Origin of the sequence: Spirillospora sp. NPDC047279 (assembly GCF_040643285.1) — a bacterium.
GTDB lineage: Bacteria > Actinomycetota > Actinomycetes > Streptosporangiales > Streptosporangiaceae > Spirillospora.
Map to the genome: position 1 here is coordinate 225,723 of NZ_JBEYUA010000009.1, position 203,545 is coordinate 429,267.

191 protein-coding genes, 2 pseudogenes and 1 riboswitch (1 of these 194 running past the window's edge) are annotated in these 203,545 nt (G+C 72.0%); of the genes and pseudogenes, 111 read left to right on the plus strand and 82 right to left on the minus strand.

The window, feature by feature from the left end; genetic code table 11:
• The 5 genes from ABZ810_RS24210 to ABZ810_RS24230 form a co-directional block, all read left to right on the plus strand.
• On the plus strand, positions 1–147 hold the 3' portion of the coding sequence (locus ABZ810_RS24210; protein ID WP_358406670.1) for a sarcosine oxidase subunit delta. Its footprint begins 108 nt before the window's first position; the window shows 147 of its 255 coding nt (coding positions 109–255); the start codon falls outside the window, past its left edge; the stop codon is at positions 145–147.
• 118 nt (positions 148–265) lie between these two features.
• A complete protein-coding gene (locus tag ABZ810_RS24215) occupies positions 266–2,752 on the plus strand; it encodes a 2Fe-2S iron-sulfur cluster-binding protein (RefSeq protein WP_358406673.1) in 2,487 nt (828 codons plus the stop codon).
• Positions 2,742–3,332 (plus strand): sarcosine oxidase subunit gamma family protein, encoded by a 591-nt coding sequence (locus ABZ810_RS24220; protein ID WP_358406676.1) that lies wholly within the window; start codon positions 2,742–2,744, stop codon positions 3,330–3,332. Before ABZ810_RS24215 ends, ABZ810_RS24220 begins: the two co-directional genes overlap by 11 nt.
• A 76-nt stretch (positions 3,333–3,408) precedes the next feature.
• A complete protein-coding gene (locus tag ABZ810_RS24225; protein ID WP_358406678.1) occupies positions 3,409–3,768 on the plus strand; it encodes a hypothetical protein in 360 nt (119 codons plus the stop codon).
• A 212-nt stretch (positions 3,769–3,980) separates the two neighbouring features.
• On the plus strand, positions 3,981–4,511 hold the full coding sequence (locus tag ABZ810_RS24230; protein WP_358406680.1) for a Rieske (2Fe-2S) protein: 531 nt from the start codon (positions 3,981–3,983) through the stop codon (positions 4,509–4,511).
• 24 nt (positions 4,512–4,535) lie between these two features.
• Here ABZ810_RS24230 and ABZ810_RS24235 read toward each other — a convergent pair whose 3' ends face one another.
• Positions 4,536–5,591, minus strand: coding sequence for a mechanosensitive ion channel domain-containing protein (locus ABZ810_RS24235; RefSeq protein WP_358406682.1), 1,056 nt, complete (start codon positions 5,589–5,591; stop codon positions 4,536–4,538).
• A gap of 149 nt (positions 5,592–5,740) precedes the next feature.
• Between ABZ810_RS24235 and uvrC the strand changes: the two genes are divergently transcribed.
• The 9 genes from uvrC (at position 5,741) to ABZ810_RS24280 (ending at position 15,003) form a co-directional block, all read left to right on the plus strand.
• On the plus strand, positions 5,741–7,726 hold the full coding sequence (gene uvrC / locus ABZ810_RS24240) for an excinuclease ABC subunit UvrC (RefSeq protein ID WP_358406684.1): 1,986 nt from the start codon (positions 5,741–5,743) through the stop codon (positions 7,724–7,726).
• Positions 7,723–8,601 carry an RNase adapter RapZ gene (gene rapZ / locus ABZ810_RS24245; RefSeq protein ID WP_358406686.1) on the plus strand — a complete coding sequence of 293 codons (879 nt, stop codon included), beginning with the start codon at positions 7,723–7,725 and terminating at the stop codon, positions 8,599–8,601. Before uvrC ends, rapZ begins: the two co-directional genes overlap by 4 nt.
• Positions 8,602–8,641: 40 nt before the next feature.
• Complete coding sequence (yvcK, locus tag ABZ810_RS24250; RefSeq protein WP_358406689.1) at positions 8,642–9,595, plus strand: uridine diphosphate-N-acetylglucosamine-binding protein YvcK; 954 nt, start codon at positions 8,642–8,644, stop codon at positions 9,593–9,595.
• A gap of 60 nt (positions 9,596–9,655) precedes the next feature.
• Positions 9,656–10,636 carry a DNA-binding protein WhiA gene (gene whiA / locus ABZ810_RS24255; protein ID WP_358406692.1) on the plus strand — a complete coding sequence of 327 codons (981 nt, stop codon included), beginning with the start codon at positions 9,656–9,658 and terminating at the stop codon, positions 10,634–10,636.
• A gap of 393 nt (positions 10,637–11,029) precedes the next feature.
• On the plus strand, positions 11,030–12,034 hold the full coding sequence (gene gap / locus ABZ810_RS24260) for a type I glyceraldehyde-3-phosphate dehydrogenase (RefSeq protein ID WP_358406694.1): 1,005 nt from the start codon (positions 11,030–11,032) through the stop codon (positions 12,032–12,034).
• 88 nt (positions 12,035–12,122) lie between these two features.
• Positions 12,123–13,310 (plus strand): phosphoglycerate kinase, encoded by a 1,188-nt coding sequence (locus ABZ810_RS24265; protein ID WP_358406697.1) that lies wholly within the window; start codon positions 12,123–12,125, stop codon positions 13,308–13,310.
• Positions 13,311–13,313: 3 nt separating this feature from the next.
• Positions 13,314–14,114, plus strand: a complete 801-nt coding sequence (tpiA, locus tag ABZ810_RS24270) for a triose-phosphate isomerase (protein ID WP_358406700.1) — start codon at positions 13,314–13,316, stop codon at positions 14,112–14,114.
• A gap of 170 nt (positions 14,115–14,284) precedes the next feature.
• The gene (secG, locus tag ABZ810_RS24275; protein ID WP_358406701.1) at positions 14,285–14,524 is read left to right on the plus strand and encodes a preprotein translocase subunit SecG; all 240 of its coding nucleotides are present in this window, start codon (positions 14,285–14,287) and stop codon (positions 14,522–14,524) included.
• Between the two features lie 104 nt (positions 14,525–14,628).
• Entirely contained in the window at positions 14,629–15,003 is a 375-nt protein-coding gene (locus ABZ810_RS24280; protein WP_358406704.1) for an RNA polymerase-binding protein RbpA, read from the plus strand.
• Between the two features lie 117 nt (positions 15,004–15,120).
• Here the strand turns inward: ABZ810_RS24280 and ABZ810_RS24285 are convergent, their stop codons facing one another.
• Together ABZ810_RS24285 and ABZ810_RS24290 are read right to left on the minus strand one after the other, a co-directional pair.
• Complete coding sequence (locus tag ABZ810_RS24285; protein ID WP_358406706.1) at positions 15,121–16,485, minus strand: acyltransferase; 1,365 nt, start codon at positions 16,483–16,485, stop codon at positions 15,121–15,123.
• A 78-nt stretch (positions 16,486–16,563) separates the two neighbouring features.
• Positions 16,564–17,502 (minus strand): M23 family metallopeptidase, encoded by a 939-nt coding sequence (locus ABZ810_RS24290; protein ID WP_358406708.1) that lies wholly within the window; start codon positions 17,500–17,502, stop codon positions 16,564–16,566.
• A gap of 51 nt (positions 17,503–17,553) precedes the next feature.
• A riboswitch (ZMP/ZTP riboswitch) is annotated at positions 17,554–17,639 on the plus strand.
• 58 nt (positions 17,640–17,697) lie between these two features.
• On the opposite strand from ABZ810_RS24290, the gene glyA reads away from it, so the two are divergent.
• Positions 17,698–18,972 carry a serine hydroxymethyltransferase gene (gene glyA, locus ABZ810_RS24295; RefSeq protein WP_358406711.1) on the plus strand — a complete coding sequence of 425 codons (1,275 nt, stop codon included), beginning with the start codon at positions 17,698–17,700 and terminating at the stop codon, positions 18,970–18,972.
• Between the two features lie 27 nt (positions 18,973–18,999).
• On the opposite strand, the gene ABZ810_RS24300 is transcribed toward glyA, so the two are convergent.
• From ABZ810_RS24300 to ABZ810_RS24310, 3 genes are read right to left on the minus strand one after another with little or no spacing between them, the layout of a single operon-like run.
• The gene (locus ABZ810_RS24300) at positions 19,000–19,884 is read right to left on the minus strand and encodes a DUF4429 domain-containing protein (RefSeq protein ID WP_358406714.1); all 885 of its coding nucleotides are present in this window, start codon (positions 19,882–19,884) and stop codon (positions 19,000–19,002) included.
• An 11-nt stretch (positions 19,885–19,895) separates the two neighbouring features.
• Complete coding sequence (locus tag ABZ810_RS24305) at positions 19,896–20,681, minus strand: class I SAM-dependent methyltransferase (RefSeq protein WP_358406717.1); 786 nt, start codon at positions 20,679–20,681, stop codon at positions 19,896–19,898.
• A gap of 39 nt (positions 20,682–20,720) precedes the next feature.
• Complete coding sequence (locus ABZ810_RS24310) at positions 20,721–21,779, minus strand: GNAT family N-acetyltransferase (RefSeq protein ID WP_358406719.1); 1,059 nt, start codon at positions 21,777–21,779, stop codon at positions 20,721–20,723.
• 154 nt (positions 21,780–21,933) lie between these two features.
• Here ABZ810_RS24310 and ABZ810_RS24315 point away from each other — a divergent pair, with 154 nt between their 5' ends.
• From ABZ810_RS24315 to ABZ810_RS24325, 3 genes are read left to right on the plus strand one after another with little or no spacing between them, the layout of a single operon-like run.
• Positions 21,934–22,596, plus strand: a complete 663-nt coding sequence (locus tag ABZ810_RS24315; RefSeq protein ID WP_358406720.1) for a carboxymuconolactone decarboxylase family protein — start codon at positions 21,934–21,936, stop codon at positions 22,594–22,596.
• Positions 22,589–23,164 carry a GNAT family protein gene (locus tag ABZ810_RS24320; RefSeq protein WP_358406721.1) on the plus strand — a complete coding sequence of 192 codons (576 nt, stop codon included), beginning with the start codon at positions 22,589–22,591 and terminating at the stop codon, positions 23,162–23,164. Before ABZ810_RS24315 ends, ABZ810_RS24320 begins: the two co-directional genes overlap by 8 nt.
• A gap of 41 nt (positions 23,165–23,205) precedes the next feature.
• On the plus strand, positions 23,206–24,636 hold the full coding sequence (locus ABZ810_RS24325; RefSeq protein WP_358406723.1) for an FAD-dependent oxidoreductase: 1,431 nt from the start codon (positions 23,206–23,208) through the stop codon (positions 24,634–24,636).
• 22 nt (positions 24,637–24,658) lie between these two features.
• Here ABZ810_RS24325 and ABZ810_RS24330 read toward each other — a convergent pair whose 3' ends face one another.
• Entirely contained in the window at positions 24,659–25,429 is a 771-nt protein-coding gene (locus ABZ810_RS24330) for an isocitrate lyase/phosphoenolpyruvate mutase family protein (RefSeq protein WP_358406725.1), read from the minus strand.
• 62 nt (positions 25,430–25,491) lie between these two features.
• Complete coding sequence (locus ABZ810_RS24335; RefSeq protein WP_358406728.1) at positions 25,492–25,638, minus strand: hypothetical protein; 147 nt, start codon at positions 25,636–25,638, stop codon at positions 25,492–25,494.
• A 147-nt stretch (positions 25,639–25,785) separates the two neighbouring features.
• Here ABZ810_RS24335 and ABZ810_RS24340 point away from each other — a divergent pair, with 147 nt between their 5' ends.
• Both ABZ810_RS24340 and ABZ810_RS24345 read left to right on the plus strand, forming a co-directional pair.
• Complete coding sequence (locus ABZ810_RS24340; RefSeq protein WP_358406730.1) at positions 25,786–26,877, plus strand: amidohydrolase family protein; 1,092 nt, start codon at positions 25,786–25,788, stop codon at positions 26,875–26,877.
• 23 nt (positions 26,878–26,900) lie between these two features.
• Complete coding sequence (locus tag ABZ810_RS24345) at positions 26,901–27,149, plus strand: Fic family protein (RefSeq protein WP_358406733.1); 249 nt, start codon at positions 26,901–26,903, stop codon at positions 27,147–27,149.
• On the opposite strand, the gene ABZ810_RS24350 is transcribed toward ABZ810_RS24345, so the two are convergent.
• The 4 genes from ABZ810_RS24350 to ABZ810_RS24365 form a co-directional block, all read right to left on the minus strand.
• A complete protein-coding gene (locus ABZ810_RS24350) occupies positions 27,130–27,909 on the minus strand; it encodes an ABC transporter permease (RefSeq protein WP_358406736.1) in 780 nt (259 codons plus the stop codon). The genes ABZ810_RS24345 and ABZ810_RS24350 overlap by 20 nt on opposite strands.
• Positions 27,906–28,823, minus strand: a complete 918-nt coding sequence (locus ABZ810_RS24355) for an ATP-binding cassette domain-containing protein (protein ID WP_358406739.1) — start codon at positions 28,821–28,823, stop codon at positions 27,906–27,908. The genes ABZ810_RS24350 and ABZ810_RS24355 overlap by 4 nt, the downstream gene beginning before the upstream one ends.
• 76 nt (positions 28,824–28,899) lie before the next feature.
• Positions 28,900–29,607: a response regulator transcription factor gene (locus tag ABZ810_RS24360; RefSeq protein WP_358406741.1), complete on the minus strand. Its 708-nt coding sequence runs from the start codon at positions 29,605–29,607 to the stop codon at positions 28,900–28,902.
• A 5-nt stretch (positions 29,608–29,612) separates the two neighbouring features.
• The gene (locus tag ABZ810_RS24365; protein WP_358406744.1) at positions 29,613–30,797 is read right to left on the minus strand and encodes a histidine kinase; all 1,185 of its coding nucleotides are present in this window, start codon (positions 30,795–30,797) and stop codon (positions 29,613–29,615) included.
• A gap of 35 nt (positions 30,798–30,832) precedes the next feature.
• On the opposite strand from ABZ810_RS24365, the gene ABZ810_RS24370 reads away from it, so the two are divergent.
• Complete coding sequence (locus ABZ810_RS24370; protein WP_358406746.1) at positions 30,833–31,066, plus strand: alpha/beta hydrolase; 234 nt, start codon at positions 30,833–30,835, stop codon at positions 31,064–31,066.
• Between the two features lie 10 nt (positions 31,067–31,076).
• Here the strand turns inward: ABZ810_RS24370 and ABZ810_RS24375 are convergent, their stop codons facing one another.
• A complete protein-coding gene (locus ABZ810_RS24375) occupies positions 31,077–32,276 on the minus strand; it encodes an Ig-like domain-containing protein (RefSeq protein WP_358406748.1) in 1,200 nt (399 codons plus the stop codon).
• A gap of 156 nt (positions 32,277–32,432) precedes the next feature.
• Here ABZ810_RS24375 and ABZ810_RS24380 point away from each other — a divergent pair, with 156 nt between their 5' ends.
• Positions 32,433–33,014: a hypothetical protein gene (locus ABZ810_RS24380; protein WP_358406750.1), complete on the plus strand. Its 582-nt coding sequence runs from the start codon at positions 32,433–32,435 to the stop codon at positions 33,012–33,014.
• Between the two features lie 47 nt (positions 33,015–33,061).
• Here ABZ810_RS24380 and ABZ810_RS24385 read toward each other — a convergent pair whose 3' ends face one another.
• The 9 genes from ABZ810_RS24385 to tkt form a co-directional block, all read right to left on the minus strand.
• Complete coding sequence (locus ABZ810_RS24385) at positions 33,062–33,649, minus strand: hypothetical protein (protein ID WP_358406751.1); 588 nt, start codon at positions 33,647–33,649, stop codon at positions 33,062–33,064.
• Between the two features lie 9 nt (positions 33,650–33,658).
• On the minus strand, positions 33,659–34,441 hold the full coding sequence (gene pgl / locus ABZ810_RS24390; RefSeq protein WP_358406753.1) for a 6-phosphogluconolactonase: 783 nt from the start codon (positions 34,439–34,441) through the stop codon (positions 33,659–33,661).
• The gene (locus ABZ810_RS24395; protein ID WP_358406756.1) at positions 34,438–35,460 is read right to left on the minus strand and encodes a glucose-6-phosphate dehydrogenase assembly protein OpcA; all 1,023 of its coding nucleotides are present in this window, start codon (positions 35,458–35,460) and stop codon (positions 34,438–34,440) included. The genes pgl and ABZ810_RS24395 overlap by 4 nt, the downstream gene beginning before the upstream one ends.
• A gap of 1 nt (position 35,461) precedes the next feature.
• Positions 35,462–36,991, minus strand: coding sequence for a glucose-6-phosphate dehydrogenase (gene zwf, locus ABZ810_RS24400; protein ID WP_358406757.1), 1,530 nt, complete (start codon positions 36,989–36,991; stop codon positions 35,462–35,464).
• A 67-nt stretch (positions 36,992–37,058) separates the two neighbouring features.
• On the minus strand, positions 37,059–38,660 hold the full coding sequence (locus ABZ810_RS24405) for a glucose-6-phosphate isomerase (RefSeq protein ID WP_358406759.1): 1,602 nt from the start codon (positions 38,658–38,660) through the stop codon (positions 37,059–37,061).
• A gap of 19 nt (positions 38,661–38,679) precedes the next feature.
• The gene (locus ABZ810_RS24410; RefSeq protein ID WP_358406761.1) at positions 38,680–40,392 is read right to left on the minus strand and encodes a phosphoheptose isomerase; all 1,713 of its coding nucleotides are present in this window, start codon (positions 40,390–40,392) and stop codon (positions 38,680–38,682) included.
• Positions 40,393–40,493: 101 nt separating this feature from the next.
• On the minus strand, positions 40,494–42,161 hold the full coding sequence (locus ABZ810_RS24415) for a glucose-6-phosphate isomerase (RefSeq protein WP_358406762.1): 1,668 nt from the start codon (positions 42,159–42,161) through the stop codon (positions 40,494–40,496).
• Entirely contained in the window at positions 42,158–43,273 is a 1,116-nt protein-coding gene (tal, locus tag ABZ810_RS24420; RefSeq protein ID WP_358406765.1) for a transaldolase, read from the minus strand. The genes ABZ810_RS24415 and tal overlap by 4 nt, the downstream gene beginning before the upstream one ends.
• 33 nt (positions 43,274–43,306) lie before the next feature.
• Positions 43,307–45,433: a transketolase gene (gene tkt, locus ABZ810_RS24425; protein WP_358406767.1), complete on the minus strand. Its 2,127-nt coding sequence runs from the start codon at positions 45,431–45,433 to the stop codon at positions 43,307–43,309.
• 635 nt (positions 45,434–46,068) lie between these two features.
• Between tkt and ABZ810_RS24430 the strand changes: the two genes are divergently transcribed.
• The 5 genes from ABZ810_RS24430 to ABZ810_RS24450 all read left to right on the plus strand — a co-directional run bounded on the left by ABZ810_RS24430 (position 46,069) and on the right by ABZ810_RS24450 (position 52,023).
• Complete coding sequence (locus tag ABZ810_RS24430; RefSeq protein ID WP_358407060.1) at positions 46,069–47,013, plus strand: heme o synthase; 945 nt, start codon at positions 46,069–46,071, stop codon at positions 47,011–47,013.
• Between the two features lie 71 nt (positions 47,014–47,084).
• The gene (locus ABZ810_RS24435) at positions 47,085–48,386 is read left to right on the plus strand and encodes a PrsW family intramembrane metalloprotease (protein ID WP_358406769.1); all 1,302 of its coding nucleotides are present in this window, start codon (positions 47,085–47,087) and stop codon (positions 48,384–48,386) included.
• A 119-nt stretch (positions 48,387–48,505) separates the two neighbouring features.
• Positions 48,506–49,507: a COX15/CtaA family protein gene (locus tag ABZ810_RS24440; RefSeq protein WP_358406770.1), complete on the plus strand. Its 1,002-nt coding sequence runs from the start codon at positions 48,506–48,508 to the stop codon at positions 49,505–49,507.
• A gap of 44 nt (positions 49,508–49,551) precedes the next feature.
• Entirely contained in the window at positions 49,552–50,388 is an 837-nt protein-coding gene (locus ABZ810_RS24445; RefSeq protein ID WP_358406773.1) for a DUF1524 domain-containing protein, read from the plus strand.
• 18 nt (positions 50,389–50,406) lie between these two features.
• On the plus strand, positions 50,407–52,023 hold the full coding sequence (locus ABZ810_RS24450; RefSeq protein ID WP_358406774.1) for a helicase HerA-like domain-containing protein: 1,617 nt from the start codon (positions 50,407–50,409) through the stop codon (positions 52,021–52,023).
• A 100-nt stretch (positions 52,024–52,123) separates the two neighbouring features.
• Here the strand turns inward: ABZ810_RS24450 and ABZ810_RS24455 are convergent, their stop codons facing one another.
• Both ABZ810_RS24455 and ABZ810_RS24460 read right to left on the minus strand, forming a co-directional pair.
• Positions 52,124–52,318: a DUF397 domain-containing protein gene (locus tag ABZ810_RS24455; protein WP_358406776.1), complete on the minus strand. Its 195-nt coding sequence runs from the start codon at positions 52,316–52,318 to the stop codon at positions 52,124–52,126.
• A complete protein-coding gene (locus ABZ810_RS24460) occupies positions 52,315–53,127 on the minus strand; it encodes a helix-turn-helix transcriptional regulator (RefSeq protein WP_358406777.1) in 813 nt (270 codons plus the stop codon). The genes ABZ810_RS24455 and ABZ810_RS24460 overlap by 4 nt, the downstream gene beginning before the upstream one ends.
• A 92-nt stretch (positions 53,128–53,219) precedes the next feature.
• Here ABZ810_RS24460 and ABZ810_RS24465 point away from each other — a divergent pair, with 92 nt between their 5' ends.
• Positions 53,220–53,720: an ATP-binding protein gene (locus ABZ810_RS24465; RefSeq protein ID WP_358406778.1), complete on the plus strand. Its 501-nt coding sequence runs from the start codon at positions 53,220–53,222 to the stop codon at positions 53,718–53,720.
• Between the two features lie 40 nt (positions 53,721–53,760).
• Positions 53,761–54,195, plus strand: a complete 435-nt coding sequence (locus ABZ810_RS24470; protein WP_358406779.1) for a hypothetical protein — start codon at positions 53,761–53,763, stop codon at positions 54,193–54,195.
• A gap of 46 nt (positions 54,196–54,241) precedes the next feature.
• Here the strand turns inward: ABZ810_RS24470 and ABZ810_RS24475 are convergent, their stop codons facing one another.
• Both ABZ810_RS24475 and ABZ810_RS24480 read right to left on the minus strand, forming a co-directional pair.
• Positions 54,242–54,412 (minus strand): hypothetical protein, encoded by a 171-nt coding sequence (locus ABZ810_RS24475; protein ID WP_358406780.1) that lies wholly within the window; start codon positions 54,410–54,412, stop codon positions 54,242–54,244.
• Positions 54,413–54,532: 120 nt separating this feature from the next.
• The gene (locus ABZ810_RS24480) at positions 54,533–55,129 is read right to left on the minus strand and encodes a TIGR03086 family metal-binding protein (protein WP_358406781.1); all 597 of its coding nucleotides are present in this window, start codon (positions 55,127–55,129) and stop codon (positions 54,533–54,535) included.
• 86 nt (positions 55,130–55,215) lie between these two features.
• On the opposite strand from ABZ810_RS24480, the gene ABZ810_RS24485 reads away from it, so the two are divergent.
• Positions 55,216–55,704, plus strand: a complete 489-nt coding sequence (locus tag ABZ810_RS24485) for a cupin domain-containing protein (protein ID WP_358406784.1) — start codon at positions 55,216–55,218, stop codon at positions 55,702–55,704.
• Positions 55,705–55,800: 96 nt separating this feature from the next.
• On the plus strand, positions 55,801–56,376 hold the full coding sequence (locus tag ABZ810_RS24490; protein ID WP_358407063.1) for a DUF6461 domain-containing protein: 576 nt from the start codon (positions 55,801–55,803) through the stop codon (positions 56,374–56,376).
• 16 nt (positions 56,377–56,392) lie between these two features.
• Here the strand turns inward: ABZ810_RS24490 and polX are convergent, their stop codons facing one another.
• The 5 genes from polX to ABZ810_RS24515 all read right to left on the minus strand — a co-directional run bounded on the left by polX (position 56,393) and on the right by ABZ810_RS24515 (position 61,674).
• Positions 56,393–58,111: a DNA polymerase/3'-5' exonuclease PolX gene (gene polX / locus ABZ810_RS24495; protein WP_358406786.1), complete on the minus strand. Its 1,719-nt coding sequence runs from the start codon at positions 58,109–58,111 to the stop codon at positions 56,393–56,395.
• Between the two features lie 29 nt (positions 58,112–58,140).
• On the minus strand, positions 58,141–58,974 hold the full coding sequence (prcB, locus tag ABZ810_RS24500; RefSeq protein ID WP_358406787.1) for a proteasome subunit beta: 834 nt from the start codon (positions 58,972–58,974) through the stop codon (positions 58,141–58,143).
• A 43-nt stretch (positions 58,975–59,017) separates the two neighbouring features.
• The gene (locus tag ABZ810_RS24505; protein WP_358406790.1) at positions 59,018–59,950 is read right to left on the minus strand and encodes an EamA family transporter; all 933 of its coding nucleotides are present in this window, start codon (positions 59,948–59,950) and stop codon (positions 59,018–59,020) included.
• A 3-nt stretch (positions 59,951–59,953) separates the two neighbouring features.
• Positions 59,954–60,670: an ABC transporter permease gene (locus ABZ810_RS24510; RefSeq protein ID WP_358407065.1), complete on the minus strand. Its 717-nt coding sequence runs from the start codon at positions 60,668–60,670 to the stop codon at positions 59,954–59,956.
• A 74-nt stretch (positions 60,671–60,744) separates the two neighbouring features.
• Complete coding sequence (locus tag ABZ810_RS24515) at positions 60,745–61,674, minus strand: ABC transporter ATP-binding protein (protein ID WP_358406793.1); 930 nt, start codon at positions 61,672–61,674, stop codon at positions 60,745–60,747.
• A gap of 120 nt (positions 61,675–61,794) precedes the next feature.
• On the opposite strand from ABZ810_RS24515, the gene ABZ810_RS24520 reads away from it, so the two are divergent.
• From ABZ810_RS24520 to ABZ810_RS24595, 16 genes are all read left to right on the plus strand, one after another.
• A complete protein-coding gene (locus tag ABZ810_RS24520) occupies positions 61,795–62,703 on the plus strand; it encodes a F0F1 ATP synthase subunit gamma (protein ID WP_358406795.1) in 909 nt (302 codons plus the stop codon).
• Positions 62,704–62,840: 137 nt separating this feature from the next.
• Positions 62,841–63,110: a DUF3040 domain-containing protein gene (locus ABZ810_RS24525; RefSeq protein ID WP_358406797.1), complete on the plus strand. Its 270-nt coding sequence runs from the start codon at positions 62,841–62,843 to the stop codon at positions 63,108–63,110.
• A 255-nt stretch (positions 63,111–63,365) separates the two neighbouring features.
• On the plus strand, positions 63,366–64,904 hold the full coding sequence (locus ABZ810_RS24530) for an amino acid permease (RefSeq protein WP_358406798.1): 1,539 nt from the start codon (positions 63,366–63,368) through the stop codon (positions 64,902–64,904).
• An 81-nt stretch (positions 64,905–64,985) separates the two neighbouring features.
• Entirely contained in the window at positions 64,986–66,227 is a 1,242-nt protein-coding gene (locus tag ABZ810_RS24535; protein WP_358406801.1) for an arginine deiminase, read from the plus strand.
• A 53-nt stretch (positions 66,228–66,280) separates the two neighbouring features.
• Complete coding sequence (argF, locus tag ABZ810_RS24540) at positions 66,281–67,282, plus strand: ornithine carbamoyltransferase (RefSeq protein WP_358406803.1); 1,002 nt, start codon at positions 66,281–66,283, stop codon at positions 67,280–67,282.
• A gap of 26 nt (positions 67,283–67,308) precedes the next feature.
• A complete protein-coding gene (arcC, locus tag ABZ810_RS24545; RefSeq protein WP_358406806.1) occupies positions 67,309–68,244 on the plus strand; it encodes a carbamate kinase in 936 nt (311 codons plus the stop codon).
• 39 nt (positions 68,245–68,283) lie between these two features.
• Complete coding sequence (locus ABZ810_RS24550; protein WP_358406809.1) at positions 68,284–69,732, plus strand: amino acid permease; 1,449 nt, start codon at positions 68,284–68,286, stop codon at positions 69,730–69,732.
• Positions 69,729–70,622: a universal stress protein gene (locus tag ABZ810_RS24555; protein WP_358406811.1), complete on the plus strand. Its 894-nt coding sequence runs from the start codon at positions 69,729–69,731 to the stop codon at positions 70,620–70,622. Before ABZ810_RS24550 ends, ABZ810_RS24555 begins: the two co-directional genes overlap by 4 nt.
• Positions 70,623–70,846: 224 nt before the next feature.
• Positions 70,847–71,608, plus strand: a complete 762-nt coding sequence (locus ABZ810_RS24560; protein ID WP_358407067.1) for a metalloregulator ArsR/SmtB family transcription factor — start codon at positions 70,847–70,849, stop codon at positions 71,606–71,608.
• Complete coding sequence (gene sufB, locus ABZ810_RS24565) at positions 71,605–73,017, plus strand: Fe-S cluster assembly protein SufB (RefSeq protein WP_358406812.1); 1,413 nt, start codon at positions 71,605–71,607, stop codon at positions 73,015–73,017. Before ABZ810_RS24560 ends, sufB begins: the two co-directional genes overlap by 4 nt.
• Entirely contained in the window at positions 73,017–74,162 is a 1,146-nt protein-coding gene (gene sufD, locus ABZ810_RS24570; protein WP_358406815.1) for a Fe-S cluster assembly protein SufD, read from the plus strand. The genes sufB and sufD overlap by 1 nt, the downstream gene beginning before the upstream one ends.
• The gene (locus ABZ810_RS24575; RefSeq protein ID WP_358406817.1) at positions 74,162–74,479 is read left to right on the plus strand and encodes a non-heme iron oxygenase ferredoxin subunit; all 318 of its coding nucleotides are present in this window, start codon (positions 74,162–74,164) and stop codon (positions 74,477–74,479) included. Before sufD ends, ABZ810_RS24575 begins: the two co-directional genes overlap by 1 nt.
• 23 nt (positions 74,480–74,502) lie before the next feature.
• A complete protein-coding gene (sufC, locus tag ABZ810_RS24580) occupies positions 74,503–75,270 on the plus strand; it encodes a Fe-S cluster assembly ATPase SufC (RefSeq protein ID WP_358406819.1) in 768 nt (255 codons plus the stop codon).
• Positions 75,267–76,529 (plus strand): cysteine desulfurase, encoded by a 1,263-nt coding sequence (locus ABZ810_RS24585; protein WP_358406820.1) that lies wholly within the window; start codon positions 75,267–75,269, stop codon positions 76,527–76,529. The genes sufC and ABZ810_RS24585 overlap by 4 nt, the downstream gene beginning before the upstream one ends.
• A 58-nt stretch (positions 76,530–76,587) precedes the next feature.
• Complete coding sequence (gene sufU / locus ABZ810_RS24590) at positions 76,588–77,043, plus strand: Fe-S cluster assembly sulfur transfer protein SufU (RefSeq protein ID WP_358406822.1); 456 nt, start codon at positions 76,588–76,590, stop codon at positions 77,041–77,043.
• Positions 77,040–77,423 (plus strand): metal-sulfur cluster assembly factor, encoded by a 384-nt coding sequence (locus ABZ810_RS24595; protein ID WP_358406824.1) that lies wholly within the window; start codon positions 77,040–77,042, stop codon positions 77,421–77,423. The genes sufU and ABZ810_RS24595 overlap by 4 nt, the downstream gene beginning before the upstream one ends.
• 110 nt (positions 77,424–77,533) lie before the next feature.
• Here the strand turns inward: ABZ810_RS24595 and ABZ810_RS24600 are convergent, their stop codons facing one another.
• Positions 77,534–78,115, minus strand: coding sequence for a hypothetical protein (locus tag ABZ810_RS24600; protein ID WP_358406826.1), 582 nt, complete (start codon positions 78,113–78,115; stop codon positions 77,534–77,536).
• Between the two features lie 134 nt (positions 78,116–78,249).
• On the opposite strand from ABZ810_RS24600, the gene ABZ810_RS24605 reads away from it, so the two are divergent.
• Entirely contained in the window at positions 78,250–79,410 is a 1,161-nt protein-coding gene (locus ABZ810_RS24605; RefSeq protein ID WP_358406828.1) for a histidine kinase, read from the plus strand.
• A complete protein-coding gene (locus ABZ810_RS24610) occupies positions 79,407–80,087 on the plus strand; it encodes a response regulator transcription factor (protein ID WP_358406830.1) in 681 nt (226 codons plus the stop codon). Before ABZ810_RS24605 ends, ABZ810_RS24610 begins: the two co-directional genes overlap by 4 nt.
• Before the next feature lie 45 nt (positions 80,088–80,132).
• On the opposite strand, the gene ABZ810_RS24615 is transcribed toward ABZ810_RS24610, so the two are convergent.
• Positions 80,133–81,284: an EAL domain-containing protein gene (locus tag ABZ810_RS24615; RefSeq protein WP_358406832.1), complete on the minus strand. Its 1,152-nt coding sequence runs from the start codon at positions 81,282–81,284 to the stop codon at positions 80,133–80,135.
• Positions 81,285–81,415: 131 nt separating this feature from the next.
• Complete coding sequence (locus ABZ810_RS24620; RefSeq protein ID WP_358406834.1) at positions 81,416–81,811, minus strand: ABC transporter permease; 396 nt, start codon at positions 81,809–81,811, stop codon at positions 81,416–81,418.
• Between the two features lie 113 nt (positions 81,812–81,924).
• On the opposite strand from ABZ810_RS24620, the gene ABZ810_RS24625 reads away from it, so the two are divergent.
• The 6 genes from ABZ810_RS24625 to ABZ810_RS24650 all read left to right on the plus strand — a co-directional run bounded on the left by ABZ810_RS24625 (position 81,925) and on the right by ABZ810_RS24650 (position 87,185).
• On the plus strand, positions 81,925–82,566 hold the full coding sequence (locus ABZ810_RS24625; protein ID WP_358406837.1) for an AIM24 family protein: 642 nt from the start codon (positions 81,925–81,927) through the stop codon (positions 82,564–82,566).
• Positions 82,566–83,216, plus strand: a complete 651-nt coding sequence (locus ABZ810_RS24630; RefSeq protein ID WP_358406839.1) for an AIM24 family protein — start codon at positions 82,566–82,568, stop codon at positions 83,214–83,216. Before ABZ810_RS24625 ends, ABZ810_RS24630 begins: the two co-directional genes overlap by 1 nt.
• A gap of 2 nt (positions 83,217–83,218) precedes the next feature.
• Entirely contained in the window at positions 83,219–84,007 is a 789-nt protein-coding gene (locus tag ABZ810_RS24635; protein ID WP_358406841.1) for an AIM24 family protein, read from the plus strand.
• A 228-nt stretch (positions 84,008–84,235) separates the two neighbouring features.
• Positions 84,236–85,834, plus strand: a complete 1,599-nt coding sequence (locus ABZ810_RS24640; RefSeq protein WP_358406843.1) for an ABC-F family ATP-binding cassette domain-containing protein — start codon at positions 84,236–84,238, stop codon at positions 85,832–85,834.
• A gap of 116 nt (positions 85,835–85,950) precedes the next feature.
• A complete protein-coding gene (locus ABZ810_RS24645; protein ID WP_012852589.1) occupies positions 85,951–86,163 on the plus strand; it encodes a helix-turn-helix domain-containing protein in 213 nt (70 codons plus the stop codon).
• 194 nt (positions 86,164–86,357) lie between these two features.
• Positions 86,358–87,185 carry an enoyl-CoA hydratase/isomerase family protein gene (locus ABZ810_RS24650; RefSeq protein WP_358406847.1) on the plus strand — a complete coding sequence of 276 codons (828 nt, stop codon included), beginning with the start codon at positions 86,358–86,360 and terminating at the stop codon, positions 87,183–87,185.
• Positions 87,186–87,292: 107 nt separating this feature from the next.
• Here the strand turns inward: ABZ810_RS24650 and ABZ810_RS24655 are convergent, their stop codons facing one another.
• Complete coding sequence (locus ABZ810_RS24655) at positions 87,293–89,209, minus strand: Xaa-Pro dipeptidyl-peptidase (RefSeq protein ID WP_358406849.1); 1,917 nt, start codon at positions 89,207–89,209, stop codon at positions 87,293–87,295.
• 268 nt (positions 89,210–89,477) lie between these two features.
• Between ABZ810_RS24655 and ABZ810_RS24660 the strand changes: the two genes are divergently transcribed.
• Positions 89,478–91,454 carry an ABC transporter ATP-binding protein gene (locus ABZ810_RS24660; protein ID WP_358407070.1) on the plus strand — a complete coding sequence of 659 codons (1,977 nt, stop codon included), beginning with the start codon at positions 89,478–89,480 and terminating at the stop codon, positions 91,452–91,454.
• 217 nt (positions 91,455–91,671) lie between these two features.
• Positions 91,672–91,839 (plus strand): hypothetical protein, encoded by a 168-nt coding sequence (locus tag ABZ810_RS24665; RefSeq protein WP_358406851.1) that lies wholly within the window; start codon positions 91,672–91,674, stop codon positions 91,837–91,839.
• On the opposite strand, the gene ABZ810_RS24670 is transcribed toward ABZ810_RS24665, so the two are convergent.
• Complete coding sequence (locus ABZ810_RS24670; RefSeq protein WP_358406854.1) at positions 91,823–92,770, minus strand: sulfotransferase; 948 nt, start codon at positions 92,768–92,770, stop codon at positions 91,823–91,825. The genes ABZ810_RS24665 and ABZ810_RS24670 overlap by 17 nt on opposite strands.
• A 132-nt stretch (positions 92,771–92,902) precedes the next feature.
• Here ABZ810_RS24670 and ABZ810_RS24675 point away from each other — a divergent pair, with 132 nt between their 5' ends.
• The 3 genes from ABZ810_RS24675 to ABZ810_RS24685 all read left to right on the plus strand — a co-directional run bounded on the left by ABZ810_RS24675 (position 92,903) and on the right by ABZ810_RS24685 (position 95,799).
• Positions 92,903–93,670, plus strand: a complete 768-nt coding sequence (locus ABZ810_RS24675) for an NAD-dependent deacylase (RefSeq protein ID WP_358406857.1) — start codon at positions 92,903–92,905, stop codon at positions 93,668–93,670.
• Positions 93,671–93,886: 216 nt separating this feature from the next.
• The gene (locus ABZ810_RS24680; protein WP_358406860.1) at positions 93,887–94,909 is read left to right on the plus strand and encodes an LD-carboxypeptidase; all 1,023 of its coding nucleotides are present in this window, start codon (positions 93,887–93,889) and stop codon (positions 94,907–94,909) included.
• Positions 94,906–95,799 carry a hypothetical protein gene (locus ABZ810_RS24685; protein ID WP_358406863.1) on the plus strand — a complete coding sequence of 298 codons (894 nt, stop codon included), beginning with the start codon at positions 94,906–94,908 and terminating at the stop codon, positions 95,797–95,799. Before ABZ810_RS24680 ends, ABZ810_RS24685 begins: the two co-directional genes overlap by 4 nt.
• Here the strand turns inward: ABZ810_RS24685 and ABZ810_RS24690 are convergent.
• Positions 95,727–96,446 carry a hypothetical protein gene (locus ABZ810_RS24690; protein WP_358406864.1) on the minus strand — a complete coding sequence of 240 codons (720 nt, stop codon included), beginning with the start codon at positions 96,444–96,446 and terminating at the stop codon, positions 95,727–95,729. The genes ABZ810_RS24685 and ABZ810_RS24690 overlap by 73 nt on opposite strands.
• Positions 96,447–96,581: 135 nt before the next feature.
• Here ABZ810_RS24690 and ABZ810_RS24695 point away from each other — a divergent pair, with 135 nt between their 5' ends.
• Positions 96,582–98,063, plus strand: a complete 1,482-nt coding sequence (locus tag ABZ810_RS24695) for a PLP-dependent aminotransferase family protein (protein WP_358406867.1) — start codon at positions 96,582–96,584, stop codon at positions 98,061–98,063.
• Between the two features lie 52 nt (positions 98,064–98,115).
• On the opposite strand, the gene ABZ810_RS24700 is transcribed toward ABZ810_RS24695, so the two are convergent.
• On the minus strand, positions 98,116–98,550 hold the full coding sequence (locus ABZ810_RS24700; RefSeq protein ID WP_358406869.1) for a CBS domain-containing protein: 435 nt from the start codon (positions 98,548–98,550) through the stop codon (positions 98,116–98,118).
• A 215-nt stretch (positions 98,551–98,765) separates the two neighbouring features.
• Here ABZ810_RS24700 and ABZ810_RS24705 point away from each other — a divergent pair, with 215 nt between their 5' ends.
• Positions 98,766–100,544 carry a glycoside hydrolase family 15 protein gene (locus ABZ810_RS24705; RefSeq protein WP_358406871.1) on the plus strand — a complete coding sequence of 593 codons (1,779 nt, stop codon included), beginning with the start codon at positions 98,766–98,768 and terminating at the stop codon, positions 100,542–100,544.
• Positions 100,545–100,607: 63 nt separating this feature from the next.
• Here ABZ810_RS24705 and ABZ810_RS24710 read toward each other — a convergent pair whose 3' ends face one another.
• The 8 genes and pseudogenes from ABZ810_RS24710 to ABZ810_RS24745 form a co-directional block, all read right to left on the minus strand.
• On the minus strand, positions 100,608–102,386 hold the full coding sequence (locus ABZ810_RS24710; RefSeq protein ID WP_358406874.1) for an SDR family oxidoreductase: 1,779 nt from the start codon (positions 102,384–102,386) through the stop codon (positions 100,608–100,610).
• Positions 102,383–102,562 carry a hypothetical protein gene (locus tag ABZ810_RS24715; protein ID WP_358406876.1) on the minus strand — a complete coding sequence of 60 codons (180 nt, stop codon included), beginning with the start codon at positions 102,560–102,562 and terminating at the stop codon, positions 102,383–102,385. Before ABZ810_RS24715 ends, ABZ810_RS24710 begins: the two co-directional genes overlap by 4 nt.
• 152 nt (positions 102,563–102,714) lie before the next feature.
• Positions 102,715–103,647, minus strand: a complete 933-nt coding sequence (locus tag ABZ810_RS24720) for a metal-dependent hydrolase (protein WP_358406878.1) — start codon at positions 103,645–103,647, stop codon at positions 102,715–102,717.
• 157 nt (positions 103,648–103,804) lie between these two features.
• Positions 103,805–104,617 carry a formate dehydrogenase accessory sulfurtransferase FdhD gene (gene fdhD, locus ABZ810_RS24725; RefSeq protein ID WP_358406881.1) on the minus strand — a complete coding sequence of 271 codons (813 nt, stop codon included), beginning with the start codon at positions 104,615–104,617 and terminating at the stop codon, positions 103,805–103,807.
• A 55-nt stretch (positions 104,618–104,672) separates the two neighbouring features.
• Positions 104,673–105,485: an SAM-dependent methyltransferase gene (locus ABZ810_RS24730; RefSeq protein ID WP_358406883.1), complete on the minus strand. Its 813-nt coding sequence runs from the start codon at positions 105,483–105,485 to the stop codon at positions 104,673–104,675.
• Between the two features lie 44 nt (positions 105,486–105,529).
• A complete protein-coding gene (locus ABZ810_RS24735) occupies positions 105,530–106,156 on the minus strand; it encodes a trimeric intracellular cation channel family protein (RefSeq protein WP_358406885.1) in 627 nt (208 codons plus the stop codon).
• Positions 106,157–106,261: 105 nt separating this feature from the next.
• Positions 106,262–106,456: pseudogene (locus ABZ810_RS24740) on the minus strand (DUF3099 domain-containing protein); the annotation flags it as partial.
• Between the two features lie 22 nt (positions 106,457–106,478).
• The gene (locus tag ABZ810_RS24745) at positions 106,479–108,332 is read right to left on the minus strand and encodes an AMP-dependent synthetase/ligase (RefSeq protein ID WP_358406888.1); all 1,854 of its coding nucleotides are present in this window, start codon (positions 108,330–108,332) and stop codon (positions 106,479–106,481) included.
• Positions 108,333–108,516: 184 nt separating this feature from the next.
• On the opposite strand from ABZ810_RS24745, the gene selD reads away from it, so the two are divergent.
• The 3 genes from selD (at position 108,517) to ABZ810_RS24760 (ending at position 111,506) form a co-directional block, all read left to right on the plus strand.
• A complete protein-coding gene (selD, locus tag ABZ810_RS24750) occupies positions 108,517–109,524 on the plus strand; it encodes a selenide, water dikinase SelD (protein ID WP_358406889.1) in 1,008 nt (335 codons plus the stop codon).
• A 97-nt stretch (positions 109,525–109,621) separates the two neighbouring features.
• Positions 109,622–111,130, plus strand: coding sequence for a peptide MFS transporter (locus ABZ810_RS24755; RefSeq protein ID WP_358406890.1), 1,509 nt, complete (start codon positions 109,622–109,624; stop codon positions 111,128–111,130).
• Between the two features lie 103 nt (positions 111,131–111,233).
• Positions 111,234–111,506: a GlsB/YeaQ/YmgE family stress response membrane protein gene (locus ABZ810_RS24760; protein ID WP_358406893.1), complete on the plus strand. Its 273-nt coding sequence runs from the start codon at positions 111,234–111,236 to the stop codon at positions 111,504–111,506.
• A 25-nt stretch (positions 111,507–111,531) separates the two neighbouring features.
• Here ABZ810_RS24760 and ABZ810_RS24765 read toward each other — a convergent pair whose 3' ends face one another.
• Complete coding sequence (locus tag ABZ810_RS24765) at positions 111,532–113,421, minus strand: propionyl-CoA synthetase (protein ID WP_358406894.1); 1,890 nt, start codon at positions 113,419–113,421, stop codon at positions 111,532–111,534.
• Between the two features lie 89 nt (positions 113,422–113,510).
• Complete coding sequence (locus tag ABZ810_RS24770; protein WP_358406896.1) at positions 113,511–114,950, minus strand: MFS transporter; 1,440 nt, start codon at positions 114,948–114,950, stop codon at positions 113,511–113,513.
• 52 nt (positions 114,951–115,002) lie between these two features.
• Here ABZ810_RS24770 and ABZ810_RS24775 point away from each other — a divergent pair, with 52 nt between their 5' ends.
• The 5 genes from ABZ810_RS24775 (at position 115,003) to ABZ810_RS24795 (ending at position 121,639) form a co-directional block, all read left to right on the plus strand.
• Positions 115,003–115,518: a MarR family transcriptional regulator gene (locus ABZ810_RS24775; RefSeq protein ID WP_358406897.1), complete on the plus strand. Its 516-nt coding sequence runs from the start codon at positions 115,003–115,005 to the stop codon at positions 115,516–115,518.
• Positions 115,519–115,625: 107 nt separating this feature from the next.
• Positions 115,626–116,915, plus strand: a complete 1,290-nt coding sequence (gene selA, locus ABZ810_RS24780) for an L-seryl-tRNA(Sec) selenium transferase (protein WP_358406899.1) — start codon at positions 115,626–115,628, stop codon at positions 116,913–116,915.
• Positions 116,915–118,672 carry a selenocysteine-specific translation elongation factor gene (selB, locus tag ABZ810_RS24785; RefSeq protein ID WP_358406901.1) on the plus strand — a complete coding sequence of 586 codons (1,758 nt, stop codon included), beginning with the start codon at positions 116,915–116,917 and terminating at the stop codon, positions 118,670–118,672. Before selA ends, selB begins: the two co-directional genes overlap by 1 nt.
• Positions 118,673–118,753: 81 nt before the next feature.
• Positions 118,754–119,947: an RtcB family protein gene (locus tag ABZ810_RS24790; RefSeq protein WP_358406904.1), complete on the plus strand. Its 1,194-nt coding sequence runs from the start codon at positions 118,754–118,756 to the stop codon at positions 119,945–119,947.
• A 126-nt stretch (positions 119,948–120,073) separates the two neighbouring features.
• Positions 120,074–121,639, plus strand: a complete 1,566-nt coding sequence (locus tag ABZ810_RS24795) for a carboxylesterase family protein (RefSeq protein ID WP_358406906.1) — start codon at positions 120,074–120,076, stop codon at positions 121,637–121,639.
• A 185-nt stretch (positions 121,640–121,824) separates the two neighbouring features.
• Here ABZ810_RS24795 and ABZ810_RS24800 read toward each other — a convergent pair whose 3' ends face one another.
• The 3 genes from ABZ810_RS24800 to ABZ810_RS24810 all read right to left on the minus strand — a co-directional run bounded on the left by ABZ810_RS24800 (position 121,825) and on the right by ABZ810_RS24810 (position 123,696).
• A complete protein-coding gene (locus tag ABZ810_RS24800) occupies positions 121,825–122,556 on the minus strand; it encodes a peptidoglycan-binding protein (RefSeq protein ID WP_358406909.1) in 732 nt (243 codons plus the stop codon).
• On the minus strand, positions 122,556–122,771 hold the full coding sequence (locus ABZ810_RS24805) for a hypothetical protein (RefSeq protein ID WP_358406910.1): 216 nt from the start codon (positions 122,769–122,771) through the stop codon (positions 122,556–122,558). The genes ABZ810_RS24800 and ABZ810_RS24805 overlap by 1 nt, the downstream gene beginning before the upstream one ends.
• Before the next feature lie 157 nt (positions 122,772–122,928).
• Positions 122,929–123,696: a lysophospholipase gene (locus ABZ810_RS24810; protein WP_358407072.1), complete on the minus strand. Its 768-nt coding sequence runs from the start codon at positions 123,694–123,696 to the stop codon at positions 122,929–122,931.
• A gap of 232 nt (positions 123,697–123,928) precedes the next feature.
• On the opposite strand from ABZ810_RS24810, the gene moaA reads away from it, so the two are divergent.
• From moaA to ABZ810_RS24830, 4 genes are read left to right on the plus strand one after another with little or no spacing between them, the layout of a single operon-like run.
• Positions 123,929–124,918, plus strand: a complete 990-nt coding sequence (moaA, locus tag ABZ810_RS24815; protein ID WP_358406912.1) for a GTP 3',8-cyclase MoaA — start codon at positions 123,929–123,931, stop codon at positions 124,916–124,918.
• Between the two features lie 35 nt (positions 124,919–124,953).
• A complete protein-coding gene (locus ABZ810_RS24820) occupies positions 124,954–125,289 on the plus strand; it encodes a DUF3467 domain-containing protein (protein WP_358406913.1) in 336 nt (111 codons plus the stop codon).
• Positions 125,276–125,863 carry an NTP transferase domain-containing protein gene (locus ABZ810_RS24825; RefSeq protein WP_358406915.1) on the plus strand — a complete coding sequence of 196 codons (588 nt, stop codon included), beginning with the start codon at positions 125,276–125,278 and terminating at the stop codon, positions 125,861–125,863. The genes ABZ810_RS24820 and ABZ810_RS24825 overlap by 14 nt, the downstream gene beginning before the upstream one ends.
• A gap of 46 nt (positions 125,864–125,909) precedes the next feature.
• Entirely contained in the window at positions 125,910–126,143 is a 234-nt protein-coding gene (locus tag ABZ810_RS24830) for a DUF6457 domain-containing protein (protein WP_358406917.1), read from the plus strand.
• Between the two features lie 18 nt (positions 126,144–126,161).
• Here the strand turns inward: ABZ810_RS24830 and ABZ810_RS24835 are convergent, their stop codons facing one another.
• Positions 126,162–126,395: a hypothetical protein gene (locus ABZ810_RS24835; RefSeq protein WP_358406919.1), complete on the minus strand. Its 234-nt coding sequence runs from the start codon at positions 126,393–126,395 to the stop codon at positions 126,162–126,164.
• 98 nt (positions 126,396–126,493) lie between these two features.
• Positions 126,494–126,700 (minus strand): annotated as a pseudogene (locus ABZ810_RS24840) (hypothetical protein); the annotation flags it as partial.
• A 38-nt stretch (positions 126,701–126,738) separates the two neighbouring features.
• On the opposite strand from ABZ810_RS24840, the gene ABZ810_RS24845 reads away from it, so the two are divergent.
• Positions 126,739–128,163, plus strand: a complete 1,425-nt coding sequence (locus ABZ810_RS24845; protein WP_358406921.1) for an MFS transporter — start codon at positions 126,739–126,741, stop codon at positions 128,161–128,163.
• On the opposite strand, the gene ABZ810_RS24850 is transcribed toward ABZ810_RS24845, so the two are convergent.
• From ABZ810_RS24850 to ABZ810_RS24860, 3 genes are all read right to left on the minus strand, one after another.
• Positions 128,132–129,463 (minus strand): NAD(P)/FAD-dependent oxidoreductase, encoded by a 1,332-nt coding sequence (locus ABZ810_RS24850; RefSeq protein ID WP_358406922.1) that lies wholly within the window; start codon positions 129,461–129,463, stop codon positions 128,132–128,134. The genes ABZ810_RS24845 and ABZ810_RS24850 overlap by 32 nt on opposite strands.
• Positions 129,453–130,268, minus strand: a complete 816-nt coding sequence (locus ABZ810_RS24855; protein WP_358406923.1) for a tryptophan 2,3-dioxygenase family protein — start codon at positions 130,266–130,268, stop codon at positions 129,453–129,455. The genes ABZ810_RS24850 and ABZ810_RS24855 overlap by 11 nt, the downstream gene beginning before the upstream one ends.
• 100 nt (positions 130,269–130,368) lie before the next feature.
• Entirely contained in the window at positions 130,369–132,297 is a 1,929-nt protein-coding gene (locus ABZ810_RS24860; RefSeq protein WP_358406926.1) for a SpoIIE family protein phosphatase, read from the minus strand.
• Between the two features lie 122 nt (positions 132,298–132,419).
• Between ABZ810_RS24860 and ABZ810_RS24865 the strand changes: the two genes are divergently transcribed.
• The 4 genes from ABZ810_RS24865 to ABZ810_RS24880 all read left to right on the plus strand — a co-directional run bounded on the left by ABZ810_RS24865 (position 132,420) and on the right by ABZ810_RS24880 (position 136,552).
• Complete coding sequence (locus ABZ810_RS24865; RefSeq protein ID WP_358406929.1) at positions 132,420–132,806, plus strand: hypothetical protein; 387 nt, start codon at positions 132,420–132,422, stop codon at positions 132,804–132,806.
• Between the two features lie 30 nt (positions 132,807–132,836).
• Positions 132,837–133,469, plus strand: coding sequence for a chemotaxis protein CheB (locus ABZ810_RS24870; protein WP_358406930.1), 633 nt, complete (start codon positions 132,837–132,839; stop codon positions 133,467–133,469).
• A 44-nt stretch (positions 133,470–133,513) separates the two neighbouring features.
• Positions 133,514–135,367: a CheR family methyltransferase gene (locus tag ABZ810_RS24875; RefSeq protein ID WP_358406932.1), complete on the plus strand. Its 1,854-nt coding sequence runs from the start codon at positions 133,514–133,516 to the stop codon at positions 135,365–135,367.
• 111 nt (positions 135,368–135,478) lie between these two features.
• Complete coding sequence (locus ABZ810_RS24880; protein WP_358406934.1) at positions 135,479–136,552, plus strand: PAS domain-containing protein; 1,074 nt, start codon at positions 135,479–135,481, stop codon at positions 136,550–136,552.
• Positions 136,553–136,559: 7 nt separating this feature from the next.
• On the opposite strand, the gene ABZ810_RS24885 is transcribed toward ABZ810_RS24880, so the two are convergent.
• The 3 genes from ABZ810_RS24885 to ABZ810_RS24895 are packed head-to-tail and all read right to left on the minus strand — an operon-like array spanning position 136,560 to position 139,298.
• The gene (locus ABZ810_RS24885; RefSeq protein WP_358406936.1) at positions 136,560–137,222 is read right to left on the minus strand and encodes a TetR/AcrR family transcriptional regulator; all 663 of its coding nucleotides are present in this window, start codon (positions 137,220–137,222) and stop codon (positions 136,560–136,562) included.
• A 14-nt stretch (positions 137,223–137,236) separates the two neighbouring features.
• Positions 137,237–138,724, minus strand: a complete 1,488-nt coding sequence (locus ABZ810_RS24890; protein ID WP_358406937.1) for an AMP-binding protein — start codon at positions 138,722–138,724, stop codon at positions 137,237–137,239.
• 4 nt (positions 138,725–138,728) lie between these two features.
• Positions 138,729–139,298, minus strand: a complete 570-nt coding sequence (locus ABZ810_RS24895; RefSeq protein WP_358406938.1) for a VOC family protein — start codon at positions 139,296–139,298, stop codon at positions 138,729–138,731.
• Positions 139,299–139,390: 92 nt separating this feature from the next.
• On the opposite strand from ABZ810_RS24895, the gene ABZ810_RS24900 reads away from it, so the two are divergent.
• Complete coding sequence (locus ABZ810_RS24900) at positions 139,391–140,494, plus strand: alpha/beta hydrolase (RefSeq protein ID WP_358406940.1); 1,104 nt, start codon at positions 139,391–139,393, stop codon at positions 140,492–140,494.
• 69 nt (positions 140,495–140,563) lie between these two features.
• On the opposite strand, the gene ABZ810_RS24905 is transcribed toward ABZ810_RS24900, so the two are convergent.
• Together ABZ810_RS24905 and ABZ810_RS24910 are read right to left on the minus strand one after the other, a co-directional pair.
• Positions 140,564–141,007 (minus strand): hypothetical protein, encoded by a 444-nt coding sequence (locus tag ABZ810_RS24905; protein WP_358406943.1) that lies wholly within the window; start codon positions 141,005–141,007, stop codon positions 140,564–140,566.
• A 91-nt stretch (positions 141,008–141,098) separates the two neighbouring features.
• Positions 141,099–141,611: a MarR family transcriptional regulator gene (locus tag ABZ810_RS24910; protein ID WP_358406944.1), complete on the minus strand. Its 513-nt coding sequence runs from the start codon at positions 141,609–141,611 to the stop codon at positions 141,099–141,101.
• A 50-nt stretch (positions 141,612–141,661) separates the two neighbouring features.
• On the opposite strand from ABZ810_RS24910, the gene icmF reads away from it, so the two are divergent.
• From icmF to ABZ810_RS24925, 3 genes are read left to right on the plus strand one after another with little or no spacing between them, the layout of a single operon-like run.
• Entirely contained in the window at positions 141,662–144,853 is a 3,192-nt protein-coding gene (gene icmF, locus ABZ810_RS24915; RefSeq protein ID WP_358406945.1) for a fused isobutyryl-CoA mutase/GTPase IcmF, read from the plus strand.
• Positions 144,854–144,903: 50 nt separating this feature from the next.
• A complete protein-coding gene (locus tag ABZ810_RS24920; protein ID WP_358406948.1) occupies positions 144,904–145,656 on the plus strand; it encodes a helical backbone metal receptor in 753 nt (250 codons plus the stop codon).
• A gap of 13 nt (positions 145,657–145,669) precedes the next feature.
• Complete coding sequence (locus ABZ810_RS24925) at positions 145,670–146,773, plus strand: hypothetical protein (protein ID WP_358406950.1); 1,104 nt, start codon at positions 145,670–145,672, stop codon at positions 146,771–146,773.
• Here ABZ810_RS24925 and ABZ810_RS24930 read toward each other — a convergent pair.
• The 5 genes from ABZ810_RS24930 to ABZ810_RS24950 form a co-directional block, all read right to left on the minus strand.
• Positions 146,770–147,357 carry a TetR/AcrR family transcriptional regulator gene (locus tag ABZ810_RS24930; protein WP_358406951.1) on the minus strand — a complete coding sequence of 196 codons (588 nt, stop codon included), beginning with the start codon at positions 147,355–147,357 and terminating at the stop codon, positions 146,770–146,772. The genes ABZ810_RS24925 and ABZ810_RS24930 overlap by 4 nt on opposite strands.
• The gene (gene fabG / locus ABZ810_RS24935) at positions 147,354–148,109 is read right to left on the minus strand and encodes a 3-oxoacyl-ACP reductase FabG (RefSeq protein WP_358406953.1); all 756 of its coding nucleotides are present in this window, start codon (positions 148,107–148,109) and stop codon (positions 147,354–147,356) included. Before fabG ends, ABZ810_RS24930 begins: the two co-directional genes overlap by 4 nt.
• 64 nt (positions 148,110–148,173) lie before the next feature.
• Positions 148,174–149,325: an acyl-CoA dehydrogenase family protein gene (locus ABZ810_RS24940; protein ID WP_358406955.1), complete on the minus strand. Its 1,152-nt coding sequence runs from the start codon at positions 149,323–149,325 to the stop codon at positions 148,174–148,176.
• 124 nt (positions 149,326–149,449) lie between these two features.
• Positions 149,450–151,495 (minus strand): substrate-binding domain-containing protein, encoded by a 2,046-nt coding sequence (locus ABZ810_RS24945; protein WP_358406957.1) that lies wholly within the window; start codon positions 151,493–151,495, stop codon positions 149,450–149,452.
• 696 nt (positions 151,496–152,191) lie between these two features.
• Positions 152,192–152,530, minus strand: a complete 339-nt coding sequence (locus tag ABZ810_RS24950; protein WP_358406959.1) for a DUF3099 domain-containing protein — start codon at positions 152,528–152,530, stop codon at positions 152,192–152,194.
• Positions 152,531–152,580: 50 nt separating this feature from the next.
• Between ABZ810_RS24950 and ABZ810_RS24955 the strand changes: the two genes are divergently transcribed.
• Positions 152,581–152,793, plus strand: a complete 213-nt coding sequence (locus tag ABZ810_RS24955; RefSeq protein ID WP_358406962.1) for a dodecin — start codon at positions 152,581–152,583, stop codon at positions 152,791–152,793.
• A 79-nt stretch (positions 152,794–152,872) separates the two neighbouring features.
• Here ABZ810_RS24955 and ABZ810_RS24960 read toward each other — a convergent pair whose 3' ends face one another.
• Both ABZ810_RS24960 and ABZ810_RS24965 read right to left on the minus strand, forming a co-directional pair.
• Positions 152,873–154,252: a metallopeptidase TldD-related protein gene (locus ABZ810_RS24960; protein WP_358407074.1), complete on the minus strand. Its 1,380-nt coding sequence runs from the start codon at positions 154,250–154,252 to the stop codon at positions 152,873–152,875.
• Positions 154,253–154,257: 5 nt separating this feature from the next.
• Positions 154,258–155,757, minus strand: coding sequence for a TldD/PmbA family protein (locus ABZ810_RS24965; RefSeq protein ID WP_358406964.1), 1,500 nt, complete (start codon positions 155,755–155,757; stop codon positions 154,258–154,260).
• 145 nt (positions 155,758–155,902) lie between these two features.
• Between ABZ810_RS24965 and ABZ810_RS24970 the strand changes: the two genes are divergently transcribed.
• The gene (locus ABZ810_RS24970; RefSeq protein WP_358406965.1) at positions 155,903–156,607 is read left to right on the plus strand and encodes a beta-ketoacyl-ACP reductase; all 705 of its coding nucleotides are present in this window, start codon (positions 155,903–155,905) and stop codon (positions 156,605–156,607) included.
• A gap of 143 nt (positions 156,608–156,750) precedes the next feature.
• On the plus strand, positions 156,751–157,536 hold the full coding sequence (gene fabI / locus ABZ810_RS24975) for an enoyl-ACP reductase FabI (RefSeq protein ID WP_358406967.1): 786 nt from the start codon (positions 156,751–156,753) through the stop codon (positions 157,534–157,536).
• Positions 157,537–157,689: 153 nt separating this feature from the next.
• Here the strand turns inward: fabI and ABZ810_RS24980 are convergent, their stop codons facing one another.
• From ABZ810_RS24980 to ABZ810_RS24990, 3 genes are all read right to left on the minus strand, one after another.
• A complete protein-coding gene (locus ABZ810_RS24980; RefSeq protein ID WP_358406968.1) occupies positions 157,690–158,379 on the minus strand; it encodes a hypothetical protein in 690 nt (229 codons plus the stop codon).
• Positions 158,380–158,480: 101 nt separating this feature from the next.
• Positions 158,481–160,337 carry a helix-hairpin-helix domain-containing protein gene (locus ABZ810_RS24985; protein ID WP_358406969.1) on the minus strand — a complete coding sequence of 619 codons (1,857 nt, stop codon included), beginning with the start codon at positions 160,335–160,337 and terminating at the stop codon, positions 158,481–158,483.
• Positions 160,338–160,389: 52 nt separating this feature from the next.
• Positions 160,390–161,340: an aldo/keto reductase gene (locus ABZ810_RS24990; RefSeq protein WP_358406972.1), complete on the minus strand. Its 951-nt coding sequence runs from the start codon at positions 161,338–161,340 to the stop codon at positions 160,390–160,392.
• A 129-nt stretch (positions 161,341–161,469) separates the two neighbouring features.
• On the opposite strand from ABZ810_RS24990, the gene ABZ810_RS24995 reads away from it, so the two are divergent.
• Positions 161,470–162,288 (plus strand): undecaprenyl-diphosphate phosphatase, encoded by an 819-nt coding sequence (locus ABZ810_RS24995; protein ID WP_358406974.1) that lies wholly within the window; start codon positions 161,470–161,472, stop codon positions 162,286–162,288.
• 44 nt (positions 162,289–162,332) lie between these two features.
• Entirely contained in the window at positions 162,333–162,953 is a 621-nt protein-coding gene (locus ABZ810_RS25000) for a hypothetical protein (protein WP_358406975.1), read from the plus strand.
• A gap of 50 nt (positions 162,954–163,003) precedes the next feature.
• On the opposite strand, the gene corA is transcribed toward ABZ810_RS25000, so the two are convergent.
• The gene (gene corA / locus ABZ810_RS25005; RefSeq protein ID WP_358406977.1) at positions 163,004–163,975 is read right to left on the minus strand and encodes a magnesium/cobalt transporter CorA; all 972 of its coding nucleotides are present in this window, start codon (positions 163,973–163,975) and stop codon (positions 163,004–163,006) included.
• A gap of 76 nt (positions 163,976–164,051) precedes the next feature.
• On the opposite strand from corA, the gene ABZ810_RS25010 reads away from it, so the two are divergent.
• The 10 genes from ABZ810_RS25010 (at position 164,052) to mshC (ending at position 174,457) form a co-directional block, all read left to right on the plus strand.
• Positions 164,052–164,765, plus strand: a complete 714-nt coding sequence (locus ABZ810_RS25010) for a histidine phosphatase family protein (protein ID WP_358406980.1) — start codon at positions 164,052–164,054, stop codon at positions 164,763–164,765.
• 10 nt (positions 164,766–164,775) lie between these two features.
• The gene (locus ABZ810_RS25015) at positions 164,776–165,327 is read left to right on the plus strand and encodes a DUF3090 domain-containing protein (protein ID WP_358406981.1); all 552 of its coding nucleotides are present in this window, start codon (positions 164,776–164,778) and stop codon (positions 165,325–165,327) included.
• A gap of 49 nt (positions 165,328–165,376) precedes the next feature.
• Positions 165,377–166,144, plus strand: coding sequence for an SCO1664 family protein (locus ABZ810_RS25020; RefSeq protein WP_358406983.1), 768 nt, complete (start codon positions 165,377–165,379; stop codon positions 166,142–166,144).
• Between the two features lie 125 nt (positions 166,145–166,269).
• Entirely contained in the window at positions 166,270–167,034 is a 765-nt protein-coding gene (locus tag ABZ810_RS25025; protein WP_358406985.1) for an NRDE family protein, read from the plus strand.
• 157 nt (positions 167,035–167,191) lie between these two features.
• On the plus strand, positions 167,192–168,955 hold the full coding sequence (locus tag ABZ810_RS25030; RefSeq protein WP_358406987.1) for an ABC transporter substrate-binding protein: 1,764 nt from the start codon (positions 167,192–167,194) through the stop codon (positions 168,953–168,955).
• A 102-nt stretch (positions 168,956–169,057) separates the two neighbouring features.
• Positions 169,058–170,131 (plus strand): ABC transporter ATP-binding protein, encoded by a 1,074-nt coding sequence (locus ABZ810_RS25035; RefSeq protein ID WP_358406990.1) that lies wholly within the window; start codon positions 169,058–169,060, stop codon positions 170,129–170,131.
• The gene (locus ABZ810_RS25040) at positions 170,128–171,204 is read left to right on the plus strand and encodes a dipeptide ABC transporter ATP-binding protein (protein ID WP_358406992.1); all 1,077 of its coding nucleotides are present in this window, start codon (positions 170,128–170,130) and stop codon (positions 171,202–171,204) included. Before ABZ810_RS25035 ends, ABZ810_RS25040 begins: the two co-directional genes overlap by 4 nt.
• Entirely contained in the window at positions 171,201–172,166 is a 966-nt protein-coding gene (locus tag ABZ810_RS25045) for an ABC transporter permease (RefSeq protein ID WP_358406994.1), read from the plus strand. The genes ABZ810_RS25040 and ABZ810_RS25045 overlap by 4 nt, the downstream gene beginning before the upstream one ends.
• A 6-nt stretch (positions 172,167–172,172) precedes the next feature.
• The gene (locus ABZ810_RS25050) at positions 172,173–173,117 is read left to right on the plus strand and encodes an ABC transporter permease (RefSeq protein ID WP_358406996.1); all 945 of its coding nucleotides are present in this window, start codon (positions 172,173–172,175) and stop codon (positions 173,115–173,117) included.
• Between the two features lie 95 nt (positions 173,118–173,212).
• On the plus strand, positions 173,213–174,457 hold the full coding sequence (gene mshC / locus ABZ810_RS25055; RefSeq protein WP_358406998.1) for a cysteine--1-D-myo-inosityl 2-amino-2-deoxy-alpha-D-glucopyranoside ligase: 1,245 nt from the start codon (positions 173,213–173,215) through the stop codon (positions 174,455–174,457).
• Positions 174,458–174,569: 112 nt separating this feature from the next.
• Here mshC and ABZ810_RS25060 read toward each other — a convergent pair whose 3' ends face one another.
• The 5 genes from ABZ810_RS25060 to ABZ810_RS25080 form a co-directional block, all read right to left on the minus strand.
• Positions 174,570–175,382 (minus strand): oxygenase MpaB family protein, encoded by an 813-nt coding sequence (locus ABZ810_RS25060; protein ID WP_358407000.1) that lies wholly within the window; start codon positions 175,380–175,382, stop codon positions 174,570–174,572.
• 12 nt (positions 175,383–175,394) lie between these two features.
• Positions 175,395–176,894 carry a serine/threonine-protein kinase gene (locus tag ABZ810_RS25065; protein WP_358407001.1) on the minus strand — a complete coding sequence of 500 codons (1,500 nt, stop codon included), beginning with the start codon at positions 176,892–176,894 and terminating at the stop codon, positions 175,395–175,397.
• An 82-nt stretch (positions 176,895–176,976) separates the two neighbouring features.
• The gene (locus ABZ810_RS25070; RefSeq protein ID WP_358407004.1) at positions 176,977–177,513 is read right to left on the minus strand and encodes a TrmH family RNA methyltransferase; all 537 of its coding nucleotides are present in this window, start codon (positions 177,511–177,513) and stop codon (positions 176,977–176,979) included.
• A 139-nt stretch (positions 177,514–177,652) separates the two neighbouring features.
• Positions 177,653–178,495 (minus strand): PAC2 family protein, encoded by an 843-nt coding sequence (locus tag ABZ810_RS25075; protein ID WP_358407007.1) that lies wholly within the window; start codon positions 178,493–178,495, stop codon positions 177,653–177,655.
• Positions 178,496–178,717: 222 nt separating this feature from the next.
• A complete protein-coding gene (locus ABZ810_RS25080) occupies positions 178,718–179,176 on the minus strand; it encodes a universal stress protein (RefSeq protein WP_358407010.1) in 459 nt (152 codons plus the stop codon).
• Between the two features lie 159 nt (positions 179,177–179,335).
• Here ABZ810_RS25080 and metH point away from each other — a divergent pair, with 159 nt between their 5' ends.
• The 11 genes from metH (at position 179,336) to ABZ810_RS25135 (ending at position 194,558) form a co-directional block, all read left to right on the plus strand.
• The gene (gene metH, locus ABZ810_RS25085; protein WP_358407012.1) at positions 179,336–182,812 is read left to right on the plus strand and encodes a methionine synthase; all 3,477 of its coding nucleotides are present in this window, start codon (positions 179,336–179,338) and stop codon (positions 182,810–182,812) included.
• A 14-nt stretch (positions 182,813–182,826) separates the two neighbouring features.
• Positions 182,827–183,483, plus strand: a complete 657-nt coding sequence (locus tag ABZ810_RS25090) for an HAD family phosphatase (RefSeq protein ID WP_358407014.1) — start codon at positions 182,827–182,829, stop codon at positions 183,481–183,483.
• A 192-nt stretch (positions 183,484–183,675) separates the two neighbouring features.
• Positions 183,676–184,089 (plus strand): hypothetical protein, encoded by a 414-nt coding sequence (locus ABZ810_RS25095; protein WP_358407016.1) that lies wholly within the window; start codon positions 183,676–183,678, stop codon positions 184,087–184,089.
• A 480-nt stretch (positions 184,090–184,569) separates the two neighbouring features.
• Entirely contained in the window at positions 184,570–185,565 is a 996-nt protein-coding gene (locus tag ABZ810_RS25100; protein ID WP_358407018.1) for an ABC transporter permease, read from the plus strand.
• 50 nt (positions 185,566–185,615) lie between these two features.
• Complete coding sequence (locus ABZ810_RS25105; protein ID WP_358407020.1) at positions 185,616–187,379, plus strand: ABC transporter substrate-binding protein; 1,764 nt, start codon at positions 185,616–185,618, stop codon at positions 187,377–187,379.
• A gap of 82 nt (positions 187,380–187,461) precedes the next feature.
• Positions 187,462–188,472, plus strand: a complete 1,011-nt coding sequence (locus ABZ810_RS25110) for an ABC transporter permease (RefSeq protein ID WP_358407023.1) — start codon at positions 187,462–187,464, stop codon at positions 188,470–188,472.
• The gene (locus ABZ810_RS25115) at positions 188,472–189,563 is read left to right on the plus strand and encodes an ABC transporter ATP-binding protein (protein ID WP_358407026.1); all 1,092 of its coding nucleotides are present in this window, start codon (positions 188,472–188,474) and stop codon (positions 189,561–189,563) included. The genes ABZ810_RS25110 and ABZ810_RS25115 overlap by 1 nt, the downstream gene beginning before the upstream one ends.
• 11 nt (positions 189,564–189,574) lie before the next feature.
• Positions 189,575–190,690: an ABC transporter ATP-binding protein gene (locus ABZ810_RS25120; RefSeq protein ID WP_358407029.1), complete on the plus strand. Its 1,116-nt coding sequence runs from the start codon at positions 189,575–189,577 to the stop codon at positions 190,688–190,690.
• A 170-nt stretch (positions 190,691–190,860) separates the two neighbouring features.
• Positions 190,861–192,651 (plus strand): ABC transporter substrate-binding protein, encoded by a 1,791-nt coding sequence (locus ABZ810_RS25125; protein WP_358407031.1) that lies wholly within the window; start codon positions 190,861–190,863, stop codon positions 192,649–192,651.
• Between the two features lie 15 nt (positions 192,652–192,666).
• Complete coding sequence (locus ABZ810_RS25130; protein ID WP_358407032.1) at positions 192,667–193,617, plus strand: ABC transporter permease; 951 nt, start codon at positions 192,667–192,669, stop codon at positions 193,615–193,617.
• Entirely contained in the window at positions 193,614–194,558 is a 945-nt protein-coding gene (locus ABZ810_RS25135) for an ABC transporter permease (protein ID WP_358407034.1), read from the plus strand. The genes ABZ810_RS25130 and ABZ810_RS25135 overlap by 4 nt, the downstream gene beginning before the upstream one ends.
• Positions 194,559–194,638: 80 nt before the next feature.
• On the opposite strand, the gene ABZ810_RS25140 is transcribed toward ABZ810_RS25135, so the two are convergent.
• The 5 genes from ABZ810_RS25140 to ABZ810_RS25160 form a co-directional block, all read right to left on the minus strand.
• Complete coding sequence (locus tag ABZ810_RS25140) at positions 194,639–197,140, minus strand: ABC transporter permease (RefSeq protein ID WP_358407076.1); 2,502 nt, start codon at positions 197,138–197,140, stop codon at positions 194,639–194,641.
• The gene (locus ABZ810_RS25145) at positions 197,140–197,934 is read right to left on the minus strand and encodes an ABC transporter ATP-binding protein (RefSeq protein ID WP_358407035.1); all 795 of its coding nucleotides are present in this window, start codon (positions 197,932–197,934) and stop codon (positions 197,140–197,142) included. Before ABZ810_RS25145 ends, ABZ810_RS25140 begins: the two co-directional genes overlap by 1 nt.
• A 293-nt stretch (positions 197,935–198,227) precedes the next feature.
• Positions 198,228–198,908 (minus strand): response regulator transcription factor, encoded by a 681-nt coding sequence (locus tag ABZ810_RS25150; RefSeq protein ID WP_358407037.1) that lies wholly within the window; start codon positions 198,906–198,908, stop codon positions 198,228–198,230.
• A 36-nt stretch (positions 198,909–198,944) separates the two neighbouring features.
• Positions 198,945–200,165, minus strand: a complete 1,221-nt coding sequence (locus ABZ810_RS25155; RefSeq protein ID WP_358407039.1) for a sensor histidine kinase — start codon at positions 200,163–200,165, stop codon at positions 198,945–198,947.
• 97 nt (positions 200,166–200,262) lie between these two features.
• Complete coding sequence (locus tag ABZ810_RS25160; protein WP_358407041.1) at positions 200,263–201,294, minus strand: PD-(D/E)XK nuclease family protein; 1,032 nt, start codon at positions 201,292–201,294, stop codon at positions 200,263–200,265.
• A gap of 58 nt (positions 201,295–201,352) precedes the next feature.
• On the opposite strand from ABZ810_RS25160, the gene ABZ810_RS25165 reads away from it, so the two are divergent.
• Complete coding sequence (locus ABZ810_RS25165) at positions 201,353–202,543, plus strand: site-2 protease family protein (protein ID WP_358407044.1); 1,191 nt, start codon at positions 201,353–201,355, stop codon at positions 202,541–202,543.
• A gap of 50 nt (positions 202,544–202,593) precedes the next feature.
• Positions 202,594–203,493, plus strand: coding sequence for a tRNA (adenine-N1)-methyltransferase (locus ABZ810_RS25170; RefSeq protein WP_358407045.1), 900 nt, complete (start codon positions 202,594–202,596; stop codon positions 203,491–203,493).
• Positions 203,494–203,545 lie beyond the last annotated feature (52 nt).

Consider the following 203,545-nt stretch of genomic DNA (forward strand, 5'->3'; position numbering starts at 1 on the left):
GCCGCGTGGGCCGGTTACCTCTTCATGCGCGACAACCCCAAGGGCTGGTTCGCCGAGCGCTGGGTGCACGCCGCCGGGTGCAGGCGATGGTTCGGCGTCACCCGCCACACCGTCACCAACGAGATCCTCCCGGAGGCCCCCGAATGACCTGTCCATTGCCGCGCTGGCGCCCGGCGGGTCGTGGGGCCTCCTGGCCTTCCCTCGTCGCTGCGCTCCCTGCGCTCCCTGCGCTCCCTGCGTTCCTCAGTCCAGACCAGGAGGCCCCATGACCGGCTCCCTCCGTACGGCGCGGGGCGGCTCGCGCATCGACCGCTCGCGGCGCGTGACGTTCACCTTCGACGGCGTCCCCTACGAGGCGCACCCGGGGGACACGCTCGCCTCCGCCCTGCTCGCCCATGGCGTGCGCGTCGTGGCGCGCGGGCCCTACAGCGGGCGGCCGCGCGGCGTCTACAGCTGCGGGGCCGAGGAGCCGAACGCCTTCGTCCAGGTCGAGTCGGGGCCCGGCGAACCGATGGTGCGGGCCACCCGGCTCGAGGTCCACGAAGGCCTGCGGGCGGTGCCGCTGGCGGGGCGGGGCCGCCTGGCCGGCCGCCCGGACACCAGCCGCTACGACCGGACGTACGCGCACTGCGACGTGCTGGTGGTCGGGGGCGGCCGGTCCGGGGTCGCCGCCGCCCGCGCCGCCGCCGAGGCCGGCGCCCGGGTGATCCTGGCCGACGACCAGCCGCGGCCCGCCGCCGAGATCGGGCCGTTCAGGGAGCTGACCGTCCTGCGCCGCACGACGGTCACCGGCTACTACGACCACGATCTGCTGACCGCGGTCGAACGCCGTACCGACCACCTCGCCGGGGCGCCCGCCCACATGGCCCGGCAGCGCCTGTGGCACATCCGTGCCGGGCGGACGGTCCTGGCGACCGGGGCGCTCGAACGTCCCGTGCTCTTCCCCGGCAACGACCGTCCGGGGATCATGCTGGCGCACGCGGCCGCCGCGTACATCGAACGTTACGGAGTCCTGCCGGGCCGCCGCGCCGTGGTCTTCTCCACCCACGAGGAGCCCGAGCTGCCCGGTGTCGAGATCGTCCGGCGGATCCGCGCCGGGGAGACGGTCACCGGCACCGAGGCCGGCGACGACGGGGTGCTCACCGCCGTGCTCGTCGGCGGCGAACGGGTGCCCTGCGACCTGCTGGCGGTCTCCGGCGGCTGGAACCCCAACCTGCACCTGTACGGCCAGGCCGGCGGGCGCACCCGGTGGTCCGCCGAGCACGGCGGGTTCGTCCCCGACGGAGGGGCCCGCGGCGACCTGAGCGTGGTCGGCAGGGCCCGCGGCGTGCCCGGAGCCTTCACCGAGCCGCCGCCCCCGCAGGACTCGGCCCGCATCTACGTCGACTTCCAGCGGGACGCCACGCTCGCCGACGTGTGGCGCGCCACGGGGGCGGGCCTGACGTCCGGTGAGCACGTCAAGCGCTTCACCACCATCGGCACCGCCGCCGACCAGGGCCGCACCTCCGCCGTCATCACCGCCCGCCTGCTGGGCGAGGAGAGCGTCACCACGCAGCGGCCGCCGGTGGAGCCGATCACCTTCGCCCTGCTGGCGGGCCGCGACCGCGGCGCCCTCCTCGCCCCCGTCCGCCGCACCCCCATGCACACCTGGCACGAGGAGCACGGGGCGCTGTTCGAGAACGTCGGCGACTGGAAGCGGCCCTGGTACTACCCGCGCCCGGGCGAGTCCATGGAGGACGCGGTCCTGCGCGAGTGCCGGGCCGCCCGCGAGGACGCCGCCGCCCTCGACGCGTCCACCCTCGGCAAGATCGACGTGCAGGGCCCGGACGCCGGCGAGTTCCTGGACCGTTTCTACACCGGCCGTTTCTCCACGCTGCGCACGGGCCGCTGCCGGTACGGCGTCATGTGCGGCACGGACGGCATGATCTTCGACGACGGCGTGGTCGCGCGGCTCGGCTCCGACCACTTCCACCTCACCACCACCACGGGCAACGCGGGCGCCGTCCTGGACCGGATCGAGGAGTGGCTCCAGACCGAGTGGCCCGGCCTGCGCGTCCGCTGCACCTCGGTCACCGACCAGTGGGCCACCGTCGCCCTCGTCGGCCCGCGGTCGCGCGACCTGCTCGGCACCCTCGCCGACCTGCCCGCCCGCTTCCCGTTCATGGGCGTCCACACCGGCAGGGTCGCCGGGCTCCCCGCCCGCGTCTTCCGCATCAGCTACAGCGGCGAGCCGGCCTACGAGATCAACGTCCCGTCCTGGCACGGGCTCACCCTCTGGGAGGCGGTCGTCAACGCCGGCGCCACCCCCTACGGCACCGAGACCATGCACGTCCTGCGCGCGGAGAAGGGCTACATCGTCGTCGGCCAGGAGACCGACGGCACCGTCACCCCCGCCGACGCCGGGCTCTCCTGGACCCTCGCGGCCGACGGCGACTGGATCGGCCGCCGCAGCCTCCGCCGCCCCGACACCGCCCGGCCCGGCCGCAAGCGGCTGGTCGGCCTCCGCCCGCTTGACGACGTCGTCCTCACCGAGGGCGCCCAGCTCGTCGACGCCCCCGGCGCCACCGCCATGCGGGGGCACGTCACCTCCGCCTACCGGGGCACCGTCGGCTCGTTCGCCCTCGGCCTGCTCGCCGGCGGCGCCACCCGCACGGGCGAGCGCGTCTACGCCGTCACCGCGGACCGGACCGTCCCCGTCGAGGTCACCGACCCCGTCTTCTACGACAAGGAGGGGAGCCGCCGTGACGGCTAGAAGCGCGATCGAGCACCTCTCCGGCGCGCTGGCCCGCACCGGCGGACCGGCCCGGCTGCACGAGCTGCCCTTCCCGTCCCAGGTCGAGCTGCGCCTGGACGACGAGGACGCCGACTCGTTCGGCCCCCGGGTGGGCCAGTTCCTGTCGTGCGACATCCCCGCGGCGGCCCGCGCCACCGGCGGGGGCGACCCGTACGTCCTGTGGCTGGGCCCCGGCTGGTACCTGATCGTCGACCGCCCGGGCCGCGCGCCCGGCCTGCTCTCCGGCCTGCACGGCGCGCTCGGCGGCGACTGCGGCGGCACCTGCGGCTCCGCCGTGGACGTGTCCGCCGCCCGCACCGTCCTGGAACTGACCGGCCCCGCCGTCCGCGCCGTCCTCAACCACGGCTGCGCCCTGGACCTGCACCCGCGCGCGTTCAAGCCGGGCGACTGCGCCCAGACCCTTCTCGCCCAGGCCCAGGTGATCCTGCACCAGACGGCCCCGCACGACTACCGCCTCTTCGTCCGCACCTCGTACGCCGACTACCTGGCCCGCTGGCTCCTGGACGCCATGAGCGAATACCAGGCCGCCTTCTCCTAGTCCGTTTTCCTGGTCTCAGAGGTCCGATGTCGTGGGTCGTCCCCCGGCGCCGGGGGCGATCAAGAATGATCCAGGCATGGCGGAGGAACGTGGCAGGGCGGGTTGCGCGATCGGTGCGGGCTCGGCGGGGGCGGGGCTGCTGGCCGCCGCCGTCGCCTACCTCGGGATGGCGGTTTCGTGGGCCGGCTGCGGGTCCGAACTCGAGCCCGGCGGCCGGCTCTTTCTCAACTTACTGGGCTTGGCCGGGCTCGTCGTGATGCCCTCGGTGGGGGTGGTGGCGGGCGGCCTGGCGGCGCTGGCGCGCAGGAGCGGGCTGCCGGCGATCGTGTGGGGCGGGATCCTGGTCGCCGCGGGCTGCCTGCTCGTCATGCTGGTCATCGGCTGGATCGTGGTCGGCGGCCCCCCGCCCGGTTACTGCCCCGGCGAACGGCCCTGATCAGAGGAGTCCCGTCGGCGGGTTCAGCCGGAACTCGCTGCCCCCGCGCGTCGCCGCTGGCGCCCCGACGCGCCGCCGGAGTCTCCCGTTCAGGTCAAGGGAGACGGAATCTTTCTCGTTTGAATTTGAACCTTCGGTGTGACACGGCCGTTTTCCTCAGTGACAGGGGAGAAGGATAGAGAGACCGAACGTGACACTGGAGGACGAGATTCATGGTGATGGAGCCCGCACCGCACGCGGAGAACGTGGACGTCGACGGCAGGCCGGCCCCCGCGGACCCCGGCACGGATCCCGGCACGGGGAGCAGCCGGCGCGGGCTGCTGATCGGGGTCGGGCTCGCCGGCGTCGCGGGCCTCGCGGTGGCCTGCGGCGGCGATGACGACTCCGGCGGCGACGGCTCGGGCGGGGGCTCGGGCGGCGGGGCCGGGGAAGGCTCCGGCGGCGGCACGGGGGGCGGGACGGTGCTGGCCCAGACGTCCGCGGTCCCGGTCGGCGGCGGCACTTTCGTCAAGGCCCAGAAGATCGTCGTGACCCAGCCGACCCAGGGCACGTTCAAGGCCTTCAGCGCGGTCTGCACGCACCGCAAGTGCGACACCGACGAGATCTCCGGCGGCACGATCAACTGCCCCTGCCACGGCAGCAAGTTCAAGGTGGCCGACGGCTCGGTGGCCGCCGGTCCCGCGACCGAGCCGCTGGAGGAGAAGCAGATCACGGTCGAGGGCGGGCAGATCAAGCTGGCCTGACCGCGGCGGTGCCCCGAGCCCCTCTCACCGGTCGTCGGCGTGCGTCAGGAGGGGCTCGGGGAGTTCCGTGCGGAAGCGCGGCAGCGCCTCGGGGTGGTTGTCGCGGATGTACCGCACCAGGTGCTCGCGGACGTCGCAGCGCAGGTCCCACGCGCTGGCCGAGTCGGCGGCGCTCATCAGCGCGCGCACCTGCACCAGCCCGTTCGGCAGCACGTCGGTGACCTCTAGCACCCACTCGCGGCGGTCCCACAGCGGGTTCTCGCGCAGGAAGGCGTGCACCTCGGTCCGCAGCTCCTCGACCGGGACCGACCAGTCCATGTGGATCACGACGGTGCCGAGCACGCGGCTGCTGTGCCGCGTCCAGTTCTCGAACGGCTGCTCGGTGAAGTAGGACACCGGGAGGATCAGCCGCCGGTCGTCCCAGAGGTGGACGACCACGTACGACAGGGTCAGCTCCTCGACCCGGCCCCACTGGCCCTGCACCACCACGACGTCGTCCAGGCGCAGCGCGTCGCTGAACGCCAGCTGCAGCCCGGCGAACAGGTTGCCCAGCGTCGGCCGGGCCGCGATGCCGACGACCAGGCCCGCGACGCCGGCCGAGGCCAGCACCCCGGCGCCCAGCGCGCGCACGGCCGGGAAGGTGAACAGCGCCGCGCCGACCGCCAGGATCACGATCACCACGGCGGCGATCCGCCGCAGCAGCATCATCTGGGTCCTGGCCCGCCGCGCCCGCCGGTTGCGCTCACCCTCGATGCGGGTCAGCTTGTTGAGCGCCGGGTCGGTGAGCGCGTACGCGACCCGCAGTACCAGCCAGGTCGTCGCGCCGATGGCGCCGATGCGCAGCGCGTGCCGCACCACGTCGCTGCCGCCCTCGCCCAGCAGCTGGAACGGCATCGCGGCGTTGGCGCTGATCACGACCGCCATCGCGAACGACGGCGCGGCGCACCGCCGCGCCACCGCGCCGACCGCCGGCCATCGGGCGGAGAGCCGGCCGGCCAGCAGCCGGCGGCCTCCTTCCACCACGATCACCGAGGTGGTGACGGCGATGGCCAGAATGATCCAGGACCAGAGCGCGGACACGGGTGGCGGACCTCCTTCGGCAGCGATCTTGCAAAGCCACCGGGGGTCTCTTTCCACTCGGCCGGATCTGGAACGAGATCTGGATCACCCCGCCGGGCGCGGCGGCGAGCCCGCGCAGACTGTCGGGCGCGCCCACTAGGCTTTCTGGCGTGGCAGATCCGGCGACCTACCGACCCGCCCCGGGGTCCATTCCCGACTCGCCGGGGGTGTACCGCTTCCGCGACGAGCACGGCCGGGTCATCTACGTGGGCAAGGCCAAGAGCCTGCGCTCGCGGCTCAACTCCTACTTCGCCGACTTCGCCGGCCTCCACCCGCGGACGCAGACGATGTTGCAGACCGCCGCCAGGGTCGACTGGACCGTGGTGGGCACCGAGGTCGAGGCGCTGCAGCTCGAATACTCCTGGATCAAGGAGTTCGACCCCCGGTTCAACGTCCGTTACCGCGACGACAAGTCCTATCCGTATCTGGCGGTCACCCTCGACGAGGAGTTCCCGAGGGTGATGGTCATGCGCGGCGCCAAACGTAAGGGGGTCCGTTACTTCGGGCCCTACTCCCACGCCTGGGCGATCAGGGAGACGGTCGACCAGCTGCTGCGCGTCTTCCCGGTGCGCACCTGCCGGCCCGGGGTCTTCAAGCGCCAGCGCCAGCTCGACCGGCCCTGCCTGCTCGGCTACATCGACAAGTGCTCGGCCCCCTGCGTGGGCCGGGTGACGCCCGAGGAGCACCGGCTGCTCGCCGAGGACTTCTGCGACTTCATGGCGGGCAACACCTCGCGCTTCACCAAGCGGCTGGAGCGCCTGATGCGCGAAGCCGCGGCATCGCAGGAGTACGAGCGGGCCGCGCGGCTGCGCGACGACATCCGGGCGCTCGAACGCGCGCTCGAAAAGCAGACCGTGGTGCTCGCCGACGGCACCGACCTCGACATGATCGCCTTCTACGAGGACGAGCTCGAGGCGGCCGTGCAGGTGTTCTACGTCCGCGGCGGGCGCATCCGCGGGCAGCGCGGCTGGGTCGTCGACAAGGTCGAGGCCGTCACCACCGCCGACCTGGTCGAGCACTTCCTCATCCAGATCTACAGCGAGAGCGACTCGGTGCCGCGCGACGTCTACGTCCCGGCGCTGCCGCCGGACGAGCAGGCGATGACCGAGCTGCTGGCCGAGCAGCGCGGCGGGCCGGTGCGGCTCAGGGTGCCCCGGCGCGGCGACAAGAAGGCGCTGATGGAGACCGTCCAGCGCAACGCGATGGAGGCGCTCAAGCAGCACAAGACGCGCCGCGCCAGCGACCTGACCACCCGCAGCAAGGCGCTGCAGGAGCTCCAGGAGGCGCTGGAGCTGGACGAGGCGCCGCTGCGCATCGAGTGCTACGACGTGTCCAACCTTCAGGGCACCAACGTGGTCGCCTCGATGGTCGTCTTCGAGGACGGCCTCGCCCGCAAGAGCGAATACCGGCGCTTCACGATCAAGGCGGTGGAGGGGCAGGACGACGTCCGGTCCATCCACGAGGTGATCACGCGCCGGTTCAAGCGCTACCTCGCCGAGAGCGAGCGGGCGGGCGAGCTCGACACCCTCGCCGGCGACGACCTCGACGACCTCGAGGACGCCGGGGCGCACCAGCCCATCGACCCCGAGACCGGCAGGCCGCGCAAGTTCGCCTACCCGCCCAACCTGGTGATCGTCGACGGCGGACCGCCGCAGGTCGCCGCGGCGCAGCGGGCGCTCGACGAGCTCGGCATCGACGACGTCGAGGTCTGCGGCATCGCCAAGCGGCTGGAGGAGCTCTGGCTGCCCGGCGACGACGACCCGGTGATCCTGCCGCGCAACAGCGAGAGCATGTACCTCGTCCAGCGGGTCCGTGACGAGGCCCACCGGTTCGCCATCAATTTCCACCGCCAGCGGCGCTCCAAGTCCATGACGGCCAGCGAACTCGATAACGTTCCCGGTCTGGGCCCGGCCCGCCGCAAGGCCCTGCTGAAACATTTCGGGTCGCTCAAACGGTTGAAGGAAGCGACACCGGAGCAGATCGCCGAGGTGCCCGGCATCGGCCTGCAGAGCGCGCGGCAGATCTCCGCCGCTCTGGGCGGGGCGCCCATCGCGACGGGCACCGACGACGGGGAGCACAGGGGGGAGCCGAGATGACCGCCGAGACGAAGGTCCCGGACATCGTCATCGTCACCGGCATGTCCGGGGCGGGCCGCAGCACGGCCGCCAAGGCGCTGGAGGACCTCGACTGGTTCGTGGTCGACAACCTGCCGCCCGGGCTGCTGGCGACGATGGCCGACCTGGGCGGCCGGGTCAAGGACGCGGTGCCGCGCATCGCCGTGGTGGTCGACGTGCGCAGCCGCGCGTTCACCGACGACCTGCACTCCTCGATCGAGGAGCTTGAGGCCCGCGGCGTGCACCCGCGCGTGGTCTTCCTGGAGGCCTCCGACGCGGCGCTGGTCCGGCGGTTCGAGAGCGTGCGCCGCCCGCACCCGCTGCAGGGCGACGGCACCCTGACCGAGGGCATCGGCCGCGAGCGCCAGCTGGTCCGCGAGGTGCGGGCCGAGGCCGACCTGGTGCTCGACACCAGCGACCTCAACGTCCACCAGCTGCGCGCCAAGATCGTCGGCTTCTTCGGCAACGACACCGGCGAGTCGCGGCTGCGCGCCACCGTGCTCTCGTTCGGCTACAAGTACGGCCTGCCCGTCGACGCCGACCTGGTCGTCGACTGCCGCTTCCTGCCCAACCCGCACTGGGTGCCCGAGCTGCGGCCCAAGACCGGCCGCGACGCCCCGGTCCGCGACTACGTGCTCGCCCAGCGCGGCGCCAAGGAGTTCCTCGACGCCTACACCGAGGTGCTGCGCCTGCTGACCGACGGCTACGAGCGCGAGGGCAAGCACTACGTGACGCTCGCCGTGGGGTGCACGGGCGGCAAACACCGTAGTGTTGCCATGGCGGAGCAGCTCGCCTCGCGCCTGCGGGACGAGGGCATCGAGGTCCAGGTCGCCCATCGTGACCTCGGCCGTGAGTGAGCTCTCCGATCAGGTACGGAGCGAGGAGACGAGCGGCACGGTGAACCCCCCTGGGCCCAAGGTCGTCGCGCTCGGCGGGGGCCACGGCCTGTACGCGGCCCTGTCCGCGCTGCGCCGGGTCACCGACCGGCTGAGCGCGGTGGTCACGGTCGCCGACGACGGCGGCTCCAGCGGCCGGCTGCGCAAGGAGCTCGGCGTGCTCCCGCCCGGCGACCTGCGCATGGCGCTGGCCGCGCTGTGCGGTGACGACGAGTGGGGCCAGACCTGGCGCGACGTCGTCCAGCACCGTTTCCGCAGCCAGGGCGAGCTCCACGACCACGCGGTCGGCAACCTGCTGATCGTCGCGCTCTGGGAGCTGCTGGGCGCCAAGGGCGCCGTCGAGGGGCTCGACTGGGTCGGTCGCCTGCTGGGCGCGCACGGCCGCGTCCTGCCCATGGCCTCGGTCCCGATGGACATCGTCGCCGAGGTCCGCGGCGCCGATCCGGCGCGTCCCGAGGCGATCTCCCGGGTCAAGGGCCAGGTCGCCTGCGCCAAGACACCGGGTACCGTCCTCAGCGTGTCGCTCGTTCCCGAAGATCCGCCCGCGTGCCCCGAGGCCCTGGAGGCCGTCGAGGAGGCCGACTGGGTGGTGTTCGGCCCGGGCTCCTGGTTCACCAGCGTGATGCCGCATCTCAAGGTCCCCGAGCTCGCCCGGGCCTTGACGAACACCCCCGCGCGGCGGATCGTCGCCTTGAATCTGGTGCCGCAGCCGGGGGAGACCGACGATTTCTCGCCGCAGACCCATCTCGAGGTGCTGCAGGCGCACGCACCCGACCTGCGGATCGACGTGGTCCTGGCCGACCGCGGCGTGGTGGACGATCCCCCGGCCCTCGACAAGGCCGTGCAGGCGCTCGGCGGGCGGCTGGCCCTGGCCGACGTCGCGGCCGCGGACGGGTCGCCACGTCATGATCCCACCCTGCTGGCCCAAGCCTTCGTACAGATATTCGCTGACTGACAACCGCGCGGGCCGCGATCGGCCAGACTGCTGGAAGTTCCAATGGGGGAGGGTTCATCTATGGCGATGACCGGTGTGGTGAAGGACGAGCTGAGCAGGCTGTCCGTCATGAAGCCGTGTTGCCGCAAGGCCGAGGTGTCGACGCTGCTGCGTTTCGCCGGAGGCCTGCACCTGGTCAGCGGTCGGATCGTGATCGAGGCCGAGATCGACACGGGTTCGGCCGCCCGGCGGCTTCGCAAGGACATCGCCGAGGTGTTCGGGCACACCTCGGACGTGGTGGTGCTCGCGCCGAGCGGCCTGCGCAAGGGCAACCGCTACGTCGTGCGGGTCTTCCGTGACGGCGAGTCACTGGCCCGGCAGACCGGACTGATCGACAACAACGGCCGTCCCGTTCGCGGGCTGCCCCGGCACGTGGTCGCGGGGGCGGCCTGCGACGCCGAGTCGGCCTGGCGCGGCGCGTTCCTGGCGCACGGCTCGCTCACCGAGCCCGGCCGCTCGATGTCGCTCGAAGTGACCTGTCCCGGCCCCGAGGCCGCGCTGGCGCTGGTCGGCGCCGCCCGCCGGCTCAAGATCCACGCCAAGGCCCGCGAGGTCCGCGGGGTCGACCGCGTCGTCGTCCGCGACGGCGACGCGATCAGCGCTCTGCTGACCCGTCTGGGCGCCCACGACAGCGTCCTGGCCTGGGAAGAGCGCCGCATGCGCCGCGAGGTCCGGGCCACCGCCAACCGGCTGGCCAACTTCGACGACGCCAACCTGCGCCGCTCCGCCCGCGCCGCCGTCGCGGCCGGGGCCCGGGTCGCCCGCGCCCTGGAGATCCTCGGCGACGACGCTCCCGAGCACCTGGTCAACGCGGGCCGGCTGCGCCTGGAGCACAAGCAGGCCTCGCTGGAGGAGCTGGGCCAGCTCGCCGACCCGCCGCTCACCAAGGACGCCATCGCCGGCCGTATAAGGCGTCTGCTGGCCATGGCCGACAAGCGAGCCCAGGACCAGGGCGTCCCCGGCACCGAGGCCAACCTGACGGCCGACATGCTCTCGCCCTGATCATCATGCTCCGGCGGTGACGGCCGCCCGCGCCCCCGCACGGGGACGCGGGCGGCCGCTTCACGCGTGCCGGCGCGACTTCCGGCTGATTTCCGGACGACCCGCATTCGCCGGAACGTCTACGGCGTGTCACCTCGAACGGGTCACCGAGCACGGTTGTGGCGGGGGTCCGGTGGAATTCTCAGGGCGGGGAGAGATTGGTCTAGACGTAGTGGTCTAGACCTTTACCTTGGAGAATGTCATCCCTCACGTGGGGGAGTGCGACTCACCCGCCAGATCACACGGCACCGGTGGCGATGCGCGGGTCCTCCGTTCGGTAGGGTCGCTGGTGGAGGGGCCCCGGGCGGCTCCCCGGTCTGACGCAGGCATCGACGTTACGAGGAGTGTCGTTCCGTGACCATCCGAGTAGGCATCAACGGGTTCGGCCGCATCGGCCGCAACTTCTTCCGCGCGATCAAGGCGAGCGGGGCCGACATCGAGGTCGTGGCGGTCAACGACCTGACCGACAACCAGACGCTGGCGACGCTGCTCAAGTACGACAGCATCCTGGGCCGTTTCCCCGAGGACGTCAGCGCGACCGCCGACGAGATCATCGTGGGCGGCAAGGCGATCAAGGCGTTCGAGGAGCGCGACCCGGCCAACCTCAAGTGGGGCGACCTGGGCGTCGACATCGTCGTCGAGTCGACCGGCTTCTTCACCGACGCGACCAAGGCCAAGGTGCACGCCGACAACGGCGCCAAGAAGGTCATCATCTCGGCCCCGGCCAAGAACGAGGACATCACCCTCGTCCTGGGCGCCAACGAGGACAAGTACGACCCGGCGGCCCACACGGTCATCTCCAACGCGTCCTGCACCACCAACTGCCTCGCCCCGCTGGCCAAGGTGCTGCACGACAACTTCGTCATCGAGAAGGGCCTGATGACGACGATCCACGCCTACACCCAGGACCAGAACCTCCAGGACGCGCCGCACAAGGACCTGCGCCGCGCCCGCGCCGCCGCCCTCAACGTGGTCCCGACCTCCACCGGCGCCGCCAAGGCCATCGGCCTGGTGCTGCCCGAGCTCCAGGGCAAGCTGGACGGCTACGCGCTGCGCGTCCCGGTGCCGACCGGCTCCGCGACCGACCTGACCGCCACCCTGGGCCGCGAGGTCACCGTGGACGAGGTCAACGCCGCGTTCAAGGCCGCCGCCGAGGGCCCGCTCAAGGGCTACCTGACCTACACCGACGACCCGATCGTGTCCTCCGACATCGTCACCGACCCGGCGTCCTGCATCTACGACTCCGGGCTGACCAAGGTCATCGGCGACCAGGTCAAGGTCGTCGGCTGGTACGACAACGAGTGGGGCTACTCCAACCGCCTGGTCGACCTGGTCAAGATGGTCGGCTCCAGCCTCTGACAGCCACCCGTCCCGCCGTGATCACGAGACCCGCTCCGGGCCGTTCGTGATCACGGCGGCGTCGTATCCGGAAGGACACCGCATTTCGATGCGCACCATTGACGATCTCGACGTCGCCGGGAAGCGGGTGCTGGTCCGCTCGGACCTCAACGTCCCCCTCCAGGACGGGCAGATCACCGACGACGGCCGGATCAGGGCCAGCCTGCCGACCATCCGGGCGCTGCGTGACAAGGGCGCCAGGGTCGTCGTCTGCGCCCACCTCGGCCGCCCCAAGGGGGAGGTGAAGCCGGAGTTCTCGCTGGCCCCGGTGGCCGCGCGGCTCGGCGAGCTGCTCGGCACGGACGTCACGTTCGCCACGGATGTCGTGGGCGACTCCGCCCAGGCCGCCGCGGCGGGCCTCGCCGACGGCCAGGTGGCCCTCGTGGAGAACCTCCGCTTCGAGGCGGGCGAGACCAGCAAGGACGACGCCGAGCGCGGCGCCTTCGCCGACAGGCTGGCCGGCCTGGCCGAGGCGTACGTGAGCGACGGCTTCGGCGCCGTGCACCGCAAGCACGCCAGCGTCTACGACGTCGCGCGGCGGCTCCCGCACGCGGCCGGCGGCCTGATCACCACCGAGGTCGCGGTGTTGCGGAAGCTCACCGACGAGGTCGAGCGGCCGTACGCGGTCGTGCTCGGCGGCTCCAAGGTGTCCGACAAGCTCGGCGTGATCGACAACCTGCTCGGCAAGGCCGACCGCATCCTCATCGGCGGCGGCATGGTCTTCACCTTCCTCAAGGCCCAGGGCCACGAGGTCGGCGAGAGCCTGCTCGAAGAGGACCTGCTCGACACCGTCCGCGACTACCTGCGCCGCGCCGATGAGGCCGGCGTGGAGTTCGTGCTGCCGGTCGACATCGTCGCCGCCACGGCCTTCGCCGCCGACGCCGACCACGACGTGGTGGCCGCCGACGCGATCCCCGCCGACCGGCTCGGCCTCGACATCGGCCCCGAGTCGGGCAAGCTCTTCGCGTCCCGGCTGGCGGGCACCAGGACGGTCTTCTGGAACGGCCCGATGGGCGTCTTCGAGATGGAGCCCTACGCGCACGGCACCCGCGCGGTGGCCCAGGGTCTGATCGACTCCGGCGCCTTCACCGTGGTCGGCGGCGGCGACTCCGCCGCGGCCGTGCGCACGCTCGGTTTCGACGAGAACGCCTTCTCCCACATCTCGACCGGCGGCGGCGCCAGCCTCGAATACCTCGAAGGCGAGACGCTCCCCGGCCTGCAGGCTCTGGAGGACTGACGCATGGCCCCGAAGACCCCGTCCGGGCGCAAGCCGCTGATGGCCGGCAACTGGAAGATGAACAACAACCACCTCGAGGCGATCGCCCTGGTGCAGAAGCTGGCGTTCGGCCTCAAGGAGGCCGACCACGACGCCGTCGACGTCGCCGTGCTGCCGCCGTTCACCGACATCCGCTCGGTGCAGACGCTGGTGGACGCCGACCGGCTGCAGATCGCCTACGGCTCGCAGGACGTCTCCCAGCACGCCTCGGGCGCCTACACCGGCGAGATCTCCGGCGCGATGCTGGCCAAGCTGGGCTGCTCGTACGCGACCGTCGGGCACTCCGAGCGCCGCCAGTACCACCACGAGGACGACGCCGTGGTCAACGCCAAGGCGAAGGCGGCGCTGGCCAGCGAGCTGACGCCGATCGTGTGCGTCGGCGAGGGGCTCGAGGTCCGCAAGGCGGGCACCCACGTCGCCCACACGCTCGCGCAGGTCGACGGCGCTCTCGAGAAGATCACCGCCGAGCAGGCCAGGACGATCGTGATCGCCTACGAGCCGGTCTGGGCGATCGGCACCGGCGAGGTCGCCACCCCGCAGGACGCCCAGGAGGTCTGCTCGGCGATCCGCGGGCGGCTCGCCGAACTGTATGACGGCGAGATCGCCGATTCCGTCCGTATCCTGTACGGAGGGTCGGTGAAGGGCGCCAACATCGCCGGGATCATGGCCCAGGCGGATGTGGACGGCGCCCTGGTCGGAGGTGCCAGCCTCGACCCGGGTGAGTTCGTCAAGATCTGCCGTTATCGGGATCTGCCGGTCACCTGAAGGCTGATCAGTTCTGATCAATTCGGCAACGACATGGGGGTTCTTGACGAACCAGCGAAGAGTTCGTCGTACCCTTCGTAGCTGACGGGTAAACCGCCCGGCTCGACCCTCCGTCCTTGAATACGACAAGCCCCGCGCCAGCGGGGGTGGCCAGAAGAGGCGCAACTGCTGTGATCATCGCAACGTCCATCGTGCTCATCGTCACGAGCCTGCTGATGGTGGTCCTCGTCCTGATGCACAAGGGCAAGGGCGGCGGCCTGTCCGACATGTTCGGCGGCGGTGTCTCCTCCTCCCTGGGCGGTTCGTCCGTGGTGGAGCGCAACCTCGACCGGCTGACGATCGGAACGGGCGTGATCTGGTTCGCCTCGATCATCGTCCTCGGCCTGCTCTTCAAGGGCCAGGCGGGCTGAGCCGGACCGCCAACACAAGAACGATCGCCGCGAACGTCCGACCGTGCGCCCTTCGGTGACCACGGCGACGATGCGGCAGCGGAACTTTGAGCGAGGAGTAGTCCGTGGGTAGTGGCAACGCGATTCGGGGCAGTCGTGTCGGAGCAGGGCCGATGGGAGAGGCCGAGCGCGGGGACGCGGCCCCCCGCGTATGGGTGACATTCTACTGCGCCAACCGGCACGAGACCCGCCCCAGCTTCGCGACCGACGTCGCGGTGCCCGACACGTGGGATTGCCCGCGTTGCGGGTTCCCGGCGGGCCAGGACGCGCAGAACCCCCCCGCTCCGCCCAAGACGGAGCCCTACAAGACGCACCTGGCGTACGTGAAGGAGCGTCGCAGCGACGAGGACGGCGAGGCCATCCTCGAGGAGGCTCTGGCCAAGCTGCGCAAGAAGCGCGCCGCCGTGAAGGCCGCCATGGAGGCCGCGGCCCGCGCCTGACACCGGCGCGGCCGACGGCCCGAGACCGGCGGCACACCAGCGAGAAGGCCCGGTTCCCTCAGGGAGCCGGGCCTTTCGCTTGCCGTGCGGGAGGCGGGAGGGGGGAGGGGGAGAGGGTCAGGAACGTTCGGACGTGCCCGCCATCGCCAGCTCCGGGCCAGGGGCGGCCGCGGCGAGGCCCGGCCCCGCGGACGGGGAGTCCGCGCGGCGGGCGAGCCGCCGGCCCAGGCGCTGGGCGGGAGCCTCCACCCAGCGCTGGGTGAGGTGGCAGACCGGGAGCAGGAGGGCCGTGAACACGGTCATGAGGACCCACTGGTCGGTGCCGGTGGGGGCGATGATCGTCTTCAGGATGAGCAGCAACATCGGGTGCAGCAGGTAGACCGAGTAGCTGATCGTGCCCAGCCAGACGAACGAGGCGGGCATGGTCCGGCGGCGCAGGGCGTAGCCGATCGCGAAGGCGACCGCGGTGACGATCACGGCCGTCAGCCAGGCCCGCCGGACGGCCCAGTCGGTGGTCCACGAACCCCACGCCGACAGGTGCACGACGCCCAGGCCGCAGGCCGAGGTGAAGACCACGCCGATGGTGATCGCCACGAAGCGGCGTCCGGCCTGGCGCTGCTCGGCGCGGTAGATCGCGGTGCCCAGGAACATCACCGCGAGGATGATCAGGCCCTCCCAGGCCGGCACGCGGGCGTTGAAGAGCAGCAGGCCCAGGCCCACCGTCGCGCCGAGCATGGTGCCGGCCCGGCGCAGCCCGGGATGGGGCGCGCACGCGAGCCCGATCGCGAGCACGAAGGTCACGCCCGTCGCCAGGACGACCTTGTCGACCGGGAGGCCGAACGAGGCCAGCGCCGCCGCGGAGGGCAGCACGCCGCCCAGCACGACGGCGGTCAGGGCGAACGAGAGCGAGATGGCGGCCGAGCGCCGGTGCAGGCCCACGGCGAAGAACGCGGTGGCCAGGAAGTAGAAGACCATCTCGTACGACAACGTCCAGAGCGGGCCGATCGCGCTGGGCACGGCCAGGAGGTCCTGGAGCATCGTCAGGTGGGAGACGATCAGCGTGGCCGGGTCGAAGGCGTCCCAGCGGCCCGGCGCCAGCGTCGTGACCACCGGGTTGAGCAGCAGGGTGGCGCCGAGCGCGACCAGCAGGAGCGGGTAGATCCGGAAGGCCCGGCTGATCCAGAACCGGCGGAGCGATCCGGTACGCTCCAGCGAGGCCGGGATGATGTAGCCGCTGACCAGGAAGAAGACCAGGACACCGGCGAACCCGGGGTCGAACCACGCGAGCATGTCGTTGTGGAAGGCCGGCGTGAAGCGCGCCGTGCCGTGGTGGAAGGCGACCGTGAGGGCGGCGAGCCCGCGCAGGGCGTCCAGCCAGCCCAGCCGGACCGTGCCCGGAGCCCCGGTCCGCGTGCCGCCGTCGGGGGGACGGGATGACGCGGAGACCGGGACAGGCGGGCAGTGATGTCCGGTTTTGGTCATCCAGGGACCCTAGTGGGTCACGCGTACTGCCCGAGACCGGATCCCGCCTTTCCGTTGATTTTTCATCACGTTCTCATCTCAAAATCGTTCACGATCACCAGCGCCCGTCACCGCCGGCCGGGCTCCGCCCCCGTGACGGGTGGCGGTGAAGGGGCGGTTGTTGTGCGGGACCCCGCGCCGCTCCTCGCCGTCGATCTCGTAACGGTCGAGCACGAACGGCACCCCGCCCGCGATCAGGGCGCGCTGGTGGTCCATCAGGTGGAAGTGCAGGTGCGGCTCGGAGGAGTTGCCCGAGTTGCCGACGTCGGCGATGTGGTCGCCCGCCCGCACCCGGTCGCCGGGCTTCACCCGCAGGGAGCCGCGCCTGAGATGGGCGAACGCGGCGTAGGTGCCGTCGCCCAGGTCGATGATCAGATGGTTGCCGAAGAGGAAGCCGGGGCCGCCCAGCTCGCGCACGGAGCCCTCCACGAAGAGGAAGAGGAGGGCGGGCCAGGAGTTGCGGCTCCAGTGGTCGCGGTGCCGCCCTGAGGCGCGCACGACGACGCCGTCCGCCGGGGCGTGCACCGGCCGGCCGAAGGCCGGGAACGAGGCGGCGGGCCGGGCCAGAGGCCAGGCGTGCAGGGCCGACCAGTCGCGGTCCTCCTCCGGATGGTGGACGAGGTCGACGGCGTAGGTCTGGCCGTAGGCGTCGATGCCGTGGCTCGGCACCTTGTCGGCCGGGCCGTTCACCACGATCCAGCGCCCCTCGACCGGGGAGGCGATCGCCCGCGGCGCTCCGTCCTCCCGCGGCCCCTCGCCGTCCGACGCCTCCGTGCCGAGCGGCCGGCCGGCGAAGCGGTCCGGCGTCAGCCGTCCCGGGTGGACGACGAGCATCAGGGCGTAGCCGCCGGCCGTCAGCGTGGCCCCGGCGACCAGGACCCAGATGACGTCGTGCAGGAACAGTGACAGGCAGAGCACGACGCCGAGCAGGAGGATCACCGACTTGAATCGGGCGACGTGCGTCAGGAAGGTCCTCATATATCTAGATTACGGATTTACGGAATTCCGTCAATGCTGGCTGGGCTATGCTGGCGGCCACGCGACTGGCGCAGTCAAGGTGGAGCCACCACCGGGGAGCGAAGACCGTCCGCACACCGCGCGCCTGGGTGTACGGGTCCCTCAGCCGGGGGTTCCCGTCCAGAGCCCCCGGGCGACATCAGCGCGGAGGTTGTCATGCACGAGCCGGCCATTCCCCATCTGCAGGCCCAGGACCCCGACATCGCCGATCTGGTCGAGGCCGAGGCGCGCCGCCAGTACGAGAAGATCCGCCTCATCGCCTCCGAGAACTACGTCTCGCCGGCGGTGCTGGAGGCGACCGGGTCCGTCCTCACCAACAAGTACTCCGAGGGCTACGCGGGCCGCCGCTACTACGAGGGCCAGCAGAACGTCGACCCGATCGAGCTGCTGGCCATCGAACGGGCCAAGGCCCTCTTCGGCGCCGACCACGCCAACGTGCAGCCCTACTCCGGCTCGCCCGCCAACCTCGCGGTCTACATGGCCTTCCTCGACCCGGGCGACAAGGTCATGGGTCTGTCGCTGCCGATGGGCGGCCACCTCACTCACGGCTGGTCGGTGTCGGCGACCGGCAAGTGGTTCACGCCCGTGCGCTACGACGTGCGCGCCGACACGGGCCGGATCGACATGGACCAGGTCCGCGACCTGGCGCTCAAGGAGCGGCCCAAGCTGATCTGGTGCGGCGGCACCGCCATCCCGCGCACCATCGACTTTCCCGCGTTCGCCGAGATCGCCAGGGAGGCGGGCGCCGTGCTGGCCGCCGACATCGCGCACATCGCGGGGCTGATCGCCGGTGGCGCGCACCCGTCGCCGGTCGGCCACGCCGGGGTGGTGTCGACGACCACGCACAAGACGCTGCGTGGCCCGCGCGGCGCGATGATCATGTGTGACGCGGCGCACGCCAAGGCGATCGACAAGGCCGTCTTCCCCGGCCTGCAGGGCGGGCCGCACGACCACACCACCGCCGCGATCGCGGTGGCGCTCAAGGAGGCCGCTCAGCCGGAGTTCGCCGCCTACGCCCGCCAGATCGTCGCCAACGCGCGCGCCCTCGCCGGCGCGCTGCTCGACCGCGGCTACGACCTGGTGTCCGGCGGGACCGACAACCATCTGATCCTCATCGACCTGACCGGCAAGGGCGTCGCGGGCAAGCCCGCCGCGCAGGCCCTCGACCGCGCCGGCATCGAGCTCAACCACAACGCCGTGCCGTTCGACCCGCGCAAGCCGTTCGACCCGTCCGGCCTGCGGCTTGGCACCTCCTCGATCACCACCCGCGGCCTGACCGAGGAGCACATGCCCCGGCTGGCCGCGTGGATCGACGAGGTGGTGCAATCGGTCGCCAAGGCGGACGACGAGGACGTCCTCAACCGGGTGGCGGGCCAGGTGCGCGAGCTGCTGGCCGCCTACCCGATGCCCGGCTGGGCCGTCACGCCCTGAACGGCTCAGAAGCGGCTCAGAAGCGGCTCAGAAGCGGCGCAGCAGCGCCTGCTTGGCCGTGGCGAACTCCTCGTCGGTGAGGATGCCCTCCTTGTGGAGGTCGCCCAGCTCGCGGAGCCGCCGCAGCAGCGTGTCGTGATCGTCGCCCCGGTCCGGGGCCTCCACCGCGGGGGTCTCCGGGCCGGCGGCGGCCGCGGCGTCGCCCGCGGCCGCGGCCGGGTGCGGCAGGTGGGCGACGACCGCGGCGGCCACGAGCGCCGTCAGGCCGCCCTCCTTCTGGATGCCCCAGGCGAGGCAGTGCGGGTCCTCCTCGGCGGTGACCTGGAGGCTGGGGGCCTTGAGCCGGAACCGCAGGAAGCCGTAGCCCATCCCGGACTGCGGCGCCCAGTCGACGCCCGCGATCTCGGCCAGCTCGAACAGCTGCGGTCCCGCCGTCTCCTTGCGGGAGTTGGCCATCCAGTTCCACTCCAGGCGCACGCGCTCGCCGTCGAACGAGGCCGTGCCGTCCCCCGCGGAGGCGCTCACCGGCAGGGCGGGCCCCGGCATGAGGTAACGCTCGCACGGCCCGTCGGGCACCTGGTCGAGCAGCAGCGCGTTGCGGATCTCGTCGACCAGGTACTCGGCGGCGCCGGTCCGGCCCGAGCCGATCGACAGCCGGTACGGGTCGGCGGCGGAGTCGGTGAGCGTGCCCGCCACGGCCTGGCTGAACGGATCGGCGGCGGCGCGCAGCCGGAGCCGCAGCCGGCCGCCCTTGCGACCGGGCTCGAACGCCATCCCGGCGATCGCCTCCAGCGGGACGACCAGCTCGCCCAGCGCCTTGCGGAGCTTGTGCACGCCCCGGTCACGGCCCGGGACGATCCGGAGCACCTCGCCGTCGAACACCCACGAGCCGTCGCGCGCAAGGACCTCCATGAGGGGAGATTTTAGGCGGTACGGCGGGGGCGCAGCAGTGTGATCATTCTCCAGGCGGCCGGATCGGTGAGCGCCACGTCGCCGAAGTCGCCGTACCGGGCCACGATCTCGAACGCGCCGGACAGCCGGACGGCGGCCTCGACCTCGGTCGCGCTCCAGAAGCGGTACGGCACGACGTCGCGGATCACGCGCGGTTCGGCGCCGTTCCCGGTGATGGTCATCGTGACGCGGTCGTCGGCGATCTGGGTGACGGGGTCGAGCCGGTCGTCCGGCTCGCCCCAGCGCACGGCGGCGTGCACGCCGTCGCGGTCGACCGTCCAGGCCGTGCCCACGCTGGGCTCGTCGGTCAGCCGGTCCTTGGGGTGCGACATCTCCACGACGTAGAGCCCGCCGCCGGCCACATGCCCGGCCGCGCGGTCGAGATGGGCCACGAACGCGTCGAGCGTCATGAGGTGGGACGTCGAGTCGAGCATCGTGATGACCAGATCGAACCGCCGGCCCAGGGCGAAGTCGGTCATGTCCGCCTGGACGACGTCGAGGGCGACGCCCGCCTGTTCGGCCCGCTCGGCGGCGTAGGCGCACATCGTCGGGTTGAGGTCGAGCGCGGTCGCCCGGGAGCCGCGCCTGGCGAACTCGCGGGCGTGCTCGGCGGGACCGGCGGCCAGCTCCAGCACGGTGCCGGCGGGCGCGCCCGCGTGCCGGCCGTACCAGGCGGTGAGCTCGTCGACCTCGGCGGCCACGTCGCGGAACGAGCAGGCGAGCTCGTAGGCCCACGGGTCGTCATAGATGCCGGTCACCCGGCCATCCTGCCAGCCCGCCGATCGTGGAACGTGCCATTACCGCGCCGTGCGGCGGCCCCCCGTCCCGGTGATCACTGGGCGCCCGTCGAGGCGCAGCCTGACCTCCACGATGCCGGGCTCCTCGGTCCGCCGGGTCCGGCCGCCGAGCGAGGTCAGCAGCCGCCTGATCCGCGCGTTCTCGCTCAGCGCCGTCGCCCGCAGCTCCACCAGCCCGCGGTCGCGGCCCAGCACCACCAGCAGCTCGGACAGCGCCCGGCCGAGCCCGCGGCCCTGCCAGTCGTCGGTGACCAGGAACGCCAGCTCGGCCACGCCGGGGTCGAGCACGTGGATCAGGTGGGCGAGTGCCAGCAGCGACCCGTCCGGGCCCTCCGCGACGAGCGTCAGCCCGTGCGAGGGGTCGCAGAACAGCTCGACGGCGCGCGGCGGAGGGAACGGCTTGGCGCTGAAGTAGCGCATCCGCCGGCTCTCCAGCGAGCAGCGTTCGTGCATCTCGCGCACGGCGGCGGCGTCGCGCCGCTCGATCGGCCGAACCGTGATCTCGGTGCCGTCCCGCAGCGCCACCCGGCGGGAGGTCGGCCGCGGCCCGCCGCCGGGCAGCACCGCACGGATCAGGGCGTCGGCACGGGCCGCCTCGGTGGCGGTGAACGGCAGTCCCGGGCGCCGCAGCCGTACCGCCCGCCGCTGGCCCACCGGGACTGTCAGGACGTCCGGCGCGGGCTCGTCCGCACCGGCGGGCACCCAGGTGGCCGAGCCGGCGCGCAGGAGGTCGGCCAGCACCTCCGGGAGGGCGTGCGGCTCGGCGCGCAGGCGGGCGGCCAGCGACAGGACCCGCGTGGGCTCGTCGATCAGCTCGTGCGGGCTGGCCGCGACGACGGCGGTGCGGACGCCCCCCGCGTCCTCCAGCGCCTGCCGCAGGCCGTCGGCGGAGGTGCCGCGCGAGGGCACGTTGACGATGAACTCGTCGACCACGCCCTCGGCGTCGACCTGGACGTTCAGCGCGAGGATGTTGGCGCCCCGCCGGGCCAGCGCCGCGGTGAGCAGCGCCAGGCGCCCTGGTCTGTCCTCGATCTCGGTCCGGATGCGCAGCAGCGGCATGGAAACGTCCCCCAAGTGATCGAACACGGCCTCCGCGGTCATTGATCACGTTCGCCCACTGCTGTTACGGAATCGCTACGTCATCATGAGCTGACGGTTTCACCTTTCGGGACGGGGGTTGAGCCTTCCGGCCCGACCGCTTACCGTTCCGTAAGTGATCGACCCGCTGAGTGGTGAGCACGTCAACGATCAACCCGTGGCCACCGGTCGTCCGGCACGACTGCCCCTCCTGTTCCCGGGAATGCTGAGCGACGAGCAGCGCGAGGTGTACGACGCGGTCCGGGGCGGCCCGCGGGCCGGCCGGGCCCCGGTCTTCCGGTTCGTCGACGACGACGGGCGGCTGCTCGGCCCGTTCAACGCCATGCTCTACAGCCCCGCCGTGGGCGGGCCGCTGCAGGAGCTGGGCGCGGCACTGCGCTTCCGCACCTCCTTCAGCAAGCGCGAGCGCGAGATCGCCACGCTGGTGGTGGCGCGGCACTGGCGCTCGGATTTCGAGTGGTACGCCCACGAGCGGGTCGGCCTGCGCGCCGGGCTCGACCCCGGCGAGCTCGACGCGCTGCGGGAGGGCCGGGCCCCGATGCTGGCCGACGTGCGCGAGCGGGTGGTCTACGAGGCGGCGCGGCAGCTCGCCGCCGAACGCGACCTCGGCGACGCGCTCTACACCGAGGCGGTCGCGACGCTGGGGCGTTCGGCCCTGGTCGAGCTGGTCACCCTGGTCGGCTACTACGCGGCGCTCGCGCTGCAACTACGGGTCTTCCGCGCGGGCGTGCCGGACGGCGAGCCCGCCCCGGAGTGGGGAGATCACGGTGATGAGTGACGACGTGCTGCGCACCGACCGGCTCGCGCTGCACCCGGTCAGCATGAGCGACCACCGGGCGCTGCTGGCGCACTGGACCGGCCCGCGGGTGCGCCGGCACCTGTTCGACGACAAGACGTTGTCGGCGCTCGAGGTGACCGAGATCATCGCGGTCAGCCAGCGCGACTTCGCGACCGAGGGCTACGGGTTGTGGACGCTGCGGGCGGCCGATCGCGGCGACGCGGTCGGCGCGGTCGGCGCGGCGCCGCCGCCCGGCTCGCTGGTCGGCGTCGCCGGGCTGCGCGGCCACGACGCGGACGTCGAGATCGTCTACAGCCTCGAGCCCGCCCACTGGGGGCTGGGGCTGGCGGCCGAGGCGTCCCGCGCGGTGCTCGACTACGCGTTCGAGGTGCTGCACCTGCGCCGGGTGACCGCCGAGATCGACGAGGCCAACCCCGCCTCCGCCGAGCTGGCCGAACGCCTCGGCATGCGGCGGCGGCCCGGCGGCGACCCCGGCCACTATCTCGCCGAACGGCCCGGCTGGCACGGATCACGACACATGATTGACGCTACACAACTGATTCAGTAGCTGTTGCTGCCAATTGCCACGGATTGCGTCATCATGAGGGCATGAGTTCGAGGGTGTCCTCCGCGCCGCGGTCCGACGGCCATGTCAACGGCTCGGTCTCGTACTGGTATCGCGACGAGGGCGGTGTGCCCGGCGCGGGCCCGTCCCTGCCCGGTTCGCGCACGGCCGACGTGTGCGTCGTCGGTGCCGGCTACACCGGCCTGTGGACCGCCTACTACCTCAAGCGCGCCCGTCCCGACCTGCGCGTGGTGGTGCTGGAGAAGGAGTTCGCCGGATTCGGCGCCTCCGGCCGCAACGGCGGCTGGGTGGTCGGCGAGCTCGCCGGGTCGCGCGAGCGGTACGCACGCCGGCACGGCCGCGCGGCGACGGTGGCGCTGCAGGGCGCCATGTTCGCCGCCGTCGACGAGGTCGTCGCGGTCGCGGGCCGGGAGGGCATCGACGCCGACGTGGTGAAGGGCGGCGTGCTGACCGTCGCCCGCAACGAGGCCCAGCACGCCCGCCTCTCCGGACTGGTCGCCGAGGCCCGCGAGTGGGGCTGGACCGAGGACGACCTCGTCCTGCTCGACCCGTCCCAGCGGGTCCGCGTCGAGGGCGCGCTCGGCGGTGTCTGGAGCCCGCACTGCGCCCGGATCCAGCCCGCCGCGCTGGTCCGCGGCCTGGCCCGGGTCGTCCGCGACCTCGGCGTCGAGATCTTCGAGCGGACCCCGGTCACCCGGATCACGCCGCGCGCCGGCCGGAGCGGCCCCGCCGCCGAGACGCCGTTCGGCACGGTCACCGCCGACCACGTGATCAGGGCGACGGAGGGCTTCACCGCGGGGCTGCGCGGTCACCACCGCGACTGGCTGCCGATGAACAGCTCGATGATCGTCACGACGCCGCTGCCCGCCGAGGTCTGGAAACGGGTCGGCTGGGACGGCGCCGAACTGCTCGGCGACATGGCGCACTACTACATGTACGCGCAGCGCACCGCCGACGGGCGCATCGCGTTCGGCGGGCGGGGCAGGCCCTACCGCTACGCCTCGCGCGTCGACGACGACGGGCGCACGCAGGAGCGCACGGTCGACCTGCTGTGGCGGATGCTCACCGCGATGTTCCCCGCCGTGGCGGGGGAGGGGGAGGTGGATCACGCCTGGTCCGGCGTTCTCGGCGTGCCGCGCGACTGGTGCGCGACCGTGACGCACGACCACGCGAGCGGGCTCGGCCACGCGGGCGGCTACACCGGCCACGGCGTCGCGACAGCCAACCTCGCCGGGCGCACGCTGCGCGACCTCGTCCTGCGCGAGGAGACCGACCTCACCGCGCTGCCGTGGGTGGGCCGGCGGGTCCGCCGCTGGGAGCCCGAACCGCTGCGCTGGATCGGCGTCCAGGCGATGTACGCGCTCTACCGCGGCGCCGACGCGCGCGAGACGGCCTCGGCCTCGCCCCGCACCTCGGTCCTGGCCCACGTGGCGGACGCCATCACCGGCCACTGACCTCCGCCGCCCGGTGACCGGGCTAACGAACGAGCAGGCGCTGGATGTCGGTGTAGGCCGGGACCGGCCGCTCGGCCTCCCCGCCCGCGATGCCGAGCGCCGTGGTCACCGCCGCGCGCAGCGCCGTGCGGTAGAGGAGCGAGCCGCAGCTCACCCGCCGTACCCCGAGATCGGCCAGCCGGGCGAACTCGGTCCGGCCCGGCAGATGGAGGACGTTGAGGGGGAGCGGGATCGCCTCGACCAGCGCCCGCACGTCCTCGTCCCCGGCGGCGCCGGGCACGAAGATCCCGTCCGCCCCGGCGGCGGCGTAGGCGTCCGCACGGCCGATCGTCTCGCGCACCCCGCCCTGCCCGTTCCAGAACGTGTCGGTCCGCGCGTTGAGGAACACCTCGGGGGCCGCCGCCTTGACGGCCTCGATCACCGCCGCGTGCTCGCCGGCCGGCCGCAGCGAGCCGTCCGGCCGACCGTCCTCGATGTTGACGCCGGCGATCCCGGCCGCGGCGAGATCGGCGACGAGCGCGGCCACCTCGCCGGGCAGGTCGGAGAAGCCGCCCTCGATGTCGACGCTCACCGGAACGGGCAGCCGCGCCAGGGCCCGCGCCAGCCCTGTGGTCTCCGCCAGGGTGTCGCCGCGCGCGTCGGGCTTGCCCGCCGCCGCCGCGATGCCCAGGCTCGTCGTCCCGACCGCAGGGAAGCCCGCGTCCGCCAGCAGCGCCCCGCTGGTGAAGTCCCACGCGTTCGGCAGGAGCAGCGGCTCGCCGGCGTGGTGCAGGGCGTGGAAGGTCGTCGTCATGACCCGAACCTACGTCCGGATCGTTTCGACGGCGGCCGAAGGAACGTGCGGCCGGCGGCCGGTCAGTGGCCCGCGAACGGGTAGTGGTCGGTCCGGGCCAGATCGCGGGCGAAGGAGTGCAGCCTCAGCGCCCGGCGCGCGAGGAAGCGGACGACGGGCGAGCGGTTCGGTCCGTACGCGGCGGACCACAGCGCGGGTACGCGGTTCATGCGCTCACCGTGACCCGGCCCCGCCCACCGGCCCCCACCTGATCCGGGTGAGACCGCTCCCGCAGAGTTCGGTTGCGACAAATATAGTCTCAAGTGAGATATTCTTATATGCTCCTTGAGGGCGGCCCTCGCGACCAGGGAGCACGAATGCGAACGATCAGCAGGCGGCGGGTCCTCCGGACGGCGGCGCTGACCACCTCGGCGGCGGCCCTCGGACCCGTGCCGTCCGGCGCGACCGCCGCGTCCACCACCTCGGCCATGCCGGCCATGCCCGCCGGGTCGCGGCCGTTCCGGATCGACACCCACCACCACGCGGTGCCGCCCGCGATGCGCCGGTGGGCCGTCGAGCAGGGACTCCTGCCGCCGGAGGGCGGCCCGCGCTGGGGACGATGGAGCCTGCCGGAGACCATCGAGACGATGGAGAGGAACCGGATCGCCGTGGGCGTCGCGTCCGCGCCCGTCCCGTCCCTGGCGTTCCGCGACCGGGCGGTGGCCGAGTCCGGCACCCGGATCATCAACGAGGACCTGGCGGACCTCGTCCGCGAACATCCCTCGCGCTTCGGCTTCTTCGCCTACCTGCCCCTGCGGCACGTCGACGTGGCGCTGCGGGAGGCCGCCCACGCCCTCGACGTCCTCGGCGCCGACGGCGTCCTGCTGATGACCAACGACGGCGCCCGCTACCTCGGCGACACGGCGTTCGACCCGCTGTTCGCCGAGCTCGACCGGCGCGGCGCGGTGGTCTTCACCCATCCCGCCCCGCTGCCGGGGCAGGACTTCGAGGTGCCGGGCATGGACGACTGGATCGGCGACTTCATGCTGGACACGACCCGCGCGGCGTTCAACCTGGTCAACTCCGGCACGATGGACCGCCACCCGCGGATCTCGGTCATCCTGTCCCACGCGGGCGGCTTCCTCCCCTACATCGGCGGGCGGATCGAGCACGCGGGCAGGACCGGGCGCGGCCCGCGGCCGGAGGCCTTCCGCAGGGCGCTGCGCCGCTTCTACTACGACACCGCGGCCCCGCCCTCGCCGTACGCGACCCCGACCCTGCTGGCCGCCGCCGGGCCGGGCCGCCTGCTGTACGGGACGGACTGGGCCCAGACGACCGCCGCCGAGGTCGCCGCCACCACCAGGGGCCTGGAGCGTGACCCCGCGCTGGACGAACGTATGCGCCGGGCGATCCACCGGGGCAACGCGCTGAAGCTCATGCCCGCCCTGGCCCGCAGGATCTCGCGATAACCGCTCGCGTCCCGGGCGGCTCGGTGCCTCTCGCGTCCCGGGCCGCCCGCGCCTACCTCGACGTCTGCTTCTTCCACCCGTTCGCCGACGGCAACGCCAGGTCCGCCCTGCTCGCCCTGGTCTTCGTGCTGGCGCGCGAGGACGTCCGCCTCGAACGGCTCGGGCCGCTGCCCTTCACCTCCCGGCGCGCCGACGACCCGGACGCGGCGGCCGAGCTCGTCCGCCTCGTCCAGGTCCTCCTGCGCCGGCGGGCTACTTCACCTCACGCCTGATCAGGCGGATGACGCCGATCACCAGGGGGAGGACCAGCCACAACAGCAGCGAGGTGCCCGCGCGGGCCCACTCCTCCCCGGTGATGGTGCCGGGCTCGCTGAGCGCGAGGAGCGTGCGGTTGGTGTCCAGCCAGCCCGCCGCGCCCTTGAGCTTGGACACCACCTCGCCGAGCGTCGTCCAGAGCGTGGGGAGCACGAAGAACATCACGATCGCCAGCGGCGAGTTCATGAACAACATGCCGAACGCGGCGCCCATGAGCAGCGTGAGCACGGCGAACAGCAGGGTCAGCCCGATCCGGCCGGGCGTGAGGGTCCAGCTTCCGTCCGACCGGCCCGTCACCTCGCCGATCCCGCGCGAGATCACGGCCGTCACCAGGCCCACGGCGACGAACAGCGCGCCGAGCGCCGAACCCGCGAAGAGCTTGGCCACCAGCACCCGGGGCCGTTCCGGGACGAGCGTGAACGTGGTGAGCGCCGTCCGCTGGGACCACTCGCTCGTCACCGCGAGGATGCCGATGACGGGCAGGAGGAACGAGACGCCGGTCTGGGACGCGGTGAAGAACTCCAGCAGCGTCTGGTCCTCCTCGGGGACCGCGAACAGGATGACCGGCATCATCGCCACCGCCGTGAGCGCGATGAGGATGAGCATCCACCGGCCGGAGCGGGTGTCGACCATCTTGCGGATCTCGACGGCGCTGAGCCGCGCGAGGGACGGGCGGGCCGGCTCCAGCAGGGAGGCCGGCGCGGTGATCGTGGTCATCGCAGTGCCTCCTGCGGGACGGGTGCCGTGGCGGCGGCCGGGTTGGTGAGCGACAGGAACAGCTCTTCCAGGCCGCCCCCGCCGGCCTGGCGCAGCTCCAGGAGGATGACGCCGTTGGCGGCGGCGGCCCGTCCCACCTGCTCGGGGGAGGCGTCGACGGCGAACGCGCCCTGGCCGTCCGGCCGCGCGGTCAGCTCCGCCTGCGCCAGCGCCGCCTGGAGGGCCGCCGGGTCGAGGGCGCGCACGATGACCCCGCCGGGCTTGGTCAGCAGCTCCTGCTTGCTGCCCTGCGCGACGATCCGGCCGCCGGCGATGACGACGAAACGGTCGGCGACCGCCTCGACCTCCAGCAGCAGGTGCGAGGAGAGCAGGACCGTGCCGCCCCGGTCGGCGAAGTCGCGCAACATCGAGCGCATCCAGAAGATGCCCTCGGGGTCGAGGCCGTTGGCGGGCTCGTCCAGGATCAGCACGCTCGGGTCGCCGAGTAGCGCCTGCGCGATGCCGAGGCGCTGGCGCATGCCGAGCGAGTAGCCGCCGACGCGGCGCCGGGCCGCCTTGGGGGACAGCCGCACGCGCTCGAGCATCTCGCCCACGCGGCTCTGGTCGACGCCCAGGATCTGGGCGGACAGCGACAACGTCTCGCGGCCGGTGCGGCCCGCGTGCTGCGCGGCGGCGTCCAGCAGCACGCCCACGTGCCGGCCGGGGTTGCTGATACGGCGGTAGGGGACCCCCTTGACGGTCGAGGACCCGGAGGTCGGCGGGGTCAGCCCGCAGATCATCCGCATCGTGGTGGACTTGCCCGCCCCGTTGGGGCCGAGGAACCCGGTGACCGTTCCCGGCTCACAGCGGAACGAGACGTCCTCGACCGCGGTGACCTCGCGATACCGCTTGGTCAGGCTCTCAACACTGATCATGCCTTCCAGGCTGCCGGGGCCGGCCGGCCCCGCGCGTCGGCCGGGGGTCCAGAGCACCGTCGACCAAAGTCGATGCTCACCCGTCCGATGGACCGTCGCGGCCGTCGCGGCCGTCGCGGCCGTCGTGGTCGTCGCGCGCGTCGTGGACCAGCAGCGCGATCTGCACCCGGTTGTTGAGCTCCAGCTTGGTCAGCAGCCGCGAGACGTACGCCTTGACGGTCGCGACGCTCAGCGACAGCTCCCGGCCGATCTCGCTGTTGGTCCTGCCCCGTCCGACCAGCAGCGCGACCGCGCGCTCGCCCTCGCTCAGCGTGCCGAGCCGGGCCCTGGCCCGCTCCCGGCGCGGGTCGACCCCGGCGCCCGCGACGTACGACATCATCCGGCGCAGCACCGCCGGCGACATCATCGGCTCACCGGCCGCGACCTGCCGGATCGCCCGCATGATCTCCGGGGGCGGGGTGTGCTTGAGCAGGAAGCCGCCCGCTCCGGCGCGCATCGCGCGCAGGATGTGGTCGTCGGTGTCGAACGTGGTGAGAATGATGATCTCGGGCGGGTCCGTGCGGGACCGCAGCAGCTCGGTGGCCGCGAGCCCGTCCATCCGCGGCATCCGGATGTCCATCAGGACCACGTCGGGGTGGTGCTGGTTGACCGCGGCCACGACCTCGGCGCCGTCGCCGACGTCCGCGACCACCTCCAGGTCTCCGGCGCCGGCCAGCATCATCGACAGCCCCCTCCGCACGAGGGCGTCGTCGTCGACGATGAGCACGCGGATGGGCGAGTCCATTTGCCTCACTCTACTGATCGTTCGGGGAGCGGCAGGGCCACATGAAGGCGGTACACGTCCGACGTGCGGCCGTGCTCGATGGTGCCGCCGACCAGGGCGACGCGCTCCTTGAGGCCGACCAGCCCGGCGCCCGCGCCGGGCAGGCCGAGCGGGGGCAGACCGGGCGGCAGCCGGTTGACGATGTCGATGGTCAGCTCGTCCTCGTGCGGCGTCTCGACGATGACGCGGACGTGCGCGCCGGGCGCGTGCTTGCGCGCGTTGGTCAGTCCCTCCTGGACGACCCGGTAGGCGTGGCGGCCGATCCGGGCCGGGACGGCGTCGGGGTCGGCGATCCGGGCGTCCAGCGTGACGTGCGCGCCCGCCTCGCGCGACTGGTCGATCAGCGCGGGCAGGTCGGTCAGCGTGGGCTGCGGCCGGTCGCGCTCGCCGGGCGCGCGGGCCTCGGTGGTGAGCTCGCCGTCGCCGCGGAGCACGCCGATCACCTCGCGCAGGTCCTCCATGGCCTCGTAGGCCGACTGGCGGATGACCCCGGCCGCCTCCCGCTGCGCGGGCGGGACGTCGGCGCTGAACTCCAGGGCTCCGGCGTGCACCGAGAGCAGCGAGATCCGGTGCGCGAGGACGTCGTGCATCTCGCGGGCGATGCGTTCGCGTTCCAGCAGCCGGGCCTCCTCGACGCGCAGCCGCTGGCCCTCCTCGGCCTCCCGGGCACGTTCCCTGAGCGACCGGATGAGGAGGCGTTGCGACCGGATCAGCAGCCCGACGCTGACCAGCACCGCGTACCCCGAATAGAACGTGACCAGCCCTTCCCGGTACTCCGTCGGGTCGAGCGGGACGAGGCTGAAGACGACGGTGATGACGCCGAGGTTGGCCGCGGCGACGGCGGCGGTCACCAGCCAGGACCGGTTCACCGCGACCGTGAACACCGCGAGGGCGGCCGGGCCGTACGCCGTCGACGCGAAGATCTGAGTGATCATCAGCACCACCGCCAGGCCGACCGGCCAGGTGCGGCGCAGGAGCAGGAGCAGGCCGCACGCCACGGCACCGACCACGAGGTCGTTGACGAGGTAGGCCTGCTTGCCCTCCTCGAAACTGCTCATGGAGGCGCCGAGCATGAGCAGGCCCACCACCGCCGCCACGACGGTGACGGCGGCGTCGGTGGCCCACTCGCGCCTGGTCCGCCGCAGTTCCACCTGGTCAACGGTATAGGGCGGCGGGCGCCGCGGCAGTGACCGCAGGTCGATGCGGGATCGACTTTGGTCGATGGCGCCGGCGCCCGGGCGGCGAGTCGCGGCTGCTGCCGGGCTCGCGGCTGGTGACGCTGCGGGCGTTCGTGCACGCCCCCTACCAGGCCTCGTACGGCAACGCGTGCGTCGACGACCGGGTGAACGGCTACCTGGCGACCGGTGTGCCGCCCGCCCGCGACGTCACCTGTGGCGCCTACGTCACCTGTGACGCCTAGGGGAGAGGTCTCACGTGAGCGGCCGGCCCGTGACCGGCGCCCCCAGGGCGCTGCCCTGGAGCCAGCCGCTCCACGAGATCGCCCACGGTGTCGGCCCGTTGCCGAACTTCAGCTTGCGGGTGGTGCCGGTGACCTCGATGACGTCGCCGCGCTGCGTGAAGTTGTAGAACCACTTGGCGTCCGACGGCGAGGCGTTGACACAGCCGTGGCTGACGTTGGCGCTGCCCTGCGAGCCGGTCGACCAGGGCGCCGAGTGCACGAACGTGCCGCTGTAGGTCATGCGGACGTTCCAGTCCGTCGGGGTGCGGTAATCGCCGGGGTTGCCGGTGGTGGAGGAGTCCATGACCATGTGCGCCTGCTTCTCCTGCGCGATCATGACGCCGGTGTAGCTGTCGTCGCCGGGCTTGCCGAGGCTGACCTTCATCGAGCGCACGGTCTCGTCGCCGTCGGTCACGGTCGCCCGGTGCGTCTTCGCGTTGATCTTCGTGTAGTGCCTGGGCCCGACGGTGAAGCTGAGCGTGCGGTCCTTCACCCCGTACATCCCGTTGCCCGCCTTGACGCCCGCCAGGTGCGCGACGACCTGGACCTTGGAGTTCGCCGGCCAGTACTCGCGAGGCCGGAAGTCGACCTCCTTGTCACTGATCCAGTGCCAGGCGCCCTCCACCGGCTTGGACATCTTCACCTCGAGCGAACGTTCGACCGCCTGCCGGCCCTCCTTGGTGGAGACCGGCTGGGTGAGCAGCAGCTGGACCGGCATGCCGACGCCGACCTTCTCGCCCTCCAGCGGCGCCATCCCGCTCTCGAGCTTCTTGCGCGGCGTCAGCGTGGTGAACGTGGAGGTGGCCGTCGCCGCCTTGCCGTCGTCGGTGCCCTTGGCCGTCACGGTGTAGGTGGTCGACGGGCGCAGCGTCCAGTCCGACTTCCACGACAGGCCGTCCGCCGCGAGCCTGCCGGCGGCCTTGCGGCCCTTGGCGTCGGCGAGGGTCACCTCGGTCAGCTTGCCCTTGTCGGCCTTGACCGTGACCGGCTGGTCGGGCGCGACCTGCTTGGCGCCGGTCGCCGGGGTGATCGCCAGGTTGACCGCCGGGGCCTTCCCGCCGCCGGAATCGCCGCCGGACGTGCCGCCATCGTCACCCGAGCACGCGGAGGCGGCGATCACCACCACGGTCATCATCACCGTTCCCGCCGCTGCGGCCCGACCCTTGAGCACCTCTGACCCTCCTCAGCGTCCGCCGGTGTCCGGCACGGGGATGTCCCCGTCCGACAGGGTATGTCCTCGGCGGCGCGTCATGCTCCGGCCCGGCATTCGGGGAAGGTCAAGGAAAACCGATTGCCCGCGCCGCCCGGTGTCGACGATGGTGGGATCATGCAGGTCACCTTTCACCGGACGGCGGGCAACGTCTACTTCAGCACCGCCGCACGGGACGACGGCGTGACCGTGCGGGTGCCGGGTTACGACCGCACCAGCCCGGTCCCGCACGACCTCGCCCACTTCATCGCCGAACGCGAGTTCGAGCTCGACCGCGGCTTCTGGGGGAGCGTCGCGGCGGGCGCGATGTTCACCAACATGACGGTTCTCGAGGGACGGCGGCGGCCGCACGCGGCCGAACGTTCCAAGGAGATCCTCAAGGCCAACGGGGCGTGGATCGGCGTCTCCGAGGCCGTGGCCGGCGCCGTCCACGACGCGGTCGAGGAGGGCCACGGCGCCGAGCGGGCGCTGGCGGCCATGCGCGCCATGCAGGGGATCGTGAGCACCGAGCCGCTGCCGGTCACCGCCGGTGACATCGAGCGGGCCGTCGCCGGGCTGCGCACCGCCGCCGAGCGCTGGGCCCAGGTGCCCGTCGGGGAGAGCATGAGCCTGTCCTGGGGCGTCCCGGTTTTCACGCCCGGACGCCCGTCCAGGCAGCGCAAGGGCGGCGGCCGCCGCATGCCGCGCGGTGTCCGCTGAGCCCTGGGGCAGTCGACTTCGAGACACGCCCTGGGTCGAGTGCTCGCTCAGGCGCCCGACTCGAGGGCGGCGAGCACGGTGCGGCCGCGCGGTGAGATCTCGTAGCCGACCGGGAGGCTCTCGGTCAGCCCGAGCTCCTTCAGCTTGCGCACGTCGGCCTTGAACGGCGCCGTCTCGACGCCGCGGCGTCCCGCCAGGTCGGGCGCCCGCACCCCGGGGTTGTCGGCGATCAGGCGCAACACCGCCGCCGTCCACGGGCCGCGCCGGGACGCGCGGTCGAACCGTTCGAGCCGCGCCAGCACCGCCGCGAGCTCGCCGGCGTCCGGATCCGCGCGCTCGCGCAGCGCCTCGCGCGGGTCGGCGCCCTCGAAACGCAGCAGGACGCGGTGCACTTCGCCGTCGGAGCGTGCGGCCAGGAAGGCGAGCAGTTCCTCCAGCGACGCGTGCCCGGCGCGCCGCGCCTCGTCCTCGGTGATCGACGCGGCATCGACCGTGCGCACGTCCTCCACCGCGACCACGCCGGCCGCCGTGCGCAGCCGGGTGCCGGCGCGCACGCGCGGGCGTGCCCACCGCCGGAACGCCAAGGTGATCGTCCCGTCGGCGAGGCCCGCCCACGTGTGCTTGGGGAACAACATCCGCGGCCCTCAGGGGGAGGCGATGCGCTCGATCCCCGGCGGCAGCTGCGACGCGGCCGCCCGGTCGAGCAGGAACAGGGTGGCCTGGCGGCCCCGCACGCCCGCGACCGGCACCTGCACCGGCCCGGCCTCCCTCGACAGGCCCATCCGGACCGCCCGCGCCTTCCCCTCGCCGGCCGCGAGGATCCAGACCTCGCGGGCGGCGTTGATCGCCTTGAAGCCCAGCGAGATCCGGGTGGGCGGTGGCTTGGGCGCGCCCCGCACCGCCATCGCCGGACGCTCGTCGTAGACCGCCGGCATCTCCGGGAACAGCGACGCCACGTGCGCGTCGGGCCCGACGCCCAGCATCAGGATGTCGAACGACGGCACCGGGCCGTGGTCCTCGGGCCGGGCGGCGGCCCGCAGCTCGGCCGCGTACCGTTCGGCCGCGGCCTCCGGGTCGTCGCCGTCGGGGCCGTCGGTGGCGGGCATGGCGTGCACCCGCGCCGGGTCGAGGCCGACGTGGTCGAGCAGCGCCTGGCGGGCACCGGTCTCGTTGCGCTCGGGGTCGCCGCTGGGCAGGAACCGTTCGTCGCCCCACCACACGTCCAGCCGCCGCCAGTCGATCGCGTCGCGCGCGCCGGTGGCGGCGAGCTCGGCGAGCACCGCGGTGCCGACGCCGCCGCCCGTCAGGACGACGGAGGCGCCGTCCCGGGCGGCCTGGACGTCGACGATCCGCGTGACCAGCCGCGCCGCCACCGCCTGGGCCAGCAGCTTCTGGTCCCGGTGGATCAGGACGGTCGGGGTGGTCATCCGCCCGTCCCCTCCGCGCCGTTCTTGGGCTTGGCCGACTTGGGCACGGCCGTCTTGTCCTGGGCCGCCGCCCTGGTCTTCTTGTCCTTGGCGGCGGAGCCGTCCCCGGCCGCCAGGTCCTTGGCGAACTTGGCCGACGCCTCCTGGTAGGGCTCGTCGGGGTCGAGCCGCCGCAGCTCCTCGGCCAGCAGCTCCGACATGCCTCGGCGCTGCAGCGCCACCTGCCGGTCCGGCTGGTCGGGGCGCGACAACGTCGCCACCCGGCCGTCCGGCCGCGAGACCACCAGGTCGCCGCTCCTGGTGGTCAGCGTGGCACCGGTGATGCCCGGGCCGTCGGAGACCACCCGGCTGATCGGGACGCCGAGCCGGATCGACAACCAGGCCGCCAGCAGCTCGGCGCTCGGGCTGTCGGGCTCGGCCGAGACCTCGCCCCCGGTGATCTCGTCGTGGTCCTGGTCGAGCGCGGCGGCCAGCAGCGACCGCCACGGCGTCAGCCGCGTCCACGAGAAGTCGGTGTCGCCCGGCTGGTACCCCTCGGCCAGCTTGGCCAGCGTGCCGAGCCGGTCGCGGGCGGCGTAGGCGTCGGTCACCCGCCGCTGGGCCAGCGCGCCCAGCGGGTCGTCGGCGGGCACCTTGGGCACCTTGCCGCCGGGCCACCAGGTCACCACGGGCGTGTCGGGCATCAGCAGCGGGACGACCACCGAGTCGGAGTGCTCGGCCAGCGGCCCGTACATGCGCAGCAGCACGGTCTCGCCGGGGCCGGTCTCGCCCATCCGGATCTCCGCGTCGAGCCGCGAGCTGCTGCCGCGCGCCTCCCGGGAGATGACCGTCAGGACGCGGCACGGGTGCTCGCGGGACGCCTCGGTGCCGGCCCGGACCGCGTCGTACTGCGCGGACTCGTCGGTCACGATGATGAGCGTCAGCACCATGCCGACGGCCGGGCCGCCCATCAGGTGCCGGGCCTGCGTCAGCGCCTCCTGGATCCGGCGGGTGCTGGTGTCGGTGAGATCGATGTTCATCTCAGAGTCGCCTCCAAGCGCGTCCGTCGCGGGCCATGAGCTCGTCCGCGCTGCGCGGTCCGTAGCCGCCCGACTTGTACTGGTCGAGCTTGGGCTGGGACGCCCAGTACTCGGTCACCGGGTCGAGGATCTGCCAGGAGAGCTCGACCTCCTCCTGCCGCGGGAACAGCGGCGGGTCGCCGATGAGCACGTCGAGCAGCAGCCGCTCGTAGGCCTCGGGGGAGGACTCGGTGAACGACTCGCCGTAGGCGAAGTCCATGTTGACGTCGCGGATCTCCATCGAGGTGCCGGGCACCTTGGAGCCGAACCGCACGGTGATGCCCTCGTCCGGCTGCACCCGCATGACCAGGGCGTTCTCGCCGAGCTCCTCGGTGTCGGTCTGCGAGAACGGCAGGTGCGGCGCCGCCTGGAAGATCATCGCGACCTCGGTCACCCGGCGGCTGAGCCGCTTGCCGGTGCGCATGTAGAACGGCACGCCCGCCCAGCGGCGGTTGTCGATCTCCAGCTTGATGGCCGCGTACGTCTCGGTGCGCGAGTCCGGGGGGATGCCGTCCTCGTTCAGATAGCCCTTCACCGCCACGCCGCCCTGCCAGCCCGCCGCGTACTGCCCGCGCGCGGTGGCCTGGGCCGGGTCGTCCGCCACCCGCACCGAGGACAGGATCTTGGCCTTCTCGGCCCGGACCGCCTCCGCGCTGAACGAGGTGGGCTCCTCCATCGCGGTCAGCGCCAGCAGCTGGAGCAGGTGGTTCTGGATGACGTCACGGGCCGCGCCGATGCCGTCGTAGTAGCCCGCGCGGCCGCCGATGCCGATGTCCTCGGCCATGGTGATCTGCACGTGGTCGACGAAGGAGCGGTTCCAGATCGGCTCGAACATCGTGTTGGCGAACCGCAGCGCCAGGATGTTCTGCACGGTCTCCTTGCCGAGGTAGTGGTCGATCCGGAAGATCGACTCCTCGGGGAAGACGCGGTGCACCGTGTCGTTGAGCTCCTTGGCGCTCGTCAGGTCGTGGCCGAACGGCTTCTCGATGACCACCCGCCGCCAGGCCGAGTCGTCGTCGTGCTCGGCCAGGCCGCTGCGCTGGAGCTGCTCGACCACCTGGGGGAAGAACTTCGGCGGGATGGACAGGTAGAACGCGTAGTTGCCGCCGGTCCCGCGGGTCTGGTCGAGCTCCTTGACCGCCATCGCGAGCGCGTCGAACGCGCCCGGGTCGCTGAACTCGCCGGGGACGAAGTGCATGCCCTCCGACAGGTGCTTCCAGACCTCCTCGCGGAAGGGGGTGCGGGCGTGCTCCTTGACCGACTCGTAGGCGATCTGCCGGAAGTCCTGGTGGTCCCAGTCACGGCGGGCGAAGCCGACCAGCGAGAAACCCGGCGGCAGCAGCCCCCGGTTGGCCAGGTCGTAGATGGCCGGCAGCAGCTTCTTGCGCGACAGGTCCCCGGTGACTCCGAACAACACGAGCACACAGGGCCCGGCCACCCGGGGCAGCCGCTTGTCCCGCGGATCCCTGAGCGGGTTGGATGTGGTGCTCACGTGACGGCCCCCTCTTCTGGCATATCTGTGAACGGCATATCTCTGGATGTCGGTGGTCGTGCCGACCTCATGCCTCTCCTCGGGCGGATTCGAGCAGCCGGGCGAGTCCCGCCCAGCGATTCTGCAGATGCAGCCGGACCACCGGACGGCCCCCGCTCCTCGCCGCACGCGCCTCCCCGAGAGCCTGCGCGAGCTGGAGCCGGCCCAACCGGTAATGCCGGTCCGGTACGGGCACGTCGTGAACGACGTTCCCGGTCAACACCAGGTATACGCCCCTCTCCCGACGATCATTCCCGATTGCCGGGTAACGGGAACCCCAGCTGATCGTCACGGGGCGGGCACAGCGGGAGGCCAGCAGCGCCGCCAGCCGCCGGACCTGCGTGCCCTGCCCGCGTACCGGGTCGGGGTCGAGATGCGCGACGACGGCCAGGTGCCCGTCCTCGTCGACGCGGCCGGCCAGCGCGTCGAACACGCCGTCCAGGCCGGTGGCGGCCGCGACCGCCGGATCGGCGGTGTGCACCTCCACGGCGCGCCCCGGATCGCCGACGACCAGCACCGGCGGCGCCGGCTCCGGTCGCGGGGAGCCCTCCGCGGGCGCCGGCGGCCCGGCGAGCGGGTCGACGCCGAGCAGGTGCGCGGCCACCGCAGCCGCGTACTCCCAGACCACCAGCTGCGCGGACGGGGGAGCGGTGACGGTCGCGTCGTCCTGCCGGGGACGGCCGTCCAGCGTCACCAGGAACACGTCGTCGGACGGCACGACGGGCAGGCCGCCGTGCTGGACGAGCGGCAGCAGCCGCCCGCCGGTCGCCTCGGCGAGCAGCACCGCGACCCAGTCGGCCAGCCCCGGGAGCGACGCGGGATAGTCGCCCAGCACCACCGTCGTGCGGCCCGCGCGGGCGGCGCCGCCCAGGATGGCCCCCAGCACCAGGCCCGGGTTGTGCTCGGGCCTGGTGAGGGAGGGCAGCACGGTCGCGGCGTGGTCGAGCAGGGCGGCGACGTCGGTGCCCGCCAGCGCGGCGGGGACGAGGGCGTAGGGGGACAGCACGCCGAAGGCCGTCCGCGCCGGGGCCTCGATCAGCGGGTGGCCCGCCTCGTCCGCGCGCTTGGCCGAGGCGTCGGCCGGCGCGGCGACGGTGACGAACCGCCGGGCGATCTGCGCGGGCGACAGGTTCAGATCCTGGAACATCCGCACGAAGATCCGGCGCAGCGTGTCGGAGGTGGTGTCGTCGCCGCTCACCACGACCATCGTGCGCCGCAGCCGCTCGTGGTCGGCGCCGAGCCGGACGACCGGGCCCGGCTCCGCGTTCTCCAGCACCGTCAGCGGCCGGCCCGCCGCCGAGTTGCGGACGATGAGCTCGGCGGCCCTGGCGGGGGCGCCGCGGCCGAGCAGCGCCAGCTCGGTGAGCCCCTGCGCGCGCGCCCGCTCGCGCAGCTCGTCCAGCCGCGGCAGGAGCGCCCTGGACGGGCCGGGCTGGCCGGGCCAGCACAACGTGCGGCCATCGTCGTCGGCCGCCGCCCCGGACGGCCAGAGCGAGGGGTCCTCCGAGGCGAGCCGGACCGGCACCTGGTCGATCCAGAGCCTGCCCAGCATGCGTTCGGCGGCCTCCCGCACCGGCCCGCGGGCGGTGACGGTCGTGTCGCCTGAGACGACCGCGGTGTAACTGGTCACGGCCGGATCCGGTCGCTGTTCACGTGGCGCGGGCCGCCTCGGCGAGCCGTCCGGCGGATTCGACGGGGTTGCGCAGGTGCAGCCGCAGGACGGGCATGCCGCGCTGGCGCAGCGCGCGCACCTCGGCCACCGCGCGGGCGAGCTGGAGCTTGCCGAGGGTGTACGGGCGGCCCGGCACGGGATGGTCGGTGCCCGGCTCCCCGGTGATGATCAGGAACGCGCCGTTGCCCGGCCCCTCCTTGTGGATGGGGCCGGTCGCGTGCAGGTAGCCGGGCCCGGGGCCGTAGGAGACCGGCCGCCCGGTGCGGCGGGCCAGCGCGGGCGCCAGGTAGCGGCCGGAGAAGTCGCCGGACAGGTAGGTGACCACCGACAGGTAGCCGTCGGCCGGGATGCGGCTCAGCAGGTCGCCCAGCGCCGAGGACAGGTCGGCGGCGCCGGTGTGGGCGAGGTCGGTGTGCACCTCGATGTCGCCGTCGACGAACGTCGCGGAGCCGGTGAGCAGCGGGCCCGCGCCCGCCGCCCGCAGGATGGTCGCCGCGTCGTCCTCGGCGTCCTGGACCACCGGGCCGCCCGGCTCGAACGGGTTGACGCCGAGCAGCCAGCCCGCCACGGCGGTGGCGTACTCCCAGATGAGGAACTGCCCGCCGAGCGGAGCCCACAGCGAGGTGTCGGCGTCGGTGCCGGAGCCGGCGGCCGGGTTGAGCGCGACCGCGTGCACGTCGGGCCGGTCGCCCGGGTTGCCGGGAGTCTCGAACGCGAGCACGCCGCGGCCCTGCTTGCCCGTGCCGACCGCCAGGATCTGGGAGATCCAGGCGCTGAGCGCGCCCGGGCCGCCCGGCTCGCGGACCACGACCTTGTCGCGCGCGGTGCCCTGCGGGTTCTGCTGCGCGCAGCCGCCCAGGACCGCGCCGAGCAGCAGGCCCGGGTTCTCGTTGTCGCGGGCGAGTGACGGCACGACCGCCGCGGCCTCGTCGAGCAGCCGGCCGACGTCCGCGCCGGCCAGGACCGAGGGGACCAGCCCGTACGCCGACAGGGCGCCGAAGTGCCCGGGCAGGTAGGGGTCGGTGAGCCCGACCCGGTAGCCGCACTGGCGCGCGAAGTCGTGGAGGGGGCTGCCGTGGTCGGTGATGACGAGGAACCGCCCGGCGATCTCGCGTTCGGACAGGCCGTGCTCGCGGAACGCGGTGGAGAAGATGCGCCGGTAGGCGTCGCCCTCCAGCGAGACGCCCGCCTTGCTGGAGAGCACGACGAGGGTGCGGTCGAGCCGTTCGAGGGCGAACGAGAGCGCGGCGGTGTCGGAGCCGTCGAGGACGGTCAGCTCGCCGGAACGTTCGGTGTCGCGGGCCCCCGCGGCTCCCGGGTATCCGGAGTCGTCCGGCGGCGGCGTGCCCGGCGCCCCGGCCGCGGCCGGCTGTCGCGCCGCGGCGGGGGAGTGGGCCTCGACGACGGCCTGCGCGGCCATCGTCTCCGCGCCGATCCCGATCAGCACGACGTGGTCGAGCCCCGAGTAGCGCGCCTCGGCGACCAGGCCCTCGATCTGGTTGAGCAGGCCGTGCGAGGCGAACGGCAGGTCCAGCCAGCCCAGCCGGCTGTGGTCCACCGCGCGCCGCCCCCAGAGCCGGGGGTCCTTGGCGGCCAGCGCGCCGGGGACGCCGCAGCTCACGAGGTAGTCACGAGCCTGCAGCGCCGCGTCGAGGGCCTCGCCGCGGGTCAGTACGTCGAATCCGGACACCATTCCTCCTGAGCCCCCATCGTTTCAGGAGGGAACGGGCAACAGCCACCAAAACGCCGATCTTATGGATGACGATTGGTGAACGGGTGCACGACCGCGGGTCAGGCGGTGAGCACCTTGGTCAGCTGTGCGAGACCCTCCTCGCGGTCGCGCAGGTGGACGCGGAAGGCGGGGCGACCCATCGAGCGCAGCACCCGCAGGTCGCCGAACGCCTGGGCCAGCTGGAGCTGCCCCAGCGTGTAGGGCCTGCCCGGCACCTCGACGTCGTTCCTGACCGCCCCGGTGATCTGCAGGAACGATCCGTTCTGCGGACCGCCCTTGTGGTACTGCGCGGTCGAGTGCAGGACGCGCGGCCCCCAGCCGAACGTGACCGGGACGGCCTGCTTGCGGAGCCGCCCGCCGCGCGCGGCCAGCAGCGACCGCAGCCCGGCCGCCGAGGCGTCGCCCACCCGGTCGAGATAGGCCATCACCGCGAGGTAGCCGCGGTCGGCGACCCCCGACAGGATGCGGTCGAACGCGTCCGGGAGGTCCTTGACGCCCTTCAGCAGCTCCTCGCGGCAGTGCACCTCCACGGCGCCCGACACCAGCGTGGGAGCGGTGTGGATCACGGTGGGGGCGGTGCCCTCCTCGGCCCTCAGCAGCGCGGCGGCGTTGGCCTCCGACTCCCCGACGTCGGGAATGTCGAACGGGTTGACGCCGAGGACCCGGCACGCGACCGCCGTCGCGTACTCCCACAGCAGGAACTGGGCCCCGAGCGGGCCCGAGACGCTCAGCCCCGCCTCGCGGCCCGCGCCGGGCTCGTCCGGGCGGCTGCCCAGCACGACGCGGCGCATGTCGGGGGTCAGGTCGAAACCGGGCGCCACCACGCTCTCGACCAGGACCGGCAGCAGGCCCCTGCCGCCCTTGCCCGCGGACTCGCAGAGGAGCGCCTCCAGCCAGTCGCCGAACGCCACCAGGCCCGAGCCGTGGTCGGCGACGACCAGCTTGTCGCGGCCGGTCAGCGCCGAGCCGCCCAGCACCGCCCCCAGGGCCAGCGCCGGGTTGTCGTAGGGCTGCTGCAGCCGCGGCGCCAGCGCGGACGCCTCGTCCAGCAGCCGCGCCACGTCCACGCCCGCCAGCGCCGCGGGCACCAGCCCGGACGCCGACAGCGCGCCGAAACGGCCGGGCACGTCGGTGTCGGCCGGGACGACCCGGTGACCGCGCTCGGCGGCCAGGGCCTCCAGCGGCGAGCCGGGATCGGTGACGGCCACGAAGCGGCGCTTCAGGTCGTCGCCGCCGATCCCCGCGGCGGCGAACGCGCCCTCGAAGACCCGCCGCAGCGCGTCGGTCTCGACGGTCGAGCCGCTCTTGCTCGACACCACCACCAGCGTGCGGTCCAGCCGGTCGCCGAGCGCGGCGCCCACCTGGTGCGGGTCGGTGGTGTCGAGCACGGTCAGCTCCGCGCCCCCCGAGCGCGCGACGGCCTCGGCCGCGAACGCCGAGCCGCCCATGCCGGCGAGCACGACGCGGTCGAGCCCCGCCCCGCGCGCCTCGCCCGCCAGCTCGGCCAGGGGGCCCATCAGGGCGCGCGAACGTTCCGGCAGATCCAGCCAGCCCAGCGACCGCCGGGCCCGCTCGCGCGTGTCCGGCCCCCAGAGCCCGGCATGGCCGGACGCGAGGGAACCCGGGACGCCGTCGGAGACGAGACGGTCGAGGACCGTCTCGCTCTCGTCGACGACGGCGCCCCGGATGGTGACCGACACCCCGCCGGCGGTCACCACCGAGGTCACGCCTTGGACCCCTTGGCCTCGAGCTCGCTCTGGATGGTCCCGAGGAGTTCCTTCCAGGAGACCTCGAACTTGTCGACGCCCTCGTCCTCCAGGACCTTGACCACGTCGTCGTAGTCGACGCCCACTGACTTGAGGGCCGCCATGTGGGCGCGGGCGCCGTCGTACCCCGTCGTGATCGTGTCGCCCGTGACGTCGCTCTGCTCGGCCGTCGCGTCGAGCGTCGCCTCCGGCATCGTGTTGACGGTGCCGGGCGCGACGAGCCCGTCGACGTAGAGGGTGGCGGGCAGGTCGGGGTCCTTCACGCCGGTGGACGCCCACAGCGGGCGCTGGGGGCGGGCCCCGGCGTCCTTGAGGGCCTTCCACCGGTCGGTGGCGAACTTCTCCTCGTACAGCGCGTAGGCCAGCCGGGCGTTGGCCAGGCCCGCCTTGGAGCGCAGCCCCTTGGCCTCGTCCGAGCCGATCTTGTCGAGGCGCTTGTCGATCTCGGTGTCGACCCGGGACACGAAGAACGAGGCCACCGAGGTGATCGAGGAGATGTCGTGGCCGTTCTCGCGCGCCTGCTCGAGGCCCGCGAAGAAGGCGTCGATGACCTTCCCGTACCGCTCCAGCGAGAAGATCAGCGTCACGTTGACGCTGATGCCCTCGGCGAGCGCCGCCGTGATCGCCGGCAGGCCCTCCTCGGTCGCCGGGATCTTGATGAACAGGTTGGGCCGGTCGACCATCCACCACAGCGCCCTGGCCTCGGCGATCGTCTCGGCGGTCCGGCGGGCCAGCCGCGGGTCGACCTCGATCGACACCCGGCCGTCGAGGCCGTCGGTGCGGTCGTAGACGCCGCGCAGCACGTCGCAGCCCCACCGGATGTCGTAGGTGGTGATCGCGCGGGAGGCCTCCTCGACGGTCACCCCGCGCACCGCCAGGTCCTTCACCTGCTCGTCGTAGGCGTCGCCCTTGCTCAGCGCCTTGGCGAAGATCGTGGGGTTGGAGGTGACCCCCACCACGTACTTCTCCTTGACGAGCTTCTCGAGGTCGCCGGTGCGCAGCCGCTCACGGCTGATGTCGTCGAGCCAGATCGACACACCCTGGTCGGAGAGCTTCTTCAGGTTGTCGCTCATCGCTTCCTCCTCATCGAGTCCGGGGGTCGGCGGTCAGTTGCCGGTCGTGTGACCGCGGCCCGCGTCGGCGACGCCGGCCTTGATCAGGCTGGCCTTCGCCGCGGCGACGACCCGTTCCGCCGTGATGCCGAACTGCTGGAACAACGTCTTGTAGTCGGCGGAGGCACCGAAGTGCTCCAGGCTGACCGATTCCCCGGCCTCGCCGACATAGGCGCGCCAGCCGAGGGAGATGCCGGCCTCCACCGAGACCCGGGCGCGGACGGCTGGCGGCAGCACCTGCTGCCGGTAGGCGTCGTCCTGCTCCTCGAACCACTCGACGCACGGCATCGAGACGACCCGGGTGGGGGTGCCCTCGCCCTCGAGGGTCTCGCGGGCCTCGACGGCCAGCTGGACCTCGCTGCCGGTGGCGATGATGATCACCTCGGGCGTGCCGTTGCTCGCGTCGGCCAGCACGTAGCCGCCCTTGGCCACGCCCTCGGCGGACGCGAAGCCGTCGCCGCGCTCGTACGTCGGGATCTTCTGCCGGGTGAGGGCCAGCCCCGCCGGGCGGTCGGTGTGCTCCAGGATCGTGCGCCAGGCCACCGCCGTCTCGTTGGCGTCGCCGGGGCGGACCACGTCGAGGCCGGGGATCGCGCGCAGCGCCCACAGGTGCTCCACCGGCTGGTGGGTCGGGCCGTCCTCGCCCAGGCCGATCGAGTCGTGCGTCCAGACGTAGGTCACCGGCAGCTTCATGAGCGCCGCGAGCCGCACGGCCGGGCGCATGTAGTCGCTGAAGACCAGGAACGTGCCGCCATAGGGGCGGGTGCCGCCGTGCAGCGCGATGCCGTTGAGGATCGCGCCCATGGCGTGCTCGCGGATGCCGAAGTGCAGGGTGCGGCCGTAGGGCCCGCCCGGGAACTCCTTGGTCTGGAACTCCTCGGGGATGAAGGACGGCTCGCCCTTCATCGTGGTGTTGTTGCTCTCGGCCAGGTCGGCCGAACCGCCCCACAGCTCGGGCAGCACGCCCGCCAGCGCGCCGAGGACCTCGCCTGATGCGGCGCGGGTGGCCAGGTCCTTGCCCGCCTCGAACTCCGGCAGCCGGGCTGCCCAGCCCTCGGGCAGGCGGCGCGCGGAGATGCGGTCGTACTCGGCGGCCCGCTCGGGGTGGGCCTCGCGCCAGGCGGCGAACGCCTTGTCCCACTCGGCGCGCGCGGCGCGGCCGCGCTCGATCACCTGGTGGGAGTGCTCGAGGACGTCGGCGGGGACGTCGAAGCTCGTGGCCGGGTCGAGGCCGAGGATCTTCTTGGTGGCCGCGACCTCGTCGGCGCCGAGCGCCGAGCCGTGGATCTTGCCGGTGTTCTTCTTGTTGGGCGCCGGCCAGCCGATGATCGTGCGCAGCGCGATCAGCGACGGGCGGGACGTCTCGGCGCGGGCCGCGGCGTAGGCCTCGGCCAGCTTGCCGACGTTCTCCTCGTACTCGCCGTTGACCGTCCAGTCGACGTTCTGCACGTCCCAGCCGTAGGCCTCGTAGCGGGCGCGCACGTCCTCCGACAGGGCGATCTGCGTGTCGTCCTCGATGGAGATGTGGTTGTCGTCGTAGAGGACGACGAGGTTGCCCAGCCGCTGGTGCGCGGCGAGCGCGCTCGCCTCGTGGCTGATGCCCTCCTCGATGTCCCCGTCGGAGACGAAGGCCCAGATGTGGTGGTCGAACGGAGACTCGCCCGGCGCGGCGTCCGGGTCGAACAGCCCGCGCTCGCGGCGGGCCGCCATCGCCATGCCCACCGCGTTGGCGACGCCCTGGCCCAGCGGGCCCGTGGTGGTCTCCACGCCCGCGGTGTGCCCGTGCTCGGGGTGACCGGGGGTGAGGCTGTCCCACTTGCGCAGCGCCTTGAGGTCGTCCAGCGTCAGCGGGTAACCCGACAGGTACAGCTGGATGTAAAGGGTGAGGCTGGAGTGCCCGCACGACAGCACGAACCGGTCGCGCCCGGCCCAGCCGGGGTCGGTCGGGTCGTGCTCGAGGAAGCGCTGGAAGAGCAGATAAGCCGCCGGAGCGAGGCTCATCGCGGTGCCCGGGTGACCCGAACCCGCCTCCTCCACCGCGTCCATCGCGAGCGCGCGGACCGTGTCCACCGCCCGCCGGTCGAGGTCGGACCACTCGAACGTGCTGATGTCCCTGCTCACGGAACGCCGGGCTCCTCTCGAACCGCTGTGCCGGCTTCAACGCCCACAGCTTCGTCGTCGTCAAATGTGCGTGCGCATGGCGCGGCCGCCTTCTACGGCAACGTGACCCGGCCCGTCGATCTTCCCCCGTCGAGCCGCGTCGCGGCCGTTTCGATGATCTTCACGAACGGGCCCTGTCACCACGGCCCGGCGGAGATCACGCTCATGCCCTCCGAGCCTATCGAACCGGCGGCCACGCCAATTGACGTCTGGGTGCACGGCGGGCCGGCGGGCGGCCGTGCCGCACATGTCGAGCCTTGCCCGATGATCTCTCACGCTAACCCCCCGCGGGAGTGAACTCGCGGGGGAGCCGGGAGTGAGCCCCCAGGGGGCCCGCCTGGCGGGCGAGGGCGTTCCAGCTCGTGATTTGCGGTCACTTACGGCGCGTCCGGTGCCCCGGTGCGTGACCCTGGGAGGGGTCGGACTACAGTGATTCCGCGGTTGACGACAGCGGCCGCGGCAGTTTCATCAAGCCGAGGTGCGGCCCGCACGGGGGGCACCGCCGAGGTCTTGCGTGACCTCATCATGCCTAATTGGACGTGGACCCGATTGTGACGGTGCTCAGTAACAAGCTCGGCGTCGAGCTGACCGAGGAGATGCCGGAGGCGTCGCTCGCGCCCCCGGAGGCCGCGGCCGCCACGGTGGCCGGGCGCCGCCCGGTGGGCGCGCTGGTGCGCGCCTACGTCGCGCTGACCAAGCCGCGCGTCATCGAGCTTCTGTTGATCACGACGCTGCCGGTGATGTTCCTGGCGGCCCGCGGGGTCCCGCCGCTCGGGCTGGCGCTGGCGACCCTGCTGTTCGGCACGATGTCGGCGGGGGCCGCCAACGCGATCAACTGCTACATCGACCGCGACATCGACGCCAAGATGCGCCGGACCCGCCGCCGCCCGCTGGCCCGGGCCCAGGTCTCGCCCGCCGAGGCCCTGGTGTTCGGCATCGTGCTCGCGGTCGGCTCCACCGTCGGCTTCGCCCTCACGGTGAACGTCTTCGCCGCCGCGCTGTCGGTCTTCGCGATCCTCTTCTACATCTTCGTGTACTCGCTGCTGCTCAAGCGGCGCACGTCACAGAACGTCGTCTGGGGCGGCATCGCGGGCTGCATGCCGGTGCTGATCGGCTGGGCCGCGATCACCGAGAGCCTCGGCTGGACCCCGTTCGTGATGTTCGGCGTGGTGTTCCTGTGGACCCCGCCGCACACCTGGACGCTCGCGATGCGCTACCGCGAGGACTACAAGCTGGCCAAGGTGCCGATGCTGCCCGTCGTCGCGACCGAGCGCCGGGTGGTCGTGGAGAGCCTGCTCTACACCTGGGCGACGGTGGCCTGCTCGCTGCTGCTGTGGCCGGTCGCCGGGATGGGGCCGGTGTACGGGGCGGTCGCGGTCGTGCTCGGCGCGGTCTTCCTGCTCGAAGGGCACCGGCTGCTGCGCGCGGTGCGGGCCGGCGTGACCGGTGTCCACCTCCGGCCGATGCGCTTCTTCCACCTGTCGAACGTCTACCTGGCGCTGCTGTTCACCGCCGTCGCGATCGACCCGATGCTCTTCTGAGTCCCTACCGGGACCACCGCCTTCGGCGTCCCGCCCTGACGCGGCGCTGACAGGACGGTTACGCTCGCGATATGGCGCGAGTAGATCCCAAAGCGGTGCTCGAAGGACGTGTCCCGGGACGGCCGCCGATCGGCCTGATCGTGGGCCTGAGCGTGTCGTCGTTGTGCGCGGTCGTCGCGCTGTCCATCGACGCGCTGTTCGGCGGGGCGGGGTTCTGGGTCGGCGTGCTGTTGGCGATCATCCCGATCCCGCTGCTGATCGCGCTCGCGCTGACGCTCGACCGGCTGGAGCCCGAACCGCCCCGCACGCTGGCGTTCTCGTTCATGTGGGGCGCCGGCGTGGCGGTGCTGGGCGCGCTCGTCCTCAACACCCTCGGCCTGCTCTACGTGACGGTGCCGATCTTCGGGGAGACCGAGGGGCACTTCGTCAGCGCGACCTTCGGCGCGCCGCTGGTGGAGGAGACGCTCAAGGGCGCGGTCCTGTTCGTCCTGCTCTGGACGCGGCGCAACGAGATCGACGGCTTCGCCGACGGGATCATCTACGCCACGATGGTCGGCCTCGGCTTCGCCATGATGGAGAACATCACCTACTACACGCGGGCGTTCGAGGAGGGCGGGGCCCAGCAGCTCCAGGCCACCTTCATCCTGCGCGGCCTGGTGGCGCCGCTCAGCCACCCGATCTTCACGTCCATGACCGGCCTGGGCGTCGCCTACGCCGCCACCCATCGAGGCAAGCAGGTGCTCGCGCCGCTCCTCGGGCTGTTCGGCGCGATGGTCCTGCACGGCCTCTGGAACGGCGCCACCGCGTTCGGGCTGGGCGGCCTGGGCATCGTCTACCTGCTCGACTTCTGCGTCCTCATCGTGCTGGTGGTCATCGTCGTGGTGGAGCGCCGCAGCACGGTCCGGCGGATCGAGGCGTACCTGCCGATGTACGAGAACACCGGGCTGGTCACGCCGCAGGACGTGCGGATGCTCCGCAACCTGCCGTCCCGGCGCGCCGCCCGCCGCTGGGCCCGCGCGGTCGGCGGCCGTCCCGCCGGCCGGGCCATGCAGGACTACCAGCTGGCCGCCACAGAGCTGGCCCTGCTCCACATGCGCGCCGAACGCGGGGTGGCCGAGCCGCACTGGTTCGCCACCCGCCGCGACGCCCTCCTGGGGCTGATGGGCATGGCCCGGCAGGCGTTCCTGCGCGTTCCGCCCCGGATGCCGGGGTCCGCCGCCCCGCCATGGGCGCCGCAGGGCGCGTCCGGCTTCATGCCGCCGCCCGCGGGCCCCGGAGGGTTCGCGGGTCCGGGGGCGCCCGGAGGGCCGCCGGCGCCACCGCCACCGCCCCCGCCAGGTCCGCCCGGCCCGCCGCGCGGCCCGTACGGCTAGGTCGCCGCGCGGCCGTACGGCTAGGCCAGGGCCCTTGCCGGACGAGGTCAGGGGCCTTGTGCGACACATGACCCGGGGTCGGGTCAAGGTCACCGGGGCGCGGCCATACGATGAATGCCGTGGCTGAACGATCCGACGGTCCCTCCTCCCCGCGCAACCCGCTCTCCAGGGCCTGGGGAGCGGTCTGGGACCCCACCCCCGCGTCGATGCGCCTCCTGGCGTTGCTCGGAGTGATCGGCAACGCCGGCATCATCGCGACCGGCGGTGCCGTCCGCGTCACCAAGTCGGGTCTCGGCTGCCCCGAATGGCCCAAGTGCACCGGCGACAGCCTCGTGCCCACCGCGCACCCCGAGCACTCGGCCGTCAACATGGCGATCGAGTTCGGCAACCGGATGCTGACGTTCCTGGTGCTGGCCGTCGGCGTCGCCGTCTTCGTGGCCGCGCTGCGCCTGCGCCCGCGCCGCCGCGACCTGGTGGTCCTGGCCGCGGCGCAGCCCGCCAGCGTGTTCGCCCAGGCGATCATCGGCGGCATCGTGGTGCTCACCGAGCTGCACCCGGCCTCGGTGTCCCTGCACTTCCTGATCTCGCCGGTGCTCCTGATCTTCTGCGTCGCCCTCTGGGTGCGCGCGGGCGAGGGCGACGAGCCGCCGCGCGCCCTGGTCGGCCGCGGCGTCCGCCGCCTCACCCTCGCTCTGGTGGGCGTCTCGGCGGCCCTGATGGTCGCCGGCACGGTCGTCACCGGCACCGGTCCGCACGCCGGTGACGCCGACTCGCGGCGCTGGGGCTTCAACATCGAGGACGTCGCCCGCGTGCACAGCGCGTTCGCCTGGCTGACCGTCGGTCTCACCGTGGTGCTGCTGGTCGTCCTCCAGCGCACCGGCGCCCCCTCGGCCTTGCGGCGCCGGGCCATGGAGCTGTTCGTGCTGGAGCTCTCCCAGGGCGTGATCGGCTACATCCAGTACTTCACCGGGGCCCCCGCAACGCTGGTGGTCCTGCACATGCTCGGCTCGGCGATCATGTGGATCGCGGCCCTCCGCGTCGTCCTCGCCACCCGCGACCGCGGCCCCCTGGTCACCGCCCGGCCGGAGCCCGCCCAGGCCAGGGCCGCGCAGCCGGCCTGACCCCTTAGCTCGTTCTGTCGGAGCCGCACCCTAAGCTCGGCGTTGTGACTCAAGGTGACCATGACCCGACGCCCCGTGCACGGCCGCGCCTGGCGCGCAACGCCGTGCTCGTGGGCCTGGTCCTGGTCGCGTCCTGGCTGGGCCTGCGCGCGCTGGACCGGTGGGCCTCGGCACCCGATCCCGTGCGCGGCGTGCTCTCCTCGGCCGGCCCCTCCACGGCGGCCTCCGCCACCCTCACCGCGCCACCGTCCATCACGCCCTCCGCCCCCATGACGGCGCCCCCGGCCGAACGCGACGGCCCGTTCCCGCCCTCGGCCGCCGCGGCGAAGAGCGAGTTGGAGAGCCTCACCGTCGCCCGCAACCGCGACTCCGAGCGTTATCAGCGCGACGCGTTCGGCCCCGGCTGGTCGGGGGAGGGGCGCCACCCCAAGATCGAGGGCGGCTGCGAGGCCCGTGACGAGGTGCTGCGGCGCGACCTCGCCGGGGTGCGGGCGGGCGACCGCAACCGCTGCGTCATCTTCGAGGGCACGCTCACCGACCCCTACACCGGTGCGGCCCGTCCCTACTCGCGCTACGCGCCGTCCCAGATCGAGATCGACCACATCGTCGCCCTGGGCGCGGCCTGGCGGTCCGGCGCCTCCCGCTGGCCGTTCGACCAGCGTGTGCGGTTCGCCAACGACATCGACAACATGCTGGCCGTCGACAAGCGGGCCAACCAGGACAAGAGCAGCAAAGCCCCTGACCAGTGGCGTCCGCGCCAGGCGTACTGGTGCGGTTACGCCACGCGATGGGTAGGGATCAAGAAACGGTACGGCTTGACGGTCACCGACCCGGAACGCGCGGCGCTTCGTGAGATGTTCGCCGCCTGCCCGGCCGGCTGACCTCATCGGGGGGCAGGCATGGACGACATCGTCACCACGGTGACCAGCGGCTACACGTTCGACGGCCCGGCGCTGGAGCTGGGCGCCCTCGTCGTGGACGGCCAGGGCGTCCCCGGCGCCAAGGTCCGCATCCCGCTGCGCATGCTCAACCGGCACGGCCTGGTGGCGGGCGCGACCGGCACCGGCAAGACCGTCACCCTCCAGGTCATGGCCGAGCAGCTGTCGGCGCAGGGCGTGCCCGTCTTCCTCGCCGACATCAAGGGCGACCTCACCGGCATGGCCTCACCGGCCGCCGCCAACGACAAGATCGCCGAACGAGCCGCCTCGGTCGGCGCCGCCTGGCAGCCCACCGCCTGCCCCGCCGAGATCTACACCCTCGGCGGCGAGGGCGACGGCATCCCGATCCGCGCCACCATCACCGACTTCGGCCCCACCCTGCTCGCCAAGGTGCTGGGTCTCAACGCGACCCAGGAGTCGTCCCTCGGCCTGGTCTTCCACTACGCCGACACCGCAGGGCTGCCCCTCCTCGACCTCAAGGACCTGCGCTCGGTCGTGCACTTCCTGACCAGCCCCGAGGGAGCCGAGGCGCTCAAGAGCCTGGGCGGCCTGGCCAAGCCCACGGCGGGCGTCATCCTGCGCGAGCTGATCAACCTCGAGGCCCAGGGCGCGGACCGCTTCTTCGGCGAGCCCGAGTTCGACCCGGCCGACCTCCTCCGCACGACCACCACCGACGGCCGCGGCGTCGTCTCCATCCTGGAGCTGCCCCGCCTCCAGGACCGCCCGGCCCTCTTCTCCACGTTCCTGATGTGGCTGCTGGCCGAGCTGTTCGAAGACCTGCCCGAGGTCGGCGACCTCGACAAGCCCAAGCTGGTCTTCTTCTTCGACGAGGCGCACCTGCTCTTCAAGGAGGCCTCCAAGGCCTTCCTCGAATCGGTGACCCAGACCGTCCGCCTGATCCGTTCCAAGGGCGTCGGCGTCTTCTTCGTGACCCAGACGCCCAAGGACGTCCCCGAAGACGTGCTCGCCCAGCTCGGCGCCCGCGTCCAGCACGCCCTGCGCGCCTTCACCCCCAAGGACGCCAAGGCCCTCAAGGCCACCGCCACCACGTTCCCCTACTCCTCCTACGACCTGGAGGAGGTCCTCACCCAGGTCGGCACCGGAGAGGCCGTCGTCACCGTCCTGTCCGAGAAGGGCGCCCCCACCCCGGTCGCCTGGACCCGCATCCGCCCGCCCCAGTCCCTCATGGCCCCGTCCGACCCGGCCCTGGTGCAGCAGATCATCTCCGCCTCCCAGCTCCTCCCCAAATACGGCCAGACCATCGACCGCGAGTCCGCCTACGAGATGCTCACCGCCCGCCTGACCCCGCCGCCCCCAGAGCCCGCCCCGCCCACGCCCGAGCAGCCCGCCACCCCCTACCCACCCCTGGACCTGCCCCCGTACGACTCCAGCCGAGACCCCCTACCCCCCGCCACCCCGACCCGCACCCGCAGCACGACGTCCCGGAGCCGAGCCAAGAAGGACTCCGGCCCGGAGAACCTCCTCGAAGAGGTCCTCCTCAGCGTCGGCACCTCGTTCGGCAAGACCATGGCCAAGCGCATAGAACGAGGCATCTTCGGCACAACCCGCCGCCGCTGATCCACCACCCCACAGCCCAGCCGACAAGGCCCATGGACGCCGACCGCACAGACGCAAGTGGCCCCGCCCGACGGACGAGGCCACCAGCGATGATGACCGATCAGACGTCGCCCTGCTTGATGCGGCCGACGAGGACGGAGAAGTCTCTGCGAGCCAAGCTGAGGTGAGGCCCGCTGGGGGCCTTGCTGTCGCGGACTCCGATCGAGTCACCGAGGGCGGCGACCTCGATGCAGTCCTCGCCGCCTCCAGCGCCCGAGCCGCTGTGACTGCTCTTGCGCCAGGTGGGAGTGTTCACTGGAGCGCCTCCATGGTTCTGGCTATGAAGCTCCTGGTGGAACCTCTCGATAGGGCGTCTGCCCCAATCAGGCGATACCGTATCCGGCTATTCAGCAGTGCCTTGGGGTCCGTGTCCAGTCGGCCGCCGCCCACTGCCGGTGACCAGGAGAAATCCTGTCTTGGCAAAGACAAGAGAGTGAACGAGCCGTCAACCCCGGCATGTGCGCCGGCGGAGCGTGGCACCACCTGAATCAGCAGCCTGCGCCGTTGGCTGAGGTCCAGCAGATGGCCGAGTTGCTCGCGCATCACGTCAATCCCGCCGATCAAGTCCGTGACAACTGATTCCTTGATCAGAAAACCGAGGTCGGGCGGCGAGCTCCGGGAAAGGACCTCCTGGCGCGCCATGCGCAGTTCCAGGGTCTCTTCGACGTCTTCGGCCATCTGCGCCCCTTCGATGAGGGCGCGGGCATAGGCCGGTGTTTGCAGCAGGGCATGGAACGTCAGTGCCGAGTAGGCGCTAATGGAAGTCGCTTGGCTCTCGTATTTCGTGTAGGCCGCGAACCAGTTCGGGTCGTGCGCGGCGACCGCGTGCCGGTGCAGGCGGGAAAAGTGCCCATGAGTCTTCCAGGCGCGGTCCAGTTTTTGGACTTGAGCTTCGCTCAGTTTAGAGCCGCCCGATTCAAGATGCGCAACCCGAGAATTGGAGACGTTCAGCATCTCGCCCAACTCGACCTGTGTCACGTTGCGCATAAGCCGCCATACGCGCAGGTCAACAGCTAGCCAATGCCACGGATTGTTGTCGGGATCCAGCTCGTCCGCACGCGCCATTCAAGATCCTAAAACTTGCGTAGGTTGCGCTCAACTCGCCCAGAGTAGCGCGGCTCACACAGGATGGGCGTCACTTTGAAAGGCAGGTGGTCATGGCGGAGATCCGGAAGCACTACAGCTCCGAACGCGTAAGGCCCGCATTCGACGTCGTGCCCATCGCGCGCGCGAGTCTCCGGCGGGTCTTTGATTCCTGGGGCCTGAATGAATTGTCCGACGATGCCGAGAATGTCCTCTCCGAACTGCTCACGAACGCGATCACTTTCGTGCTCGGGCAGGGCGAGGCCGCGGCGTGGGTGAGTTACAGCTTCATGATCCGCGACGGACGGGTGGAGGTGCGCGTCTGGGACCCGTACCCGGACGCCCTGCCGGAGCCCCGTGAGCCGGACTTCGTGAGCCAGAGCGGCCGCGGGCTGTTCATCGTGGACGCACTTGCGGACGACTGGAGCGTCCAGCGGTACGACACCGGCAAGACGGTGTGGGCCTCGTGGCCCGTCTTCCCCAAGGCGCCGCGCACCCCTGCGGGCGCCCCGGCCGACTCCCAACCTCCCGGGGAGTTGCCGATTCCGGCTGTGGGTGCGGGGCCTCCGCCGTGACCGCCGTGACGTTCACCGCCATGGCCTGCAGGGAGGCGGTGTGCGGCACGAAACGTGGGATATCGGCGCTGCCGCCCCGGCGTGTCACCCAGGCTCGGCACTACCGGCGGGCACCGGCGTCGGCGACACTGTGAACATGGCCGTCCCGCCAGATTGCCTCAAAATGCGCATCGGAGACATGGTCGATCACCATGCCCTCCAGCGCTACCGGAGGCTGGAAGAAGTGACCATCACCTGGCGCGGATCGTTCGGCTACCTGATCGCCTGGGACGGCTTCCTTCCCGGCATGAACGAGCAGATCAAACTCTGCCGGATCGAATACCTCGGCGACGATGAGGACTGGGCATTCGCGATCTACGACCCGGCCACCGAAACCTACGTCCCCGGCCGGCTCAGCACTGGCCAGGACACCGGCCACCCCCATCAGGCATTCGACACCGCCGCCATCATCCACCTGGCCCGTTACACCGCGTGATCATCAGCACAGCCCACGAACCACAAGAAACTTCCGCGGGGCCGCACTAGTTCTCGATGCGGCCGCCGCCTCCTGAGTCCCTGTCCGTGGAACGGATGCAGACCAGGAAGTAGCGGTTGGTCAGGCCACGGGTCTCCTTGCTGGGCGAGGTCCAGTACCTGGCGGTGACACGTCCGACCTCGGTGCCGTTGCCGGCGTCGTGCGCGTAGCAGGTCACCGAGTTGCTGAAGCCGTTCGGTGCGAACGCGATGATCAGGATCGCGCCGCTGCGGTGCGGGATCGCGGTGGTGGAGCACGACCACCAGCCGTAGGGGATGCTGCGGTTGCGCGACTCCGCTCACGGGGTCGCGCGGCCGAAGAGGGCGAGGAGACGGGTCTGGGGGTCGGCGTCGGCGGGAACGGGCCGTTCGGGGCCCAGCATTCCGGCTTCGCGCCCGTGCGGAGCGAACTGTTCGGCGGTCTGCAACGCGGGGCCGACGAGGTCCGCCGGGAGGCCGATCGGCTGGCCGGTGGCCTGAGCGAGGTCCCAGGAGTGGACGAGCAGCTCCAGCGGATACTGCTCCAGCCACTGGGCGACGGTGACCTCGTGGTCGAACGCGAGCCGGACCTTGCGGTTCAGGGCCTCGGACGTGAGGGCGGCCATGGCGGCGGAGCGCGCGGCATGCCAGGCAGCGAGCGGGTCGTCCGGGGCTAGGTCATGGCCGACCTCAGGAGGCGTGCGGCCGGCCGCACGAGCCTCGATCGTCAGGATGCCGCCGATGATGTGACCGGCCACGTCGATCGCGGACCATCCTTCACAAGGGGAGGGGGAGTCCCACCGGTCGGGAGGCACCGAGGTCAGTACCGCTTCGAAGACGTCCAGCGCGCTGACGAAGTGTTGAGGGAGCATGTCACCCATCCAGGTCGCGGGCGGGCCGTGTGCTCTAGCGATCATGCCCGGCGAGCATGACCCACGTCACGCCGGATGCACGCGAGATCATCTACTCCGACGGCACTGGGGACGTAACAAGGAGGAACGTCATGTCCTACCCGGACGCGCTCTACCTCGGCGACAAGGGCGAGATCAGCGGCACGCTCCACACCGGGGGCGGCGACCCGGACCTGCGCATCGGCGGGCGCACGAGGGTGCACTACCTGGCCACGGGGGAGAGCACCGGCGGCCAGTACGGGCTCTACCGGTGGGAGATGGGCGCCGAGCCGTCCGGAGGAGAGCCGCACTTCCACAAGACGTTCTCCGAGTCCTTCTTCGTCCTGGACGGGACGGTCAGCCTGTACGACGGTGAACGCTGGGCACCAAGCCGTTCGGGGGACTTCCTCTTCGTGCCTCCCGGCGGAATCCACGCCTTCCGCAACGAGGACGGACCGGCCACGATGCTCGTCCTGTTCGCTCCGGGAGCTCCTCGCGAGGGCTACTTCGAGGAGCTCGCCGAGATCGTGACCAGTGGACGCCGGCTCGGCGAGCAGGAGTGGACCGACCTCTACCACCGCCACGACCAGTACATGGTCTGACCCGGCGCCCTGGCGGAAGGAGGTCGATGTGGCCGATCCGCACTCTCCGTACCACTGGCTCGACGGCCCGGCGGGCACCCGCGGCGGCTCGGCGAGATCTTCTGCGCGTCGTTCTTCCACGGGTTGGCCCCCGCCGACGTCCTGCGCCGCTTCGGCCCGGACGAGGAGGCGGGACGGCAGATGCCCGTCGAGGGGTTGTGGGAGGTCGTCGAGGACTTCGTCAGGAGGACTCGGGAAGGATCCGGCAGCGGCCACGTCGGGGTGCGCCAGGTCGGTGAGTGGAGCGTGGCCCTCGAACTGCTGGGTTGGTACGCCGTCCTGCACGAGTGCTACCCGGCCTTCTCCCGAGGTTGCGAGATGGTGGCCGTCTCCCGGCACGACTACGCGGAGGACTCCTTCGTGTACGCGGCCGACGGCGAACTGATCACTGGGTTCGCGTCGCGTTCGCCGGGCCGCCGGTGGGGCGGCGAGCCGGATCGGCTCAACCGGGCGATGGGAAGGGCCGGGCTCCTCCACGAGAGCGTGGACGATGCCATGGAGGCTTGGCCGGGCCGCCACGAGCACAGGATCGCGCGGTCGTTCGCACTGGCCGCCGAGGTCACCGGCGTCGCCTTCACCCCGAGCCTTCTCGACGGGCCTTTCCTGGTGGGCGCGATCAGCCCGCACCGGTGAGCCGGCGCCGGGCCGGTCAGGTCTTGCCGATGTAGGCGCGGAGGCGGTCGAGGGGCCAGGTGTTGATGACGTCGTCGGGGGTGAGCCAGCCGCGCTGGGCGGTGCCCACGCCATAGCGGATGTTGCGGTGGTGGCCGAGGGCGTGGGCGTCGGTGTCGATGGAGAACTTGACACCGAGGCGGAGGGCGCGGCGGATCAGGCCGGCGGGGAGGTCGAGGCGGTCGGGGAAGGAGTCGATCTCCATCGCGGTGCGGGTGCGGGCGGCGGCGCGGAAGACCTCGTCCCAGTCGGCGTCGACGGGCGGGCGCTTGCCGATGAGGCGTGCGGTGGGGTGGCCGATGACGTGCACGTGCGGGTTTTCGCAGGCGCGGACGAAGCGGCGCGTCATCTCGGCGGCGTCCTGGGTGAACGCCGAGTGCACCGAGGCGACGCAGATGTCGAAGCCGGACAGGAAGTCGGCGTCCCAGTCGACCTCGCCGTCGGGGTCGATGTTGAGCTCGGTGCCGTGCAGGAGGGTCAGGCCGGGGTACTCGGCCTGGAGGGCGCGGATCTGCTCGCGCTGGGCGAGCATCTTCTCGTCGGTCATGCGCTGCATGAAGAGGTTGGGCGCGTGATCGGTGACGGCGTAGTACTCGAGCCCGCGGGAGGCCGCCTTCTCGACCATCTCCTCCAGGGTGGCCAGGCCGTCGGTGAGGTCGGTGTGGCTGTGCAGGTCGCCCCGGAGGTCGTCGACGGTGACCAGGCGGGGGAGGTCCGAGGCGAGGGCGGCCTCGATCTCGCCGGTGTCCTCACGGAGGGCGGGCGGGATCCAGGGGAGGCCGAGGCGTTCGTAGACCTCCTCCTCGGTGGAGGAGACGATCAGCTCGTCGGTCTCGTTGTCGAAGAGGCCGTACTCGGAGAGCTTGAGGCCCGCCCGGACGGCGATCTCGCGGGTGCGGATGTTGTGGGCCTGGGAGCCGGTGAAGTACTGGAGGGCGGCGCCCCAGGAGGCGGGCGGGACGACGCGCAGGTCGACCTGGAGGCCCTTGGCGGTGCGGATGGAGGTCTTCTTGTCGCCGCTGACGACCACGTCGGCGACGAACGGGAGGGCGGTGAACGCCTCCATGATGGGGCGGGGGTCGTCGGAGGCGGCCAGGACGTCGATGTCGCCGATCGTCTCGCGCATGCGGCGCAGGCTGCCGGCGTGGGCGCAACGCTGGACGGCGGGGAGCGCGGAGAGGGCGGCGACGATCTCGTCGGCCAGGTCGGCGGCGACGTCGATGAGGACGCGCTCGCCGGAGCTCTGGAGCAGCTCGATGCCGCGCAGGATGTTGTCCTCGGTCTTGGCGCCGAAGCCCTTGAGGCCGCGCAGCCGGCCCTCCTGGATGGCCTGGGCCAGCTCGGGGACCGAGGAGATGCCGAGCTCCTCGTAGACCGCCAGTGCCTTCTTGGGGCCGAGGGTGGGGATCGCGGTCAGGGCCCGGACGCCCGCCGGGATCTGGGCGCGCAGGTCCTCGACCTGGCGGATGGTGCCGGTCTCGTTGTAGTCGGCGAGCTTCTTGGCGATCGCGGTGCCGACGGTCGGGATCTTCTTCAGCCCGTCGAGGTCGAGCCCCGAGATGTCGTCGGGGAAGCCCGCGACCGCGCGGGCCGCCTTCTCGTAGGCCCTGATCTTGAACGCGTCGCCGCCCGTGATGGAGAGGAGGTCGGCCAGCTCCTGGATGAGCTCGGCGGCCTCGTCGTTCGCCCGTGCCATACGGGCATCCTAGGGACCGCCTCCGACAGTCAGCGGAGCGGCGCCACCGGGCCGCCCGGGTTGTCGTGCCGGCCCTGGACGACCTCGTCGACGATGGCCCCCACCTGCTCGTCGGGCAGGCGCCGGTAGCCGTCCGCGGTCACCGAGGCGATCACCGGGTAGATGCGGCGGATCTGGTCGGGCCCGCCGGTGGCGGCGTCGTCGTCGGCCGCGTCGTACAGGGCCTGGACGCAGACGGTGGCCGCCTCCTCCTCGGTGAGGTCGGAGCGGTAGAGCTTCTTGAGGGCGCCCTGCGCGTACGGGGAGCCCGAGCCGTCGGCGTGGAAGTCGCGGGCCTCCTGCGGCGAGCCGATGATGTCGTAGGTGAAGATCCGGCCGTGGCCGGCCTCGGCGTCGTAGCCGGCGAAGAGCGGGACGACCGCGAGGCCCTGGAGCGCCTGCGCCAGGTTGGCCTGGATGACCGTGCCGAGGCGGCGCGCCTGGCCCTGGAGGGAGAGGGTGACCGTCTCCATCTTCTCGTAGTGCTCGAGCTCGACCTGGAAGAGCCGGACCATGTCGAGCGCGAGGCCGACCGTGCCGGCGAAGGCGACCACGGAGTGCTCGCCGGCCTGCTGGACCTTGTCGAGGCGCCGGTAGGCGATCTCGTGGCCCCGGGTGGCGCGCCGGTCGCCGGCCATCATCACGCCGCCGGGGAAGGTCAGCGCCAGGATCGTGGTGCCGTGCGGCAGGTCCGGGACGTTCGCGGGCTGCCGGTTGACCGGCAGGAGCTCAGGCGCGCGGGTGCGCAGGAAGTCGACGAACGACGGTGAGCCCGCCTCGAAGAACTCGGGCGGCAGCCCCTCTTCTTCTCGCCAGGCGGTCACGGCGGCCCCTCTCTGTCGACGCGTCCTTCTCCTGTGATCCTAGTCAGGCTTCGGGGGCGCCGGGCGGCTCCTCCTGGCCGCGGGTGGCGCCGACGCAGGCCACGACGACGCAGCCGATGGCCAGCCACTGCCGCCAGGAGAGGATCTCGCCCAGCAGCAGGACGCCGACGAGCGCGGCGACGGCGGGTTCGAGGCTCATCAGGATGCCGAAGACGCGGGCGGGCATGCGCCGCAGTGCCTCGAGCTCCAGCGAGTAGGGGATGACCGAGGAGAGCAGGCCGACGCCCAGGCCGATGATCAGCAGCTCGGGGCTGAGGAGGGCGGAGCCGCTGGAGGCCACGCCGACGGGCATGATCGCGAACGTGCCGACGATGCTGGCCACGGCGAGGCCGCTGGAGCCGGCGAAACTGCGGCCGGTCGCCGCGCTGAACAGGATGTAGCCCGCCCAGCAGACGCCCGCGAGCAGCGCGAACGCGATGCCGACCGGATCGACGTCGCCGCCGCGGGCGAGCAGCACCACGCCGCCGCCCGCCAGCAGCGCCCACAGCGCGTCGCGGACCCGCCGCGAGGCGGCGACGGCCACCGCGAGCGGGCCGAGGAACTCGATCGTCACCGCCACGCCCAGCGGGATGCGGGAGAACGACTGGTAGATCGAGTAGTTCATCAGCGCGAGCGTCAGCCCGAACCCGGCGGCGACGGCCAGGTCGCGGCGGGAGTGGTCCCGCAGCACGGTCCGCAGCACCTTGCGGCTGAGGAAGCCCAGGACGATGGCGGACGTGGCCAGCCGCAGCAGCACGACCCCGTCCGGCGGGATCCGGTCGAACAGGTGCTTGGCCATGCCCGCGCCGACCTGCACCGACAGGATGCCGAGCAGGATGAGCGCGGGCGGCGGCACCGCCCCGAACGACAGTCTCCGCGTGCGGCGGGAGAACCCGCCGGCGCCGCTGATCGAACCGGGGGCCTCAGCCAGTGCCACAGATCACTCCCACTTGAAGAAACGGGCGGCCAGCGCCAGGCCGGCGACCGCCCAGACCGCGAGGACCAGCAGCGGCCCGCCGGGCAGCCCCGCGCCGTCCTGAAGGACCTGCCGGAGGCCGTCGGCCAGCGCCGAGATCGGGAGCAGCTCCAGGGCCGAGCGGACGCCGGAGGGGAACTCGTCGAGCGGGAAGACCACGCCGCCGACCGCCAGCAGCAGGATGTAGACGAGGTTGGCCGCGGCCAGCGTCGTCTCGGCGCGCAGCGTGCCGGCCATGAGCAGGCCGAAGCCGCTGAACGCGGCGGTGCCGAGCAGGATCAGCGCCACCGCCGCGAGCGGGTCGCCGTGCGGCTCCCAGCCCAGCGCGAACGCGACCGCGCAGATCACGATCGCCTGGAGCGCCTCCACCGCGATCACGGTCAGCGTCTTGGCGGCGATCAGCCCGGCGCGCGGCAGGGGGGTGGCCCCGAGCCGCTTGAGCACCCCGTAGCGGCGTTCGAAGCCGGTGCCGATGGCCTGGCCGGTGAACGCGGTGGACATCACCGCGAGCGCGAGGATGCCGGGCGTGAGGAAGTCGACCCGGTCGCCCGGGCCGAGATCGAGCAGCGAGGTGGCGCTGAACAGGGTGAGCAGCACCACCGGGATGATCATCGTCAGCAGCAGCTGCTCGCCGTTGCGCAGCAGCGTGCGCACCTCGTAGCCGGTCTGGGCGAGGATCATCCGCGGCAGCGGCACGGCCGCCGGGGCGGGCGTGAAGTCCAGCGCGGCCGTGCCGGCCGGCGTGGTCGGGGTGGTCACGCGCGCAGCTCCCGTCCGGTCAGCTCCAGGAAGACGTCCTCCAGCGTGCGCCGCTCGATCCGCAGATCCTCGGTGAGCACGCCGTGCGAGGCGCACCAGGCGGTCACGGTGGCCAGCAGCTCGGGCCGTACGTCGCCCTCGATCAGGTAGTGGCCCGCCGGGGACTCCTTGGCGGCACTGCCCGTCGGGAGGGCCGCCAGCAGCTCGTCCAGGCCCAGCCCGGGCCGGGCGCGGAACCGCAGCTGGCGCTCGGCGCCGGCGAGCTCGGCCGGGCTGCCCTGCGCCACCACCCGGCCGTGATCGACGATCACGACCTGGTCGGCGAGGCGCTCGGCCTCCTCCATGTAGTGCGTGGTCAGCAGCACCGAGACCCCGGCGGCGCGCAGCTCCTCGACCAGCTCCCAGGTGTCGTGCCTGGCCTGCGGATCGAGGCCGGTGGTGGGTTCGTCCAGGAAGACCAGCTCGGGCCGGCCGACGAGGGCGACCGCGAGCGAGAGCCGCTGCTGCTGGCCGCCCGACAGGCGCCGGAACGGCGTGCGGGCGTGCCCGGCGAGGCCGAGCCGGTCGAGCAGGGCCGCCGGGTCGAGTGGATGGGCGTGGAACGCGGCGACCAGCCTCAGGAACTCGGCGGCCCGGGCCGTGCCCGGCACCCCGCCCGACTGAGGCATCACGCCCACGCGCGGCTTGAGCGCCCGCGCCTGGCGGACGGGATCGAGGCCGAGGACGCGCGCCGTGCCGGCGTCGGCGCGGCGGAAGCCCTCGCAGATCTCGATCGTCGTGGTCTTGCCCGCCCCGTTGGGCCCGAGCAGCGCCGTCACCTCGCCGCGTCCGGCCCGGAACGAGAGGCCGTCGACGGCGGTCGCCGCGCCGTAGCGCTTGACCAGGCCGTCCAGCGCGACGGCGTGCTCTCCTCCGGGGGGTGCCATGGACTCGATTCTAGGGACGGTGGAGGGCAGGTCCGCGCGCAGGGTGAAGTGCCGGTAAAACCTGCGGCGGGATACGGCAGCACGGGCGACCGGGCGGCCCGCCGATGGCAGCTTGATCGCATGGCTGCTCAACTGCGTGCGCTGCGCTCGCGCATCCGCTCCGTCAAGTCGACCGCGAAGATCACCCGAGCCCAGGAACTGATCGCGGCCGCGCGCATCTCCACCGCCCAGCAGCGGGTCGCGGCGGCCAAGCCGTACTCGCGTCAGCTGACCCAGGCGGTGTCCGCGCTGGTGAGCCATCACGTGGGCATCGACCATCCGCTCCTGAACGAGAACCCCGACGCGTCCCGGGCCGCGGTGCTGCTGATGACGGGGGACCGGGGCTTCTGCGGCGCGTACAACCACAACGTGCTGCGGCAGGCGGACCTCCTGGGCGCCTCCCTGCGCGAGTCGGGGTGCGAGCCGGTGTTCTACGTGTGCGGGCGGCGCGGCGTGGACTACTTCAGGTTCCGCGACCGGGAGATGGCGGGGCAGTGGACCGGCCAGTCGGGCCAGCCGACGTACGCGCTCGCCGAGGAGATCGGCCGGACGCTCGTCGAGGCATTCCGGATGCCGACCGCCGAGGGCGGCATCGGCGGGGTGCACGTCATCTACACCGAGTTCGTGTCGATGATCTCCCAGCGCATGACGACCCTGCGGATCCTGCCGCTGGAGATCGAGGAGGTCTCCGCGGCCGAGGTCGGCGCGGCGGGGGTCTTCCCCGCGTACGAGTTCGAACCGGCGCCGGTGGACGTGCTGGACGGCCTGCTGCACCAGTACGTGCGCGGGCGGATCTGGCACCTGCTGCTGGAGTCGGCGGCGGCCGAGTGGGCGGCGCGCCGGTCGGCGATGATGTCGGCCACCGACAACGCCAACGAGCTGATCGGCAAGCTGACCCAGCAGATGAACGAGGCGCGCCAGGCGCAGATCACGGTGGAGCTCAGCGAGATCGTCGCGGGGGCCGACGCGCTGGCCGACCGTTCCGGCTGACGCTCCGGGCTCCGGCCGGGGACCGAGCCCGGTGTGGCCGGGCTCATGGCAATGACCTGGTCAAGAAAGTGGACAGGCAGCCCAAAACCGATTAAAACCGACTCTTCAGGATCAGTCACACGACTTGGGGGGACGGAATGGGGTTGTCGGCGGCGGAGAACCGGGTGCTCAACGAGATCGCGCGCCGGACGGCGGCCGAGGATCCGGAGTACACCCGCCGCCTGTCCGCGTTCGGCGGCTACGACTCCAGCGTGATGGGCCTGCCCTCGCGATGGGCGCTCCTGCCGGTGGTCCTGGTGGGCCTGCTCATGCTCGCGGTGTTCTTCGCCGCGACGATCGCCACCGCCGGGCACGCGGGCGGCACCGACGACGCCGACCGCACCGCGCAGGTCCATCTGCGCCCCTGATCCCTTCTCCGGCCCGGCCGGACTCCGGCGGCGGCGCCCCCTCGAAGGGGCGCCGCCGCCGTCATTCGCGAACAAAGCATTATTCAAGCCAAACCCCCAGGCGCGGAAAAAGGGAACTCCTGCGTCCTCCGCTAAAACGCGCCCTGCCGCAGCCATTCGAAGATCGCGTTTTACGCGATAAGCCCACGGGTAATCCGAGATTGTCGCCAGCGCCTTGTCGGTGACGCGGGCTTCTTGCTTCTGTCGGGGGGACGAATGGGAGAGCCTAAAGCGGCGTGGGAAGCCGCTGAACTGACCAAGTCCGGTGCGCGTGACCCACAGGGCGACGTCGCCGAAGAGGTCGGCGGCGCGAAGCTCGGGCTCCCTGCGTCCGTCGCGCTGGTCGTCGGCAACATCGTCGGCACGGGAATCTTCCTGCTCCCGGCCTCGCTCGCCGCCATCGGCACGATCAGCATCCTGGTCTTCGGGCTGGTGACGATCGGCGCGGTCGCGCTGGCCATCGTGTTCGGCAAACTCGGCGGGCGCATTCCGGCGAGCGGCGGGCCCTACGCCTACGCGCGGGACGCGTTCGGCGAATTCATGGGCTTCTGGACCGCCTGGTCGTTCTGGCTGACGGCCTGGATCGGAAACGCCGCCATCGCGTTCGCCTGGGTCGGCTACGTCAATTACTTCCTCAAGTGGGACAGCACCGGCGGCAAACTGCTCATCGGCCTGGTCGGGCTCTGGATTCCCGCGCTCATCAACCTGAGCGGCGTCAAGAACATCGGCGCGTTCCAGCTCGTCACCACCGTGCTGAAGTTCATCCCGCTGCTGTTCGTGGGCATCGTCGGCCTGTTCTTCATGTCGTCGGCGAACTTCCCGGCCTTCAACGTCGAGGGCACCTCGTTCCTGGCCGCCATCTCGGCCGCGGCGGGGCTCATCCTCTTCGCCTACTCCGGCATGGAGAGCGTGACGATCGTCGCCGAGCGCATCAAGAACCCGGCGCGCAACATCGGCAAGGCCAGCGTCTACGGCGTCCTGGCCTGCGCGGCCATGTACATGCTCGCCACCGTCGCGGTCTTCGGGAACGTGCCCTCCGGGGCGCTGGCGAACTCGTCCGCCCCGTTCGCCGACGCGATCAACAACATGTTCGGGGGCAGCATCGGCGGCGGGCTGATGGCCGCCTGCGCGATCATCTCCGGCATCGGCGCGCTGAACGGCTGGACGATGCTCGTCGCCGAGATGCCGATGGCCGCGGCCCGCGACGGGATGTTCCCCAAGGTCTTCGGCCGGCTGTCCAAGCGCGACGCGCCCACGGTGGGGATCATCGTCGGCACCATCCTGACCTCGCTCATGCTCCTGTACGCCTACCTGGGCTCGGAGAGCGGGTTCAACGACATCCTCTACCTCGCCTCGTTCACCACCGCGATCCCCTACTTCTTCTCCGCCGGCGCGCAGCTGTTCTGGCTGGTCACGGGGGGTCGCGAGGTCAACAAGGCGCGCATGGCCAGGGACCTGACCATGGCCGGGCTGGCGCTGCTGTTCTCCGCCTGGATCGTCTACGGGTCCGGCGAGCAGGCCGTGATGCTCGGCGTCCTCGCCCTGCTGGTCGGCGTCCCGGTCTTCATCTGGACCAAGGCCACGCGCGGGGAGTACGGGGCGCGCGAGACGGCGCCGAGCCCGGCGCTCGCGACCGGCGGCCCAGGGACGGGCATGGGCACGGGGACCGGCACGGAGCCGCCCCCGGGAGGCCCGCCCGCCGGGCCCTCCGACGGCCCGCCGCCGGGCCCGGGCCCGGCCGGACCGGGGTCCTGACGCGCGGCGCTGCCGTCACCGGCCGCCATCACTTTCTCCCCGCTCAACCACTGAGCGTGTTCAACCATCGAGGAGCAACGCATGACTTTCCATGTCGATTCAGAGGTCGGCAAGCTGCGCCAGGTGCTCGTCCACAAGCCGGAGCTGTCGCTCAAGCGCCTCACCCCGACCAACGCCGCCGACCTGCTGTTCGACGACGTGCTCTGGGTCCAGCGGGCGGGCGAGGAGCACGAGGAGTTCCAGAACCTGCTGCGCTCGCGCGGCATCAAGGTGCACCTGCTGCTCGACCTGCTGCGCGAGACGATCGACATCCCCGAGGCCAGGAAGCACATCCTCGACTACGTCATCGACCCGCACTGGTTCGGCCCGCTGTCGACCGACGCGATCCGCAACGCGTTCGACGCGATGAACCTCAAGGACCTCGGGTCGTACCTCATCGGCGGCATCACCAAGCGCGAGCTGCTCGACCACATGCAGGAGCCCAAGTCGATCGCGTTCCACTCGCTGGAGATGGACGACTTCATCCTGCCGCCGCTGCCCAACCACCTGTTCACCCGCGACACCTCGTGCTGGGTCTACAACGGCGTCTCGATCAACGCGATGCGCAAGAAGGCCCGCATGCGCGAGACCGTCAACATGGAGGCCATCTACAAGTGGCACCCGCTGTACGCCGACGGCTACGGCACGCCCGACTCCGGCGGCTTCAACGTGTGGAACGAGGGCACCGCGATGGCCCCGGCCACCATCGAGGGCGGCGACGTCCTGGTCATCGGCAAGGGCGCGGTGCTGGTGGGCATGAGCGAGCGCACCCAGCCGCAGGCCGTGGAGATGCTCGCCCAGTCGCTGTTCGCCAAGGGCGCGGCCGAGCGGATCGTCGCGCTGCAGATGCCGCAGAAGCGCGCGTTCATGCACCTGGACACCGTCATGACGATGGTCGACCACGGCGTCTTCACCAAGTACGCCGGCATGGGCATGCTGCCGTCCTACACGGTCGAGCCCGGTGACAACGAGAAGGAGCTCAAGGTCACCGACCACGCGGCCGAGGACATGCACACGGCGATCGGGCAGGCGCTCGGCCTGGACGAGATCAAGGTGCTCACCGCCACCCAGGACGTGTTCGCCGCCGAGCGCGAGCAGTGGGACGACGGCTCCAACGTGCTGGCCATCGAGCCGGGCGTCGTCGTCGCCTACGAGCGCAACACCACCACCAACAACTTCCTCAGCCAGAACGGCGTCGAGGTCCTCACCATCCGCGGCAGCGAGCTCGGCCGGGGCCGTGGCGGCCCCCGCTGCATGAGCTGCCCGATGGAGCGCGACGCCTGACCGGCCGCGCCCGACCCGACACCTGTCTCATCACCAAACGGAGTGGACCGACCATGGCGTTCAACCTGCGCGGGCGCAGCTTCCTCAAGGAGCTGGACTTCACGCCCAAGGAGTGGAAGTTCCTGCTCGACCTGTCGGCCGACCTGAAGAAGGCCAAGTACGCGGGCACCGAGAACCAGCACCTCAGGGGCAAGAACATCGCCCTCATCTTCGAGAAGACCTCGACCCGCACCCGCTGCGCGTTCGAGGTGGGCGCGCACGACCAGGGCGCGCACGTCACCTACCTGGACTCCAGCGGCTCCCAGATCGGCCACAAGGAGTCGATCAAGGACACCGCCCGGGTGCTGGGCCGGATGTTCGACGGCATCGAGTTCCGCGGCAAGAGCCAGCAGGCGGTCGAGGACCTCGCCGAGTATTCCGGTGTGCCGGTCTGGAACGGCCTGACCGACGAGTGGCACCCCACCCAGATGCTGGCCGACCAGCTCACCATGCGCGAGCACAACGACAAGCCGCTCAGCCAGATGACCTTCGCCTACCTGGGCGACGCCCGCTTCAACATGGCCAACTCCTACATCGCCGCGGGCGCGCTGATGGGCATGGACGTGCGGATCGTCGCGCCCAAGGCCCTGTGGCCCGACCAGGACATGGTCGTCAAGCCGGCCAGGGAGGTGGCGGCCAAGACCGGCGCCACCATCACCATCACCGAGAAGGTGAACGAGGGCGTCAAGGGCGCCGACTTCGTCCTCACCGACGTCTGGGTCTCCATGGGCGAGCCCAAGGACGTGTGGGACGAGCGCATCAAGATGCTCAAGAAGTACCAGGTCAACTCGAAGGTCATGAAGGCGACCGGCAACCCGGACGCCAAGTTCATGCACTGCCTGCCGGCCTTCCACAACCGCGAGACCGCGGTCGGCGAGGAGATCTACGAGCACACCGGCATGGACGCGCTCGAGGTCACCGAGGACGTCTTCGAGTCCGACGCGTCGATCGTCTTCGACGAGGCCGAGAACCGCATGCACACCATCAAGGCGATCATGGTCGCCACGCTCGGCTGAGCCGGGGCGGACGGGGGAGGAACACCATGCGCGTCGTCGTCGCGCTCGGGGGGAACGCGCTCATGGAGCGCGGTGACAAGCCCGACGCCGAGACCCAGCGGGCCAACGTCATGACCGCGGTCAAGTCGCTGGCCCCGCTGGCGGCCGAGCACGAGCTCATCATCACGCACGGGAACGGCCCGCAGGTGGGGGTGCTCGCGCTGCAGAGCATCAACGACCCCAACCTGTCCAGGCCGTACCCGCTGGACACCATCGGCGCCGAGACCCAGGGCATGATCGGCTACTGGATGCTCCAGGCCCTCCAGAACGCCCTGCCGGGCCGCCAGGTGCTCGCGCTGGTCACCCAGACCCTGGTGTCGGCCGTCGACCCGGCGTTCGACGACCCGACCAAGTTCGTCGGGCAGGTCTACTCCAAGGACGAGGCCCAGAAGCTGGCCAAGGAGTACGGCTGGACGGTCAAGGAGGACGGCGACTACTGGCGCCGCGTGGTGCCCTCGCCCAAGCCGCAGCGGGTCATCGAGACCCGGCTGATCCGCCAGCAGGTGCGCGCCGGCACGGTCGTGATCTGCGCGGGCGGCGGCGGCATCCCGGTCTTCCGTAACGACGTGGGCCAGCTGGAGGGCACCGAGGCGGTCATCGACAAGGACCTGACCGCCGCGCTCCTGGCCGAGACGCTGGAGGCGGACGCCTTCCTCATCCTCACCGACGTGCCGCGCGTGATGCGCCACTTCGGCACGCCGAAGCAGGAGGACATCAAGCACACCACGCCGCACGAGCTGCGCGCCGAGGAGTTCCCGGCCGGCTCCATGGGGCCGAAGATCGACGCCGTCTGCGGCTTCGTGGAGACGACCGGTGACATGGCCGCGATCGGCAGGCTCGACCAGTGCATGCAGATCGTCGACGGCACCGCGGGCACGATCGTGACCCCGAACGCCTCCTGGCCGCTCACCAGCACGCTCTGACCGGCCGGCCATCCAGACGGACGCGAAAACGGGGGAAGCGTGACCACGGGAACGACATCGGGGCCCGGGCGGGGCTCGCCGCTGCGCGGCCTGTTCAGGACCAAACCGGTCGACCAGATCATCAAAGAGGGCGGGCAGGGTTCGGGCGGCGAGCTCAAGCGCACGATGGGCCTGCTCCAGCTGACGCTCTTCAGCGTCGGCGCCACGCTCGGCACGGGCATCTTCTTCGTGCTCGGCCAGGCGGTTCCGGTCGCCGGGCCCGCGGTCGTCCTCGGGTTCGCGCTGGCGGCGGTGACGGCGCTGTTCTCCGCGCTGTCGTACGCGGAACTGGCCGGCACCATCCCGGTCTCCGGCTCCTCGTACTCCTACACCTACGCCACCATGGGCGAGCTCGTCGCCTGGGTCTGCGGCTGGTGCCTGCTGCTGGAGTACGCGGTGTCGGTGTCGGCGGTGGCCTCCAGCTGGGGCGGCTACCTCAACGAGTTCTTCGAGTCGGCGTTCGGCTTCAGCATGCCGGCCGCGATCAGCCACTCGCCGGGTGACAGCGGCGGCGTGATCAACCTGCCCGCCGTCGTCATCGTCGTCCTGGCCACGCTCCTGCTGCTGAGGGGCACGTCCGAGAGCGCCACCGCCAACACCATCATGGTGATGCTCAAGATCGCGGTGCTGGGCTTCTTCTGCTTCGTGGCGTTCACCGCGTTCGACACCGGCCACTTCTCCGACTTCGCGCCCATGGGCTGGGCGGGGATCAGCGCGGCCGGCTCGAAGGTGTTCTTCTCCTACATCGGCTTCGACGCCGCCTCGACGGCCGGCGAGGAGGCCAAGAACCCCAAGCGCGACCTGCCGCTGGCCATCCTGCTCTCGCTGCTGATCGTGACCGCGATCTACGTGCTGGTCGGGATCGCCGCGGTCGGCGCCATGCCCTGGCAGGACTTCAACTCCAACACCTCGCTGGCGGACGTGCTGAACCTGGCCACCGGCAACGCCAGGTGGGCGGCGCTCATCCTGTCGTTCGGCGTGGTCATCTCCATGGGCACCGTGGTGCTGACCGTCCTGTACGGGCAGACGCGCATCCTGTTCGCGATGTCGCGCGACGGCCTCATCCCGAAGGTCTTCGAGCGGGTCAGCCGCACGCAGGTCCCGGTCTACAACACGCTCATCGTCTGCGTCTTCGTCTCGGTGCTGGCGGCGGTCGTGCCGCTCGGCCAGCTCGCCGAGGCCACCAGCATCGGCACGCTGTTCGCGTTCGCCCTGGTCAATCTCGGCGTGATCGTGCTGCGCCGGAGCCGGCCCGACATGCCGCGCAGTTTCCGCACCCCGCTGTTCCCGATCACGCCGATTCTGGGCGTCGGTTTCTGCGTTTACCTGATGTACGGGCTCGACACGATCACCTGGGTGGTCTTCCTGATCTGGAGCGCGGTCGGGCTGGCGGCCTATTTCGCCTATGGACATCGACACTCCAACCTGGCGCGAAAGGGGCTGGGATGACCGATCTACGAGTTCTCACCGGATATTCGCCCGACGACCGCGGCGACGACGCCCTGGCCCTGGCGTGCCTGGTGGTCCGGACGGCCGGGGCGCATCTGACCGTCGCCAACGTCCATCCGCCCGCGTGGCCGGCCCGCGGCCCCGGCTCGGTGGACGCCGAATGGATCGCCTACCTGGAGGAGCAGGCGCAGCTCGCGCTCAAGCAGGCGGGGGAGCGCCTCAGCGGGGTGCCCAAGAAGGACGTCGACTTCGTCGTGGCGGCCAACCGCGGCAGCGGGCGGGGCCTCCTGGAGGTGGCCAGAGACGCCGACGCGGGACTGGTCGTGGTCGGATCGGCGCCGCGCGGGCGCCGCGGCCGGATCGCCATCGGCAGCACCGCCGACCAGCTGCTGCACGGGTCGCCCGTGCCGGTCCTGCTGGCGCCGCGCGGCTACGCCGAGGACGCGCCCAAGAAGTTCGAGCGGCTGACGATCGCCTACTGGCGGCGCCCGGCGACCGAGCCCGCGCTGCGGGCGGCCGCGGAACTGGCCCGGTCGCTGGACCTGCCGATCCGGCTCGTCACGCTGGTCCTGCGGCCGCCGGGCCTGGCCGCCAAGTTCCGCAACGCCGACGAGGTGATGCGGCGGCAGCTGGACCAGGCCGAGAAGGACCTGGACCACGCCGCGGGCCTCATCTCCGGCGACGCCGAGGTCACCACCGAGGCGCTGCTGGGCACCGGGATCAGCAAGACGCTCGGCAACCTGGAGACGCTGCCCGGCGAGGTGCTCGCGTGCATGTCCAGCCACGACGGCCCGCTCCGCAAGGTCTTCCTCGGCGAGAGCTCGGGCAAGATCGTCCGGGCGGCGACCTGCCCGGTCCTGGTCCTGCCACGTGGCACGGCGACCCGCTGACGATCTCGTGGTGGGCATAGAGTGTGCCGTCGCGGCGTTCCAGGAGACGCGGTCCGAACCGTCCCGGAATCGCCATATTCGCAGGTTAGGTAAGGCTAACCTGCGTGATTGACGACATCAGGATTCGTTTGTTCCTCGGGAAGGAATTACGGCACACTGATGTTGTGAAATACGTGAGCGAGACGACGAGCGCCCCGAAGGCCGCCTCCGCGCGGCCCGCCGGCGTGCCGTCGAACGCCGGCCACGGCGAGCGCGACACCCGCGCGCGCGTGGCCCGGCTCGTCCTCGAGCACGGTCCCATCACCGCGTCCTCGCTGGGGGACCGGATGGGACTCACCCCGGCCGCCATCCGCCGGCACCTGGACGCCCTCCTCGCGGAGGACATGATCGAGGTCGAGACCCGCAGGTCCCGGCCGCAGGGGCAGCGCGGACGGGGGCGTCCGGCCAAGTGGTTCGTGATCACCGACGCCGGGCGCAACGCCTTCGTGCACGCCTATGACGACCTGGCGACCAGCGCCCTGCGATTCCTCGCCGAGACGGCGGGGGAGCGGGCGGTGGCCGAGTTCGCCCGGCGGCAGATCGCCGACCTGGAGCGCCGCTACCTGCCGGTCGTCCAGGGCGCCCCGCCCCACCAGCGGGTGCGCAGGCTGGCCGAGGCCCTGTCGGCCGACGGCTACGCCGCGGCGGCGGCCAAGGCCCCCAAGGCCGTGTCCAAGGCCGTGTCCGGCGAGTCGTGGGGCGAGCAGTTGTGCCAGCACCACTGCCCCGTCGCGCACGTGGCCGCCGAGTTCCCGCAGCTGTGCGAGGCCGAGACCGAGGCGTTCAGCAGGTTGCTGGGCACCCCGGTGCAGCGCCTGGCGACGATCGCCCACGGCGACGGGATCTGCACCACCCACGTCAGCCCCCGGTCCCTCTGCGGAGGGGACGCTGAGGGGGAGGACGGTCAGAACACCGCAAACGAGGAGTCCGGGAGGACCTCCCTATGACTACGGCAGCCCACCCCGAGCTGGAAGGGCTTGACAAGTACAAGTTCGGCTGGGCCGACTCGGATGAGGCCGGCGCGTCCGCGCGCCGTGGCCTGAACGAGGATGTCGTCCGCGACATCTCCGGCAAGAAGGGCGAGCCCGACTGGATGCTCGACCTGCGCCTCAAGGGGCTGCGGCTGTTCGACAAGAAGCCGATGCCCAGCTGGGGCTCGGACCTGTCGGCCATCGACTTCGACAACATCAAGTACTTCGTCCGCTCCACCGAGAAGCAGGCCGCTTCCTGGGAGGAGCTCCCCGAGGACATCAAGAACACCTACGACAAGCTGGGCATCCCCGAGGCCGAGAAGCAGCGCCTCGTGGCCGGTGTGGCCGCCCAGTACGAGTCGGAGGTCGTCTATCACAAGATCCGTGAGGACCTCGAGGAGAAGGGCGTCATCTTCCTCGACACCGACACCGGCCTCAAGGAGCACCCGGAGATCTTCCAGGAGTACTTCGGCTCGGTGATCCCGGTGGGCGACAACAAGTTCGCCGCGCTCAACACGTCCGTGTGGTCGGGCGGCTCGTTCATCTACGTGCCGCCGGGCGTGCACGTCGAGATCCCGCTCCAGGCCTACTTCCGGATCAACACCGAGAACATGGGCCAGTTCGAGCGCACGCTGATCATCGCGGACGAGGGCTCGTACGTGCACTACGTCGAGGGCTGTACCGCGCCGATCTACAAGTCCGACTCGCTGCACTCGGCGGTCGTCGAGATCGTCGTGAAGAAGGACGCCCGCGTCCGCTACACGACCATCCAGAACTGGTCCAACAACGTCTACAACCTGGTGACCAAGCGCGCCGTCGCCTACGAGGGCGCCACCATGGAGTGGGTCGACGGCAACATCGGCTCCAAGGTCACCATGAAGTACCCGGCCGTCTACCTGCTCGGCGAGCACGCCAAGGGCGAGACGCTGTCCATCGCCTTCGCGGGCGAGGGCCAGCACCAGGACGCCGGCGCCAAGATGGTGCACGCCGCGCCCCGCACCTCCAGCTCGGTCATCTCCAAGTCGGTGGCGCGCGGCGGCGGCCGCACGTCCTACCGCGGGCTGGTCCAGGTCCAGGAGGGCGCCGCCCACTCCAAGTCCACGGTCAAGTGCGACGCGCTGCTGGTCGACCAGATCAGCCGGTCCGACACCTACCCCTATGTCGACGTCCGCGAGGACGACGTGGAGATGGGCCACGAGGCCACCGTCTCCAAGGTGTCGGAGGACCAGCTGTTCTACCTGATGAGCCGCGGCATGACCGAGGACGAGGCGATGGCGATGATCGTGCGCGGGTTCGTCGAGCCCATCGCGCGCGAGCTGCCCATGGAGTACGCGCTCGAGCTCAACCGGCTCATCGAACTGCAGATGGAAGGAGCCGTCGGCTGATGGGCCTGGACGAACGGCCTCTCTCGACTCTGCACGAGAAGGGCTCCTACGACGTCGCCGATTTCGAGGTGCCGACCGGCCGCGAGGAGGAGTGGCGGTTCACCCCGCTGCGCCGCCTCCGCGGCCTGCACAACGGCACTGCTCCCCACGAAGGTGGGGGTGACCCGGTCATCGTCGAGATCGAGGCGGCGCCCGAGGTGAAGGTCGAGCGCGTGGGTCGTGATGACCCGCGCCTCGGCCGGGCCTACGTGCCTTCAGACCGCGTGAGTGCGCAGGCATATGCCTCGTTCTCCCAGGCCACCGTCGTGACGGTGCCGAAGGAGACGGTCGCGTCCTCCCCGACCGTGATCCGGACGCGCGGCGAGGACTCCTCTTCCGCCGCCTACGGCCACACCACCGTGATCCTGGAGCCGTTCGCCCAGGCCACGGTCGTGCTCAGCCACCACGGCAGCGCCACCTACGCCGACAACGTCGAGTTCGTCGTCGGCGACGGCGCCCACCTGTCGGTGATCAGCCTCCAGGACTGGGCCGACGACGCCGTGCACGTCTCCCACCAGCACGCCAAGCTGGCCAGGGACGCACGGTTCGTCAGCCACAACATCAGCCTCGGCGGCGACGTCGTGCGGATCTCGCCGTCGGTCGTCTACGACGCGCCCGGCGGCGACGCCGAGCTCTACGGCGTCTACTTCGCCGACGGCGGCCAGCACCTGGAGCACCGCCTCCTGGTCGACCACGTCGTGCCCAGCTGCCGCAGCCGCGTCGACTACCGCGGCGCGCTGCAGGACCAGGACGCGCACGCCGTCTGGATCGGCGACGTGATCATCCGGGCCGAGGCCGAGGGCACCGACACCTACGAGCTCAACCGCAACCTGGTGCTGACCGACGGCACGCGCGTCGACTCGGTGCCCAACCTGGAGATCCTCACCGGTGAGGTCGCCGGCGCGGGCCACGCCTCGGCGTCCGGCCGGCTCGACGACGAGCACCTGTTCTACCTCCAGGCCCGCGGCATCCCGTTCGACGAGGCCCGGCGCATGGTGGTGCGCGGCTTCCTCGGCCAGCTCATCGAGCGCATCGAGGTCGACGAGGTCCGGGAGAAGGTGCAGGAGGCCATCGAGGCCGAGCTCGAGCAGGGAGCGCGCGGCTGATGGCGTTCGTCAAGGTGTGCCCGCTGGCGGAGATCCCGGGTGACGGGGCCATGGCCGTCGAGATCGACGACACCCCGGTCGCCCTCGTGCGTTCCGGCGAGGGCGTCTTCGCGCTCAGTGACATCTGCTCGCACGCCGAGGTCTCGCTCTCCGAGGGCGAGGTCTACGACGGCACCATCGAGTGCTGGCTGCACGGGTCGTGCTTCGACCTGCGCACCGGCAAGCCCACCAACCCGCCGGCCACGCAGCCGGTCGCCACCTACAAGGTCAAGGTCGAGGACGGCGACGTCTACGTCTCGCTCGGCTCCGACGACTGACACTACGAGAGAGCAACATAGATATGGCCACGCTTGAGATCCGCGACCTCCACGTCTCCGTCGCCGACGGCACGGACGGGACCAAGGAGATCCTGCGCGGGGTCGACCTGACCGTGAAGGCCGGCGAGACCCACGCGATCATGGGGCCCAACGGCTCCGGCAAGTCCACGCTCGCCTACGCCATCGCGGGACACCCCAAGTACGAGGTCACCGGCGGCGCCGTGACGCTCGACGGCGAGGACGTCCTGGAGATGAGCGTCGACGAGCGCGCCCGCGCCGGGCTCTTCCTGGCGATGCAGTACCCGGTCGAGGTGCCCGGCGTCTCGGTCTCCAACTTCCTGCGCTCGGCCGTCACCGCCGTCCGCGGCGAGGCGCCCAAGCTGCGCGAGTTCTCCAAGGATCTGAAGCAGGCGCTCCAGAACCTGTCGATCGACCCGTCGTTCGCCCAGCGCAGCCTCAACGAGGGCTTCTCCGGCGGTGAGAAGAAGCGGCACGAGATCCTCCAGCTGGAGATGCTCAAGCCCAAGATCGCCATCCTGGACGAGACCGACTCGGGCCTCGACGTCGACGCGCTCAAGGTCGTCTCCGAGGGCGTCAACCGGTTCGGCGCGCGCGACGACACCGGCGTGCTGCTGATCACCCACTACACCCGCATCCTGCGCTACGTGAAGCCCGACTTCGTGCACGTCTTCGCCGCCGGCCGCATCGTCGAGGAGGGCGGCCCCGAGCTGGCCGACCAGCTGGAGAACGAGGGCTACGAGAAGTACGCGAAGGCGGGCGCGTCGTCATGACCCTGCTCCCCGAGGAGCTCAAGAAGGACTTCCCGATCCTGACCCGCACCGTGCGCGGCGGACGCGAGCTGGTCTACCTCGACTCCGGGGCGACCTCGCAGAAGCCGGTCCAGGTGCTGGACGCCGAGCGGGAGTTCTACGAGCGGCACAACGCCGCGCCCCACCGCGGCGCGCACCTGCTCGCCGAGGAGGCGACGGAGGCGTACGAGAACGCGCGCATCAAGATCGCCACGTTCATCGGGGGCGTGCCCGGCGAGATCGTGTTCACCAAGAACGCGACCGAGGGCATCAACCTCGTCGCGTACGCGATGAGCAACGCGGCGACCGCGGGGCCCGAGGCCGAACGGTTCCGGGTCGGCCCCGGCGACGAGATCGTCGTCACCGAGATGGAGCACCACGCCAACCTGGTGCCCTGGCAGCAGCTCTGCCACCGGACCGGCGCCACGCTGCGCTGGTTCGGCCTGACCGACGACGGCCGGCTCGACCTCGGCGAGCTCGACACGATCGTCAACGAGCGCACCAGGCTGGTCGCGCTCACCCACCAGTCCAACGTGCTCGGCACCGTCCCGCCGGTCGAGCTGATCGCGGCGCGCGCCCGCCAGGTCGGCGCGCTGGTCCTGCTCGACGGCGCCCAGTCGGTGCCGCACCAGCCGGTCGACGTGCGCGACCTGGGCGCCGACTTCCTGGTGTTCTCGGGGCACAAGATGCTCGGCCCGACCGGCATCGGCGTGCTCTGGGGGCGGCGCGAGCTGCTCGACGTCATGCCGCCGTTCATCACCGGCGGTTCCATGATCGAGGTCGTGCGCATGGAGGGCTCCACCTTCATGCCGCCGCCGCAGCGGTTCGAGGCCGGCGTGCCGATGACCGCGCAGGCGATCGGCCTCGGCGCGGCCTGCGACTACCTGTCCGAGATCGGGATGGACCGGGTGCACGCCCACGAGGAGGCGCTGATCGCCTACTCGCTGGAGCGCCTCGGCGAGATCCCCGGCGTCAGGATCATCGGGCCCGTCAGCACCGAGGCGCGCGGCGGCGCGGTGTCGTTCACCGTCGACGAGATCCACCCGCACGACGTCGGCCAGGTGCTCGACGAGCTGGGCGTGGCGATCCGGGTCGGGCACCACTGCGCGTGGCCGATCTGCCGCCGGTTCGGGATCCCGGCCACCACCCGGGCGACCTTCTACGTCTACAACACCCTGTCCGACATCGACGCGCTCACCGAGGGTGTCAGGCAGGCCCAGAAGTTCTTCGGAACAGCCTGATCCACCCGGCTGTTGTACGAGGAAGTCCCCTGCAGGAAGCACGACGAAAAAGGACGACATGCAGCTCGAGGCGATGTACCAGGAGGTCATCCTGGATCATTACCGCAACCCCCACAACAAGGGGCTGCGGGAGCCGTACGAGGGCGAGGCGCACCACGTCAACCCGACCTGCGGTGACGAGGTGACGCTGCGCGTGCACCTCGAGGGCGAGGGGCAGGACGCCGTCGTCGCGGACGTCTCGTACGACGCCATGGGCTGCTCGATCAGCCAGGCCAGCGCGTCGGTGATGAGCGACCTCATCATCGGCAAGCCGGTCAAGGAGGCGATGACGATCGGCGACGAGTTCCTCGCGCTGATGCAGTCGCGCGGCCAGGCCGAGCCGGACGAGGACGTCCTGGAGGACGCCGTCGCCTTCACCGGGGTGTCCAAGTACCCCGCCCGCATCAAGTGCGCCCTGCTCGCCTGGATGGCGTGGAAGGACGCGACCGCCCGCGCTCTCGGAGAGGCATCATGACTGACACGCCGGAGACCGCCGCCACCCCGGACACCGCTCCGGAGACCGCCGCCGAGGGCGGCGCCGTGGCGACCACCGCCGCCGAGGAGGAGGTCCTCGAGGCGCTCAAGGACGTCGTCGACCCCGAGCTCGGCATCAACGTCGTCGACCTCGGCCTGATCTACGGCATCAACCTGGCCGACGAGATCGCCACCATCGACATGACCCTGACCAGCGCCGCCTGCCCGCTCACCGACGTGATCGAGGACCAGGCGCACAGCGCGCTGGAGGGCCTGGTCAAGGACGTCAAGCTCAACTGGGTCTGGCTCCCGCCGTGGGGCCCCGACAAGATCACCGACGAGGGCCGCGACCAGCTCCGGGCCCTCGGCTTCAACGTCTGACCCGCACCCGCACCACGCGTACGAAAGGCCCCGTCCGAGGACGGGGCCTTCGTCGTCGCCCGCGCGGTCGTCGCCCGGCGGCCGCCTCTGGAGCGGGCGCCCGCCGGTCGTCAGCCTCGTGCCGCCGGCTCGGCGGGCTCGACGGGGATCTCCTGGCCGGGCTTGGGCTTGGAGGGCCACAGGGTGTGGCTGACCGGCCAGATCGCCCAGATGGCCAGGACGACGCTCAGGCGCCCCATCCAGCCGTACAGGGCCTCGGTGCGGTCGGCGTCGCCGACCATCGTGATCATGGCGAGCAGGATGCCGCAGCCGATCGCCCAGGCGATGGCGGCCTTGCCGAACTCGCGCCACTCGTACCTGGCGCGGGCCATGCCGTACTTGGGCTTGGGAGTGGGCGGCGGGCCGCCCGCGAAGCGGTGGGCGAACCGCTGGTCGGCCCAGCGGACCATGCCGTGGCCGAACGCGACCGAGTAGCCGAGGTAGGCCGCGGCCAGGCCGTGGGTGAAGTCCGCGGTACCGCCGCCGCGGAGGTCGATCACCGTGGCGGTGATGAGCACGACGTCGACGAGCGGGACGCAGATCAGCAGGAACGCGCCGAGCCTGGGCCTCCTGAGCAGGTAGCGGGCGGAGAGCCCGGCCGCCAGGACGAGCCAGAAACCGATCTCACATGCGGCGATGACTGCGAGCAACATGGTTCAAGCCTCCACCCTGGGACCGCCGGAATCGTCGGCGGCAGGGCGGAGATCGGGGGTCGTCCGAACGATGTACGCGGGACCCTCACCGGGGTGGACCCGAGGACCGCCGGGAGGATGCTGAGATAGGGAACGTGCGATTCACCACCCGCCAGGACGTGCTGCTGGCCGCCGCGGCCTTCGCCGGCGGCGCGGTGCTGATCCTCGTGCGTGGTTACGAGAACTGGACCGACACCCCGGTGGGCCTGCGGTTCGTGCCGCTGGCAGTGCTGTGCGCGGGGATGTTGTTCCGGCGCACCCACCCGATGATCGGGTTGCTGGTCGCCACGCCCGCCAACTTCGCCGACGTGGCGCTCGGGCCGTCGCTGGCCACCCTGATGATCTATGGTGACGCGCTCTACGCGGCGAGCCTGTACGGGCCCAAGCGCGCCGCGGCGTGGCTGCTGGGGCTCACCACGGCGGCCTCGCTCGCCGCCGGCGGCGCGATCGGCCTGCTGTCCGGCTCGTTCCGCGGCGCCGTCGTGATCGCCGCGCTGGCCGGGGTCGGCTGGGTGGGTCCGGTGCTGACCGCGATGGTCGTCCGCGAGCACCGCGACCGCGCCGACATGGAGCGGCAGCGGGCGGTCCAGATGGCCCGCCTGTCGGAGATGGACCGGCAGGCGGCGGTCAACGCCGAACGTGCCCGGATGGCCCGCGAGCTGCACGACGTCATCGCCAACCACCTCAGCGCCGTGGCGCTGCACTCGTCGGCGGTGCTCAAGGTCAGCGACCTGGACCGGGAGGGCGTCAACCGGGCCATGGCGGTGATCCGGGAGAACAGCGTCCAGGGGCTCGCCGAGATGCGGCGCATGATCGGGCTGCTGCGCGACGGCGACGCCGACGGCACCGCCGACGCGGCCGCGGTGCCGCGGCTGGAGGGGCTCGACCGGCTGGTCGCGCACACCGCCCGCAGCGACATGAAGGCGGGCCTGCGGGTGGTCGGCGAGGCCCCCGAACTGCCCGCGCCGGTGGAGCTGGCCGCCTACCGCATCGTGCAGGAATCGTTGACCAACGCGCTCAAGCACGGCGCCTCCGGGCGGGTCGAGGTGCTCGTGGAGCACCGCCCGGACAGCGTCAGGATCACCGTCGACAGCCCGCTCGGCCGGGCCGGGCCGCGGCTGCCGGGCTCGGGCAGCGGCCTGATCGGGATGCGCGAGCGCGCGACCATGCTGGGCGGGGACTTCGACGCGGGCCCCGACGGAGATCACTGGCGGGTGCGCGCCGAGCTCCCGCTCGGCGACAGGGAGAGACCTTGATCAAGGTGCTGGTGGCCGACGACCAGGCGGCGGTCCGCGCCGGCCTGGTGCTGATCCTGAACGCGGCGCCCGACATCGTCGTGGCGGGCGAGGCCGCCGACGGCGAGGAGGCCGTGGCGCAGGCCCGGCACCTGCGCCCGGACGTGGTCCTCATGGACATCCGCATGCCCAAGCTGGACGGCATCTCCGCCACCCAGGAGCTCGCCGGGGTCGCCGACGTCCTGGTGCTGACGACGTTCGACATGGACGAGTACGTCTTCGGCGCGATGCGGGCGGGCGCGGCGGGGTTCCTGCTCAAGGACGTCGACGCCGACCACCTGGTGGAGGCCGTCCGCACGGTGGCGGCGGGGGAGGGGATCCTGGCGCCGCAGGTGACCCGGCGCCTGATCGGCGCGTTCGCGGGCCGGCGGGGCGCGGCGCCCGCCGGGCCGCCGGGGCTGGGCGACCTGACGCCGCGCGAGCGCGAGGTGTTCGCCTGCCTGGGGGAGGGCCTGTCCAACGGCGAGATCGCGGCGCGCCTGGAGATGGCCGAGACCACCACCAAGACGCACGTGAGCCGGATCCTCGGCAAGCTGGGACTGCGCAGCCGGGTCCAGGCGGCCATCCTCGCGCAGGAGACGGCCGCTGGCGGCTTTTCCGGGTCGATCAGTGACTCCGGGTCACCTTCCGGCTCCTGACGTCGCAGAGACGATCTCAGCGCCTCGCGGGCCAGGGGTCGTCCATCAGGGCGAAAGGCTGCGGATGAGGTCGCCGACCCGCACGATCCCCATGCAACGTCCCAGCTCGTCGGTGACGACCAGGTCGTCGTAGACCCGGTCGTCCTCGCGCCCGGCGGCGCGCAGCGCGGCGATGGCGGGAACGGTCCGCGGCACCAGGCGCGGCGCGTCGGCGAGCCGCAGCGCGGGCTTGTGCGCGTGGAGGGCGTGCCCGTAGGCGCCCGACAACTTCAGCAGGAAGCGCGTGCGGTCGACGGTGGCGCGCGGCCGCTGGTGGTCGTCCACCAGGACGACGCTGGTGGTCCCGGTCTCGGCGTTCAGCGCGTCGAGCACGTCGCCGGCGGTCGCCGTGATCGGCATCGCCGCCGCGGGCATCGTGAACTCCGAGACCCGCGGCCCGAGGTCGATCCCGTGCGGGGCCGGGTGGCGCTCCTCGCGCGCCGTCACCGGCACCCTCACCCGCTGGCCGGGCCGCCACTCCGGCGGCGCCAGCGCCGGCCCCTGCACCAGCCGTACGCCGAGCTCGCGCACGTGCAGTATCTGCGCCTCGTCGGCCAGCCCCGGCGCCAGCACGTGCGTGCCGATGCGGTGGGCGAGGTCGACCAGCGCGGTCACCAGCGCCGAGCGCCGCGGGTCGGACGCCGTCCTGCGCGCGAGGCCGGGGTCGAGCCTGATCAGGTAGGGCGCGACGTCCAGGAGAAGGTCCAGGGGCGCGTGCGCGGCGCCGAGCCCGCCCAGCCCGACCGGGTATCCGGCCCGGCGCAGCGCCTGAAGGGCCGAGCTCACCGCCTGGCGGTGCGCCGGCGGGAAGCCTCCGTTCACGCAGATGATGACCTCGCTCGGCCGGCGGCCGGTGTCGAGCAGGCCCTGGTGGAGTTCGCCGAGAGCCGTGTCGCCGAGCGCCAGCGTCTCGGCGCGCAACCCGATCGTCAGCGGCAGGCGGGTGCCGAGCTCGGCCGCGGCGCGGGCGGCGTCCACCGCGCGGCGCAGGTCGTCGGCCGAGGGGTCCGGGCCGGCCAGGGGGTCGGGTCCGGTGAGGGGGGCCGGCTCCTCGGGCGGGCCGGTGTGCGGCTCCACGGCGATCACGTTGCCGGTGTCCAGGTCGACGACCGGCTGGAACACGGCGCGTGCCGGGACGAGCAGTTCGAGGGCTGACACAACCGCATCATGCCGTCGTGATCATGACAAAAGGGATGTTGTCAGCAGAAGTTAACGCACAATTCGTCGGCCGCGATCCGGCCCGGTGGCGGCCCGGTGGCGGCCCGGCGGCGGCCCGGTGGCGGCCCGGCTCAGATGCCCCGGCCGCCCGCGAGCGCCGAGATCGTGTAGGTGGCGCCGGCCAGCGCGGCCAGCCAGGCGTACGGGGTGACGTCGGCGCCGCGCAGCCCCTGGACGACCACGGCCGCCACCACGGCGGCGGTGAGCACGTCGCCCGTCATGGCCGCCGACTTCAGGTGGGTGCGGGCCCGGTAGCCGCTGCCGAAGCCCTCGCTGATGGGCAGGGCCGGCTCGTTGCGCCGGTAGGCGAGATGGGCGGCGTATCCGGCCAGCACGGCCAGGGCGACGAGCGCGGTGCCGCCGCGCCCGTCGGCCGCCAGGACGGCGGCGACCACCACGCCGGCGGCGAGGGCGAGACCGGGCGCGATCCAGCGGCCGATGCCGCGGTGTTCGGGGGCGAGCCACATGGCAGACATCTTTCCCGATCGGGGCACGGATGGGACGCCTAACACGCGGGTCCTCTCCTGGCGAGCCCCGGACCGGCCCCTTTGCCGTGTCCTGGCCGGTATGTTGTGGCCTCGTGGCGCAATTCAGACTGAACGGCTCGAAGATGCTGGCCGTCGATCTGGCCGGTGAGACCATCCGGGCCTTGAACGGGTCGATGGTCGCCTACGACGGGCAGATGACGTTCAAGCGGCAGGGGATGAGCGGCGGTGAGGGGCTGCGCGGCGCGCTCAAGCGCCGCATCGCCGGCGAGGGCATGACCCTCATGGAGATCACCGGGCAGGGCACGGTCTTCCTGGCGAGCGAGGCGACCGAGGTCACCCTCGTGCCCCTCAACGGGGAGACGCTCTTCGTCGAGTCGGAGAGCCTGCTGGCCCTCGACGGGCGGCTCCAGACCGGCGTGCAGTTCACCGGGCTCCGCGGGATGGGCACCGGCCAGGGCCTGGCCACCACCAAGGTGGAGGGCCAGGGCATGGTGGCGATTCTCTCGGACGGCCCGGCGATCGCGCTGGAGGTGAGCCCGGGGACGCCGCTGTGCGTCGACCCGCACGCCTACGTCGGGCACCGCGGCCAGCTCCAGCAGGACGTCGTCACCGACGTCAACTGGCGCACCGTGATGGGCCAGGGCTCGGGGGAGAGCGTGCAGTTCCGCTACCAGGGGCACGGCCTGGTCTACGTCCAGCCCGCCGAGCGCGGCGGCGGAATTCTGGAGATCTGATGCCGGGATACACCTCGATCAACTCCAAGATGCTCCAGGTGCCGGTCGGCCCGGGGCAGGAGGTCTACAGCAAGCGCGGTGCCATGCTCGCCTACACCGGCCGGGTGCACTTCGCGCCGACCTCCACCGCCGGGCAGGGCATGACGCGCACCCTGGGCCGCGCGGTGGCCGGCGAGCGCACCGAGCTGATGCACGTCACCGGGCAGGGCAGCGCCATGTTCGGCCAGCACGGCCTGTACGTCCAGGTCATCGAGCTCGCCGGCGACACCCTCTACGTCGAGGCCGACCGGCTGCTGGTCTACGACGCGAGCCTGCAGGCGGGCACGATGTTCATGGGCGAGCAGGGCGGCGTCGGCGGCGTGATCCGCGGCGCGGTCAGCGGCCAGGGCCTGTTCACCACCACGCTCACCGGCCACGGATCCTGCGCGGTGTTGTCGCACGGCGGCGTGACCGAGATGCCGATCACCCAGCAGCGCCCCGTCCACGTCGACCCCCAGGCCTACGTCGCGCACCGCGGCCAGGTCCAGAACAAGCTCTCCACCGCGATGGGGCTGCGCGACCTGGTCGGCCGGGGCTCGGGCGAGGGCTTCCAGCTGGAGCTGAGCGGCCAGGGCGTGGTCTACGTCCAGGCCAGCGAGAGGAAGATCTGACGATGTCGGTGCCCACGTTCAACCCGATGACGCTGCCGGCGAACGACAACGTCAACTCCTACGCCTTCAGCGTGGACCTCAACGGCCAGTGGTTCACCCAGAAGGGCAAGATGATCGCCTACTACGGGCAGATCAAGTTCGAGGCGCTGTCGGCCGGCCCGCTCGACCAGCTCGTGCGGGCCAACTTCCACTCGCCGCTCTACGCCGCCGACTGGGTCGTGGCGTCGGGCCAGGGCAAGCTGCTGCTCGCCGACCGGGGCTTCGACGTCAACTCCTTCGACCTCGACGACGGCAACCTCACCGTCCGCGCCGGCAACCTGCTGGCCTTCGAGCCCGGCCTGGAGCTCAAGCAGTCGATCATCCCCGGGTTCCTGACCCTGATCGGCACCGGGCGGTTCGTCGCCGCCTCCAACGGGCCGGTGCACTTCGTCGAGCCGCCGATCAGGATCGACCCGCAGGCGGTGCTCGGCTGGGCCGACTGCCCCTCGCCGTGCCACCACTACGACCACTCGTACATGCGCGGGGTCATGGGGATGGCGCGGCAGGTGTTCGGCGTCGGCGGCACCTCGGGCGAGGAGCACCAGTTCGACTTCACCGGGCAGGGCACGGTGCTCATGCAGTCGTCGGAGGCGGTGGCCAACGAGGACACGCTCCTGCGCGACCTGGAGGGCCAGGTCGGCATGCTCGGCACGAGCGGGCTGCGGCGGCTGCACGGCACGATCGGCCAGCGGCTCTCGTCCGAGAGCGGCGGGCAGCAGCGCGGCGGCGGCATCGGCGGCCTGTTCGACTGACCCGCCGTCCCGGCGCACACTCCCTCCGGCCGGTCCGGGACGACCGGCCGGAGGGGGCGCCACGTCACGTACACTGTGCGGATGGTTTCGCTCCCGAGCTGACAGGTCCCCACAACGCGCGTCGCGGTCCAGGCACCGCCGGCGCGCGTTCGCGCGTCCGCCTGTTCCACGCGTCCGCCGCTCTGCCAGCCGCCCGAGCCTTTTTCCGTCAGGGGAGCCCTGTCCACAGTGATCATTGCGAACGACATCGAGCTGCGCGCCGGATCCCGGCTGCTGATCGAAGGCGCCACCTTCCGGGTCAACCCCGGCGACCGGGTGGGCTTCGTGGGCCGCAACGGCGCGGGTAAGACCACCCTCACCAAGGTGCTGGCGGGCGACGCGCAGCCGGCCCAGGGCACGGTGACCCGGTCCGGCACGCTCGGCTACCTCCCGCAGGACCCGCGCGGCGTCGACCTCGACGAGCTGGCGCGCGACCGGATCCTGTCCGCGCGCGGGCTGGACGAGGTCATCCGCAAGCTGCGGATCGCCGAGGACCAGATGGCCACCGCGACCGGCGCCGACCGTGACAAGGCGGTCCGCAGGTACGGGCGGCTCGAGGAGCGGCTGCACATCCTCGGCGGCTACTCGGCGGAGTCCGAGGCGGCCTCCATCGCGTCCAGCCTGGGCCTGCCCGACCGGGTGATGACCCAGCCGCTCGGCACGCTCTCGGGCGGCCAGCGGCGCCGGGTCGAGCTGGCCCGGATCCTGTTCTCCGACGCCGACGCGCTGCTGCTGGACGAGCCCACCAACCACCTCGACGCCGACTCCATCGTCTGGCTGCGCGACTTCCTGAAGTCCCACCAGGGCGGCCTGGTGGTCATCAGCCACGACGTCGAGCTCCTCGACGCGGTCGTCAACCGGGTCTTCCACCTCGACGCCAACCGCAGCGTCATCGACATCTACAACGTCGGCTGGAAGAAGTACCTGGAGCAGCGCGAGACCGACGAGCGGCGCCGCAAGCGGGAGACCGCCAACGCCCAGCGGCAGGCCGCCACGCTCCTCGCCCAGGCCGACAAGATGCGCGCCAAGGCCACCAAGGCCAAGGCCGCGCAGCAGATGGACCGGCGGGCCCGCCAGCTCCTGGCCGGCGCCGAGGGGGAGCGGCAGGCCGACAAGGTCGCCAAGATCCGTTTCCCCGAGCCGGCGCCCTGCGGCAAGACCCCGCTGACCGCGGAGGGTTTGTCGAAATCGTACGGATCTTTGGAGATCTTCACCGATGTGGACCTCGCCGTCGACCGCGGCAGCCGCGTGGTGATCCTCGGCCTCAACGGCGCGGGCAAGACGACCCTGCTGCGCCTGATGGCGGGCGTCGACAAGCCCGACACCGGCCAGGTCGTCCCGGGGCACGGGCTCCGGATCGGCTACTACGCCCAGGAGCACGAGACCCTGGACGTCGACCGGTCCGTCCTGGAGAACATGCAGTCCTCCGCGCCCGGCCTGGCCCCGGTCGAGGTGCGCAAGATCCTCGGATCGTTCCTGTTCTCCGGAGACGACGTCGACAAGCCGGCCGGGGTGCTGTCCGGCGGGGAGAAGACCCGGCTCGCGCTGGCGATGCTCGTGGTGTCGAGCGCGAACGTGCTCCTGCTCGACGAGCCCACCAACAACCTCGATCCGGCGAGCCGCGAGGAGATCCTCGGGGCGCTGCGCACCTTCGCCGGCGCCATCGTCATGGTGACCCACGACGAGGGTGCGGTGCAGGCGCTCCGACCGGAAAGAGTGATTTTGCTGCCCGATGGTGTCGAAGACATCTGGAGTGACGAGTTTGCCGATCTGGTGGCACTTGCGTGACCTGCGCGGCAGCTATCGCAGATCTTTTCTGGCGGAGTGGGTAGCCGAACTGGCGGGAATGACTGATCATGGCGGGGGATAACGCAGCGGTCACCACATCACTACGGGAGGTACTCGTGGCCGAGACCCTTAAGAAGGGCACCCGCGTGACCGGTGCCGAGCGCGACAAGCTGGCGGCGGAGCTCAAGAAGAGGTACGACTCCGGCGAGAGCATCCGCGCCCTGGCAGCCGCCACCGGCCGCTCGTACGGGTTCATCCACCGGATTCTGACCGAATCCGGCGTCAACCTGCGGGGACGCGGTGGCGCCACCCGTGGCAAGAAGTCCTGAACGGACGTCGACCCCCGGATGAGCACACCGCCTGACCCGTCGCCGCGACCGACCGAGTAAGGTTCGGTCGCGGCGGCGGGATCGGGTGGCCGGCACGTCACCGGCGGTGCCGGTACCGCATGACGCCGGCGGGGGCATGAGTCAGGTGACTTATGCCCGAGCCAACGACCTACGTCACGCGGGAAGGGGATGTCATGGCGGACGCGAGGGTGGAGGAACCGCGGCCGGATCCGGCCACCGGCCCGAGCGAGGCCCTACTGGCCGAGGCGGGGCTGCGGTTCGAGGTGGACGGCGCGATCGCGACGATCACGCTCGACCGGCCCGAGCGCCGCAACGCCATGACATTCGCCACCTGGCGGGGGCTCGCCTCGATCGGCGAGTCCCTGCCGGCCGGAGTCCGCGTGGTCGTGGTGCGCGGTGAGGGCCCCTCGTTCTCGGCGGGCATCGACCTGGGCATGTTCTCCGGCGGCGCCCAGGCGGGCGACGCCTTCCCCGACGGCGCGGACGCCGAGGCCACCGACGCGTTCATCGCCGGGCTCCAGGCGGGCTACACCTGGCTGCGCCGGCCCGAGATCGTCTCCATCGCGGCCGTGCACGGCCACGCCATCGGCGGCGGGTTCCAGCTCGCGCTCGCCTGCGACATCCGCGTGATCGCCGATGACACCAAGTTCTGCATGAAGGAGCCCGCGCTCGGGCTCGTGCCCGACGTGACCGGCACCAAGCCGCTGGTCGAGATCGTGGGCGTCAACCGGGCGCTGGAGTTGTGCCTGACCGCCCGCACGGTCCTCGCCGACGAGGCGGCCCGGCTGGGCCTGGCGGAGCACGTGGTGCCCCGCGACGCCCTCGACAAGACGGTCGGCGAGCTCACCACCGCGCTGCTGGCGATCAACCCGGGTGCCGCGGTGGCCACCAAGCGGCTGATCCTGGAGGCCCCGACCAACACGCTCGAGGAGCAGTGCGCGGCCGAGCGCCGCGAGCAGATCGGCCGCCTGCGCGAGCTCTTCGGAGCCCAGAACGCCTGAGCCCGCGCCCCTGAGGCCCTCAGGGAACGCCCGGCCCGGCTCGCGCCGACACGTTCGAAGGCCCGGACCCCCTCCATGGGGATCCGGGCCTTCGCGCGTGCGTACGGCTACTTCAGGGCCGAGCGGCCGGCGCCCGCCACCGGCAGCAGCACCTTGCTCGTCCCCGGCTGCAGGGCGAGCGTGGTCCCCGCCGGGTAGCGGAGCGTGTAGTCGTAGTCGGTGGACAGGACGATGATCCCGAGCCGGTGGCCGGGCTTGAAGACGTAGTCGGTCGGCTCGAAGTCCCACCGGAAGTCGTACGCCCTGCCGGGCTTGATCGGCTCGGTGCGGCTCGGGCTGTGCCGGTTGCGCGCGTCCAGCCAGCCCCGCGTCACGATCTTGTACGGGGCGGTCTCGACGCGGTGCGCCTGCCGGGTGGTGCAGCCGTCGTCACCCGGCACGCCCTGCCCGAAGCAGACCCGCTCGCCGGTGTCGATCCGCGCGCCGGTCGGCCTGGTGTCGGTGCCGTAGTCGACCAGCAGTGCCGTCAGGTACGGCGAGCGCCCGGCGAGCGAGGCGCGGAACGACGCCTTGGGGATGCCGTTCACCCGCACCGGCTCCTTGAGCGCCGGGGTGAGGAACGCCAGCCGGTTGGGGTCGGCCTGGTCCTCGTTCACCACCAGCTGCTCGGCGGTGCGGGTGCGGCCCGCGTCCACCAGCGACTGCTCGGGGCCGCGGCGCGGCAGAAGCGACAGCGTGCCGGGCTGCCCGGCCGGTCCCGCGTTCAGGCTCAGCGGGACGGTGCGGGTGCCGGGCACGGGCCAGTCGCGCGCGGTCTCCCACTGCCCGGGGGCCCGCTCGATGTCGACGCGCGGCTCCTTGGTGATGCCGTTGTCGATGTTGTAGAGGAACCGGTCGAACCAGGCGCCGGTCTGGCGCAGCCACTCCTCGAGCCGCCACCGGAACGGGGTGGCGTGGCTGGCCTGGTGCAGCCAGAGCTTGCGCGGCACGCCGGTCTCCTTGAGGGCGTTCCACCACTGGACCGAGTTCTTGACCTTGACGTTCCAGTCGTTCAGGCCGTGCACGACCATGACGGCGGCGCGCACCTTGCGGGCGTCGCCGATGTAGTCGCGGTCGGCCCAGACCTTGCTGTAATCGCCGGTCTCGCGGTCCTGCGTCGCGGTGAGCTCGTCGATGACCTGCTTGCAGACCTCGGGGTTCTGCCGCGTCAGCACGACCTTGGCCAGGACGTCCAGGTCCTCGCCCTGGAACCCGCCGGGGGCCAGCACGCCGCCGTTGGCGCGGTAGTAGTCGTACCAGCTGGAGATGGCCGCGACCGGCACGATCGCCTTGAGCCCGACCACGCCGCTGGCCGCGGCCATGTTGGGCAGCGTGCCGTTGTACGACTGCCCGATCATGCCGACGTCGCCGGTGGACCAGCCGGCCTTGACCTCGCCGCCGTCGGCCGCCCAGCCCTTGGCGCGGCCGTTCAGCCAGTCGACGGCGGCCTTGGCCCCTGCGGCCTCCTGGCGGTCGCCCGAGGTCGGGCAGCCGGTGGAGCCGCCGGTGCCGATGCTGTCGAGGTGGGCGACGGCGTACCCGCGCGGGATGTAGTAGTTGTCGAGGTAGCCGGGGAAGATCTCGGCGAGGTTGCGCGGGGCGGCCTTGAGCGCCCTGGCCTGCGGGCCGTCGATGTCGACCGGGTGCATGGGCACGTCGTCGTGGGTGCCCGCCCAGTAGGGGCTGGCCTCGACGATCGTGGCGACCTTGAGGCCCTCGTTCGTCTCCTTGGGCCGCATGATGCGCATCTGGACGCGGTCGCGGACACCGTCGCGGTCGCTGTCGACGGTGGTCTCGATGCTCACCGTCTGGGTGACCGCGTCGGCCCGGGAGAAGACCGGCCGGGTCGCGCCGTTCTCCACCTCGATCTGCGGGCGGGCCGGCGCGCCGGGTGCGGTCGCTCCTGCCGGGAGTGCGGTCGTGGCGAGGAGCGCGGCCGTGAGGGTGATCACGCCGGCGCCGCCACGCGTCAGTCTTCGGGTCAAGGGGGGCTCCTGACGGGGAGGTGAGCCTTCTCTGGGTGGCTCACATCTACTACCGAACGGCTACAAAGTCCACAAGATCAACCAGAGGTGGCCAGGGGTCCGGCCGGTGCCGGACTTTTCGCCGACAGCTGAGCCGGGAAGCGCCTCGGGCCCCGAGGTGTTGTCGTCGGCGGAAATTGAGATGCTTACTTGATTACGTCTGCGTACGGCGTGCGCGAAGCGCGCGGGAACCGGCGCACGGTGAGATCTTCGGAGGCCGCAATTGTCGATGCCGGGTATGCCGGGCAACGGCTGGCAGGTGATGGCGTCGTACCGCCGGGACGGCTCGGTCACCCAGCAGAAGCTCAAGCCCGGCACGGTGCGGCGCATCGCCGGATACGCCCGCCCCTACGTCCGCGAGCTGGTGCTGTTCCTGCTGCTGAACTCGCTGGCCGCGGTGATCGTGGTGGCCAACCCGCTGCTGCTCAAGACGATCATCGACCACGGCATCGTGCCCGGCCGGCAGGACCTGGTGATCTGGCTGGCCGTCGCGGTCGCCGCGCTGGCCCTGGTCGAGGCGGTCCTCGGGCTCGCGCAGCGCTGGTACTCGGCGCGGGTCGGGGAGGGGCTGATCTACGATCTGCGCACCCAGGTCTTCGGCCACGTGCAGCGGCAGCCGGTCGCGTTCTTCATGCGGGCCCAGACCGGCTCGCTGGTCAGCCGGCTCAACAACGACGTGATCGGCGCCCAGCGCGCCCTCACCACCACCTTGTCGTCGGTGGTCTCCAACGTGATCAGCGTGGTCCTGGTGCTGATCACCATGCTGATCCTGTCCTGGCAGGTCACGCTGATCGCGCTGCTGCTGTTGCCGATCTTCATCTTCCCGGCCAAGTGGGTGGGCAAGCGGCTGCAGCGCATCAGCCGCGAGCAGATGCAGCTGGACGCCGAGATGAGCTCGCTGATGACCGAGCGCTTCAACGTGGCCGGCGCGATGCTCGCCAAGCTCTACGGGCGGCCGCGCGAGGAGGAGGACAACTTCTCGGCCCGCGCCGCCCGCGTCCGCGACATCGGCGTGGTCGCCGCCATGTACGGGCGGGTGTTCTTCACCGCGCTCACCCTCGTCGCGGCCCTGGCCACGGCCATGGTCTACGGCGTGGGCGGCGTCCTGGTGGCCGACGGCTCGTTCCAGCTGGGCACGCTGGTCGCCCTGGCGACCCTGCTGACCCGCATGTACGGGCCGCTGACCGCGCTGTCCAACGTCCACGTCGACGTGATGACCGCGCTGGTCAGCTTCGACCGCGTGTTCGAGGTGCTCGACCTCAAGCCGCTCATCCGCGACCGCAAGGACGCGGTGGCGCTGCGCACGGAGCACGAGCGTGAGCACGAGCGTGAGGACGGGCGCGAGGGCGGCCCCGGGCGGCCCCCGGCCCCGGCGATCGAGTTCGACGCCGTGGACTTCCGCTACCCGGCCGCCGACGAGATCTCGCTGGCGTCGCTGGAGTCGATCGCGCGCACCGACAGCGCGCCGGCCCGGCCGGTCCTGCACGGCGTGACGTTCACCGCCGAGCCGGGCGAGCTGGTGGCGCTCGTGGGACCGTCCGGGGCGGGCAAGTCGACGATCACCCACCTGGTCCCGCGGCTCTACGACGTCGACGGCGGCGTGGTGCGCGTCGGCGGCAGCGACGTCCGGGACGTGACGCTGGAGTCGTTGCGCGCCCAGGTCGGCGTGGTGAGCCAGGACGCCCACCTGTTCCACGACTCGATCCGCGAGAACCTGCGCTACGCCCGCCCCGACGCCACCGACGAGGAGATCCTGGCGGCGCTGCGGGCGGCCCACATCGGCGACCTGGTGGCCGACATGCCCGACGGGCTCGACACGGTCGTGGGCGACCGCGGCTACCGGCTCTCCGGCGGGGAGAAGCAGCGGCTGGCGATCGCCCGGCTGCTGCTGAAGTCGCCGTCGGTCGTCGTGCTGGACGAGGCCACCGCGCATCTGGACTCCGAGTCCGAGGCCGCCGTCCAGCGGGCGCTCCAGACCGCCCTGGCCAGCCGGACCTCGCTGGTCATCGCCCACCGGTTGTCGACGATCCGGGAGGCCGACCAGATCCTGGTGGTCGAGAACGGCCGGATCGTGGAGCGCGGCCGCCACGAGGAACTCCTGCTGAACGGGGGCCTGTACGCCGAGCTCTACCGCACCCAGTTCGCCCACCAGAGCGGGCAGAACGGGCAGGGCGGGCGTACCGCCGAGCCGCTCGGCGCGGAGTGAGCGGATCGATACCCTCCGGAGGATGGCGGCTCGCCCGCGCGGGTAGATAAGCCGTCGACGACGGGGTGGTCGCGTGCGCAAGGCGATCGTGTTCACGGTGCTGGCGGCCGCCGGGATCGCCGGAATTCCACTGGACGCGCCGGGACGGCAACCAGGTGGCCATCTGCCGCCGTCACAGTGAGAGTGACGGGCACACGGTCGCGGAGAGGAGACCAGAGTGCGACTGATGATCGGCAACGCCGCCATCGACCCCGTGCGGGTCGCGAAGAGCGGACCCGCCCGCTATACCGTCCTGCTGGTCGGCCTCGGCGCCGCCGGCGTGGCGCTGGGCTGGCGCGGGCCCGACGTCGCCGCGTCGGCGACGGCGGTCATGCGGCGCCGCTGAGCTGGTAGCCCAGCCGCCCCAGCTCCTGGCCGGCGACCTTCTCCACCTGGATCAGCTGCCGGGTGGTGAGCCGGTCGCGCCATCCGCCGGGCCGGCGCTCGTCGATCTCCCGGTCGCCGGGCCGCACCAGCCCCGACAGCGCCACCTTGGAGATCGGGGAGCCGAGGTAGTTCGACATCGCCGCGGCGACCTTGCCCGGGCGGGCGACCAGGTCCTCGTACCGCACGGTCATCAGCTGGTCGTCGGGCGTCTGGGCGCGCAGCCGGGCGCTCAGCCGCACCGAGCCGCGCCAGCGCAGCGCGCAGCGGACCGCCATCGCGGCGGTGGGCCACCGGTCACGTTCCAGCACGTCATCGACGCCGAAGAACGGGTTGGGGAAGACGTCGTCCAGGTTGGCCAGCCCCGGGCGGAACCACGCCAGGCAGCGCTCGTCGCCGAGCATGTCGGCCACCACGTCCCGGCCGTCCCTGATCACCTGCAACAGCTGGGCGTCGGGGAACGCGTCCAGCAGCACGTCGGCGCTGTAGAGCAGGTCGGGGGAGGCGTCGGCGAACCGGGAGACCCCGCGCGGGCTGGCGCACGCCTCCGCGGGCCCCTCAGCGGGCGTCTCCGGGGGCCGCGGCCCCGACAGCTCCCGGCATTCGGGCGGGCACTCCGCGCAGCCGCGCGGCGAGATCTGCCAGGCCTCGGCGTACGCGTCGCGCAGGACCCGGGCGGCGCCCCGGCCCCGCTCGGAGGCGATCGCCGGGCGGCGGGCGAAGGCGTAGGTGACGCGGAGCACGCCGGGCCGCCCCGCGGTCAGATGGAACCCGGTGGACCGTTTGATCGCGCGCGCGACGAGGTCCGCACCGGAGTGGGGGGCGCCCAGGACGAAGACGGGGCGGCGGACCTTGGTGCCGTTGATCACCAGAATGTGCGGCGTCGACCTCATACGAATGCCCAGTTTCCCACTTCCCCGGCGGTGTCGCCGACCACGACGCACCGCATCCGTCCTGACCTGATCCCCGTTCGCCCGTGGGATATTCGGAGCAGAACGGGGCGTTCCGGTCCTAACCTTGACTCCATGGACCAGCCCCAGACGCTCGCCCAGTGGCTGCCCGAGGCCCAGGCGATCACCGTACTGTCCGGAGCGGGGATCAGCACCGACAGCGGGATCCCCGACTTCCGCGGACCCCAGGGCGTCTGGACCAAGGACCCGGCCGCCGCGGCCATGTCGACCATCGGCGCCTACCTGTCCGACCCCGAGGTGCGCCGCCGGGCCTGGCGGTCACGGCGTGATCATCCGGCCTGGGACGCCGAGCCCAACGGCGGCCACGCCGCCCTGGTCGACCTGGAACGGGCGGGCCGGCTGCGGGCGATCGTCACGCAGAACATCGACGGGCTGCATCAGCGGGCCGGGTCCGGCCCGGAGCGGGTGATCGAGATCCACGGCACGATGCGCGACGCCGAGTGCCTGGCGTGCGGGCTCCGCACGCCCATGCCCGAGGTCCTGGCCCGCGTGGACGCGGGGGAGGAGGACCCCCTGTGCCCCGAGTGCGGCGGCATCCAGAAGTCGGCCACGATCTCCTTCGGGCAGGCGCTCAAGGAGGACGTCCTGGACGCGGCGATCGGCGCCGCCCGGTCCTGCGACCTGTTCGTCGCGGTGGGGACGTCGCTGACCGTCCAGCCCGCCGCCGGGCTCTGCCTGGAGGCCGCCGAGCACGGCGCCCGGCTCGTGATCATCAATGCCCAGCCCACTCCCTATGACGGCCTGGCCGACGCGGTGCTGCGCGAGCCGATCGGTACGACCCTGCCGCGGCTCGTGGGGCTCGCGTGCGGGACCGGCGCGTGACTTTCCTCTGTGGTGGAAATTACGTGAGCCTTTGTCGCGTATGCCACGTACAAGTCTGTGGTGCGGGTCACATGGGGCCCGATGCCGCTGGTGCGCTCCGGCGGAGGGTGTTCTCATGGTGAGGATCTGTTGGCGGGTCGTGACCGGCGGCCTCTTCCGCTGGCGTCCTTCTCCTGACAAGCTCTATCCGTTGCGGTGCGAGGAGGGATCGGCTTGATGAGCGGGGGCGCCCGGGGGTTCGCCAGGCTGCGGGCCGGGGACCGGGTGGCCGTGGTCGCGCCCAGCGGGCCGGTCGATCCCGGCCGTCTGGAGGCCGGCGTCGGCGTACTGCGCGATCTCGGCCTCGACGTGGTGATCGGCAAGCACGCGCTCGACCGGGTCGACCTCGGCGGCGACGAGCCGGTGCGCGACGACCGGCAGCGGCTGGCGGGCACCGACGCCGACCGGGCCGCCGACCTCCAGGACGCCTGGTGCGACCCCGGCGTGCGGGCCGTGATCTGCGCGCGGGGAGGCTACGGCGCGACCCGCGTCCTCGACCACCTCGACTGGGAGCTGATGGCCCGCGCGACCGCCGAGGCGGCGGCCGGCGGGCGCGGGCCCGCGCTCCTGCACGGATCCAGCGACATCACCGCGCTGCACCAGGCCTTCGCCGCCCGGTTCGGCGTCACGACCGCCTACGGGCCCATGCCGGCGGGCTTCCTCGCCGAGGCCGCGGGCGACGACCGGGAGGCGTCCCTGGCGAGCCTGCGCGCGACGTGGTTCGGCGGCGGGGCGGCCGGGGCCTCAGGGGCCGCGGAGTCCGTCCGCGGCACCCACGCGCTGCGGCCGGGCACCGCCGAGGGCGACCTCACCGGAGGCACCCTCTCGCTGCTCACCGCGACGCTCGGCACCCCCTACGCGCCCGCCCCCGCCACGGGCCGCGTCGTCCTCCTCGAAGAGGTGTCCGAGGCCCCCTACCGCATCGACCGGATGCTGACCCAGCTGCTCCAGGCGGGCTGGTTCGACGGCGCCGCCGGCGTCGCGCTCGGCGCCTGGACCGACTGCGGCGACCCGGCCGAGGCCGACGCGGTGGTCAGGGCCCGGCTCGGCCCGCTCGGCGTCCCGATCCTGGCCGGCCTCCCGGCCGGCCACGGACCCCGCCAGCTCACGCTCGAACTCGGCGCCCCGGTCCGGCTGGACGCCGGCGCCGGGACGCTGACCCCGCTGACCCTGCAAGCTCCCGCAGGAGGTGCCCGATGAGCGGCAGGCACGCGCGTCCCAGCGACTGGGACGACGGCGCGCTGGACTCGCTTCTGGTCCTGGTGGCGGAGAGCCTCGGCTACACGTGCCGCCAGGTCCCCGGTGACGTCATGCTGCTCGAGGGGGCCAACCGGCTCCACGTCAGCCTGCGCAACCTGCGGCAGCTGGCCCGGCTGGTGCCGCGCAACGACTGGCCGGCGCTGGTGTCCGACCACGTCACCACGATCGTCACCGCGATCGAGGAGCCACTGGACCTGAGCGACTTCGAGCTCGCCCAGAACCTGCTGCGCACACGCATCTACCCGGCCGAGGCCGACAACGGCGTGCTGGCCGCGCGCCCGTTCGCCCCCGGGCTCATCGAGGCCGTGGTGGTCGACACCCCGACCACCGTGCGCACCGTGACCACCGAGGAGATGAACGGCTGGCCGGTGTCCGGCGACGCGCTGTTCATGCTGGGCCGGGCCAACGTGCGGGCCGACGGGCCGCTCCAGCTGGACGAGCAGGACCTCGGCGGGGTCCGGGTGTCGGTGCTGCACGGCTGGACGTTCTACGCCGTCACGCACCTGGCCTGGCTCGAGGAGTACCTGCCGATCGGGCCCTACGGCGCGCTGGTCGTGGCGCCCAACCGCAGCCTGATCATCGCCCACCCGATCCTGCCGCCGCCCACCGGCGGCATCCGCGCGGGCTACCGGTCCGCCGTCGCCGCGGCGCGCGAGCTGCAGGGACAGGCCCACCAGGCCTACGAGGACGGCCCCGGATCGCTCAGCCCGCACCTCTACTGGTGGCGCAACGGCGAGCTGTCCCTGCTGGAGACCCGCTACGACGGCGACACGCTCGTGCTGCCCGACGACTTCCGCTCGGTGCTGACGACGCTCGCCGCCGAGCCCTGATCGGCCCCGCCCGCCGGGCGGCAGGCCGGTGACGGCACGGGGCGGGGCTGAGGGAGGGCCTCCCCGGCGGGCGCGACCCGCAACCTCGGGATGAAGACGTGCGCCAGCGGCCCGATCGCGACCGCGTACAGCAGCGTGCCGATGCCCGCCGTGCCGCCGAGCAGCCACCCGGTCGCGAACACCGTGAACTCGATCCCGGTGCGGACCACCCGGATCGAGTGGCCGCGCGCGGCCAGCCCGGTCATCAGGCCGTCCCGGGGGCCGGCCCCGAAGCCCGCGCCGATGTAGAGGCCGGTGGCGAAGCCGCCGATGAGGATCGCCGAGATCAGGAACGCCCACCGGACCGCCGTGGCGTCGGGGTCGGGCAGCAGGAACAGGAACAGGTCGGCGAACGCGCCCACCAGCACGACGTTGCTGATCGTGCCCAGTCCGGGCTTCTGTCGCAGCGGGATCCAGAGCAGCATCACCAGCGCCCCGGCGATGATGATCCAGGCGCCGATCGACAACCCGAACCGGCGCGACAGGCCCTGGTGGAACACGTCCCACGGGTCGTTGCCGAGCCCGGAGGCCACCTGAAGGGCGATTCCCAGCCCGTACAGAGCCAATCCGGCGTAGAGCTGCACCAGCCGGCGCACCATCAAGGCCATTCTCCGGTCATCCCTTCTCACGGGCCGCCACCTGCTGAGGAAGCGGACCGGAGCGACCCCTCGGCCGCTCCGGCGTGATCAGTCTGGTCTCAAGTGGACTGGTATCAAAAGAGCCAATATGCGAAAGTGGTCTGCATGAGTACCCGGTACGTGAGCGGCGTCCAGCTGGCCCGGCTCCTCGGCGAGGTCCCGCACGAGCGGCCCTTCTACGCCGCGCTCGCCCGGGAGGTGCGCGCGCTCGTCCTCGACGGGCGGCTGGCACTGCGCACGCGCCTGCCCGCCGAACGTGACCTGGCCGGGGCCCTGGGGGTGAGCCGCACCACCGTCACCGCGGCCTACGACCGGCTGCGCGACGAGGGGTTCGTCGAGAGCAGGCAGGGCGCCGGGAGCTGGACGGCGCTGCCGCCCACCAAGATGACCGCGTCCCCGGCCCGGGAGGTGCCGTCGGTGTCACCGCCGTTCGGCGCCGGCCGGTTCGGCATGGCGCACGCGCCCGAGGGGGCCGGTTTCATCGACCTCGGCTGCGCCACCCCGGGCGCGCCGCGGATCTTCGAGGAGGCCGTCGCCGCCGCGACGGCCGAGCTGCCCCGCTACAGCGGCGGGCCGGGCTACGAGCCCGCCGGGCTGGCCGAGCTGCGCGAGGTGATCGCCGACGGGTACGCGGCCCGCGGCGTGCCGACCCGGCCGGACCAGATCGTGGTCACCACCGGCGCCCAGCACGCCTTCACCCTGCTGACGCAGATGATGGTCGACACCGGCGACGCCGTCATGGTCGAGCGTCCCACCTACCCGCACGCGCTCGGCGCGCTGCGGCGGCGCGGGGCGCGGCTGGTGCCGGTCGGCGTCAACGAGGGCTGGGACCTCGAGCTGATCGCCGGGAGCATGCGGCAGGCCGCCGTGCGGCTCGCCTACACCGTCGCCGACTTCCACAACCCGACCGGCCGGCTGATGGGGGAGGACGACCGGGCCGCGCTGGTGGACGCCGCCCGGCGGGCCGACGCGTTCCTGGTCGCCGACGAGACGTTCGCCGAGCTCGGGCACGACCTGTCCGCGCCCCGGCCGGCGCCCCTGGCGGCCTTCGACCAGGGCGGCCGGGTCATCACCATCGGGTCGGCGTCCAAGCTGCTGTGGGGCGGCCTGCGCATCGGCTGGATCCGCGCCACCGCCCCGCTGGCCCGCCGGCTGGTGCTGCTGCGCGAGGCCGTCGACATGGCCAGCCCGGTGCTCGACCAGCTGATCGTGCGCGAGCTGCTGCTGCGGGTCGACGAGGTCCGCGCCGAGCGCGCGGCCACGCTGGTGGCCCGCCGGGACGCGCTCGCCGCCGCGTTGCGCGAGGACCTGCCCGGCTGGCGGTTCACGCTGCCCGACGGAGGCATGTCGCTGTGGGCGCGGCTCGGCGCACCGGTGGCCACACTGCTGTCGGAGGCGGCGGGCCGCTACGGCGTCCGCGTCGTGCCCGGCCCGGTCTTCGGCGCGGACGGCGTGCTCGAGGACTGCGTCCGGCTGCCCTACGTGCTGCCGCCGGACGTGCTGCGCACGGCGGTGGAGCGGCTGGCCGCCGCCTACCGGGAGGTGGAGGCCGCCCCCGTCGCCCGCCCTCTGCCCGCCTACGTGTGACCGTCACGGCCCTGGACCGGCAAGCGCCGGTCCAGAACCGATCAAGGGCGGGTCAAGGGGCGCGCTGGATGTAGTCCACCAGGTGCTCGCGTTCGCTCTCCAGCTCGTCGATCGCGCTCTTGACGACGTCGCCGATGCTCACCAGGCCGGCCAGCCGCCCGTCGTCGACGACGGGGATGTGCCGGAAACGGCCCTCGGTCATGGTCTGGCGCAGCTCGTTGACCTCGTCCGCCGGGGCGCAGGTGTGCACGTCGGCGGTCATGATCTCGGAGACGGGGCGGTCGAGCAGGCGGGCGCCGTGCTCGTGCATGCGGCGGACGACGTCTCGTTCGGACACGATGCCGGCGATGGTCGCGCCGTCCGGCGAGACCACGGCCGCGCCGATGTTGTGCTCGGCCAGGAGGGCCAGGAGCTCCCGGACGGTGGCATCGGGCCCAACGGTGGCCACCGCGTTCCCTTTTCTCCGCAGGATGTCGCGAATGCGCATTATCAACACTCCGGCGTCGGTATGAATGGGTTTTCGCGTGCCCCGCCGCGGTCCTCTACTGCCAAGGTCGCATGTTCGGGCCGTCGCCGGAACCCCGTGGCGGTAAACGCTTCACGCGGGAGGCAGGTGATCGTCGCGGCTGCGGCATGTGCCCAGTCGATCAAGGGTAGGCCCGGACCGGGGTGATCGGGCCGCCAACGACAGGGGGAGACGACGTGCCGGGACGCATCGAGGACTACGCGCTGATCGGCGACTGCCAGAGCGCGGCACTGGTGCGCACCGACGGGTCCATCGACTGGCTGTGCCTGCCGCGATTCGACTCCGAGGCCTGTTTCGCCGCCCTGCTGGGGGACGAGGAGAACGGCCGCTGGCGGATCGCGCCGGCCGGGGGAGGGGCCGCCACCCGCCGCCGCTACCGGGGCGACACGCTCGTTCTGGAGACCGAGTGGGAACTGCCCGGGGGCTCGGTGCGGCTCATCGACTTCATGCCGCACCGGGGCGAGGCGCCCGACATCGTGCGGATCGTGGAGGGGCTGTCGGGCGAGGTCGCCATGGCGTTCGACCTGCGGCTGCGGTTCGGCTACGGCCATCGAGTGCCGTGGATGCACCAGGCGGACGGCCAGCTCGCCGGCATCGCCGGGCCCGACGCCATCTGGCTCCGCAGCCCGGTCAAGGTGTCCGGGCGGGAGTTCGCGCACACCGCCGAGTTCACCGTGCGGCCCGGGGAGCGGATCCCGTTCGTCCTCACCTGGCATCCCTCCCACCTGCCCGCGCCGCAGCCGGTCGACGCGCTGCGCGCGCTGGAGGAGACCGAGGACGAGTGGAAGCGCTGGGTGGACCGCTTCTCCTACCGGGGCACCTACCGCGACGCGGTCATCCGCTCCCTCATCACGCTCAAGGCGCTCACCTACCAGCCGACCGGCGGCATCGTCGCCGCGCCCACCACCTCGCTGCCCGAGGCCGTCGGCGGCGTCCGCAACTGGGACTACCGCTACTGCTGGCTGCGCGACGCCACGATGACGCTGGACGCGCTGCTGCGCAGCGGCTTCACCGACGAGGCGGACGCCTGGCGGCAGTGGCTCCTGCGCGCCGTCGCGGGCAGCCCCGAGGACGTCCAGATCATGTACGGGGTGGCCGGCGAGCGCCGCCTCACCGAGTGGGAGGTCGGCTGGCTGCCCGGTTACGAGGGCTCCCGGCCGGTCCGGGTGGGCAACGCCGCGGCGGGACAACTCCAGATGGACGTGCCCGGCGAGGTGATCAACTCGCTCTACCTCGCGCGCCGGGCCGGGCTGCCGCCCGCCGAGGAGATCGCGGCCATGCAGGAGTCGCTGCTCGACTACGTCGAGCGGCGCTGGGAGGAGCCGGACGAGGGCCTCTGGGAGATCCGCGGCGGCCGCCGCCACTTCGTGCACTCCAAGCTGATGTGCTGGGTGGCGTTCGACCGGGCCATCAGGATCTCCGAGGAGTTCGGGCGGCCCGGGCCGGTCGACCACTGGCGCACCCTGCGCGACCGCATCCACCGCGACATCTGCGACAAGGGCTTCGACGCCGTCCGCGGCACGTTCACCCAGTCCTACGGCTCGCCGGACGTCGACGCGGCGCTGCTGCTCATACCCCAGGTCGGGTTCCTGCCGGCCCGCGACCCGCGCGTCGTCGGCACGATCGAGGCCGTGCGGCGCGAGCTGGCGGGCGACGGGTTCGTCCGCCGCTACCCGACGCACGAGGGCAGGGCCTCCGACGGGCTGACCGGTGAGGAGGGCGCGTTCCTGGCGTGCTCGTTCTGGCTCGCCGACGGCCTGCTCGCGATCGGGCGCGAGGACGAGGCGCGCGAGCTGTTCGAGCGGCTGCTGTCGCTGCGCAACGACGTCGGGCTGCTCGCCGAGGAGTACGACCCGCGGGCGGGCCGCCAGGTGGGCAACTTCCCGCAGGCCTTCAGCCACGTGCCCCTGATCCACACCGCCTACGAGCTCGACGGCCACCGCGGCGACTGGTGACGGCCGGGCCCGGCGCCGTCCCGCCCGCCCCGTCGCGCCCGGCCCGTCCGGCCCAGGCGCGCGTCAGCCGGCGTCGAAGCGCGCCAGCAGCCGCATCACGCCGGGGGAGAGCCGCGAGGCGAGGTAGCTCAGGCGCGCCTCCGGCGTGACCGGCACGACCGCCCGGTCCTTGCGGACGGCGGCCACGATCTGCTCGGCGACGCCCTCCGGCCCGAAGTTGCGCAGCGCGTAGGCGCGGGCCGCGCGCCGGCGGCTCCGGCCCTGCTCCTCGGACGTCTGCCCGACGAACCGCGACGTCTGGGTGATGTTGGTGTTGACGATGCCCGGGCAGATGGCGCTGACCCCGATGCCCTTGCCGGCCAGGTCGGCGCGCAGGCACTCGGAGAGCATCAGCACGGCCGCCTTGCTGGTGGCGTACGCCGGGAGGGTGCGCGAGGGCGTGAACGCGGCGGCCGACGCGGTGTTGACGATGTGGCCGCCCTGCCCCCGCTCCGCCATCTGCGCGCCGAACAGCCGGGACCCGTGGATGACGCCCCACAGGTTCACGTCCAGCACGCGCCGCCAGTCGTCCACCGAGTGGTCCAGGAACGACCCGGCCATGCCGATGCCGGCGTTGTTGACCACCACGTCCGGCACGCCGTGCTCGTGCAGCACCGACTTGGCGAAGTCCTCCATCGCGACGTGGTCGGACACGTCGATCTGGAAGGCGTGCGCGGGCGGGCCGGTCAGCCCGGCGAGCTCGGCGGTGCGCTGGGCGGTGCCGAGGTCGAGGTCGGCGGCGACCACCTCGGCGCCGCGTTCGGCGAACGCCAGCGCGGTCGCGCGGCCGATGCCGCTGCCCGCGCCGGTGACGACGACGAGCGAGCCGTCGAACGGGCGCCGGTCGCGGCTCACCGCGGCGCGGCGCACGGCGCGCGACTCGACCGCGGTGAGCGGGCCGCCGGTGACCGCGGTGATGTGCTCGGTGATCCAGCGCGCGATGACGCCGGGGTGGCTGCGCGGCACCCAGTGCCCGGCGGCGACGGTGCGCAGCGACAGGTGGGGGACGTGCTCCCGGAGGCCGCCCACCAGGTGCGGTGAGACGAACAGGTCCCTGGTCGGCACGATCACCTGGGTCGGCACGTCGGTGCGACGCTCGCGCGGCCTGCGCAGCCGCTGGAGCATGTTGGCGCGGTAGAGCGCGACGCCGGCGGCGCCGTCGCGGGCCAACGTCCGCGCGGGATGCCCCTCGCGCGGCTTGACGCCCTCGCCGACCTCCAGTGCGCGGGTGAACGGCGCGGTGAGCCCCGCGCGCCAGAGCACCTCCGGCAGGACCGGGGTCTGGAAGAAGTAGATGTACCAGGAGCGCACGCCCTGGCCCGCCGCGTGCTTGAGGTTGCGCGGCGTCGGCCGGGTCAGCCTGCCGCGCATCCAGTGCCCGACGTGGTCCAGGCACGGCCCGGACATGGAGGTGAACGAGGCGAAGCGCTCGGGCATCGTGCAGGCGGCCTCCCACGACTGGATGGAGCCCCAGTCGTGGCCCACCAGGTGCACTGGGCGCCCGGGGCTGGTGGCGTCGAGCACGGCCCGCATGTCGGACATCAGGCGTTCGAAGGTGTAGTGCTTGCGCCCGAACGGGCGGGACGAGGCCCCGGCGCCGCGCACGTCGTAGCGGACCACGTGGTAGCGCGCGGCCAGCCGGTCGGCGACCTCGTCCCACACCGCGTGGGTGTCGGGGTAGCCGTGCATCAGCAGGACGGTCGGCCGGGAGCGGTCGCCCTGCTCGTGGACGGCGAGGTCGACCCCGTCGCCGCGGACGCGCCGGGTGGTCTTGTGCGATGCGGTGGACTGCGGGGTCGTCATGCTGCCTTCCTTGCCGCCCGGCGGCGCATGCGCCGGCAGGTCTCGCGTTCGGTCACGCCCGGCTCGAGCGTGCCGGCCACCTCGTCGGCGCAGCGGTGGCACAGCCGCTGGATCTCGCGGAATCGCTCGAGCTCCGCCGCGTTGTCGGTGCGGGCGAGCGCGACTTTATTGGACACACTGTTAATTAACCGCTGTTGTGAATCTCGGTCAAGGAATCACGGTGTGGTGCCCGTCACGGCGCGCGGAAGCCCGACCCGCGGGGTGGTTCGGGCCGGGCTTCGCGTGCCTGGAGCGACTGCGGACGGGACGGGAAAGCGACTGGAGCGCCCTAGTACGGGTCGTAGCCGGCGGCGCGGGCCGCGGGCGACCTCAGCAGGTACTCCAGGGCCTGGGGGGTGGAGCAGATCTGCGACGGGTGGTGCGAGGGCTTGAGGTAGACCGGCGCCTCGCCCAGCAGCAGCTTGAAGATGCCCGGGACATGGCCCTTGCGGACGGACTTGCGGTACGAACGGTAGACGCGGGGGAGGGTCACCTTGCGCTTGATGGTGGGGTCCTGCTTCATCAGGTACATCCCGCCGCCCATGACCGCCCAGTAGAGGAAGAACAGGGAGACGGCCCAGGCGGCCACCCGCATCGGGTACTTCCCGCCCATCGCCTGGTAGACGTCGAACACCACGGACCGGTGCTCGACCTCCTCGGCCCCGTGCCAGCGCAGCAGGTCCAGCATGGTCGGGTCGACGCCGACCTCGTCGAGCCGCTCGTTGTCCATGATCCACTGGCCGAGCACGGCGGTGTAGTGCTCGATCGAGGCGACCGCGGCGAGCTCGAACCTCAGGCGGAACCGCCACAACCGCGGCGACTTCTTCTTGAGCGCCGCCATCTGTTCCGGGCGCTCGGCGTTGCCCTGCGCGGCCGGAACGGTGATCTTGGAAACGTCGATCCCGTTCCGCTCGAGAAGCTGGGTGAGAACGCCCTGGTGCGACCGTGCGTGCACCATCTCCTGGCCGATGAAGCCCTTGATCTCCTCGCGCAGTTTTTGATCTTTGATATGGGGCGTGGCGTCTTTGACGCACTGGATGAACCACTTCTCGCCCTCGGGCAGGACGATGTGGAAAGAATTGATCATGTGCGTCGCGACCGGGTCGCCGGGAACCCAGTGCAGCGGTGTCTTCTCCCAGTCGAACGAGACGCGTCTGGCCTGGATACGGGGATGACGCTCGTCGATCCCGGCCATTGCTCCCACCTCGGGAGACCCTGTCATTTACCGCTCCTCACGCCGGCGCGCCCATAAGACTGGAGAAGCAGTGAACTAGTGAGGCAGGGGTGCTTTCTTGAGCACAGGCCCAAAAGTTACCCGGCGGTCTTCATCGGGGATTGATAAAGCCAGTATTCACTGGAACGGTTGTCGTGCCCGGGGTTCACACCACGACCCGATGGGCCCCCGTATAGACGTTCATGGATTCGCCGCGCAGGAAGCCCACGAGCGTCATCCCCGCGTCGTCCGCCAGGTCCACGGCCAGCGACGACGGGGCCGAGACGGCCGCCAGCACGGGGATGCCGGCCAGCATCGCCTTCTGCGTCAGCTCGAAGGAGGCGCGGCCGCTCACCATCAGGACGTGGCCGGTGAGGGGCAGCAGGCCCTCCCGCAGCGCCCAGCCCACGACCTTGTCGACGGCGTTGTGCCGGCCCACGTCCTCGCGTACGGCCAGCAGGCCGCCCGCGGCGTCGAACAGCCCGGCGGCGTGCAGCCCGCCGGTGCGGTCGAACACCCGCTGCGCCTCGCGCAGGCGGTCCGGGAGCGCCGCCAGCACGGCGGGGGTGAGCTCGACGCCGTCGCCGGACACGTCGTAGGGACGGTCGGCGCGCAGCGCCTCGATGCTGGCCTTGCCGCAGACGCCGCAGGCGCTCGTGGTGGTGAAGGCACGTTCCAGCAGCCGGTCGGGCGGCCGGACGCCCGGCGCCAGCACCACGTCCAGGGTGTTCTGCTCGTGGGCGTCGGCGCAGTAGCGCATGCCCGCCAGGTCGCCCTCGCCGGCGATGATCCCCTCGGCGGCCAGGAACCCGGCCACCAGGTCGAAGTCGTCTCCCGGCGTCCGCATGGTGATGGTCAGCGGCCGGCCGCCGACACGGATCTCCAGCGGCTCCTCCACCGCCAGCGTGTCGGGCCGGCGCCCGCGCACTCCGGCGGTGCTCAACCGCAAGACCGGCTTGCGCACCGTGATCCGCCCCATAGCGCGACGGTACTCCTGGAACGCCCAGGCCGCGAAGCGGCCCCGGGCCGGGCGGTCAGATCACCCGGCCGACGCCGCCCAGGTAGCAGGGGACGGTGAAGTCCGGCGGCGGCCCGTCGCGCCAGCTGCGCACGGGGACCAGGCCGGGCTCCAGCGGCTCGGTGCCGGTGAAGAACTCCTGGATGGCCTTGCTGTCGCGGATCGTGAACGAGCCCGACGGCGTCCTGGTGTAGACGTCGTTGACCGAGTCGAACTGCTCGTCGGGCCGTTCGCCCGCGAACGGATGCGAGATCACCAGGTGGCTGCCGGGCACCAGCCGCTCGCGCACGGTCGCCAGGATCGAGGAGACCTCGGCGTCGTCCGGGATGAACTGGAGGATCGCGCACAGCACGACGGCGACCGGCCGGCTGAAATCGATCTCACGGGCGACGTCGGGGTGGTCCAGGACGCCCGCCGGGTCGCGCACGTCCCCCTCGACGACCCGTGTGCTCGGATGGTCGGCGAGCAGCGCCCGGGCGTGCACCAGCACGATCGGGTCGTTGTCCACGTACACCACGTGCGAGTCGGGCGCGGCGCGCAGCGCGACCTCGTGCACGTTCTCCTGCGTGGGCAGGCCCGCGCCGATGTCGATGAACTGGCGGACGCCGGCCTCGGCGACCGCGCGGATCGCCCGGCCGAGGAAGGCGCGGTTCTGGCGGGCGGCGACCCGGATGTCGTTGCCCATCCGCGAGCTCGTCTCGACGACCTGCGCCGCGGCCTCGCGGTCGGACGCGTAGTTGTCCTTGCCGCCGAGGTAGAAGTCGTACATCCGAGCCACGCTCGGCACCGTGGGGTCGATGCCGCGCGGCACCGGCCGAATGTCGTTCATGCGCAAAGACTTCCACATCGGCGCCGCTTTCGCGCGATCTTCGGTCAGTCCTTCACGCCGCGCGGCCGCGGCGTGCGCCAGCCGTGCCGCATCGCCAGCAGCCGGAGGGCGAACGCCAGCAGGGCCGCCCCGGCGGTGACGCCGGCGCCGTGCAGGTCGAACGACCCGGCGCAGGCGACGACCATGGCCCCGAGCAGGGCGGGGAGCGCGTAGAGCTGCCGGTCGTACAGCACCGAGGGGATCTGGCCGCTCAGCATGTCGCGCAGGATGCCGCCGCCGATGGCGGTGACCACGCCCAGCATCACCGAGTGCAGGGGCGACAGCCCGTACTCCAGCGCCTTGAGCGTGCCGGTCGCGCAGAACAGTCCCAGCCCCGCCGCGTCGAACATCAGCACGGTGGGCAGGATCCGGGCGACCTGCGGGTGCCAGAAGAACACCAGCGCCGAGGCCGCCACCGGCACCAGGACGTACCCCAGGCTGGTGAACGCGGCGGGCGGCACGTCGCCGATGATCAGGTCGCGCAGGATGCCGCCGCCGAGCGCGGTGATCTCGGCGAGCACCACCATGCCGACCAGGTCCAGCCGCTTGTTGACCGCGGCGAGCGCGCCGGACACCGCGAAGACGAAGATGCCCGCCAGGTCCAGCAGCTCGGGGACGCCCGACCCCGTCACAGTGAGATCACCCGGTACCGCATGGCAGGCACTCTCGCAGGTGGGAGGCCTGCCGGACAAAGCGGCGCGCGGTCGCGGGGGCGCCCGCCGGAAGGCGCCCGCGGATCACTCGCGCCGGTCGGGGTTCCAGTTGGCCACGATGGCGGCGAACGGCGGGATCAGCATCGCGACGACCGACATCACGATCGCCGCGGGCGGTGAGAACAGCCGCACGACCGACCAGGCGAGCACGAACAACGTCAGGCACGTGCCCATCATGATCGCGTACGCCAGCTTGCGGCGCCTCATACCCCTACCGTACGCCGCCGGCGCGGGTGACCTGCTACGAGGAGGCGTAGAGCCCCTCGATGGCGTCGTCGTACTTGCCGTGCACGACGCGGCGCTTGAGCTTCAGCGTGGGCGTGAGCTCCTCGCTCTCTGCGGTCCACTCGGCGGGCAGCAGGCGCCACCGCTTCACCTGCTGGACGCGGGCCAGCCGCGCGTTGGCGTCCTCGACGGCCTTGGCGACCTCCTCGATCACCAGCGGGTGCTCGGCGAGCGCCGCCAGGTCGGTGGTGTCGATGCCGTGCGCGGCCGCCCACACGGGCGCGACCTCGCCGTCCAGGGTGACCAGGGCGACCACGTAAGGGCGGCGGTCGCCGTAGGCGAGCGCCTGGCCGACCAGCGGGTGCTCCTTGAGCAGGTTCTCGATCATCGACGGGGCGATGTTCTCGCCGCCGGCGGTGATGATGATCTCCTTCTTGCGGTCGACGATCTTGAGGAAGCCGTCCTCGTCGAGGACGCCGACGTCGCCGGTGTGCACCCAGCCCTCGGCGTCGATGAGCTCGGCGGTCGCCTCGGGCCGGTCGAGGTAGCCGGGCGTGCAGGAGGCGCCGCGCACCAGGATCTCGCCGTCGGCGGCGAGCCTGAGCTCCACGCCCGCGAACGCGCGGCCGACCGTGCCGAGCTTGAACGCGTCGGCGAGGTTGGCGGTGATGGCGCCGGTCGTCTCGGTCATGCCGTACGCGTCGAAGATCTTCAGCCCGAGGCCGGCGAAGAAGCGGGCGACCTCCTCGGGCAGCGGCGCGGCGGCGCTGGAGGCCTGGCCGACGCGGTCGAGGCCGAGCAGCGCGCGCATGGGCGTCAGCACGGCGGCGTCGGCCTTCTCGAACGCGGCGGCGAGCTCGGGCGGGGTGCTGTTGCCGTACTCCAGGCTGGCGACGTAGGTGCGGCCGACCTCCAGGGCGCCCTGGACCGCCGCCTTCTTGGCCTCGTCCCGCTCGCCGCCCAGCACCGCCTGGATGCCGGCCATGATCTTCTCCCAGACGCGCGGCACGCCGAAGAACGAGTGCGGCCTGACCTCGCGCAGGACGGCGGTGAGCTGGGCCGGGTCGGCGCAGAAGTGGATGTGCGCGCCCCGGCAGACCGGCAGGTAGTAGCTGAGCACCCGGTCGGCGATGTGCGCGAACGGCAGGTAGGAGATGCCGACGTTGCGGTCGGGCAGGACCGAGCTCCGCTCGACCATCTCGCACTCGTGCAGGGCCATCGAGTGGGTGATGACGACGCCCTTGGGGTCGCCGGTGGTGCCCGAGGTGTAGAGCAGCGTGGCGGTGTCGGAGGGCTGGACGGCCTGCCAGCGGCGGTCGATCTCGGCGGGGTCGGCGGCCAGCCGCTCGCGGCCCAGCTCGCCGAACGCCTCCCAGGTCATGAAGCGGTCGCCGTCGGGACAGGCGGCGGCGTCCACCACGATGACCTTGCGGAGGGCGGGCAGCTCGTCGAGGACCGGCAGCCACCGGTCGAGCTGGTCGCGGCCGTCGAGCACGGCGTACCGGGCCGAGCAGTTGCCCGCCACGAAGGCGATCTGGTCGGGCGCCAGCGTCGCGTACACCGTCGTCGGCACGCCGCCCGCGTGCATCGCGCCGAGGTCGGACAGGACGTGCTCGGAGCGGTTGGGCATCATCAGCGCCACCACGTCGCCGGGCTCGAGCCCGAGCGCGGCGAAGCCGGCCGCCGTCTCCAGCGCGCGGCGCCGCGTCTCACCCCAGCTGAGCGTGCGCCAGCCGTCGCCGTCGCGGTCGGAGTAGGCCGCCAGCCCGGCGTGCCGCTCGGCGGTCGCGGCCAGCCTCGTGCAGACCGTCTGCCCCTCGACCGCCCGTTCGAGCTCCGCCCGCCGTGCCAGGGTCTCGTCCACGCCCATGTCCGCGCCTCTCCGCCAAGTAAGGGTTCACTTGCACGACAGAATCGCACCATGCCGAACAGGATTCGGGCAAGGGGTTCGCGGAAGGTCGTGCCAGGTCGGGGCGGTAGCGGGCGAAGGGTGACGGAACGGCCACGGAGCGCTCCTTGATCATCTGTGCGGGGGGTGGGATAGGTTTCCCGCTGTGGAGACCCAGCCGCGCCGCCTGGCCGGCGCCCCCCGCCTGACCCAGTACGCGCACGGCGGCGGATGCGCGTGCAAGATCCCTCCGGGTGAGCTCGAGGCGGTCGTCGCCGGGCTCGCCGGCGCCCCGGCCGGCGACCTCGTCCTGGGCGCGCCGGACGGCGACGACGCCGCGGTGCTGCGCCTGGCCGGCGGCCGGGCGGTCGTCTCCACCGCCGATTTCTTCACGCCCGTCGTCGACGACGCCTACGACTGGGGGCGGATCGCCGCCGCCAACGCGCTCTCCGACGTCTACGCGGTGGGCGGCGAGCCGGTCATGGCGATCAACCTGCTGGGCTGGCCGCGCGACGCGCTGCCGTGGGAGGTCGCCCGCGAGGTGCTGCGCGGCGGCCGCGACGTGGCGGCCCTGGCGGGATGCCCGATCGCCGGCGGGCACAGCATCGACGACCCCGAGCCCAAGTACGGGCTGGCGGTCACCGGCGTCGCCGACCCCGACCGGCTCCTCCGGCTCGACGCGGGACGCCCCGGCGTGCCGCTGTCGCTGACCAAGCCGCTGGGCATCGGCGTGCTCAACGCCCGCCACAAGGCCACCGGCGAGGTGTTCGGGCAGGCCGTGGAGGCGATGACCACGCTCAACGCCGAGGCCGGCCGGCTGGCCCTGGAACGCGACATCCGGTGCGCCACCGACGTCACCGGGTTCGGGCTGCTCGGGCACCTCTACAAGCTGGCCAGGGCGAGCGGCGTGACGGCGGTCGTCGACGCCGCCGCGATGCCCTACCTGGACGGCGCCCGCACCGCGGTCCGCGACGGCTTCGTGCCCGGCGGGTCCCGGCGCAACCTGGCGTGGGTGTCGCCGCACACCGACTTCGGCCGCATCGCCGAGGAGGAACGGCTGCTGCTGGCCGACGCGCAGACCTCCGGCGGCCTCCTGGTCGCGGGGGAGATCCCCGGCGCCCCGGTGGTGGGCGAGCTGCTGGGCCGCGGCAGGCACACCCTCGTCGTCCGCTAGCCGCCGCGCCCATGCGGGCCCGCGCAGGTCGCGGGCCGTTCATGGATGATCACCATGGGTATATGACCCGCCACAGGCGATCATCGGGGGGAATCGCATGGCGGCGTCGCGATCCGGTCCCGCGCCCGGCGGGCGCACCTTCTTCGGCCATCCCTGGGGGCTGGCCACCCTGTTCTTCACCGAGATGTGGGAACGGTTCAGCTTCTACGGGCTGCGCGCGATCCTGGTCCTGTTCCTGATCGCGCCGCCGTCGGACTCCGGCCTCGGCATGCCGGAGGGCACCGCGAACGCCCTGATGGGCGTGTACCTGGCGATGGTCTACTTCGTCGCGCTGCCCGGCGGCTGGATCGCCGACCGCGTCCTGGGCGCGCGCCGGGCGGTGCTGGTCGGCGGCACGATCATCATGCTGGGCCACATCTCGATGGCGATCCCGGGCGGGGCCGGGTTCATCTACTTCGGCCTGTTCCTGATCATCGTGGGCACGGGGCTGCTCAAGCCCAACATCTCCACGATGGTCGGCAAGCTGTACGAGGGGCAGCCCGACGCGCGCCGCGACTCGGCGTTCTCGATCTTCTACATGGGCATCAACATCGGCTCGCTGGCGCCGTTCATCGTCGGATACCTCGGCCAGAACGTCGACTGGCACCTGGGGTTCGGCTGCGCCGCGGTCGGCATGGCGATCGGCCTGGTCCAGTACGTGCTGGGCGGCAGGAGCCTGGAGGGCGTGGGCGACGCTCCCGGGCACCGGCTGACCCCGGCGGAGCGGCGCACGTTCACCCGCGTCCTCATCGCCGTCGTGGCCGCGGTCGGCGCCGTGGCCCTCGCCGCCGTGGCGCTCGGCGAGTTCACCGTCGACAACGTCACCGTCGCGCTGACCGTGCTCGCGGTGGCGGTGCCGGTGATCTACTTCGCCTACCTGTTCCGCAGCCACGAGGTGACCGCCGGGGAACGGGTCCGGTTGCGCGCCTACGTCTGGTTGTTCATCGGCGCCGCCATCTTCTGGATGATCTTCGATCAGGCGGCCGGGCCGCTCAACGTCTTCGCCGAGAAGAACACCGACCTCAACGTCTTCGGCTGGCAGATGCCGGCGAGCTGGACCCAGAACATCAACCCGATCCTCATCATCTCCTTCGCGGCGTTCTTCGCCTGGTTGTGGGTCAAGCTCGGCGACCGGGTGAGCACGCCGCAGAAGTTCGCCTTCGCGCTCGTCATGTGCGGGCTCTCGTTCGTGGTGATGTCGATCGCCTCGGGCGCCGCCGCGGACGGCACCAAAGTGTCGCTGCTGTGGCTCGTCGCGGTGTACTTCCTGCAGACGCTCGGCGAGCTGTCCCTGTCGCCTGTGGGGCTTTCGGTCACTACAAAACTGGCGCCGCAGGCGTTCGCCAGCCAGATGATGGGCGTGTGGTTCCTGGCCACGGCCGCGGGCGACGCGGTGGGCGGCCAGGTGGCCAGGCTCCAGGAGCCCTGGGGAAATGTGAAGTATTTCCTGCTCCTCGGGGTCTTCACGCTCATCGCGGGCGTCGTGATGTTCCTGTTCGCGCGGAGCGTCCGGCGGCTGATGGGGGAGGGACGGGCCCCGAAGACCCTGGAAACGGGCCGACTTTAACGACATGAGCCCCATGCGGGGTCACTCGTGTCAAAGATCCCTACGGTGGGTATCCACCCGATGACGGGACCGGAGACCGACATTTCTGACCGAGGGAGCGGACATGACCATCGGGGGGATTATCACCGCCCTGATCTTCGGCGCCATCATCGGCGCCATCGGGCGTCTCATCGTGCCGGGCAAGCAGAACATGCCCATCTGGCTCACCGTCGTGGTCGGTATCGTCGCCGCCTTCGCCGGCACCGGGCTGGCGCACCTGTTCAACCTCAAGACCAGCGGGTGGAACTTCTGGGAGACGCTGTTCCAGATCGCGTTCGCGGTGATCGGCGTCTACCTGGTCGCGGCCTTCTGGCCGAAGAAGTCCACGAACTACTGACCCGGCGGCACGCCGTCCGTGACGGTCAGGAGGCCGTCGGCGGTCGCAGGACGGGCCGGAGCTCCTCGAGCACGGCCGGATCCTCGATCGTCGACGGCACCGTCACGTCCTGGCCGTCGGCGATGCCGCGCATCGCACCGCGCAGGATCTTGCCCGAGCGGGTCTTGGGCAGCGCGCCGACCACCGTGATCTCCTTGAGCGCGGCGACCGGCCCGATCTGCTCGCGCACCATCGCGACCAGGTCGGCGCGCAGGACGGCGAGATCGACGTCCGCGCCGCTCTTCAGCACCACCAGGCCGCGCGGAACCTGCCCCTTGAGCGCGTCCTGGACGCCGATCACCGCGCACTCGGCCACCGCCGGATGCCCCGCGATGACCTCCTCCATCGTGCCGGTCGACAGCCGGTGCCCGGCGACGTTGATGACGTCGTCGGTGCGGCCCATCACCCACACGTAGCCGTCGGCGTCGATCCGCCCGCCGTCGCCCGTCAGGTAGTGCCCCGGATAGCGGGTCAGGTACGACTCCACGAACCGTTCGTCGTCCTGCCACAACGTCGACAACGTGCCGGGCGGCAGCGGCAGCCGCACCACGATCGCGCCGTCGGCGCCCGGCGCCGCGGTCGTCCCGTCCGGGGCCAGCACCCGCACGTCGAAGCCCGGCACGGCGACGCTCGGCGAGCCCGGCCGCACCGGCATCGGCTCCAGCCCGCGCAGGTTGGCGACGATCGGCCAGCCCGTCTCGGTCTGCCACCAGTGGTCGATGACCGGCTTGCCCAGCACCCGCGCCGCCCAGTGGTAGGTATCGGGGTCGAGGCGTTCACCGGCCAGGAAGAGGGTGTCCATGGCCGACAGGTCGTGGCCGGCGAGCAGCGCGCCGTCCGGGTCCTCCTTCTTGACCGCCCGGATCGCGGTGGGCGCGGTGAACAGCGCCTTGACGCGGTGCTGCGCGGCCACCCGCCAGAACGCCCCCGCGTCCGGGGTGCCGACCGGTTTGCCCTCGTACAGCACGGTGGTGCACCCGGTGAGCAGCGGCGCGTAGACGATGTAGGAGTGGCCGACGACCCAGCCCACGTCCGACGCCGCCCAGAACACGTCGCCGGGCCCCACCCCGTAGATGTTCTCCATCGACCAGCGCAGCGCCACCGCGTGGCCCCCGTTGTCGCGCACGACGCCCTTGGGGCGGCCCGTCGTGCCGGAGGTGTAGAGGATGTAGAGCGGATCGGTGGACGCGACCGGAACGCAGCCGGCGGGGGAGGCCTGCGCCACCGCCTCGTCCCAGTCGACGTCGCGCGGCCGCACCAGGTCGGCGTGCAGCTGGGGGCGCTGCCGGATCACGCACCGGTCGACCTTGTGGCTGGCCAGGTCGAGCGCCGCGTCCAGCAGCGGCTTGTAGGCGATCACCCGGGAGCCCTCGACGCCGCAGGACGCCGACACCACGACCTTGGGCCGGGCGTGGTCGATCCGCACCGCGAGCTCCTTGGCGGCGAACCCGCCGAACACCACCGAGTGCACCGCGCCCAGCCGCGCGCACGCCAGCATCGCGACCACGGCGTCCGGGATCATCGGCAGGTAGACCACGACCCGGTCGCCGCGCTGGACGCCCAGCTCGCGCAGCGCCCCGGCGAACCGCGCCACCAGATCGGTGAGCTCCCGGTAGGTGTAGGTCGCGGTGGTGCCGGTGACGGGGCTGTCGTAGATCAGCGCGGCCTGGTCGCCCCGGCCCTCCTCCACATGCCGGTCCAGGGCGTTGTCACAGGTGTTGAGCTCCCCGCCGGTGAACCAGCGGTAGAACGGCGGCGCCCCGTCGTCCAGCACCCGGTCGGGCGGCACCAGCCAGCGGATGTCCCGCGCGGCGAGCCCCCAGAACCGGGTGGGGTCGGCGATGCTCCGTTCATACGCCGCCGCGTAGGCGCCCATGTCAACCTCCGGTCAGGTCCCCTGCGTCCCGGCGCCCCAATTGCCCTTTCGGGGCGTCCCCCTATTGGGTCCGTCCGGGGCCCCGTTCGTCAAGAGTCCGGCGACCGGTGCCGGAGACCGTGGGCGAGGGCGACGACCGCGGCGAGCGCGGCGCCGGCGGCCACGATGAAGAAGCACAGCTCGTACGCGGCCAGCGTCGGCACGCGCGTCCCGGCGATCGTGGCGCCGGACAGGATCGCCGCCGTGACGGCGCCCGCGATGCTGCCGCCGGCGGTGCGGACCAGCGAGTTGATGCCGCTGGCGATGCCGCTCTGGTCCATCGGGACGTGCTGCACGGCGAGCGTGCCGAGCGCGGCGTAGGCGATCCCGAAGCCGATGCCCTGCAGGGCGCTGAACGCCAGCATGTCGTACCCGTGCGCGTTGGACAGGGCCAGCCACAGGTAGCTCAGCCCGGCGAACACCGACCCGGTGGCCAGCGTGAAGGCGGGGCCGATCCGCGCCGCGACCCGCCCGGCCAGCGACGAGGCCAGCAGCATGGTGAACGTGCTCGGCAGCATGTAGAGGCCGACGTCCAGCACCGAGCCGCTCAGCCCGTACCCGACCTGCTCCTTCGGCGTCTGCACGAAGTTGGAGATCAGCGTGAACGCGGCGAACATCGAGAAGCCGAGCAGGATCGAGGCGAGGTTCGCCGACATCGATCTGGGCCCGACCAGCAGGCCGAGCCGGACGAGCGGCTCGCGCACCCGCAGCTCCGCCGCCACCCAGACGGCGCAGATCACCACGGCCGCGCCGAACAGCCCGAGCACTCCGCCCGACGTCCAGCCCCAGGCGTTGCCCTCGCTGATGCCCAGCAGCAGGCAGATCAGCCAGGCCGCCAGCAGCGCCGCGCCCACCAGATCGGGCCGCCCGCCGGTGCGGCCGCCGGTGTTCGGGGCGGTGAACGCGACCAGCACCAGGCCCAGCGCCGCCAGGCCCGCCGCGATCCAGAACATCGGGTCGACGCCGGTGACGCGGTCGGCGATGAGACCCGTGACGATCATGCCGATGGTGCCGCCGACCCCCATCGTCGCGCTGACGATCCCGATCGCGCTGGTCACCCGTTCCCGCGGGAAGGTGTCGCGGATCATCCCGATGGCCAGCGGGATCAGCGCGGACGACGTGCCCTGCAGCGCGCGCCCGGCGATGAGCACGCCGAGCGACCCGGACATCGCGCAGACGACCGAGCCGGCGACGAGCAGGCTCATCGCGACCAGGATCATCCTCTTCTTGCCGTACATGTCGCCGAAGCGCGACAGCAGCGGCGTGGCGACCGCACCGGCCAGCAGCGACGCGGTGAACACCCAGGTGACCGAGGTGACCGACGCGTCGAACAACGTCATGAGCCGGGGGAGCAGCGGGATCACCAGCGTCTGCTGCACCGAGACGACCGCACCGGCGACGGAGAGGGCGAGCAGGGTGAGGCCCGGGTGCGCGGCCTTCGCGGCGCGCCCGGTGAGCACGGGCGCCGCGGTGGGGGGAGCGGCTGACATGGAGGCGATTGTACTTACTTAAGTTAAGTAACTAGCTTGTAGGCTTCCTCACATGCCGTCACACCGCCCGGGGGACGCGGGCCAGGCCGTCCCCGCGGACATCGCGGAGATCGAACGGGCCCTCACCCGCGTCTCCCACCTGCTCACCCGCGCCAAGCAGCACGGCCGCACCGTCGCCGCCGCCGGCGTCCCGGTCGACCGCGCCGCCGTCCCCGTCCTGCGCCTGCTCGCCGACGAGGACGGGCCGCTGCGCCCGGGCGAGGTCGCCGCCCGGCTCGCCGTCGAGGCCCCGCACGTCACCCGGATGGTGCAGCGCCTGGAGAAGGCCGGCTACGTGGAACGGGTGCCCGACCCCGACGACCGGCGCGCCCACCGCGTCCGTCTCACCGACGCCGGCCGCGACGCCGTCGACTGCCTGCGCGCCGTCGGGCGGCAGTGGATGGACGAGGCGCTCGCCGGATGGTCGGGGGAGGACCGCCGCCGGCTCGCCGAGCTCGTCCACCGGATGGTCGACGACTTCGTCTCCCACGCCGCCGAGCGAGACCACTTCGGCATCGCCACGAAGTGACGCGGGCGCCGCGAGGTGTGACACTTTTCACCTCACGGGCGCTGATCTCACAGTGTGAGCCCGACCGGCTTCCACCGGAAGCCCAGGCGTCCTTAAGGTGACTTGGCGTGGACCCACGGAGGCAGGTTCCCCGTACCGACGCGGTCATGGCAGACCCGCGGCTGACCGCGGCCGCCGCCCGGCTCGGCGGGACGATCGTGAAGTCCGCCGTCGCCGCGGCGCAGCAGCGCGCCCGCGACGGCCGGATCGCACCCGCCGACGTCGCCGGCGCGGCCCTGGCCGGCCTCCCCGACCACGCCACCACCCTCAGGCCCGTCATCAACGCCACCGGCGTCCTGCTCCACACCAACCTCGGCCGCGCCCCGCTCTCCGCCGCCGCCCGGGACGCCCTCACCGCCGCCGCCGGCTGCGCCGACGTCGAATACGACCTCGCCACCGGACGGCGCGGACCACGCGGCCGCGGCGCCCTCACCGCCCTCCTGGACGCCTGCCCCGCCGCAGCCGACGTCCAGGTCGTGAACAACAACGCCGCCGCGCTCGTCCTCGCCGCCACCGCCCTCGCCGCCGGCCGCGAGATCGTCATCAGCCGCGGCGAGATGGTGGAGATCGGCGACGGCTTCCGCCTCCCCGACCTGCTCGCCGCCACCGGGGCCCGCCTGCGCGAGGTCGGCACCACCAACCGCACCACCGCCGACGACTACGCCGCCGCCGTCGGACCCGGCACCGGCCTCATCCTCAAGGTCCACCCCTCCAACTTCCGGATCGAGGGCTTCACCGCCCAGGCCCCCATCGCCGCGCTCACCACCCTCGGCGTGCCCGTCGTCGCCGACATCGGCTCCGGCCTCCTCACCCCCGACCCCGCCCTCCCCGCCGAACCCGACGCCACCACCGCGCTCCGCGACGGCGCCCACCTCGTCACCGCCAGCACCGACAAGCTCCTCGGCGGACCCCAGGGCGGCCTCATCCTCGGCGACCGCGACCTCGTCCAGCGGCTGCGCCGCCACCCGCTCTACCGCGCGCTCCGCGTCGACAAGCTCACCCTCGCCGCCCTCGAAGCCACCCTCCGCGGCCCGCGCCCACCCGCCCACCACATGCTCCACACCCCGGCCGACAGCCTCCGCACCCGCGCCGACGACCTCGCCGAAGAGCTCACCTCGCACGGCATCGACGCCCTCGCCGCCGACACCGCCGCCGCCGTCGGCGCGGGCGGCGCCCCCGGCGTCGAACTGCCCAGCGCCGCGATCTCGCTCCCCGCCACCTACGAAACACCGCTCCGCAACCGAAGGGTCATCGGCCGCATCGACGGCGGCCGGCTCCTGCTCGACCTTCGTTCCACCGACCCCGCCGACGACGGCGCGATCAGCGCCGCCGTCCTCGCGTCCAAGGAAGAGGCCTGATGCAGGTCGTCGCCACCGCCGGTCACGTCGACCACGGCAAGTCGACGCTGGTCCGCGCGCTGACCGGGATGGAACCCGACCGGCTCGCCGAGGAACGCCGCCGCGGCCTGACCCTCGACCTCGGGTTCGCCTGGACCACGCTGCCGTCCGGCGAACGCCTCGCGTTCGTCGACGTCCCCGGCCACGAGAAGTTCGTCACCACCATGCTCGCCGGAGTCGGCCCCGTCCCCGCCGTCCTCCTCGCCGTCGCCGCCGACGAGGGCTGGATGCCGCAGACCGAGGAGCACCTCGCCGCCATCGACGCCCTCGGCGTCCGTCACGGCGTCCTCGCCATCACCCGCTCCGACGTCGCCGACCCCAAGCTCGCGCTCCGCCAGGCGCGCGAACGCCTCGCCAAGACCAGCCTGCGCGCCGCCGAGGCCGTCACCGTCAGCGCCGAGACCGGCGCCGGCCTGGACGAGCTGAAACTGGCCCTCGACCGCCTCGCCGCCCGGCTCCCCGTCCCCGACCCCGCCGCGCCCGTGCGCCTCTGGATCGACCGCGCGTTCACCGTCGCCGGCAGCGGCACCGTCGTCACCGGCACGCTCGCCGCCGGCACGATCGGCGTCGACGACGAACTCGTCCTCATGCCCACCGGCGAACGGGTCCGCGTCCGCGCCCTCGAATCCACCAAAGACCCCCTCGACACCGTCCACGGCGTCGCCCGCGTCGCCGTCAACCTCCGCGGCGTCGACCGCGACCGCGTCGAACGCGGGATGGCCCTCGTCACCCCCGGCACCTGGACGTTCACCACCTCCGTCGACGTCCGCGTCTCCTCCGACGAACCCTCCGGCCGGCTCGCCCGCCAGCTGATCCTGCACGCCGGCTCCTCCGCCACCCCCGTCCGCCTCCGCCCCCTCGGCCCCGACACCGCCCGCCTCACCCTCAACACCCGCCTCCCCCTCCACGTCGGCGACACCGCCCTGCTCCGCGACCCCGGCCGCCGCGCCGTCGCCGGCGTGCGCGTCCTGGACGTGCGCCCGCCCACCCTCGCCCGCCGCGGCGCCGGCGCCGCCCGCGCCCGAGAGCTCGCCTCCTGGCCCGACCACCCCGGCGGCGAGATCGTCCTGCGCCGCCACGGCGTCCTGCGCCGCAGCGACCTCAGCGTCATGGGCTGCGCCCCGCCCCCCGACGCCGTCGACCTCGGCCCCGAATGGCTCGCCGACCCCGCCCACTGGGAAGACCTCCACCACAGGCTCACCGAGGAACTCGCCCACCACGCCGGCGCCAACCCCCTCGCCCCCGGCATCCCCATAGAGGCCATCCGGCTGCGCCTCGGCCTCCCCTCCCGCCGCCTCGTCGCCTCCCTCGTCCGCCCGCCCCTCCGCCTCGCCGACGGCCGCGTCTACGGCCCCGACACCGGCCTCCCGCCCCACGTCACCGAAGCCGTCAAACACCTCACCGCCGACCTCGCCGACGCGCCCTTCGACGCCCCCACCGCCGACCGCCTCACCGAACTCGGCCTCACCCCCCAGGCGATCGCCGCCGCCGAACGCGCCGGCGCCCTCCTCCGCCTCCCCGACGGCGTCGTCCTCCTCGCCGGCGCCGACGACGAGGCCCTCGAAACCCTCCGCGGCCTCCCGCAACCCTTCACCGTCAGCCAGGCCCGCCAGTCCCTCAAGACCTCCCGCCGCGTCGCCATGGCCCTCCTCCAGCACCTCGACACCCGAGGCCTCACCCACCGCACCGGCGACACCCGCAGCGTCCCCCACGAGTGAAAATGGGTTGAACCGCCGGTGGGGTTTCTGGCGTCATAGATCACGGTTCGGATCTGCCAGTGCTACGGAGAGGAGCAGGTGATGCCGTACCAGACGCTCAAGGGCGGCCGCGTTCCGATCCGGATGTGGACCGACCCGGCCACCGTCGAGGAGCAGGCGCTCGACCAGCTCAGGAACGTGTCGAGCCTGCCGTGGATCGAAGGTCTCGCGGTCATGCCCGACGTGCACTACGGCAAGGGCGCGACCGTCGGCTCGGTGATCGCGATGCGCGACGCGGTGTCGCCCGCGGCGGTCGGCGTCGACATCGGCTGCGGGATGACCGCGGTCAAGTCGAGCCTCACGGTCGAGGACATGCCCGACGACCTCGCCGGCCTGCGCAGCCGCCTGGAGAAGGCGATCCCGGTCGGCTACCACTCCCACAAGCAGCCGGTGGACCCGTCGGCACTGCCCGGCCTGAAGGAACGCGGCTGGTACGACTTCTGGAAGGACTTCGAGGAGCTCCACCCTGGGGTCCGCGGCCGGTTCGGCCGGGCCCGTGCGCAGCTCGGCTCGCTCGGCGGCGGAAATCACTTTGTTGAACTTTGTAGTGATGATTCGGGCGCGATCTGGCTCGTGCTGCACTCGGGGTCGCGGAACATCGGCAAGGAGCTCGCGGAGCACCATGTCGAGGCCGCCCGCAAGCTGCCGCACAACCAGGACCTGCCCGACAAGGACCTCGCGGTCTTCCTCACCGGCACGCGCAAGATGGAGGAGTACCGCCGCGACCTGTTCTGGGCACAGGAGTACGCACGGCGCAACCGCGCGGTGATGATCGCGCTCGCGCAGAACGTCATCACGCGGCGCTTCGGTGAGAAGCGCTGCACGTGGGGCGAGGTCATCTCCTGCCACCACAACTACGTGGCGGAAGAGGTGTACGACGGCGTGGAACTCCTCGTGACCCGCAAGGGCGCGATCCGCGCGGGGGCGGGGGACCTCGGGATCATCCCGGGCTCGATGGCGACGGGGACGTACATCGTGCGCGGGCTGGGCAACGAGGCCGCCTACAACTCCGCGTCGCACGGCGCGGGCCGGAAGATGAGCCGCAACAAGGCGCGCAAGTCGTTCACGGTCGACGACCTGGTCGAGCAGACCAAGGGCGTCGAGTGCCGCAAGGACGGCGGAGTGCTGGACGAGATCCCGGGTGCCTACAAGGACCTGGAGACGGTCATCGAGGCGCAGTCCGACCTCGTCGAGGTCGTGGCGCACCTCAAGCAGCTCATCTGCATCAAGGGGTAGTGCGGTCGTCCGGGCGCGGTCAGGGGAGTCCTGATCGCGCCCGACGCGTGTGTACGCCCGTGGGGGTAGGCGGGGTTGCTCCCGCCGTGGGACGACGTGCCCAGAGCGTTCCTTGATCGTGGGGGCATGTCGAAACGATGGCTTGTATTCGCGGCGATTCTGATCGCGGGACTGACCGTCGCCGGTGTGCTGCCGGCGGCGGCCGTCTCCGCGGCGGGCCCGGACGACCGGGTCCGCACTTCCGGGGGCTGGGTGCGGGGCACGGTCACCGAGACGCATCGGAGCTTCCTCGGGATGCCGTACGCGGCTCCTCCCGTCGGGGAGGCACGGTGGCGGGCTCCGCGGCCGGCGAGCGGGTGGCGGGGTGTGCGCGACGCGACCCGGCCGGGGCCCGCGTGCTCGCAGCTCGCGAACTCACCCGGGTTCGCGACGAGCGAGGACTGTCTCTTCGTGAACGTGACGGCGCCGAGGGAGGCCAAGGGGAGACTGCCCGTTCTGGTCTTCGTGTACGGGGGAGGGCTGATCAGCGGGTCCGGCTCCGCGTACGACCCGGCGCGGATGGTGGAGCAGGGCGCGGTCGTGGTCACGTTCAACTACCGGCTCGGCGCGCTGGGCTTCCTGCGGCATCCTTCGCTGAAGGATCCGTACGCGGGCAACTTCGGGCTCGCCGACCAGCAGGCGGCGCTGAGGTGGGTGCGCGGCAACATCGGGAAGTTCGGCGGCGACGACCGCAACGTGACGTTGTGGGGCCAGTCGGGCGGCGGGTTCAGCGTGTGCGCGCACCTGGCGTCGCCCGCGGCGCGGGGGTTGTTCGACAAGGCGATCGTGCAGAGCGCGCCGTGCGGGATCCCGATGAAGACCGAGCGGGCCGCCGACCGGGACGGGGTGAGGCTGGCGGCCGAGGTGGGGTGCGCGGACGCGAGGACGGCCGAGGCCTGCCTGCGCGGCAAGCCGGTGAGCGAGCTGGTGCGGCCGTCGGATCGGGAGGGGCTCTTCGGTGAGCTGCGGCGGCACCGGGCGGACGTGTGGTGGTTCCCCGTGGCAGGTACGCCGGTGCTGCCGTTGCAGCCGCTGACGGCGATGCGGCTGGGGAAGGCCGCGGACGTGCCGCTGATTCATGGCGGGACGCGGGACGAGATGCGTTCTCATGTCGCGGCGGCCTATGACATGCGGGGGACGCCGGTGACGGCGGAGCGATACCCCGGGATCGTGCGTGAGCTGTTCGGGGCGGGGGACGCGGAGCGGATCCTCGGCGCGTATCCGCTGAGCGGGTTCGTGAGCCCGAGTGTGGCGCTGGCGACGCTGCTGGGTGACTACGGCGGGGTGAGCGGGACGTGCACGCAGCTGCCGGTGATCGACGCGGGGCGGCGGTCGCCGGTGTACGCCTATGAGTACGCCGAGCCTCGCGAACCGTACCTCGGGTTCCCCTACGGCGCCTCGCACGGGGCCGACCTGAGGTTCTTCCTGGACAACGAGGGCGAGGGCGCGCCGCCGTCCACGCCGGAGGAACGGGCCTTCGCGCGGCGGCTGATCGGCTACTGGACGGCGTTCGCCCGGACCGGCGACCCGGGCCCGCAGTGGCCGGCGTACCGGCGTGGCTCGTCGGAGGCGCTGTCGATCGCCGTCGCGCTGACCGGGCCGGTGGACCTGGCCGCCGCCCACCACTGCGGGCTCTGGCGGATGGTGCGGTGACGGACCGGGGCGGGGCGACCCGCCCCGGCCTCGTTCCTCACGGCCGGACCCGTAGAGGGTCAGCGTGCCGGCGGCGGCGTCGCGGACGCCGGTCAGGTGGTACCAGCGGTCGCGGGTGAGCCGGGGCCTGTGGGACACGAAGAGATCCTCCACCGGAAGGCCCGGTGGAGGATCTCTGATGCCCTCTACTTGTGCACGCGCAGCAGGACGGGCCACGTGGCCGGGCCGACGACGCCGTCGTCCAGCACGCCGCCCCAGCGCTGCACGGCGCGGACGGCCTTCTCGGTCGCCGTGCCGAACTCACCGTCGATCTTGACCTCGGCGTGGCTGCGGGCGTGCAGGAGGCCCTGAAGGGACTGCACGTCCTCGCCCGACGAACCCCGCTTGAGCGTGGGCAGCTTCTTCACCATGGCCTCCGTCCAGTTGGGGGTCGTGCCGCCGCCCGAGCCGCTGTAGGCGGGCCGTCCGTAGCCGGCGATCGACGCCGACGACCGCACGCGCCGGCGGCAGGCGTCGCCGGTGTTGCCCTCGATGGTCTGCACGCGACCGCCGCCGAGCACCTTCTCCACGACGCCGACATGGTCGATCGCACCGACCGAGTTGGTGTTGCCCCAGTCGAAGAAGACGATGTCGCCGGGCCTGCACTTGTCGACGTTGGCGGTCGTGCCGGTGTGCCAGCGACCGATCTTCTGGAAGTCCTGCGCGTGCCACACCGTGTAAGCCCGGTCCCCGGACGGCAGCACCGCCTTCGCATTACCGGACTTACGGGCCCAGAAGGTCACCGCCATGTCGCACCAGGCGGCGCTCAGGAAGTCCGAGCCATGGCGTGCCGCGTAGTCGCGAGTGATGGTGTTGGGGCGGCCGGAGACGCCGAGGGACTTGCGGGCCTCGGCGAGCATCGCCGCGGCGGTCCCCATCAGGAGTCCTCGCCGTCCGCTCGGAAGATGCCGTCGTCGTCGGGTTCGCCGTAGAGGTCGCGAAGGATCTGGTCCTCGTCGGACTCGGTCGCCCGGTGGACGTCGGGATGGACGTCCACCTGGTCCATGTAGTCGACCTCGCGGGCGGCGGCCCGGGCGGCCTCGGCGATCCCGGCGTTCTCGGCCTGCTCGTTCGTCTCGTTCGTCTCGTTCATCGTTGCTCCCCTGCGGTGGATGCCCCGCGTCCCCGAGCGCGGCGAGCAGATCAACACGAAGAGTGACACTAGTGGGTACGCATGGCGCATGCCCGGCACATGGCGAATTAACCAGCGATGCGTGTGTCGTCTCCCGGGGCGGTGGTCGGGAGCGGGGTCAGCGGGCCGGAAGGGTGCGGTCGATGAAGGTGGTGACGTCGGTGAGGATCTCGGCCTTGTTGGTCTCGTTGAAGACCTCGTGGCGCGCCTCGGGGTAGATCTTCTCGGTGAGGTCGGAGCCGCGGACCGCCTCGATGCCGGTGCGGGTGCCGTCCAGGGGGACCAGCTGGTCGGCTGAGCCATGGATCCAGAGGGTGGGCAGCGCGCCGAGGGAGCCCTGCTCGCTGATCGCGTTGAGGCAGGCGTCGAGGGCCTCGAGCAGGGGGCGCTTGAACGGGCCGTGCCAGACCAGGGGGTCCTCGTTGTAGGCCTTGCCGACGGCCGGGTCGCGGGAGAGGGTGTCCGGATCGATCGGGACGTCGGGGATCTCGTCCAGCGAGAGCAGCAGGGTGAGGGCGTCCCAGCGGCCCAGCACCGGGCCGGACAGGACCAGCGCGGTCAGCTCCTCGCCGTGGAGCTGGGCGTAGCGGGTCGCGATCATGCCGCCCATGGAGTGGCCGATCAGGACGACGGGCAGGCCGGGGTGGTCGAGGCGGGCCGACTCCACGACGGTGTGCAGGTCGGCGACGACGTCGGCGAAGTCGTGGACCAGGACCGGCTCGCCGGCGGAACGGCCGTGGCCGAGGTGGTCGGGGCCGCAGACGACCGCGCCGTGCTCGAGGAGGGCGGCGGCCACGTGCTCGTAGCGGCCCAGGTGCTCGCCGTAGCCATGGGCCAGGACCGCGATGTAGCGCGGGTTCTCGTGGTGCCAGGCGTGCGCGGTGATCGCCCCCCGGACTCCCGCGAACTCCCAGTGTCGTGCCGTGGCCACGTGCGCCTCCTGCGTCCGGAGAGGTGATCGCTTGTACGATCCGCCAAAGGCGGGCGCCTCCGGCGTGGCGGATACCGTCTCTCGCGATGCGACGGATCGTCAACCGCCGGATTAGGCTGAGGTGATTGCTCATATCCGGGTCGTCCGGGGTACGGACGGCCGTAGCAGCAGAAGGAAAGGGGTGCCCGTGCTCACCGACACCTTCGGTCGTACCGCGACCGATCTGCGGGTCTCCCTGACCGACCGGTGCAATCTGCGGTGCGCCTACTGCATGCCGCCCGAGGGGCTCGACTGGCTGCCCAAGCCCGAGCTGCTCACCGACGACGAGGTGGTCCGCCTGGTCGCGCTGGGCGTCGAGGAGCTGGGGATCACCGAGGTCCGCTACACGGGCGGGGAGCCCCTGCTGCGCCGCGGGATCGCCGGCATCGTGGCGCGGACCGCCGGCCTGGCGCCCCGGCCGCAGGTCTCGCTGACGACCAACGGGATCGGCCTGGACCGGCTGGCCGGTCCGCTGGCCGAGGCGGGCCTGGACCGGGTGAACGTCTCGCTCGACACCCTCGACCGTGACACGTTCAAGCGGCTGGCCCACCGCGACCGCCTGGACGACGTGCTCAAGGGCCTGGCCGCGGCGGCCGCGGCGGGGCTGACGCCGGTCAAGGTCAACGCGGTCCTGATGCGGGGCGTCAACGATCACGAGGCGGTGCCGCTGCTGCGTTACTGCCTCGACCACGGCTACCGGCTGCGGTTCATCGAGCAGATGCCGCTGGACGCCCAGCACGGCTGGACCCGCGACAACATGATCACCGCGGACGAGATCCTCGCGCTGCTGGGCGGGGAGTTCGACCTGACCCCCGAACGGGCGGAGGAGCGCGGCAGCGCGCCCGCCGAGTCGTTCGTGATCGGCGGCGGCCCGGAGACGGTCGGCGTGATCGGTTCGGTGACGCGCCCGTTCTGCGGGTCCTGCGACCGGGTGCGGCTGACGGCGGACGGCCAGATCCGCAACTGCCTGTTCGCCACCGAGGAGTCCAACCTGCGCGACGCCATGCGGGACGGCGCCTCCGACGGCGAGCTGGCCGACCGCTGGCGCAAGGCGGTCTGGGCCAAGCGCCCCGGGCACGGCATCGACGACCCGTCGTTCCTGCAGCCCGCCCGCCCCATGTCGGCGATCGGAGGCTGACCGCCGCGCCGCGGCCGGCGTGCGACGATGACCAGGTGACGGACGAGCCGCTGGAACACCGTGTCGAGATCACCGTGCCGACGGAGAACGAGGTGGGCGTCTACGCCGGGTTCGCCTCGGTGTGGCGCACCCAGGACAGCTTCGTCCTGGACTTCGCGACCGAGGTGCAGCCGCCCGAGGTGTCGGAGGATCCCGAGTCCGGCGAACGTTTCGTGCACGTCCCCGCCCGCGTCGTCTCCCGGGTGCGCATCCCGCCGGGTCAGGTGTGGGAGCTGATGAAGGCCCTGGAGCAGAACCTCAGCGCCTACGAACGCGGCTCCGGCGGCGCCGGTGGGGCCGGTGGCACAGGCCGTGGCCATGCGGGTTCCTGAGCCGTTCGACGCCGTCGTGCTGGCCGGCGGCAGGGCCCGCCGCCTGGGCGGCGCCGACAAGCCCGCCGCCCCGGTCGGCGGCCGCGCGCTGGTCGCCCGGGTCGCCGACGCGGCGGCGTCCGCGGCGCGGCTGGTGGTGGTCGGCCCGCCGCGTCCCGAGCCCGCCCGCGCCGTGTTCGTCCGGGAGGACCCGCCCGGAGCCGGGCCGGTGCCCGCCCTGCGCGCGGGCCTGGCGGAGGTGACCGCGCCGTGGGTGGCGCTGCTGGCGGGCGATCTGCCGTTCCTGCGTCCCGGCGACGTCGCGCTGCTGCTGGCGGCCGCGCGCGACGCCGGTGACGGCGCGGTGCTCGTCGACGACGGGGGGCGCGAGCAGTGGCTGGCGGGCTGCTGGCGCACCGCCGCCCTGAGCTCGGCCCTGGAGGGGTACGAGGGCGCGTCGCTGCGCGGGCTCCTGGGGCCGCTGGGCCCGGCCGCCGTGCGGGTCGAGGCGGGGGAGCGGGCGCCCTGGTACGACTGCGACACCCCCGCCGAGCTCGAACACGCCGACCGCCTCGCCCGTCCCGAGCCGCGGTGATCGTGCGAGAGTGGGACGGCACTGACGTCGAGGGGGAGGAGCAGCGGTGCTGGAGGAATGGATCGAGGCGGTCTGTCTCGAACTGGGGATCGCCCGGGACGAGGTCGACCGGGACCTGATCCTCGACCTCGCGCGCGATGTGGCCCACGGGGTGGCTCGGCCCGGGGCCCCGCTCACGGCCTACCTGCTGGGGCTCGCGGTCGGCCGCGGCGCGCCCGCGCGGGACGGGGCGGCCCGGATCACCGCGATGGCCGAGGCCTGGGAGCCCGGCAAGGAGTGACGGGCCCGGTCACAGGGGTCAGGCCGGCCGTTCGCGCTCGGCGACGGGGACGACGTCCTTGAGGAAGTCGCGCCGGTCGAGGAACGCCGAGAGGCTTACGCGGTGCTCGTCACAGGCGAGCCAGATCTTGCGCCGGTCCGGGGTGTGGATCTTCGGGTTGTTCCAGCGCAGCGCCCAGACGGCGTCGGCGCGGCAGCCCTTGGCCGAGCACTGGAGCTCGTCGGTGGTCTCGCCCGTGGTCTCGTCGGTCACACCCCAACCCTGGCACAGGGGCCGGGCCGGGCGTCCGCGCCCTCCCCGTGAGGGGCACGGGGAGGGCACGGGATGCGGGGCCGGGGCCCGGCGGGGCGTCAGGCCTTGGCCTGCCCGCGGTAGCCGACCGGTCCCTCGCCCTTGAACTGGGCGGAGCCGGCGAAGCGCGAGCCGTTGGCGTAGAAGGTGACCCGCGCGTTGCCGCGCGGGCTGGACCAGGTGACCACCAGACCTGGACACTCGGAGACAGGTTTCCTGTAAAGGTCCGTCCCGTTCTCGCCCGGCCCGTGTGAATCGACCGGATCATGTGTTTGACCTGGCTCGACGCGGAGATGACCTCTGAGTGCGTTCCCAGGTGACCACGGCCGAGGAGGCGGGCGGGCGGTACCGCTGGCAGGCGCTGGCGGTGTGCCTGATCGCGGCGTTCATGACGCTGCTGGACGTGAGCATCGTCAACGTGGCGCTGCCCTCCGTCCAGCAGGGCCTGGACGCCTCGGAGTCCGAGCTCCAGTGGATCCTGTCCGGCTACGCGCTGACGTTCGGGCTCGTGCTGGTCCCGGCCGGGCGGCTCGGCGACGCGCGCAGCCGCCGGGCGGTGTTCATGGGCGGGCTCGCGCTGTTCACCGCCGCCAGCGCGGCGGCCGGCGCGGCGCCGGGCATCCTGACGCTGATCCTGGCGCGGCTGGTCCAGGGCGTGGCGGGCGGCGTGATCAACCCGCAGGTCGCCGGGCTGATCCAGCAGATGTTCCGGGGGGCCGAACGCGGCCGGGCCTTCGGCGCCCTCGGCGCCACCATCGGCATCGCCACCGCGGTCGGCCCGCTGCTGGGCGGGGTGCTGATCGGCCTGGCCGGTCCCGCGGACGGCTGGCGCTGGGTGTTCTACGTCAACATCCCGGTCGGGCTCGCCGCGCTCGCCCTCGCCTGGAAGCTGCTGCCCGCCCCGGTCTTCGGGGAACGGCAGAGCCTGGACCCGGTCGGGGTCGGGCTGCTCGGCATCGGGGTGGTGGCGTTCATGCTGCCGTTCCTCCAGGAACAGCAGTGGCCCGGCGCGGCCAAATGGCTGCTGGTGCCCGCAGGGCTGGCCGTCCTCGCGCTCTTCGTGCTGTGGGAACGCCGGCATCCGGCGCCGCTGGTGGACCTCGGGCTCTTCAGGCTGCGCTCGTACGCGCTGGGCTCGCTCCTCGCGCTGCTCTACTTCGCCGGCTTCACCGCGATCTTCTTCATCTTCACGGTCTTCCTGCAGAACGGGCGGGACTACAGCGCGCTGCAGGCGGGGCTGGCCATCACGCCGTTCGCCGTCGGCTCCGGCGTCGCCGCCTTCGTGGGCGGGCGGATCGTGGCCCGGTTCGGGCGTCCGCTCGTCGTGCTCGGCCTGGCGCTGGTGACCATCGGCCTGGGCACCGCGTGGCTGGCGGTGGAGTTGTGGCCGGGCGACGGCGTCGGCTGGGCCACCGCCCTGCCGCTCCTGGTCGGCGGCGTGGGCAGTGGCCTGGTGATCTCGCCCAACCAGACGATCACACTGTCGGAGGTGCCCTCCACCGAGGGCGGCGCCGCGGCCGGGGTCCTGCAGACCGGGCAGCGCATGGGCAGCGCGGTCGGCATCGCCGCCGCGGGCGCGGTGTTCTTCGCCACCGTGGCGGGCACCCGGGGCGACTGGGCGGCGGCCTTCCGCCACGGCCTGGTGGTCGTCCTGCTGTTCGTCCTGGCGGCGCTCGCCGTCGCCTGCCAGGACATGATCAGCGGGCGCCGCCGCGGCTCCTCCGGGTGACCGCGCGCGCCGCCAGCCCCGCGAGCACGGCACCGCCGGCGAGCCCGGCCGCGACCACCGCGTTCTGCCGCCGGATCCGCGCCGGGATCCGTGCGTACGGCATGGTGGAGAACGAGACCAGCTCGTACCGCGAGACGTAGCGGCCCGCCGAGCGGCGCTCCAGCGCGTGCTGCACCGCGTGCGTGAACCGGTAGACCGGCGAGCCGACCCGGTCGCGCATCTCGACGAAGTTGTCGAGCGCCATCTCCGCGATCGCGTCGGTGTTGGCCTTGCGCCGCTCCTGGTAGAGCGACAGGGTCCGCGCCCAGTCGCCGCCCGTCTCGTCCAGGCACCGGTCGATCTCGAGGCAGTCCTCGAACGCGCAGTTGGCGCCCTGGCCGAAGAACGGGACGATCGCGTGCGCCGCGTCGCCCAGCAGCGCCACGATCGTGCCCTTGCCGTACCGCACCCACGGCCAGCAGCGCACCGTCACCAGCGAGCCGACCGGGTTGCGGGCGAAGTCGCCGGTGAGCGCGGGCATCAGCCCGGCGGCGTCGGGGTAGTGCCGCTCGAAGTGCGCCGTCACCCTCGCGGGGGTGTCCAGCGCCGCGAACTCCGACTTCTCCCAGAACAGCGTGCAGGTGAACGAGCGGTCCAGGTTCGGCAGCGCGATCATCATCGAGGTGCCGCGGGGCCAGATGTGCAGCGCGTCGGGGTCGAGGGCGAAGGCGCCGTCGCGCGGCGGGATCGTCAGCTCCTTGTAGCCGTGCTCCAGGAAGTCCTGCCGGTCTTCGAGCGGCCGGACCGACTCACGTACCGCGCTGTAGGCGCCGTCGCCCGCCAGGACCACGTCCGCGTGCTCGGTGGCCCGGCCGCCGTCCGCGTCCTCCAGGAGCAGCAGCCCGGCGTCCGCGTCGACCCCGGTGACGCGCCGGGAGAACCGCAGCGTGACACCCGGCGTCGCCTCCGCCGCGTCCAGCAGCGCCTGGTTGAGCTCGGCCCGGCTGATCGAGTTGATCGCGCGTTCGCCGTCGGCGCTGTAGGGCTGGAAGTTGTCCGCGGCGCCCAGCGGATGCACCATCCTGCCGTGCATCGGCAGCGCCCGCTCGAGCGCGAGGTCGCGCAGGCCCACCGCCTCCAGCGCCGCCAGGCCGCGCGCCGAGACGGCCAGGTTGATCGAACGGCCGCGCTCGGCCCCGGCGACGCGCGGGTCGGGACGGCGCTCGTAGACCGTCACCTCCAGCCCGCGCCGCCCCAGCAGCGTGGCCAGCAGGCCGCCGGCCAGGCCGCCGCCGACGATCGCGATGCGCTCACCGGCCATGGACCGGCACCTCCTCGATCTGCGAGCGGACTTCCCACAGATCGGGGAACGCGGGCCGGAACAACGTCGAGCGCAGGTAGTCGGCGCCCGCCGAGCCGCCCGTGCCGAGCTTGGCGCCGATCGTGCGTTCCACCATCATGACGTGCCGGTAGCGCCACTCCTGGATGCCCTCGTCCACGTCGACCAGGGCCTCGCAGACCTCCGCCGCGGGTCCGCTCTCGTCGGCGTAGGCGTCCAGCAGCACCTTCTGCACCCCCTGGTCGGGACGCCACGGCTCGGCCGGGTCGCGGTCGAGCGCCGCCGCGGGCACGGCGTGCCCCAGCCCGGCCAGGTAGCGCAGCAGCGAGTCGAACACCGACCGGCGGCCGACGGCGGCCTGGAGCCGCTCGTCGTCGCGCAGGTCCGACGCGGGGAACTCGCGCCGTCCCAGCACCGCCTCCAGCTCCCTGAACTGCGCCGACTGGAAGCCGCTGGAGGTGCCCAGCGCGTCGCGGAACGAGGCGAACTGCCGGGGCGTCATCGTCTCCAGCACGTCCAGCTGGCCGACCACCGTCTTGAGGATCTTGGCGATCCGGCGGGCGGTGTGCAGCGCGCCGCCGCTGTTGCCCTCCTCCAGCCGCTTCTGGAGCAGGGCGGCCTCGTGCAGGATCTGCTTGAACCAGAGCTCGTAGACCTGGTGGATGATCACGAACAGCAGCTCGTCGTGGGCCCCGGTACGCGGCTCCTGACAGTCCAGGAGCCGGTCGAGCCGCAGGTAGCTCCCGTAGGTCAGGTCCCGCGAGTCATCCCTCGGCGTGTCGCCCATCGCCCTTCCTTCCCCGTCCCACGGCGTCCGGCCACCACACTGTGTCCGAATCTCCGCCAGAGGACCGGCATAAAGGTACATACCCGGAACGGGGGAATCGTCAGGACAGGCGGTCCGGTCCCTGGAACTCGGCGGCCAGCAGCGCCACGTCGTCGTCGTGACGCCACCCCCCGAGCAACGCCGGCACCGCGTTGTCGCAGAGGTCGTCGAGCGTGAGCGGGGGCGGCCCGGACAGGTGGGCGCGCAGCTCCTCCAGCCGGGTCTCGATGTCGTGTCCGGGGCGTTCGACCAGCCCGTCGGTGTAGAGCACCATGCGCCAGTCGTCCTCGACCGGGAGGTCCATGACCCCGAACGCGTGACCGCCCACGCCGATCGGCACGCCGGGCGGGACCGGGAGCAGCCGGCTCCGTCCGTCCGGTGAGACCAGCACGGGGGGCAGGTGTCCCGCGTTGGCGATCCGGCAGTGCCGCTCGGACGGGTCGTAGACCGCGTACAGGCAGGTCGCCATGGACCCGTCGCACAGGCGCTGGGCGAGCGCGTCGAGCCTGCGCAGCATGTCCTCGGGGCCGAGGTCCAGGACCGCGAACGCCTGGATCGCGGTGCGCAACTGGCCCATCGTCGCGGCCGACCGCCAGTCGTGGCCCATGACGTCGCCGACGGTCAGCGCCACCCGCCCCCGGGGCAGCGAGATCACGTCGTACCAGTCGCCGCCCGCGCGCGCCCCCGAGCTGCCGGGGAGGTAGCGGTGGCTGACCCGGATCCCGGCCAGGTCGGGAACCCTGCGGGGCAGCAGGCTCGCCTGGAGCGCCTCGGCGATGTGCGACTCGCGCTGGAGCAGCCCGGCGTCGGCGATCGCCGTCGCCGCGATCCGCACGACCTCCTCGGTGACCGTGAAGTCGTGCGCGGCCATCGGCGGGCGGCTGGCCGCGTGCGCGAGCAGCAGGTTGCCCATCACCGCGCCGCGCGCGACGAGCGGAACGAGGGTGAGCGGCCCGAGGTCGGGCAGGCAGGCCAGCAGCGGGTCACCGTACGCGGGCTCGCCCACGGCACGGGGCAGATGGACGAGCTCGCCGGTGTTCATCGTGTGGGCGAGCAGGCTGCCGACGGGCACCTCGACCGCTCCTTCCGCCGGGCGCTCGGCCGGGCCCGCCACCGGCCCGGCCCGCGCGACCCGGCGGACGACCCACGGGTCACCGGGCCGCCTGTCGCGTCCGGGTCCGGGTCCGGGTCCGGAGCAGATGTCGTCGAGCAGGTGCACCTCGCAGAAGTCGGCGAGCCGCGGAACGACCGCCTCGGCCAGCTCGGCGGCCGTGGTCAACGGGTCGAGCCGGCTGCCGATCCGGGTGCTGACCTGGCTGAGAAACGCCAGTTGCCGGGGCGCCGCCGTCACGTGGAAGGTGGTCGCCTCGGGAACCGCGCCGTCGCGGGCGTCGAACGGCAGCCGGGCGCTCACGACCAGGCTGACGCCCGGAGAACCGAGGGCGAGGATCTGCGCGGCCGCCTGATCCCGCCGGCCGGGCGGCAGGATCCGCAGAGCCTCGGAGAGGTTGCTCTCCAGGCGTGTCCGGTAACGCGGGTCGACGGGCACCACGCACGGGGCGGAACTGGGCACCCGCAGGCCCCGCCGGTCGGCGGTGCCGTGGGGACGGACCACGAGCTGGTCTCCCACCGAGAGGCTCAGCGGCACCGTCTTGAGGTCGGCGCAGGCCACCGCGAAGGCCAGGAGGCGCATCTTTCGCGGCGAGGGGATCGGATAGATCCACCAGGCGATGTTCCTGAGCTTCAGCGGCCTCTGGCGCAGCACGGGCGTGGTGAAGGCGATCGCGCCTTCCGGAGGCGGGCGCGTCCCGTCGAACCAGGGTCCGGCTTCGCCGGTGACCTTGAACAGCAGGGAGAACGGGGAGCCGACCGCCTCCTCGCCCGACGTCCCGAAGAGGATCTCGGCGCAGCGGTTCCAATCGAGGATGAGGCCGTTCTCGTCCAGCGAGACCAAGGCCATCCCGGTCAACCCGACCAGTTGCCCGTTCACGTGGCCTCTCCTCCGGATCGAACACCTATCGCGTTCGCGACACTACCCGCGGTAGGCGAGCCGGGTTTGCCCTTTCCGCGAAGACTCTGGCTTCGGTCGCGCCGACGGAGGATAAAAGGAGAATGCAGGCCCACGATTCCGGTCCCTACTCACCCCAGGGGCGCCTGGAGCAGATCGGCGAACGGTTGCGGGCGCTCCGCCAGCGCGACCGTGAGCTTCAGGAGCAGGCGGGCGCCTTCTCCGGCCGCCGCGAGCGGGTGCGGCGGTCGGCCGAGCTGGTGCGGCTCGCGGAACTCCGGGCGGCCTCGGCGGCCGAGGCCGCCGAGGCGGCCTACCTGCGAGCGGGCCAGATCCACGAACGGGCCGCGAACCTGCACGACTACCTCGCCGACTCGGGCATCGGAGACGTCGAGCGACACCGGGCGAGGGCGGTCGAGCACCGCGCGCTGGCCGCGGCGGACCGGGCGACCGCCGCAGGCCTCCAAATTCCCCGGCGCGGCCCGGCATGATCCAACGGCGGACAGGGCAAGGGGCAGGACATGGACAAGGCGCCCGGGCGTGATCTTGTCGTGATCGCGGCCTCGGCCGGCGGCATCGAGGCGCTCCGGTCGGTGGCCTCGGGGTTGCCGCCCGACCTGGCCGCGGTGGTCCTGGCCGTCCTGCACGTCCCCGCCACCGGCGGCAAGGCGCTGCCGCACATTCTCGGGCGCGCCGGTCCGCTGCCCGCCGTCACCGCCCGCGACGGCGAGACGTTGTGCCGGGGCCGCATCTACCTCGCACCCCCGGACCACCATCTCCTCGTCGCCGGCGACCTCGCCCGGACGTCCAAGGGCCCGCGGCTGCGGGGGCACCGCCCCGCGGCGGATCCGCTGTTCCGCAGCGCGGCCGCCACCGCCGGGCCGCGGGTCGTGGCGGTGGTCCTGAGCGGTGCGCTGGCCGACGGCGCGGCCGGTTGCGCGGCGGTCGAGGAGGGCGGCGGAGTCGTGGCGGTGCAGGACCCCGCCCAGTGCGCGTACGACGGGATGCCGCGCGCGGCACTGGCCGCGACCCGCCGTGCCGTCACCCTGCCCCTGCGTGACATGGCGCGTTTCATCACCGAGCAGACCCGGACCCCGGTCGAGACGCCGTCGACCGGCGCCGTGTTCGACGCGGAGAGTTTCCTGCGACCCTGACGCGCCGCGAGCGCGGGGTGCCCGCGCGGCGTACGCTTCCGAGCGTGGCCGAGAGCGAGAGCATGCAGGACTTCGAAGATCTGCTGGTGATGCTGAAGGAGACCCGGGGGTTCGACTTCACCGGCTACAAACCGACGACGCTGTCCCGCCGGGTCAAGCGCCGGATGGACGCGCTCGACCTGGACAGCGTGGCGGAATACCGCGACTACCTCGAACTGGAGCACGAGGAGTTCGCCAAGCTCTTCGACAGCCTGCTCATCAACGTGACCGGCTTCTTCCGTGACCCGCCCGCCTGGGACGCCCTCCGCGAGACCGTGCTGCCGCAGATGCTGGCCTCCAAGGAGCCCAGCCGCACCGTCCGGGTCTGGAGCGCGGGCTGCGCGACGGGCGAGGAGGCCTACACGCTGGCGATGGTCCTCGCCGAGGAGCTCGGTGAGGACCAGTTCCGCGAGCGGGTGAAGATCTATGCCACCGACCTGGACGAGGACGCCCTCCACCAGGCGCGGGCCGGTTCCTACACCGAGCGGCAGGTCGCCGGCATCCCCGAGGAGCTGCGCCGGACGTACTTCGAGCAGACGGGGTCGCGGTTCTCGTTCCGCAGGGACCTGCGACGCCAGGTGATCTTCGGCCGGAACGACCTCACCCGGGACGCCCCGATCTCGCGGGTCGACCTCCTCGTGGCCCGCAACACGCTGATGTACTTCAACGCCGAGACCCAGACCGGCGTGATCCGCCGCTTCCACTTCGCGCTGACCGACCCCGGTTTCCTCTTCCTCGGCAAGGCCGAGATGCTCCTCAACCACGGCGATCGTTTCGAACCGGTCGACCTGCGCAAACGGCTCTTCCGAAAGATTCCCAACACCCCGCCGCCCGGTTTCCCCTCCAAGGGCTGGGAAGAGGAATCCACGCGAAGGTCATCGTCGACCAATCTCGAGCAGTCCGCCCTGGCGGCGGGCCCGGTCGCGCAGCTGGCCGTCGATCTCGACGGCAGGCTGGGTGTGGCGAACGCGCGCGCCGAGATGTTGTTCAACCTGCGGCCGCGCGACATCGGGCGGCCCTTCCAGGACCTGGAGGTGTCGTACCGCCCCGTCGAGCTGCGCTCGGTCATCGAGCAGGTCAAGAAGGACGGGCGGCCGCTCGAACTGCACCACGTGACCTGGCATCGCAGCGCCGGTGTCGAGCCGAGCGTGTTCGACGTCCATGCCGTCCCGCTCTTCGGCAAGCCCGGGGAGATCGCGGGCGTGGGGATCAGCTTCGACGACGTCACCCACTACCGCAGGCTCCGGGAGGAGCTGGAGCACTCCAACCAGGAGCTCGAACGCGCCTACGAGGAACTGCAGTCCCTCAACGAGGAGCTGGAGACCACCAACGAGGAGCTCCAGTCGACCAACGAGGAGCTGGAGACCACCAACGAGGAGCTCCAGTCGACCAACGAGGAGCTCGAGACGATGAACGAGGAGCTCCAGTCGACCAATGACGAGCTCCAGGAGATCAACGACGCGCTCCGCGTCCGCAGCGAGGAGCTCGACTCGACCAACTCCTTCCTCGGGTCGGTGCTGCGCAGCCTCGGCTCGGCGACGATCGTGGTGAGCGAGGCCCTGCGCGTCCAGGTCTGGAACCAGGGCGCGGAGGAGCTCTGGGGAGTGCGGGCGGAGGAGGCGCAGGGCCGCGACCTGCTGACGCTCGACATCGGGCTTCCGCTGGCCGACCTGGAGTCCCCGCTGCGGCAGCTGAACGGCGAGACGTCGCCCGCCGGCGCGGCGGTCCGGGTCGCCGCGGTCAACCGGCGCGGCCGCCCCATCGAGCTCGCCGTGGAGCTCAAACAGCTGCGCGACGAGGACGGGGGCGTCCGCGGCTTCATCATCGTCATGGATCACGTGCCGGGCGGAGATACCTGACGACGAGAATTGCCGTACCGTTAACTCTTCCCCAGTAGTGGTAAACCGGGAGAATGCCAGTTAACGGAACCCGCAGAAGGGGGCCGAGCCATGCCCTCGCATCTCGATTTCGTGGCAATCCGCAAGGATCTGGAGGAGTTCACCGTCCGGATCAGCGCTCTGCGCGACGCTCCAGCGATGGATACGGCACTTCTCGAGCTGGCTAATGCCGAAGAGGAACTGCGGGTCTGCACCGAAGAGCTCGAGCGCATGTCCCTGCTCAGTGCGGAGAACGCCCAGCGGGAGGCGCTCGTCCACCGGGCCTTCCACGACCTGCCGTTCCCCGTCTTCGTCCTGGACGGCGCCGGCATGATCCGCGCCCTCAACCGGCACGGTGCCGGCCTCCTGGGCATCGCGGACTCCCTGGCGGTCGGCAAGCCGTTCGCCGTCTTCGTCGAGCTGCCCTGGCGGACGACGTTCCGCTGCGAGCTGGCCGACGTCCTGCGTGAGTCGCGGCCCGGTTCGCTGGCCTGCCGGCTGAGGTCCCGGGCGACGCACCGCCCGCCGCCGCTGGAGTTGCGGCTGACCCGGCTCGGGTCCCCGCCGCAGCGGGACCCGCTGGTCCTGGTCACGCTCGACCCGTTCGCCGAGCGGACCGCGGCGGAGGGCGCGGGAGAGGCGGCTCCGCTGCACCGGCTGGATCTCATGGGCCGGATGACCCGGCTGCTCCTGAACGGAGCGGCGGAGGGCGGGCCGGCGATGCTGGAGAACGCGGGGACTCTCCTCGCCGCCGAGTGCGCCGACTTCGTCGTCATCGACCTGGTCCGGGGCGGTGCCCTCCGGCGCGCGGTGGTGGCCGGCACGTCCGGCGGCCCCGCGGGCAAGGAGGAGTCCCTGGTCGTCCGCGTTCTGGAGGCCATCGATCCCGAGCAGTCGGAGGTCGCCCGCACGATCGTCCGGACGGGCGAGTCGATGCTGCACGTCCCGCTCGGGGAGAAGGGGGCACTGGGCCGCGGGCAGGAGGCGGCGGCGGTCGCCGACCTGCTGAGCCCCGGCTTCGCCGCGGCGGTCGCGCTGCGCGACGAGACCTCGTCCCTCGGTGTCCTTCTGCTGGTCAGGAGGCCGGACAGGGCCGCGTTCACCCTCACCGATCTCGCCCTCTACGAGGAGCTCGGCCTTCACCTCGGGCTGGCGCTCAAACGATGACCCGGTCTCATTCCGGACGCCAGTAGATCGACCTGACCCAGATCGTGGCGAGGGTGTCGACGGCGCGTTCGTCGTCGAAGTCACTGTCGACGCGCTCGCCGCCCTGGCCCTGCCAGATGTAACAGAAGTGCTCGAGCATGGCCGACAACGCCGACGCGGTCAGCACCGGGTCGACGCCGGGGCAGTGGCCGGACCTCTGCGCGCGGCGGATCTCGGCCGCGATGCGCTCGATGGCCTCCGCGCGGATCGCCAGCCAGCGGTCGCGGAACTCCTCCTCCAGCATCGACGCCTGGAACACGCCGATCAGCTCGCCGCGCCGGCGCGCGTACGTCCGCCAGAAGCCCGCCACCGCCTCGCGCAGCGCCCCCTCCGACGACAGACCCTGGGTGTAGGAGAGCGCCGCGAGGCGGCTCGCCTCCTCGTGGAACTCCTCGGCCAGCGCGATGAGCAGGTCGGCCTTGGTGTCGTAGTAGTTGTAGAACGACGCGACAGACTTGCCCGCCTCGGCGGCGATATCGCTGATCTTGGCCTTGAAGTAGCCCTCCCGGGCGAACACCGTCCGGCCGGCGTCGCGGAACGCCTGATCGGTCTCGCGGCCCTTGCGGGTCGACTTGGCCGGACGCTCCGTCCCGGCGGCGGGACGCGCCTTGGCGATGGTGTGCTTCTTCATGACGGAACCCCAGGTTAGGACACCCGGCGGCCCCGGCCCGCCCAATGACCTTCGCGCAGCGTGGTCTTCAGGACCTTTCCGGTGGCGTTGCGCGGCAGTTCGGCCGCGAACGTGACGCCGGTCGGGCACTTGAAACCCGCCAGCCGCTCCCGCGTCCACGTGATGAGCTCGTCGGGGCCGGCCTTCCCGTCCGCCGTGAGCACGACGACGGCGTGCACGGTCTCGCCCCACTTCTCGTGCGGCACCCCGATCACGGCCGTCTCGCGCACCGCGGGATGGGCCGACAGCACCGCCTCGACCTCGGCCGGATGGACGTTCTCACCGCCGGTCACGATCATGTCCTTGAGCCGGTCGACGATCGTCACGTAGCCGTCGGCGTCCACCACGCCGATGTCGCCCGTCCGGTAGAAACCGTCGGCGGTCATGACCTGCCGGGTGGCCTCGGGGTCGTCCCAGTAGCCGGGGAAGGGCGCGGCGCCGCGCACCTGGATCTCGCCGGACTCGCCGAGCCGCAGCTCCCATCCCAGTGACGGGCGGCCCGCCGTGGCGAGCCTGCCGAGCGCCGGGTCGTGGTCCCGCGGCGACAGCGTCGTGACCGGCAGCGGGCCGGTCTCGGTGCACGCGTAGTTCTGCCGGAACCGGCAGCCCAGGGTCTCGACCGCCGTCGCGAGCAGCCCCGGGTCGATCGGTGACGCCCCGTACACCACCTCGGCCAGCGCCGACAGGTCCGGCGCCGCCGCCCGGCCGCGGACCTCCTCGGTCACCGCGCGGATCAGCGTGGGCACGAGCTGGGTCAGCTGGATCCGCCGTGCCGCCAGCTCGTCCACGAACCCCGCCGGGCTGAAGCCGCCGAGCACGTGCAGGTGCCCGCCGGTGAACAGCGCGTAGGCGAGGTTGGCGAGGCCCGCGATGTGGAACAGCGGCAACGCCGACAGGTGCCGGGCGCCCGGCACCGCTTCGGGGACCTCCAGCTTCATGAACGTCACGGCGCCGATGAGCTGCTGGTGGGTGACCGGGACCAGCTTGGCCCGCCCGGTCGTGCCGCTGGTGTGCAGCAGCAGGCACGGCTCGGGCCCGCGCAGCCGCTCGACCGGCCGTCCGGGCATCGGCCCGTCCGGGAGTTCGCCGTCGAGGCGGAGCACCGGGACTCCCGCGCCCGCGACGAGTGGCGCGCACGGCTCGTCCACGACGACCGCGGCCGGGCGCAGGAGTTCCAGCAGCGCGCCGACCTCGGGCGCCGCCAGCCGCCAGTTGACCGCCGCCGGAAGCGCACCCGCGCGGACCAGCCCGAACAGCGCCGTGACCCAGGCGGCCTGGTTGCGAGCCACGATCGGCACCACGTCGCCGGGGGAGACCCCGGAGGCCGCGTAACCGGCCGCGGCCCGGCCGGCCGCCGCCGCGAGCCCGGCGTAGGTCAGCTCGGCGCCGCGGTCGTCGGAGAACGCCACCTGATCGGGCGTGACCGCGGCCCGCCACTCCAGAACGTGGATCAGCGACAACAACGGCTCACACCTTCACCACTCGGTCGGCGGCGGTCTTCGGCGTGTGGGTCACGTCGCCGGGCCGGGCGAGCTCGCGGCGCCAGCACGCGAACTCCAGCAGGATGCCGTCGGGATCCTGGAAGTAGAACGAGCGCACGTAGACGCCGTCGTGCAGCGTCGTCGAGAAGCCGAGCTCGCTCTCGTCGTGGTCGATGATCGGCCCCACCCGTACGCCCTTGCCCTTGAGCGTGGCCCGGTACTCCAGGAAACGTTCCTCCGGGACCGTGATGGCCAGGTGGTTCATCGAGCCGACGGCCGTGGTGAACTCGCCGATCCCCGGCACGGTCGCCGCCGTGGAGACGCCCGGCACCGCGTCCGGCGCGTCACGGAACCAGAAGAACGCCAGCAGGTTGCCGCCGCCCATGTCGAAGAAGAAGTGCTGGCCCGCGTCGCCCGGCAGGTCGATCGTCTTGACCAGCCGCATGCCCAGCACGCCGGTGTAGAACTCGACGGTCCGCTTCATGTCCGAGCACACCAGGGCCAGGTGGTTCACCCCGCCCAGCTCGAACTCAGGGTTCTGCCATGTCGCTGCCATGGAACTGAATCTAAACTCAGTTTCTGATTTACGCTAGCCTTCAGTCGAACGTGATTCGGTCCGGGAGATCGGGCGACGCTGAGGAGGCCGGGATGACCGAGGTCGTCAGGGAGTTCGTGGGGCTGTCGTCGCCCCTGATCGGCAGGGCGGGCGCGGGCGGCCACCCGTGCCAGGGCGTCTATCACCGCCCCGCCGGCCCGGCGCCGAAGACCGCGTTCATCGCGACCCACTACAACATCGACTTCTCCGAGCACTACCTCGCCTCCCACCTCGCCGAGCGCGGCTACGGCTTCCTGGGCTGGAACACCCGCTTCCGCGGCGCCGAGCCCTACTTCCTGCTCGACCACGCGCTGGCGGAGATCGGCGTCGGCGTGCGGTGGCTCAAGGAGCGGGCCGGGGCCGAACGGGTGATCCTCCTCGGCAACTCCGGCGGCGGCTCGCTCATGGCCGCCTACCAGTCGCAGGCCGTCGAGCCGAACGTGACGCCGGTGGCCGGAATGCGGCCCGTGGAGGCCATCCAGGACCTGCCGGCGGGCGACCTCTTCGTCGCCCTCGCGGCCCATTCGGGACGCCCCGAGGTGCTCACCGCCTGGATGGACCCCTCGATCACCGACGAGACGGACGTGCTCTCCGTCGACCCCGGCCTCGACCCGTTCAACCCCGAGAACGGCCCGCCCTACGGCGAGGAGTTCCAGACCCGCTACCGCGCCGCGCAGCGGGATCGCAACGAGCGGATCACCGACTGGGTGCTGGAACAGCTCGAGGGACTCCAGGGGACCAGATCCCGGGACAAGCTGTTCAGCCTCCACCGCACCTGGGCCGACCTCAGGATGATCGACCCGTCCATCGAGCCCTCCGACCGCAGGCCCAACTGGTGCTACCAGGGCGAGCCGGTCAAGGCCAACTACGGCGTCTTCGGCATCGGCTCGCTGTGCACTCTGCGCACCTGGCTCTCCATGTGGAGCCTGCGCACCTCACAGTGCGTCGCCGCGCCCCACCTCGGCCGCATCACGGTGCCCTCGCTGGTCGTCCACGCCACGGCCGACGAGTGCGTCTACGACAGCGACGCGCGTTCGGTGTTCGGCTCCCTCGCGGCCGAGGACAAGCGCCTGGAGTTCCTCAAGGACGAGCACTACATCCGGAGCTCGCGGCCTCAGGCGGCCGATCTCATCGACGCCTGGGCGCGCGAACGCTGACCGGCGAGGCCCTTCCGGGACGGCCGTCTCCGGCGTCCGGAGCGGCACGGGAGACCGGTGCCACGGCGCCTAAGGCCGGTCGGACAGGGACCGGGTGAACTCACGTGCGTCGTGCGCCCGCCGCTGGGCTCGGTCCGCGGTCTTCTGGGCCTGGCGCAGGAAGCTCCTGGCGTTCTCGACGCCCCTGGCCGCGCCGTCCGACGAGAACCGCCCGCCGCCGGGAGGGCGTGACGCCGCCCGGTCCGAGGTTGCGGCACGTCGATCGTCCGTGGAGCCCGCCCGGTCCGGGGCCGCGGTCCGGCGATCCCCCCGACCGGCGCGCAGGTCGGCGAGAGACGCCAGCCGGCGCGACCGTGATGCCGACAAGGCGCCGCGGAGCGTCGTCCTCGTGATCCGCTCGCGCAGCATGGCCGCGGCCCGTGTGGCCTGGAGGGCGGACGGGTCCTCGCCGTGCCGGGCCGCCAGGTCCTCGAGCAGAGCGGCGATCAGGCCGGCTTCGTGTTCGTCCAGCATCCGCCCCCACCTCCTGCCCGTGCCGTCGCTCCCATTCAACCGGAACCGCGCCGACGCACAAGGACCTCGGCCGACTTCATCGGTGTTCTCGTCAGGGGTGGTCGGCGACCTCGCCCACGGCGACGCGGACGGCGCGCAGCGCCGCGGTGATGCCGGCGGCCTGCTCGTCGGGCAGGTCCGGCAGGCCGAAGGACGCCTTGTGGAGGGCCGCCGTCGACTCCTCCGCGATCTCCCGTCCCGCGGGCGTGATCTCGGCGAGCACGACGCGGCGGTCGTCGGGGGAGGGGCGGCGCTGAACGAGGCCGCGCCGCTCCAGCCGGCCGATCACGTTGGTGACCGACGCCGGATGCACCATCAGCCGCACGCCCATCTTGCCCATCGGCAGCGAGCCCGTACGGGTGAAGGCGAGGAGCCGCAGCGCCTCGTAGGCCGCGAACGTCAGCCCGTAGGGCTTGAGCGCGGTCTCGATCCGGCTCAGCAGGAGCTGCTGCACCCGCATCACCGACGTGACCGCGGCCATCTGGTCCGCATGCTCCGGCCAGCGCGAACTCCACTGCCGGTGCGCCTCGGCGATGGGGTCGGGGGAATTGACTGAGTCGCCCACGAGCAATTATTTTAGCTTCCAAATATTGGAAGTCCAAGGGTGGGGTTCTGATGCATGTCCCGGTCCATCCCGTGCGGTTCGTGACGGCCGCGGCGCTGTTCGACGGCCATGACGCGGCCATCAACATCATGCGGCGGATCCTGCAGTCCCAGGGGGCCGAGGTCGTCCACCTGGGCCACGACCGCTCGGTCCAGGCCGTCGTCGACGCCGTGCTGGAGGAGGACGCCCAGGGCGTGGCGATCAGCTCCTACCAGGGCGGCCACGTCGAGTACTTCGAGTACCTCGCCAAGTCCCTGGCCGAGGCGGGCGCCGGCCACGTGCAGATCTTCGGCGGTGGCGGCGGAGTCATCGTCGCCGAGGAGATCTCCCGGCTGGCCGCCGCCGGGGTGCGCATCTTCTCGCCCGAGGACGGGCAGCGGCTCGGCCTGCCCGGCATGATCAACGAGCTGGTCCGCGACTGCGACGTCGACCTGGCCGCCGACCCCGTCCCCGCGGACGCGGTGGTGGCGGGCGACCGGCGCGCGCTCGCCCGCGCCATCACCTGCCTGCAGGCGGGACGGCTGCCGGCGGAGACCCGCGCGGCGCTCGCCGAGGCCGCGGGCAGACGGCGCGTCCCGGTGCTCGGCATCACCGGCACCGGCGGTTCGGGCAAGTCGTCGCTCACCGACGAGCTGGTGCGCCGGCTGCGCGTCGACCAGCAGGACAAGCTGCGGATCGCGGTGATCGCGGTCGACCCGACGCGGCGGCGCGGCGGCGGCGCGCTCCTCGGCGACCGCATCCGCATGAACGCGCTGGACGGCGACCACGTCTTCTTCCGGTCGATGGCGACCCGGGGCGCCCGCGAGCTGCCCGAGGACGTCGAGGGCGTGCTCGAGGCCTGCAAGGCCGCCGGCCACGACCTGGTGATCCTGGAGACGCCCGGCATCGGCCAGGGCGACGCCGCGGTCGTCGACCTCGCCGACACCTCGCTGTACGTGATGACGCCCGAGTTCGGCGCCGCCTCCCAGCTCGAGAAGATCGACATGCTGGACTTCGCGGACGTCGTGGCCATCAACAAGTTCGAGCGGCGCGGCGCCGAGGACGCGCTGCGCGACGTGTCGCGCCAGCTCGTCCGCAACCGGGAGGCCTTCGGGTCCAGGCCCGAGGACATGCCGGTCTTCGGCACCAGTGCCGCCACGTTCAACGACGACGGCGTCACCGCGCTCTACCAGCACCTGATCGGGCTGCTCGGCATCGAGCCGGGCGTGCTCCCCGAGGCGGCGACCAAGGTCTCCACCGGCGCCGCCCAGATCATCCCGCCCGCGCGGGTGCGCTACCTGTCCGGCATCGCCGAGACCGTGCGCGGCTACCACGCCGGCACGGCGGCGCAGGCCGAGGCCGTCCGGCGCGTCCAGCGGCTGGACGAGGTCCGCGCCGAGCTCACCGAGGCGGGCGAGGTCGAGGCGCTGCTGGAGAAGGCGCGCCGCGAGGTGGAACCGGCCAGCGCCGAGCTCGTCGAGGGCTGGCCCGCCGTCGTCGAGGCGTACTCGGGCGACGAACAGGTCGTGACGGTCCGCGGCAGGGAGCTGCGCACCACGCTCACCCGCGAGTCGCTGTCGGGCAGCCGCATCCCGCGCGTCGCGCTGCCGCGCTACACCGACCACGGCGAGCTGCTGCGCTTCCTGCGCGCGGAGAACCTGCCCGGCCGGTTCCCGTTCACCGCCGGCGTCTTCCCGTTCAAGCGCGACAACGAGGACCCGGCGCGCATGTTCGCCGGCGAGGGCGACCCGTTCCGCACCAACCGCCGCTTCAAGCTGCTGTCGGAGGGGCAGCCCGCGACCCGGCTGTCGACCGCGTTCGACTCGGTCACGCTGTACGGGCGCGACCCCGACGAGCGCCCCGACGTCTACGGCAAGGTCGGCACCTCCGGCGTCTCGATCGCCACGCTCGACGACATGAAGGCGCTGTACGACGGCTTCGACCTGTCCGCGCCCACCACGTCGGTGTCGATGACCATCAACGGCCCGGCGCCCACGATCCTGGCGTTCTTCCTCAACACCGCGATCGACCAGGGCATGGCCGCCTTCCGCGAGGAGCACGGGCGCGAGCCGTCCGCGGCGGAGGCCGGGGAGGTCCGCGCCCGCGTGCTGTCCACCGTGCGCGGCACCGTCCAGGCCGACATCCTCAAGGAGGACCAGGGGCAGAACACCTGCATCTTCTCCACCGAGTTCTCGCTGCGGATGATGGGCGACATCCAGGAGTGGTTCATCGCCAACCGGGTGCGCAACTTCTACTCGGTGTCGATCTCCGGCTACCACATCGCCGAGGCCGGGGCTAACCCCATCAGCCAGCTCGCGTTCACGCTGGCCAACGGGTTCACCTACGTCGAGTCGTACCTGGCGCGCGGCATGGACGTCGACGACTTCGCGCCCAACCTGTCGTTCTTCTTCTCCAACGGCATGGACCCCGAGTACAGCGTGCTCGGCCGGGTGGCCCGGCGCATCTGGGCGGTGGCCATGCGCGACCGCTACGGGGCCAACGAGCGCAGCCAGAAGCTCAAGTACCACGTGCAGACCTCGGGGCGCTCGCTGCACGCCCAGGAGATGCACTTCAACGACATCCGCACGACGCTGCAGGCGCTCATCGCCATCTACGACAACTGCAACAGCCTGCACACCAACGCCTACGACGAGGCCGTCACCACGCCCACCGCCGAGTCGGTCCGCCGCGCCCTGGCGATCCAGCTGATCATCAACCGGGAGTGGGGCCTGGCGATGAACGAGAACCCGCTCCAGGGGTCGTTCGTCATCGACGAGCTGACCGACCTGGTCGAGGAGGCGGTGCTCACCGAGTTCGACCGGATCAGCGAGCGCGGGGGAGTGCTGGGCGCGATGGAGACCGGCTACCAGCGCGGCCGCATCCAGGACGAGTCGATGCTCTACGAGCAGCGCAAGCACGACGGGTCGCTGCCCATCATCGGCGTCAACACCTTCCGCGCGCCCGGCGGCGGCGAGGAGGCCGGCAAGGCGATCGAGCTGGCGCGCGCCACCGAGGACGAGAAACGTTCGCAGCTCGACCGGGTGCGCGGCTTCCAGCAGGGCCACCGCGAGGACGCCGAGAGCGCGCTCGCCGCGCTCAAGGAGGCGGCCCGCTCGGACGAGAACGTGTTCGCCGTCCTGATGGACGCGGCCCGGGTCTGCAGCCTGCAGCAGATCACCGACGCGTTCTTCGAGGTGGGCGGCCAGTACCGGCGGAACGTGTGACGCCGTCCCGCGGCCCCCGCCCAACGGGCGGGCTGCGCCCGCCCTCCCTCATGGACGACACCGGCGCCCCGGTCCCCGTCGCGGGCCGGGTGCGCCGGGTCGTCTCCCTGGTGCCGTCGCTGACCGAGACGGTCGCGGTGACGGCGCCGGGGCTGCTCGCCGGGGCGACCGACTGGTGCACCCACCCGCCCGGGCTCGACGTCGAACGTGTCCGCGGCACCAAGAACCCCGACGTCGAGCGGATCATCGCGCTGCGGCCCGACGTCGTGCTCGGCAACACCGAGGAGAACCGGCCCGCCGACGTGGAGGCGCTGCGCGCCGCCGGGGTCCCGGTCTGGATGACCGAGATCCGGACGGTGGACGAGGCGTTCGTCTCACTTCGGCGGATGCTGACCGGGGCCTGCGGCGTGGACGCGCCGAACTGGCTGGACGAGGCCGAGCGCGCCTGGGACCTGCCGGCCCCGCGGCGGCGGCTGTGGGCGGTCATCCCGATCTGGCGGCGGCCGTGGATGGTCGTGGGGCGCGACACGTTCACCGGAGACGTCCTCGCCCGCCTCGGCATTGACAACGTTTACGCAGGTCACAGTGATCGGTATCCGAAGATTCCCCTCGCGGAGCTGGTCGCGGCCCGGCCCGACCTGGTCGTCCTGCCCGACGAGCCCTACCGTTTCACCGCCGGCGACGGCCCGGAGGCCTTCCCCGGGATCCCCGCCACCCTGGTGAACGGCCGCCTGCTCACCTGGTACGGTCCATCGCTGGTCAGGGCCCCGCGGGCCTTGGCCAGGGCTTTCCAGCTGCTGTGATACCACTAGGTACATGATCGGCTTCGCTCGGTCCCTGGTGGGACGCTGGGAGGTACTCGTACCCGTCCTGGCAGTGCCGGCGCTGGTGCTGACCTGGGGACGGGAGCTGCCCGGACTGGTGGTGGCCGTGGTCGCGGTGCTGCTCGCGGGCTCGGTCCTGGCGGCGGTGCACCACGCCGAGGTCGTGGCGCACCGGGTCGGCGAACCGTTCGGTTCCCTGGTGCTGGCGGTCGCGGTCACCGTCATCGAGGTGGCGCTGATCGTCAGCATGATGATCTCCGCGTCGGACGACAAGGCGGCGACGCTCGCCCGGGAGACGGTCTTCGCGGCCGTGATGATCACCTGTAACGGCATCGTCGGCCTGTCCCTGCTGTCGGCCACGCTGCGGCACCGCGTGGCCGTCTTCAACGCCGAGGGCACCGGGGCCGCGCTGGCCACCGTCGCCACGCTGGCGACGGTCTGCATGGTCCTGCCGACCTTCACCACCAGCGCCAACGGGCCGGTCTTCTCCGCCGACCAGCTGGCGTTCGCGGCGGTCGCCTCGCTCGTCCTGTACGGCCTGTTCGTGCTGACGCAGACGATCCGCCACCGTGACTACTTCCTGCCGGTCACCAAGGAGGGCGAGGTCCTGGACGAGGACGACCACGCCGAGGCGCCGTCCGGCAAGGAGACCATGACGAGCCTGGTGTTCCTGCTCGTCGCGCTGGTCACCGTGGTCGGGCTGGCCAAGGTCGAGTCGCCGACCATCGAGAAGGCCGTGGCCTCCGCCGGGCTGCCGCACGCCGTCGTCGGCGTCGCCATCGCGCTGCTGGTCCTGCTCCCCGAGACGCTGGCGGCGGTACGGGCCGCCCGCCGCGACCGGGTGCAGACCAGCCTCAACCTGGCCCTGGGCTCCGCCATGGCGAGCATCGGGCTCACCATCCCGACCATCGCGGTGGCCTCGATGTGGCTGGACGGCCCGCTGGAGCTGGGGCTCGGCGGCACCCACATGGTCCTGCTGGCGCTCACCGTCGCGGTGTCGACGCTCACCGTCGTCACCGGCCGGGCGATCCTGCTCCAGGCGGGCGTGCACCTGGTGATCTTCGCGTCGTTCCTGTTCTTCGCGCTCAGCCCCTAGCCGGAGCCGCCCCCGGCGGCCTCGCGGGCGAAGAGGGCCTGGAGGCAGCGGTCCATGCGCGCGTCCAGCTCGTCCGCGGGCAGGCCGATCTCCTGCGCGAGATGCTCGCGCAGCAGGGTGTAGCCGTAGATGACCGAGGCCAGCGCCGCCTGGACGGCCTCGGGGTCGTCGACGGGCAGCTCGCCGCGCGCCGCGTTCTCGGCGAGCTGGACGCGGCCCTCGCCCCGGTTGGGCAGCACCCGGGCGCGGTCGTCGCCGTCCAGCACCAGCAACGTGGTCAGGACGATCGGCTCGGGCCTGCGCAGGCTGCTCCAGAACAGGCGGGAGAGCCGGGCTCGCAGCGGCAGCCGGGCGGCCTCCCCGGCCTCGTCGGCGTTGGCCTTGGCCCGGTGGAACAACGCCGACCTGAGCAGGCCGCGGCGGGAGCCGAAGTACTGGTAGACCAGCCCCCGGTTGACGCCCGCCTCGTCGGCGACCTCGCGGAGGTTGAGCCCGGCCAGGACGCCCTCCCGGCGCAGCAGGGAGATCGCGGCGGCGCGCAGCGCCTCCTCGGTGGTCTCCCTGCCGCGCAGCGGCGCGGTCACGCCCGCGGGCCGCCCGCCACGTAGATCACCTGACCGGTGACGAACGAGGCGTCGTCGCTCACCAGGAACGCGACGGTGCCGGCGATGTCGTCGGGCGTGCCGACCCGGCGCACCGGGATCTGCTCGGCCGCGGCCCGCTTGAACTCCTCGAAGTCCACGCCCATGCGCTCGGCCGTGGCGGCCGTCATCTCGGTGGCGATGAAGCCCGGCGCGATGGCGTTCGCCGTCACCCCGAACTTGCCGAGCTCGATCGCGAGCGTCTTGGTGAAGCCCTGGAGCCCGGCCTTGGCCGCCGAGTAGTTGGCCTGGCCGCGGTTGCCGAGCGCCGAGACCGAGGACAGGTTGACGATGCGGCCCCATCCGGCCGTCGTCATGTGGGCCTGGGCGGCCCGGCTCATCAGGAAGGCGCCGCGCAGGTGGACGGCCATGACCGCGTCCCAGTCGTCGTCGCTCATCTTGAACAGCAGGTTGTCGCGCAGGATGCCGGCGTTGTTGACCAGCACCGCGGGCGGCCCCAGCTCGTCGGCGACCCGGGCGACGGCCGCCTCGACCGCAGCCGCGTCGGCGACGTCCACGCCGACGGCCAGGCCGCGGCCACCGGCCTCGGCGATGTCGGTGAGCGTGTCCGCGCAGGCGGCCTCGTCGAGGTCGCAGACCGCGACGACGAAGCCCTCGCGGGCGAGGCGCACCGCCGTGGCGGCGCCGATGCCGCGCGCCGCGCCGGTGACGATGGCCACCCTGGACCCGGTCATGTCCGTTCCTCCTTGCCGTAAGTGCTGCCGTAAGTGCTGCCGTGGGCGGGGGACGGCCGCGGCGTCAGACGCCGAGCTGCTTGGCGATGATGGTCTTCAGCACCTCGCTCGTGCCGCCGTAGATGCGGGTGACGCGGGCGTCGGTGTAGAGGCGCGCGATCGGGTACTCCAGGATGTAGCCGTAGCCGCCGTGCAACTGGAGGCACTTGTCGACCACCCGCGCCTGCACCTCGGTGCAGAAGAGCTTGGTCTTGGCGGCGTCGGCCGGGGTGAGCTCGCCGAGGTCGTGCGCGTCCATGGCGCGGTCGACCATGGAACGGGCGGCCTCCACCTCGGTGTCGCACTCGGCCAGCACGAACTTGGTGTTCTGGAACGAGGCCACGGTCTTGCCGAAGACCGTGCGGTCCTTGACGTAGGCGGTGGCGAACTCGACGGCGGCCGCCGACGACGCGTACGACTGCACCGCGATCGCCAGGCGCTCCTCGGCCAGGTTGTGGGCGAGGTACTCGAATCCGCGGCCCTCCTCGCCGAGGAGGTTCTCGACCGGCACCCGCACGTCGGTGAACGACAGCTCGGCGGTGTCGGAGGTGCGCAGGCCGATCTTCTGCAGCTTGCGGCCGACGGAGTAGCCCTCGCTCTTGGTGTCGACGCACAGGATCGACAGGCCGGCCCGGCGGTTCTCCGGGGTGGCGGGGGAGGTGCGGGCCACGACCAGGCACATGTCGGCCAGGACGCCGCCGGTGATGAAGGTCTTGGCGCCGTTCAGGACGTAGTGGTCGCCGTCGCGCTTGGCGGTGGTCTGCATGCCCGCCAGGTCGGAGCCGGTGCCGGGCTCGGTCATCGCGATGGCCGTCATCATGTCGCCGGACATGAAGTCGGGCAGCCACCGCTTCTTCTGCTCCTCCGAGCCGTAGGCCAGCAGGTAGGGCAGCACGAGGTTGACGTGCACGGTGGTGGCGCCGAAGTTCACGCCCTGGCGGGCGCACTCCTCGGAGATGACCGCCGCGTACTTGAAGCTGGTCTCGCCGGCGCCGCCGTACTCCTCGGGCACGGTGATGCCGAAGACGCCCAGCTCGCCGAGCTTGTTGTAGAAGCCCCGGGGCGGGTGACCGGCCTCCTCCCACTCCGGGAAGGCCGGCACGACCTCGGCCTCGATGAAGTCCCGGATCGTCTCCCGGAACGCCTCATGGTCCTCGTTGAACACGGTACGGCGCACGGCCCGCCCCTCTCGTCGCGATCTAGCAGAACGCTAGTTTCCTCGAATCTGATTCTAGAATCAACTCGGGAATGGGCTCGCCATGGTCAAGAAGGCCGAGCGCCGGAACGCCTCGCACCAGGACTCAGCAGCCGGGCGCGCACACCCGCCGCGCGACGGCCTGGAGGAAGTTCTCCCGGACCTCCTCGGGCGTCTCGGCGATGACGACGTCGCCGCGGGTGGCCTGGGCGATCCGCCGGAGCGCCCCCGCGTCGACACCCTGGCCGAACCCGTACATGAACACCAGCACCGGCCGCGTCGGATCGACCTCCCGGCGCAGCGCGTCCAGCGTGGCGTCCAGCGACGGGCCGCCCGGATCGTCGTTCCGCCCGTCGGTCCAGAGCAGGATCGAGTTCACGAACTCGGGTTTGTAGCTCCGCTTCATCCGGCGGTAGGCGGACAGGATCGTGTCGTACAGGCCGGTGTCGCCGTTCTTCTTGGCGCGGATCTGCGCGAAGGCGCTCAGCATGAGCTGGCGGCGGGTGGCCGAGCCGACCCGCTCGCCCAGCGGGCCCACGCTCACCAGCTCGCGCCAGTCCTGCGGGCCCTGGAGGTTGGTGGAGAACACCCACTGGCCGAGCTCGCTGTCGTCCGGCAGCAGCGCGAGCCCCTGCTGCGCGGTGCGGACGGTCGACTGGAGGCGGGTGACGTCGGGCGCGATCCGGTCGTCCATGGAGCCCGAGACGTCGATGATGCTCAGCATGCGGATGCTGAGCGACAACCGCGCCCAGGCCTGCATCGTCGCGCGCACGGCGGCGGGGGCGGGCGCGGGCAGCGTGCGCGGGGCCCGCGGGTCGAGCCCGGTCTTCGCGCCGAACGTGCCCGGCGCCGTCCCGTCGGGCGCCCGGAAGCCCAGCTCTCGCAGGTCGTCAAGGGTGTCCTTGGCGCCGAGCGCCGCCTCGAACAGGCGGCTCGCCCGATCCTGGACGGCGTCCGCTCCGAGGAACAGGATCGGATGGTCCATCGTGAGAGTGCCCTCGGAAGGGTAGAGCGCGACGGCGGGTTCGGCGGGGCCGCGCGCGTTGTACTCGAAGATCGCCTGCTCGGGCGCCAGCGCGACCGGGTAGCGGCCCTGGCGGTCACGGCGGAACGAGGCGAACCCGGCGTTGACCGAAGGGGTGACGCCCTCGCGCAGGGCCCGCACGACCCCGGCGAACGACGTGGTCCCGTCCGCCTCGTCCCCGGACCGCAGCTGGTCGGCCAGGACCAGCGCGGCCATCCCGGGCGCGGTGCGGTTGGGGTCGGGCACCTGGAGTTTCACCAGGTCCTTGGGGAGCGATGGCCCGCCCGCCGGACCCGCGGTGCCGGAGGCCGCCCGGATCAGCTCCGACCACGAGGGCCGGGTGCCCAGGCTCCGGAGCCGGAGCGCCAGTGTGCGCGGTACGGCCACGACCAGCGGGCTGCTTGCGAGCGACCCGCGCCGGACCGGGCCGGCCGTCGCGGCCCGGCCGGAGCCGCCCTGCCCGGAACCGCCCTGCCCGGAACCGCCCTGGGCCTGGGCGAGCCACAACGAGGAGTCGGGGATCCAGACGTCGGGCCGGCGGGTGGCCCCGGCGACCCCGCTGCCGGACAGCAGCGTCGCGACCGCGACCGGGTCGGTGGAGCGGACCTCGGCGCGGACACAACGGGACCCGATCTTGCGGCGGGCGTCGTTGAGCCGGCCGGCGGCCGCCGTGACGACCGGGGCGACGCCCGGCGCGGCGGCGACGGTGAGCACGACCGGGGCGCCGTTCCGGCAGCCGTCGCCGGAGGTCAGCGCGTGGACGCCCAAGCCTGCGAGGAGGGTCAGGCCGAGGGCGCCGGCCAGCGTGCCGATCAGCGGCCCGCGCCGACGCCGGACGGGCGGGGACTGCGGCTGGTGCGCGCCGCCGGCCCGGTGGCCGTGCCGCGGGGACGCGGCGGGCGGGCCGCTGGACGCGTCGCGCGCCGGGACGGGGGCCGGGAGGTGGGACGGGCCGGGCGGCGGCGTGGTCCTCGGCGAGCGGGGGAGCGGGCCGCCTCCGGCGTCGGAGATGCCCAGGAACATGCGCGGCGGGCCGGGATCTCCGGGTGCGGGCCGCTCCACCGGGGGGCGTTCCGCCGGTGGACGCTCCTCCGGCAGCCATTCGGGCACATCGCCGTGCTCGCTCATCACCGCTCTCCGTTCCCTGCCGGCCGACAGGACGCGTTGCCGGCTGTGAGACAGATCAACAATGTGTCTCACGGATGCAGGTGTGATGCTCGTCTCACTGGTGCGGGCAGTCAAGCGGTATGTGGCAAATGAGGTGAGTCGGCCGACGCGGGCGCGGCAGAAGTTCGCGTGCGGTGGATTTCGGACCGTGGCCGGACAAGGCCAGCTCGGGGGCTTGCCCTCGGGGCCTGGAGATGCGGGGCCCGCCGGGCCGGGGGCATGACCTTGTGCGGAGGTTCGGGGGCGAACGTGTCCGCGAGGCAATCTGAGCGTCGCCGCAGGGTCAAATGCGTCCCCGGGGCCGCGTCAGGGCTTGAAAGCGTCCACAAGGGGCTCTGAGGGCGGCCTGGGGGTGGCCTGTGGCGCGCGGAGGGCTTCAGGGGGCGCCGGGCGGCCGGGCCGGGCGGCGGGGGCTGCGGCGACCTGCGCGGACCTGGCCGGAGGCCGGTCGTAGCGGGAGTTTCGCCAGATCAGGGCCTTGGTGCGAAGCCCTGGAAATTGAAAGCGACGCCGGGTGGATACGGGGGCAATCCACCCGGCGTCGCATCATCGGTGTTCCGACGGGGGCCCGGAACACCGGCACGGGCGCTCCGACGGGGGACCAGAGCGCCGGTACAAATCGTACACCGAAACCCCCCGCGGTGAGTCAAGAGAATGTCACGACCCGATTTCTGGCCGCTGTCCGGAAAGTGGCTTGTGGTGCGTGCCCTCCGGATCGGAGTACCGGGCCGCCGCGACCGGCTCGCGGCCGCCGTTGGCGAAGATCACGCTGACGTAGGGGAGGAACACCGCTCCCACCACCATGAGCCCGACGACCCAGAGCGGGGCGCCGGCCATCGCGGCGATCACGGAGCCCACGAAGCAGCCCGTGCGAATGCTCATCGAGATCAGGTAGCGCCGCTGCCGGTAGCCGATGTCCTGCGACATCGGGCGCGGTGCGTTGGTGACCGTGTAGACCGGGGCCTGAGCCGCCTGCCGGCGGGGAATGACCTTCACCATTCCACGGTAAGCCCAAGGGGCTTGAGAGGCGACACCAGGGAGGGCACATGACAGACCGGACGTACCGGGTGACCGAGATCGTCGGGACCTCGCCCGATTCCGTCGAGCAGGCGGTGCGGAACGGGATCAGGCGCGCGTCCGAGACGCTGCGGCATCTGGACTGGTTCGAGGTGACCGAGGTCCGCGGCCAGATCGTCGACGGCGAGGTGGCCCACTTCCAGGTGGGCATCAAGGTCGGCTTCCGCCTGGAGGACTCCTGACGGCCGTCCGGCCGGGCCCTGGAGGGGGCCCGGCCGGACGGTGCGGCGCACGCTCCCCGGAGGGGACGCGCCCGGCGCGCTAGCTCGCCTGGGAGACCGTGGACATGTTGAAGTCCGGCACCCGCACCGCGGGCATGGCCGTACGGGTGAAGTAGTCCGACCACTCGCGGGGGAGCGTCGGGGCCGTCGCGCCCACCTCGGTCAGCCGCGACAACAGGTCGACCGGGCTCTCGTTGAACCGGAAGTTGTTGACCGCGCCCACCACCTCGCCGTTCTCGACGAGGTAGACGCCGTCGCGGGTGAGCCCGGTGAGCAGCAGGCGCTGCGGGTCGACCTCGCGGATGTACCAGAGGCAGGTGAGCAGCAGGCCGCGCTCGGTGCGGGAGACCATCTCCTCCAGCGTCGCCGTGCTGCCCTCCGGCCCGGCCAGCGTCAGGTTGTCGATGGCCGGGGTGAGCGGCAGCCCGGTGCGCTCGGCCGACCGGCGCGTCTGGGTGAGCGCGGTGAGCGTGCCGTCGGAGATCCAGTCGGTGGCGCCCAGGCCCAGGCCGTTGTCGAACACCGACGACTCGCGGCTCGAGGCGTGCGCGACCACGAACGGGGCGCACTCCAGACCGGCGGCCCCCGGGTCGCTGGACAGCCGGATCGGCAGGCTCGCCAGCTTGTCGCCGACGCGGGTGCCCCCGCCCGGCGCGCTGAACACCGTGCGGCCGTCGTGCGCGTCCTGCGCCCCCGCGGACCAGTAGAGGTAGATCATCAGGTCGGCGACCGCGCTCGGCGGCAGGATCGTCTCGTAGCGCCCGGCGGGCAGGTCGATCCGGCGCTCGCCCCACTCCAGCCGGCGGGCCAGGTCGCCGGTGAGGCGCGGCACGTCGACGTCGGTGAAGTCGCGGGTGGCCACGCCCGACCAGGCCGAGCCGCCGCCGCCCTTGGCGTTGACCTCCAGCAGCCCGGTCGGCTGGTCGTGCCGCAGCCGCAGGCCGGCCGAGGTGCCGACGAACGAGGACGTCAGCACGTGGTTGGCGAAGCCGTACAGCTTGCGGTCGGCCGCCGCGGCCCGGCCGAACGCCTCGCCGAGCGCGGGCGCGAAGTCGGTGAAGACGCCGATGCCCGTCTCGGCCGGGCTCGCGTCCCAGTCGCCGCCCGCGGCGCCCTCGGTGATCAGCGGCGCGGCGTCCTCGGCGGGCTCGCTGCCCGCCGCGACGCGCTCGGCGGACCGGACCAGGTCCTCGATGTCGTCCACGCCCACCGCGGCCCGGGACACCACCCCGGTGGCGACGCCGTCGCCCTTCTTCGCCAGCGCGACGACGGTCAGCCGGCTGGACCGGGTGACGCCGTTGGTGGTCAGCGTGTTGCCCGCCCAGCGCAGGTTGGCGGTGCTGGACTCGTCGGCGATGACGACGCAGTCGTCGGTGCGCGACAACGCCAGCGCCCGTTCGACGGCCTCCTGCGGCCTGATGGTGCTCACTGGCCGGCCTCCTTCAGGGCGTTGAGGATGTTGACCCCGCGGAACAGCGCGGACGGGCAGCCGTGGCTGACCGGCGCGACCTGGCCCGGCTGGCCCTTGCCGCAGTTGAACGCGCCTCCCAGCACGTAGGTCTGCGGGCCGCCGACGGCCTCCATGGAGTTCCAGAAGTCGGTGGTGGTGGCCTGGTAGGCCACGTCGCGCAGCTGGCCCGCCAGCCGGCCGTTCTCGATCCTGTAGAACCGCTGGCCGGTGAACTGGAAGTTGTAGCGCTGCATGTCGATCGACCAGCTCTTGTCGCCGACGATGTAGACACCGCGCTCGACGCCGGAGATCAGCTCGTCGGTGCTCGGGCCGCCGGGCGCGGGCCGGAGCGACACGTTCGCCATGCGCTGCAGCGGCATGCTGGACGCCGCGTCGGCGAAGGCGCAGCCGTTCGAGCGGTCCTGCCCGGTCAGGCGGGCGATGCGCCGGTCGAGCTGGTAGCCGGTGAACCGGCCGCCGCTGATGATGTCGAACGACTGGCCCTCGACGCCCTCGTCGTCGTAGCCGATGGTGGCCAGGCCGTGTTCGGCCGTCCGGTCGCCGGTCACGTTCATGACGTCCGACCCGTACCGCAGCGAGCCCAGCTTGTCCGGCGTGGCGAACGAGGTGCCCGCGTAGGCCGCCTCGTAGCCGAGCGCCCGGTCCAGCTCGGTGGCGTGGCCGATCGACTCGTGGATGGTCAGCCACAGGTTGGACGGGTCGACCACCACGTCGTAGACGCCCGGCTCGACCGACGGCGCCGCCAGCTTCTCGGCCAGCAGCTCGGGCATCCGCGCCAGCTCGGCGTCCCAGTCCCAGTGGCCGCCCGTCAGCCACTCCCAGCCGCGGCCGACCGGCGGCGCCAGGGTGCGCATGGTGTCGAACGTGCCGTCGGCGATGCCGACCGCGGTGACGGCCGGGTGCAGCCGGACCCGCTGCTGGGTGGTGACCGTGCCGCGCAGGTCGGCGTAGAACTTGTTCTCCTTGACCTGGAGCAGGGACGCGTCGACGTGGTCGACGCGGTCGTCGCCGAGCAGGCGCCGGCTCCAGTCGGCCAGCAGCGCGACCTTGTCGCCGGTCGGCACCGTGAACGGGTCGGTCTCGTACGCCGAGACCCACGTCCGCTCGCCGTGCACCGGCTCGGCGGCCAGCTCGATCGGCTCGCGGTTGACCGCGCGGGCCACCGCCGCCACCTCGACGGCCTGCGCGGCGACTCTGGCGGCGCCCTCGGGCGTCAGGTCGATGCCCGCGGCGAAGCCCCAGGTGCCGTCCTTGACCACGCGGACCGACAGGCCCACGTCGTCGGCGTCCAGCGCCGTCTCCAGCGCGGCGTCCTGGAGGCGGAGCGTCTGGCTTCGGATACGTTCCAGCCGGAAGTCGGCGTGCTCGGCGCCCAGCTCCCGGGCCCGGCTCAGCGCGGCGTCGGCGAGCGCGCGCAGCGGCAGCGCCGCGAATTCGGGATCGATGTCATGCACCTTCCGCAACTTACCCCGTGGGCCCGCGAACCCGGCCTGAACAAAGCCGGGAGACAGGATCTTGTCGGGAAGCCACATCTCCTCGCGGAGCCCGGGCCGATACGCTCACCGGTGTTGTGACCCAGCTGACGACGAGAGGTACGACATGAGTCGCTCTGTCCTCGTGACCGGCGGTAACCGGGGCATCGGCCTCGCCATCGCCCGCGAGCTGGCCGCCGGAGGTGACGCGGTCGCGGTCACCTACCGGTCCGGGGAGCCGCCCGAGGGCCTGTTCGGCGTCAGGTGCGATGTCACGAGCATGGAGGACGTGGACGCCGCGTTCGCCAAGGTCGAGGCGGAGCAGGGGCCGGTCGAGGTGGTCGTGGCCAACGCCGGGATCACCAAGGACACGCTTCTGGCGATCATGAGCGAGGAGTCCTTCACCTCGGTGCTGGACACCAACCTGACCGGCGCGTTCCGGGTGGCCAAGCGCGGCGTCAAGGGCATGATGCGCAAGCGCTCGGGCCGGATCGTCCTGGTCTCCTCGGTCGTCGGGCTGCTGGGCTCGCCGGGCCAGGCCAACTACGCCGCCTCCAAGGCGGGCATGGTCGGCTTCGCCCGGTCGCTCGCCCGCGAGCTCGGCTCCCGCGGCATCACGGTCAACGTGGTCGCGCCCGGCTTCGTCGAGACCGACATGACCGACGCGCTGACCGACGACCAGAAGGCCGGCATCACGGCCGCGATCCCGCTGGGCCGGATCGCGAGGCCCGAAGAGATCGCCAAGGCCGTCGCGTTCGTCGCCGGCCAGGACGCCGCCTACATCACCGGCGCCGTGATCCCGGTGGACGGCGGCCTGGGAATGGGGCACTGACTTGCACGGGCTGGACTGGAAGCGTGCCCTGCCGTCAGGACGGCGGGCTGTACCTGGATTGGGGCACTGACTTGCACGGGCTGGACTGGAAGCGTGCCCTGCCGTCAGGACGGCGGGCCGTACCTGGATTGGGGCACTGACTCATGGGAATCCTCGAAGGCAAGCGGATCCTGGTCACCGGCGTCCTCACCGACGCCTCCATCGGCTTCCACGTCGCGCGCGTCGCGCAGGAGCAGGGCGCCGAGGTCGTGCTCACCGCCTACCCGCGGCCGACGCTGACGCAGCGCACCGCCAAGCGGCTGCCGTCCGGCCCGGACGACCCGCCGCCGGTGATCGAGCTGGACGTGATGAACACCGAGCACCTCGACACGCTGGCCACCAGGCTCGCGGAGGTGGGCTTCGACCGGCTCGACGGCGTGGTGCACGCGATCGGGTTCGCGCCGCAGAGCGCGCTCGGCGGCAACTTCCTGGAGACGCCCTGGGAGGACGTGGCGACGGCGGTGCACGCCTCGACCTACTCCCTGAAGTCCCTCACCGTGGCCTGCCTGCCGCTGATGAAGGAGGGCGGCGCGGTCGTCGGCCTCGACTTCGACGCCACCAAGGCATGGCCGGTCTACGACTGGATGGGCGTGGCCAAGGCGGGCCTGGAGTCGTGCGCCCGTTACCTCGCCAAGTACCTCGGCCCGCAGGGCATCCGGGTCAACCTGGTCGCGGCCGGCCCGCTGGCCACCATGGCGGCCAAGAGCATTCCCGGCTTCGAGGGCATGGTCGAGATGTGGCCGCAGGCCGCGCCGCTCGGCTGGGACGTCAAGAACAGCGACCCGACGGCGCGCGCCTGCGTGGCGCTGCTGTCGGACTGGTTCCCGGCCACCACCGCCGAGATCGTGCACGTCGACGGCGGGCTGCACGCCATCGGCGCCCCCGGCTGAGTTGATTTCTTCGCGGCCTCGGGGCCGAGCCCTGGCGGCCTCGGCCCCGAACCGCGAAGCGGCGAGCGCGACATCGCTTCGCGATCTCTCGTGGGGCTTCGCCTTCGGCTTGCCTCACGACCAGGTCGCGCGCTCGCGTGCGTGGTTCGCTGGTCAGCGGCCGGACTCGGTGCGGCGGCGTATGCCGCGGCCCAGCACGCTGAGGTTGAGCGCGCCCACGGCGCCGGCGGCGGCGGCCGCCGCGGCGACCCACGCCATCTGCGCGTCGTCGCGTTCGGAGGAGGCGACCGGCGAGATCAGGCGGGTCTGCGGCGTGGCACCGCCCGCGGGGCGCTGGAGGTAGGCGCGCGGGTCCGCGGCGATCTCGGGCGTGGGCAGCACGCCCGGCAGGTTGGGCGCGGCGCTGGGCACGTCGGTGTACGGCTGGACGGACCCGGGCCGGCTGAGCGCCGACGGGCCGTTGCCGGACGACGTCTGGCCGCCCCCGCCGCCGCCGGTGGAGCGCGACTTGGGGGCCGAGCCGGAGGAGGTCTTGCCCGACTTGCCGCTCGTGCTCGGCTTGAGCGCCGGCTTCTTGGACGGCGACGGCGAGGGCGCCGGCGTCTTGGACGGCATCACGCTCTCGCGCAGGTTGCCGAGCTGGCACTTCCAGTTCTCGATGGTCGTGGCCGGGTCGACCCCCTTCGCGCAGGGCTGCGGGGCCGCGGTCCCCGCGTACGCCGGCGGTGCCCCGAAGAACACCAGAGTGAGAGCCCCCGCCGACACCGCGGTCGTCGAACCGAGCCGTCTGAACCGTTGCCGCCGCCCCTGCGCCATTTCACTCCCCACGCTGCCGTCGTGCACCTGTTGACATCTTGTCCAACGATCGCTCGCGGGACAAGGGGTGTCGCGGTGCACCCGTCGGTGCGATCGTGCCCCAATCGGCGCCAACAGTAAACAGTGACTTACTGGACGACCAGCCGCGCCAGCCGGGTCCGCCGCTCCGGCACGCCCGTCTCCCGCACCGCGCGGGCCAGCGCGGGGCCGGCGGCCTGCACGACCGACAGGTGCCGTCGCGCCAGGCCGAAGGCGGTGGCGACCAGCGGGCGCGACAACCCGGCGCCCTCGGACAGCACCGCCACCACGGCCGGGCGGCGGGTGCCCCGGCCCTGGGCGACGGTCACCGCCCAGCCGTGCCGCAGCCGCGGCGTGAGCGCCGCCGGGACGTCGACGGTGCCGCCGGTGAAGGCGATCCGCAGCACGCCGTCCGCCGCGCCGGTGACCGTCCCGGTCTCGCCGATCGCCGCCTGCGGCAGCGGCGCCGCGACCACCACCCGGTCGCCGGGGTCGAACCCTCCGTACGCGCCGGGGCCGGGGTTGAGCCGGGCCTTCAGCGCGGCGTTGAGCGCCCCGGTGCCCGCGTCACCGGCCGCGCCGGGCGCCACCACCTGGACGTCCTCCACCGGAATCCCCAGCGCGCGCGGGATGGAGTCGGTGACGAGCTGGACCGCCCGGTGCACCGCCTCCTTGGTGTCGGCGGCCGGGACGATGACGACCTCCTTGCCCGGCGCCTCCACCGCGACCAGGTCGCCGCCGCGCACGGCGGCCGTGAGGGTCTCCAGGGGCCCGTCGGCGGCGGCCGGCTCCAGGTCGACCACCGGCACCGTCTCCGACGCCGTCAGGTCGCCGAGGACCTGCCCCGGGCCGCTCGGCGGCAGCGCGCCGGGCTCGCCGCCCAGCACCAGGTGCGTGCCGTCGGCGCACGCCTCGACCAGGACCGCGTAGAACTCGACGTCCAGGCCCGCCGCGTCCGGCAGCACCACCAGGTCGAGCTCGAACGGCCGCTGCTCGCTCCGCGCGAACACCACCGCGCCCGGTGCCGCCGCCGCGTCCTCCAGCGGTTCGAGCAGCCGGTGCAGTGCCACGACCGGCGTCTCGTCTCCGGCCTCGTCCCGCAGGCCGGCGGCGGCCCGCTCGGTCGCCGTCACCACCGCCGCGCGCAGTCCGCGGCCGGTGGCGGCGCGGACGAGCAGGATCGCGGTCTCGGCGAGGGCGTCGGGCGTGCCGCGCAGCAGGCAGACCCCCGTGCGCAGCGAGGCGGTGAGGGCGAGCGACCGGTCCTCGGCGAGGCCGGCCCGGGCCTCCTTGATCGCGTCGTTGTCCAGCAGCGGCTCCGCCGTGGCGTTGAGACGCTGGAAACCCTCGGCCGCGGCCTCCTCGTGCAGCGCCCAGCGCGCCAGGCCCAGCGACTCCTCCGGCTCGGGCGGCTCGGCGTCCTCGTCCTCCAGCATGGACTCGTCGAACTCGGGCTCCTCGACCAGCGAGAGCACCTCGGCCTCGTCCAGCGCGTCGTCGATGGCGCGGCGCGCGTCCGGGACCCGGAACCTCCCCAGCGCCGACTCGACCTCGGCCGCGGGCGTGGCGGTGTGGCCCTGCCGGGCCGCCTCGGTGAGCAGGTGCTCGACCAGCGCGCGGCCCCGCCGCGGATCGTCCGGCGTCGCGGAGTCGCCGAGCACCTGCCGGGCGAAGTGGTCGGCCTGGGGCGGCTGGACGCCCGGGACGCGCAGCAGCCGCCACGGATCGTCGCGCAGCCGCCCGGCCGCGTCGTCGCCGAGCCGCGCGGTGACGCGGGGGGCGAAGGCGGCGGGCACGCCGGTCGCGTCGAACAGTGCGGTGAGGTCGGAGCGCCCGGCGTCGCCGGCCCGCCGCGCGGTGTGCGCGGTGCCGGGCCGCTCGGCGGTGTCGGATCGCTCGGCGGTGTCGGACTGCTCGGCGTGGACGGGCTGCTCGGTGTTGTCGGGCTGCTCGGTGTGGTCAGGCACGGTCTCGGGTTCCCCGTCGGCGGAATCGGTGGGCGGTGGTCGTGATGGGACGTCAGGAGTGCGCCGTCGTGTCGGAGACGTCGTCCAGGGCGGATCGGATCGAGTGGGGAAGAGTGAGGTCCTCGCTCTCCAGCGCGACCGCGAGCTGTGCCGCGGTGCGCGCGCCGACGATCGGGGCGACCACGCCGGGCCGGTCGCGCACCCAGCTCAGCGCCACGCTGAGCGGTGACACGCCCAGCCCCTCGGCCGCCGTCACCACCGACTCCACGATCCGCCCGCACTCCTCATCGAGATAAGGCTGCACGAACTCGGCGAAATGCGGAGCCGCGGCACGCGAGTCGGCCGGAATTCCGGTGCGGTACTTGCCGGTGAGGACCCCGCGGCCGAGCGGCGACCAGGGCAGCAGGCCGGTGCCGGCGTCGATCGCGGCGGGCACCGCGTCGCGCTCGATGTCGCGGCGCAGCAGCGAGTACTCCAGCTGGGCCGACACGATCGGCGCCCGGCCCGGCCAGGCCCGCTGCCACGCCGCCGCCTTGGCCAGCTGCCACCCCGCGTAGTTGGCCACCCCGGCGTACCGGGCGCGGCCGGAGACGATCGCCTCGTCCAGCGCGGCGAGCGTCTCCTCCACGGGCGTCGAGGGGTCGTACACGTGCAGCTGCCACAGGTCGACGTACTCCATGCCGAGGCGGTCGAGGGAGGCGTCGAGCGCGGAGAGCAGGTGCCGGCGGGAGGCGTCGTAGCGGCCGTCCGGCCTGATCGCCGCCTTCGTCGCGACGACCATCTCGTCCCGGTCGACGAGTTCGCGCAGGTGGTGGCCGAGGATGCGCTCGCTGTCACCGCCGCTGTAGACGTCCGCGGTGTCCACGAACGTCCCGCCGGCCGCGACGAACGCGGTCAGCTGCGCGGCCGCCTCGTCCGGGTCGGTGTCCTGGCCCCACGTCATGGTGCCCAGCCCCAGCCGGGACACCCGCAGTCCGCTCCGGCCGAGGTGACGGTGTTCCATGGGGCGCCAATCTAGCGTCCGCCCGGAGCGGTCCACCGCCGGTCGCGGCCCGTGCGCACCCCGGGACCGCTACGCTTCCCTCGGGTCGTGCGCCCGCGCCCGGATCGTGCCTGAGGGGAATCTCACCAAGTGAACGTCGTGGAAGCGACCGTGCTCGGAATCGTCCAGGGGCTCACCGAGTTCCTGCCGATCTCGAGCTCCGGCCACCTGCTCTTCGTGCCCAAGTTCATGGGGTGGGAGGACCCGGGCGCCCCGTTCACGGCGGTGATCCAGCTGGGCACGATGGCGGCCGTCATCATCTACTTCTGGCGCGACCTGGTCAACATCCTGACGACCTGGACCAAGAGCCTCTGGACGCCGGAGCTGCGGCACCACCACGACGCCCGGATGGGCTGGTACATCGGTCTCGGCACCATCCCGATCGGCATCTGCGGGCTGGTCTTCAAGGACTTCATCGAGGGTCCGTCCCGCAATCTGTGGATCAACTCCACCTCGCTGATCGTCATGGGCCTGCTGCTGATGGTCGCCGAGTGGGCGGGCAACCGGAAGCGCGAGGTCGCCGACCTCAACCTGCGCGACGGCCTGATCATCGGTGCCTTCCAGTGCCTGTCGCTGATCCCCGGCTCGTCGCGGTCCGGCTCGACCATGACCGGCGCGCTCTTCCTCGGCTACACGCGCGAGGCGGCGGCGCGCTACTCGTTCCTGCTCTCGGTCCCGGCCGTGGTCCTGTCCGGCGCCTTCGAGATGCGGCACGCGTTCGAGGGCGGCCTGCAGCTCGTCCCGACGGCCGTCGCCACCGTGGTGTCGTTCGTGGTCGGCTACGCCTGCATCGCCTGGCTGCTGAAGTACCTCACCCGGCACTCGATGATGATCTTCGTCTACTACCGGGTGGCGCTCGGCGGCATCATCATGGGCCTGCTGGCCGCGGGCACGATCTCCGCCACCTGACGAACCGTTCCCATTCATCGTCCGGCGGGCTAGAGTTCGGCGACATGGCGCCCCCGCAGTTCTCGAAGTACTCGCCAGGGTCCCACCCCGGCGAGGGCGGCCCGGCGGTCGAGCCCGTCTACGGCGCCGGGCGTGCCGACGATCCGGGCTTCGCCGCCTCGCTGCGCACCCCGACCGTCCTCGGGCGGCTGCGCGTCATGATGCTGGTCCTGCTGGTCGCCCCGGTGCTGATCGGCCTGATCGCGCCGCTGATCGTCCGGGACGGCCAGGGACGGCTCGGGGACGCCCCGTGGTGGTTCTACGCGCCGGTCGTGCTCGTCGCCCTGCTGGCGGCGCTCGCCGGGCCGCGGCTGCCCCGCCCCATGTCGCCCGGCCAGGACCGGGAGCAGGCGGTCCACACGGCGATGCTGGCCTTCCGCCAGGCGATCCTGCAGCGGTTCGCGCTCGCCGAGGGCGTCATCCTGCTGAGCCTGCCGCTGGCCATGATCGGGCACAGCGAGCTGCTCTTCGTGGCCGGGTTCGTGCTCGGCTACCCCCTGCTGATCTGGCTGGCGCTGCCCACGGGCGGAACGGTCGAGCGGATCCGCCGCCGGCTGGAGTCCGCCGGCGCCGAGTCGCACCTGTGGGCCGGCCTGCTCGCCGCCCCGCCCGCCAAGGCCCCCTGACGGCCCGGAGGCCGGAGCGCCCGGAGCCCGCCGCGCCGGAGCCGGCCGCGCTAGAGCCAGCCGTTCTTGCGGAGCTTGCGGTAGACGATGGTGCAGGCGATCGACATCACGACGAGGACCAGCGGATACCCGATCTTCCACTTGGTCTCGGGCATGAAGTCGAAGTTCATGCCGTAGATCCCGGCGATGGCCGTCGGCACGGCGATGATGGCCGCCCACGAGGAGATCTTGCGCATGTCCTCGTTCTGCCGCTTGCCGAGCAGGGCGACGTGCGCGGTCAGGACGCTGTTGAGCAGTTCGTTGTGGGCGTCGACCTGGCCGTCCACGCGCAGCAGGTGGTCGAGGATGTCGCGGAAGTACTCGCGGGTGCTGTCGCACTCGGCGACCCGGCCCCGGACGATCTCCTGGAGCACCGGGACCAGCGGGTCCTCGGCGGTGCGGAACTCCAGCACCTCGCGCTTGAGGGAGTAGATGTCCTCGGTGACGTCGGCCGCCCGCGGGTCGAAGACGGCCTTCTCCAGCTGGATGATGTCCTGCTCGACCTCGTGCGCGACGATGCCGTAGTGGTCGACGACCTCGTCGCAGACGGCGTAGAGCACCGAGGTCGCGCCGTGCTTGAGCAGCTCGGGATCGTTCTCCAGACGCTTGCGCACCGGGCCGAGCGGGTTGCCGGGCCCGTGCCGCACCGTCACCACGAAGTCCTTGCCCAGGAACAACATGATCTCGCCGACCTCGATGTCGGAGGTGTCGTCGTGGTAGGCCAGGGACTTCAGGACGATGAAGAGGGTGTCGTCGTAGCGCTCCAGCTTGGGGCGCTGGTGGGCGGAGACGGCGTCCTCGGCGGCCAGCGGATGGAGCTTGAGCTCCTCCTTGACCTCCTCGAACTCGTCCTCCTCCGGCTCGAACAGGCCGATCCACACGAAGCAGTCGCCCTCCGCGCGCGCGGCGTCGAAGGCGTCGCTGATGTCCCCGTCGATGTCCTGGCGCACGCCGTGCGCATAGATGGCCTTGTCCACGATCACCCGCGCATTCTCCACCCAAATCCAAAGAACGGGTAATGATCTCTCCATTGCCCCGGGTCTCGTAGAGTTGCGTGCTGTGACGACGCTTCTCCTGGTTCGGCATGGATTGACCGCGATGACCGGACCCGTGCTCGCGGGCTGGACCCCCGGCGTGCATCTGGACGACCGTGGCCGGGCGCAGGTCCGCGACCTGGGCGCGCGGCTGGCCGGGCTGCCGCTGCGGGCGATCGTGTCCAGCCCGCTGGACCGGTGCCTGGAGACGGCCGGCGCGGTCTCCGGCGCGCTCGCCGAGCCGGTCGAGAAGATCGAGGTCGACGAGCGGTTCGGCGAGGTGCGGTACGGCGACTGGACGGGCCGCCCGCTGGCCGAGCTGGCCAAGGAACCGCTGTGGAAGGTCGTCCAGGCGCATCCGAGCGCGGCGGCCTTCCCCGGGGCCGAGGGCGAGTCGCTCGCCGCCGCGCAGCACCGCGCGGTCGCCGCCGTGCGCGACTGGAACGCCCGCATCGCCGCCGAGCACGGGCCCGACGCCCTGTACGCGGTGTGCAGCCACGGCGACATCATCAAGGCGATCGTCGCCGACGCGCTCGGCCTGCACCTGGACCAGTTCCAGCGGATCCAGGCCGACCCCGCCTCGCTCACCGTGATCCGCTACACCGAGCTGCGGCCCTTCGTGGTGCGCCTCAACGACTCGGGCGGAGACGTGGCCGGGCTGGTTCCCCCGCCGGCCGCGGACGGCGGCGAAAGCCCTGGCGGCGGGGACAGTGACGCGCCCGTCGGCGGCGGCGCGTAGGGTCGTTGTCATGCCGGTCATCTCCTATGAACTGCCTGACAGGTTCGTCGCCGGCGCCGTCGGGCAACCCGGGGAGCGCGCCTTCTATCTTCAGGCCCGCTCCGGTCCCCGGGTCACCAGCGTCGGCCTGGAGAAGTTCCAGGTCACACTCCTGGCGGAGCGTCTCGAGGAGCTCCTGGACGAGGTGCTGCGGCGCAGCGGCGGCGACGCGGCGGTCCCCGCGGTCGCCCCGTCCGAGCTGCACGACGACGAGCCGCTCGACCAGCCGGTCGAGGAGGAGTTCAAGGTCGGCACCATGGCGCTCGCCTGGGACCCCGAGGACGAACGGGTCATCATCGAGGCCCAGGAGGTCACCGAGGACGAGGCCGCCGACGCCGAGGTCGGCGACGACGACCCGGCGATCGTGGTGCTGCGGGTGCGGATCACCGCGGCGCAGGCCCGCGCGTTCGCCGAGCGCGCGCTGAAGGTGGTGGCCGCCGGACGCCCGCCGTGCCCGCTGTGCGGCCTGCCGCTCGACGCGGCCGGTCACATCTGCCCCCGTCAAAACGGCCATCTCGGTTGAGACGGCCCCGTGCTTGGATCATGGGCCCGGCGCCCTGGAGAATGAACGCATGACGCAGCCCTCCCGGGATCGCACCCCCGCAGGCGACCGCAGCGTGTCGCCGCACGACGTCGAGGGCGCCGAGCGGCTCCTGCTGCGGGGCCGCCTCAACGTGGAGGGCCGGCTGGTGCAGGCCTCCAACGCCACGCTCTACTGTTCGGTCGAAGGGGAGGGCCTCCAGGCGGCGTGCGTCTACAAGCCCGTGGCGGGGGAGCGGCCGCTCTGGGACTTCCCCGACGGCACCCTGGCCGACCGCGAGGTCGCCGCCTACGCGGTGTCGGAGGCGACGGGCTGGCAGATCGTCCCGCCGACGGTGCACCGCGACGGGCCCTACGGCCCCGGCATGGTCCAGCTGTGGGTCGAGCCCGACTCCGACATCGACCTGGTCGCGCTGTCGCGGTCCGGCGACGAGCCGATCCGGCGGATGTCGGTGTTCGACGCCATCGTCAACAACGCCGACCGCAAGATCGGGCACCTGCTGCCGCCCGGCGACGGCCATGTCTACGGCTGCGACCACGGCGTGTGCTTCTCGGTGGAGTACAAGCTGCGCACCGTGTTGTGGCAGTGGCGCGGCAAGGCGCTGACCGACGAGGCCCTGGAGGGGCTCGCGCGGGTCGAGGAGGGCATGCGCGCCGGGACGCTCGGCGACCGGCTGAGGGAGCTGCTCACCGCGGACGAGGTCGACGCCACCCGCCGCCGGGTCGAGCTGATGCTCAAGCACCGCATCCACCCCTACCCGCCGGAGGACTGGCCCGCCATCCCGTGGCCGCCGCTCTGAGCACCCGCTCTGAGCACCCGCTCTGAGCACCCGCTCTGAGCACCCGCTCCGGGCATCGGGCTCCCCGCACTCGCTGCGAGGCCCCCGCCCGGAGGCGTTTCCGGGACGAATGCTCAAATTGGGTCATGTGCACGGCGATCGTCAGCGTTGACCCCTCGTCCCCCGTCCCGGTGCTCCTGGTAGGCGTGCGCGACGAGTTCGTCGCCCGGTCCTGGGCGCCGCCCGGCCACCACTGGCCCGACCGGCCCGGTCTCATCGGCGGCCGCGACCTGCGCGCGGGCGGCACCTGGTTCGCGGTCGACCCGTCCGTGCCGCGCGCCGGATGCGTGCTGAACGGCCGCGGCCGGCTCGCGCCGGAGGCCGTGCGCGCCTCCCGCGGCGAGCTGCCGCTGCGCGCCGCCGCCGACGGCGGCCTGGGCGACCTGGAGCTGCCGCGCTTCGACCCGTTCCACCTCATCAGTGCCGAGCCCGGCCTGGTCCGGCTGTGGAGCTGGGACGGCATCGAGCTCGCCGGGCAGGAGCTCGGCCCCGGGCTGCACGTGGTCGTCAACCGCGGCCTGGAGGGCGCGGGGCCCGACGCCGGGGAGGACGAGGACGCCTTCATGACCGAGCGCATCGCCCACTTCCGGCCGCGGCTGCTCGCGGCGGGACGGCCCGAGCCGCGCGCCGGCGACGACACCGCCACGGCGTGGGCGGAGTGGCTGCCCCTGCTGGACGGCGACGGCATCGACCGCACCGACAAGCGGGCGCTCCTTCCCCTCCTGGACCTGGGAGGCGGCCGGGTCTGGGGGACCACGTCGGTGAGCCTGGCCGCGCTCTCCGCCGGCGGCCTGCGCTACGACTTCTCGGCCGAGCCCGGCGACCCGCGGGCCTGGGGCCGGGTGCGCTGAGAGACCCGCCGGACGTGTAAAAGGGGTCCTCACCCGGGCATAGTCACTCCCAGTGCTAATTTGATTACCTGTCGCGATCTCCGGAGCGGCGCCGCGAGGGCGGGCGCGCCGGAGCGAGACGCGTGTGATGGGTCATCAGGCAGACGGGGGAGTGCAGATGACGGGAAGAAGGCGGGGGCTCGCGGCCTCGGCGGGGTTCGGGGCGGTGTTGCTCGGGCTGGCCGCCTGTGGCGGGGGTGACAGCGGAGGCGGAGGCGGGGGCGGCACGCTCAACGTCGTCGGGTCCGCGGACGTCGACCACCTCGACACCGCGAGCGGTTACTCGACGGTCAGCGGCCAGCTGAGCCGGCAGTACGCGCGCACGCTCTTCAACGTCAAGGGCAGCGACAACTTCGACGACGCCATCAAGCTCGAGGCCGACGTCGCGTCCGAGCTGCCGACCGCCGACAACGGCGGGATCAGCGCCGACGGCAAGGCCTACACCATCAAGCTGCGCGACGGCGTCATGTGGAACACCCCGACGCCGCGCGCGGTGACCTCGGCCGACTTCATCCGGGGTCTCAAGCGCCTGTGCAACCCCGCCTCGCCGTCCGGCGCGATCGGCTACTACACCGGCACGATCGTGGGGATGCAGGAGTTCTGCGACGGCTTCGGCAAGGTCGGCGCCCGAGACGCCGCGGCGATCGCCAAGTACCAGAACGACAACCAGGTCGCCGGCCTGGAGGCCAAGGACGACAAGACGCTGGTCGTGCGGCTCAAGAACCGCGCCAGCGACTTCACCAACATCCTCGGCATCCCGTTCTCGGCCGCGGCGCCCGTGGAGTACGACAAGTACCTCCCCGACGGCGCCGACTTCCGCAAGAACACCATCTCCAACGGCCCGTACCAGATCACCGCGTACACGCCGAACAAGAGCTACACGCTCGAGAAGAACAAGAACTGGACGGCCGACGCCGACCCGCTGCGCGGGCAGAACCCGGACAAGATCCAGATCACCATGGGCCAGGACTCGCCGGACGTCGTCCAGCAGCAGATGGAGCAGGGCACGGCCGACCTGTCCTGGGACCAGCCGGTGCCGACCAACAAGATCCAGAGCCTGAAGTCCAACGACGACTTCAAGATCATGGACGGCTCCACCAGCAACCCGTACCTGGTCTTCAACACCCTGAGCCCCAACAACGGCGGGGCGCTGTCCAAGCCCGCCGTGCGGCAGGCGATCAATTTCGCGATCAACAAGACCGCGCTGATCCAGATCTACGGCGGCCCGGACGTGAGCGAGGTGCTCAACCAGGTCATCCCGCCGCGGAGCGTCGGCTACGAGCAGTTCAACCTGTACCCGACCGACGGCGACAACGGCGACCCGGCCAAGTGCAAGCAGATGCTGGCGGCCGCGGGGTACCCGAACGGGCTCACGTTCAAGTATCCCTACCGCACCAACAGCAACCACCAGAAGGTCGCGCAGTCGGTGCAGGCCAACCTCAAGGAGTGCGGCATCACCGCCAATCTCACCGCCGACAGCAACGGCAACTTCTACGGCAAGACGCTGGTGACGCCGGCCGACGCCAAGGAAGGCAAGTGGGACATCGCCGCGCCGGGCTGGGTGCCCGACTGGTACGGCAACAACGGCCGCACCAACATCGTGCCGCTGTTCGACGGCCGCACCTACGGGCCCAACTCCACCAACTACGGCGGCTACAACAACGACGCCGTCAACGCCCTCATCGACAAGGCGCTCGAGGCGCCGTCGGAGGACGACGCCGCCAAGTCGTGGGCCGAGGTGGACAAGCTGATCATGCGGGACGCCGCGGTGGTGCCCTTCATGAACCAGAAGTACCCGATCTTCCACTCGTCGCGGACGTCGAACGCGCTCTACCTGCCGCAGTTCCAGTCCTACGACTTCGGCCAGATCAAGCTCTCCTAGCACGACCACGGCCGGCCGGGCGCGCGCACCCCGCGCACACGCGCGCACAGTGCGCGCCCGGCCGCCCACGCCGGGGTCTCCCGTGACGCGAAGGGGCGTCCATTGAGTCTTCTCGAGGTGACCGACCTCAAGGTCTCCTTCAACACCGCCGACGGCGTCGTCCGAGCCGTGCGCGGCATGTCGTTCACCGTCGACCGCGGCCGCACCCTCGGCATCGTGGGCGAGTCCGGCTCGGGCAAGAGCGTCAGCACGCAGACCCTGATGGGGCTCACGCCGGGCGCCAGGGTCGAGGGGCGCGCCCTGTTCGACGGCGAGGACCTGCTGACGGTCGGCGAGAAGAGGATGCGCACGATCCGCGGCGCCCAGATCGCCATGATCTTCCAGGACCCGCTGTCCAGCCTGCACCCCCTCTACAAGGTCGGCTGGCAGATCGAGGAGATGGTCAGGCAGCACGAGCCCGGCGCCGGCAAGGAGCAGGCGCGCAAGCGGGCGGTCGAGATGCTCGGGCTCGTCGGCATCCCGCAGCCGGAGCGGCGCGTCGACGACTACCCCCACCAGTTCTCCGGCGGCATGCGCCAGCGCGCGATGATCGCCATGGCGCTCGCCCTCAACCCCAAGCTCATCATCGCCGACGAGCCGACGACGGCGCTGGACGCGACCGTGCAGGCGCAGATCCTCGACCTGATGCAGCGGCTGCAGCGCGAGTTCGACACCGCGCTGATCATGATCACCCATGACCTCGGCGTCATCGCCGACATGGCCGACGACGTGCTGGTGATGTACGGCGGCAAGCCCGTGGAGTTCGCCGGGCGGCGCGACCTCTACTACCGGCAGCACCACCCGTACACCAAGGGCCTGCTGCAGTCGGTTCCGAGCGCGACCGGCGCCAAGGGCCGGCTCAGGCCGATCCCCGGGCAGCCGCCCAGCCTCATCAACCTGCCGTCCGGCTGCGTGTTCCATCCGCGCTGCGAGTACGTGATGGAGCGCTGCCGCGTGGACGAGCCGCCGCTGGCCCCGGTGCCCTCCGGCCTGGGGGAGGAGGGGCGCGAGCACGTCTCGGCGTGCTGGCTGCCGCACGAGGCGGTCGGCCTGGGCGCCGACGCCGAACGTGTCCGCCGCCGCGCCGCCGGCCTCGACGCCGGCGGCACCGACGACGTGGACGGGGGGAGCCGGTGACCGATCACGACGACGTCCTCGTCTCGATCGAGGACGTCTACAAGCACTTCCCGATCAGGCAGGGGATCGTCTTCAAGAAGGAGGTCGCCAGGGTGCACGCCGTCGACGGCGTCAGCCTGCGGATCCGGCGCGGCGAGACCCTCGGCATCGTGGGAGAGAGCGGGTGCGGCAAGTCGACGCTCGCCCGCTGCGTCACCGGGCTCCATCCGGTGACGCGGGGGCGCATCGAGTTCGAGGGCACCGACATCACCCGGCTGTCCAAGGACGGGCTGAAGAGCTTCCGCCGCGACGTTCAGATGATCTTCCAGGACCCGTACGGGTCGCTGAACCCGCGGCGCCGGGTCGGGTCGATCATCGGTGACCCGTTCGCCATCCACGACATCGCCGACGGGGCCGAGCGCAAGAGGCGCGTGCAGGAGCTGATGGAGCTCGTCGGGCTCAACCCCGAGCACTACAACAGGTTCCCGGCGGAGTTCTCCGGCGGCCAGCGGCAGCGCATCGGCGTCGCCCGCGCCCTCGCGCTCAAGCCCAAGCTCATCGTGTGCGACGAGCCGGTCTCCGCCCTCGACGTGTCGATCCAGGCGCAGGTCATCAACCTGCTCAACGACCTCCAGGACGAGCTCGGCCTCACCTACGTCTTCATCGCCCACGACCTGTCGGTCGTCCGCTACGTGAGCGACCGGGTCGCGGTCATGTACCTCGGCAAGGTCGGCGAGGCCGCCGACGTCGAGGACCTCTACACCGCCCCGCGCCACCCGTACACCACCGCGCTGCTGTCGGCGGCGTCCGTGCCCGACCCCGACGAGGCCGAACGGGCCGAGCGCATCGTCCTCAGCGGCGACGTGCCCTCGCCCATCGACCCGCCGTCCGGCTGCCGGTTCCATCCGCGCTGCCCGAAGGCGCAGGAACGCTGCGTCACCGACGACCCGGTCCTGGAGGTCAAGGCCGGCGACGCCGCCGGCCACCTGGCCGCCTGCCACTTCCCGGTCGAGCCGGGCGAGCGGCTGGCGGGCAGGCGGGCCGCCATCGACCAGGAGTCCACCGAGCCCGAGCTCCCGGAGGTGTCGTCGTGAGCTACTCCGAACTGGAGTCCGAGGTCCCCCCGGCGGACGTGGAGCCGACCGCCCGGGTCCAGGGGCGGACCCCGTTCCAGCTGGCATGGGCCCGTTTCCGAAGTGACAAGGTCGCGCTGGTCTCGCTCGTCGTCCTGCTGCTGATCGTGGCGTTCGCGCTGATGGCGCCGCTGTGGGCGAAGTGGACGGGCCACCCGTACGACGCCACGTTCCCCAAGACCGGGCTCGACATCAACGGGCAGCCCACCGGGCCGGGCGCCGAGTTCTGGCTCGGCGCCGACCAGCTGGGCCGCGACGTGCTCGTGCGCGCCGCCTACGGCGCCCGCATCTCGCTCATCGTCGGCGTCGCGGCCTCGGTGCTCGCGTCGTTGTTCGGCGTGACGATCGGCGTGCTCGCCGGATACGTCGGCGGCGTCCTCGACACCATCCTGGCCCGGGCCATGGACATCACCCTCGCGCTGCCCTACCTGCTGGTGGCCATCGTGCTCGCGGTGACGTTCCAGCTCACCTCGGTGGCGGCGAGCCTGACGATGACCATCTTCGTCATCGCGTTCTTCTCGTTCGCGGCGACCGGGCGCATCATCCGCGGCCAGGTGATGTCGCTGAAGCAGAAGGAGTTCATCGAGGCGGCGCGGTCGCTGGGCGCCGGGCGCTGGCGGATCATGTTCGTCGACGTGCTGCCCAACCTCGTCGCGCAGGTCACCGTGCTGGCCTCGCTCCTGGTGCCGACGTCGATCGTGTTCGAGGCGACGTTGTCGTTCCTCGGCGTCGGCGTGCGGCTGCCCATGCCGAGCTGGGGGAGCATGCTCGGCGAGGGCTCGGACGTCTTCCAGACGGCGTGGTGGCTGCTGGCCGTGCCCGGCATCCTCCTGCTGCTGACCACGTTGTCGTTCAACCTGGTGGGCGACGCGATCCGGGATGCCCTGGATCCGCGCGCCGACCGGGTCACCGGGGGGAAGTGAGCCGGGATGTCGCGCTTCATCATCCGCCGCCTGCTCTACGCGATCCTGGTGATCTGGCTGGTGGCCACGCTGGTCTTCGCGCTGCTGCAGCTGTCGCCGGTCGCGATCGAACGGACCATCGGCGGCCCGCGGGCCAGCACCGAGACGCTCGAGCAGATCCGCCGCAACCTCGGCCTCGACCAGCCCGTCCTGGTGCAGTACTGGGAGTTCATCAAGCGGCTGCTCCAGGGCGATCTGGGCTACTCCTACATCAACAACACCGCGGTGACCGAGCTGATCGGCGACCGCCTGCCGACCACGCTCTACCTCGTCCTGGGCGCCGGCGTCATCTGGTTCGTCGGCGGCGTCGCGGTCGGCGTCTTCAGCGCCACCCACGCGCGCAGCCTGCGGGACCGGCTGGTCACGGTGTTCGTCCTCATCGGCCTGTCCACCCCGCCGTTCGTGATGGCGCTGTTCCTGCTCTACTTCTTCTCCACCAAGCTGGGGGAGTGGGGCTTTACGTTCTTCGAGGCCGGGCCGCCGCTGCAGGAGCACTTCTTCCAGCGCATGACGCTGCCCTGGATCGGCCTGGCGTTCCTGATGGTCGCCGCCTACACCCGGCTGACCCGGGGCTCGATGATGGACGTGATGGGGGAGGACTACATCCGCACGGCCCGGTCCAAGGGCCTGTCCGAGCGCCGGGTCACCTACCGGCACGGGCTGCGGGCCGCGCTGACCCCGGTCGTCACCCAGTACGGCATCGACCTCGGCGCGCTCATCGGCTCCACCATCGTCACCGAGAAGGTGTTCGGCCTCCAGGGCGTCGGGCAGCTCGTCTACCAGTCCATCGCGGTCGGCGACACCCCGGTGATCATCGGGGTCACCATGATGGTCACGCTGTTCGTGATCGTCGCCAACCTGATCGTGGACGTGGGGTACTCGTTCCTCGACCCGCGGGTCAGGCTCTCCTGACGGCACGGCCGTCCCTCCGGGCCCCGGGGGCCCGAAGGGACGGCAAGGACGATCTCGACGCAATGTCACGTGTAGGGCGCAGATAAGCTTTCGGTATGCGATCGTGGCCTGCTCCCGAAGTGCCCAGCCTCTCCGCCGCCGGACTGCCCGCTCCGGCGCTCCAGCTGCATCTGCACGACACCGGGACGGGAACGGTACGGCCCACCGCGCCGGGTGACACGGCGCGGATGTACGTCTGCGGGATCACGCCCTACGACGCCACCCACCTCGGCCACGCCAACACCTATCTGGCGTTCGACCTGGTCAACCGCGTCTGGCGTGACCTGGGCCACACCGTGCACTACGTGCAGAACGCCACCGACGTCGACGACCCGCTCCTGGAACGCGCCAGGCAGACCGGCGAGGACTGGCGCGAGCTGGCCGAGCGGGAGATCGCGCTGTTCCGCGAGGACATGACCGAGCTGCGGGTGCTGCCGCCCGACCAGTACATCGGCGCGGTCGAGGCCATCCCGATGATCGTCGAGATGATCGAGAAGCTGCGGGCCAAGGACGCGACCTACACCGTCGACGGCGACCTCTACTTCCCGGTCGCCGCCGACCCCGGCTTCGGCGAGGTCTCCCGGCTGAGCCGGGAGGCGATGATGCCGCTGTTCGCCGAGCGCGGCGGCGACCCCGGCCGGGAGGGCAAGGAGGACGCGCTCGACGCCCTGCTGTGGCTGGCGCAGCGGCCCGGCGAGCCGGGCTGGGAGTCCCCGTTCGGCACCGGCCGCCCCGGCTGGCACGTCGAGTGCTCGGCCATCTCGATCGAATACCTGGGCATGGCGTTCGACGTCGAGGGTGGCGGCTCCGACCTGGCGTTCCCCCACCACGAGATGGGCGCCTCCCACGCGCAGGTCGCCACCGGCGAGCGCCCGCACGCCAGGGCCTACGTGCACGCGGGCATGGTCGGCCTCGACGGCGAGAAGATGTCCAAGTCCAAGGGCAACCTGGTCTTCGTCTCGGCCCTGCGCCGGTCCGGCACCGACCCGATGGCGATCCGGCTGGCGCTGCTCGCGCACCACTACCGCTCCGACTGGGAGTGGACCGCCGAGCAGCTCGACGCCGCCGCAGCGCGGCTCGGGCGCTGGCGCGCCGCCGTCCTGCGCCCGGCCGGGCCGCCCGCCGGGCCGGTGGCCGACGCGGTCCGCCGTCACCTGGCCGACGACCTCGACGCACCCGCCGCGCTGGTCGAGATCGACCGCTGGGCCGAACGCGCCGCCGCTGGCGAGGGCACCGACGAGGCCGCGCCCGCGCGGATCCGCGCCATCGCCGACGCGCTTCTGGGCGTCACGCTCCACTGACGCTCGACGCCCGCTCGCCGACCGCTCGGCGCCCGATCGAGACGTGCGGGAAGCCGTCCGAGACCTGAGCCCGCCCGCAGGCAGAGGCTCGGACGGAGGCTCGGACGGAGGCTCAGGCGGCGGTCGGGCGCTGCGCGGCGTACTTGCGGGCGCGGCGCCCGATGCGCCGCCGGGACGCCCAGAGCATCAGCGGGACCCCGGCGCGGCGCAGGCGGCCGGGCACCAGCCGGTAGCAGAAGGCGCCGGTGCGGAGCAGGAACCACAGGACGCGGTCCTTGCGGTCGCTCCACGGCAGGCCGTACTGGGCGCGGAACCGTTCGGGCAGCAGGCCGGTGGTGATGAACCGGTTGAGCCACAGGGCGGGGCCGAGCCAGCGCAGCTTGCGCGACCACAACACCGCGCGCATGACCTCCCGCCCGGTGGCGGTCACCTCCAGCGAGGCCGTCATGCCGTCCATGTAGGCGCGGAACGCGGTGATGTCGGCGGGCTGGGCGCCGGGCGGGCAGCCGAGCACGTCGGCCACGTAGCGGGCCTGGTCGATGTAGTCGGCGGCCAGGTCGCCGCTGGGGGAGCGCAGGACGTCCTCGTAGACGTACAGGGCCGCGTCGATGAGCGTCGCGTTGACCCAGACCTGGAGGTCGGGGTCGTTGCCGGAGTAGCCGGGACCGGTGATGCGCTCGTGCATCCTGCGGATCGCGACCCCCATGCGCTCGGCCTCCTCCTCGGTGCCGAACGCGACGATGATGAGGAAGTCCAGGGTGCCGAACAACCGGTCGAGCGGCCGGTTGCGCAGGTCACTGTGGTCCGCCACGCCCTGGGCGACCTTGGGGTGGGCGACCTGGAGCAGCAGCGCCCGGCCCGCGGCGAGCATGACGGCGGGCTCGGCGGCCAGCAGGCGCAGGACCGTCCGGTCCGGTGCGGCCAACGGGATCCCTCCTCACTCGATGACGTAACACTCCCAGTCGCCCGGGACGCTCGCGGAGCCGTCGAGCTTCGCCTCGGCGTAGGGGTTGTACTGCGACCGGCACACCTGGGTCATGGTGATCACGGTGTCGACGCCGATGCCCTCATCGTGCACGCAGTACCACTTGCCGTACCGGTATTCGGCGGATTTGTCCTGGCTGCTCGACCTGCAGTAGGCGTCGGGGTCGGGCGACCCGAGCCGCACGTGGCTCGGCCGGGGCGAGGGCCTGGGGCTCGGCGACGTGCCGCCGGTCGGCACGCCGCCGGCGCCGCGCGTCGGGGTGGCCCGCTTGCCGGCGGACGGCGACGCCCCGGCGCGCGGCCCGGTGGTCCTGCTCTGCGGGCTCCTCTTGGGCCTGGTCGGCACGGCGTCGACGGTGGCGCCGCCGACCGAGGCCGCGGACCCGCCGTCGTTGCCGCCCTTCCGGTCGTGCGGCCACGCGGCGTAGCCGCCGACCATCGCCAGCCCGGTGGCGACCGCCGCGGCGGCGCCGATGACCAGCCGCCGGCGCCGCCGGCGGCGCGGCGGAGGCGGCGGCGCGGTCTCCTGCGGGTCGGCCGTGCGCTGCGGGTCGCCGGGCGCCTCTCCCGATCCGGCGACGGTCTCCTCCAGAGGCCGCCCGTCGGCGCGGGTGGCGAGCGCCCCGTCGGTCTGGAACGCGTCGTCGTGGCCGACCAGCCGCAACATCAGCTGGGTCGCGGTGGGGCGCGCGGCGGGGTCCTTGGACAGCGCCGCCGCCACCAGCTCGCGCAGCCGGCCGTCCAGCCCGCCCAGGTCGGGCTCGTGGTGCAGGACCCGGTAGATCACCGCCGGGATCGAGTCGGCCCCGAACGGCGGCCGCCCGGTGGCCGCGAACGTCATGGTGGCGCCCCAGGCGAACACGTCGGCCGCCGGGCCGACCTCGCCCGCGGTGATCTGCTCCGGCGCCATGTAGGCGGGCGTGCCGACGGCCTTGCTGCTCACCACGCTCGCGGCGTCCAGCATCCGGGACAGCCCGAAATCGATCACGCGCGGTCCGTCCGGCCCCAGCAGCACGTTGTGGGGCTTGAGGTCGCGGTGCACGATCCCGGCGCGGTGGATCGCGGTGAGCGCGCTCGCGGTGCTGACCGCCAGCCGGTCCAGGGCGCCGCCCGACAGCGGCCCGGCCCGGGTCACCATGGTGCTGAGCGCCGGGCCCGGCACGTACTCGCTGACCAGATAGGGGCTGTCGCCGATGGTGTCGGCGTCCAGGATCTGCGCCGTGCAGAAGCGCGCGACCTGCTTGGCCACCTCCGCCTCGCGGATGAAGCGGGTCCGCGCACTGCCGTCCTCGTCGAACTGGACGCGCAGCAGCTTCACCGCCACCCGCTGCCCGTCGTCGCCGGAGCGGCCCAGGAAGACCGTGCCCTGGCCGCCGGACCCCAGCCGTCCCAGCAACTCGTATGCCCCCAGGGACCGGGGGTCGTGCGGTTGCAGCGGCTGGGCCTCGGGCACTGTCCGGCTTCCTTTCGGTCCGTCCCCTAATCGGACCCGTCGCATAATGCCACCTAAGACGCCCAGATGGCGATCCGTCCCGTCACAGCAGACCGGCCAGCCTGTACAGCACCAGCGATCCCGCGACCGCCACGTTGAGACTGTGGCCGGTGCCCACCATCGGGATCTCCACCGCGACGTCCAGCAGCCCGAGCGCCTCGTCCGGAATCCCGTACTGCTCGTGTCCCAGCACCGCCACCGTGCGCTCGCGGGCCGCGGGCAGGTCGCCCAGGCGCACCGCCTCGTCGGCGAGCTCGACCCCCACGACCCGGGACCCCTCCTCGCGCCGGCGCTCCAGCCAGCCCACCGGATCGCCGACCCAGTGGACGCAGGACGGGTGGCGCAGGGTGTTGCCGCGTTCGAGCGCGGCCGGGACCCAGGAGAAGCGCGGCACCGCCAGGCAGGCGCCGACGGCGTCGCAGGTGCGCAGGAGCGTGCCGAGGTTGGCGCCGTGCAGCGGCCAGAGCGGGGCCGCGACGAGATGGTCCCAGCAGGAGTGGGTGCGCCAGCGGCGGGCGCGCCTCAGCTCGCGGCGGGGGCGGACGCGGATGGCCGGGCCTTTCCCGGCCCGGGCCGTCACCGGCCGGGGGCGGCCGGGCCCCCCTTGCGTGCGTGCTTCATGTGAGGCGCACTTCGCGGCGTGCGCGGGCCTTCGACGTGATGAACGGCGATCGGCACCAGGGTACGCCTCCGGACCGTTCCCGGCCACGCCGGAACGGTCAGCTCGAGTCGCGGCGCCGCAGGTAACGCTCGAACTCGCGGGCTATGGCGTCGCCGCTGGCCTCGGGCAGGTCGGCGGCGTCCTTCTGCTCCTCCAGCGTGCGGACGTACTCGGCGACCTCGGAGTCCTCCTCGGCCAGCTCGTTGACGCCGTTCTCCCAGGCGCGGGCCTCCTCGGGCAGCTCGCCGAGCGGCACGGTCACGTCGAGGAGGTCCTCGACCCGGCGCAGCAGGGCCAGCGTGGCCTTGGGGGAGGGCGGCTGGGCGACGTAGTGCGGCACGGCGGCCCAGAGGGAGACGGTGCTGAGGTCGGCCTTGGCGCAGGCGTCCTGGAGGACGCCGAGGATCCCGGTCGGGCCCTCGTAGCGGGCCGGCTCGAGGTGGAGCGTGGTGACCAGCCCGGCCTCGGAGGCGGCCCCGGTGACCGGCACCGGCCGCGTGTGGGGGGCGTCGGCCAGCAGCGCGCCGAGCAGCACGACGTTCTCCACGCCGAGCTGGAGCATCAGGGAGATCAGCTCCCGGCAGAACGAGCGCCAGCGCATGTTGGGCTCGATGCCGTGCACCAGGACCACGTCGCGGCCGTTGGGGAGCCGCGCCCAGGAGATCCGGGTGGTGGGCCAGGTGATGCCGCGGCTCTCGCCGTCGATCATCTCGACCAGCGGCCGGGTCACCTGGAAGTCGTAGTAGTCGTCCGGGTCGAGCTCTGCGATCGGGACCGCGTCCCAGATGGTCTCGAGGTGCTGGATGACCCCGCTGGCTGCCTCCCCGGCGTCGTTCCACCCTTCAAAAGCGGCCACGAGCACCGGGTCGACGAGTTCCGGCACGCTCTCGAGCTCGACCACGCGCTGCCTCCTTCCGACGTCGGGTACAGCGTCCACCGAGGGGGGCGGCATTCCCGGGGGGTTCCGGGGCCCGCTCAAGATCGGTGGCTGTCAGCCTACGTCCTGAGGGGGACCTACCCCACCGTTCCGCCGCCCAGACCTCCGGGGGGCCCGGCGGCGGAACGATCCGATGACGATTCGGTCACCCGACCGGACGCCGGAGTGCTTTCCGGTGGCCTTCGGTCATTTCCCGTCCGTGGTGTGGACGATGAGGATGTCGCACGGTGACCGGTGCGAGAGGTTCGCCGGGACCGAGCCGAGGATCCGCCCGGCCAGGCTGTTGAGACCGCGGTTGCCGACCACGACGACGTCGGCGGAGCGCTCCTTGGCGACCTTGCTGATCACGTCGACCGCGTCGCCCTCGACCGCGATCTCCTCGATGTCCTTGGCGCCGACCGCGACGGCCCGCTCCCGGGCCGCGCGCAGGGCGTCCTCGGCCGGGGTGGAGCCCTGCACCTTGTAGGCCAGGTCGCCCAGGCGGTCGGCGGCGCTGAGCCGCTCCCGCTCGGGCATCTTGTGGAAGGCGGAGGCGAGCAGCAGCGTGGCGCCGGTGGCGGCGGCCAGCTGGGCGGCCCTGTCGACCGCGCGAAAAGAGGAGTCCGAGCCGTCGGTGCCGACGAGAATGGTGCGGTACGCGCTCATGCCGCTCCTTACCGGGGAGTAGTTAGCCACGCACGTTATCGTTTGATGACCCCCGAGTCACCAGTCAATCCCGGTGCGTGCGTGACGTGTGTCGCAGTGCATCCAGCATGTGGACGCAATCAAGGGGTGTGCGAGCGGCCCCGGATAGGGTGGGGCACCATGAGCTCACCCACTCCTCGATCCCTGCGTCAGGCCCTCCAACAGCGCGTCGTCGTGGCCGACGGAGGCATGGGGACGATGCTCCAGGACCGCGACCCCACGCTGGACGACTTCCAGGGCCATGAGGGCTGCAACGAGATCCTGAACGTCACCCGCCCCGACATCGTGCGGGCGGTCCACGAGGCCTACTTCGACGCCGGGGTCGACTGCGTCGAGACCAACACCTTCGGCGCCAACCTCGGCAACCTCGGCGAATACGACATCACCGAGCGCATCGAGGAGCTGTCGGAGGCCGGCGCGCGGATCGCCCGCGAGGTCGCGGACGCCTACGCCACGCCCGACCGCCCCCGCTGGGTGATCGGCTCGGTGGGCCCGGGCACCAAGCTGCCGACGCTGGGCCACGTGCCGTTCGCGACGCTGCGCGACGCCTACCAGCGCAACGTCGAGGGACTGATCGCCGGCGGCGCCGACGCGATCCTGGTGGAGACCTGCCAGGACCTGCTCCAGGCCAAGGCCGCGTTGATCGGCGCCAAGCGCGCGATCAGGGCCGCCGGGTCCGACACGGTGCTGATCGGCCAGGTCACCATCGAGCAGAACGGCGCGATGCTGATGGGGTCGGAGATCGGCGCGGCGCTGACGGCGCTGGAGCCGATGGACCTCGACCTGATCGGTCTCAACTGCGCCACCGGCCCGGCCGAGATGAGCGAGCACCTGCGCTATCTGGCCCGGCACGCCCGGATCGGGCTGTCGTGCATGCCCAACGCGGGCCTGCCCGAGCTGACCTCCGACGGGGCCCACTACCCGCTCACCCCGGGCGAGCTGGCCGACGCGCACGAGACCTTCACCCGCGACTACGGGCTCTCGCTGGTCGGCGGCTGCTGCGGCACCACCCCCGAGCACCTGCGCCAGGTGGTCGAGCGGGTCCGCGCCCGCGAGGTGGCCGAGCGCAAGGTGCGCCCCGAGGCCGGCGCCGCGTCCCTCTACCAGCACGTCCCGTTCCGCCAGGACACCTCCTACCTGGCGATCGGCGAGCGCACCAACGCCAACGGCTCCAAGGCCTTCCGCACCGCGATGCTGGAGCAGCGCTGGGACGACTGCGTCAAGATCGCCCGGGAGCAGGCCCGCGACGGCGCGCACCTGATCGACCTGTGCGTCGACTACGTCGGCCGCGACGGCGTCGCCGACATGAAGGAGCTGGCCTACCGGTTCGCCACCGCGGCCACGCTGCCGATCGTGCTCGACTCGACCGAGACGCAGGTGCTGGAGGCCGGGCTGGAGATGCTGGGCGGCCGCGCCGTCGTCAACTCCGTCAGCCTCGAGGACGGCACCGGCCCCGACTCCAAGATGGCGCGGCTCATGCCGATCGTGCGCGAGCACGGCGCCGCCGTCGTGGTCATGTGCATCGACGAGCAGGGCCAGGCGCGCACCGCCGACTGGAAGGTCGACGTCGCCGCCCGCACCATCGAGGAGCTCACCGGCACCTGGGGCATGCGGGTCGAGGACATCATCGTCGACTGCCTCACGTTCACCATCGGCACCGGCCAGGAGGAGTCGCGCCGCGACGCCCTCGAGACGATCGAGGCGATCCGCGGGCTCAAGCGCCGCTACCCGGCCGTGCAGACGACGCTGGGCCTGTCGAACGTGTCGTTCGGCCTCAACCCGGCCGCTCGCATCGTGCTCAACTCGGTGTTCCTGGCCGAGTGCGTCGACGCCGGCCTCGACTCGGCGATCGTGCACGCCTCCAAGATCCTGCCGATGGCGCGGATCCCCGAGGAGGAGCGCAAGGTCGCCCTGGACCTGGTCTATGACCGCAGGTCCGGGGACTACGACCCGCTGATCAGGTTCATGGAGCTGTTCGAGGGCGTCAACACCGCGGCGATGAAGGCCGACCGGGCCGCCGAGCTGCTCGCGCTGCCGCTGTGGGAGCGGCTCAAGCGGCGCATCATCGACGGCGAGCTGGACGGCCTCAACGCCGACCTGGACGAGGCCCTGAGCCAGCGGCCCGCCCTGGAGATCGTCAACGACGTGCTGCTGGACGGCATGAAGACGGTCGGCGAGCTGTTCGGCTCCGGCCAGATGCAGCTGCCGTTCGTGCTCCAGAGCGCCGAGTGCATGAAGACCGCGGTCGCCTACCTCGAGCCGCACATGGAGAAGGCCGAGGACGGCGGCAAGGGCCGCATCGTGCTCGCCACCGTCAAGGGCGACGTCCACGACATCGGCAAGAACCTCGTCGACATCATCCTGTCCAACAACGGCTACGAGGTGGTCAACCTCGGCATCAAGCAGCCGATGTCGGCGATCCTGGAGGCCGCCAAGAACGAGCGCGCCGACGTGATCGGGATGTCCGGCCTGCTGGTCAAGTCGACCGTGATCATGAAGGAGAACCTCGAGGAGCTCAACTCCCGGGGGCTCTCCTCGGAGTGGCCGGTGCTGCTGGGCGGCGCGGCGCTCACCCGCGCCTACGTCGAGCAGGACCTGGCCGGGCTGTACGACGGCGAGGTCCGCTACGCCCGCGACGCGTTCGAGGGCCTGCGGCTGATGGACGCGTTCATGGCCGTCAAGCGCGGTGACGACGGCGCCTCGCTGCCGCCGCTGCGCGAGCGCCGGGTCAAGAAGGGCGCGACCCTCCGGGTGACCGAGCCCGAGGACATGCCCGCCCGCTCCGACGTGGCGGCCGACAACAAGGTGCCCTCCCCGCCGTTCTGGGGCGACCGCATCGTCAAGGGCATCCCGCTGGCCGACTACGCGGCCTACCTCGACGAGCGGGCCACGTTCATGGGCCAGTGGGGCCTCAAGCCGGCCCGCGGCGGCGACGGACCCTCCTACGAGGAGCTGGTCGAGACCGAGGGGCGGCCCCGGCTGCGGATGTGGCTCGACCGCGTCCAGACCGACGGGCTGATCGAGGCGGCGGTCGTCTACGGCTACTTCCCGGCCGTCAGCGAGGGCGACGACCTGGTGATCCTCAACGAGGACGGGTCGGACCGCGAGCGGTTCACCTTCCCCCGCCAGCGCCGCGACCGGCACCTGTGCCTGTCGGACTTCTTCCGCTCGCGCGAGTCGGGCGAGACCGACGTGGTCGGGTTCCAGCTGGTCACCGTGGGCTCCAAGATCGCCGAAGCGACCGGTGAGCTGTTCGCCAAGGACGCCTACCGCGACTACCTGGAGCTGCACGGGCTGTCGGTCCAGCTGACCGAGGCCCTGATGGAGTACTGGCACACCCGCATCCGGTCCGAGATCGGGTTCGGTGCCGAGGACGCCGACGACGTCCAGGACTTCTTCAAGCTCGGCTACCGCGGCGCCCGCTACTCCTTCGGCTACCCGGCCTGCCCGGACCTGGAGGACCGCTCGACCCTGGTGCGGCTGCTGCGGCCCGAGCGCATCGGCGTCTCGCTCTCGGAGGAGCTCCAGCTCGTCCCCGAGCAGTCCGCCGACGCCATGGTCGTCCACCACCCTGAGGCCAAGTACTTCAACACCTGATCGAAAGGGGATGCGTGAACCCGGGGGGACTGCAGGCCGTCCTGGTCGACATGGACGGCACACTGATCGACTCTGAGCGGCTCTGGTTCGAGGTGGAGTGCGAGGTCGTCGCCCGCCTCGGCGGCACCTGGGGTCCGGCCGACCAGGAACGCCTGGTCGGCGGGTCGCTCCATCTGGCCACCGCGTACATGAAGGAGAAGACCGGCACCGACGTCTCCGAGGACGAGATCGGGCGATGGTCGCTGGACGGCATGATCGAGCGGCTGACCACCCACGTGCCGCTGCTGCCGGGCGCCAAGGAACTGCTCACCGGGCTGTACGACGCGCGCGTGCCGACGGCCCTGGTGACCTCGAGCCAGCGCGTGATGACCGAGCCGGTCCTGGACGCGATCGGCCGCGACCTGTTCGCGCTGACGATCGTGGGCGACGAGGTGGGGCACACCAAGCCGCATCCCGAGCCCTACCTGACCGCCGCCGAGCGGCTGGGCGTCGACCCGGCGCGCTGCGTGGCCATCGAGGACTCGCCCAACGGGCTGACGTCGGCCGAGGCGGCCGGCTGCTTCACCGTGGCCGTGCCGGGCCTGATCCCCGTCCAGGCGAACGAGCGGCGCACGCTGGTCGGCTCGCTGCTCGAGGTGGACGTGCCGTTCCTGCGCGCGCTGGTCGCCTGAGGGGCCCGTCCGGCCGCCGGCCGATACCTGACGGGGTGATCATCTGGGGGTCCTCACCCATGGGCCCTAGGGGACGGATCACGCTTCCGGATGACCCTGCCCCGCGGACAACCGTTCGTGCGGAGGAGTGGCCACGCGTCCCGGGCATGTGACCATGGGGGAGAGCACTATCGCACGGATTGAGGGGCCCGCATGATCGAACTGATCAGTTATGGCGTCACCCTGCTGGGGCTGATCATCAGCTGGGGTGTCTACAAGCGCCGGGGCGCGGCCTCGGGCATGCGCGGAGCGGCCCTGTCCCTGGTGCCCGCCGCGGCGGCGATGACCGGGGTGACCGACTTCGTCACGGGGCTGGTCTTCAGCCCGGTCAAGTGGGCGGGCGTGGTCCTGGCCGGGCTGGCGGTCGTGCTCTACCTGACCTCCGGCGTGATGCTGAGCCGCCGCGCGGAGGTCGAGGAGGGCGAGCCCGCCGGGAAGCCCAAGGCCGCCAAGGGGCGCAAGCAGCCGAAGAAGGCCGTCGAGCGGTCGTCCGGCGGCGCCTCCGCCGCGGTGGACCCGGATCTCGCCGAGATCGAGGAGATCCTCCGCAACCGGGGGATCAAGTAACGAAAGTGACAGGAGTGTTCCCGAGCGTGGTGCCTGTTGCCGCGGCCCGCTCGGGCTGACCCCTCTCGCCTGCGACGACGGCGGGCCGGGCGGTCCCCTTCGAGGGGCCGCCCGGCCCGCTTTTTCGCGTGCACCGCCGTTGACCTGCGGACGATCGATCTCAGAACGGACTCAGATCGGTAAAGCTTCCCGATCCGGGCCGCGTTCGGGTGCGGAGCACGGTGGGCCGCTACGTAGTATCTGGGCGGTTTGTCCGGTGTGTTGTACAGGTCACGTGTGCCCAAGATGACGACGAGATCACAAGTCAGATACGGGTACTAGCAGAGGCCGCTTCACGCGATGGACAGTCGTGCCCGAAGGACTAGGTTTCCCTCCAGCAAACACGGCGTAACGGGCACGGGCAGCGGACGATCTCCGCGGCCGCAGACGTTGGGTCGGCGGCGGCGTGGCCGACAGGCCGAACGGTAGGAGGTACGGAGCGTGACCGCACCGATCGAGACGACCGGTTCTGAGGCACAGGCTCAGCCGGAAGCCGTCCTTGCGGGCATCGAGCGCAAGGCGATCCAGGGTCGTTCGCTCGGGCAGATCGCCTGGCTGCGGCTCAAGCGGGACAAGGTGGCCATGGGCGGCGGCATCCTGGTGGTGCTGCTGATCCTGATGGCGATCGTGGGACCGTTCCTGGTCGGTGACCCCAACCAGCCGCACAACGACCTGATCGACCCGATGCTCTCGCGTCCCAAGACCGGCTTCATGCACTCGGGCATGAGCGCCGACCACTGGCTCGGCGTCGACCTGCCGGCGGGACGCGACATGCTGAGCCGCATCGTCAACGGTGCGAAGTACTCGCTGCTGATCTCGTTCCTGGCGACGATGCTGGCCGTCGTGCTCGGCGTCGTCTTCGGCGTCATCGCCGGCTACTTCGGCGGCTGGGTCGACACCCTGATCGCCCGCACCATGGACATCTTCCTGGCCTTCCCGCTGCTGCTCTTCGCGATCGCCCTCGTCGGCGTCTTCCCCAACAGCGCGTTCGGGCTCGAGGGCAACGGCCTGCGGGTGGCCTTCCTGATCTTCGTGATCGGCTTCTTCAGCTGGCCCTACATCGGCCGCATCATCCGCGGGCAGACCCTGTCGCTGCGCGAGCGCGAGTTCGTCGACGCCGCCCGCAGCATGGGCGCCCGCGCCCCCTACATCCTCTTCCGGGAGCTGCTGCCCAACCTGTGGGCGCCGATCCTCGTCTACGCGACGCTGATGATCCCCACCAACATCATCTTCGAGGCGTCGCTGTCCTTCCTCGGCGTCGGCATCATCCCGCCCACCCCCAGCTGGGGCGGGATGCTGAACGAGGCCAAGGAGGTCTACGAGATCGCGCCGCACTTCATGTTCTTCCCGGGCATGGCGATCTTCATCACCGTGCTGGCCTTCAACCTCTTCGGAGACGGCCTCCGGGACGCGCTGGACCCGCGGTCCTCGCGCTGACCCCTCACCCTCGAGAAACCTCGACCGATCCCAAAGGGAGAGCGAACACAATGAGAAGAACGACACGGAGGGGCATCGCCGTCCTGGCGACCGGCGTCAGCGCCGCCCTCGTGCTCGCCGCCTGCGGCGGCGGGGACGACGAGGGTGGTGGCGGCAGCGCCACGTTCAACCAGGGCAACACCTCGATCGTGAACCCGAGCGACAGCAAGGGTGGCACCCTGCGCATGCTCCGGACGGGCGACTTCGACTCGACCGACCCGGGCAACATGTACTACGCCACGGCCTGGAACTTCAGCCGGCTGTACGCCCGCTCGCTGCTCACGTTCAAGTCGGTGGGCGGCCAGGGCAACCTGGAGATCACGCCCGACCTGGCCTCGGGCCTCGGCCAGCCGAGCGCCGACCTCAAGACGTGGACCTACAAGCTGCGTCCGGGCGTCAAGTTCTCCGACGGCACGCCGGTCACGTCCAAGGACGTGAAGTACGCCATCGCGCGGAGCAACTACTCGCCCGAGGTCATGGAGAAGGGCCCGGTCTACTTCCGGCAGTACCTCTCCAACCCGAACAAGTACAAGGGCCCCTACAAGGACCCGAACCTCGACAACTTCAAGGGCGTCGAGACCCCCGACGACCAGACGGTCGTCTTCAAGCTGTCGCAGCCGTTCGCCGAGTTCGACTACCTGGCGACGATCCCGCAGACCGCTCCCGTCCCGCAGGCCGCCGACGCCGGCGCCAAGGGCGGCGTCAACTACGCCAAGGGCGTCGTCTCCACCGGCCCGTACAAGCTCGACAGCTACGAGCCCGGTAAGTCGATCAAGCTCAGCAAGAACCCGAACTGGGACGCCAGCGACACCAACCGCAAGCAGCTCCTCGACAACATCGAGGTGCAGCTGGGCGTCGCTCCCGACGAGGTCGACAACCGCCAGATGGACGGCAGCGCCGAGATCGACGTCGCGGGCAACGGCGTCAACGCCGCCGCCCGGTCGAAGCTCCTGTCCGACCCGGAGCTGAAGAAGAACGCCGACAACCCCAACTCCGGCTTCCTCTGGTACACCGCCATCAGCCGGCAGGTCGAGCCGTTCACCAACAAGGACTGCCGCATCGCCGTGCAGTACGCGGTGGACAAGACCGGCTACCAGAACGCCTACGGCGGCACCACCGGTGGTGACATCGCCAGCACCGTCATGCCGCCGAGCCTGAAGGCGCACCAGAAGTTCGACCTGTACCCGAACAACAACGGCAAGGGCGACCCGGTCAAGGCCAAGGAGCACCTGGCCAAGTGCGGCAAGCCGAACGGCTTCACCACCAACATCTCCTACCGCACCGAGCGGCCCAAGGAGAAGGCGGCGGCCGAGTCGATCAAGGCCTCGCTCGAGAAGGTCGGGATCAAGGTCAACATCAAGAACTACCCGGAGGACGGCTACACCGGCGGTGTGGTCGGCGACCCGAAGTTCGTCCAGAAGAACCAGCTCGGCCTGATGATCTACGGCTGGGCGGCCGACTTCCCCAGCGGCTTCGGCTTCCTGCAGCAGATCACCGACCCGGGCGCGCTCAAGGGCACCGGTAGCTCCAACATCTCGCACATCGACCTCCCGGACATCGCCAAGAAGTTCCAGGACGTCGTGCAGCTGAAGGACGAGGCCGAGCGCAACAAGGTCTACCAGGAGATCGACAAGGCCGTCATGGAGGACGCGTCGATCATCCCGATGCTGTACGCGAAGAACCTGTACTACCGGAACCCGAAGATGACGAACGTGTTCATCAACTACGGCTACTCCGGCATGATCGACTACGCCAACCTCGGGCTCGCTAAGTAATTCTGAGAGAGGTGAAGGCAGAGGTGGCCGGCGTGGCGGCGTCCTACCGGGCGCGCCACGCCGGCCACCACCGCCGCACGAAGTGATCCGATACATCATCCGGCGTCTACTGGTCGCCGTTCTACTGCTGGCGATCATCAGCCTGGTGACGTTCGGCATCTTCTTCCTGCTGCCGAAGCTCGCGGGTCAGTCCACCGACGACCTGGCGGCGCGCTACCTGGGCCGGGAGGTCACCCCCGAAGGCCTGGCGGGCGTGAAGGCGAAGCTGGGCCTCGAGGACCCCTTCCTGGTCCGCTACTGGGAGTTCATCCAGGGCATCTTCGTCGGAACCGACTACAAGTTCGGCACCAGCGTCACCCACTGCCCGGCGCCCTGCCTGGGGTACTCGTACCGCACCAACGAGCCGGTCATGGACCTGCTGCTCGACCGCGCCCCGGTGACCTTCTCGATCGCGCTCGGCGCGGCCATCCTGTGGCTGGTGGCCGGCGTCGCCATCGGTGTCGTCTCCGCGCTCAAGCGGGGGAGCTTCTTCGACCGCGCGGCCATGTCGGTCGCGCTGGCGGGCGTCTCCCTCCCCATGTTCTTCACCGGCCTGGTCTCGATCTGGCTGGTGTGCCGGCAGCTGAAGCTGCTGCCGACCCCGCGGTACCACGAGTTCTTCGACAACCCGGCCCTGTGGGCGCAGGCGCTGATCCTGCCCTGGATCACGCTGGCGTTCCTGTACGCCGCGATGTACGCGCGCCTCACCCGCGCGGGCATGCTCGAGACGATGGGCGAGGACTACATCCGCACCGCCCGCGCCAAGGGACTGCCCGAACGGAGCGTCATCACCAGGCACGGGCTGAGATCCGCGCTGACCCCCATCATCACGATCTTCGGCCTGGACATCGGGCTGCTGCTCGGCGGCGCGGTGATCACCGAGACCACGTTCTCGTTCGCCGGGCTGGGCCAGCTGATGCTGCAGGGCATCACCCGCAGCGACCTGCCCGTCGCGCTCGGCGTCACGATGGCCACCGGCCTGTTCGTGATCATCGCCAACCTGGTGGTGGACATCCTGTACGCGGTCGCCGACCCGAGAGTGAGGCTGGCCTGATGGCGCGCAACAAGGCGAACAAGGAGCTGCGCAACGGCGGGTCCGAAGCGGCCGCCGCCGACCTCCGCCCGCCCACGTCCTTCCTCGAGGTGCGCGACCTGCGCATCCACTTCCCGACCGACGACGGCCTGGTGAAGTCGGTGGACGGGTTGTCGTTCCAGCTGGAGCGCGGCAAGACGCTGGGCATCGTCGGCGAGTCCGGCTCCGGCAAGAGCGTGACGAGCCTCGGCATCCTGGGCCTGCACAACCGGCGCAACGCCAAGGTCTCCGGTGAGATCTGGCTGGGCGACACCGAGCTGGTCGGCGCCTCGGAGGAGCAGGTGCGGCGGCTGCGCGGCCGCGACATGTCGATGATCTTCCAGGACCCGCTGTCCTCGATGCACCCCTTCTACTCGGTGGGGCACCAGATCATCGAGGCGTACCGGATCCACAACGACGTCAGCAGGTCGGTCGCGCGCAAGCACGCGATCGACATGCTCGGCCGGGTGGGCATCCCCCGGCCGGATCGCCGGGTGGACGACTACCCGCACCAGTTCTCCGGCGGCATGCGGCAGCGCGCGATGATCGCGATGGCGCTGTCGTGCGACCCCGAGCTGCTCATCGCCGACGAGCCGACCACCGCGCTCGACGTGACGGTGCAGGCGCAGATCCTGGATCTCATCCGGGACCTGCAGCGCGAGTTCAACTCCGCCATCATCATGATCACTCACGACCTCGGAGTGGTCGCCGAGCTGTCGGACGACCTCCTGGTGATGTACGGCGGCCGGTGCGTCGAGTACGGCACGGTCGATGACGTCTTCCACGCGCCCGAGCACCCCTACACCTGGGGCCTGCTCGGCTCGATGCCGCGGCTGGACCGGGAGCGCACCGAGCGGCTGCTGCCCATCAAGGGCACCCCGCCGAGCCTCATCAACCTGCCGTCGGGCTGCGCGTTCAATCCGCGCTGCGCCTACGCTGAGCTGAACGGTGACAAGAGCACCACCGAGCGGCCCGAGCTGCGCGACGCGGCGCCGGGCCACCGGGTCGCCTGTCACCTGCCCGCCGAGAAGCGCCGGCAGATCTGGAACGACGAGATCGCGCCCAAGCTGTGATGGGGGAGAAAGTGAGCACATCCGAGAAGGCCGCGCCGGCCGGCGGCACCGGCCGCCGCGGCGAGACGCTGCTGGAGGTCGACAACCTCGGCAAGCACTTCCCGGTCACCCAGGGCATCGTCTTCAAGCGCCAGGTCGGCGCGGTGAAGGCCGTCGACGGCGTCTCCTTCTCCGTGCGCACGGGCGAGACGCTCGGCCTGGTGGGGGAGTCCGGCTGTGGCAAGACCACCACCGGCCGCATGATCATGCGGCTGCTGGAGCCCAGCTTCGGGAAGATCACCTTCGAGGGACATGACATCACTCACATGTCCCAGGGGGCCATGCGGCCGCTCCGCCGCGACATCCAGATGATCTTCCAGGACCCGTACTCGTCGCTGAACCCGCGGCAGACGGTCGGCAGCATCGTCGGCGCCGCGTACCGGCTCCAGGGCGAGCAGCCGCAGCAGGGCGTCAAGGCCGCGGTGCAGGAACTGCTGGAGATGGTCGGGCTCAGCCCCGAGCACTACAACCGGTACCCGCACGAGTTCTCCGGCGGCCAGCGCCAGCGCATCGGCATCGCCCGCACGCTGGCGCTGCGGCCCAAGCTGATCGTCGCCGACGAGCCGGTGTCCGCGCTGGACGTGTCGGTGCAGGCCCAGGTGGTCAACCTGCTGGAGGACCTGCAGGACGAGCTCGACCTCACCTACGTGGTGATCGCGCACGACCTGTCGGTGGTCCGGCACATCTCCGACCGGGTCGCGGTCATGTACCTCGGCAAGATCGTCGAGATCGCCGACCGCGCCGACCTGTACGAGCGGCCGATGCACCCGTACACCAACGCGCTGCTGTCGGCCGTGCCGGTGCCCGACCCGAGCAAGCGCGAGGGCCGCGACCGCATCCGCCTGCAGGGCGACGTGCCGAGCCCGCTCGACCCGCCGCCCGCCTGCCGGTTCCACACCCGGTGCTGGAAGGCGCAGGACATCTGCAAGCAGGTCGAGCCGCCGTTGCAGGAGCTGAGCCCCGGCCACCAGGCGGCGTGCCACTTCCCGGAGAACACCACGGTCAGCGCGACCGACCTGGTCGCCAAGGCTGCGGTGGCCCCGGCGGCGCCCGCCGCGCCCGCCGACGCCCCGGCCGACGACGACTGACCTCCGGCCGACGCGCCTCCCGGCGACCGGCGACAGGCCCGTGCGGACACGTTCCGCACGGGCCTGTCCCGTAGGACGCGGTATACCTTCGGCTACATCCCGGTCACGATCCGTTCAGGATCGGGACGCCGCCTCGTCCCGCCCTGCAAGGTCGGCTGTTGGGGCGCGGTATGCGGGCATACGGGGAGGGCGCGGTGGTACGGGGGTTCGGGATGGCCGGGGCGATCGCCCTGGCGGCGCTGGTGGCGGGGACACTGAGCGCGTGCGAGGGGGAGGCAGGCGGCCAGGGCGGCGGCACGCTGCGCATCGCGGGGGCGTCGGACCCCGACCACATCGATCCGGCCAGCGGCTACACGTTCGCCTCGATAGCGCTGAGCCGGACGTTCGCCCGGCCGCTGTTCACCACCCGTCCCTCCAACACGTTCGAGGAGACGGTCCCGCTCCGGCCGGACGTCGCCCGCGAGCTGCCGACCAGGGAGAACGGCGGCGTCAGCGCCGACGGCAGGACCTACACGATCCGGCTGCGCGACGGCGTCATGTGGAACACCAGCCCGGCGCGCACGGTGACCGCGGCCGACTACGTCCGCGGCTTCAAGCGGCTCTGCAACCCGGCCTCGCCGTCGGGCGGCCAGGGCTACTACCGGTCGACGATCGCCGGCATGGCGTCCTACTGCGCTGACTACGCCGAGGTCGACGCCGAGGACGCGGCGGCGATGGCCGCCTTCCAGCGCGACCACGACATCGAGGGCCTGACGGCCAAGGACGACTCGACCCTCGTCGTCCGGCTCGACCACCCGGCCGGCGACCTGCTCAACCTGCTGAGCCTGCAGTTCGCGACGGCCGCGCCGCGCGAGTACGACGCCTACGTCCCCGACGGCGCGGAGTTCCGCGCCAACACCATCTCCAACGGGCCGTACCAGATCACCGAGTACACGCCCAACAAGACGATCGTGCTGGGCCGCAACCCTGCCTGGAAGGCCTCGAGCGACCCGGCGCGGCCCGCGTACGTCGACCGGATCCAGATCACGCTCGGCCAGGACACGCCCGAGTCCGTGCAGCAGCAGCTGGAGCAGGGCGCGGCCGACCTCGCCTGGGACGCGCCCGTGCCGAACGCGGCCCTCGCGCGTCTCAAGGCGGCCCGCGACCCGCGGCTGGCCGTCCGCCGCTCGCCGAGCCTCGGCCCGTTCCTGGTGTTCAACACGCAGAGCCCCGGCAACGGCCGGGCGCTGGCCGACCGGCGGGTCCGGCAGGCGATCGCGCACGCCGTCGACCGCACCGCCCTGGTGAAGATCTACGGCGGCCCGGACGTCGCCGAGCCGCTCACCCAGGTGATCCCGCCCGGCAACGTCGGCCACCGCCGCTACGACCCGTACCCGACACCCGGCGGCGCCGGCGACCCGGCCAGGTGCAGGACGCTGCTGGCCGAGGCCGGGCACGCGGGCGGGCTGACGTTGCGGTTCCCCTACCGGGTGAGCGGCAACAACCCGAAGATCGCGCAGTCGCTGCAGGCCGACCTGGCCGCCTGCGGGATCACCGCGCGGCTCATCGCCGACGGCAACGGCACCTTCTACGGCCGCACGCTGGTCACGCCGTCCGACGCGCGCGAGGGGAAGTGGGACGTCGCCGTGCCCAACTGGACGCCGGACTGGTTCGGCAACAACGGGCGTTCGATGATCCAGCCCCTCTTCGACGGCCGGAACTACGGAACGAACTCCACCAACTACGGCGCCTACGACAACCCCGAGGTCAACCGGCTCATCGACGAGGCGCAGCAGGCCGAGGACCCGGCCCGGGCGGCCGAGCTGCTGCACCGCACCGACCGCCTGGTGATGGACGACGCGGCGGTGGTCCCGCTGCTCGCCCTCGACTTCCCCATCTTCCGCTCCGACCGGGTCCGCGACCCGTTGTTCGTCCCGACCATCCAGGCCTACGACTACACGAACCTGAGGCTGTCCTCCTGACCTGACCACGAGAGCATGACCACCCCCCACCCCACCCCCCACCCCACGCCGTACACCGCACCGGCCGCCGGCCGCCCGATCCGGGTACGCGGCCCCTGGTCGCTGGCGTGCGCGCGGCTGCGCGCCGACCGGGCGGCCATGGTGTCGCTCGGCGTCCTGCTGCTGCTCGCGCTGTTCGCCCTGACGGCGCCGCTGTGGGCGGCGTGGACCGGCCACCCCTACCACGCGACGTACCCCGACACCGGCCTGGACGAGAACGGCCTGCCGGTCGGCCCGTCCGGCGAGTTCTGGCTCGGCACCGACTCGATCGGCCGGGACGTGCTGGTGCGCGCCGCCTACGGCGCGCGCGTCTCGCTGCTGGTCGGGCTGGCGGCGACCGCGCTGGCGACCCTCTTCGGCGTGGCGGCCGGGGTGGTGTCGGGCTTCCTCGGCGGATGGGCCGACGCGGTGCTCGCCCGGGGCATGGACGTGGTGTCGTCGTTCCCGTACGTGCTGGTGGCCATCGTGGTCGCGGTGACGTTCGGCGCGAGCGTGCCGCTGACCGTCGCCGTGATCGCCTTCTTCTCGTTCGCCGCCATGGCGCGCGTCGTCCGCGGCCAGGTGCTCTCCATCAGGGAGAGGGAGTACATCGAGGCGGCGCGGTCGCTCGGCGCGGGCGACCTGCGCATCATGACGGTCGAGGTGCTGCCCAACCTGGCCGGGCCGGTGACGGTGCTGGCGACCCTGCTCGTCCCGCAGGCGATCGTGCTCGAGGCGACGTTGTCGTTCCTCGGCGCCGGGGCCGACCCGTCCACGCCCACCTGGGGCGGCATGCTCAGCGACGCGCAGGAGTACTACGACACGGCGTGGTGGTTCCTGTTCGTCCCGGCCGGGCTGCTGCTCCTCACCACCTTCTCGTTCACCCTCCTCGGCGACGGGGTCCGCGACGCCCTCGACCCGCGGGCCGGGCGGGCGGCGGGCGGATGATCCGGTACCTGGCCCGGCGGCTGCTGTCCGGCCTGGGCGTCCTGTGGCTCGTCGCCACCGCGGCGTTCTTCCTGGTCTTCGTCGCGGCCGGGCATCCGGAACGGGTGATCGGCGGACCGCGCGCCACCGCCGGGACGCTCGCGCTGATCCGGCGCAACCTCGGCCTGGACGACCCGCTGATCGTGCAGTACGCCAGGTTCCTCGGCCGGCTGTTCGAGGGCGACCTCGGCCGCTCCTACATCCACCAGGCCCCGGTCGCCACGATGATCGGCGAGCGGCTCCAGACGACGGCGATCCTGGTGCTCGGCGCGTCGGTGTTGTGGCTGGCGGGCGGCGTGCTCACCGGCGTGCTCGGCGCGACCCGGGCGCGCGGCCCCCTGGACCGGGCGGTGACGCTGTTCGTCCTGGCCGGCCTGTCGACGCCGGCGTTCGTCGTGGCGCTGATGTGCCTGTACCTGTTCTTCGGCACGGCCGGTGACCTCGGCGTCCACCTGTTCGAGCCGGGGCCGCCGCTCCAGGAGAACTTCTGGAGGCGGATGGTCCTGCCCTGGTTCACGCTGGCGTTCCTGCTGATGGCCGGCTACTCCCGCCTGACGCGCGGCTCGATGCTGGACGTGCTCGGCGAGGACTACATCCGCACCGCCCGCGCCAAGGGGCTGCCGGAACGCCGGGTCGTCTACCGGCACGGGCTGCGGGCGGCGCTGACCCCGGTGGTGACCCAGTTCGGCGTCGACGTCGGGGCCCTCATCGGCTCCGCCATCGTCACCGAGAAGGTCTTCGGCCTGCAGGGGGTCGGCCAGCTCGTGGTGCAGTCGATCACGGTCGGCGACGCGCCGGTCATCCTCGGGGTGGTGCTCGCCGTGGCGGTCTGCGTGGTGCTCGCCAACCTCGCCGCCGACCTCGCCTGCTCGCTCCTCGACCCGCGCGTGCGGCTCACCTGACGGTACCCCGGACACGGGCACGCCCCGCACGGTCGCTCGACCGTACGGGGCGTGCGACGGCGTGTTGCGCCGTGTTGCCGCTACTCGGTGGAGATGGCCTTGAGGACGTCCATCCGCCCGGCGCGCCAGGCCGGCCACAGGGCCGCCAGCACACCGATGACCACTGCGATCACCACGAACACGGCGAGCGTGCCCGCCGGGACGCTCAGCACGGTGAGGCCCTGGTCCTCCAGCGCGCTCTGCACCGCGGCGCCGAAGGCGACCCCGATGCCGATGCCGAGCAGCGCGCCGAACACCGCGATGACGATCGACTCGATGCGGACCATCCTGCGCAGCTGGCGGCGGCTGATGCCGATCGCCCGCAGCAGGCCGATCTCCCGGGTGCGTTCGATCACCGACAGCGCCAGCGTGTTGATGACGCCGACGGCCGCGATGATGACCGACATCACCAGCAGGACGGTGAGGAAGGTGACGAAGCCGTCGACCTGCTTGCGCGCGTCCTCCTTGACGGCCGCCTGGTCGGACACCTCGAGGTTCGGGTGGTCCTTGATGGCGCCCTCGATGGCGGCCTTGGTCGAGGCGTCGGTGTTCTGCGCGTTGACGACGATGCCGTCGATGGCCGGGTTGGCGGTGTGCGCCATGTACACCGGTTCGGCGAAGACCCGCGGTCCGAGGAACTGGTTCTTCTCGTAGATGCCGGTCAGGCGCAGCTGCTGGGTCTTCCCGTCGGGGAAGCTCACCGGCACGGTCGTGCCGACCGTCCACTTCCGGTCCTTGGCCGTGTCCTCGTCGACCATCATGCCGTCGGTGCCGAGCGAGGTGGATCCGGTGACCATCTTGAGCCGTACGCCCTGCGCCAGGTCGCCGATGTCGCCCGCCACGTAGAACGCGCGCTTGCCCTCGATCTTGGCGTTGGCCGAGTAGAACGGCGAGGCCTTGTCGACGCCCGGGACCGCCGCGACCTGCTTGACCGCACCGGGGTCGGCACCCCCGGCGCCGGTCGGCTCGATGACGTAGTCGGCACCGAACTGGTCGTCGACCTGGGCCTCCACCGACGCCCGCATGGACGCGCCCATCACGTTCACGGTGGTGATCAGGGCGAGGCCGATCATCAGCGCGGCGGCGGTCGCCGCGGTGCGGCGCGGGTTGCGCAGCGCGTTCTGCTGGGCGAGCCTGCCCGGCGTGCCCATCAGCTTCGCGAACGGGGCGCCGAGGACCTTCACCACCGGCACGCTGATCACCGGGGCGAGCATCGCGATGCCGATGAAGACCAGCAGCACGCCGATGCCGACCGGGACCACCGGGTTGCCGCCGCCACCGGTCAGGCCGAGCGCGATGAGCGCGGCGCCGATGGCGGTGAGCAGTGACCCGAGCGCGATGCGGATGCGCAGCGACCGTTGCGGCAGCGCCACGTCGTCGCGCATCGCGGCGACCGGGGGGATCTTCGCCGCCCGGCGCGCCGGGAAGTAGGCCGACACGACGGTGACGATGATGCCGACCGCGTACGAGGCGATGATCGGCGTCGGGGTGAACACCAGGCCGGAGGCGCTGTCCTGCATCATGAAGCCCTGGAGGAGCATCGCCAGGCCCGCGCCCAGCAGCAGGCCGAACGTCGAGCCGACGAAGCCGACCGCGATCGCCTCGCCGATCACCGCGCGGGTGACCTGCGGCCGGGCCGCCCCGATGGCCCGCAGCAGCGCCAGCTCACGGGTGCGCTGGGCGACGAGCATCGAGAACGTGTTGAAGATGATGAACCCGCCGACGAAGATCGAGATCAGCGCGAACACCAGCAGGAACGTGCGGAAGAAGTTCATCATCGTCGCGACGTCGCTCTTGGCGTCGTCCCGCAGCTGGGTGCCGGTGATCGCCTCGAGGTTGGCCGGCAGCACCTTGGCGACGGCCGCCTGCAGCTCGGTCTCGCTCGGGCCCGACGTCGCCATCTGGATGTCGTTGAAGTAGCCGGGCTTGAGCATCAGCTTCTGCGCCGTCGCCGTGTCGAACGCGGTGACGGTGGCGCCCATCAGGTTGCCGGTGTCGATCAGGCCGACGACCTTGAGCCGCTGCGGCGGTCCCTGGACCACGATCCGGGCCGTGTCGCCGATCTTGAGCTTGCCCTTCTCGGCGGTCTTGGCGTCGATGGCGACCTCGGTGGGCCCGGTCGGCGCCCGGCCCTCCTGCATGTCGTAGTCGCCGCCGGGCGTCCAGTTGACGCCCAGCTGCGGCGGGCCGTTCTGGCCGGTGCCGACGATCTTGCCGTTGCTGCCGACGACGGCCGCGTAGCCGGTCACGTTGCCGGTCGGGTTCTTGACGCCCGGCACCGAGCGCAGCCGCTCCAGCACCGACGCCGGGACCGGCTGCGCCGACAGGCCCTCGTCCATCGGGTCGTCGGTGAGCTTCTTGGCCCGCACGTCGACGGCCACGCCCTTGCCGACCCGGTCGAAGAGATCGTCGAACTGCTTGTTCATCGTGTCGGTGAAGATGAGCGTGCCCGCCACGAACGCCACGCCCAGGATCACCGCGATGGCGGTGAGGACGAGGCGGATCTTGTGCGCCGCGAGATTGCGGAGCGTCACCTTGGCCATCATCGGGCCGCGACCCCCGGCTGGTCGAAGCCCTTCATGCGCTCGAGCACGCGCTCGGCCGTCGGGTCGACCATCCGGTCGACGATCTGGCCGTCGGTGAGGAAGAGCACCTCGTCGGAGTAGGCGGCCGCGGACGGGTCATGGGTGACCATGACGATGGTCTGGCCCATCTGGCGGACCGACTCGCGCAGGAAGTTGAGCACCTCGGCGCCCGACCGCGAGTCCAGGTTGCCGGTCGGCTCGTCCGCGAAGATGATCTCGGGACGCGAGGCGAGCGCGCGGGCGCAGGCCACCCGCTGCTGCTGGCCGCCCGACAGCTCGCTCGGCCGGTGCTTGAGGCGCGGACGCAGGCCGACGGTGTCGATGACGGAGTCGAGCCACTGCTGGTCGGCCTTGCGGCCCGCGATGTCCATCGGCAGCGTGATGTTCTCCAGCGCGGTCAGCGTCGGCACCAGGTTGAACGCCTGGAAGATGAAGCCGACCTTGTCGCGGCGCAGGCGGGTGAGCTGCTTGTCCTTGAGCCGGGTCAGGTCGGTGTCGCCGATGTAGACCTGGCCGGAGTCGACCGAGTCCAGGCCCGCCATGCAGTGCATGAGGGTGGACTTGCCGGACCCCGACGGACCCATGATCGCGGTGAAGCGACCGCGCGGGATGCCGACGGTGACGCTGTCGAGGGCGATGACCCGGGCGTCGCCGGAGCCGTAGACCTTGGCGACCTGATGTGCCCGTGCGGCGAAGTCGGCCGCCCCGGGCGCGGAGTGCGCGTCAGCGGTCTGTGGGGCGGTGTTCGTCACGTGATCTCCCCTGTATGCGGTTGGAACCGGAAGTGAACCGAGCGATCGAATCGCGATACCGCGATCCATGGCTCAGAACACTAGAAGTCCGGAAGGCCGAAAGCCTGGGCCCCAGGAAGGGACTTCACGCTCCACCCGTGGGCGGAGAGGGGGTCCAGGCGATCGTTCCTTTGGGGGAGGGAGAGGTACCGGAGGTCAGGGGCACCCCTGACTCCGGCTCAGGGCAGGCCGCTCAGGGACCGCGGCCCGGGGCGGGCCCAGGGCGGGCCCTGGGCCGGTCCCCAGCCTCGGGGTCAGCTCTGACCCGGACGGCTCAGCCCCGTCTCGTAGGCGTACACCACGGCCTGCACCCGGTCGCGCAGCCCCAGCTTGGCCAGCACGTTGCCGACGTGGGTCTTGACCGTCGTCTCGCTGACCACCAGCTCGGCCGCGATCTCGGCGTTCGACAGGCCGCGGGCGACGTGCGTCAGCACCTCGCGCTCGCGCTCGGTCAGCGTGTCGAGGCCGGGCGGCGGCGCCGAGTCGCGGACGGCCGGCAGCCGGGTGGCGAACTTGTCGAGCAGCCGCCGGGTCACGCTCGGCGCCACGATCGCGTCGCCCGCCGCCACGATGCGGATGGCCTGCACGAGGTCCTCCGGCGGCGAGTCCTTCAGCAGGAAGCCGCTGGCCCCGGCCCGGACCGCCTCGATGACGTACTCGTCCAGGTCGAAGGTGGTGAGGATGAGCACCTTCGGGTCGTGCGACGCCGCCTCCTCGCGGATGATGCGGCGGGTCGCCTCGATGCCGTCGACGCCCGGCATCCGGATGTCCATCAGGACCACGTCGGGCAGCAGCGACCGGGTCATCTCGACCGCGGTCGCGCCGTCGCCGGCCTCGCCCACCACCGCGATGTCGGTCTCCGCCTCCAGGATGAGCCGGAACCCGGTCCGCAGCAGCGGCTGGTCGTCGACGAGCAGAACCCGCACCGCACTCATGAACCCGCTCCGCTCACCGAATGACGCCTTGTCAACTCATGCCTCCAGGGGGAACCGGGCGCGCACGCCGAAACCACCGCCGACCCGCGGCCCGATCCGCAGCTCACCACCGTAGAGGGCGACCCGCTCGTACATGCCCACGAGGCCATGCCCGGGATTGTCGCCGTTGTCGGCCATGATCGTCGCGGTGCCACGCCCGTCGTCCTCGATCTCGACGGTCAGGTCGTCGTCGGTGTAGTAGAGCCGGACCCAGGCGCGCGCCTCCGGACCGGCATGCTTGAGGGTATTGGTGAGCGCTTCCTGGATCAGCCGGAACGCGGCGACGTCGACGCCGGGGGAGGGGGTGCGGGCCTCGCCCTCGATCCACAGCTGCACCGACAGGCCCGTCTCGCGCACGTGGTCGAGCAGCTCGCCCAGGTCGCCCAGGCCCGGCTGCGGGGCCAGCTCGCCGCCGGCCCGGTCGGCGTCGCGCTCGGTGCGCAGCACGCCCACGATGCGGCGCATCTCGCTCAGCGCGGTGCGTCCGACCTCCTCGATGGTGGTCATCGCCTCGCGGGCGTTGCCCGGGTCGCGGTCGAGGATGCGGCGGGCGGCGCCCGCCTGAACCGTCATCACGCTCACATGGTGCGCCACGACGTCGTGCAGCTCGCGCGCGATCCGCGACCGCTCCTCGACCCGCGCCGCCCGCGCGTCGGTGCCGCGGGCGCGCTCGAGCCGGGCGGCCCGGTCCTCCAGCTCGGTGAAGTAGGCGCGCCGCAGCCGCAGGTTGCGGCCGAGCACCCAGAGGCCGATCACCAGCGCGTTGTCCATCAGATAGGTGATCAGGCCCGCGTTCATCGGGAGCAGGATCAGCATGACGTTGAACGACACCAGCGCCAGCAGCCCGCCCAGCGCGCTGATCGCCAGCGCCCGGTGCGCCGCCACGCTGTAGATCGCGATCATGAACGCGACGACGTCGGGGATCGTCGGCGGGTAGTGCTGGACCGTGATCCAGAACTCGCAGGCCAGGATGAAGGCCAGCACGGTCATCGGATGGCGCTGCCGGAAGGTGAGCGACATCGTGATGGCGATGACCAGCAGTATGTGCCCGGCGTCGGGGTCGACGTAGTAGGCCTTGAGCTCCTTCGGCTGGTCCTCGACGAAGACCTGCACGAACCCCAGCAGCAGCAGGCCCAGCGCCATGAAGGCGTCAGCCGCCTGCGGGCGGGACTGAAGCCAGGCGCGGAAGGCCGCGAGACCACGGATGCGGGGTGACACGATTCTCACCCTAGGAGGTCAGGCCAGGTGGTGAGCCATCCTGAACGCGGATCTCAACTCCTCCGCAAGGATGAGCGCTGCGGGCGCCCGGATGACCTCAAAGGTCGTCGCCCCGCCCGAAAGCCGAGACCTCGAGGTCGGCGGGGGAGGGGCGGTCGACGGGCCGCTCGGGCAGCGGCGGCGGGGTGCCGCCCCATCCCGGGCAGCGCTCCTTGTGGTCGCACCAGTCGCACAGGCGGCTGGTGCGGTGGCGCCACTCGCCGGTCTCGGTGGCTCGCCGGATGGCCGCCCACAGGGCCTCGAGCTTGCGCTCGGTCGCGCGCAGGTCGGCCTCGTCGGGCTCGTAGCGCAGGACCTCGCCGTTGCCGAGGTACATCAGCTGGAGCAGGCGGGGCACCCGGCCCTGCGCCCGCCACAACACCAGCGCGTAGAACTTCATCTGGAACAGCGCCCGCGCCTCGAAGTCGGCGCGCGGCGCGGTGCCGGTCTTGTAGTCGACGATCCGGACGTCGCCGCTCGGTGCCACGTCGACCCGGTCGATGTAGCCGCGCAGCTTGAGGCCGGAGGGCAGCACGGTCTCGACGAACAGCTCGCGCTCGGCGGGCTCGAGCCGGCGCGGGTCTTCGAGGGTGAAGTAGCGCTCGACCATCTGGCGGGCCTGCTCGAACCACTCCCGCTCGGCGTCGCCCCGCGGCGCGGGCGCCGCCGGGGCCGCGTCGGCATCCCCGGCCGCGTCAGGTGCGTCGCCGCCCGTGCTCGCGTCGTGCGTGCTGGCGCCGTGCGTGCTCGCGTCGTCCGGGCCGCCGTCGGCCGCGGCGGCGAACAGCCGGGCCAGCTCGGGCTCCTCGGCCTGCAGCCGCTCCCACTGCGGCCCGAGCAGGTCGAGCGCGGCGGGCGGGGTGCGCTCGGCGGTCGGCAGGTCGAACAGCCGCTCCAGCACCGCGTGCACCAGGGTGCCGCGCACCGCGGCCGGGCTCGGCCGCTCCGGGATCCGGTCGATCACCCGGAAGCGGTAGAGCAGCGGGCAGGTCATGAAATCCCCCGCGCGGGACGGGGAGAGAGAGCCGATCACCTGCGGGCCGTCGGCCGCCTGTGCGTCCGCCGAGCCGGGGGCCTGGGTGGTCGTCATGCCCAGCACCCTAGGGGACGCCTCCGACGAAATCCCGTATCCGCGTAGCATCGGGGGCGTGGCAGAGAGCGCACCTCCGACCGAAGGCAAGACCGCACCCGGTGGCGATCCGGCAGGGACGAGCCCCGGACGGGGCGGCCCGGGGTTGTTCATCGGGCGTCCCTTCGGCGTCCCGGTCTACGTGTCCCCCAGCTGGTTCATCGTCGCGGTCGTGGTGACCGTCATGTTCGAGAGCCAGGTCCTGCGGACCGACGTCGTCGGCCGGCCGGGCAGCTTCGCGGTCGCGTTCGCCTACGCGGTCCTGCTCTACGGCTCGGTGTTCGTCCACGAGCTGAGCCACGCCGTCACCGCCCGCGCGCTGGGCCTGCCCGTGCGCTCGGTGACCCTGCACATCCTCGGCGGCGAGACCTCCATCGAACGCGAGGCGCCGACGCCCGGCCGCGAGTTCCTGATCGCGTTCGCCGGGCCGCTGGTCAACCTCGTCCTGGCCGGGATCGGGGTGCTGGCGCACCTGCTGCTGCCGCTCCCCGGCGTCGCCCTGCTGCTGGTGGACGCGCTGACGTTCGCCAACCTGCTGGTCGGCGTGTTCAACCTGCTGCCCGGATTGCCGCTGGACGGCGGCCGCCTGGTCCGCGCGGCGGTGTGGAAGGCCACCGGCCGCAGCCGCAACGGCGCGATCTTCGCCGGCTGGGTCGGGCGCGGCGTCGCCGTGCTCACGCTGTTCGTCGGCGCACTCCTGGCCACCCGCCCGGCCGGTGAGGGCGGCGGCTTCGGGTGGCTGGCGCTGCTGTGGTCCGCGCTGGTCGCCTCGTTCATCTGGGTCGGCGCCACCCAGGCCATCAGGGCCGAGAAGGTCCGCGACCGCATCCCGCTGCTGAACGCCCGGAGGCTGGCCCGGCGGGCCACCCAGGTGACCGCGGACGTGCCGCTGGCCGAGGCGGTGCGCCGCGCTCAGGAGGACCGTTCCGGCGCGCTGGTGATCGTCGATCATGAGGGCCGGCCGCTGGGCCTGGTCAGCGAGAAGGCCGTCAACGCCACGCCCGAGCACCGGCGCCCGTGGATCGAGGTGGGGGAGCTGTCGCGCGGCCTGGACCGCGACCTGACCCTCCCCGCAGACCTCGACGGCGAGGAGCTGATCGTCGCGCTGCGCCGCTCGCCCGCCTCCGAATACCTGCTCGTCGAGCCCGACGGGCGGGTCTACGGGGTGCTGGCGGTGGCCGACGTCGACCGGGCCTTCGCCGGGATCTGAGCGGTCCGGGCGGTCTGAGCGGGGGTGACGCGCCGATAGCCTTGACGGCTATGAGCGAACCCACGCCGAGCGCCGGTGCCGGCGATCACGACTCCCTGGCCGAGGACTCCTACGGCCGCGTCCCGCACGGCCCCTTCCGCGCCGGCGACCAGGTTCAGCTCACCGATCCCAAGGGCCGGATCAACACCATCACGCTCCAGCCGGGCAAGGTCTACCACTCCCACAAGGGCTCGATCCCGCACGAAGAGATCATCGGCAGCCCGGAGGGCTCGGTCTTCCGGTCCAGCGGGGGCGTGGAGTACCTGGCGTTCCGCCCGCTCCTGGCCGACTTCGCCGTCCGGATGCCGCGCGGCGCCGCGGTCGTCTACCCCAAGGACGCCGGGCAGATCGTCGCCATGGCCGACATCTTCCCCGGGGCCCGCGTGGTCGAGGCGGGCGCCGGGTCGGGCGCGCTCACGTGCTTCCTGCTGCGCGCGGTGGGGGAGCGGGGGCTGGTGTCCTCCTACGAGCGCCGCGCCGACTTCGCCGACGTCGCCAAGGGCAACGTGGAGCGGTTCTTCGGCGGCCCGCACCCGGCGTGGAGGCTGACCGTCGGGTCGCTGGAGCACTCGCTCGCCGAGACCGAGGTCGACCGGGTCGTCCTGGACATGCTGGCCCCCTGGGAGTGCCTGGACGCGGTCGCCAAGGCGCTGATCCCCGGCGGCATGATCTGCGTCTACATCGCCACCACCACACAGATGTCCCGCGTGGTGGAGGATCTGCGCTCGCACGGCGCGTTCGCCGAGCCGTACGCCTTCGAGACCATGGTGCGGTCCTGGCATGTCGAGGGGCTCGCCGTCCGGCCCGACCACCGGATGGTGGGCCACACCGGCTTCCTGGTGACCGCGCGGCGGCTCGCCGACGGGGTCAGCCCGCCGCTGCGCCGCCGCCGGCCGGCCAAGTACGGGTGACACCCTTCGGAGAGGATCACCCATGAGCGGACGTGGTTCATGTTGACCGAGC

Bases quoted from the DNA above. Each gene is read 5' to 3' on its own strand.
- ABZ810_RS24215 (WP_358406673.1), top strand. From the start codon at position 266: ATGACCGGCTCCCTCCGTACGGCGCGGGGCGGCTCGCGCATCGACCGC.
- ABZ810_RS24225 (WP_358406678.1), top strand. From the start codon at position 3,409: ATGGCGGAGGAACGTGGCAGGGCGGGTTGCGCGATCGGTGCGGGCTCG.
- ABZ810_RS24230 (WP_358406680.1), top strand. From the start codon at position 3,981: ATGGTGATGGAGCCCGCACCGCACGCGGAGAACGTGGACGTCGACGGC.
- rapZ (WP_358406686.1), top strand. From the start codon at position 7,723: ATGACCGCCGAGACGAAGGTCCCGGACATCGTCATCGTCACCGGCATG.
- whiA (WP_358406692.1), top strand. From the start codon at position 9,656: ATGGCGATGACCGGTGTGGTGAAGGACGAGCTGAGCAGGCTGTCCGTC.
- ABZ810_RS24265 (WP_358406697.1), top strand. From the start codon at position 12,123: ATGCGCACCATTGACGATCTCGACGTCGCCGGGAAGCGGGTGCTGGTC.
- tpiA (WP_358406700.1), top strand. From the start codon at position 13,314: ATGGCCCCGAAGACCCCGTCCGGGCGCAAGCCGCTGATGGCCGGCAAC.
- ABZ810_RS24285 (WP_358406706.1), bottom strand. From the start codon at position 16,485: ATGACCAAAACCGGACATCACTGCCCGCCTGTCCCGGTCTCCGCGTCA.
- ABZ810_RS24290 (WP_358406708.1), bottom strand. From the start codon at position 17,502: ATGAGGACCTTCCTGACGCACGTCGCCCGATTCAAGTCGGTGATCCTC.
- glyA (WP_358406711.1), top strand. From the start codon at position 17,698: ATGCACGAGCCGGCCATTCCCCATCTGCAGGCCCAGGACCCCGACATC.
- ABZ810_RS24300 (WP_358406714.1), bottom strand. From the start codon at position 19,884: ATGGAGGTCCTTGCGCGCGACGGCTCGTGGGTGTTCGACGGCGAGGTG.
- ABZ810_RS24310 (WP_358406719.1), bottom strand. From the start codon at position 21,779: ATGCCGCTGCTGCGCATCCGGACCGAGATCGAGGACAGACCAGGGCGC.
- ABZ810_RS24320 (WP_358406721.1), top strand. From the start codon at position 22,589: ATGAGTGACGACGTGCTGCGCACCGACCGGCTCGCGCTGCACCCGGTC.
- ABZ810_RS24325 (WP_358406723.1), top strand. From the start codon at position 23,206: ATGAGTTCGAGGGTGTCCTCCGCGCCGCGGTCCGACGGCCATGTCAAC.
- ABZ810_RS24330 (WP_358406725.1), bottom strand. From the start codon at position 25,429: ATGACGACGACCTTCCACGCCCTGCACCACGCCGGCGAGCCGCTGCTC.
- ABZ810_RS24335 (WP_358406728.1), bottom strand. From the start codon at position 25,638: ATGAACCGCGTACCCGCGCTGTGGTCCGCCGCGTACGGACCGAACCGC.
- ABZ810_RS24340 (WP_358406730.1), top strand. From the start codon at position 25,786: ATGCGAACGATCAGCAGGCGGCGGGTCCTCCGGACGGCGGCGCTGACC.
- ABZ810_RS24350 (WP_358406736.1), bottom strand. From the start codon at position 27,909: ATGACCACGATCACCGCGCCGGCCTCCCTGCTGGAGCCGGCCCGCCCG.
- ABZ810_RS24355 (WP_358406739.1), bottom strand. From the start codon at position 28,823: ATGATCAGTGTTGAGAGCCTGACCAAGCGGTATCGCGAGGTCACCGCG.
- ABZ810_RS24360 (WP_358406741.1), bottom strand. From the start codon at position 29,607: ATGGACTCGCCCATCCGCGTGCTCATCGTCGACGACGACGCCCTCGTG.
- ABZ810_RS24380 (WP_358406750.1), top strand. From the start codon at position 32,433: ATGCAGGTCACCTTTCACCGGACGGCGGGCAACGTCTACTTCAGCACC.
- ABZ810_RS24385 (WP_358406751.1), bottom strand. From the start codon at position 33,649: ATGTTGTTCCCCAAGCACACGTGGGCGGGCCTCGCCGACGGGACGATC.
- pgl (WP_358406753.1), bottom strand. From the start codon at position 34,441: ATGACCACCCCGACCGTCCTGATCCACCGGGACCAGAAGCTGCTGGCC.
- ABZ810_RS24395 (WP_358406756.1), bottom strand. From the start codon at position 35,460: ATGAACATCGATCTCACCGACACCAGCACCCGCCGGATCCAGGAGGCG.
- tal (WP_358406765.1), bottom strand. From the start codon at position 43,273: ATGAGCGACAACCTGAAGAAGCTCTCCGACCAGGGTGTGTCGATCTGG.
- ABZ810_RS24430 (WP_358407060.1), top strand. From the start codon at position 46,069: ATGCCGGAGGCGTCGCTCGCGCCCCCGGAGGCCGCGGCCGCCACGGTG.
- ABZ810_RS24435 (WP_358406769.1), top strand. From the start codon at position 47,085: ATGGCGCGAGTAGATCCCAAAGCGGTGCTCGAAGGACGTGTCCCGGGA.
- ABZ810_RS24450 (WP_358406774.1), top strand. From the start codon at position 50,407: ATGGACGACATCGTCACCACGGTGACCAGCGGCTACACGTTCGACGGC.
- ABZ810_RS24460 (WP_358406777.1), bottom strand. From the start codon at position 53,127: ATGGCGCGTGCGGACGAGCTGGATCCCGACAACAATCCGTGGCATTGG.
- ABZ810_RS24465 (WP_358406778.1), top strand. From the start codon at position 53,220: ATGGCGGAGATCCGGAAGCACTACAGCTCCGAACGCGTAAGGCCCGCA.
- ABZ810_RS24480 (WP_358406781.1), bottom strand. From the start codon at position 55,129: ATGATCGCTAGAGCACACGGCCCGCCCGCGACCTGGATGGGTGACATG.
- ABZ810_RS24485 (WP_358406784.1), top strand. From the start codon at position 55,216: ATGTCCTACCCGGACGCGCTCTACCTCGGCGACAAGGGCGAGATCAGC.
- polX (WP_358406786.1), bottom strand. From the start codon at position 58,111: ATGGCACGGGCGAACGACGAGGCCGCCGAGCTCATCCAGGAGCTGGCC.
- ABZ810_RS24510 (WP_358407065.1), bottom strand. From the start codon at position 60,670: ATGATCCTCGCCCAGACCGGCTACGAGGTGCGCACGCTGCTGCGCAAC.
- ABZ810_RS24515 (WP_358406793.1), bottom strand. From the start codon at position 61,674: ATGGCACCCCCCGGAGGAGAGCACGCCGTCGCGCTGGACGGCCTGGTC.
- ABZ810_RS24520 (WP_358406795.1), top strand. From the start codon at position 61,795: ATGGCTGCTCAACTGCGTGCGCTGCGCTCGCGCATCCGCTCCGTCAAG.
- ABZ810_RS24525 (WP_358406797.1), top strand. From the start codon at position 62,841: ATGGGGTTGTCGGCGGCGGAGAACCGGGTGCTCAACGAGATCGCGCGC.
- ABZ810_RS24530 (WP_358406798.1), top strand. From the start codon at position 63,366: ATGGGAGAGCCTAAAGCGGCGTGGGAAGCCGCTGAACTGACCAAGTCC.
- ABZ810_RS24535 (WP_358406801.1), top strand. From the start codon at position 64,986: ATGACTTTCCATGTCGATTCAGAGGTCGGCAAGCTGCGCCAGGTGCTC.
- argF (WP_358406803.1), top strand. From the start codon at position 66,281: ATGGCGTTCAACCTGCGCGGGCGCAGCTTCCTCAAGGAGCTGGACTTC.
- arcC (WP_358406806.1), top strand. From the start codon at position 67,309: ATGCGCGTCGTCGTCGCGCTCGGGGGGAACGCGCTCATGGAGCGCGGT.
- ABZ810_RS24555 (WP_358406811.1), top strand. From the start codon at position 69,729: ATGACCGATCTACGAGTTCTCACCGGATATTCGCCCGACGACCGCGGC.
- sufB (WP_358406812.1), top strand. From the start codon at position 71,605: ATGACTACGGCAGCCCACCCCGAGCTGGAAGGGCTTGACAAGTACAAG.
- sufD (WP_358406815.1), top strand. From the start codon at position 73,017: ATGGGCCTGGACGAACGGCCTCTCTCGACTCTGCACGAGAAGGGCTCC.
- ABZ810_RS24575 (WP_358406817.1), top strand. From the start codon at position 74,162: ATGGCGTTCGTCAAGGTGTGCCCGCTGGCGGAGATCCCGGGTGACGGG.
- sufC (WP_358406819.1), top strand. From the start codon at position 74,503: ATGGCCACGCTTGAGATCCGCGACCTCCACGTCTCCGTCGCCGACGGC.
- ABZ810_RS24585 (WP_358406820.1), top strand. From the start codon at position 75,267: ATGACCCTGCTCCCCGAGGAGCTCAAGAAGGACTTCCCGATCCTGACC.
- sufU (WP_358406822.1), top strand. From the start codon at position 76,588: ATGCAGCTCGAGGCGATGTACCAGGAGGTCATCCTGGATCATTACCGC.
- ABZ810_RS24595 (WP_358406824.1), top strand. From the start codon at position 77,040: ATGACTGACACGCCGGAGACCGCCGCCACCCCGGACACCGCTCCGGAG.
- ABZ810_RS24600 (WP_358406826.1), bottom strand. From the start codon at position 78,115: ATGTTGCTCGCAGTCATCGCCGCATGTGAGATCGGTTTCTGGCTCGTC.
- ABZ810_RS24620 (WP_358406834.1), bottom strand. From the start codon at position 81,811: ATGTGGCTCGCCCCCGAACACCGCGGCATCGGCCGCTGGATCGCGCCC.
- ABZ810_RS24630 (WP_358406839.1), top strand. From the start codon at position 82,566: ATGCCGGGATACACCTCGATCAACTCCAAGATGCTCCAGGTGCCGGTC.
- ABZ810_RS24635 (WP_358406841.1), top strand. From the start codon at position 83,219: ATGTCGGTGCCCACGTTCAACCCGATGACGCTGCCGGCGAACGACAAC.
- ABZ810_RS24650 (WP_358406847.1), top strand. From the start codon at position 86,358: ATGGCGGACGCGAGGGTGGAGGAACCGCGGCCGGATCCGGCCACCGGC.
- ABZ810_RS24660 (WP_358407070.1), top strand. From the start codon at position 89,478: ATGCCGGGTATGCCGGGCAACGGCTGGCAGGTGATGGCGTCGTACCGC.
- ABZ810_RS24670 (WP_358406854.1), bottom strand. From the start codon at position 92,770: ATGAGGTCGACGCCGCACATTCTGGTGATCAACGGCACCAAGGTCCGC.
- ABZ810_RS24675 (WP_358406857.1), top strand. From the start codon at position 92,903: ATGGACCAGCCCCAGACGCTCGCCCAGTGGCTGCCCGAGGCCCAGGCG.
- ABZ810_RS24680 (WP_358406860.1), top strand. From the start codon at position 93,887: ATGAGCGGGGGCGCCCGGGGGTTCGCCAGGCTGCGGGCCGGGGACCGG.
- ABZ810_RS24685 (WP_358406863.1), top strand. From the start codon at position 94,906: ATGAGCGGCAGGCACGCGCGTCCCAGCGACTGGGACGACGGCGCGCTG.
- ABZ810_RS24690 (WP_358406864.1), bottom strand. From the start codon at position 96,446: ATGGCCTTGATGGTGCGCCGGCTGGTGCAGCTCTACGCCGGATTGGCT.
- ABZ810_RS24695 (WP_358406867.1), top strand. From the start codon at position 96,582: ATGAGTACCCGGTACGTGAGCGGCGTCCAGCTGGCCCGGCTCCTCGGC.
- ABZ810_RS24700 (WP_358406869.1), bottom strand. From the start codon at position 98,550: ATGCGCATTCGCGACATCCTGCGGAGAAAAGGGAACGCGGTGGCCACC.
- ABZ810_RS24710 (WP_358406874.1), bottom strand. From the start codon at position 102,386: ATGACGACCCCGCAGTCCACCGCATCGCACAAGACCACCCGGCGCGTC.
- ABZ810_RS24720 (WP_358406878.1), bottom strand. From the start codon at position 103,647: ATGACAGGGTCTCCCGAGGTGGGAGCAATGGCCGGGATCGACGAGCGT.
- fdhD (WP_358406881.1), bottom strand. From the start codon at position 104,617: ATGGGGCGGATCACGGTGCGCAAGCCGGTCTTGCGGTTGAGCACCGCC.
- ABZ810_RS24730 (WP_358406883.1), bottom strand. From the start codon at position 105,485: ATGAACGACATTCGGCCGGTGCCGCGCGGCATCGACCCCACGGTGCCG.
- ABZ810_RS24745 (WP_358406888.1), bottom strand. From the start codon at position 108,332: ATGGGCGTGGACGAGACCCTGGCACGGCGGGCGGAGCTCGAACGGGCG.
- ABZ810_RS24755 (WP_358406890.1), top strand. From the start codon at position 109,622: ATGGCGGCGTCGCGATCCGGTCCCGCGCCCGGCGGGCGCACCTTCTTC.
- ABZ810_RS24760 (WP_358406893.1), top strand. From the start codon at position 111,234: ATGACCATCGGGGGGATTATCACCGCCCTGATCTTCGGCGCCATCATC.
- ABZ810_RS24765 (WP_358406894.1), bottom strand. From the start codon at position 113,421: ATGGGCGCCTACGCGGCGGCGTATGAACGGAGCATCGCCGACCCCACC.
- ABZ810_RS24770 (WP_358406896.1), bottom strand. From the start codon at position 114,950: ATGTCAGCCGCTCCCCCCACCGCGGCGCCCGTGCTCACCGGGCGCGCC.
- ABZ810_RS24775 (WP_358406897.1), top strand. From the start codon at position 115,003: ATGCCGTCACACCGCCCGGGGGACGCGGGCCAGGCCGTCCCCGCGGAC.
- selB (WP_358406901.1), top strand. From the start codon at position 116,915: ATGCAGGTCGTCGCCACCGCCGGTCACGTCGACCACGGCAAGTCGACG.
- ABZ810_RS24790 (WP_358406904.1), top strand. From the start codon at position 118,754: ATGCCGTACCAGACGCTCAAGGGCGGCCGCGTTCCGATCCGGATGTGG.
- ABZ810_RS24795 (WP_358406906.1), top strand. From the start codon at position 120,074: ATGTCGAAACGATGGCTTGTATTCGCGGCGATTCTGATCGCGGGACTG.
- ABZ810_RS24800 (WP_358406909.1), bottom strand. From the start codon at position 122,556: ATGGGGACCGCCGCGGCGATGCTCGCCGAGGCCCGCAAGTCCCTCGGC.
- ABZ810_RS24805 (WP_358406910.1), bottom strand. From the start codon at position 122,771: ATGAACGAGACGAACGAGACGAACGAGCAGGCCGAGAACGCCGGGATC.
- ABZ810_RS24825 (WP_358406915.1), top strand. From the start codon at position 125,276: ATGCGGGTTCCTGAGCCGTTCGACGCCGTCGTGCTGGCCGGCGGCAGG.
- ABZ810_RS24850 (WP_358406922.1), bottom strand. From the start codon at position 129,463: ATGGCCGGTGAGCGCATCGCGATCGTCGGCGGCGGCCTGGCCGGCGGC.
- ABZ810_RS24855 (WP_358406923.1), bottom strand. From the start codon at position 130,268: ATGGGCGACACGCCGAGGGATGACTCGCGGGACCTGACCTACGGGAGC.
- ABZ810_RS24865 (WP_358406929.1), top strand. From the start codon at position 132,420: ATGCAGGCCCACGATTCCGGTCCCTACTCACCCCAGGGGCGCCTGGAG.
- ABZ810_RS24870 (WP_358406930.1), top strand. From the start codon at position 132,837: ATGGACAAGGCGCCCGGGCGTGATCTTGTCGTGATCGCGGCCTCGGCC.
- ABZ810_RS24885 (WP_358406936.1), bottom strand. From the start codon at position 137,222: ATGAAGAAGCACACCATCGCCAAGGCGCGTCCCGCCGCCGGGACGGAG.
- ABZ810_RS24895 (WP_358406938.1), bottom strand. From the start codon at position 139,298: ATGGCAGCGACATGGCAGAACCCTGAGTTCGAGCTGGGCGGGGTGAAC.
- ABZ810_RS24900 (WP_358406940.1), top strand. From the start codon at position 139,391: ATGACCGAGGTCGTCAGGGAGTTCGTGGGGCTGTCGTCGCCCCTGATC.
- ABZ810_RS24905 (WP_358406943.1), bottom strand. From the start codon at position 141,007: ATGCTGGACGAACACGAAGCCGGCCTGATCGCCGCTCTGCTCGAGGAC.
- icmF (WP_358406945.1), top strand. From the start codon at position 141,662: ATGCATGTCCCGGTCCATCCCGTGCGGTTCGTGACGGCCGCGGCGCTG.
- ABZ810_RS24920 (WP_358406948.1), top strand. From the start codon at position 144,904: ATGGACGACACCGGCGCCCCGGTCCCCGTCGCGGGCCGGGTGCGCCGG.
- ABZ810_RS24925 (WP_358406950.1), top strand. From the start codon at position 145,670: ATGATCGGCTTCGCTCGGTCCCTGGTGGGACGCTGGGAGGTACTCGTA.
- fabG (WP_358406953.1), bottom strand. From the start codon at position 148,109: ATGACCGGGTCCAGGGTGGCCATCGTCACCGGCGCGGCGCGCGGCATC.
- ABZ810_RS24945 (WP_358406957.1), bottom strand. From the start codon at position 151,495: ATGAGCGAGCACGGCGATGTGCCCGAATGGCTGCCGGAGGAGCGTCCA.
- ABZ810_RS24955 (WP_358406962.1), top strand. From the start codon at position 152,581: ATGACAGACCGGACGTACCGGGTGACCGAGATCGTCGGGACCTCGCCC.
- ABZ810_RS24970 (WP_358406965.1), top strand. From the start codon at position 155,903: ATGAGTCGCTCTGTCCTCGTGACCGGCGGTAACCGGGGCATCGGCCTC.
- fabI (WP_358406967.1), top strand. From the start codon at position 156,751: ATGGGAATCCTCGAAGGCAAGCGGATCCTGGTCACCGGCGTCCTCACC.
- ABZ810_RS24990 (WP_358406972.1), bottom strand. From the start codon at position 161,340: ATGGAACACCGTCACCTCGGCCGGAGCGGACTGCGGGTGTCCCGGCTG.
- ABZ810_RS25000 (WP_358406975.1), top strand. From the start codon at position 162,333: ATGGCGCCCCCGCAGTTCTCGAAGTACTCGCCAGGGTCCCACCCCGGC.
- ABZ810_RS25015 (WP_358406981.1), top strand. From the start codon at position 164,776: ATGCCGGTCATCTCCTATGAACTGCCTGACAGGTTCGTCGCCGGCGCC.
- ABZ810_RS25020 (WP_358406983.1), top strand. From the start codon at position 165,377: ATGACGCAGCCCTCCCGGGATCGCACCCCCGCAGGCGACCGCAGCGTG.
- ABZ810_RS25025 (WP_358406985.1), top strand. From the start codon at position 166,270: ATGTGCACGGCGATCGTCAGCGTTGACCCCTCGTCCCCCGTCCCGGTG.
- ABZ810_RS25030 (WP_358406987.1), top strand. From the start codon at position 167,192: ATGACGGGAAGAAGGCGGGGGCTCGCGGCCTCGGCGGGGTTCGGGGCG.
- ABZ810_RS25050 (WP_358406996.1), top strand. From the start codon at position 172,173: ATGTCGCGCTTCATCATCCGCCGCCTGCTCTACGCGATCCTGGTGATC.
- mshC (WP_358406998.1), top strand. From the start codon at position 173,213: ATGCGATCGTGGCCTGCTCCCGAAGTGCCCAGCCTCTCCGCCGCCGGA.
- ABZ810_RS25080 (WP_358407010.1), bottom strand. From the start codon at position 179,176: ATGAGCGCGTACCGCACCATTCTCGTCGGCACCGACGGCTCGGACTCC.
- metH (WP_358407012.1), top strand. From the start codon at position 179,336: ATGAGCTCACCCACTCCTCGATCCCTGCGTCAGGCCCTCCAACAGCGC.
- ABZ810_RS25095 (WP_358407016.1), top strand. From the start codon at position 183,676: ATGATCGAACTGATCAGTTATGGCGTCACCCTGCTGGGGCTGATCATC.
- ABZ810_RS25105 (WP_358407020.1), top strand. From the start codon at position 185,616: ATGAGAAGAACGACACGGAGGGGCATCGCCGTCCTGGCGACCGGCGTC.
- ABZ810_RS25115 (WP_358407026.1), top strand. From the start codon at position 188,472: ATGGCGCGCAACAAGGCGAACAAGGAGCTGCGCAACGGCGGGTCCGAA.
- ABZ810_RS25125 (WP_358407031.1), top strand. From the start codon at position 190,861: ATGCGGGCATACGGGGAGGGCGCGGTGGTACGGGGGTTCGGGATGGCC.
- ABZ810_RS25130 (WP_358407032.1), top strand. From the start codon at position 192,667: ATGACCACCCCCCACCCCACCCCCCACCCCACGCCGTACACCGCACCG.
- ABZ810_RS25135 (WP_358407034.1), top strand. From the start codon at position 193,614: ATGATCCGGTACCTGGCCCGGCGGCTGCTGTCCGGCCTGGGCGTCCTG.
- ABZ810_RS25140 (WP_358407076.1), bottom strand. From the start codon at position 197,140: ATGGCCAAGGTGACGCTCCGCAATCTCGCGGCGCACAAGATCCGCCTC.
- ABZ810_RS25150 (WP_358407037.1), bottom strand. From the start codon at position 198,908: ATGAGTGCGGTGCGGGTTCTGCTCGTCGACGACCAGCCGCTGCTGCGG.
- ABZ810_RS25160 (WP_358407041.1), bottom strand. From the start codon at position 201,294: ATGACGACCACCCAGGCCCCCGGCTCGGCGGACGCACAGGCGGCCGAC.
- ABZ810_RS25170 (WP_358407045.1), top strand. From the start codon at position 202,594: ATGAGCGAACCCACGCCGAGCGCCGGTGCCGGCGATCACGACTCCCTG.